The organism is Tenacibaculum todarodis, from assembly GCF_001889045.1.
Lineage (GTDB): Bacteria > Bacteroidota > Bacteroidia > Flavobacteriales > Flavobacteriaceae > Polaribacter > Polaribacter todarodis.
Genome location: NZ_CP018155.1, coordinates 403701 through 607500, shown reverse-complemented (window position 1 = coordinate 607500; position 203800 = coordinate 403701). Strand labels below are relative to the sequence as shown.

At 31.4% G+C, this 203800-nt stretch carries 183 protein-coding genes, 2 tRNA genes and 1 rRNA gene (2 of these 186 only partly in view); 89 read left to right on the top strand and 97 right to left on the bottom strand.

Translation table 11 applies throughout. The features are described from left to right. From LPB136_RS02795 to LPB136_RS02760, 8 genes are all read right to left on the bottom strand, one after another. Window positions 1-41, bottom strand: a 16S ribosomal RNA gene (locus LPB136_RS02795) (it extends 1483 nt beyond the left edge of the window). A 907-nt stretch (window positions 42-948) separates the two neighbouring features. Continuing rightward, window positions 949-1698 (bottom strand): DUF4294 domain-containing protein, encoded by a 750-nt coding sequence (locus LPB136_RS02790; RefSeq protein WP_083426170.1) that lies wholly within the window; start codon window positions 1696-1698, stop codon window positions 949-951. Between the two features lie 128 nt (window positions 1699-1826). Continuing rightward, the gene (lgt, locus tag LPB136_RS02785) at window positions 1827-2657 is read right to left on the bottom strand and encodes a prolipoprotein diacylglyceryl transferase (RefSeq protein WP_072554684.1); all 831 of its coding nucleotides are present in this window, start codon (window positions 2655-2657) and stop codon (window positions 1827-1829) included. A gap of 92 nt (window positions 2658-2749) precedes the next feature. Then, entirely contained in the window at window positions 2750-2986 is a 237-nt protein-coding gene (yidD, locus tag LPB136_RS02780) for a membrane protein insertion efficiency factor YidD (protein ID WP_204218389.1), read from the bottom strand. Window positions 2987-3092: 106 nt separating this feature from the next. Continuing rightward, window positions 3093-4571 carry a cysteine--tRNA ligase gene (cysS, locus tag LPB136_RS02775; RefSeq protein WP_072554682.1) on the bottom strand — a complete coding sequence of 493 codons (1479 nt, stop codon included), beginning with the start codon at window positions 4569-4571 and terminating at the stop codon, window positions 3093-3095. A gap of 97 nt (window positions 4572-4668) precedes the next feature. Then, entirely contained in the window at window positions 4669-6135 is a 1467-nt protein-coding gene (locus LPB136_RS02770) for a hypothetical protein (protein ID WP_158009589.1), read from the bottom strand. Next, the gene (locus LPB136_RS02765; protein WP_072554680.1) at window positions 6116-6661 is read right to left on the bottom strand and encodes a hypothetical protein; all 546 of its coding nucleotides are present in this window, start codon (window positions 6659-6661) and stop codon (window positions 6116-6118) included. Before LPB136_RS02765 ends, LPB136_RS02770 begins: the two co-directional genes overlap by 20 nt. Continuing rightward, a complete protein-coding gene (locus tag LPB136_RS02760) occupies window positions 6645-7133 on the bottom strand; it encodes an RNA polymerase sigma factor (protein WP_418361244.1) in 489 nt (162 codons plus the stop codon). Before LPB136_RS02760 ends, LPB136_RS02765 begins: the two co-directional genes overlap by 17 nt. A 156-nt stretch (window positions 7134-7289) precedes the next feature. Here LPB136_RS02760 and meaB point away from each other — a divergent pair, with 156 nt between their 5' ends. Together meaB and LPB136_RS02750 are read left to right on the top strand one after the other, a co-directional pair. Continuing rightward, a complete protein-coding gene (gene meaB / locus LPB136_RS02755; protein ID WP_072554678.1) occupies window positions 7290-8360 on the top strand; it encodes a methylmalonyl Co-A mutase-associated GTPase MeaB in 1071 nt (356 codons plus the stop codon). Further along, entirely contained in the window at window positions 8357-10045 is a 1689-nt protein-coding gene (locus LPB136_RS02750; protein ID WP_072554677.1) for an ArnT family glycosyltransferase, read from the top strand. The genes meaB and LPB136_RS02750 overlap by 4 nt, the downstream gene beginning before the upstream one ends. Here LPB136_RS02750 and LPB136_RS02745 read toward each other — a convergent pair. The 5 genes from LPB136_RS02745 to LPB136_RS02725 are packed head-to-tail and all read right to left on the bottom strand — an operon-like array spanning window position 10042 to window position 13936. Continuing rightward, window positions 10042-10617, bottom strand: coding sequence for a phosphatase PAP2 family protein (locus tag LPB136_RS02745; protein WP_072554676.1), 576 nt, complete (start codon window positions 10615-10617; stop codon window positions 10042-10044). The genes LPB136_RS02750 and LPB136_RS02745 overlap by 4 nt on opposite strands. Before the next feature lies 1 nt (window position 10618). Beyond that, window positions 10619-11656, bottom strand: coding sequence for a peptidylprolyl isomerase (locus tag LPB136_RS02740; RefSeq protein ID WP_072554675.1), 1038 nt, complete (start codon window positions 11654-11656; stop codon window positions 10619-10621). Window positions 11657-11660: 4 nt separating this feature from the next. Then, window positions 11661-12386: an FKBP-type peptidyl-prolyl cis-trans isomerase gene (locus LPB136_RS02735; protein WP_072554674.1), complete on the bottom strand. Its 726-nt coding sequence runs from the start codon at window positions 12384-12386 to the stop codon at window positions 11661-11663. 1 nt (window position 12387) lies between these two features. Further along, complete coding sequence (gene gldI / locus LPB136_RS02730) at window positions 12388-12918, bottom strand: gliding motility-associated peptidyl-prolyl isomerase GldI (RefSeq protein ID WP_072554673.1); 531 nt, start codon at window positions 12916-12918, stop codon at window positions 12388-12390. Beyond that, complete coding sequence (locus tag LPB136_RS02725) at window positions 12908-13936, bottom strand: DHH family phosphoesterase (protein WP_072554672.1); 1029 nt, start codon at window positions 13934-13936, stop codon at window positions 12908-12910. Before LPB136_RS02725 ends, gldI begins: the two co-directional genes overlap by 11 nt. 99 nt (window positions 13937-14035) lie before the next feature. On the opposite strand from LPB136_RS02725, the gene LPB136_RS02720 reads away from it, so the two are divergent. Further along, window positions 14036-14455, top strand: coding sequence for a nucleoside-diphosphate kinase (locus tag LPB136_RS02720; RefSeq protein ID WP_072554671.1), 420 nt, complete (start codon window positions 14036-14038; stop codon window positions 14453-14455). 307 nt (window positions 14456-14762) lie between these two features. Here the strand turns inward: LPB136_RS02720 and LPB136_RS02715 are convergent, their stop codons facing one another. After that, a complete protein-coding gene (locus LPB136_RS02715; protein ID WP_072554670.1) occupies window positions 14763-15689 on the bottom strand; it encodes a DMT family transporter in 927 nt (308 codons plus the stop codon). A gap of 94 nt (window positions 15690-15783) precedes the next feature. On the opposite strand from LPB136_RS02715, the gene LPB136_RS02710 reads away from it, so the two are divergent. Further along, the gene (locus LPB136_RS02710) at window positions 15784-16665 is read left to right on the top strand and encodes a LysR family transcriptional regulator (protein ID WP_072554669.1); all 882 of its coding nucleotides are present in this window, start codon (window positions 15784-15786) and stop codon (window positions 16663-16665) included. 326 nt (window positions 16666-16991) lie between these two features. Here LPB136_RS02710 and LPB136_RS02705 read toward each other — a convergent pair whose 3' ends face one another. Next, complete coding sequence (locus LPB136_RS02705; protein ID WP_072554668.1) at window positions 16992-17288, bottom strand: DciA family protein; 297 nt, start codon at window positions 17286-17288, stop codon at window positions 16992-16994. A 150-nt stretch (window positions 17289-17438) separates the two neighbouring features. Next, window positions 17439-18518 carry a DNA replication/repair protein RecF gene (gene recF / locus LPB136_RS02700; RefSeq protein ID WP_072554667.1) on the bottom strand — a complete coding sequence of 360 codons (1080 nt, stop codon included), beginning with the start codon at window positions 18516-18518 and terminating at the stop codon, window positions 17439-17441. Window positions 18519-18632: 114 nt separating this feature from the next. On the opposite strand from recF, the gene LPB136_RS02695 reads away from it, so the two are divergent. The 7 genes from LPB136_RS02695 (at window position 18633) to LPB136_RS02665 (ending at window position 24707) form a co-directional block, all read left to right on the top strand. Further along, complete coding sequence (locus LPB136_RS02695; RefSeq protein ID WP_072554666.1) at window positions 18633-19400, top strand: tetratricopeptide repeat protein; 768 nt, start codon at window positions 18633-18635, stop codon at window positions 19398-19400. Window positions 19401-19477: 77 nt separating this feature from the next. Next, window positions 19478-19984, top strand: a complete 507-nt coding sequence (ribH, locus tag LPB136_RS02690; RefSeq protein WP_072554665.1) for a 6,7-dimethyl-8-ribityllumazine synthase — start codon at window positions 19478-19480, stop codon at window positions 19982-19984. Between the two features lie 126 nt (window positions 19985-20110). Further along, window positions 20111-20392, top strand: coding sequence for a riboflavin synthase subunit beta (locus tag LPB136_RS02685; protein WP_072554664.1), 282 nt, complete (start codon window positions 20111-20113; stop codon window positions 20390-20392). Further along, window positions 20392-22215 carry a DNA mismatch repair endonuclease MutL gene (gene mutL / locus LPB136_RS02680; protein ID WP_072554663.1) on the top strand — a complete coding sequence of 608 codons (1824 nt, stop codon included), beginning with the start codon at window positions 20392-20394 and terminating at the stop codon, window positions 22213-22215. The genes LPB136_RS02685 and mutL overlap by 1 nt, the downstream gene beginning before the upstream one ends. A 3-nt stretch (window positions 22216-22218) precedes the next feature. After that, a complete protein-coding gene (locus tag LPB136_RS02675; protein WP_072554662.1) occupies window positions 22219-22830 on the top strand; it encodes a rhomboid family intramembrane serine protease in 612 nt (203 codons plus the stop codon). Beyond that, entirely contained in the window at window positions 22830-23690 is an 861-nt protein-coding gene (locus tag LPB136_RS02670) for a rhomboid family intramembrane serine protease (RefSeq protein WP_072554661.1), read from the top strand. Before LPB136_RS02675 ends, LPB136_RS02670 begins: the two co-directional genes overlap by 1 nt. Beyond that, entirely contained in the window at window positions 23691-24707 is a 1017-nt protein-coding gene (locus tag LPB136_RS02665) for an endonuclease/exonuclease/phosphatase family protein (RefSeq protein WP_072554660.1), read from the top strand. It begins immediately after the preceding gene. A gap of 6 nt (window positions 24708-24713) precedes the next feature. Here LPB136_RS02665 and LPB136_RS02660 read toward each other — a convergent pair whose 3' ends face one another. The 4 genes from LPB136_RS02660 to LPB136_RS02645 are packed head-to-tail and all read right to left on the bottom strand — an operon-like array spanning window position 24714 to window position 27631. Continuing rightward, on the bottom strand, window positions 24714-26348 hold the full coding sequence (locus LPB136_RS02660; RefSeq protein WP_237267411.1) for an ABC transporter substrate-binding protein: 1635 nt from the start codon (window positions 26346-26348) through the stop codon (window positions 24714-24716). Next, the gene (locus tag LPB136_RS02655) at window positions 26305-26817 is read right to left on the bottom strand and encodes a DUF4442 domain-containing protein (protein WP_072554659.1); all 513 of its coding nucleotides are present in this window, start codon (window positions 26815-26817) and stop codon (window positions 26305-26307) included. The genes LPB136_RS02660 and LPB136_RS02655 overlap by 44 nt, the downstream gene beginning before the upstream one ends. A 2-nt stretch (window positions 26818-26819) precedes the next feature. Then, a complete protein-coding gene (locus LPB136_RS02650) occupies window positions 26820-27137 on the bottom strand; it encodes an antibiotic biosynthesis monooxygenase family protein (RefSeq protein WP_072554658.1) in 318 nt (105 codons plus the stop codon). Continuing rightward, a complete protein-coding gene (locus LPB136_RS02645) occupies window positions 27134-27631 on the bottom strand; it encodes a GNAT family N-acetyltransferase (RefSeq protein WP_072554657.1) in 498 nt (165 codons plus the stop codon). The genes LPB136_RS02650 and LPB136_RS02645 overlap by 4 nt, the downstream gene beginning before the upstream one ends. Before the next feature lie 38 nt (window positions 27632-27669). On the opposite strand from LPB136_RS02645, the gene mtaB reads away from it, so the two are divergent. From mtaB to LPB136_RS02620, 5 genes are read left to right on the top strand one after another with little or no spacing between them, the layout of a single operon-like run. Further along, window positions 27670-29004 carry a tRNA (N(6)-L-threonylcarbamoyladenosine(37)-C(2))-methylthiotransferase MtaB gene (gene mtaB, locus LPB136_RS02640; protein WP_072554656.1) on the top strand — a complete coding sequence of 445 codons (1335 nt, stop codon included), beginning with the start codon at window positions 27670-27672 and terminating at the stop codon, window positions 29002-29004. A 42-nt stretch (window positions 29005-29046) separates the two neighbouring features. Beyond that, window positions 29047-29799, top strand: a complete 753-nt coding sequence (locus tag LPB136_RS02635; RefSeq protein ID WP_072554655.1) for a DUF6438 domain-containing protein — start codon at window positions 29047-29049, stop codon at window positions 29797-29799. Beyond that, window positions 29789-30448 carry an alpha/beta hydrolase family protein gene (locus LPB136_RS02630; RefSeq protein ID WP_072554654.1) on the top strand — a complete coding sequence of 220 codons (660 nt, stop codon included), beginning with the start codon at window positions 29789-29791 and terminating at the stop codon, window positions 30446-30448. Before LPB136_RS02635 ends, LPB136_RS02630 begins: the two co-directional genes overlap by 11 nt. Window positions 30449-30496: 48 nt before the next feature. Then, a complete protein-coding gene (locus LPB136_RS02625; RefSeq protein ID WP_072554653.1) occupies window positions 30497-31405 on the top strand; it encodes a lytic transglycosylase domain-containing protein in 909 nt (302 codons plus the stop codon). Then, window positions 31405-31614 carry a hypothetical protein gene (locus LPB136_RS02620; RefSeq protein WP_072554652.1) on the top strand — a complete coding sequence of 70 codons (210 nt, stop codon included), beginning with the start codon at window positions 31405-31407 and terminating at the stop codon, window positions 31612-31614. Before LPB136_RS02625 ends, LPB136_RS02620 begins: the two co-directional genes overlap by 1 nt. A 3-nt stretch (window positions 31615-31617) precedes the next feature. Here LPB136_RS02620 and LPB136_RS02615 read toward each other — a convergent pair whose 3' ends face one another. The 9 genes from LPB136_RS02615 to nadC form a co-directional block, all read right to left on the bottom strand. After that, window positions 31618-31821 (bottom strand): YwbE family protein, encoded by a 204-nt coding sequence (locus tag LPB136_RS02615; RefSeq protein ID WP_083426169.1) that lies wholly within the window; start codon window positions 31819-31821, stop codon window positions 31618-31620. A gap of 87 nt (window positions 31822-31908) precedes the next feature. Then, on the bottom strand, window positions 31909-32100 hold the full coding sequence (locus LPB136_RS02610) for a cold-shock protein (RefSeq protein ID WP_072554651.1): 192 nt from the start codon (window positions 32098-32100) through the stop codon (window positions 31909-31911). Between the two features lie 202 nt (window positions 32101-32302). Then, window positions 32303-32995, bottom strand: coding sequence for a GTP cyclohydrolase I FolE (gene folE / locus LPB136_RS02605; protein ID WP_072554650.1), 693 nt, complete (start codon window positions 32993-32995; stop codon window positions 32303-32305). Window positions 32996-33237: 242 nt separating this feature from the next. Beyond that, the gene (gene hisS / locus LPB136_RS02600; protein WP_072554649.1) at window positions 33238-34596 is read right to left on the bottom strand and encodes a histidine--tRNA ligase; all 1359 of its coding nucleotides are present in this window, start codon (window positions 34594-34596) and stop codon (window positions 33238-33240) included. Between the two features lie 111 nt (window positions 34597-34707). Continuing rightward, complete coding sequence (locus LPB136_RS02595; RefSeq protein ID WP_072554648.1) at window positions 34708-35655, bottom strand: YihY/virulence factor BrkB family protein; 948 nt, start codon at window positions 35653-35655, stop codon at window positions 34708-34710. Beyond that, the gene (locus LPB136_RS02590; protein ID WP_072554647.1) at window positions 35655-36227 is read right to left on the bottom strand and encodes a pentapeptide repeat-containing protein; all 573 of its coding nucleotides are present in this window, start codon (window positions 36225-36227) and stop codon (window positions 35655-35657) included. The genes LPB136_RS02595 and LPB136_RS02590 overlap by 1 nt, the downstream gene beginning before the upstream one ends. A 1-nt stretch (window position 36228) precedes the next feature. Further along, entirely contained in the window at window positions 36229-36762 is a 534-nt protein-coding gene (locus tag LPB136_RS02585) for a hypothetical protein (RefSeq protein WP_072554646.1), read from the bottom strand. A gap of 3 nt (window positions 36763-36765) precedes the next feature. Next, window positions 36766-38865, bottom strand: a complete 2100-nt coding sequence (locus LPB136_RS02580; protein ID WP_072554645.1) for a M3 family metallopeptidase — start codon at window positions 38863-38865, stop codon at window positions 36766-36768. A gap of 21 nt (window positions 38866-38886) precedes the next feature. Continuing rightward, entirely contained in the window at window positions 38887-39747 is an 861-nt protein-coding gene (nadC, locus tag LPB136_RS02575) for a carboxylating nicotinate-nucleotide diphosphorylase (RefSeq protein ID WP_072554644.1), read from the bottom strand. Window positions 39748-39811: 64 nt separating this feature from the next. On the opposite strand from nadC, the gene rlmH reads away from it, so the two are divergent. The 9 genes from rlmH to LPB136_RS02535 all read left to right on the top strand — a co-directional run bounded on the left by rlmH (window position 39812) and on the right by LPB136_RS02535 (window position 49373). Further along, complete coding sequence (gene rlmH, locus LPB136_RS02570; protein ID WP_072554643.1) at window positions 39812-40285, top strand: 23S rRNA (pseudouridine(1915)-N(3))-methyltransferase RlmH; 474 nt, start codon at window positions 39812-39814, stop codon at window positions 40283-40285. A 13-nt stretch (window positions 40286-40298) separates the two neighbouring features. Next, window positions 40299-42422: a Tex family protein gene (locus tag LPB136_RS02565; RefSeq protein ID WP_072554642.1), complete on the top strand. Its 2124-nt coding sequence runs from the start codon at window positions 40299-40301 to the stop codon at window positions 42420-42422. Window positions 42423-42447: 25 nt separating this feature from the next. Further along, a complete protein-coding gene (locus LPB136_RS13970) occupies window positions 42448-42594 on the top strand; it encodes a hypothetical protein (RefSeq protein ID WP_158009588.1) in 147 nt (48 codons plus the stop codon). 169 nt (window positions 42595-42763) lie between these two features. Continuing rightward, window positions 42764-45091 carry a type IA DNA topoisomerase gene (locus tag LPB136_RS02560; RefSeq protein WP_072554641.1) on the top strand — a complete coding sequence of 776 codons (2328 nt, stop codon included), beginning with the start codon at window positions 42764-42766 and terminating at the stop codon, window positions 45089-45091. A gap of 2 nt (window positions 45092-45093) precedes the next feature. Further along, window positions 45094-45675, top strand: a complete 582-nt coding sequence (locus LPB136_RS02555; RefSeq protein WP_072554640.1) for a non-canonical purine NTP diphosphatase — start codon at window positions 45094-45096, stop codon at window positions 45673-45675. Between the two features lie 84 nt (window positions 45676-45759). Then, on the top strand, window positions 45760-46785 hold the full coding sequence (locus LPB136_RS02550; RefSeq protein WP_418361243.1) for a FecCD family ABC transporter permease: 1026 nt from the start codon (window positions 45760-45762) through the stop codon (window positions 46783-46785). Window positions 46786-46787: 2 nt separating this feature from the next. Further along, window positions 46788-47585 (top strand): ABC transporter ATP-binding protein, encoded by a 798-nt coding sequence (locus LPB136_RS02545; protein ID WP_158009587.1) that lies wholly within the window; start codon window positions 46788-46790, stop codon window positions 47583-47585. Window positions 47586-47647: 62 nt separating this feature from the next. Next, on the top strand, window positions 47648-48688 hold the full coding sequence (locus LPB136_RS02540) for a M28 family metallopeptidase (RefSeq protein ID WP_072554637.1): 1041 nt from the start codon (window positions 47648-47650) through the stop codon (window positions 48686-48688). Between the two features lie 148 nt (window positions 48689-48836). Beyond that, window positions 48837-49373 (top strand): Hcp family type VI secretion system effector, encoded by a 537-nt coding sequence (locus tag LPB136_RS02535; RefSeq protein ID WP_072554636.1) that lies wholly within the window; start codon window positions 48837-48839, stop codon window positions 49371-49373. Between the two features lie 7 nt (window positions 49374-49380). On the opposite strand, the gene LPB136_RS02530 is transcribed toward LPB136_RS02535, so the two are convergent. From LPB136_RS02530 to LPB136_RS02520, 3 genes are read right to left on the bottom strand one after another with little or no spacing between them, the layout of a single operon-like run. Then, complete coding sequence (locus LPB136_RS02530; RefSeq protein ID WP_072554635.1) at window positions 49381-49833, bottom strand: DUF1569 domain-containing protein; 453 nt, start codon at window positions 49831-49833, stop codon at window positions 49381-49383. Window position 49834: 1 nt separating this feature from the next. After that, the gene (gene holA / locus LPB136_RS02525) at window positions 49835-50836 is read right to left on the bottom strand and encodes a DNA polymerase III subunit delta (RefSeq protein WP_072554634.1); all 1002 of its coding nucleotides are present in this window, start codon (window positions 50834-50836) and stop codon (window positions 49835-49837) included. Further along, entirely contained in the window at window positions 50836-51324 is a 489-nt protein-coding gene (locus LPB136_RS02520; RefSeq protein ID WP_072554633.1) for a P-loop nucleotide/nucleoside kinase family protein, read from the bottom strand. Before LPB136_RS02520 ends, holA begins: the two co-directional genes overlap by 1 nt. A gap of 26 nt (window positions 51325-51350) precedes the next feature. On the opposite strand from LPB136_RS02520, the gene LPB136_RS02515 reads away from it, so the two are divergent. Together LPB136_RS02515 and LPB136_RS02510 are read left to right on the top strand one after the other, a co-directional pair. Further along, window positions 51351-51794 carry a type I restriction enzyme HsdR N-terminal domain-containing protein gene (locus LPB136_RS02515; RefSeq protein WP_072554632.1) on the top strand — a complete coding sequence of 148 codons (444 nt, stop codon included), beginning with the start codon at window positions 51351-51353 and terminating at the stop codon, window positions 51792-51794. Window positions 51795-52114: 320 nt separating this feature from the next. Further along, a complete protein-coding gene (locus LPB136_RS02510) occupies window positions 52115-53113 on the top strand; it encodes a glycosyltransferase family 2 protein (RefSeq protein WP_072554631.1) in 999 nt (332 codons plus the stop codon). 34 nt (window positions 53114-53147) lie between these two features. Here the strand turns inward: LPB136_RS02510 and LPB136_RS02505 are convergent, their stop codons facing one another. From LPB136_RS02505 to LPB136_RS02465, 9 genes are all read right to left on the bottom strand, one after another. After that, on the bottom strand, window positions 53148-53768 hold the full coding sequence (locus LPB136_RS02505) for an L-threonylcarbamoyladenylate synthase (RefSeq protein WP_072554630.1): 621 nt from the start codon (window positions 53766-53768) through the stop codon (window positions 53148-53150). Window positions 53769-53937: 169 nt separating this feature from the next. Further along, on the bottom strand, window positions 53938-54639 hold the full coding sequence (locus LPB136_RS02500; protein ID WP_072554629.1) for a response regulator transcription factor: 702 nt from the start codon (window positions 54637-54639) through the stop codon (window positions 53938-53940). Window positions 54640-54648: 9 nt separating this feature from the next. Continuing rightward, window positions 54649-56220, bottom strand: a complete 1572-nt coding sequence (locus LPB136_RS02495; protein ID WP_072554628.1) for a sensor histidine kinase — start codon at window positions 56218-56220, stop codon at window positions 54649-54651. A 109-nt stretch (window positions 56221-56329) separates the two neighbouring features. Next, window positions 56330-56920, bottom strand: coding sequence for a dephospho-CoA kinase (gene coaE / locus LPB136_RS02490; RefSeq protein ID WP_072554627.1), 591 nt, complete (start codon window positions 56918-56920; stop codon window positions 56330-56332). After that, window positions 56920-57858: a CdaR family protein gene (locus LPB136_RS02485; RefSeq protein ID WP_072554626.1), complete on the bottom strand. Its 939-nt coding sequence runs from the start codon at window positions 57856-57858 to the stop codon at window positions 56920-56922. Before LPB136_RS02485 ends, coaE begins: the two co-directional genes overlap by 1 nt. A gap of 70 nt (window positions 57859-57928) precedes the next feature. Continuing rightward, window positions 57929-58243 (bottom strand): preprotein translocase subunit YajC, encoded by a 315-nt coding sequence (yajC, locus tag LPB136_RS02480; protein ID WP_072554625.1) that lies wholly within the window; start codon window positions 58241-58243, stop codon window positions 57929-57931. Next, the gene (locus LPB136_RS02475) at window positions 58243-58719 is read right to left on the bottom strand and encodes a DUF1573 domain-containing protein (protein WP_072554624.1); all 477 of its coding nucleotides are present in this window, start codon (window positions 58717-58719) and stop codon (window positions 58243-58245) included. The genes yajC and LPB136_RS02475 overlap by 1 nt, the downstream gene beginning before the upstream one ends. Before the next feature lie 49 nt (window positions 58720-58768). Beyond that, a complete protein-coding gene (gene nusB, locus LPB136_RS02470; RefSeq protein ID WP_072554623.1) occupies window positions 58769-59707 on the bottom strand; it encodes a transcription antitermination factor NusB in 939 nt (312 codons plus the stop codon). Window positions 59708-59810: 103 nt separating this feature from the next. Continuing rightward, window positions 59811-60905, bottom strand: coding sequence for a Glu/Leu/Phe/Val family dehydrogenase (locus tag LPB136_RS02465; protein ID WP_072556879.1), 1095 nt, complete (start codon window positions 60903-60905; stop codon window positions 59811-59813). A 232-nt stretch (window positions 60906-61137) separates the two neighbouring features. On the opposite strand from LPB136_RS02465, the gene LPB136_RS02460 reads away from it, so the two are divergent. From LPB136_RS02460 to LPB136_RS02450, 3 genes are all read left to right on the top strand, one after another. Then, window positions 61138-62892, top strand: a complete 1755-nt coding sequence (locus LPB136_RS02460; RefSeq protein ID WP_072554622.1) for an ABC transporter ATP-binding protein — start codon at window positions 61138-61140, stop codon at window positions 62890-62892. Between the two features lie 81 nt (window positions 62893-62973). After that, complete coding sequence (locus LPB136_RS02455; protein ID WP_072554621.1) at window positions 62974-63348, top strand: PUR family DNA/RNA-binding protein; 375 nt, start codon at window positions 62974-62976, stop codon at window positions 63346-63348. Window positions 63349-63359: 11 nt separating this feature from the next. Further along, window positions 63360-63542 carry a hypothetical protein gene (locus LPB136_RS02450; RefSeq protein ID WP_072554620.1) on the top strand — a complete coding sequence of 61 codons (183 nt, stop codon included), beginning with the start codon at window positions 63360-63362 and terminating at the stop codon, window positions 63540-63542. Between the two features lie 77 nt (window positions 63543-63619). Here the strand turns inward: LPB136_RS02450 and LPB136_RS02445 are convergent, their stop codons facing one another. From LPB136_RS02445 to LPB136_RS02435, 3 genes are read right to left on the bottom strand one after another with little or no spacing between them, the layout of a single operon-like run. Then, complete coding sequence (locus LPB136_RS02445) at window positions 63620-64648, bottom strand: isochorismate synthase (RefSeq protein WP_072554619.1); 1029 nt, start codon at window positions 64646-64648, stop codon at window positions 63620-63622. Continuing rightward, on the bottom strand, window positions 64645-65490 hold the full coding sequence (locus tag LPB136_RS02440) for an alpha/beta fold hydrolase (protein WP_072554618.1): 846 nt from the start codon (window positions 65488-65490) through the stop codon (window positions 64645-64647). Before LPB136_RS02440 ends, LPB136_RS02445 begins: the two co-directional genes overlap by 4 nt. 1 nt (window position 65491) lies before the next feature. Next, a complete protein-coding gene (locus LPB136_RS02435; protein ID WP_072556878.1) occupies window positions 65492-65908 on the bottom strand; it encodes a PaaI family thioesterase in 417 nt (138 codons plus the stop codon). Between the two features lie 70 nt (window positions 65909-65978). On the opposite strand from LPB136_RS02435, the gene LPB136_RS02430 reads away from it, so the two are divergent. The 7 genes from LPB136_RS02430 (at window position 65979) to LPB136_RS02400 (ending at window position 78488) form a co-directional block, all read left to right on the top strand. Continuing rightward, the gene (locus tag LPB136_RS02430; protein ID WP_072554617.1) at window positions 65979-66470 is read left to right on the top strand and encodes an IS1096 element passenger TnpR family protein; all 492 of its coding nucleotides are present in this window, start codon (window positions 65979-65981) and stop codon (window positions 66468-66470) included. Between the two features lie 141 nt (window positions 66471-66611). Next, window positions 66612-67505, top strand: a complete 894-nt coding sequence (locus tag LPB136_RS02425; RefSeq protein ID WP_072554616.1) for an ABC transporter ATP-binding protein — start codon at window positions 66612-66614, stop codon at window positions 67503-67505. A gap of 69 nt (window positions 67506-67574) precedes the next feature. After that, the gene (locus LPB136_RS02420; protein WP_072554615.1) at window positions 67575-68420 is read left to right on the top strand and encodes an ABC transporter permease; all 846 of its coding nucleotides are present in this window, start codon (window positions 67575-67577) and stop codon (window positions 68418-68420) included. 47 nt (window positions 68421-68467) lie between these two features. Further along, window positions 68468-72943: a T9SS type B sorting domain-containing protein gene (locus tag LPB136_RS02415; RefSeq protein WP_072554614.1), complete on the top strand. Its 4476-nt coding sequence runs from the start codon at window positions 68468-68470 to the stop codon at window positions 72941-72943. Window positions 72944-73034: 91 nt separating this feature from the next. Then, window positions 73035-75830, top strand: coding sequence for a T9SS type B sorting domain-containing protein (locus tag LPB136_RS02410; RefSeq protein ID WP_083426167.1), 2796 nt, complete (start codon window positions 73035-73037; stop codon window positions 75828-75830). 47 nt (window positions 75831-75877) lie between these two features. Next, the gene (uvrB, locus tag LPB136_RS02405) at window positions 75878-77866 is read left to right on the top strand and encodes an excinuclease ABC subunit UvrB (protein WP_072554612.1); all 1989 of its coding nucleotides are present in this window, start codon (window positions 75878-75880) and stop codon (window positions 77864-77866) included. 10 nt (window positions 77867-77876) lie between these two features. Further along, complete coding sequence (locus LPB136_RS02400; RefSeq protein WP_072554611.1) at window positions 77877-78488, top strand: hypothetical protein; 612 nt, start codon at window positions 77877-77879, stop codon at window positions 78486-78488. 1 nt (window position 78489) lies between these two features. Here LPB136_RS02400 and LPB136_RS02395 read toward each other — a convergent pair whose 3' ends face one another. Further along, window positions 78490-79053 (bottom strand): hypothetical protein, encoded by a 564-nt coding sequence (locus tag LPB136_RS02395; RefSeq protein ID WP_072554610.1) that lies wholly within the window; start codon window positions 79051-79053, stop codon window positions 78490-78492. Between the two features lie 210 nt (window positions 79054-79263). Further along, the gene (locus LPB136_RS02390; RefSeq protein WP_072554609.1) at window positions 79264-79890 is read right to left on the bottom strand and encodes a LysE family translocator; all 627 of its coding nucleotides are present in this window, start codon (window positions 79888-79890) and stop codon (window positions 79264-79266) included. A 108-nt stretch (window positions 79891-79998) separates the two neighbouring features. Between LPB136_RS02390 and LPB136_RS02385 the strand changes: the two genes are divergently transcribed. Next, window positions 79999-80865 (top strand): LysR substrate-binding domain-containing protein, encoded by an 867-nt coding sequence (locus LPB136_RS02385; protein ID WP_072554608.1) that lies wholly within the window; start codon window positions 79999-80001, stop codon window positions 80863-80865. Between the two features lie 372 nt (window positions 80866-81237). Here the strand turns inward: LPB136_RS02385 and sucC are convergent, their stop codons facing one another. After that, complete coding sequence (gene sucC / locus LPB136_RS02380; protein ID WP_072554607.1) at window positions 81238-82434, bottom strand: ADP-forming succinate--CoA ligase subunit beta; 1197 nt, start codon at window positions 82432-82434, stop codon at window positions 81238-81240. 205 nt (window positions 82435-82639) lie between these two features. Here sucC and LPB136_RS02375 point away from each other — a divergent pair, with 205 nt between their 5' ends. The 4 genes from LPB136_RS02375 (at window position 82640) to LPB136_RS02360 (ending at window position 87325) form a co-directional block, all read left to right on the top strand. Beyond that, entirely contained in the window at window positions 82640-85174 is a 2535-nt protein-coding gene (locus LPB136_RS02375) for a DUF5916 domain-containing protein (protein WP_072554606.1), read from the top strand. 133 nt (window positions 85175-85307) lie between these two features. Beyond that, complete coding sequence (locus LPB136_RS02370; protein WP_072554605.1) at window positions 85308-85967, top strand: ABC transporter ATP-binding protein; 660 nt, start codon at window positions 85308-85310, stop codon at window positions 85965-85967. A gap of 42 nt (window positions 85968-86009) precedes the next feature. After that, a complete protein-coding gene (locus LPB136_RS02365; protein WP_072554604.1) occupies window positions 86010-86561 on the top strand; it encodes a CPBP family intramembrane glutamic endopeptidase in 552 nt (183 codons plus the stop codon). After that, a complete protein-coding gene (locus LPB136_RS02360; protein WP_072554603.1) occupies window positions 86561-87325 on the top strand; it encodes a TIGR02757 family protein in 765 nt (254 codons plus the stop codon). Before LPB136_RS02365 ends, LPB136_RS02360 begins: the two co-directional genes overlap by 1 nt. Window positions 87326-87374: 49 nt before the next feature. Here LPB136_RS02360 and rimO read toward each other — a convergent pair whose 3' ends face one another. The 9 genes from rimO to LPB136_RS02315 form a co-directional block, all read right to left on the bottom strand. Continuing rightward, entirely contained in the window at window positions 87375-88730 is a 1356-nt protein-coding gene (gene rimO / locus LPB136_RS02355; protein ID WP_072554602.1) for a 30S ribosomal protein S12 methylthiotransferase RimO, read from the bottom strand. Window positions 88731-88788: 58 nt separating this feature from the next. Then, on the bottom strand, window positions 88789-90432 hold the full coding sequence (locus LPB136_RS02350; RefSeq protein WP_072554601.1) for an amidase family protein: 1644 nt from the start codon (window positions 90430-90432) through the stop codon (window positions 88789-88791). Window positions 90433-90521: 89 nt separating this feature from the next. Beyond that, complete coding sequence (ftsY, locus tag LPB136_RS02345) at window positions 90522-91475, bottom strand: signal recognition particle-docking protein FtsY (RefSeq protein ID WP_072554600.1); 954 nt, start codon at window positions 91473-91475, stop codon at window positions 90522-90524. Between the two features lie 270 nt (window positions 91476-91745). Further along, on the bottom strand, window positions 91746-91898 hold the full coding sequence (locus LPB136_RS02340) for a DUF4295 domain-containing protein (protein ID WP_072554599.1): 153 nt from the start codon (window positions 91896-91898) through the stop codon (window positions 91746-91748). Window positions 91899-91925: 27 nt separating this feature from the next. Further along, window positions 91926-92108: a 50S ribosomal protein L33 gene (gene rpmG / locus LPB136_RS02335; protein ID WP_072554598.1), complete on the bottom strand. Its 183-nt coding sequence runs from the start codon at window positions 92106-92108 to the stop codon at window positions 91926-91928. A 29-nt stretch (window positions 92109-92137) separates the two neighbouring features. Beyond that, on the bottom strand, window positions 92138-92377 hold the full coding sequence (gene rpmB, locus LPB136_RS02330) for a 50S ribosomal protein L28 (protein ID WP_072554597.1): 240 nt from the start codon (window positions 92375-92377) through the stop codon (window positions 92138-92140). 81 nt (window positions 92378-92458) lie between these two features. Then, on the bottom strand, window positions 92459-93706 hold the full coding sequence (locus LPB136_RS02325; protein WP_072554596.1) for a competence/damage-inducible protein A: 1248 nt from the start codon (window positions 93704-93706) through the stop codon (window positions 92459-92461). 91 nt (window positions 93707-93797) lie between these two features. After that, window positions 93798-94406, bottom strand: a complete 609-nt coding sequence (locus LPB136_RS02320) for a fumarylacetoacetate hydrolase family protein (RefSeq protein ID WP_072554595.1) — start codon at window positions 94404-94406, stop codon at window positions 93798-93800. Between the two features lie 9 nt (window positions 94407-94415). Beyond that, the gene (locus LPB136_RS02315; protein WP_072554594.1) at window positions 94416-95255 is read right to left on the bottom strand and encodes a 1,4-dihydroxy-2-naphthoyl-CoA synthase; all 840 of its coding nucleotides are present in this window, start codon (window positions 95253-95255) and stop codon (window positions 94416-94418) included. Between the two features lie 122 nt (window positions 95256-95377). Here LPB136_RS02315 and LPB136_RS02310 point away from each other — a divergent pair, with 122 nt between their 5' ends. Continuing rightward, on the top strand, window positions 95378-96535 hold the full coding sequence (locus LPB136_RS02310) for an alpha/beta hydrolase (protein WP_072554593.1): 1158 nt from the start codon (window positions 95378-95380) through the stop codon (window positions 96533-96535). A 96-nt stretch (window positions 96536-96631) separates the two neighbouring features. On the opposite strand, the gene LPB136_RS02305 is transcribed toward LPB136_RS02310, so the two are convergent. The 4 genes from LPB136_RS02305 to LPB136_RS02290 all read right to left on the bottom strand — a co-directional run bounded on the left by LPB136_RS02305 (window position 96632) and on the right by LPB136_RS02290 (window position 100613). Further along, window positions 96632-97048 (bottom strand): S1 RNA-binding domain-containing protein, encoded by a 417-nt coding sequence (locus tag LPB136_RS02305; protein WP_072554592.1) that lies wholly within the window; start codon window positions 97046-97048, stop codon window positions 96632-96634. Then, window positions 97048-98733, bottom strand: coding sequence for a 2-succinyl-5-enolpyruvyl-6-hydroxy-3-cyclohexene-1-carboxylic-acid synthase (gene menD, locus LPB136_RS02300; RefSeq protein WP_072554591.1), 1686 nt, complete (start codon window positions 98731-98733; stop codon window positions 97048-97050). The genes LPB136_RS02305 and menD overlap by 1 nt, the downstream gene beginning before the upstream one ends. Before the next feature lie 290 nt (window positions 98734-99023). Then, window positions 99024-99677, bottom strand: a complete 654-nt coding sequence (gene fsa, locus LPB136_RS02295; protein WP_072554590.1) for a fructose-6-phosphate aldolase — start codon at window positions 99675-99677, stop codon at window positions 99024-99026. 132 nt (window positions 99678-99809) lie between these two features. Then, window positions 99810-100613, bottom strand: coding sequence for an SDR family oxidoreductase (locus LPB136_RS02290; protein WP_072554589.1), 804 nt, complete (start codon window positions 100611-100613; stop codon window positions 99810-99812). 206 nt (window positions 100614-100819) lie between these two features. Between LPB136_RS02290 and LPB136_RS02285 the strand changes: the two genes are divergently transcribed. The 7 genes from LPB136_RS02285 (at window position 100820) to LPB136_RS02255 (ending at window position 107702) form a co-directional block, all read left to right on the top strand. Further along, the gene (locus tag LPB136_RS02285) at window positions 100820-101386 is read left to right on the top strand and encodes an RNA polymerase sigma factor (protein ID WP_072554588.1); all 567 of its coding nucleotides are present in this window, start codon (window positions 100820-100822) and stop codon (window positions 101384-101386) included. Beyond that, window positions 101376-101903, top strand: a complete 528-nt coding sequence (locus LPB136_RS02280) for a hypothetical protein (protein ID WP_072554587.1) — start codon at window positions 101376-101378, stop codon at window positions 101901-101903. The genes LPB136_RS02285 and LPB136_RS02280 overlap by 11 nt, the downstream gene beginning before the upstream one ends. Continuing rightward, window positions 101887-102975 carry a hypothetical protein gene (locus LPB136_RS02275; protein WP_072554586.1) on the top strand — a complete coding sequence of 363 codons (1089 nt, stop codon included), beginning with the start codon at window positions 101887-101889 and terminating at the stop codon, window positions 102973-102975. Before LPB136_RS02280 ends, LPB136_RS02275 begins: the two co-directional genes overlap by 17 nt. Window positions 102976-102994: 19 nt before the next feature. Then, a complete protein-coding gene (locus LPB136_RS02270; protein ID WP_072554585.1) occupies window positions 102995-103723 on the top strand; it encodes a head GIN domain-containing protein in 729 nt (242 codons plus the stop codon). 174 nt (window positions 103724-103897) lie between these two features. Then, a complete protein-coding gene (locus LPB136_RS02265; protein ID WP_072554584.1) occupies window positions 103898-105739 on the top strand; it encodes a PLP-dependent aminotransferase family protein in 1842 nt (613 codons plus the stop codon). A 26-nt stretch (window positions 105740-105765) separates the two neighbouring features. Beyond that, window positions 105766-106716 carry a nucleoside hydrolase gene (locus LPB136_RS02260; protein ID WP_072554583.1) on the top strand — a complete coding sequence of 317 codons (951 nt, stop codon included), beginning with the start codon at window positions 105766-105768 and terminating at the stop codon, window positions 106714-106716. 11 nt (window positions 106717-106727) lie between these two features. After that, window positions 106728-107702 (top strand): phosphotransferase, encoded by a 975-nt coding sequence (locus LPB136_RS02255; RefSeq protein WP_072554582.1) that lies wholly within the window; start codon window positions 106728-106730, stop codon window positions 107700-107702. Window positions 107703-107717: 15 nt separating this feature from the next. Here the strand turns inward: LPB136_RS02255 and LPB136_RS02250 are convergent, their stop codons facing one another. The 3 genes from LPB136_RS02250 to LPB136_RS02240 all read right to left on the bottom strand — a co-directional run bounded on the left by LPB136_RS02250 (window position 107718) and on the right by LPB136_RS02240 (window position 110761). Next, window positions 107718-108653 (bottom strand): NAD(P)H-dependent flavin oxidoreductase, encoded by a 936-nt coding sequence (locus LPB136_RS02250; RefSeq protein ID WP_072554581.1) that lies wholly within the window; start codon window positions 108651-108653, stop codon window positions 107718-107720. Window positions 108654-108707: 54 nt separating this feature from the next. Further along, a complete protein-coding gene (gene mnmA, locus LPB136_RS02245; protein WP_072554580.1) occupies window positions 108708-109895 on the bottom strand; it encodes a tRNA 2-thiouridine(34) synthase MnmA in 1188 nt (395 codons plus the stop codon). 146 nt (window positions 109896-110041) lie between these two features. After that, window positions 110042-110761, bottom strand: a complete 720-nt coding sequence (locus tag LPB136_RS02240) for a toxin-antitoxin system YwqK family antitoxin (protein WP_072554579.1) — start codon at window positions 110759-110761, stop codon at window positions 110042-110044. A gap of 42 nt (window positions 110762-110803) precedes the next feature. On the opposite strand from LPB136_RS02240, the gene LPB136_RS02235 reads away from it, so the two are divergent. Together LPB136_RS02235 and LPB136_RS02230 are read left to right on the top strand one after the other, a co-directional pair. Then, window positions 110804-111385 (top strand): hypothetical protein, encoded by a 582-nt coding sequence (locus LPB136_RS02235; protein WP_072554578.1) that lies wholly within the window; start codon window positions 110804-110806, stop codon window positions 111383-111385. A gap of 73 nt (window positions 111386-111458) precedes the next feature. Further along, a complete protein-coding gene (locus LPB136_RS02230; protein ID WP_072554577.1) occupies window positions 111459-111803 on the top strand; it encodes a hypothetical protein in 345 nt (114 codons plus the stop codon). Here the strand turns inward: LPB136_RS02230 and LPB136_RS02225 are convergent. Beyond that, on the bottom strand, window positions 111790-112191 hold the full coding sequence (locus LPB136_RS02225; RefSeq protein WP_072554576.1) for a group III truncated hemoglobin: 402 nt from the start codon (window positions 112189-112191) through the stop codon (window positions 111790-111792). The genes LPB136_RS02230 and LPB136_RS02225 overlap by 14 nt on opposite strands. A gap of 66 nt (window positions 112192-112257) precedes the next feature. Between LPB136_RS02225 and LPB136_RS02220 the strand changes: the two genes are divergently transcribed. From LPB136_RS02220 to LPB136_RS02190, 7 genes are all read left to right on the top strand, one after another. Next, a complete protein-coding gene (locus tag LPB136_RS02220; RefSeq protein ID WP_072554575.1) occupies window positions 112258-112854 on the top strand; it encodes a Crp/Fnr family transcriptional regulator in 597 nt (198 codons plus the stop codon). A gap of 65 nt (window positions 112855-112919) precedes the next feature. Next, complete coding sequence (gene purB / locus LPB136_RS02215) at window positions 112920-114263, top strand: adenylosuccinate lyase (RefSeq protein WP_072554574.1); 1344 nt, start codon at window positions 112920-112922, stop codon at window positions 114261-114263. A gap of 1 nt (window position 114264) precedes the next feature. Then, window positions 114265-114684 (top strand): hypothetical protein, encoded by a 420-nt coding sequence (locus tag LPB136_RS02210; RefSeq protein ID WP_072554573.1) that lies wholly within the window; start codon window positions 114265-114267, stop codon window positions 114682-114684. Between the two features lie 46 nt (window positions 114685-114730). Next, entirely contained in the window at window positions 114731-115006 is a 276-nt protein-coding gene (locus LPB136_RS02205; protein ID WP_072554572.1) for a hypothetical protein, read from the top strand. 47 nt (window positions 115007-115053) lie between these two features. Beyond that, on the top strand, window positions 115054-117324 hold the full coding sequence (locus LPB136_RS02200) for a TonB-dependent receptor (protein WP_072554571.1): 2271 nt from the start codon (window positions 115054-115056) through the stop codon (window positions 117322-117324). A 157-nt stretch (window positions 117325-117481) separates the two neighbouring features. Next, window positions 117482-117991 carry an OmpH/Skp family outer membrane protein gene (locus LPB136_RS02195; RefSeq protein ID WP_072554570.1) on the top strand — a complete coding sequence of 170 codons (510 nt, stop codon included), beginning with the start codon at window positions 117482-117484 and terminating at the stop codon, window positions 117989-117991. 93 nt (window positions 117992-118084) lie between these two features. Continuing rightward, window positions 118085-118762: a YiiX/YebB-like N1pC/P60 family cysteine hydrolase gene (locus LPB136_RS02190; protein WP_072554569.1), complete on the top strand. Its 678-nt coding sequence runs from the start codon at window positions 118085-118087 to the stop codon at window positions 118760-118762. 483 nt (window positions 118763-119245) lie between these two features. On the opposite strand, the gene lon is transcribed toward LPB136_RS02190, so the two are convergent. Both lon and LPB136_RS02180 read right to left on the bottom strand, forming a co-directional pair. Then, window positions 119246-121702, bottom strand: coding sequence for an endopeptidase La (lon, locus tag LPB136_RS02185; RefSeq protein WP_072554568.1), 2457 nt, complete (start codon window positions 121700-121702; stop codon window positions 119246-119248). Between the two features lie 305 nt (window positions 121703-122007). Next, entirely contained in the window at window positions 122008-122769 is a 762-nt protein-coding gene (locus tag LPB136_RS02180; protein WP_072554567.1) for an MBL fold metallo-hydrolase, read from the bottom strand. A gap of 75 nt (window positions 122770-122844) precedes the next feature. On the opposite strand from LPB136_RS02180, the gene LPB136_RS02175 reads away from it, so the two are divergent. The 4 genes from LPB136_RS02175 to LPB136_RS02160 are packed head-to-tail and all read left to right on the top strand — an operon-like array spanning window position 122845 to window position 125926. Then, window positions 122845-124293, top strand: a complete 1449-nt coding sequence (locus LPB136_RS02175; protein WP_072554566.1) for a nicotinate-nucleotide adenylyltransferase — start codon at window positions 122845-122847, stop codon at window positions 124291-124293. Window positions 124294-124350: 57 nt separating this feature from the next. Beyond that, window positions 124351-124899 (top strand): RNA polymerase sigma factor, encoded by a 549-nt coding sequence (locus tag LPB136_RS02170; RefSeq protein WP_072554565.1) that lies wholly within the window; start codon window positions 124351-124353, stop codon window positions 124897-124899. Window positions 124900-124931: 32 nt separating this feature from the next. Continuing rightward, window positions 124932-125468 (top strand): hypothetical protein, encoded by a 537-nt coding sequence (locus LPB136_RS02165; protein ID WP_072554564.1) that lies wholly within the window; start codon window positions 124932-124934, stop codon window positions 125466-125468. Further along, window positions 125465-125926 carry a hypothetical protein gene (locus LPB136_RS02160; protein ID WP_083426166.1) on the top strand — a complete coding sequence of 154 codons (462 nt, stop codon included), beginning with the start codon at window positions 125465-125467 and terminating at the stop codon, window positions 125924-125926. Before LPB136_RS02165 ends, LPB136_RS02160 begins: the two co-directional genes overlap by 4 nt. Window positions 125927-125954: 28 nt before the next feature. On the opposite strand, the gene LPB136_RS02155 is transcribed toward LPB136_RS02160, so the two are convergent. From LPB136_RS02155 to idi, 7 genes are all read right to left on the bottom strand, one after another. Then, entirely contained in the window at window positions 125955-126152 is a 198-nt protein-coding gene (locus tag LPB136_RS02155; RefSeq protein WP_072554563.1) for a hypothetical protein, read from the bottom strand. A gap of 123 nt (window positions 126153-126275) precedes the next feature. Further along, complete coding sequence (locus tag LPB136_RS02150; RefSeq protein ID WP_072554562.1) at window positions 126276-126536, bottom strand: hypothetical protein; 261 nt, start codon at window positions 126534-126536, stop codon at window positions 126276-126278. Between the two features lie 27 nt (window positions 126537-126563). Further along, on the bottom strand, window positions 126564-127190 hold the full coding sequence (locus LPB136_RS02145) for a chloramphenicol acetyltransferase (RefSeq protein WP_072554561.1): 627 nt from the start codon (window positions 127188-127190) through the stop codon (window positions 126564-126566). Beyond that, window positions 127187-127876 carry an HAD family hydrolase gene (locus LPB136_RS02140; protein WP_072554560.1) on the bottom strand — a complete coding sequence of 230 codons (690 nt, stop codon included), beginning with the start codon at window positions 127874-127876 and terminating at the stop codon, window positions 127187-127189. Before LPB136_RS02140 ends, LPB136_RS02145 begins: the two co-directional genes overlap by 4 nt. Continuing rightward, window positions 127869-128603 carry a 3-deoxy-manno-octulosonate cytidylyltransferase gene (gene kdsB, locus LPB136_RS02135; protein ID WP_072554559.1) on the bottom strand — a complete coding sequence of 245 codons (735 nt, stop codon included), beginning with the start codon at window positions 128601-128603 and terminating at the stop codon, window positions 127869-127871. The genes LPB136_RS02140 and kdsB overlap by 8 nt, the downstream gene beginning before the upstream one ends. A gap of 195 nt (window positions 128604-128798) precedes the next feature. After that, complete coding sequence (locus LPB136_RS02130) at window positions 128799-129212, bottom strand: 6-pyruvoyl trahydropterin synthase family protein (RefSeq protein WP_072554558.1); 414 nt, start codon at window positions 129210-129212, stop codon at window positions 128799-128801. Beyond that, window positions 129205-129729, bottom strand: a complete 525-nt coding sequence (idi, locus tag LPB136_RS02125; protein ID WP_072554557.1) for an isopentenyl-diphosphate Delta-isomerase — start codon at window positions 129727-129729, stop codon at window positions 129205-129207. Before idi ends, LPB136_RS02130 begins: the two co-directional genes overlap by 8 nt. Before the next feature lie 82 nt (window positions 129730-129811). Here idi and LPB136_RS02120 point away from each other — a divergent pair, with 82 nt between their 5' ends. From LPB136_RS02120 to LPB136_RS02105, 4 genes are all read left to right on the top strand, one after another. Continuing rightward, complete coding sequence (locus tag LPB136_RS02120) at window positions 129812-130516, top strand: peptidylprolyl isomerase (RefSeq protein ID WP_072554556.1); 705 nt, start codon at window positions 129812-129814, stop codon at window positions 130514-130516. A 44-nt stretch (window positions 130517-130560) separates the two neighbouring features. After that, complete coding sequence (locus tag LPB136_RS02115) at window positions 130561-132150, top strand: peptide chain release factor 3 (RefSeq protein WP_072554555.1); 1590 nt, start codon at window positions 130561-130563, stop codon at window positions 132148-132150. Then, entirely contained in the window at window positions 132137-133732 is a 1596-nt protein-coding gene (locus LPB136_RS02110; RefSeq protein WP_158009585.1) for a hypothetical protein, read from the top strand. The genes LPB136_RS02115 and LPB136_RS02110 overlap by 14 nt, the downstream gene beginning before the upstream one ends. Window positions 133733-133846: 114 nt before the next feature. Further along, a complete protein-coding gene (locus tag LPB136_RS02105; protein ID WP_072554554.1) occupies window positions 133847-134776 on the top strand; it encodes a peptidylprolyl isomerase in 930 nt (309 codons plus the stop codon). Between the two features lie 105 nt (window positions 134777-134881). On the opposite strand, the gene LPB136_RS02100 is transcribed toward LPB136_RS02105, so the two are convergent. Together LPB136_RS02100 and LPB136_RS02095 are read right to left on the bottom strand one after the other, a co-directional pair. After that, window positions 134882-136177: an MFS transporter gene (locus LPB136_RS02100; protein WP_072554553.1), complete on the bottom strand. Its 1296-nt coding sequence runs from the start codon at window positions 136175-136177 to the stop codon at window positions 134882-134884. A 98-nt stretch (window positions 136178-136275) separates the two neighbouring features. Further along, the gene (locus LPB136_RS02095; protein ID WP_072554552.1) at window positions 136276-137109 is read right to left on the bottom strand and encodes a M48 family metallopeptidase; all 834 of its coding nucleotides are present in this window, start codon (window positions 137107-137109) and stop codon (window positions 136276-136278) included. 121 nt (window positions 137110-137230) lie between these two features. Between LPB136_RS02095 and LPB136_RS02090 the strand changes: the two genes are divergently transcribed. The 6 genes from LPB136_RS02090 (at window position 137231) to folD (ending at window position 141935) form a co-directional block, all read left to right on the top strand. Next, window positions 137231-138109: an alpha/beta fold hydrolase gene (locus LPB136_RS02090; RefSeq protein WP_072554551.1), complete on the top strand. Its 879-nt coding sequence runs from the start codon at window positions 137231-137233 to the stop codon at window positions 138107-138109. Then, complete coding sequence (gene msrB, locus LPB136_RS02085; protein ID WP_072554550.1) at window positions 138106-138582, top strand: peptide-methionine (R)-S-oxide reductase MsrB; 477 nt, start codon at window positions 138106-138108, stop codon at window positions 138580-138582. The genes LPB136_RS02090 and msrB overlap by 4 nt, the downstream gene beginning before the upstream one ends. 53 nt (window positions 138583-138635) lie before the next feature. Next, window positions 138636-139169 carry a DinB family protein gene (locus LPB136_RS02080; protein WP_072554549.1) on the top strand — a complete coding sequence of 178 codons (534 nt, stop codon included), beginning with the start codon at window positions 138636-138638 and terminating at the stop codon, window positions 139167-139169. Beyond that, the gene (locus tag LPB136_RS02075) at window positions 139170-139595 is read left to right on the top strand and encodes a hypothetical protein (protein ID WP_072554548.1); all 426 of its coding nucleotides are present in this window, start codon (window positions 139170-139172) and stop codon (window positions 139593-139595) included. Window positions 139596-139672: 77 nt separating this feature from the next. Next, window positions 139673-141001 carry a signal recognition particle protein gene (gene ffh / locus LPB136_RS02070; RefSeq protein WP_072554547.1) on the top strand — a complete coding sequence of 443 codons (1329 nt, stop codon included), beginning with the start codon at window positions 139673-139675 and terminating at the stop codon, window positions 140999-141001. Window positions 141002-141059: 58 nt separating this feature from the next. Next, the gene (folD, locus tag LPB136_RS02065) at window positions 141060-141935 is read left to right on the top strand and encodes a bifunctional methylenetetrahydrofolate dehydrogenase/methenyltetrahydrofolate cyclohydrolase FolD (RefSeq protein ID WP_072554546.1); all 876 of its coding nucleotides are present in this window, start codon (window positions 141060-141062) and stop codon (window positions 141933-141935) included. A 138-nt stretch (window positions 141936-142073) separates the two neighbouring features. Here the strand turns inward: folD and LPB136_RS02060 are convergent, their stop codons facing one another. The 5 genes from LPB136_RS02060 to LPB136_RS02040 all read right to left on the bottom strand — a co-directional run bounded on the left by LPB136_RS02060 (window position 142074) and on the right by LPB136_RS02040 (window position 171152). Continuing rightward, window positions 142074-144101, bottom strand: a complete 2028-nt coding sequence (locus LPB136_RS02060) for an OmpA family protein (protein ID WP_162272273.1) — start codon at window positions 144099-144101, stop codon at window positions 142074-142076. 10 nt (window positions 144102-144111) lie between these two features. After that, window positions 144112-145023, bottom strand: coding sequence for a PorP/SprF family type IX secretion system membrane protein (locus tag LPB136_RS02055; protein ID WP_072554544.1), 912 nt, complete (start codon window positions 145021-145023; stop codon window positions 144112-144114). A 33-nt stretch (window positions 145024-145056) separates the two neighbouring features. Continuing rightward, the gene (locus tag LPB136_RS13965) at window positions 145057-162471 is read right to left on the bottom strand and encodes a Calx-beta domain-containing protein (RefSeq protein ID WP_162272272.1); all 17415 of its coding nucleotides are present in this window, start codon (window positions 162469-162471) and stop codon (window positions 145057-145059) included. A gap of 490 nt (window positions 162472-162961) precedes the next feature. Next, window positions 162962-167818 carry a DUF11 domain-containing protein gene (locus LPB136_RS02045; protein ID WP_072554542.1) on the bottom strand — a complete coding sequence of 1619 codons (4857 nt, stop codon included), beginning with the start codon at window positions 167816-167818 and terminating at the stop codon, window positions 162962-162964. A 67-nt stretch (window positions 167819-167885) separates the two neighbouring features. Continuing rightward, the gene (locus LPB136_RS02040) at window positions 167886-171152 is read right to left on the bottom strand and encodes a DUF11 domain-containing protein (RefSeq protein WP_072554541.1); all 3267 of its coding nucleotides are present in this window, start codon (window positions 171150-171152) and stop codon (window positions 167886-167888) included. Window positions 171153-171438: 286 nt separating this feature from the next. Between LPB136_RS02040 and LPB136_RS02035 the strand changes: the two genes are divergently transcribed. Further along, the gene (locus tag LPB136_RS02035) at window positions 171439-176184 is read left to right on the top strand and encodes a T9SS type A sorting domain-containing protein (protein WP_158009583.1); all 4746 of its coding nucleotides are present in this window, start codon (window positions 171439-171441) and stop codon (window positions 176182-176184) included. Window positions 176185-176417: 233 nt separating this feature from the next. Here LPB136_RS02035 and LPB136_RS02030 read toward each other — a convergent pair whose 3' ends face one another. The 4 genes from LPB136_RS02030 to ppk2 (LPB136_RS02015) all read right to left on the bottom strand — a co-directional run bounded on the left by LPB136_RS02030 (window position 176418) and on the right by ppk2 (LPB136_RS02015) (window position 180236). Continuing rightward, window positions 176418-177560, bottom strand: coding sequence for a cysteine desulfurase family protein (locus tag LPB136_RS02030; protein WP_072554539.1), 1143 nt, complete (start codon window positions 177558-177560; stop codon window positions 176418-176420). 488 nt (window positions 177561-178048) lie between these two features. Next, the gene (locus tag LPB136_RS02025; protein ID WP_072554538.1) at window positions 178049-178588 is read right to left on the bottom strand and encodes a Smr/MutS family protein; all 540 of its coding nucleotides are present in this window, start codon (window positions 178586-178588) and stop codon (window positions 178049-178051) included. Between the two features lie 3 nt (window positions 178589-178591). Beyond that, window positions 178592-179377, bottom strand: coding sequence for a polyphosphate kinase 2 (ppk2, locus tag LPB136_RS02020; protein WP_072554537.1), 786 nt, complete (start codon window positions 179375-179377; stop codon window positions 178592-178594). Between the two features lies 1 nt (window position 179378). Then, window positions 179379-180236, bottom strand: a complete 858-nt coding sequence (ppk2, locus tag LPB136_RS02015) for a polyphosphate kinase 2 (protein WP_072554536.1) — start codon at window positions 180234-180236, stop codon at window positions 179379-179381. An 82-nt stretch (window positions 180237-180318) separates the two neighbouring features. On the opposite strand from ppk2 (LPB136_RS02015), the gene LPB136_RS02010 reads away from it, so the two are divergent. From LPB136_RS02010 to LPB136_RS02000, 3 genes are all read left to right on the top strand, one after another. Next, window positions 180319-181269, top strand: coding sequence for a lipid A deacylase LpxR family protein (locus LPB136_RS02010; RefSeq protein WP_072554535.1), 951 nt, complete (start codon window positions 180319-180321; stop codon window positions 181267-181269). A gap of 177 nt (window positions 181270-181446) precedes the next feature. Further along, window positions 181447-181680 carry a hypothetical protein gene (locus tag LPB136_RS02005; RefSeq protein ID WP_072554534.1) on the top strand — a complete coding sequence of 78 codons (234 nt, stop codon included), beginning with the start codon at window positions 181447-181449 and terminating at the stop codon, window positions 181678-181680. Continuing rightward, window positions 181680-181997 carry a type II toxin-antitoxin system RelE/ParE family toxin gene (locus tag LPB136_RS02000; RefSeq protein ID WP_072554533.1) on the top strand — a complete coding sequence of 106 codons (318 nt, stop codon included), beginning with the start codon at window positions 181680-181682 and terminating at the stop codon, window positions 181995-181997. The genes LPB136_RS02005 and LPB136_RS02000 overlap by 1 nt, the downstream gene beginning before the upstream one ends. A 159-nt stretch (window positions 181998-182156) precedes the next feature. Here the strand turns inward: LPB136_RS02000 and LPB136_RS01995 are convergent, their stop codons facing one another. Continuing rightward, a complete protein-coding gene (locus LPB136_RS01995; protein WP_072554532.1) occupies window positions 182157-183584 on the bottom strand; it encodes an ATP-dependent DNA helicase in 1428 nt (475 codons plus the stop codon). A 94-nt stretch (window positions 183585-183678) separates the two neighbouring features. Here LPB136_RS01995 and LPB136_RS01990 point away from each other — a divergent pair, with 94 nt between their 5' ends. The 3 genes from LPB136_RS01990 to LPB136_RS01980 are packed head-to-tail and all read left to right on the top strand — an operon-like array spanning window position 183679 to window position 185748. Then, the gene (locus LPB136_RS01990) at window positions 183679-184407 is read left to right on the top strand and encodes a hypothetical protein (RefSeq protein ID WP_072554531.1); all 729 of its coding nucleotides are present in this window, start codon (window positions 183679-183681) and stop codon (window positions 184405-184407) included. Beyond that, window positions 184379-185212 (top strand): DUF3822 family protein, encoded by an 834-nt coding sequence (locus LPB136_RS01985; RefSeq protein ID WP_072554530.1) that lies wholly within the window; start codon window positions 184379-184381, stop codon window positions 185210-185212. The genes LPB136_RS01990 and LPB136_RS01985 overlap by 29 nt, the downstream gene beginning before the upstream one ends. After that, window positions 185212-185748, top strand: a complete 537-nt coding sequence (locus tag LPB136_RS01980; protein ID WP_072554529.1) for an RsmD family RNA methyltransferase — start codon at window positions 185212-185214, stop codon at window positions 185746-185748. The genes LPB136_RS01985 and LPB136_RS01980 overlap by 1 nt, the downstream gene beginning before the upstream one ends. Here LPB136_RS01980 and LPB136_RS01975 read toward each other — a convergent pair. From LPB136_RS01975 to LPB136_RS01955, 5 genes are all read right to left on the bottom strand, one after another. Then, window positions 185745-186698, bottom strand: a complete 954-nt coding sequence (locus LPB136_RS01975) for an AAA family ATPase (RefSeq protein ID WP_072554528.1) — start codon at window positions 186696-186698, stop codon at window positions 185745-185747. The genes LPB136_RS01980 and LPB136_RS01975 overlap by 4 nt on opposite strands. A gap of 179 nt (window positions 186699-186877) precedes the next feature. After that, window positions 186878-188260: a peptidylprolyl isomerase gene (locus tag LPB136_RS01970; protein WP_072554527.1), complete on the bottom strand. Its 1383-nt coding sequence runs from the start codon at window positions 188258-188260 to the stop codon at window positions 186878-186880. Then, window positions 188223-189083 (bottom strand): hypothetical protein, encoded by an 861-nt coding sequence (locus LPB136_RS01965; protein ID WP_072554526.1) that lies wholly within the window; start codon window positions 189081-189083, stop codon window positions 188223-188225. Before LPB136_RS01965 ends, LPB136_RS01970 begins: the two co-directional genes overlap by 38 nt. Then, on the bottom strand, window positions 189083-190684 hold the full coding sequence (locus LPB136_RS01960; RefSeq protein ID WP_072554525.1) for a peptidylprolyl isomerase: 1602 nt from the start codon (window positions 190682-190684) through the stop codon (window positions 189083-189085). Before LPB136_RS01960 ends, LPB136_RS01965 begins: the two co-directional genes overlap by 1 nt. Before the next feature lie 13 nt (window positions 190685-190697). Beyond that, window positions 190698-190979 (bottom strand): DUF493 family protein, encoded by a 282-nt coding sequence (locus tag LPB136_RS01955; RefSeq protein ID WP_072554524.1) that lies wholly within the window; start codon window positions 190977-190979, stop codon window positions 190698-190700. An 87-nt stretch (window positions 190980-191066) separates the two neighbouring features. Between LPB136_RS01955 and LPB136_RS01950 the strand changes: the two genes are divergently transcribed. From LPB136_RS01950 to LPB136_RS01930, 5 genes are all read left to right on the top strand, one after another. Further along, window positions 191067-191609 carry an AAA family ATPase gene (locus tag LPB136_RS01950; RefSeq protein WP_072554523.1) on the top strand — a complete coding sequence of 181 codons (543 nt, stop codon included), beginning with the start codon at window positions 191067-191069 and terminating at the stop codon, window positions 191607-191609. Beyond that, window positions 191606-193483, top strand: a complete 1878-nt coding sequence (locus LPB136_RS01945) for a RecQ family ATP-dependent DNA helicase (RefSeq protein ID WP_072554522.1) — start codon at window positions 191606-191608, stop codon at window positions 193481-193483. Before LPB136_RS01950 ends, LPB136_RS01945 begins: the two co-directional genes overlap by 4 nt. Beyond that, window positions 193480-194424: a methionyl-tRNA formyltransferase gene (gene fmt / locus LPB136_RS01940; protein WP_204218355.1), complete on the top strand. Its 945-nt coding sequence runs from the start codon at window positions 193480-193482 to the stop codon at window positions 194422-194424. Before LPB136_RS01945 ends, fmt begins: the two co-directional genes overlap by 4 nt. 186 nt (window positions 194425-194610) lie before the next feature. Next, on the top strand, window positions 194611-194883 hold the full coding sequence (locus tag LPB136_RS01935; RefSeq protein WP_072554520.1) for an HU family DNA-binding protein: 273 nt from the start codon (window positions 194611-194613) through the stop codon (window positions 194881-194883). Between the two features lie 102 nt (window positions 194884-194985). Beyond that, window positions 194986-195543 (top strand): YqgE/AlgH family protein, encoded by a 558-nt coding sequence (locus LPB136_RS01930; protein ID WP_072554519.1) that lies wholly within the window; start codon window positions 194986-194988, stop codon window positions 195541-195543. Window positions 195544-195547: 4 nt separating this feature from the next. Here LPB136_RS01930 and LPB136_RS01925 read toward each other — a convergent pair whose 3' ends face one another. After that, window positions 195548-196381 (bottom strand): aminotransferase class IV, encoded by an 834-nt coding sequence (locus tag LPB136_RS01925; RefSeq protein WP_072554518.1) that lies wholly within the window; start codon window positions 196379-196381, stop codon window positions 195548-195550. A gap of 100 nt (window positions 196382-196481) precedes the next feature. Further along, entirely contained in the window at window positions 196482-196862 is a 381-nt protein-coding gene (locus LPB136_RS01920; protein ID WP_072556875.1) for an START-like domain-containing protein, read from the bottom strand. Between the two features lie 108 nt (window positions 196863-196970). Between LPB136_RS01920 and LPB136_RS01915 the strand changes: the two genes are divergently transcribed. Continuing rightward, window positions 196971-197044 (top strand) — tRNA-Met (locus tag LPB136_RS01915). Window positions 197045-197058: 14 nt separating this feature from the next. Here LPB136_RS01915 and LPB136_RS01910 read toward each other — a convergent pair. Then, window positions 197059-197493 carry a GNAT family N-acetyltransferase gene (locus LPB136_RS01910; RefSeq protein WP_072554517.1) on the bottom strand — a complete coding sequence of 145 codons (435 nt, stop codon included), beginning with the start codon at window positions 197491-197493 and terminating at the stop codon, window positions 197059-197061. 59 nt (window positions 197494-197552) lie between these two features. On the opposite strand from LPB136_RS01910, the gene LPB136_RS01905 reads away from it, so the two are divergent. Both LPB136_RS01905 and LPB136_RS01900 read left to right on the top strand, forming a co-directional pair. Then, window positions 197553-197999 (top strand): GNAT family N-acetyltransferase, encoded by a 447-nt coding sequence (locus LPB136_RS01905; protein WP_072554516.1) that lies wholly within the window; start codon window positions 197553-197555, stop codon window positions 197997-197999. A gap of 61 nt (window positions 198000-198060) precedes the next feature. Then, window positions 198061-198133: transfer RNA gene (locus LPB136_RS01900), tRNA-Gly, on the top strand. Window positions 198134-198174: 41 nt separating this feature from the next. Here LPB136_RS01900 and LPB136_RS01895 read toward each other — a convergent pair. Together LPB136_RS01895 and LPB136_RS01890 are read right to left on the bottom strand one after the other, a co-directional pair. Further along, the gene (locus tag LPB136_RS01895; RefSeq protein ID WP_072554515.1) at window positions 198175-200595 is read right to left on the bottom strand and encodes an O-antigen ligase family protein; all 2421 of its coding nucleotides are present in this window, start codon (window positions 200593-200595) and stop codon (window positions 198175-198177) included. Between the two features lie 13 nt (window positions 200596-200608). Continuing rightward, window positions 200609-201250, bottom strand: a complete 642-nt coding sequence (locus LPB136_RS01890) for a rhomboid family intramembrane serine protease (protein WP_072554514.1) — start codon at window positions 201248-201250, stop codon at window positions 200609-200611. 99 nt (window positions 201251-201349) lie between these two features. On the opposite strand from LPB136_RS01890, the gene LPB136_RS01885 reads away from it, so the two are divergent. Beyond that, window positions 201350-202258: a lysophospholipid acyltransferase family protein gene (locus LPB136_RS01885; protein WP_072554513.1), complete on the top strand. Its 909-nt coding sequence runs from the start codon at window positions 201350-201352 to the stop codon at window positions 202256-202258. Here the strand turns inward: LPB136_RS01885 and LPB136_RS01880 are convergent. Further along, a complete protein-coding gene (locus LPB136_RS01880; RefSeq protein WP_072554512.1) occupies window positions 202251-203720 on the bottom strand; it encodes an aminotransferase class V-fold PLP-dependent enzyme in 1470 nt (489 codons plus the stop codon). The genes LPB136_RS01885 and LPB136_RS01880 overlap by 8 nt on opposite strands. A 40-nt stretch (window positions 203721-203760) precedes the next feature. Next, on the bottom strand, window positions 203761-203800 hold the final stretch of the coding sequence (glmM, locus tag LPB136_RS01875) for a phosphoglucosamine mutase (RefSeq protein WP_072554511.1). It continues 1352 nt past the right edge of the window; the window shows 40 of its 1392 coding nt (coding positions 1353-1392); its start codon lies beyond the right edge, outside the window — the gene reads right to left on this strand; the stop codon is at window positions 203761-203763.

Below are 203800 nucleotides of genomic sequence, written 5' to 3'. Positions count from 1 at the left end.
CGCTAGCGTTCATCCTGAGCCAGGATCAAACTCTTCATTGTATATTTTTAATAATATGAATGAATAAGTTTCAAAAGAATTTGTCTAAATAAATTTAAACATGGTTATTCTACTCTTTGTTTACGCTGTCAATTTCAATATTTTCAATGAACTTTATTAACCTTAATAATCAATCCTATTTCAATCGATATCCTAATTAATATTTTGTAGAAATGCTAGACTCGAACTAACTGACTTTTTAAACTGTCATTCCAAAATTTCTGTGAACTAATTTGCTGTATTTCTTAGCGGCTGCAAATATAAAACTTTATTTTAATCTCACAATAAAAAATTAATCTTTTTTACCGTTATCTAAAACCTCAAGAAAACTGAACTTATTTGCCGAAAAAATCGGACTGCAAAGATACTACCTTTTTCTCCTGATAACCAAATAAAATTTAAAGTTTTTTTTAACTTTTATTTACCTTACTCAATTAATAGCTTCTACTATTTACGCCTACTCTAACAACAATCTCAATGAACTAAACTAACTAAGTACTTACTCCGTTAGCGGCTGCAAACATACAACACATTTTCTATTCTAAACTAACTTTTTTAATCTTTTTTTAATCTTTTTTTTACATACACTGATTAAGAGTGGTTTATATTTAAAGTTTTTTCATTTTCATATTAAAACAACCTTAAGATACCACATCGTAACATAGAAAACATAGTTTCTGGTCGGTTAGATGGTTAGATGGTTAGATGGTTAGATGGTTAGAATACTATTCTTATATATTGAATAAACAAAACATCTCTTATATATTAAATAGATAAAAACATCTCCTAATATAATATGTACTACTCTTTATTAATACGACCACGTTAGGGATTGAAGTGGCATCCTTTTTACTTTTTGTAAAAAGATATAGCGGAAAGCCCGACCCAAAGGGTAACGCCCAAATGAAATTACTTGTTCTCTTTTTGAAGTTTTTGCTTCTTCTTTGGCTTTTTCTTCTTCTTCATCTTTGCAAACATCTTCTTGTATTCTTCGACATTTACTTCTCCTTTCTTCTTTGCGGCTATTTGAAAGAAATCGAAATTTAGTTTTGAAGGCTGTGATTGTAGTTTATCATCCATAAAAGCTCGTTGTAAAACGTCTTCTATTAGATAGTCTTCATTATTAATTGCTGGCTGATATTCCTTTTTTAAGGATAACTTGAAGAGATTTGCTGTTGTATTGTACCAGAATGCGCGCCAACCACTACGAAGTTCTTTGATATTACTGAATGCCGTGTTACCTGTTTGTCGGTGGATTAATTTTATAAGAATGCGACCTTCTGTCCTGGTCATCTTTTTAATTTGATCGGTAAACTCGCCTTCTACATATTTTTGAATTCGTTTTGTATACTTACGGCGTTTACTTTTTGATTCGATTCTACTTAAACGTGCATTTAAACTATCTAACCTTTCAGAAGCTAATTTTGCATATGGATAAGCTTTGAATACTTTTCGTTTAAACCAAAAGTAATAACGTGCATCTTCCCTATTCTTAAATTGGTGTTTTGGGAGTAACGTTATCTCATTAAGCTCTATCATTAAAGAATCGCCATCTTTAATTAGAAAGTATTCTTCATTAAAGTTAGGTAGACTATCTTTTATTTGTGCCGAAAGAACGGCCGTAAATAAGATTATATATATGTATAGGAATTTCTTCATCTTTTAGTTGATTGCAAAAAGAGTTCCAAAGTAAAGAAATATTTGAAATAAATATTTCTTTTTAGATTCCTGCTTTCGCAGGAATGACAATTCTTCTGAAACCTCTAAAATAGAGGTGCCTTTTTTAATTATGCTTTTTTTGTTTTTCTGAACATTAACCAAAATCCGATTAAAACTAAAGGAATACTTAATATTTGACCTGTATTAAGTGAGTTTAAAACCCAATCTTCTCTACCTTCTACTTGAGCTTCTTTTAAAAACTCTATAAAAAATCTCAATGACCAAAGTACAACCATGAATAAGCCAAATAAGAATCCGGTTTGGTTTTTCTTATCTGTTTTCCAGTATAAATACCACAATGCAAAGAATAGAATTAGGTAACTAAATGCTTCGTATAATTGTGTTGGATGACGTGGAATAGTTTGTCCGTCTCCTTTAAATATTACTCCCCAATTACTATTTGTTGGTTTTCCGTAGATTTCTGAATTGAAGAAATTACCCATTCTTATAAAAAAACCTGCCAAAGCAACCATTATTCCTAATCTATCTAAAATAAACAACCACGGTTTGTTTAAGTGCTTTTTTGCATAGAAATATAATGCTAATGGAATTGCTATTGCTGCTCCATGACTAGCAAAACCCGCATAACCAACAAACTTCCAAGACCCGTCTGCTAATTTTTTCATTGGTAAAATTATCTCTAATAAATGATTTTGATAATAGTCCCAACTATAAAAGAACACATCTCCAAAACGCATACCTACTAGCATAGAGATAAAAACATACATAAAAAGTGTATCTAGTTTTTCTACAGGTATTTTATCTTCAACGTAAATCTTCTTCATTAAGCGTAATCCTAATAAAAATGCTACCACAAACATTAAACTGTACCAACGGATTACAAAAAAACCTAAATCGATACCTATTGAAGGATCCCAAACTATTGATAAAAAATTCATATATTTTATTTTTTTCTATTATTGCGAATGTAATGAAGCAACTTCTTATAGGAAACAGATTGCTTCGTCATACTTCCTCGCAATGACGTTTTTTATTCTTTTTTCTCTGGAACAGGATCATAACCACTTCCTCCCCAAGGATGACAACTAAATATTCTTTTTATTGCTAACCAACCACCACTAAATACACCGTGTTTTTGCAATGCTTCTATTGTATAATGAGAACATGTTGGACTGTATCTACAAGTTGCAGGTGTAAATGGTGATATTGCCGTTTGATAAAAACGAACTAACAATATAAATGGATATGTTAAAAATTTTTTCAAAATATTAATTATGAGATTTCTCAATCGTTCCTCTTTCGAAATGACAAACTTAAAATAAAAATTCTCCTTTATTGATGAGATTCAGAAACAAGTACAGAATAACAAAAATCTAATTTACAGAAAACGTTGTGCCGTCTTTACCGTCTTTTAATTGAATTCCTAAATCCAATAATTTATCTCTAATTTCATCAGACAAAGCCCAATCTTTATTTTCTCTAGCGTCTTTACGCATTTTAATTAGCATCTCTACTACTCCACCTAATTTGTCAGAACTTTTCTGGTCAACTTCATTTTGTAAACCTAATACATCAAAAACAAAAGCGTTTAATGTAGTTTTTAACAATTCTAAATCTTCCGCAGTTAAACTAGCTTTTCCATCTTTAATCTGGTTGATCGCTTTTACCGCTTCAAACAAGTTAGAAATTAACATTGGTGTATTAAAATCGTCATTCATTGCTGCGTAACAATCTTTTTTCCAATTTTCTACATTAAATGTTGATGTATTTCCTGCTTCAATCTTATCTAAAAGACTTACTGCTTCCATTAGTTTTGTATGTCCTTTTTCTGAAGCTACTAAAGCATCACCAGAAAAATCTAATATACTTCTGTAATTTGCTTGCATGTTAAAGAAACGAACTACACTTGCTGAAAATGCTTTTGGTAAAATATCGTTTTCTCCTGTTAAAATTTCATCTGGAAGAATATAATTTCCAGTAGATTTTGCCATTTTTTGACTATTTAACAGCAACATATTTGTGTGCATCCAATAATTTACTGGATCGTGACCTGAACACGTTTTAGATTGCGCAATTTCACACTCGTGATGCGGGAATTTTAAATCCATTCCGCCTCCGTGAATATCAAATTGTTCTCCTAAATATTTAGAACTCATAACTGAACACTCTAAATGCCAACCAGGAAAACCATCACTCCAAGGTGAAGGCCAACGCATAATATGGCGTTCGTCTGCTTTTTTCCATAGTGCAAAATCTTGTGGATTTTTCTTGTCTGACTGACCGTCTAAAGAACGTGTATTGTGTATTAAATCTTCTACTTTTCTTCCTGAAAGGATTCCGTAATTTTCTTTTTTATTGTATTCTAACACATCAAAATACACAGAACCATTTACCTCATAAGCAAAACCTTTTTCAATGATTTCTTTAATCATTTCTATCTGCTCTACAATATGACCTGTTGCAGTTGGCTCTATACTTGGCGGTAAAAAGTTGTATTTCTTTAAAACATCATGAAAATCTACAGTGTAACGCTGCACAACTTCCATAGGTTCAATTTGCTCTAAACGTGCTCTTTTTGCAATTCTATCTTCACCTTCATCTGCATCATTTTCTAAATGTCCTGCATCTGTAATATTACGTACATAACGTACCTTATAACCTAAATGTAAAAAATAGCGAAAAGCCACATCAAAAAACATAAAGGTTCTTACGTTTCCTAAGTGTGCATTGCTATATACTGTTGGTCCGCAAACATACATGCCAACATAACCTTCTTCTACAGGTTTAAAAAGTTCTTTGCTTTTACTAAGCGAATTGTATATTTTAAGCTGATTTTCTTTGTATAATTCCATTTAAAAAGTACTATTTACAAGATGTAAATATAGCTACTTTTAAAAGAATGGCGAAATGGAATTTGTTAGAAGTTTGATAAAAAAAGAGAAAGAATAATTACTTAATTACTAAGCTACTAAAACCTCCAAAAACATTTATGACATTATCTTTTGGAGCATTCCTTGTAATTGTATTTACTCTTTTATTATCTAATTTAATTTTGTTTGTCTGATATTTAAAATTAGTTTTAGTCTTTCCTAAATTCAAAATTGCTTCAGAATTCATAAGTGTAATATTAAATTCCCCAAAATTAGATTGAAAATTATCTATTGTTAATTCTCCAAATTCATTTTTTAAAGAAACATTTTTATCTATATTTTCAATTATTAAACCAGATGAACTCGTATTTACTTTAGAATTAGTTACCGATGCAATTTTTGCATCGGTTACGTTGTTTAAAAATAAAGTACAAGCATTTAAGTCTGCTATAGTTACTGGCGAATATGAAATATTCAACTTTCCTCCGTTTAATCCTTCTGAATTAAAAGTTCCATAACTTACTTTACCCGAAGTTTTTCCTTTTGGTAATTTAACTTTACTATGACGCGTATTTAAATCGAACGTTGCGTCTTTTGGTACTTTTATAGTTATCTTTTTAGTGATTTTCACTTTTTTACCGTTAATAGTAATATCTCCAGACTCATTTAAAAACATAAAATCTAATTTAGATTTCTTCAAAGACTTTTGCGCTTTTGCTAAAGCTTCTCTTATTTCTTTTGAATGCTTTTTATGAGATAAACGAGATTTTTCAATAGCTTCTCTTGCTTTTTTATGCGCTTCTTCCCTAGACTTCTCAGCTATTTCTCTATGTTTTTCTCTAGTTTCTCTACTTTTAAGCATCGTTGCATGACTTTTTTTCATGGTCTCACGACTCTTCTTCATGCTTTCTTTAAACTTTTTATATTTTTTAGTTTTCTTAAAAGCTTCCCACTCTTTTTTAGATTTTATAGTTACATCATTTACACCATCTTTCCATTGAATAAAATAATCTCCACCTTCTTTAGCGTATTTATCAAAATCGAAATCAATTTCTTCAATACCTTTAAAAGCAAGTTCTAATTCTTCTTCGGGTAAAACTATAATCTCAAAATCTTCTGCAAATTCTGGTAGCATCATTATTTCTGGAAACTCTGGAATTTCTGGCATCTCTGGAATTACAATTGGAAAATTATGCGTATCTGTATTAAAATGCACAAAATTATTTCTCCCGAAGGAATGAAAATTATTCCCGTTTGCATTAATTACAACTTTACTTTTGTTTCCTAAAGCTTCAAATTTCCAGTTATTCAAATATTTTTCGGCCTCTTCTTTAGACAAACCTTCCACTTCTACGGTTGCTTCAACTGCAACTTTATTTTTGCTCCAAGTTTCTACATTAATTTCTGCATTTGAAGCATTAATTTCTACAACTACATCTTTATTGGTCGTAAATTGTTCCGTAATTTTTTTATCAGACTTTTGTGCAAATACTGTAGCAACAAAAAGGAATAAAACTACACTTATATTAAACTGTTTGCGTTTCATTTTGATTTGTGTTTTTAAGTTCATTTAATTGTTTTTGCAGACGTTTTAACAGCTGTAAACGTAGTTGCAGGTTTCCAATCAATGCATTGATTATGTTGTCATTAATACCGTTTGTATTGAGCTCGTCGGTTAATGATTTGTATTCTTTAGTTAACTCGCCAATTTTAGCAAAATAACCATCAAAAAGTTCTTTATTTTCTTTTGTTAAATCTAACTGACTTAACTGTGTATTTATACTATTTGTGTAATAGGTTTCTATGGTTTTTAATTCAGGTGAAACATTACCTAAACTAATATAATCTGGTACCTTTTTTACAGGAACGTCAGTTATATTTTTAGGTAAAAAGGTTATTGACAATCCTATTAAAAGTACAATTGAAGCGGCTACATACAACCATTTAAAGCTTTTTTTCTTAGGATGTAACTCTTGCGTTAACTTCTTCTGAAATTTTGCTTCGTGATTTACAGATAATTCAAAATCTTCCTCATTAAAATCTTGCAATAAATTTTTAATATCTTTCTGCATAACCTATCGTTTTTAATTGTTCTTGGAGTTGTTTTTTACCTCGCATTAAATGTGTTCTAGAAGTTACTTCTGCAATGTTTAAAATTTGAGAAATTTCGCTATGATCGTATCCTTCTAATAAGTATAAGGTTAAAACAACTCTATATTTATCCTTTAACTTCTGAATAGTTTCAATAATTGTCTCTGAAGAAATACTACTCTCTACTTCCCAATTATTATCTTCAACCAGTGAAACTACATCTTCATTTATGGTAACTAATTCTAATTTTTTCTTTTTTAACTCATCTATGCTTTGATTGATAACAATTCTTTTCAACCAAGCTCCAAAACTAACTTCTGCTTTATAAGAATGTAAATTCTTGAACGCTTTAATAAACGCATCTTGCATTACATCTTCTGCTAAAACACTATCCTTTACATAGCGTCTTGCTACTAAAAACATAGCTTTGCTATATAAATTATACAATTGCATTTGCGCCTTCGCGTTATTACACTTGCATAAATCTATCAAATTTTGATGTAGTAGTTTAGTTGATTTCATCGATGATTTCTTACCTTATAGACGATACATTTTCGGCTATGTTGCATTTTGCATGATTTTTCTTTTTAAATTTACACAAATTATTTTATGACAGCTAAAAACAAATCTGCTTTAACAGAAAAAGATGGAGTTTCTCAACCAGAAACTACCAGTAAATCTTCTGCAGAAAAAATAAAACTTCGTAGAAGTAAGCAAATTACAACAGATGAGTTTGTTACAAATATTTTAGCTGGTAATATTACCTATCTAAGTCGTGCTATAACATTGGTTGAAAGCACTAATGTAAATCACCAAAAACAAGCAACAGAAATTATTGAACGTTGTTTGCCGCATGCAAATAAATCAATCCGAATTGGAATTACAGGTGTTCCTGGTGTAGGTAAAAGTACTTTTATTGAAGCTTTTGGTAAACACGTAACTTCTTTAGGCAAAAAAGTAGCCGTTTTAGCGGTTGACCCAAGTAGTTCTGTTAATAAAGGAAGTATTTTAGGTGATAAAACGAGAATGGAAGAATTAGTGACTGATAAAAATGCTTTTATAAGACCTTCACCTTCTGGAACTTCTTTAGGTGGTGTTGCACAAAAAACTCGTGAAAGTATTATTTTATGTGAAGCTGCAGGTTTTGACACCATTATTATTGAAACTGTTGGTGTTGGGCAGTCGGAAACGGCCGTACATTCTATGGTAGATTTCTTTTTACTACTGAAATTAGCCGGAGCTGGAGACGAATTGCAAGGTATTAAACGCGGAATTATAGAAATGGCAGACGCAATTGTTATTAATAAAGCTGATGGCGATAATGAAAAAAATGCCAAAATTGCCAAAGTTGCCTTTACAAGAGCGCTACATTTATATCCGCCAAAAGAAAGTGGCTGGTTGCCAAAAGTTGAAACTGCTAGCGCATTAACAAATGATAATATTGATAAAGTGTTCTCAATGATTGCTGAATATTTTACCACAGTTACAACAAGTGGCTATTTTCAGCAAAAAAGAAACGAGCAAAACAAATATTGGTTGCTAGAAACTATAAATTTGCAATTGAAAAATAATTTCTTCGGAAGAGATGTTGTAAAAAATCAACTAGAAAAGGAAATTAAAAATTTAGAAAATGGAAAAACTACGCCATTTAACGCCGCTAAAAACCTATTAGATTTATGATTAAGTTTTTAAAGAAACCTACTAACTTACTTTTTTCTACCTTATTATTATTGACAATTATAAATATTGTTCAAAGTTATACTACAGAACTACTTTCTGATGAAGCATATTATTGGGTTTATAGTCAAAAATTAGATTTCGGTTATTTTGATCATCCGCCAATGGTGGCTTTATGGATTTATGTTTCAAACCTATTTTTTGCAAATGGCGAATTAAGTGTGCGTTTTTTTGCCGCTTTTACCCTTTCGTCAACAATTTTTATCTGCTGGAAATTAATTGAACACCCAAAGAAAATAGAATTTACTTGGCTTTTTTTATTAATCGTTTTATCAACAACACTTTTTAATGTTTACGGTTTTATTACGGTTCCAGATACACCTTTATTATTTTTTATGGCACTTTTCTTATTAGGTTATAAAAAATACGTTGATCATAAATCCTTTTTAAGCTATTTTCTAATTTCTATTGGTATGGCAGGAATGCTATACAGCAAATACCAAGCAATTTTAGTGATCCTTTTTGTACTTTTTTCAAACTTAAAAATTTTAAAAGATGGAAAATTCTGGATTGCATCTTTAGGAAGTACTATATTATTTGCTCCTCATTTATATTGGCAATTTATAAATGATTTCCCAACTTTTAGATATCATTTATACGAACGTACAGCTTCATCTGTTTATAATGTTGGAGATACTTTATTACATTTTGTAAATATAATTGCTATTATTGGTTTAACGTTTCCAATAGTATATTTAGCTTTTTACAAAAACCTTAAAACCAAAGAGTTATTCAGTAAATCATTAAATTTTATTGTAATTGGTTTTATCACTTTTTTCTTTTTAATGTCATTTAAAGGACATGTACAAGCACAATGGATTGTTCCAATTTCTATTCCTTTAATATTAATTACTTTTTATTATTTAATTGACAAAAAAGCAAAACGAAAAACATTTATCTACTTAGCTTCAGCAACATTAATTTGTGTAACATTTATTAGAATTGCTATGGCAAATGATGGAATTTTATCAAAACAACAAGATATGCATGGCAATAAAGCATGGGTTCAAAATCTTAAAACAGTAATAAAAGGAAAACAACCTATTTTTCTAGATTCTTATCAAAATGCATCAGCGTATTGGTTTTATGCACATGAACAACCTTTGGAGTTTAATTCTTGGAATAGAAGAAAAAATCAATACGATTTATTAGAAAGCAATACTTTTTCTAAAAATAAGGACGTTGCATTAATTGGTAATAAACGTATAAAAAACACTGCTGACACATCAATAATAAAAAGAAACAAAACAAAATTATATATTAAGTACCTAAGTAATTACAATAATTACAAAGGGTTAAAAATTACATTTGAAGACAATCTTTCTATAGCCGATTTAAATAGTAAGACTTTAGACATATTTGTAAAAAACTCGTATGCTGATCTTGGTGAAAATAATATAATTTATAAAGTTGTGTTATTAGATGAAAAAAGGAAAGCGATTAAAACTTTTCCTGCTGAAATTACATTTAATGAAGCCATAAATATTGGAAACAACAATGCTAAACTTTCTATAAAAACAAAAGAAACAACTATAGATACAGCTGTTTCTTTTATTCAAATTATTGGACAAACACATAAAGATATGCCTTCGTTTAGAGTAAGTTCTATGAAACAAATAAAGCTTTAAACTAACTGCTCTTTAAAAACTCTCTTGTATAAATTTTGAAGAAGTTTGTAAAACAAAAATCCCATTAAAATACCCGTTACATAACCTGTGAAAATATCTAAAGGATAATGTACTCTTAGGTAAATTCTACTATAACCAAAAAGTAATGGAAATAAAACCATAAAGTAAATAGGTTTTATTTTTTTACCGAATAACAGTATTGTAAAAACAGTAAATGTTGTTGATAAATGTGCATGACCAGACCAAAAACTGTATCCACCAGGTCTATACGTAAACTGGCGTAAATATTCTTGTATTTCTAACACATTACAAGGTCTTACTCGCTGAAATGTGTTTTTAATTAGGTTTGTAAACTGATCTGAAAAAGCAACTAAAACTGTTATAAACAACAGCATAAATATTCCTTTTTTTGTGCCGAACTTCCAAAACACTAAACCCAAAATAATAACAAACAATGGAATCCAATTTAACTGATTGGTAATTGCCAACCAAAATGAATCCCATTGTTCGCTTCCTAAGTTATTTAAATAAATAAGTAACTCGGTATCTTTCTGTAAAAGTTTTTCTAACAAACTATTTACCTACTTTTATTAATTCTAAATCGAAAACAATGTCAGATTTTGCAGGAAAAGGTCCATACAATTTCTCTCCATATCCTAAGTAATAAGGAATAAAAAGACGTTTTTTATCTCCTTCTCTCATCTCTAAGATTGCTTCATTAACTCCGGCAATCATTGGTTGCTTATCTAAAGTAAACCCAAAAGGATCTTTTCCTTCAGTAGATTGAATTAATTTACCATTAGCCAAAGTAACCGTATAATGCATAGTTGCTGGTATTGCTCTATTAAATTTCTTACCAGAACCTTTTTTCATTTCTAAAATCTTTAAACCAGAAGCAGTTTCTATAGCGTTATCAATACCTTTCTCTTTTAGGTAAGCCTCTTTAAGCTTTGCTAACTTTTCTTGATATTCTTTCGCCTTCGTTTCAACGTTTGCTAATTCAGCCGTAAAAACTTCTGAAGCTTTAAATTTCTTAGCAAATTTTCCAACACGAATAATATCAATTGTATTAATAACATCGTCTTTTTGAATAGAATCTACGATATCTAAACCTAATTCAACTTGACCAAAAACCGAATGTTTACGATCTAACCAAGGTGTATCTTTATGCGTTATAAAAAACTGACTAGAGTTTGTATTTGGTCCCGAATTAGCCATAGACAAAACTCCTTTTTTATCGTGTGCATAAATTAGGCCTCCAATAGAATCACTTGGAAATTCATCTGCAAATTTATAACCTGCATTTCCTGCTCCGGTTCCTAAAGGATCTCCAGATTGAATCATAAAGTTGTTAATTACTCTATGAAATTTAATTCCGTCATAAAACTTTTTTCCTTGCAAAGAATCTACTAAATTAGGATTATCACCTTCTGCAAGTGAAATAAAATTAGCAACCGTCATTGGCACTTCTTCTCCGTATAACTTTAAAAGAATATCTCCTTTGTTTGTTTGAATATCAGCGTACAATCCGTTTTCTAAATTCGGATATTTTGCTGCTTTACATGCCGAAAATAATACAGCAAAAACAAGAATTAATTTTAAATATTTCATCTAATTATTTTTTAACTTCTAACAATTCTACTTCAAAAATTAAAGCAGAAAATGGCTTAATATCTTTTCCTCTAGCTTGTGCTTTATACGCTAATTCTTGTGGAATAAAGAATTTATATTTTGCTCCAGTTTTCATTAATTGTAAACCTTCTGAAAAACCTGATACAAATTGATTTGCCTTTAACTCATAAGGTTTATTTCTCTTATAAGAACTGTCAAACTCTACTCCATCAATGTTTGTTCCTTTATAATGAACAGAAACTCCATCAGTTGCTTTTGGAGACTCTCCATTTCCTTCTTTAATAACAATGTATTGTAAACCACTTTCTGTAGTTTTCACACCATCTTTAGACTTATTAGCCTCTAAAAATGCTTCGTTCTGTTTTTTATACTCACCAAATTCTTTTTCAGCTTTTTCAGCAGCTTTTGCTTGCTGTTCTTTCATTTTTTCTTGCTGTTTTTTCTGGAAATAAGCATTCAATGTATTTCTTACATCTTTATCTTCTAGTAACAAATTTGTAGAATCTAATCCGTTTGTTAACCCTTGAAAGAAAACTTCTTTTTTAACTTCACTAAAGTTATTCTTAAATTGATTTGCCATGTTTAATCCCATAGCATAACTAACTGAATCTAATTCTGTTTCTAGTGAAGAAACTGTTTTAACTTGCTGACCACAAGATACAATTGATAATCCTAAAACGGCAACTGCCAAAAATTTACTTATTTTCATTTTACTTTGTTTTAATATCTATTAATGTTAGGGTACTTTTTATTGTTTGGTTTACTTCAATATTATTTCCATCACCAGCAATTCCAAAACCTCTATGAGACGGAATCACAAATGTAATAGTTTCACCTATTTTCATCAACTTTATTCCATCTTCTAGTGCCGGAATAAAATCTTCTTTATCTATTTTATAGGTTCTTTTTTGCTTCGGATATAATTCTTCTCCTTCTAAATCGGTTATAGTATACTCAATTGCTACAACATCTTCAGATTTTGGTTTTGGAGTATTTCCTTCTACTTTATTAGTATATGTATACCAAAAACCTGTAGAAGAAGCTTTGTAAGTGTTTATAGTATCTTGAGAAATATAATGCTCAATTAACTCCGTTTCTTTTTTAATTAACTGCTTATTCTCAGCAATTAACTCTTTATAAAAGTTTTTTGTAGTTTGCGTTTTTGGTCTTCTTGCTTCTGGTTCTTTACAAGAAAAAGCAATAATAAAAATTAATAAGAAATAAAGTGTTTTATGCTTCATAAGAAGTTGCTAGCTCTTGTTTGTAGTTATTTACTAACGTTGTAAATTTAACAATAGTATCTTGCATGTTATCTAAACTTTTTCCTCCAGCAGCATTATCATGTCCGCCTCCAGAAAAATATTTTCTTGCAAATTGATTCACAGAAAATTTTCCTTTAGATCTAAAAGAAATTTTTATAATTCCTTGCTCTACATCTTCAATAAAAATGGCTGCAAGATTAATTCCTTTTACAGAAAGTGCATAGTTTACAACGCCTTCAGTATCTCCTTTTTCAAAATTGAATTTATTTTTTTCTTCTTGTGTTAAAGTAATAAATGCTGTATGGCAATCTTCAACAATTTTTAAATTAGTTAAAGCTTGTCCTAATAACTGTAATCTTCCGTAAGAATTTGCATCGTATACATTATTATGAATTCTATCGTTTTTAGCGCCTTTATCTATTAAAGTAGCTATAATTTGATGCGTTTTACTTGTAGTTGATCTAAAACGAAAAGAACCTGTATCGGTCATAATTCCCGTATAAATACAGGTTGCTATGTTTTCATCAATTAAGTCAACATCATTATTCATTTCAATAAAATTGTACACCATTTCACAAGTTGATGACATTGCAGTATCTGAATACATATACTTAAAATCATCTGGTTGTTGATGATGATCTATTAAAGCAAAATCATTTTTATACTTTTCTAACGTATTTTTCATATCGTCTCCTACTCTATGCAATGCATTAAAGTCTAGCAGAAAGACAATATCTGATTTTTCTAAAGCTTTTACAGATTGATTATTCTGATGATCAAAACGTTTTACGGTATCTGAACCTGGTAACCAATGTAAAAAATCTGGATATTCATTTGGCATTACAACGTTTGCTGTATGTCCTTTTTTATCTAAATAATGCTTTAAACCAAGGGTTGAACCCACTGCATCTCCATCTGGATTTCTATGCCCGATGATGACAATATTCCTTGGTGAATTTAAATAAACCGTTAAGTCTTCAAAGTTTTTTAAAATCATAAGTGGCGAAGATACAATTTTATTAAAAAAATGTGTAATTTCGCGCCGATTTTGTGCGTAGCATTTTATCATATTTATTAACAATGAAATTATTTAGAAATGGCAACAAATAGAACTTTTACAATGATTAAACCTGATGGCGTAGAAAACGGGCATACAGGTGCAATTTTAGACAAAATTAACGCTGCAGGTTTTAGAATCGTAGCATTAAAGAAAACACAAATGACTACAGCAGATGCTGAGGCTTTTTATGCTGTGCATAACGAGCGTCCGTTTTTTGGTGAATTAGTTGAGTTTATGACTCGCGGACCAATTATTGCTGCAATCTTAGAAAAAGACAACGCTGTTGAAGATTTTAGAACTTTAATTGGTGCTACAAATCCTGCAGAAGCTGCTGAAGGAACAATTAGAAAAATGTATGCAACTTCTATTGGAGAAAACGCTGTACACGGTTCTGACTCTGATGAAAACGCTACAATTGAAGGAAACTTCCATTTTGCTGGTAGAGAGCAGTTCTAAGAATTCTTTTTCTTAAACAATATATTTGTAAAAAACTCGTAACTTATGTTGCGAGTTTTTTTGTGGTTTAAATTTAGTTTGCCTCTAAACTTCTTTTTGGATATTGGCTAACTCCTGATATACCGAATTAAAACTCGACATATCATTTAAGTTATGCATAATACAAAAAAAAACTAATTGCCAAGATTCAAAATTCAGCAATAAAAGTTTTCAGAAAGTTTAAAATAACGTGCCGTAAGAGCATAAAATTTTTCCAACTCATCATCCTTACAAAAATTTCTATGCCCTTACTAGTTCTGAACTTCAATTAAACATTCAACACTTTCGTTTTTTTATCATAAGCCAAATCGTTTTTAGAGTTTCCAAACTTGTTCAAAATCAGAACACCTATAAGTATTCCTAACATCCCTAAATAATGCCAAAAAACCAACTTTTCGCCATCTAAAACACCCCAAAGCACAGCAACAACGGGAATTAGGTATGTAAGCGAACTGGCAAAAACAGCTGAAGATTTTTGAATTAATTGATTCTGCATAAACTGAGCTAAAGCTGTTCCCAAAACACCTAATGTAATTAATGATAGCAACGGAAAAACTTGTTGCTCACTAACTTTGATATACGGCTCATATCCACTAAAAAATAAAAAAAGAAAGCCGAATATTCCTGAAAAAGAAACAGCAATTGTGGTTACGTGAAGTGAATTCACATCAGATAGATATGTTTTTACAATATTAAAATTCAATCCGTAACAAATAGTTGCGACAATGATTAATAAAGCATATTCGTTTAACGAAAATGTACTTCCAGTATTAATCAAAATTAAAAAACTAGCAGATATAAAACCTATAGCAAGACCCAACCATTGTAATTTATTAATAGATTTTCTAAAAAACAGTAATCCAAGAACACTTGTAAACATTGGCACTAAAGCATTTAATATTCCTGCAAGTGCACTACTAATTTGAGATTGTGCGATACTAAACAGATAGGATGGAAAAACCATACTCAACAAGCTTACTAGTAAAATTACTGGAACTTTTTCACTAGGTATTTTTCTAATATGCCGAATAGCAAAAAAAAACATTACTAAAAAAGCAGATACTAACCGGATAGTTGCAGCCTGCCAAACCGTATAACCTTTTAATCCATTTTTAATCAAAATGAACGAACTGCCCCAAATTAAAACCAACGATATAAAATAGAACCAAACTTTATAATTATTTTTTACTTTCATCTCTAATATAAATTGAAATACAAAGGAAGGACATTCTATTAATGAAAAAAAATACTTAATTTTGATTAATTGATAACATATTTTAATCAATAAAATGACAACTACTCAATTACAAAACTTTTTGATATTGACCGAAACACTGAATTTCAGAAAAGCATCGGAACGGATTTTTATTGCCCAACCCGCTTTAAGTAGACAGATTCAGGTGCTTGAGGAGGAAATCGGTTTTTTATTGTTCGACCGTTCACGAAAGCAAATTGCGTTGACTAAATCGGGAATATACTTTAAAACGGAGGTTTCCAAAATTTTGAAGCAACTCGACCAATCCATTAAAAAAGGAGTTTTGATTAATCAGGGAAAGGCAGGCGAAATTAAAATTGGACACGCAAGTTCGGCGATGCATACTGTCTTGCCAGAACTGCTACGATATATGGAAACCAATCTGCCCGACTTAAAATCAAGTCTCGTGGAGGGAACTAATGAAATGATATTCGACAAATTGAACGACAACGAAGTGGATTTTGGTTTTGTACCGAACGCATTTATTCCCGACGGACTTTCGAGCCTTTCGATTTACAAAGAAAACTATCTTTTAATTTTACCCGAAGAACATCGGTTGAACACCTCCAATTTTAAGGATTTGGCGGACTGTAAAAACGAAAAATGGGTCTTGAATCCACAACCCGAGGGATTTGGATATATGGAAGAAATTCTGAAAATCATTGGAAATTATGGATATTCCCCAAAAATCGTGCATCGTTCGCCGAATACATCGACCGTCCTAAGAATGGTTTCTGCAGGACTTGGAATCACGATGATGGGAAAATCGACCTTAAAAGGGTTTTCGCTTGACCTAAAAAGTATAGAACTTTCTGATTTGCCATACCAATTGGATATGAAATTGGTGTGGAAAACGGAACGGGAAAATGAATTGGAATCGTATCTAAATTTTTTGAAACACTATTTAAAAATTTAAACATTGGAACACTTAACCCGTTACACACACTTTTACACCAACGCTTCATCCGCTGCAAAAAAGAGTGCTCCAATACCTTTCAAAAGGAACATTTTAGAAGAAAATTTTTGAAAAACATTCCGTTTACAAAAACAAACATTCGGACTAAAATTAATGGATTAGAATAAAAGGAAAAATTATTTTAATCACAAAAACTTGGGTAGAAAACACTATGCACAGCCGTATATAATTTATTGCTGGCTTCTCGCCTACTTACAAAAATCCTCTCCGACTTTCTATCTGTGATTTATTTCCTAAATTAGTTACTTGAACCATCCAAAAAACAATTAAACCAACAACAATTTCTTTACAACTTCCTCTCCCATTTCTTCGTTCAACATTTTTACAATTTTATCTTTTCCGTAGCTTAATTCTTCACGTAAAACAGAAGAAGACAAACTTACAACCAAGGTTTTATTTTGTAACTGAACACGTGTTGTATAAGAAGCAACACCTTGTCCCATTAATTTTGTCCAAGCTTCATCTATCTTTAATTTTTGCATACCTTTAGTTAAGTTATTCTCCTTAATAAAGGTTTTCATTAAATCTTGTATAGAAAATGAATCGTTTTCTCTTTTTGCCATGGATTAGATTGTTAGAATTTTAAATTCTTGGGTTATTTAGACTTTTATATTTTGATTATGAGATTTCTCAATCGCTTTAAATAGCTCATTTAGAAACGACAAAGAAAAAATTTGTTACTTTATTACTTTGTTACTCTGCAAATCCGCAACTTAAAGTTTAAAAATTTGATACTCTTTATTTGTTTTACTGATTACCCGTTCCGTACGTTCAGAATGCGTGTCGGTGATAAATATTTGCCCGAATTCGTTATTATTTACCAATTCAATAATTTGCGAAACTCTTTGCTCGTCTAATTTATCAAATATATCATCCAATAATAAAATTGGTGTAACGTTTGCTTGTTGTTTTATAAACTCAAACTGAGCCAATTTTAACGCTATTAAATAGGATTTCTGTTGTCCTTGAGAACCAAATTTCTTTATCGGATATTCATCTATCTCAAAACTTAAATCGTCTTTATGAATACCAACAGTTGTGTATTGTATCACCTTATCTTTAGCTAAACTCTGTGTCAACAAATTTTCTAAAGACATTTCATGCAACTGACTTTTATAATTGAGTTTTACGCTTTCCTTTTTACCAGAAATTATAGCGTGTTTTTGGTTAAAAATAGGTTCAAAATGTGTTAAAAACTCTTTTCTTTTCTCGTATATTTTAACGCCATACTCAATTAATTGCTCATCATATACCTTTAAATTTAACGCATCAAAAGTTCTATTTATTGCAAAATATTTTAATAAAGCATTACGTTGTGTTAGTATCTTATTATACGATATTAAATTCTTTAAATAATGTTTGTCTTGCTGAGAAATTACACCGTCCATAAATTTACGCCGTGTATCGCTTCCTTCCGTAATTAAATCTCTATCTGCTGGCGAAATTATAACCAACGGCAATTGTCCAATATGTTCAGAAAACTTATCGTAAGCTTTACCATTTCTCTTTAAAACCTTTTTTTGACCACGTTTTAAAGAACATAAAATCTTTTCGTTTCTATCATTTAAAAGGTAGTCTCCTTCAATCATAAAAAACTCTTCGCCGTGTTTAATATTCTGCCCAGCAATCGGATTAAAATAACTTTTAGCAAAAGATAAATAATATATTGCGTCTAGCACGTTGGTTTTACCAACACCATTATCACCAACAAAGCAATTTATTTTCTGCTGAAAATCAAAAGTTTGTGATGTAATATTTTTAAAATTTACAAGTGATATTTTCTGAAGATACATTGGCTATTAAAATCTATGTAAAGGAACCGCAAAATATTGAAAATTTACCAATTATTACCTTTTAAAATCCAATTAAAAAAACTATTTTTGCGTCCGAATAATTTTTAAGCAGACATGGCAACATACAAGAAAAAATACAAAGCACAGAACAAAGCTGAGCAAAAACAAGTAGAAGAAATAGAAAGCACAACTGCTGAAGTTTTTAATACGTTAGATGACACTGCCAACAAATCTGAGCAATGGATAGAAAAAAACAGCAAACCTTTATTTATAGGTTTAATAGCTGTTGCAGCTTTAATATTAGGTACTTTAGCGTACACTAAATTTGTATCTGAACCAACAGAAAAAGAAGCTACTAATGAATTAGCTTTCCCTAGAAATTATTTTGATCAAGCAGTTACTTCTTCTGGAGCGGCTATCGATTCTTTATTAACTTTAGGTTTAGAAGGTGCTGATGGAAAATATGGTTTTATAGACATCGCTTCTTCTTATAGCGGAACAAAAGCAGGAAACTTAGCAAACTATTATGCGGGTGTTTCTTACTTAAAATTAAAAAAATACGACGAAGCTATCGCTTCTTTAAGTGAATTTGATTCTAATGACGAGTTGTTAGGACCTGTTGCTTTAGGTGCAATTGGAGATGCTTTTGCAGATATTAATCAATTAGACGATGCTTTAGATTATTATGAAAAAGCTGCTAGTAAAAAAGATAACGATTTTACTGCACCACTTTTCTTATACAAAGCTGCACAAACAGCAATGAGTTTAAAAGAGTATAGCAAAGCAGAAAGCTTATTTACTAAAATAAAAGAAAACTATGCTACTTCTGACCAAGGAAGAGATATAGAAAAGTACATTAACAGTGCAAAATACGCTAAATAAGTAGGCAGTAAAAACAGTTGCAGTTGGCAGTAAATAGCTGACTGAATACTGAATACTGAATACTGAATACTAAAAAAATGGCAACAACTAATTTATCTTATTACGATAAAGCAACAATCCCAAATGCGAAGTCTTTTCGATTTGGGATTGTTGTTTCAGAATGGAATCCTGAAATCACAAAAAACTTACACAAAGGGGCAATTGAAGCTTTATTAGATTGTGGAGCTACAAAAGAAAACATAATTTCTTGGGATGTTCCAGGAAGTTTCGAACTTGTTTTTGGCTGTAAAAAGATGATTGAATCTCAACAAGTAGATGCTGTAATTGCTATTGGAAATGTAATTCAAGGAGAAACGAAGCATTTCGATTTTGTTTGTGAAGGCGTTACACAAGGTATTGTTGATTTAAATATTAAATATGACGTTCCGGTAATCTTCTGTGTTTTAACCGATAACACAAAGCAACAATCTTTAGATAGATCTGGCGGGAAATTAGGCAACAAAGGAATAGAATGTGCCGTTGCAGCCGTTAAAATGGCAGCAATTAAAAGTACAGGAACTGCTACTTCAGAAATTGGTTTTTAAGTAAAATTATCCACTACTTTTTATACTTCTTTTAGCATTATTTTTTTGATGCCCTACTTTTTATTCAGTAACTTTGATTTTGGTTTACTTTTTGATTAAAACTAATCGAACCAAAAACCTAAAACTATGGCAATTTTTAAAAGAGATCCTAAAAAGTTTGATTACAAACCTCGTTACTATAAAGGTGATGGGAATCCGTTTGAAATAAAACAAAAGTTTGATGAATTCCGTACTACAACTGGAAAAAACAAGAACCTAAAAGGAAAATTTAATGCTGCCTTAAACGAATTTAAAGATTCAGAAAACGGTGGAATCAACAAAACCATACTTTATATTATAGCAATATTAGTATTGATTTTTTTATGGATCATCGATTTTGATATTTCTATATTTTTACCCCAAGATTAATGTCAGATATTATTCAACTTTTACCAGATCACGTTGCCAACCAAATTGCTGCTGGTGAGGTGGTTCAAAGACCTGCGTCTGTAGTTAAAGAGCTATTAGAAAACGCTATTGATGCTGGCGCAACTTCAATTAAATTGTTATTAAAAGATGCCGGTAAAACGTTAATTCAGGTTATTGATGATGGTAAAGGAATGTCTACAACAGACGCTCGTTTGTGTTTTGAACGTCATGCAACTTCTAAAATTAGAGATGCACAAGATTTATTCAATTTAAACACAAAAGGATTTCGTGGAGAAGCTTTGGCTTCTATTGCTGCAATTGCACATGTAGAACTAAAAACGAAACAAGAAAACGAAGAACTTGGAACATTAATAAAAATTGAAGGAAGCAAAGTTACTTCTCAAGAAGTTGTTTCTACTTCAAAAGGTACAAGTATTGCCGTTAAAAACTTGTTTTATAACATTCCTGCAAGACGAAATTTCTTGAAATCAGACACTATTGAAACACGCCATATTATTGATGAGTTTCAACGTGTTGCTTTAGCGCATCCAGCAATTTCATTTTTATTACATCATAATGATAATGAAGTGTATCATTTAAAATCGAGCAATTTACGCAAGCGAATTGTAGCTATTTTTGGCGGTAAAATGAATGAGAAATTAGTTCCGATTGATGAACAAACAGATATTTTATCAATTAAAGGTTTTGTTGCAAAACCAGCTTTTGCTAAACGTAAACGTGGCGAACAATTCTTTTTTGTAAACGATCGTTTTATAAAAAGTGCCTATTTAAATCACGCAGTAGTTAATGCTTTTGATGGTTTATTAGAATCGGGTTCTCATCCTTCTTATTTTTTATATTTAACGGTTCCGGCAAGTAGTATTGATATAAATATTCATCCTACAAAGACAGAAATAAAGTTTGATAATGAAAAAGCGTTGTATGCTATTTTAAGAGCTACCGTAAAACATAGTTTAGGGCAATATAATGTTGCTCCTGTTTTAGATTTTAATAGAGATGCGAATTTAGATACACCTTACGATTATAGTAAAAAACAAACTGGTTCTACTCCAAAAATTTCTGTTGATCCAGATTTTAATCCGTTTAAGGACAATACTATTCAAAATGATAAGCCTATGCAAAAAGACTATCAAGAATCATATAAAAAACAAACAGATAATTGGGATGCTTTGTACACAACTACACAAGTTGAATCTAAGGTAAATCAAGAACAATTATTTGAAAGTGAAAAAGAAACAACTCACAAAACGTTTCAAATTCAGAAGAAATATTTATTAAGTTCTATAAAATCTGGTGTTGTTTTAATTCATCAATCATTAGCACATCAACGTGTCTTATACGAAGATTTTTTAGCTAAAATTACGGTTGAAGAAGCAAGTAGCCAACAATTATTATTTCCAGTTAGTATTTCTTTTGCTTCCTCAGATATAGAAATTATTTACGGCATAAAATCCGAATTAGAAAGCGCAGGTTTTATGTTTGCTGAATTTACCAAAGAAAGTGTAGTAATTGGCGGAATACCAACTTCTATTACAGAAAGTAAAATTACACAGCTTTTAGAACAATTATTAGACGATATTAAACTAGAAGTTCCTGATGCAAGTTTTAGTCATTTTGATGTGTTAGCAAAATCGTTTTCTAAATCTTTAGCAATAAAAACCGGAACAAGTTTAAACTTTAAAGAACAAGAAACGTTAGTTAATGACTTGTTTATGTGCAAGGAACCTAGTGTTTCTCCTTTTGGAAAACCTATTTTTAAAACACTAACACTAAACGAAATAGATTCAATTTTTAATAGTTAAATCATGAATAAAGTAACAGGCACAGTTAAACATTTAATAATAATAAATGTCATATTTTATATAGCAACTTATGTTATTCCCAATATGCGCAATTCAATGTTGGAATTGTTTGCTTTATTTTACCCAACAAATGATTTATTTAAACCATGGCAAATCGTTTCACATATGTTTATGCATGGTGGAACTTTTCATTTAATAATGAATATGTTTGGTTTATGGATGTTTGGAACTCAACTTGAAAGGTTGTGGGGAAAAAACAAGTTTATCTTTTTTTATTTTTCAGCTGGAATTGGAGCTGCATTAATATATACTTTTGCAAATTATTTGACTGATGATATTAATGCCTGGGCAGTTGGTGCATCAGGTGCAATTATGGGGTTAGTTGCAGCTTATGGTATTTACTTTCCTAATGCTAAAATGGCTTTTATCTTTTTACCTGTACCAGTAGCAGCTAAATATTTTATTCCTGTTTTATTAATATATGAAACACTATCTGGAATCTTTGGATGGTCTTCAATTTTCGGAAACATTGCTCATTTTGCTCACGTTGGAGGAGCTGTTGTTGGCGGTTTAATTGCTTGGTATTGGAAAAAAACTCAATTTAAAACTAATTAATGAGTTTTATAGACAACATAAAATTACGTTTTAATACAGCGTCTATTGTAGAGAAATTAATCTACATAAACGTAGCAGTATTTTTGTTGGTTTTTGTATTTAACACAGGCGGATTTTTATTTCAATCATCAAATAACTTTATCATAGAATGGTTTGCACTACCTTCTAATTTCGATGAATTTCTATACAAACCTTGGACGCTATTAACTTACGGATTCTTACATGCAAGTTTTCTTCATATTCTTATGAACTTAATAGCTTTGTATTACATCGGGAATTTGTTTATGCAGTATTTTACACCTAAAAGTTTAATCAGTTTTTACATTTTAGGGACGCTGTTTGGCGGAATTGTATTTATAATTAGTTATAATTATTTTCCTGGCTTAGTTAAAGACGCAGACAACAGTATTCTTATTGGAGCCTCCGCAGGAATTTCTGCTATATTTATTGGTATTGCTACTTATATGCCAAATTATCAACTTAAATTTCCTTTAATTGGTTTTGTAAAATTATGGCACTTAGCATTAATTTGGGTTGCTTTAGATGTTTTACAAATTCCTACTGGAAACGCTGGAGGAAGATTGGCACATATTGGTGGCGCTTTATTTGGGTTTTTATATGTAAATCAAGTAAGCAATAAAGAAATAGCTATTTTTAAAGGAATTAAAAATCTTTTCACCAAGAAAGAAAAACCTTTAAAAACTGCTTATAAATCGGGCAATAAAAAGGTTAAAAAGCAAGTTATAAAACCTCAGACTCAAGAAGAAATTGATAAGATTTTAGATAAAATTGGTAAATCTGGATATGATACTTTAACCAAATCAGAAAAAGAATTCCTCTTTAAACAAGGAAAAAAATAAATGAAAAAGTCCCCCATATTTAGTAAGCTACTCTACTTTATCAATGCTGTTTTTGCTACAGTATTGCTATTATCTTACTTGTTGCCGTATATTTCTCCAAAATCTATTGCAACGTTTGCTATATTAAGTTTAGGTGTACCTTTTTTAATTGTTATCAATGTAATTTTCTTCGTTTATTGGCTCATCAAACTTAAAAAACATTTTATTTTATCGGGATTAATATTAGCTATTGGTTGGTTATTTGCATCTCCTTTTTATAAGTTTTCAGAAAGAAAAGTTTTACTGAATGATGATGTTAAAGTGATGAGTTATAATGTGCATTTGTTTAATTATTACAAATGGAATAAAGACGAGCAAACATCGCAAAAAATAGTTGATTTTATTGCTGAAAAAAGTCCTGATATTTTAGCAATTCAAGAGTTTTACAAGCAAACCGATTTAAGTTTATCATATCCATATAAATACATTAAATTAAAATCTAAAAGAAATAAGTTTGGCTCTGCAATATTTTCTAAATATCCAATTATAAACTCTGGTTCTTTAAATTTTGAGAAGAGTGCCAATAATGCCATTTTTGTTGATGTTCTTAAAAATGAAGACACATTAAGAGTTTATAATGTTCATTTACAATCTTTAAAAATAAATCCAAATAAAGAGAATTTTGGTGAAGAGAACTCAGAAAAATTGTTGCTAAGATTAAAAAACACATTTAGAGAACAAGCAAAACAAACCGAACAATTTCTAGCCCATGAACAACAATGGAAAGGGAAGAAAATTATTTGTGGAGATTTTAATAATACTGCTTATTCTTGGGTGTATAATCAAATAGTAAAAGACAAAAAAGATGCATTTGTAGAAGCTGGAAGTGGTTTTGGAAAAACCTACAACTACCCTTTTCCTGCTCGTATCGATTTTATTTTAACAGATAAATCAACTCAAATAAATCAGAGTAAAACATTTGCTGTAAATTACTCAGACCACTTCCCTATTTTAGCGCGTGTTAATTGGGAAAAATAGTGTTTCTTACTTTTTAGAAACTCTTTTTAGATTTAATAAATCAATTGGGTTTATACCTAAACCTTTTACATTCTTCTGAGAAAAACGAATAACTTCATCATAATATAAAGGAACAATTGGCGCTTCAGCAATTATAATTGAATCCATTTTTTGATAGAGTTTATAGCGTATATTATTATCCACTTCAGAAATTGATTGTTCGTATAATGTATCAAACAAATCGTTTTTAAAATGCGTGTAATTTGGTCCGTTTGGTGTAAAATTCTTACTGTAAAATAGCGACACATAATTTTCTGCATCTGGATAATCTGCAATCCAACTTGCTCTAAAAATTGGTAATTTACCGTTAGCTTTTCCTTGTCTTAAAGTTGAAGGTGGAATAACATCTACATTTGTATTCAATCCAATATTTTGTAATTCACGTTGAATAAATTCACATAAATCTAAGTAATTACTATTGGTTGTAATGGTAATTTCTGGTGAAGTATTTCCAGTTTCATTCTTAAATTGACCTATCAGCTCTTTAGCTTTATTGGGCTGATAAGAATATCCTTTTTGATTGTTAAATGACGGTAACCCTTTTGGTATAAATCCATTTAAAGCAGGCGTTCCAATGCCGTTTCTTAAGAACTTAATCATCTTTTCTCTATCAAAACCATAGTTAATTGCCTGTCTAATTAGTTTTGATTGAGTGGGATAATTTTCTTCGCCCTCTAAATAAATTCCTAAATATTCAGTATTTAAATACGATCCCGTTTCCATAAAAATTGAAGAAGCGTATTTCTCTTTTAATGTTCCGTCTGTATTTAGAATATCATCTTTATAAGAAGCATCTAAACTTTTCATAAAATCTAAATTCCCTTGAATAAACTGTAAAAACTCACTTTGTTTATCGGGTAAAAAAGTAATAGCAACCGCTTCTAAATATGGTAATTGTATTCCTTTTTCATCTTTTTCAAAATAAATCGGGTTCTTTCTTAACACCAACTTGGTGTTTTCCACCCATAATTTAAACTGAAAAGGTCCTGTTCCAATTGGGTTTGCTCTAAAAGTATTTCCGAAGTATGCAACAGCTTCTTTTGGAACAACAGAACAATACTTCATTGCTAACAAACCCAAGAATGGCGGAAAAGGTTGTTTTAAATTGATTACAAAAGTGGAATCGTTTTCTGCTTTAAAATCAGCAACATTTTGTAAAACCCAACCTCCAGGGGAAGCTACATTTTTATTTAATAATCTGTTAAATGAATATTCAAAATCTGTAGCATTTACAGTTCTTGTAGAATCTTTTCCAAATAATTTATGTTTATGAAAATTTACATCTTCACGAAGTAAAAAAGTATAGGCTTTTCCGTCTTCAGAAATCGACCAACTTTTAGCAATATCTGGTTTTACTTGTAAAGAATCATCTAACTGAACCAAACCGTTGTATAACTGGTTTACCGCCCAAATATTACGTTGATCTTTAGCAAATGCTGGATCTAACGATGTAATATTAGAGTGTTCATTATACCTAAATACTTGAGAGTCGGTAAAGTTACTTTTCTCTTTTGCACAAGAAAATAAGCCAACACAAAAAATAAGAATTATATAAAAATTACTTTTTTTTACGCTTTGTTTTATAGTATGATTTATCTGCAATGTAAATTGTTTTAGATACTTCTGCGAAAACGGTTGTTTTCTCTTTGTTTGTTATTAAAATTTCTTTTACTAAATCTATTTCTTTTTCTTCTTTAACTTGATTTTTAATTGATGTAATTTCATCCTCTGATAAATTAAAATCTATATAAGAATTCTCTTTAGCTGGTCGTTTAAACTTAATGTTGGCACTTTTATCCCAAACTACATACTTATCTCCTAAAATTTGCATTAATTGAATCATTAAAATAGGATCTGTAGCAGAAAATAAGCTTCCTCCAAAAATAGAACCTACATAATTCTTATTCTTATAACTAATTGGTATTTTTACTTTTACGTTTAATAAATCGTCTGAAGTCTCAATAATTCTTCCGGTTGACCTTCTATACATTGGAGAAAGATTAAATCCTTTTTGAAAAATTGTACTTGGCTTAAAAAACTTATTTAATAGGTTAGAAATTGTTGCGTACATTTTTACTTTTTAAATTCATAATCTCTTTCAACTTTGCAAATTCTCACTTTAAATTGCTTGTACCAAGTGCTTCTGCCCTTTTCTCTAGCTTCTGTATGATCTAATTGTAATTTCCATTCTTTTATAGCTTCTAAACTTTTCCAATAAGAAACGGTAATTCCTACTTCGCTTCTGGCTGATTCTATTCCTAAAAAACCATCTTGTTTTTCAGCTAAATCCTCCATTTGTTCCGCAGTTAAATTGTAATCATTATCGCCTTTTGTGCGTAAACTTGTAAAAATTACCGCATAATATGGCGCTTGTGGTGTGTTAGCAATCATAAATATAACTCGTATTTTGTTTCAGGTAACTTAATATCTTCAGAAATAAACTTCTTTACAATTTTAAAATTAAAACGCTCTAAAATCTTTGCTGAAGCGAGGTTTTCATCAACAACATAACCAATAATTTTCTGCATTCCTATCGATTTACAATACGGAATTAAAGCCTCACAAATTTCGGTTGCATAACCTTTTCCCCAATAATCTTCAATAAAACGATAGCCAATCTCATCATCTTCTTCATCTTTTACTAAAGCCAGCGTTCCAATAAAATTACTATCAGATTTCTGTTCAATAGCGTAAATCCAAAAATCATTTTTAGGAGTTTCATATTTTTTAATCAGATTATTAAGATCGTTTTCTGCTTCAACCAATGTTTTTACTTCACCTGTTGCATATTGCAATACTTTCGGATTACTTTCTAGCTGAAAAAAAGCATCTAAATCAGAATTTAATAATTTACGAACTCGTAATCTCTCCGTTTCAAAAATCATCTTTAAAATTGTACTTTTGTGTTTTCAAATGTACCCAAATGAACGCAGATAAAAAAGTAGCTTTTTACACTTTAGGTTGTAAACTTAATTTCTCAGAAACGTCAACTATAGCGCGTAGTTTTGTTAATGAAGGTTTTGAACGTGTGGAATTTGACACCCAAGCAGATGTGTATGTAATTAACACATGTTCTGTTACCGACAATGCAGATAAACGTTTTAAAAGCGTTGTAAAAAATGCTTTAAAGCAAAATGAAGATGCTTTTGTTATTGGGGTTGGTTGTTATGCGCAATTAAAACCAGAAGAATTGGCTGCTGTTGATGGAGTTGATTTAGTTTTAGGCGCAACAGAAAAGTTTAACGTTACAAGTTATATAAACGATTTAACGAAAAATGATATCGGACAAGTACATTCTTGTGAAATTGAGGAAGCAGATTCTTACGTTGGCGCCTATTCAATTGGAGATAGAACTCGTGCTTTCTTAAAAGTACAAGATGGTTGCGATTATAAATGTACGTATTGTACAATTCCGTTAGCGCGTGGAATTTCGCGAAGCGATACTGTTGAAAATGTATTGAAAAACGCCAAAGAGATATCTGAAAAAGGCATTAAAGAAATTGTTTTAACAGGTGTAAATATTGGTGATTACGGAAAAGGCGAATTCGGAAATAAAAAACACGAGCATACTTTTTTAGAGTTGGTTAAGGAATTAGATACAGTTGAAGGCATAAATCGTTTACGAATTTCATCCATCGAACCTAATCTTTTAAAAGATGAAACTATTGATTTTGTTTCAAATTCTAAAACATTTGTTCCGCATTTTCATATTCCGTTACAATCTGGTAGCGATGAACTATTAAAGAGAATGAAACGTAGATATTTAACAAATACCTACACAAATAGAGTTTCAAAAATAAAAGAAGTAATGCCAAACGCATGTATTGGTGTTGATGTTATTGTTGGTTTTCCTGGAGAAACAGATGAATTATTCTTAGAAACTTACAATTATTTAAACGAAATGGATATTTCTTATTTACACGTTTTTACCTATTCAGAAAGACAAAATACGGAAGCTGTTTTATTAGATGGTGTTGTTCCTAAAAAAGTTAGAGCAAAACGTAGTAAAATGTTACGCGGTTTATCAGTAAAAAAACGAAGAGCATTTTATGAAACTCAAATAGGTAATACATTAACTGTTCTTTTTGAAAGCGAAAATAAAGAAGGTTACATTCACGGTTTTACAGAGAATTACGTTAAAGTTAAAACTCCTTGGAATCCTGAATTGGTAAACACATTACACACAGTTACACTTACAAATATTGACGAAGACGGTTTAGTTCGTTTTAATTTTGTAAAAAGTGAAGTAATTGCATAACTTGGCATTAAAATTGCCAATTAAACATTAAAAATATTGATTATGAAAAGCATTCTACTTTCTGTTTTCTTACTAGCTTTAAGCTGTGGTTCTCCCAAAAAAGTTGTAAAAGAAACAAAAAAAGAAGTTGAAACTGAGGTTGAAACTAAAATTGAGGGAACTACGGAAACACCAAAAGTAATTACCGAAGAAATAATTGCTGTGTTAAAATATCCAAATAGAATGGAAGACGCTAAACAATTAGTTGTTAATAGTGGACTTACTTGGGACAAGTTAATTTTTAATCAAGATGATACAAAAATTGCTTTATTAAAAGTTCCTGCTGATAAAAGTAATTTTTGGATAGAAAGATTAATGACTTCAGGCGAATTCAAATCCGTTGAATTAAATAAAGAATTAACGCTAAATAAAATTATTTCAGATATTGAAACTACATTCGTTTCTTTAAGAAAAACACAATGTTATGGTCATTGTCCTGTTTTTGACGTAAAAATTGATAAGCAAGGAAATGTATTTTATAATGGAATTAAATATGTTCTTGTAAAAGGAAAAAAATCTTTTAAACTTACTGACAAACAGTTTTCTAAATTAAAAAATATGCTTGGTAAAACAAGTTTTTCTAAATATAGAATTGCTTACAACAATCCAAGAATTTCAGATTTACCAAGCACCTATATTTCTCATAATAATAAAGAAATACAGTTGCGTGTTTGGGGAGAAGTGCCAACAGAATTAGTACAAGTAACTGAGTATATTGAAGACATTTTATTAGCAAAAAAATTCTATGAACTCTAAAACTCATATTTATTTTGTTCCAGGTTTAGGTGCTAACACTAAAATATTTAACAATATAAAGTTACCTGAAGAACTTTTTGAAACTCATTTTTTAGAATGGGAAATTCCGTCAGAAAAAGAAGAAAGCATTAGTAATTACGCTAAAAGAATGTGTGCAAAAATTACACATGAAAACCCAGTTTTAGTTGGTGTTTCTTTTGGCGGTGTTATGGTACAAGAAATGAGTAAAATTATTAATACAAAAAAAGTATTTCTTATTTCAAGCATTAAAAATAATGGAGAACTTCCAAAACGATTACAATTAGCAAAAGCTACAAAGGCTTATAAACTATTTCCTACAACTATGGTAGAAAATTTTGAAGCCTATGAAAAATATTTTTTAGGAAGTAACCTTCAAAAAAGAAAAGAATTATACAAAACCTATATGTCTGTAAGAGATCCAAAATATATTACTTGGGCAATTTACAACGTATTACACTGGAAACAAGAAAAATCATTTGACGATATCATCCATATTCATGGTACAGAAGATGGCGTTTTTCCTATAAAACATATAAAAAACTGTATTAAAGTTGAAAAAGGAACTCATGTAATGATCTTAAATAAAGCTAAAATAATTTCAAAAATAATTGAAGAAAAATTGGCTTAATATTCACATTTGAATTCCGTAAATTTTAAAAAATAAAACCTATTTGTTATGAATAAATCATTCCGCTTTTTAAGTATAATTACAATAAGTGCTTTGGCATTTTTACTATTAAATGTTATTGGAAAAGACAACATTCCGTTTTTAAAAAATGTAAGCGAAAAATACGAAATTAAAGCGGTAAAAATCCCTGCTTATTTAGAGTTAGCTGGAGAACGTGTTCCTACAGAAAGAGCAGATGTTAGAGAAAAAATGGACAGAGAATTATTGGTAAATACTTACTGGCAATCTAACGGATTATTAGTTATAAAAAGAGCCAATAAAATTTTTCCAATCTTAGAACCTTTATTAGTAAAATACGGTTTACCAGACGATTTTAAATATTTAGCAGTTGCAGAAAGTGCATTGTTGGTAAACAATCCATCTCATGCAAGAGCTTCTGGTTTGTGGCATTTTTTACCAAGTACAGCAAGAGAAAAAAGATTTAAGTTAGAAGTTAACAAAAATGTTGATGAACGTTATAACATAGAAAAATCTACAGCAGCAGCAGCAATTTACTTAAAAAGAGCAAAAGAAAAGTTTGGTTCTTGGACACTTGCAGCAGCTTCTTATAACTGCGGAATGGGAAGAGTTTCAGAAAGATTAAGAAACCAACAAGTTACCACTTATTATGATGCCCTTTTACCTGATGAAACTGAACGTTATATTTACAGAATTTTAGCTTTAAAAGAAGTTATGAGCAATCCAGAAAAGTACGGTTTTGTGTTTGATCAAGAAGATTTATACCAACCAGAAGAAACCTATACTGTAAAAGTAGATACAGCAATTACAAACATTGCCTCTTTTGCAAAAGGATTTGGAATTACTTACAAAGAGTTAAAAAGACACAATCCTTGGTTAAGAGAGGGAAAATTGAATAATAAGAGTAGAAAACTGTATGAAATTAAAATTCCACAATAATGAGAAAAATTATTCCTTATTTGTATTTAATTTTTGGTATAATTATCCTTGTAGATGGTTTTACTTCTTTCTTTAAAGACAAAGAAACTTACAGAATACTATTTAATTGGTATACCGAAAATAAATATATATTTTTACTAATTAAAATAGTAATTGCTTTTGCTTTTTTATCTTTTGGATATAAAAGATATAAGCAATCAAAGATTTAAAATTTAATCTTCCTCAATAATATTTTTTACTCTACCAACAATACCAGATTCTAGCTGCACTTTAATTCCATGTGGATGATTTGGAGATTTTGTAAGTAACCTACTAACAACTCCTTCAGTAAGTTCCCCTGTTCTTTGGTGGTTCTTTTGTACAACCTCCACAAATAAGCCAACAGTAACATTACTTCTTTTTCTTCCGTCAATCATAATTTAAAATTTTAAATATCAAAAATAAAAAAAGCCTATCAAAAAATTGATAGGCTTTTAAAAATTTAACGGTAATAAAATATATAATTATATAACTCTTACGTTTACTGCGTTTAATCCTTTTCTTCCATCTTGTAAGTCAAATTCAACTTCATCGTTCTCACGAATTTCATCGATTAATCCTGACACGTGTACAAAATGTTCTTTGTTGTTTCCTTCTTCTGTAATAAATCCGAATCCTTTAGATTCGTTGAAGAATTTTACGGTACCTTTATTCATTGTAATATAATTTAATGTGTTGCTCGTTTAATTACTTGCAACGTTTTATTGAATTGCAAATGTAGTGCCAAAAACTCATATTAAGCAAAAAAATGTTAAATTTCTTTCATAAATATCTAAATAACTGATTTTTAGCAATAAAAAAACGTTGTACCCTTAGTGTTTACAACGTTTTCTAATATCAAAAAAGATTAATAATATATCAATCAAAGTCCGTATTCATCTTTAAATAGTCTAAAAACTCTCTTTTAGTTTCTCTTTCTTTAAATTTCCCACCAAATTCAGCCGTAACTGTAGAGCTTTCAATGTCTTTAATTCCACGAGAATTAACACATAAATGTTTTGCGTCTATAACACAAGCAACATCTTCTACTCCTAAAGCCTCTTGCATTGCTTGTACAACTTGCATTGTTAAACGCTCTTGCACTTGTGGTCTTTTAGAAAAATATTCTACAATTCGGTTCATTTTAGACAAACCAATAACTTTTCCGTCAGAAATATAAGCAACATGCGCTCTACCAATAATTGGTAATAAGTGATGCTCGCAAGTAGAATATACAACTATATTCTTCTCAACCAACATTTCTCCGTAGTTGTAATTATTATCAAACGTAGATGCTTTTGGCATATTTTTAGGATCAAGACCCATAAAAATTTCATTTACAAAAGATTTTGCAACTCTTTTTGGAGTACCTTGTAAACTATCATCTGTTAAATCCATTCCTAAAGTGGTTAAAATATCTTTAACACTTTTTTGGATTCTTTCAATTTTTTCTTCGTCAGAAATATCAAAAGCATCAGCACGTAACGGCGTTGTTGCCGATGTACCAACGTGGTTCTCTCCTATTTCCTTACTTCTCTCGTCATTCATTTTGTTGTTATTCACTTCAAACATTTCGTACTATATTTAAGTTGCAAAGTTACAACTTTATTGTTTTAATTCTAATTATTTTTAGGGCGTTCGAGCGGGCTTTCCGCACTCGCTTTTTTGTTTTTATAAAAAACATAAAGAGCTCAAACAAATGCTTCAATCCCTAACGCGGGCGTACTTGCAAAATTCCTGTCATTCCAGCGCAAGCAGGAATCTAAATTATCGTTTTTCTGAATTCCTTCCTTCAAAAGAATGACAAACTCAACTTATTTAGTCTTTTCAATCAACTCTTCAACAGAAAGTAAAAACTGCTCGCCATTATTTTTAACCACAAACTTATCGTTTTCAATTTCAGTAACTACAAATTCAATTTCTCTAGTTGTAGCATATTTAAATTGTTTCTTTTGTTGCTTATTACTTCCAGCAACATCAGGATATAATTCACTTTTTATACTGTTGTCGCGTAAAGTTTTAATAGCTTTCATTTTTAACAAAATTTCTGCTTCATTAAAATTTAAAAACAACACTTTAGGTTTTGGTAAATCTACCGATTTAAACAAACCTAGTTCTTCTAAAACAAGGTAAATTCTATCCAAACCAAACGAAATTCCAACTCCAGAAACATCTTTTAATCCAAAGATTCCTGTTAAATCGTCATATCTTCCACCGCCACCAATAGAACCCATTTTTACACCTTCTGGAGCAGCAACTTCAAAAATTGCACCTGTATAATAATTTAATCCACGAGCTAACGTAACATCAATTTCTAACCCAGCAGTTTGTAAACCTAAGACTTCAATTGTATTTATTACAAAACGTAAATCGTTTACACCTTGCAAACCTTCTTCCGAAGTTGAAAGCATATTTTCTAACGAAGCTAATTTGTCTAAATTACTTCCGCTAAAATCGAATAACGGCTGAACTTTCTCGATAGCTTCCGAAGTAATTCCTTTAGAAAGCATTTCGGTAACAACGCCATCTTTACCAATTTTGTCTAATTTATCTAAGGCAACAGTAAAATCTATCAATTTATCAGAAGCGCCAATAACCTCTGCAATTCCAGATAAAATTTTACGATTGTTCATTTTTATAGTTGTTCCTGCTAAACCAAGATTGGTAAAAACAGTATCATACAACTGAATAAACTCAACTTCTTGTACCAAAGATTTACTACCAACAACATCTGCATCACACTGAAAAAACTCTCTAAAACGCCCTTTTTGTGGTCTATCTGCTCTCCAAACAGGCTGAACTTGATATCTTTTAAAAGGAAACGTAATGTCGTTTTGGTGTTGTACAACGTAACGTGCAAATGGCACTGTTAAATCGTAACGCAATGCTTTTTCAGAGATTTGAGAAGTAACTTTTAAACTATTTTTTTCAGCCAAAAGCTTTTCATCTGCTTTTTTAAGAAAGTCTCCAGAATTCAAGATTTTAAAAATCAAACGATCACCTTCTTCACCGTATTTTCCCATAAGTGTAGACGAATTTTCAAAACTTGGAGTTTCAATAGGTTGAAATCCGAATGTTTCAAAAGCCGTTTTAATCGTATTCATTATATACGTACGATTTGCTACTTCTGTTGGAGAAAAATCTCTTGTTCCTTTTGGGATGCTTGGTTTCATTAAATAGTTTTTAGTCTTTAGTTATTAGTCTTTAGTAGTATTACTTAAAACTAATAACTTAAAATTTAACATTTGCAATTAAAAATTGCGCCTGCAAATATCGTGAAAAAGTTATAATTTTTTAGGAGTTGTAAAAGTTTTATTTCTTCGTCTTAAACTATACAAAGAAGCGTTTAATTCGAAACCTAATAACAGAATTATTGCGTTTAGCCACACAAATAGCATTAGTATTAAAAGTGTTCCAATAGAACCGTATAATTGATTGTATGTTGCAAATTTTACAACGTAAATTCCGAATACATAAAATGTAAATAATGATAAAACAGTGGTTAAGATTGCTCCGGCAGAAAAGAACTTAACTTCCTTTCCTTGTGTGGTTCCAAAACGAAATAGTAATGATACAATGGTAAAAATCATCAATAAAAAGAGTAAACCTCTTCCCCAATAAAACAAGTTTAAATCTACTGTATCTAACCAACCAATTTTATCAATTCTTGTCAGTGCAATTTGATAATATATAATTAAAACCACCGTGACAATTAAGAATAAAACCATTAATAAAGACACGCCTAAAGAAACAAAATACGCTCTAAAAACGTTTCTAAATTCTTTTACATGATACGAATATTCAAAACCTCCAAAAATGGCATTTACGCCGTTTGTCATTAAAAACATGGAAGCTAAAAAACCAAAAGATAACAATCCACCATATTGATTGTTTATAATATCTTTAATAACTACATCTACAGCTTCAAAAGTTTTTGGCGGTAACATTTCTTGAATTAAACTAAAAAGATTGTCTTGAAATCCTTCAATTGGTATGTAGGGAATTAACGATAAAACAAACAGCATAAACGGAAAAATTGCCATAAAAAAACTGAATGCAATTCCGCCTGCACGTGTTGTTAATGCACCTTTTACAATACCAATAATGTACATTTCAATTACATCATACAAAGACATGCCTTCTAATCCAGGAATTTTAATTTTCTTGCCAAATTTCACCAAAAGGTTTACAATTGGTATTTTCTCAAGTTTGTCTTCTATTTCTTTTGTCATTACTCTATAACAATATTATAATTTAGTAAAAGTCCAACAAGATTCTCTTTACTAAACTTTGCTCCTTTTAACTTATTATTCTCTGGATTGATATTAAAATTAAACGCTGTTCTAAAATCTGATTTTTCTAAATTAGTTCGACTAAAAATGGCCAGTTGTAAATCTGATTTGTCAAAAATTGTACTTATTACATCAGTTTCCGTAAAATCTACTTCTTCTAAATTACAATCTATAAACCTAGTATTTGGCATTTTTAATTGATAAAAACTTGAATAGTTTAACTGACAATCTTTAAAACTAAATTGCAGTAAAAACGGATCTACCTCATTGAATTTTACACCAATCATTTTACAATTGATAAAGTTCACGTCTTTAAAAGCAGTGTCTTTAACAATAGTATTGCTAAAATTACAATCTATAAATTCACATTCTACAAACTGAATATTTGATGCATGAATACCTTCAAAATTACAATTTGAAAACGTACAATTATCGTATTCTCCTTTTTTGATTTTAGTTGTTGTAAAATCATTTTTTGAGTATTCTTCGCTGTCGAAATAATTGTCTGTCATTTTATTTAGGGGCAAAATCACCCATTGCATTTTTTATTTTAGTTATTAAATCAAAATCCTCAGTCTTGTGTTTTAGTATTATTAACTCAGGCCCATAAGAATTAAAAACTCCAAGAAGACCATACTTTTCATTAAACAAGATTGGTCTCGATTGATGAGATTTGCCATTTTCTTGCCAGAAAAAATAAAATGGATCCTCAGATATTCTTTTATCAACAAATACAAAACTACTATCTATAATGTGAAAACGTTCTCCATTGTAGAATAACAACTCTTTTTCTTTTTCAGAAAATTCAAAATCTATATTATATTTTCCATCAATAGAATTTACGTAATTATAAATTAAAGTGGTGTCTGTTTTAATTATTTTTAAAGAATGAATTTTTAATTTATCAAGTTCATATTTATGTAATTGATATGTAACTCTTTCCTCTTTAATAATTTTATCTGCTTGAATATTAATATCATTTGTTATTACTTTTTTACAAGAACAACAAATAACCAGAACTAATAAAAAAGCTTTAAGATATTTCATAAACTATTTTAAACCTCTCGCTTTTAACATTGGTGCAGCTTCAGGATTACGACCTGCAAAGGTTTTATACATTTCTGCATAATCCATTGTGTTTCCTTTAGATAAAACTTGCTCACGGAATTTTTGTCCGTTTTCACGTGTTAACAATCCGTTGTCTTTAAACCAATCGTACGCATCGTGACTTAACATTTCCGTCCATAAATACGAATAATAACCAGCAGCATAACCTCCGCTAAAAATATGTGCGAAATATGTAGAACGATATCTTGGCGGAACTTCATCTACATTTAGCTTCATTTTTGCCAATGCTTCTAATTCAAACTTAGCAACGTCTGTAATTTTTTCATCCGCAGAAATTGTATGCCATTTCATGTCTAAACTAGAAGAACATAAGTTTTCAATCATAGAATATCCTTGATTAAAAGTTCCTGCATCTTTTATTTTTTTCAATAATGAAGCAGGAATAACTTCTCCTGTTTTATAATGAATTGCATAATTATTTAAAACTTCAGGATGTGTAGACCAATTCTCGTTAAACTGAGAAGGAAATTCTACAAAATCTCTCGCAGTACTTGTACCAGAAATTGATGCATATTTTTGATTCCCAAATAAACCGTGTAACGCGTGTCCAAATTCATGAAACATAGTTTCTACTTCACCAAAACTGATTAATGCAGGTTCTCCTGCTGCTGGTTTAGGTGAATTACATACATTATAAATTACTGGTTTTTGATTGCGCAATTTAGATTGCTTTACAAAAGCCGACATCCAAGCTCCTCCTCTTTTACTATCTCTTGCAAAGAAATCTCCAAAGTATAAACCTAATTTACTTCCGTCTTCTTCAAACAACTCGTACACCACAACATCTGGATGATACGTTGGAATATCTGTACGTTTTTTAAAAGTGATTCCGTATAATTTAGTTGCTGCGTAAAAAACACCTTTTTCAAGAACATTTGTTACTTCGAAATACGGTTTTACTTCCTCTTCATTTAAGTCGTATTTAGATTTTCTAACTTTTTCAGCATAATGATTCCAATCATAAGGCGCTAATTTAAAGTCTTTACCTTCTTTGTTTATTTCAGCTTGAATTTCTTTTACTTCAGATGCCGCTTTTTCTAAAGAACCTGGAATTAAGTTTGTAAACATGTCAAAAACTTTATCTGGTGTAGAAGCCATAGTTCCTTGTAAACTCCAACTTGCATAATTATCAAAACCTAAAATCTGTGCTTTTTTAGCTCTTAAAGAAACCATTTTCTGGACCAATTCGCTTGTATCATACTCACCAGCATCAGATCTGTGTATCGATTTTTCAAACAATTCTTTACGTACTAATCTATTTTCTAAGGTTTGTAAATCAGGTTGTTGCGTAGTATTAATTAACTGAATTTCATACTTTCCGTCTTTCTCAATCGCTTTTATCTTTTCATCTGAAAAACCTTTTAATTTTTCTTTATCAGCAACTAGAACGCCGCCTTTTTTACTTGCGTCAAGTAATTTCTTACCAAAATCGTTAGATAAACTAGCAATTTCAGAATTAATTCCTTTTAACTGCTCTTTTTTATCTTCAGATAAATTTGCACCTGCTTTCGTAAAATTCTTATAGTATTCTTTTACTAAATGTTTAGATTCAGCATCTAATTTTAAGGTTTCTAAATTAGAATAGACGGTTTTAATTTTAGAAAACAGCTTGGTATTTAAAACAATATTATCTGAGTGATTAGAAAATTTTGGAGCTAATTCTTTTTGGTTTGCTTTAATTACATCATTTGTATGTGCACCTGCTAATCCGAAAAAGACTGCGGTAACATTGTCTAACGTTCTACTACTTTCTTCTAAAGCCAAAATGGTGTTTTCAAAAGTTGGAGCTTCTTTACTGTCAACAATCTTAGTAATAGCTTCATTTTGCAAACGCATTCCTTCTAAAATTGCAGGCATAAAATGCTCATTTTCAATTTTAGTGAAATCTGGTGTTCCGTAATCTAAAGTACTTCCAACCAATAAAGGATTTTCAGCTAAATTCATATTTCCTTCTTTTTTTGACTCTTTAGAAGCACAACTTGCAAATAATACAACTGTTGCAATTAGTATATATTTTTTCATGAAATGTGATTTTTTTATTTGTTAATCAATAGCTTTTAAGCTTAAATCTAAGTTATAAACAGAATGCGTTAACGCTCCAGAAGAAATAAAATCTACACCACACTCTGCGTATTTTCTAATCGTTTCTTCGTTAATTCCACCTGAAGATTCTGTTAAACATTTATCGCCAATTAACGCTACAGCTTTACGTGTATCTTCATAATTAAAATTGTCAATAAGAATTCTGTAAACTCCATCTACAGATAGAATTTCTTTAATTTCATCTAAACTTCTTGCTTCAACAATAATTTTAATATCTAAACCTTTATCAGCTAAATATTTCTTTGTTTTTGTAATTGCAGCTGTAATTCCACCTGCAAAATCAATGTGATTATCTTTAATCATAACCATATCATACAACGCAAAACGATGATTTTCTCCACCTCCAATTTTTACAGCCCATTTTTCTAAAGCTCTAATTCCTGGAGTCGTTTTTCTTGTATCTAAAACTTTGGTTTTTGTACCTTCTAACAAGCCCATAAAGAAAGCTGTTTTGGTTGCAATTGCAGACATACGTTGCATTGCGTTTAAAACCAAACGCTCTGCCATTAATATAGATTGAGACTTTCCTGAAACATGAAAAACAATATCTCCATATTTTACTTTTTCGCCATCATTTATAAATGTTTCTACTTGTAAATCTTTATCAACGTAAGAAAAAACTTGCTTTGCAAATGCTACACCAGCAATAATTCCTTCATCTTTAACCAATAACTTTGCTTTTCCTTGCGCATCTGCAGGAATACAAGAAAGCGATGTATGATCACCATCTCCAATGTCTTCTCTTAATGCGTTTGTAATTATTAAATCGAGTTCTGTATTAAATTGTTCTTTTGAAATCATTTTTTACTTTAATTATATGTGCTAAAATAAGACAATTTTTAATGATTAATTGTAATTTTGAATTATGAAAATCAAGTTACTTGCTATTGGTAAAACCGATGATAAAAATTTAATTCAACTTATTGATAACTATCAAAATAGATTAAAGCATTATATAAAGTTTGAATTGGAGATTATTCCTGACATTAAAAATGTGAAGAATTTAAGCGAAGTTCAACAAAAAGAAAAAGAAGGCAATTTAATTTTATCAAAGCTCCAAAATACAGATCAGTTGGTTTTGCTAGACGATAAAGGGAAACATTTTACGTCTATTGAGTTTTCTAAATATCTTCAGAAAAAAATGAATTCTGGCATTAAGCAATTAGTGCTGGTTATTGGTGGTCCATACGGATTTTCTGAAGCTGTTTATAAAAAATCTGTTGGAAAAATATCCTTATCTAAAATGACTTTTTCACACCAAATGATTCGTCTTTTTATTGTGGAACAATTATACAGAGGTTTTACAATTTTAAAGAATGAACCTTATCATCACGAATAATTTTTAGACAACAATGCAAATTCTTTCTTATATAATTCAACAGACACAATTACCTGAAAAGTCTGTAAAAAATACGCTTTCATTATTAAATGAAGATGCTACAATTCCTTTTATTTCTCGATATAGAAAAGAAATGACAGGCAATTTAGATGAAGTTCAAATTGGTGAAATAGTAAAGTTTAAAGAACTTTTTGAAGCCTTAGAAAAGCGTAAAAAAGCTATTTTAAAAGCCTTGGAAGAACAAGATGTTTTAACTGCTGAATTATCTCAAAAAGTAACCAATTCTAAAGATTTAATTGCTTTAGAAGATTTGTATTTACCTTTTAAGAAAAAACGAAAAACCAAAGCCGAAACTGCTCGTTTACAAGGTTTAGAACCGTTGGCAAAAATGATAATGAGTCAGCGAGTAAATGATTTAGAATTTACCACTTCTAAATATACTTCCAACCAAGTTGAAACTATTGAAAAAGCTTTAGAAGGTGCTCGTTTTATTATTGCTGAATGGATAAATGAAAGAACTGATATTCGTAACATTATTAGACGTGAATTAGAAAGACACGCTACGATTTCATCAAAAATAATAAAGAGTAAAGTTGATGATGAAAAAGCACAGAAATTCAAAGATTATTTTGATTTGAGTGAATCTTTAAGTCGAATTCCATCGCACAGATTATTAGCCATTTTAAGAGCAGAAAGCGAAGGTTTTATCAGAGTTAAAATTGAAATTGAAACTGAAAGAATACTTGAAAGAATAGAAAACAGAATTATCCGTTCTCAAAACGAATGTACCGAACAAATTGAATTAGCTATAAAAGACGCTTTTAAACGTTTGTTGTATCCTTCTTTATCAAATGAAATATTATCGCTTGCTAAAGAAAAAGCAGATGAAGATGCCATTACCGTATTTTCTAAAAACCTAAAACAATTACTTTTAGGCGCTCCTTTAGGCGAAAAAAGAATTTTAGCAATTGATCCTGGATTTAGATCAGGCTGCAAAGTTGTTTGTTTAAATGAACAAGGTGAATTAGAACATAACGAAAATATTTATCCGCATGCGCCTCAAAATAAATCCATAGAAGCCATTAAAAAAATTAGTTCACTAGTTGATGCTTATAAAATTGAAGCCATTGCTATTGGAAACGGAACCGCTTCCAGAGAAACAGAGCAATTGGTACAAAAAATACAGTTTAAACATACTATTGATGTTTTTGTGGTAAGTGAAGCTGGCGCTTCTATTTACTCAGCTTCAAAAATTGCAAGAGATGAATTCCCAAATTACGATGTTACTGTTCGTGGTTCGGTTTCAATTGGTAGACGTTTACAAGATCCATTAGCAGAATTGGTTAAAATTGATGCAAAATCGATTGGTGTTGGGCAATATCAACATGATGTAGATCAAACAAAATTGAAGAAATCTTTAGACACCACCGTAGAAAGTTGTGTAAATACAATTGGCGTAAACATAAATACTGCAAGTGAATCTTTATTGAGTTATGTTTCTGGAATTGGTCCAAAATTGGCAGAAAACATCGTAAATTACAGAAACGAAAACGGTTCTTTTACTTCAAGAAATGAAATAAAAAAAGTTCCTCGTTTAGGCGGAAAAGCCTACGAACAAGCGGCAGGTTTTTTAAGAATTAAAAATGGAAAAAATCCGCTAGACGATTCTGGAGTTCACCCAGAAAGTTATAATTTGGTTGATAAAATTGCCAAAGACAATAATAAAAAAGTTGCTGAATTTATTGGAAACTCTGCGTTGATAAAAGAAATTCAACTTAAAAATTATATAACAGCAACTATTGGTTTACCTACGTTAGAAGATATTGTAAAGGAATTAGAAAAACCAGGTTTAGATCCACGAGAAAAAGCAAAAGTTTTTTCTTTTGACAAAAACATTAAAACAATATCAGATTTAAGGTTAGGTCAACTTTTACCCGGAATTGTAAATAACATTACCAATTTTGGTTGTTTTGTAGATGTTGGTATCAAAGAAAGCGGCTTAATTCACGTTTCTAATTTATCTGATACTTTTGTAAAAGATGTAAACGCTATTGTTACTTTACAACAACAAATTATTGTAAAAGTATTAGAAGTTGATGTAGTTAGAAAGCGAATTCAATTGGCTTTGGTGAAGTAAATTAATAATTTCTTATCTTTATAAAATGAGCACTAAAACAGATAAAAATGATTCTTGGGATGACTTAAGTGATTCTCAAAAGGAACAAATACAACAAGAAGTTAAAGAATCAAACAAAAAGAAAAAAACCACTTGGGAAGATGTTAAAGAAAATCTTTCAAAATTGAAATAATATAAACCCAGTTTATAAATAAAAAAGCTACTTAATTAACAATATACAAATACTAATTTTAGTCCTTCATGTTTTAAAACCTGAAGGACTTCTATTTTATTAACAATCGCAAAAAGAACATCTTTAAATATATAATAATTCACTAATTTCGAATTCGAAAAAATAACCAATGAAAGTCTGTATTGCCGAGAAACCAAGTGTAGCAAGAGAAATTGCTAGTATTCTAGGAGCCAACACAAAACGTGATGGTTTTTACGAAGGAAACGGTTATGCAGTTACCTATACTTTTGGGCATTTATGCACACTTTTAGAACCTAAAGATTACAAACCACATTGGAAAAGTTGGGATTTGAACAACTTACCAATGCTTCCAGAACGTTTTGACACCAAAGTTACTGGAGATGCAGGAATAAAAAAACAATTCAATATTGTAAAAAGTCTTTTTGAAAAAGCAGATGTAATCATTAATTGTGGGGATGCGGGAACAGAAGGAGAACTCATTCAGCGTTGGGTAATTAACCAATGTAATTATAAAGGAGAAGTACAACGTTTATGGATTTCTTCGCTTACAGAAGAAGCTATTAAAGAAGGTTTTAAGAACTTAAAACCTGCTGAACAATATGATAACTTATATTACGCAGGATTCTCCAGAGCTATTGGAGATTGGCTTTTAGGCTTAAACGCAACTCGTTTATACACCGTTAAATTTGGTGGTTATAAACAAGTTTTATCCGTTGGTAGAGTGCAAACTCCTACGCTGGCAATGTTGGTAAATCGTTTTAAGGAAATCCGTGATTTTAAACCACAACCGTACTGGGAACTTCAAACTACCTATAGAAATACACTTTTTAATTACGAAGATGGTCGTTTTCTAAAACAAGAAGACGGACAAGTTTTAGCCAATAAAGTTAAAGAATCAGATTTTGAAATTGTTTCTGTTACTAAAAAGAAAGGAAAAGAATACGCACCAAAACTGTTCGATTTAACTGGTTTACAAGTGTATTGTAATAATAAATTCGGATTTTCCGCGGATGAAACCTTAAAAATGGTTCAGAAGTTATATGAAATGAAAGTAGTAACCTATCCAAGAGTTGATACTACTTTCTTACCAAATGATGTATATCCGAAAGTTGCAGGTATTTTATCTAAATTAACGAACTACAGCAAACTTACCGAACCACTTTTAGGTAGTAAAATAAAAAAATCGAAACGTGTTTTTGATGATAAAAAAGTAACAGATCACCACGCAATTATTCCTACCGGAATTCAAAGTAATTTACAGTACAACCAACAACAAGTGTACGACATCATAACAAAACGTTTTATTGGTGTTTTTTATCCAGATTCAGATGTTTCTAATACTTCTGTAATTGGTAAAGCTGCAGATGTTCCTTTTAAAACAACAGGAAAAGAGATTATAAATAAAGGTTGGCGTGTTGTTTTTGAAACCGAAGAAAGTAAGATTAAAAAGGAATTAAATCAACAATTAACCTTGCCTTCTTTTGTAAAAGGTGAAAAAGGAACGCACGAACCTTCCTTTTTAGAAAAGGAAACCAAACCACCAAGAAATTTTACAGAAGCAAGTTTATTACGCGCCATGGAAACTGCAGGAAAGCAAGTTGACGACGATGAAATGCGCGAATTAATGAAGGAAAACGGAATTGGAAGACCTTCAACTCGTGCAAGTATTATTGAGACGTTATTCCGAAGAAAATATATAGAACGTAAGAAAAAATTGGTTTTACCAACACAAACCGGAATCGATTTAATTAATATTATTGATAACGAGTTATTAAAATCTGCTGAATTAACTGGTCGTTGGGAAAAACGTTTAAAGGAAATTGAAAGAGGCGATTTTAACGCAGGAACCTTCATTAATAATATGAAGAAAATGGTGGACGAATTGGTGTATGAAGTGCGTTCTAACACTTCTAAAAAGAGAATTTCTGCTGTCACTTCGAGCGCAGCCGAAAAGTCTAACAAGATTTCTCCAAAAAGTCGAAATGACAAAAAGAAAAAACAAGTTGCAGGTAAAACCTGTCCGAAATGTAAAAAAGGACACATTTTAAAAGGCTCTTCTGCTTTTGGTTGCTCAGAATATAAAAACAATTGCGATTTAAAAATTCCGTTTGAAATTTACGGTAAAAAGGTTTCTGAAAATCAGATTATACGTCTAATTGATAAAGGTTGTACAACCAATTTAAAAGGTTTTAAAACTGATGCTGGTAAAGTTGAAGGTTTAATTAGATTTGATGATAATTTTAGTTTAAAGCTGGAGCAAAAACAAGCTGTCATTTCGACGAAGAATGAGGAGAAATCTAATAAAATATCGTGTCCTAAATGTAAAAAAGGAACTATTTTAAAGGGAAAAACTGCTTATGGTTGTTCTGCTTATAAAACAGGTTGCGATTTTGTTTTTACCTTTGAAAACATTAAAAAAATGGCAAACGGGCAGCCTTTAACTAAAGAATTGGTTTTAAAAATTATATCTAGTTAAGTATGAAATTAGTTTTCGCAACAAACAACCTAAATAAATTAGCTGAAGTTCAAAAAATGCTACCAAATTCAATAGAATTATTGAGCTTAAAAGACATTAATTGCTTTGATGAAATTGAAGAAACTGCAACTACTTTAGATGGAAATGCAAAAATTAAAGCAGATTATATTACACAAAAATTTGGCTATAATTGTTTTGCGGATGATACTGGTTTAGAAGTTGAATCCTTAGACAATAAACCTGGTGTGTATTCTGCTCGTTATGCTGGAGAACCTTCAAATTCTGAAAATAACATGCAAAAATTGATTTCAGAATTAGAAAATAAAACCAATAGAAAAGCACAATTTAGAACTTCAGTTTGCTTAAATTTAAATGGCAAACAGTTTTTATTTAACGGAATTTGTAAAGGTGAAATTCTATCCAAGAAACAAGGCGAAAAAGGTTTTGGATACGATCCTATTTTTAAACCCCAAGGTTTTGACAATTCTTTTGCTGAAATGTCTTCCGAAGAAAAAAATAAAATTTCGCATCGGGGAATTGCAATTAAAGAGTTGGTAGATTTTTTATCAAATTATAAATCTTAGATTTGTCATTCCTGCGAAGGCAGTAATCCAAACAAACTTAAAATAGATTCCTGCTTTCGCAGGAATGACAGAAGATTGAAAACAATACAAAAAACATATTCTAAACACTTCATTTTATTAGCAGTTTTACTGTTAGTATTCTTCTTTGTGAATATAAGTTTTGGGTCAGTTTCTATTCCGTTTGAGGATATTTTAAAAAGTTTATCTGGCGGCAATCCAACAAAAGAAAGTTGGCAAACCATTATCTTAAATTTTAGATTACCAAAAGCAATTACAGCAATTTTAGTAGGTTCTGGCTTATCAATTTGTGGTTTATTAATGCAAACATTGTTTAGAAATCCGCTAGCAGGACCTTTTGTTCTAGGAATTTCTTCAGGTGCAAGTTTAGGTGTTGCTTTATTAATTTTAGGCTCAAGTGTTTTTGGCGGAGTCTTTTTATCTTTAGCTTTTTCTAATTGGGCAATTGCTATTGCCGCAAGTTTAGGTGCTTTTTTAGTGCTTTCCGCAGTAATTATTACCGCAAATAGAATTAGAAATACCATGTCTATTTTAATAATCGGATTAATGTTTGGGTCTTTAACTTCCGCAGTTATATCAGTACTCGCCTACTTTAGCGAAGCTGCCCAAATTCAGCAATATATGTTTTGGAGTTTTGGGAGTTTAGGCAATCTAACTTGGAATGAAATACTTGTTTTTGCAGCTATTTACTTAATCGGAATTACCGCAACCTTTTCAATCATAAAACCTTTAAACAGTTATTTATTAGGTGAAAACTACGCGAAGAGTTTAGGAATCAATATCAAGAAAAGTAGAAATATCATTTTATTAATTACTAGTTTGTTAACGGGAGTTATCACTGCTTTTTCTGGACCAATTGCATTTGTTGGCTTGGCAGTTCCGCATATTGCAAAAATGGTGTTTTCAACATCAAATCATAAAATATTATTACCAGCAACAGCATTAATTGGTGCAATTGTTTTACTAATTTGCGATTTAATTGCACAGTTGCCAACAAGTGAATTTACACTTCCAATTAACGCAATTACCTCATTATTTGGAGCGCCAGTTGTTATTTGGTTATTAGTTAGAAAAAAGAAAATATTCGTTTAATTTTGAAGGATTCAAAAAAACATATCGTTCTTAAAACTGAAAACTTAGCTATAGGTTATCAAACAAAAAAGCAACAAACTGTTATTGCTTCAGAAATTAATGTAGCTATTGAAAAAGGCAAATTTGTTGCACTCTTAGGTAAAAACGGAATTGGAAAATCTACTTTATTAAGAACACTTTCTAAAGTTCAAAATCCGTTAGTAGGAAAGGTTTTTATCAACCAAAAAAATATTTCAGAATATACAAATCAAGAATTAGCAACTACGTTAAGCTTAGTTTTAACTGAACGACTACCAGAAAGTCAATTAACTGTTTTTGAATTAATTGCACTTGGTAGACAACCCTATACAAATTGGATTGATACTTTATCGGAAATAGATATTCAAAAAGTAAACACAGCAATTGAGCAAACTGAAATTGAGCATTTAAAATCCAAACGTTTTTACGAATTAAGCGACGGACAATTACAACGTGTTTTAATTGCAAGAGCTTTGGCGCAAGACACAGAAATTATCATCTTAGACGAACCAACTGCACATCTAGACATTCATCATACCATAAAAATATTTTCGCTTTTAAAGAAGTTAGTAGAAACAACACAAAAAACAATTTTAATTTCTACACACGAAGTAAATTTGGCAATTCAATTAGCGGATGAATGTATTTTACTAACGGAAGACACAATTTACAGTGGAACTTCTGAGGAATTGATAAATAAAAATGCATTTGATACATTATTCCCTAAAAAATTAATTCATTTTAACAAAAATTTAGAACAATTCGTCATTAAGAAGAATTAAATTTGACACTTAAGTAACTAAAAGTTACATTTAACCAAGTAAATTAAACGCAACAAAACAACATGAAAAAATTATTATACTCAGCTTGCGCATTGGCTTTTATGGCATGTGGATCTGGTAAAGAAGCATCAAAATCAGACAACGATGCAAACGTAGATCAAGCACAAAAATACGCAGCTACAATTACAGCTAAAGATTTAGGAAATCACCTATTTGTATATGCTTCAGATGAATTTGAAGGAAGAAATACAGGTGAACCTGGACAGAAAAAAGCTGTTGAGTATTTAAAAAACTTCTATGTAAACCAAGGAATTAAATCTCCAATTGGTGGTGATGATTATTTTCAAGAAGTTCCTGCAGAATGGTTAAACAAAAACGCAAGAAGAGGAAAATTAAAAGCTTCCGAAAATGTAGTTGCTTTTATTAAAGGAACTGAAAAGCCTGATGAAATTGTAGTTATTTCTGCACATTTAGATCATGAAGGTATAAAAAATGGAGAAATCTATAACGGAGCCGATGATGATGGTTCTGGAACAGTTGCAATGTTAGAAATTGCTGAAGCATTTAAAAAAGCTGCTGATGCAGGAAAAGGCCCAAAACGTTCAATGTTATTTTTACACGTAACTGGTGAAGAAAAAGGATTATTAGGTTCTAAATACTATTCTGAAAACCCACTTTTTCCTTTAGCAAACACAGTTACCGATTTAAATATTGATATGATTGGTAGAGTTGATGCAGCTCACAAAGGAAATCCAAATTATGTATATTTAATTGGTTCAGATAAATTAAGTACAGACTTACACAACATCTCTGAAGCAGTAAATAAAAAATATACAAATGTAGATTTAGATTACAGATATAATGCTGAAGACGAACCAAATAGATTCTATTACCGTTCTGATCATTATAACTTTGCAAAACACGGTATTCCAATTATATTTTACTTTAATGGAACGCATGCAGATTACCACAAACCAAGTGATACACCAGATAAAATTAACTACGAAATGTTAGAAAAACGTACGCGTTTGGTTTTCCATACTGCTTGGGAAGTTGCTAATAGAGAAGCTCGTATTGTTGTTGATGGAGTTGAAAATAGATAGTATTTTTAGGAATTTAGAATATTAGATTTATAGAAATAAAAGCCTCGCTTTCGAATATCGGAAGCGAGGCTTTTTATGTAAAATAGGGTTTTTAACCTCTTGATTTTCAATATAAATAATAATATTTTTGTTGTAAATCAGAAATATCATGAAAACAATACAGTTATTATTTATAAGTTTATTTTTATTCTCAATTACAGTTAATTCTCAAAGCAAACAAGAAAACCCAATCACTTCTAGAACCGTAATAGGATATCTAAAAATTCCTAATATAGAAGGAGAATCTAAGTCTTCAGAATATAAAAATGAAATAGAAATTTTTGGTTTAGCTTCATTAATTGAAAAAGCTGGTAAAATTGTACCAGGTAGAGGGAGAAGTCAATATAGAGCTGAAATGTCTCCAATTTCTCTAGTAAAAAAAATTGATGCAGCAACACCATATATAATGTTAGCTAATCTTCAAGGAAAATCTTTTAAAGAAGCAATAATAAGTTTAATTAAAAATGAATCGAAAGAACCTTATTTAATCTTAACTCTCAAAAAAACTACAATAAATAAACATCAATTAGATGCCAGTTCTAATCGTCAAGAAATTGTTTCTTTAAGTTTTGAAAAAATCACTATTAAATACATTAATAACGGGCAAGAACATGAAGTAACTTATAATTTAGCCGGAGGAGCTTAATAAATATTTAAACCCCAAATTGCGTTAAGTGATGCTCTAAATGTTTATAAAAAGAATTATTCCATTCTGTAGCAGATAATTTACCAAAAGAATGAGATTCTTTGCCTTCAAAATATTGCTCACCTAATTCTTGTGTTTTAGTTATAAAACCTATTAAACGCTTCTTTTCTGCTTCAAATTCTCGTTCATCAGAAATTATAAACTGTGGAGCCGTTTTACTATTTTTTGAATATGGTTTTTCTGAAACTACAGCTTTTTTCACAAATAACTTTAACATCAATTTTACAAAAGCATTTGGTTTTGGGTGTTTGTCTGTATAAACCATTTCATAAATAACACAACAATGTGCTAACATTTGTGAAACAGACATCTTACCCCAATTTGCTTGAGTTTGCGGTGTTAACTTGTTAATTCTCTCAATTACTTCGTTAGTAACTTCTTTCTTAAAAATATTTTTCATTTTAATGCAAAATTTTGAATAATAACTCTTTTAAAATATCACTTTGGCTTTGGTTTGCGCCAACACCTTTACTTTTAACATCTGCATCTCGAAGCAATGCAATTACTTGTGCAACTTTTCGCATAGGAAAGCTTTTAGCAGCTGTTGTATAATCTCCCACAAAATAAGGATTTACACCTAAATTTCGTGCAATATTTGCTTTCGACTTATCCTTTAAACCATGATATAAAAGTAGTTTGGTAAAGAAACCATTCAATGTAGAAACAGTAACAATAGTTGGGTTTTTCTTTGGATTTTCACAGAAATAATTAATTATTCTGTTCACTTTTACCACATTTTTATCTCCAATTGCTTTTAGCAACTCAAAGTTGTTAAAATCTTTAGAAATTCCAATATTTTCTTCAATATGATTTGGTGTAATTATAGTTTCAACAGGTAAAACTGAGGTTAATTTATCCAATTCATTAGAAATCTTACTTAAATCGTTTCCTAAAAACTCCACCAACATGTGCGACGCTTTTGGCTCAATCTGATATTTTTTTCCGCTTAAAACTCTACGAATCCAATCAGAAACCTGATTCTCATACAACTTCTTACTTTCATAAATCAATCCATTTTTAGCAATCGCTTTGTAGGCTTTTTTACGTTTGTCTAATTTCTTGTATTTGTAGTTTAAAACTAAAACCGTTGTAGGTTGCGGATTGGCAGCATAACTCTCTAACTTATCAATTGTACGCGCTAAATCTTGTGCTTCCTTTACAATTAAAACTTGTCGTTCTGCCATCATTGGGTAGCGTTTAGCAGAAGAAACTATCTCTTCTATAGAAACATCTCTTCCGTACATAACTACCTGATTAAAGCCTTTTTCAGCTTCATCTAACACGTTTTTTTCTATATATTCAGAAATCTTATCAATATAATAAGACTCTTCTCCCATTAAAAAATAAATAGGTTTAAGGTTCCCATTATTAATGTCTGATATAATATGTTTTACGTCGTTCATTATTCTTCTATAATTACTGCATTTAACAACTCTGTTTCCGTTAGAGTTTCAAACCAATTCTCCATAAATTCAAAATTATCCTCACTTACCTCAAACTCAAAAGTTGCTCCTTTTTCTAAGTTACGTTTTACAACACGCTCTTTTCTTATCTCTTTCGGAATGTCTAAAAAATGAGTTTTAACTTCAATATTATTTTCTTTAGCAAATTGCCTATATTTTTCTCTATGTTTAAATTTAGAAAGACCAACATCTAAAATAGCATCTACACCAGTTCTTTCTAATTGTAAAATTAAATCTTGCATTAAAAGCTCTGCTCTATCTATTCTTTCTAAAAACCATTCTAAACCATCTTGGTCGGTTTTATCAGGAAAAAACAATATTTTATTCCATTTATCTAAGGTAAAAACCACGCCATTTATTTCAAGTTTTAACCTATTAGCATACGTAGATTTCCCTGCGCCAGTATTGCCAACTAATAAATGTATCATATCTGATTTTTAATTACTTTTGATTGATGCAAAAACTCAATCTTCCTACATATCCGTTTAAGCTCAAAAGTAACGAAAATAAGACGCTTATTTTTGATAAATTGAGAAAAAAAAATGTGGTTTTAACTCCAGAAGAATGGGTACGTCAACATTTTGTTATGTATTTAATTGAAGAAAAGAAATATCCAGTTTCTTTAATTGCCATTGAAAAACAGTTAACTATCAACAATCGTAAAAAAAGAACTGATATTTTAATTTTTAATGCGGAAGGAAAACCAGATATTATTGTAGAATGCAAAGCGCCAAAAATTAAGATAACACAAGATACTTTTGATCAAATTGCACGTTACAACTTAAAATTAAATGCAAATTACTTAATTGTAACCAACGGATTGGAACATTTTTACTGCAAAATGGATTTTGAAAATGAAACTTATATCTTTCTAAAGGAAGTCCCTAATTACAAGTAATTCTTTTTGGGCGTTACCACAAGGGTCGCGCTTTCCACTATATCTTTTTATGCTGATTTTATTTCAGCATCTGTTCTTATTTATAGGTGTTTTTATTTTTTATGATAAACACTGAAACGAGTTTACCATAAAAAGGATGCCGTTTCAATCGCTAACGCGCGTACTTGCTATTGCTTTTTTATAACCCTTTTAGTTAATAAATTCTCACAAAAGTCAGCATAGATTCCTGCCTACGCAGGAATGACAAACATAAAAAAGCTGTACAATTATTATGAAAAATTTAAACTTTTAAACCGACTTAAAAGCTTAATTTTGCGACCTTGAAAACAGCAATAGTCATATTAAATTGGAATGGAGAAAAACTACTAGAACAGTTTTTACCTTCAATTGTGAATTTTAATTCGCCAGATGCTACTATTTATGTTGCCGATAATGCTTCTTCAGACAATTCAATTAATTTTGTAAAAACTAACTTTCCTTCAGTAAAAATTATTGAAAACACAGAAAACGGAGGTTATGCAAAAGGATATAACGACGCTTTACAACATATTGAAGCAGATATTTATTGTTTAATAAACTCAGATGTAGAAGTTACCAAAAACTGGCTCTCTCCTATTCTACAGGTTTTTAAGGAAGAAGAAAATACGGCTATTATTCAACCAAAATTATTAGATTTTAAAGACAAATCTAAATTTGAATACGCTGGTGCTGGTGGCGGCTTTGTAGATTTATATGGTTATCCATATTGCAGAGGACGTGTTTTTAATGATTTAGAAACCGATAACGGACAATTCAATGATACTTCAGAAATTTTTTGGGCTTCTGGAGCTTGTTTTTTTATTCGCTCTAAAGTGTACCATCAATTAGGTGGTTTTGATGAAGATTATTTTGCGCATCAAGAAGAAATTGATTTATGTTGGCGTACACAAAACGAAGGTTTTAAAGTTAAATATGTTGGTACTTCAACTGTTTATCATGTTGGTGGCGCAACGTTACAAGAAAGTAATCCGCATAAAACATATTTAAATTTTAGAAATAGCCTGCTTACTGTTGTAAAAAATGTGCCAACACAATGGTTTTTATTTGTGGTTTTTTCTCGTTTAATTTTAGATGGAATTGCAGGAATAAAGTTCTTATTTGAACTAAGACCAATACACACTTGGGCAATTATAAAAGCGCATTTTAGTTTTTATAAAAACTTTTTTAAATTCTTTAACAAGCGTAGAAAACTACAACGTCGTTACGAATATAACTTACACACTTCAGTAGTTTGGCAATATTTTGGATTGGGAAGAAAAGAGTATAAAGATTTGAAGTAAGTTATCAACTTTATTACTTTGCAACTTTGTAACTCTAAAGAATATCTAAACTTCCTTTTCCTTCTCTTATAACTTCTGGTTCATCTGTAGTTAAATCTATAACTGTAGATGCGTAATTATCTCCAAAACCACCATCAACTACTAAATCTACTTGGTTTTGCCACTTCTCGAAAATTAATTCTGGATCTGTAGTGTATTCTAAAACGGTATCTTCATCATGTATAGATGTTGATACAATTGGATTTCCTAATGCTTCTACAATTGCACGTGCAATGTTATTATCTGGAATTCTAATTCCTACCGTTTTTCTTTTTTTGAATACTTTTGGTAATGAATTACTTCCCGGTAAAATAAAAGTATAAGGTCCTGGCAAGGCACGTTTTAATATTTTGTACGTTGCTGTATCTATTTGCTTTACATAGTCTGAAAGATGACTTAAATCGTTACAAATAAATGAAAAGTTTGCTTTTTCTAGCTTTACTCCTTTAATTTTAGCAATCTTTTCTAAGGCTTTTGTGCTTGTAATATCGCAACCTAAACCGTAAACCGTATCGGTTGGATAAATTACTAATCCGCCTTTTTGTAGCACTTTTACTACTTTTTCTATTTCTTTAGGATTAGGATTCTCGTTGTATATTTTTATAAATTCTGCCAAGTTCTAGGTTTTAGTTAAAAGTAAAAACTTTCAGCCTGATAAACAAGCTGAAAGTTTCTTTTTATTATTGTTGCCAGTAAAATTGCTTAGCCCCGATTGTAGTGACATCCTTTTGCTTTTTTGCAAAAGATATAACGAAAAGCGGGAAACAGCTTCTAAAAAAAATGTTTTAAACTTTTTCTACCAATCTAAATCCTTCTCCGTGAATATTTAAAATTTCAACATTTTCGTCTAGTTTTAAATACTTACGTAGTTTTGCAATATAAACATCCATACTTCTAGAAGTGAAGTAGTTATCGTCTCTCCAGATCTTTGTTAATGCTAATTCTCTTGGCATTAAATCGTTTTTGTGAATTGCTAACATGCGTAACAATTTACTTTCTTTTGGAGATAATTTTTGCGGTTCTGCAGTTTCTCCAATAGACAAGTGACGTAACTTAGAATTGAAGAAAAATTTACCGATATTAAACTCAAATTGCTCCGTATCTGTAGTTGTTTCGTTTTCTTTACGTTGTAAAATTGCTTTTATTTTGTGTAATAAAACTTCAGAATCGAACGGTTTATTTAAATAATCGTCTGCTCCTGCTTGGTAACCTTTTAGTACATCTTCTTTTAACGTTTTTGCTGTTAAGAAAATAATTGGCACTTCTTTGTTGGTTACTCTAATGTCTTTTGCTAATGAAAAACCGTCTTTACGAGGCATCATTACATCTAAAATACACAAATCATAATCTGAGTTTTTAAACATAATTAAACCTTCAATACCATCTTTAGCATGTGTTACATTATAATCATTTAATGCTAAATAATCTTTTAAAACTGTTCCAAAATTTGGATCGTCTTCTACTAATAATATTTTTTTAATGCCCATAATATTTGTTTAAATTAATGGTAATTTTACTGTAAACGTGCTTCCTTTTCCTTTCTCACTCTCTACAAAAACTGTTCCGTGATGGTTTTCTACTATTTCTTTTACGTATGCTAAACCTAAACCATGACCTTTTACGTCGTGTATATTACCTTTTTGTTCTCTATAAAATTTATTAAACACATTTTTTTGTGCTTGTTTACTCATTCCTATACCTTCATCTTTTATTTTAAAGATAAAGAATTTATTTGTGCTTTCTGTTATTACCTCAATTCTTGGTTTATCTTCGGAGTATTTTAAAGCATTCTCTAACATATTTACCACAACATTTGTTAAATGAAACTCATTACCTAACACTTCTGTTGATATTGCTTTAAATGTTGTTTTAATTGAACCTTTTTTATCTTCAACTAATAAACTTACATGTTCTATAGCTTCTTCTATTATGTCTGTTCCATCTACTGCTTCCTTACTAATATCTAGTTGATTTTTTTCTAATCTAGATATTCTTAAAACACTTTCTACTTGACCGTGCATTCTTTTGTTCTCTTCACGAATCATATTTACATACCTTTTAACCTTGTCTTCATCATTAATAATCTTTGGATTTTTAATGGCGTCTAACGCTAAATTTATGGTTGCAATTGGCGTTTTAAACTCATGCGTCATGTTATTTATAAAATCAGTTTTTATTTCTGATATTTTCTTTTGACGTATTAATTGATATAATGAACTTGAAAATGCTACTATAATAATAAATATAAAAAATATTGAAAGCAATAAAATTGACATCAATCCAGATAACAACTCTTTTTTTCCTTCTGGAAAGGTTATGTACAACTTATAATTACTATTTCCATTTTCGTCTTCAAAAAGCGGGTAATAAAAACCTTCATTAGGTTGAATTTTAAAATATCCAGATTTTAAAGATGTTGCCAAACCATCATCGTAAACACCATATTTAAACCCTTGAACTATATTACGTTTTGCTAATTCTTCTTTAATAATTAAGTTTAACTCACGATTTCTAACTCTCTGATTAATTGGTTTAATTCTTTTACTTTGATTAAATAAGCTTACAAACTGTTGTCTTTCTAAATTTGAATAGTCTTTAAAAACTGAAAACCTTTTTTCATCAAAAACTGGTTCAAACTCTTTAGGATTGGAACTTTTTATCATTCTAGAATGAAAAGTATCTTCTCTACCAGAATATTTTTTTAAAATTACTTCATCATCATTTAAAAATCCGGCTGGGATTTTAAAATTTTCTTCTAATATTGTTGCTCCAAATGTAAACTTCTCTCTTCCTGTAGTATCTATTTGCTCCCACAAAAAGCTTTTCATTTCAGCATCTGTTCTATATCTATTATTTTCAAAGAACTTACTATACTTTATTGTAAACTGGGATTCTTCTTTTTCTTTAATTGCCTCAGAAACACCTGCTAAAGCAACTGTAACATCACTCTTAAATTGTTTTTGCTTACTAGCAATTGCGTCATTAATCCAATAGACCTGAACAGCTATAATACCAATTAAAGATATGCTCATTAAAGCAACAATAAGAATGAAGATTTTCTTACTCATTATTCAAAATTAGCGCATTAAAAATTAACAAAAATGGTTTTTAACGTTGATTAACAAAAATACTGTAGTTTTAAGAGTATTTTAACAAAAACAGTACATATTTTCTAACCTAAAGCAGGTTTTGTGTTAATTTATTATGGATTTTTAAGACTTGCTCTTTTGTTTTAGTTAAAGAAACATTACAAATAATGTAGTTTGATTGTAGTGTTTTCTTACTGTCTTTCCATTGATTTTTCATCCTATTTCTCACTTCTTTTTCCGAAGTTTTATCTCTAGAAATAACACGATCTATTTTTACTTTTTCTGGTGCAGTAACTGTAATTATTTTATCGCAAAAAACATCGCTTCCGTTTTCAAAAAGAATTGCATTTTCATATAAAATATAATCTTTATCTGTATTATTTTTAATAAAACTTTCTAAGTGATTATACACAACAGGATGTACAATTGCATTTAAAGTTGCCAATTTTTCTTTGTTCTTAAAAACAATATTGGCTAAGAACGGTCTGTTTAATTTATTGTCTAGATACACTTCTTCTCCAAATTCTAAAACAAGTTTTTCTTGTATAACTTTAGAACTATTCATTAACTTTTTAGCCTCTTCATCTGCTATATAAGTTGCTATACTACCTAACCCCTTAAAGAGTTTTAAAACAGTAGACTTACCGCTTCCAATTCCGCCTGTTATGCCAACTACCATTATTTATGTATTAGATATTCAATTTTATCTGGCGTAACTTTTACTGAAGAAACTTCACTAGATTTTATATGTACCTTAGGAATTAAATAAGACAACTCATTTTCTACTGCTTGTTTATAATCACATACAACTTCAAAGGAGTCTGCGGTTACATTTCCAAAGTTTTTAAGTCCAACAATATAAGTTACTTTAACTGTTTTAGGAAAGGTATTTAGAGTAATTCCAAACGGAACATTTTCAACTTTAAAAGGAACTTCAAAATTACCTTCAGTAAATTTATCTACTTTTCCAGATACACTAACTTCCGTAGCACTAAACTTAGTATTTACAATGCTTTCAGGTAATTTTAACGACACGTTTTTAGAGAAATCTCTATTTAAACCTTCCATTTTAAATGAACTTATTGCAATATTCTGAATACTTTTTAACTGAAATTCTGGTCCAGAAATAGTAATACTATCGGGTTTAATTGTTACTTTTTCAGACAAATTATAACCTGGTTGAAATTGCAAATCTAAATTTGCTACAACTGGAACTTTCTTTGTTGCTAAACTTCCTATTTTTAAAAACAGTGTGTCTTGTAAAATACCTTCTAAAGTAAGACCAGAAGCTAATTGTTTTTGTATTGCTAACTTTTGGCTCTCTGGTAAAAGATAAAAATCTGTTGCATTTTTTTGACGCAACTTGTCGGTATTTAGTAGTATCTTTTTTGAAGAGATATTTGCTGAAAACAATTTAAATCCTGTTGCTTTAATAGCTAAACTTATATTTTCTTGTGGTTTTTCTTCCAGTAATTTATTTTGAGGCAACTCTTGATAATCCACACTATAAGAAACCGAAGAACTGTATTCTTTAGACATATTAATAAGTAGCCAAATTAATAATGAAGCTACTAAAAATCCAAAAAATGCTTTTGGTATGTTTCTTAAATTTTCCATTTATAGTGCAATCTACATAAAAACAAAAAAGTGAGCAAAAAGCTCACTTTTTATCAATTTAAAAATTGATTTATTTTTTAACAGCTCCTGAAAAGCGTTTGCTTAATTCCATAGAAATAGCTGAGCGTTCAAACTTAATTTTTCCTGCTCCAGTTTCTATAGTTACTGTACCTTCTGCGTCGTTTAAATCCACTATTTTTCCATGAATTCCACTAGAAGTTACAACTTTAGCGCCTCTTCTTATTTCTGCTTGAAATGTTTTTTCTTTTTTTGCTTTATTCATCTGTGGACGAATCATAAAGAAATATAAAACACCAATCATTGCTACAAATGGCAGCATACTCATTAAACCACCATTTGCTTGTAAAAATATACTTGCTATCATTATACGCTTGGTGTTTTAGCTTTAGGTGTAACCATTCCTACAACTTTTACAACTTCTCTACCAGTTGCGGTATTTGTAAATAATGTTACCGCTTTAGATTGTCTGTTAGGTTTTCCATTAGTATTAAAACTAACTTTAATTTCCGCAGATTCTCCTGGAGCTATTGGTGTATTTCTTGGCCAAGTTGGAACTGTACAACCGCAAGTTGCTGTTGCATTAGTTATTACCAAATCAGATTTACCTGTGTTAGTTACTACAAATGAAGTTTCTACAACATCTCCTTCATTTACAGTTCCAAAATCGTGCTCTAATCTATCAAAAGCTACAACTGGTGCACCTTTACTAATATCGTTATCTCTTTTTTGAGCGTTTACAACATTTTCTTGTTTTACTTTAGATGCTGCATTTGTTTCTTTACATGAAACAAAAACTCCTGCTGTTAATACAAATGCTATTGCTACTATTGCTTTTTTCATTTTTTAAAATATTTATTTTATGGTGATAAAATTACTAAATTATTTTGAACTACATTAATCCTCTTCCCATTTTAACCATTTTTTTGGTTGCTAAATAGTCTTTAGATAATTTGTCTAAAACGCCATTTATAAAATAACCGCTTTTTTCGGTTGAATAATCTTTGGCTAATTCTATATACTCGTTTATGGAAACTCTACTTGGTATTGATGGAAAATGCAAAAACTCTGTTATTGCCATTTTTATTAAAATCATATCGATTCCTGCAATTCGATCGCTTTCCCAGTTTGGTGTTTTATCTTTTATATCATCTTGATATTTGTGATGATTTAAAATTGCTTTTTTAAATAATTGAGAAACAAAATCTTCATCATCTTGGTCTTTATATAACTTACCTAACTGAAAAGCTCTTCCTTCTTTTTGTTTGTTTAGAGATTTAAGAACCCAAGTGTTTACAAACGGAATATCATCTACCCAAGAAATCATGGTATCTTCGTAATAATCTGCTAATTTTTCATTTGGAGCAATAATCTCTCTATAAAAATCGATTGCAAAACTTCTATCCACATTAAATGAATCTTCAACAGTATTAATGTACTTAGCATATAAATCGGAGTTTTGTAACTCTTCCCAAATAATCTTTACATACTCATCATCTAATTCCCAGTTATTAAGACCGTTAAGTTCTTTATAACCATCAAAAGATACACTTTCAGTAATTGAATTAATTACCCTGTTGTTTATAAATTTTGTGTTTGGGTTTAAATCTTCCTTAGTTGCTAAGATTTTCTTTTTTGCAAGTTCAATTTTTTTATGTGCTAGTTTTTGTACTTCAACCATAAGTTGAATTTGTAACACATATAAATCAAACATTTTTTGAATGCTAAATTTTAAGAATTTCTCTTCCTTAATTAAATCGTCGCTATTAGATTGTTGCATCGCATACATCGATTGCATAACTTTAACGCGAATATGTCTTCTATTAATCATTATAAAGAACTGAACTAGGTTTAAAAAAAGCGCATTAGAATTATTTCTAATGCGCTACAAAAATATGGGTTTTTTATGATTGAATTATAAAGAAATCGATAATTTATTTCGATTCTTTTCTAGTATCAATTCTTTTCTGTGCAATATTAAAAGCTGCACCATGTGTTGTTATATTTTCTTTTTCTGATAAGTTGAAGATTTCTAACGTTGTATTGTAAATATTTTCAGTTTTTTTATTGATTTCATCTCTTCCGTAACCCTCTAATTCTGCATAAACATTTATAATTCCTCCTGCATTAATTAAAAAGTCTGGAGCATAGGCAATTCCCTTTTCTTTTAATAATCTTCCGTGTTTTAACTCATCTGCTAATTGATTGTTTGCTGCACCAGCAATTACTTTTGCTTTAATTTGATTTATAGTTGCATCATTAATTGTTGCTCCCATAGCACAAGGCGCATAAATATCTACATCTAAACCATAAATATCGTTTCCTAAAACAACATTAGCTCCGTATTTTTTACTTAATTCTTCTAAACGAGCTTCGTTTATATCATTAATTATTACTTGAGCACCTTCATCAGTAATATGTTTTACTAACGTTTCTCCAACATGTCCAACTCCTTGAACAAGTACTTTTTTACCGTCTAGGTTTTCCGTACCAAATTTATATTTAGCAGCAGCTTTCATTCCCATATAAACACCATAAGCAGTTACTGGAGAAGGATTTCCTGCACCTCCAAGACTTTCAGAAACACCTGTTACGTGAGGAGTTACTTCTCTAATAACATCCATGTCGCTTGTTTCCATTCCCATGTCTTCCGCAGTAATATATTTACCACTTAAAGAGTGCACAAACTCGCCAAAACGACGCATTAATTTATCATTTTTCTGCGTTTTAGCATCTCCAATAATTACTGCTTTTCCTCCACCAAGGTTTAATCCAGTAATTGCAGCTTTATAAGTCATTCCTCTAGACAAACGTAACACATCATTTAATGCATCCCATTCACTATTATATTGCCACATTCTAGTTCCTCCTAAAGCAGGTCCTAAAACAGTATTATGTATACCAATTATTGCTTTTAATCCTGTATCTTCGTCATTGCAAAAAACAATTTGCTCGTGATTGTTAAATGAAAATTGACCAAAAACCGGGTCGTTTTTTAAGTCTTTTGTATCAATAATTTCTGATGTCATTTTTATAAATTTAATTTTATAGTCTAAATTCTGATATTCATAAAATATCATCAACAAAAATATGATATTAATAAAACACACGCAAAAAAAGACTTCACATTTATTGTATATTTAACAAGAACACATTTTAAAACGCAATTTTAAACACACATATTTAACATAAATAATAAGGTTTAATATACTATTTTTGTAAACTGATATACGTTATATAATAAATTAAACATTCTACTAGTTGAAAGCACTTCAATACTTAAATAAATACTTTTTAAAATACAAATGGCGCTTATTATTAGGAATAATAATAACCTTTTTATCAAAAATACTAGCCTTAGAAATACCAAGAATAATTAGCAACTCTTTAAATGCTGTTGAAGATTACCAATCTGGAAAAATAACTGATTTGGAAATTGTAAAGACTGAACTACTTAATAATGTTCTCTTAATTATTGGTATTGCTTTATTATCTGGTTTTTTCACGTTTTTAATGAGACAAACCATAATTGTTATGTCTCGTTTAATTGAATTCGATTTAAAAAACGAAATCTATCAACAATACCAAAGGTTATCTATAAACTTCTACAAGAAAAATAGAACAGGAGATTTAATGAACAGAATTAGCGAAGATGTTTCTAAAGTACGTATGTATTTTGGACCTGCAATTATGTACACGTTAAATATGATTATTTTATTTATTGTAGGTTTTCAGCAAATGTATGCAATGGCACCAACGCTTACAATGTATACGTTAATTCCGTTTCCGTTATTATCTGTTTCAGTATTTTTAATAAGTAAAGTTATCAATATAAGAAGTACGGTTGTACAACAGTATTTATCAAAATTAACAACATTTAATCAAGAGTTTTTCTCTGGAATAAATGTGGTAAAATCTTACGGAATAGAAACTGCCGTTATTAAAAATTTTGATGCTTTAGCAGACCAAAGTAAAGAGAAAAACATTTCCTTATATAAAGTACAAGCACTATTTTTCCCTTTAATGGTTTTATTAATTGGTGTTAGTAATTTAATTGTAATTTATATTGGAGGGAAACAATATATTGAAGGCGAAATACAAATTGGAGTAATTGCTGCCTTTGTTTTATATGTAAATATTTTAACGTGGCCAGTTGCTATTGTTGGTTGGGTAACTTCAATGGTACAGCAAGCTGAAGCTTCTCAACAAAGAATAAATGAGTTCTTAGAACAAGTTCCAGAAATTAAAAATAACACTACACAAAGAACCGAAGTTAAAGGAAATATTGAATTTAAAAATGTATCATTAACGTATGATGACACAAATATTACAGCATTAAAAGATGTAAGTTTTACTGTGAAATCTGGAGAAACCGTTGCCATTCTTGGTAATACAGGAAGCGGAAAATCTTCAATAGTAAATTTAGTTTCTCGTTTATATGATACAACTAATGGAAGTATTTTATTAGACAATACTCCAATACAAGATTGTAACTTAGATGATGTTCGTAATCAAATTGGATTTGTACCTCAAGATCCTTTTCTGTTTTCAGATACAATTGAGAACAATATTAAATTCGGAAAAGAAGACGCTACTGAAGAAGAGATAATTGAAGCTGCAAAAAATGCTGTAATTCATAACAATATTATTGAATTTAAAGACGGATATAAAACCATTTTAGGGGAACGTGGTGTTACACTTTCTGGCGGACAAAAGCAAAGAACTTCTATTGCCAGAGCTATTATTAAGAATCCTAAAATTTTAGTTTTTGACGATTGTTTATCTGCTGTAGATACTGAAACAGAAGAAAAAATCTTATCTAACTTAGAAAAAGTATCAAAAAACAAAACCACTTTTATTATTAGCCACAGAGTTTCTTCAGCAAAAAATGCCGATAAAATTATAGTTTTAGATGAAGGAAAAATTGTTCAACAAGGAACTCATAATCAACTAATAACAACAGAAGGTTACTATAAAGAACTATACGAACAACAACTTTTAGAAAAAGAAAATTAATCTTTAACATTGCTAAATAAAATATTTTATTAGATTTGTTTCAGAAAATTACAATAAATAACTACTATTAATAAGAGAATTATGAGCGAGAGAGTTGAACAAGAAGAAATCTTTTCACAAGTATTAAGAGCAGGACGTAGAACGTATTTTTTTGATGTTAGAGCAACAAAAGCAGACGACTATTATTTAACAGTAACAGAAAGTAAAAAGTTTACACATGATGATGGATCTTTCCATTATCAAAAACATAAAATTTATTTATATAAAGAAGATTTTTCTGATTTTACAGAAATGCTACAAAAAGCAACTGACTTTATTGTAAATGAAAAAGGTAGCGAAGTAATTAGCGAACGTCACCAAAAAGACTTTAAGAAAGAAGAAGAAACTGTAGAAACTACCGAAGAAACTACTGCTTCTACAGAGAGTTTTACTGATGTTTCTTTTGATGATATTTAAAACCAGCTAAGATGAACACAAAAAAAGAAAATTTTATTATTGATTTAGCGATTAACAAGTATCAGTTATTATCAACTAAAGAGAAATCTATTATTAATTTAGGTATAACTCTTTTTCTAGTTACTTCTGTTATTGGGAGTTTCTACAGCGGAGGAGAAATAATTGGAACATTTCTTTACAACATATCTCATTAAAATATTTAAGAAACTTTTAATTCAAGTTTATTTTACACAGAAAAGGCCACTAGCAATTTGTTAGTGGTTTTTTTAATTTACAAAACTTTTTTCATAACCCTTGTTTTAGCAACGGTTTCCTCCCACTCTTTTAAAGGATTACTATTTTTTGTGATTCCACCTCCAATATAAATGCATGCATTATTAGCTACAATTTCCATACAACGAAGGTTTACATAGAAATTAGAATTTGTATTAATTTCACCAAGAAAACCAGTGTAAAAACTACGTTTATAATTTTCGTTTTCTAAAATAAAATCTCTTGATACTTCTAAAGGTAAGCCACAAACTGCAGGAGTTGGATGTAATTTAGAAATCAGTTCTAAACTATTCGTTTTAAGTTCTCCCGAAATTTTGGTTTTTAAATGCAGTAAGTTTCCAGCCTTTATCGTTTCAACTTCAGCAACTTTCAATCTATTTACAACTGGCTTTAAGTTATCAGCAATATAATCTGTAACAAATTGCTGTTCTTCAATTTCTTTTTGTTGCCAAGTAACAGCTACATTTCCTTTATAAGTTTGTGTTCCTGCTAAAGACATTGTTTCAAACTGATTGCCTTTAACTTTTAACAACGTTTCTGGAGTAGCTCCAAACCATAAACCAACCTTGGGATGAAACCAAACATACACCATTGCATTTTCGTATAAACTTAGTAACTTTTTAAAAACAGTAATCAAATCAAAATCGGATAGTGGAACCAACTCTTTTCTTGATACAACTACTTTTTTAAAATCGTTATTTTCAATAGCATTTATAGCCTTTTCAACTAGTTTAATATGGTTTTCTTTTGAAGAAGAATCGTCTAAAAATTGAGTTCTAAAAGTTAATTCTTCATCTATACAAAACTCTTCTTTTTGAAATTTAGAAGACTTCCCTGGAATTAAAACAGCCTTTTCTTTTCCTTCAAACGGAGCAAAAACAAAGCCATTTTCAGTAAGTTTATCAGCAAAAAATAACTCTTCTGTTTCTTGTAAATATGAAGAAATAATAGTTTCGTTAGGTTTTCTATAAGCTACAAAAGGCAAGTTTTGTTGATATTGCTCAGCTATTTTATCAAAAATATTCAATCTATATGGGTTAAAAGTTGTTCTTTAATAAATTCAAAATTAGTCCAAACTAATGCATGACTTGCATCTTTTATGGTAATTAATTCAAACTGTTGAGCAGGAAACTGTTTTTCTAAAAACTCTGAATTAGAATACGGAACAATCCAGTCTCCAGTTCCATGTATACTTACAATTTTATTTGGATTTGATTTCCAATCACTTTCAAAATTTTCTAAATCTGCTTTATGAGAGAGTTTTTCTTTAGAGGCTTGTTGCCAAATGCTCGGCACCAACCAACGCGTTAACTTCCAATTGTATAAATTTAACGCCCAAGGCATTGGTTCTACTTTACTGTAAACTGCTGGCGCTAATAAAATTATTTTTTTAAACCTTTTTTTAGTGGCTAATGTTATTGGGCCACCGTAAGAATAACCAACCAAAATAGTTTTTTCTGGTTTTAAATTACTCACTAAATCTTCTAACAGATCTCGTTCAAAAGCTATATTTTCTTGGACATTATTTTTATCCTCAAAATTATAACCAACTCTATCATAAGAAATCATATTTACTTTAGTTTGCAACAAACTATCCTTCATATAGCTACTAAAGTCCAAACAAGAACCTATAGTTCCATGCACAAAAACCAAAGTTGGTAAAACAGTGTCTTTCTGTAAAGTAAGTTTTCTGTATTCAAAATTTTTAAATTTCTCTATTGAGAGAATAGGTTTAATTCTACTAGCTGTAAAATCTTGAAGAACTTTTTCATCAGAATTAGGAGAAGTAAAACTTACAAATGCCCAATATGCTCCAATAAATAAGAACAAAAACAGTACACCTGTTATTTTAAGAATCTTCTTTAACATTTTATTTTTTATCTAAAATAATATTAGTCAACTTACAAATTGAAATAAGATTTCCTTCCTCATCCTCTACTCTAATTTCCCAAAGATGTGTAGTTCTACCTTTGTGTATTGCTTTTGCCGTTGCAAAAACGGTTCCTTCACGTATGCTTTTTATGTGATTGATACTTAGTTCAATTCCATTAATAAGTTTACTAGGATCATTTAAGAAGAAAGCAGAAGCACAACTTCCAACAGTTTCTGCAATTGCAGCTGTTGCGCCACCATGCATTATTCCGTAAGGTTGATGCACTTTAGATGTAACAGGCATTTTTGCAGTTAAAAAATCTTTACCAACGGCTACAAACTCAATATCAAGTGTTTCCATTAGTGTATTTTTATTTAATGAATTTAATTTCTGAAGATTTTTTTCTGTATCCATTTTTTGAAAGTTTGAGAAGTAAAAATACGTAATAATTGCGTACTTTTGCATAGAATTTCAAACATAAATAATGTATAAAATCCGCGTAATTTTAGATACTAAAGAAGACGTAATTCGTACTTTTTTAATTGATAAAAGTGTAACCCTAGAAAAATTACACACAACAATTGCTAAAGCCTTTGGTTTTGGCGGTCAAGAAATGGCGTCTTTTTACAGAACAGATAACGAATGGAACCAAGGCGAAGAAATTCCGTTATTTAATATGGATGAAATTGGAGAAGGTATTTCTATGGCTACAGAAATTTTACACGAAACTCTTACTCAAGAAAGTGATAAGCTAATTTATGTGTACGATTTCTTAAACATGTGGACTTTTTATGTTGAAGTTATTGAGATTTCTGATGAAATAATTTCTGAAACAAAACTTATATTAACTGTTGGAGAAATTCCTTCAGAAGCACCAGAAAAAGAATTTAAAGCCGAAGACTTAAATGCCAATTCGGATGATGATTTTGAAGATCCATTTGATGATATTGACGATTATGATTTTTATCAGAATTAGTTTTTAGTTTTTAGTTTTTAGTAAAAATGAAAAACATTAGCTAATTCAACTTTGTTACTTTTAATCTTTACAACTTTCAAACTCTTTTGTAACAAATTTGTAAATTGTTCGTCGTATTAACAATCGACTAAAACAATTTCTTTGGAAACAATCTTATCTTTAAAAAACCTCGACAAAAAATTTGGACAGGTTCACGCAGTAAACAATCTTTCTTTTGATATTCAGAAAGGAAATGTTTACGGAATCTTAGGGCCTAACGGAAGTGGAAAATCTACAACTTTAGGTATTATTTTAAATGTTGTTAACAGAACTTCAGGAGATTTTTCTTGGTTCGACGGAACGTTATCTACACATGAAGCCTTAAAAAAAGTGGGTGCAATTATAGAGCGACCAAACTTTTATCCATACATGACTGCAACTCAAAACTTGCAATTAATCTGCAAAATTAAAGGTGTTTCTTATGATAAAATTGATGAAAAACTAAAAATTGTAAACCTCTTTGAACGTAAAAACAGCAAGTTTAAAACCTATTCTTTAGGTATGAAACAACGTTTAGCAATAGCATCTGCATTATTAAACGATCCAGAAATTTTAATTTTAGACGAACCAACAAACGGCTTAGACCCACAAGGAATCCATGAAATTAGACAAATAATACAAGAAATTGCAGGTAACGGAACTACCATTTTACTAGCTTCTCACCTACTTGATGAAGTTGAAAAAGTTTGTAGCCACGTTGTTGTTATTAGAAACGGAGTAAAATTATATAGCGGAAGAGTTGATGAAATGACTGCTTCAAACGGTTTATTTGAACTAAAAGTAGATGGAGATGAAACTGCTTTAAATGACATTCTTGCCAATCATCCTGCAATAGGAAGCGTTAAAAAAGACCACGATTTAATTATAGCCAATTTAAAAACAGAAATTTCTGCATCAGAACTAAACAGCTTCTTATTCCAAAAAGGAATTTCAGTTTCGCATTTAGTGAAGCGTAAGCCAAGTTTAGAACAACAGTTCCTAGACTTAACAAGCTAAATTTAAATCAAAAAAACTGAATATCAGTTCGAGCGCAGTCACGAACCAATTCAACCTAAAACTAAACACATGTTTCGATTACTTACTATAGAATTTCATAAATTAAAACACAACAGAGCAAGTAGAGTTTTGTCTATTATCTATTTCGGATTGCTAACTTCCATAGCATTAATTGCTGCAATACGCTTTAACATTTTTGGAGAAACCATTCATTTAGCTGACCAAGGAATTTTTAATTTTCCGTATATCTGGCATTTCAACACGTACGTTGCAGCAACAATGAAATTCTTTTTATTGCTAGTTATTGTGTCAATGATGGCAAATGAATACAGTAATAAAACATTGAAACAAAACCTTATTGATGGTTTAAGTAAAAAGGAATTCATCTTATCAAAATTCTATACAGTTATTGCTTTTGCTCTAATTTCTACAATTTTTGTTTTTGTAGTTTCATTGATTTTAGGTTTAATTTACTCTGATTATAACGAAATCGGAATCATTTTTTCTGATTTAGATTATATTTTAGCCTTTTTTGTAAAACTAGTTGGTTTTTTCTCTTTCGGATTATTTTTAGGAATTTTAGTAAAAAGATCTGCTTTTGCCGTTGGAGCCATGTTTATTTGGTTAATTATAGAAAACATGTTTAGAGGCTTTTTATACTACTCATTTAGAGGAATAAAAAACGCATCAGAAAGTATAGATCCAATTATGCAATTTCTTCCATTAGAATCTATGACTAATTTAATAAAAGAACCAGGTAGTAGATTAGGTGCTGTAAGAACTATGGCCGAAAAAGTTGGAAGTGGTTTTAGTAAGGATTATTCAGTACAATTTTTAGACATTGTTATAGTTTGCACGTGGACATTTATCTTTATTTACCTCTCATATGCATTGTTAAAAAAGAGAGATTTGTAATACTTTTTTCCTAAATTTGAGGTTTACACAAGAAACTACCTCATAGAATGAAGAAACTACTACCTCTTATATTTTTATTTTTAACGTTTAATTTATTTGCTCAAAAAGAAGCCAATATTTGGTATTTTGGAAGAAATGCAGGTATAGATTTCAGTACAACACCTCCAACAGCATTAACAGATGGACAACTTAACACTCTAGAAGGTTGTTCTTCTTTTTCTGATAGTAACGGAAATTTATTATTTTATGTAGGAGCTCCTAACTCAGCAGATAATAGGTTAACTGTTTGGGATAAAAACCATAATATAATGAATTATACTAATGGAAACATTGGTAACAATTTATTAGGTCATACTTCAAGTACCCAATCAGCAATGATTATTCCTAAACCAGAATCAACAACAATCTTTTACTTATTTACTGTTGATGATGGACCAGGCAGTGGTGGTGCAGAAGGAATGAATTTATACACAATAGACATGTCTTTAAACGGTGGTCTAGGGCAATTAATTGACGAAGATGGTGATGGCGATTTTTTTGAAGATTTATCGGACATCAGAAAAAATGATTGGACTGAAAAAGTAGCAGCAGTCAGGGGTGCGAATTGTAATGAATTTTGGGTTGTATCAGTAGTAAACAATACTTTTTTTTCTTACCAAGTAACATCAAGTGGGGTAAATTTAACACCAGTTACTTCACCTGTTTCAACTCCAGCTCAACGTAGAGGTTATTTAAAGTTATCTCCAGATGGCTCAAAATTAGCAATTGCAAATCAAGATAGTAATGCAATGGTATATAGTTTTGATAATAGTACAGGTAGAGTCTCTAATGATGGTATTATTTTATTAAATACAGGTGGAGATGGACAACCCTATGGAGTAGAATTCTCAATTGATTCTAAAAAACTTTATTTCTCTACAGTTTCTTCATTTAGACAAGATTTAAGTGAACCAGAAGTAACCTATAGACTTTTTCAGTTTGATTTAATAGCAACTGATATTCCTGGATCAAAAAGCGAAATTTACAGAAATAATAATGGATTTAGAGGCGCATTACAATTAGGGCCAGATGGTAGAATTTATGCTACAATTCCACAAGCATATGATGACCCAAATGGAGATGCAAGGTTTTTGAGCGTTATTGAAAACCCTACTGCTAATGCAACTGATATTATTTTCACACAAAACGCTATAGATCTAGGGGGTAGAACTGCAACTCAAGGACTTCCTCCTTTTATTTCTTCTTTATTGTTAGGAATAGAGCTTACAGACACTACAAACAACCAAATAATTAGTGATGAGATTGTGCAATATTGTTTGACAGAAAATATTTTAATACAACCAGAAGCGGTTACTCCACAAACAGGTACAACTGTAGATTATGAATGGACTTTTGACGATGGAACAACAACTTCTATAATTTCAACAACTAGAGATTTAACGCTAAATAATATTCAGTTTAATAATGCTGGAGAGTATACCTTAACAGTTACACTTACAGATGAATGTGGAAACCCAACGAAACTTGAAGGTACTTTTACGATTGAAGTTTATAATAATCTTACTCCTGTAGCTCCAACTGACATTAATTTTTGTGATGATGATGGAGATGGCTTACAAGCTTTTGACTTTCAAACAGATCTTACACCAACAATTTTAAATGGTCAAGATCCAACACTTGTTGAAGTTGTTTATTATCCTACCGAAAATGATGCTTTAAACAATACTGCTCCTATAACAAACCCATTTACACCTACTGCTTTTTATGATGGTCCTATTTGGGTTAGAGTACATAATCAAAGAGCTCCAAACGCTTGTAATGAAGTTTATTCTTTCAACTTACAAATTACCGGAGAACCTGTTGCGCAAACTCCAGATGATATTGTTGCTTGTGATGGAGATGGAACTGATAGTGTAGACAATGATGGTTTATATGATAACTTTATTTTGAACACAAGAGATGCACAAATTTTAGGAGCTTTAAGTGAAACCCAATATACAGTTTCATATCACACTTCTTTAGCTGATGCACAAACTAGCGCAACAACAAATGCTATTGATAAAAACACAAATTACCAAAGTGGAAATGATATTATCTTTGTTAGAGTTGAAAACGTAGACAACGTTAATTGTAATGACACTTCTCAATCTTTTGAGTTAATTGTAAATCCTTTACCTACGCCTGTAGATGTTACAATTTTGCAATGTGATGACGATGCAGATTTAGTAGCAGACATTAACTTAACATTAGAGCAAGAAAACATATCTACAAACCATACAAACGAAACATTTGAATATTTTACTACACAAGCAGAAGCAATTGCAGGAACGCCAGTTATTGCAAATCCTATTGCATATAACGCAAGTAATGGAGACCAAGTTTGGGTAAGAACAATATCTACTGAAAATTGTTATAGAATTACAACAATAGACATTATTATTTCTTTTGCTTCAGATGTTCCTTATAACAGAAACTTTATAGAATGTGATGATTTCTTAGATTTAGATGGAAATGATACTCCAGGAGCAAACGATGATACTGATGGCATTGCTACCTTTGATTTTTCTGCTGCCACTTCAGAAATACTTGGACATCCTTCTTTAGCAGGCGCTTTAAATTTAGATGTAAAATATTTTGAAACTATTGCAGATAGAGCTTCAGAAATAAACGAAATCTCTGACATTTCTAATCATAGAAATAATAACGATCCTGCTTATGCTAATTTACAAACCATTTATGCTAAAATTATAAATACGGTTAATAACGATTGTACTGGTCTTGCTGAACTTACTTTACAAACAACTCCGGTTCCAGTAGCAAATGCTATTAATCCTGATAATGAATATGAATTATGTGATGATTTTGTAGATGCAGATGGCTCAAACGGAATTATTCAATCTTTCGATCTAGAAAGCCAAACTGCAGCTATTTTAGGTTCTCAAGATCCTTTAGCTTATACAATAACCTATCATGAATCCGCAGCAGATGCAACTTCTGGAGCTAATCCTTTAGCATCTCCTTACACAAATATTACTAGAGATAGACAAACTATTTATGCACGTGTATCTGGTAATGGTTGTTATTTTGATAGATATAGTTTTGATATTGTTGTAAATTCTCTTCCAATTGCCAATCAATTAAATATGGCAAATACTCTTGAAGTTTGTGATGATGATGCAGATGGCTCAGCTACAAACGGTTTTGTTCAAAATATAGATTTAGAAACGCTAACAACAACAATTTTAGGAACTCAAGACCCAACTAATTTTACGGTTACTTATCATACTTCTTATGCACTTGCACAAACGGGTGCTATTCCAATTACTGGCATGTATTCTAATACAACACAAGGTGGCGATACTGTATATGTGCGTATTGTAAACAATACTACAACCTGTGTTAATGATACTTTTAATTTTCAAGTTCTAATAAATGCAGAACCGCTTGCTAATCCAGATAATTTAGTTTCTAACTTATCTGAATGTGATAACGATGCTGACGGTGATGATGCTAATGGTTTTGTACAAAGTTTTGATTTGGAAAGTCAAATACCAGATATCTTAGGTGATCCAACAGTACAAGATGAAGACGATTTTAATGTAACCTTTCACCTAACGCAGGCAGACGCAACCGATGGAAGTGCTCCACAAAGCTCTCCGTTTACCAATACTGATATAAATCAACAAACAATATTTGTTCGTATTGAAAACAAAGCTACTGGTTGTGTTAATGACGATTTAACTTTTGATGTTATTGTAAATTCTTTACCTGATTTTGTTGTAACATCTCCTCAAATTGTTTGTTTAAACAATCCTCCATTAACATTAACCGTAGAAAATCCAAACGATGTTTATACGTATCAATGGTTTGATGCTAGTGGAAATCCCTTAGGAACAGCTATTACACAAGATGTAACTGTTGGTGGAGATTATAGTGTTACTGCTACAACTACCAATGGAACAATGTGTCCTAGAACAAGAACTATTACTGTTAACGAATCTAATATAGCAACAATAACTGATGATGATATTACTATTGTTGATGATTCTGAAAACAACTCAATAACAATAAACGATAGTAATTTAGGCGAAGGTGATTATGAATTTGCTTTAATTGATGAAAACGGATTTACCATTGTTAATTATCAAGATGAAGCATTTTTTGATGGTCTAAATGGTGGAATTTACACAATTCATATTCGTGATAAAAATGGTTGTGGAGTTACCACACATACAGTTCCTGTTATAGAATTTCCTAAATTCTTTACTCCAAATAACGATGGAATTAAAGATGTTTGGACAATTAAAGGAACTAATGCTACATTTTTCCCAATCAATACAGTTGTTATTTTTAATAGACAGGGGAAAATTATAAATCAGTTTAATATTAACGCTTATGGTTGGGACGGTCATTATAAAGACAAAGCAATGCCATCCAATAATTACTGGTTTAAAGCAACACTTGTAGATGCTAAAGGAATTACCAGAACGCGTTCTGGATACTTCTCTTTGATTAGAAGATAAAAAATCAGGAAAAACACCCTTTTTTAAATATGTAAAACACTATTTAATAGATTTTTATTAATTTTGCAGAGTTAAAATCCCCTGAATTATAATGAAGAAAGTATTCCCCCTGATACTATTTTTCTTTGCTGTTATGTCACATTCCCAAAACCAAACAAATGTTTGGTATTTTGGAGAAAATGCTGGTATTAGTTTTGAGAATCAAACTCCCACAAGTTTAAACAACGGAAACATCAATACTTTAGAAGGATGTTCTACTTTCTCTGACGCAAACGGAAATTTATTTTTTTATACAGACGGAGTTACTCTTTGGAATAAAGAGCATCAGATAATGCAATATTCCAACGGTTCAAATGCAACTGATCTATTAGGAAACCCTTCTAGCACACAATCTGCATTAACAATACCACATCCAACAAATAATTCGCTTTTTTATCTTTTTACTATAGGAGATTTAACCAATAACAATGGTTTAAATGTGTATACAATTGATAGCATTAAAAATAATGGATTAGGAGAAGTTGTTTCAGGACCAATAAATTTATCAATAAATGAAAACTACAGAAACAATTGGTCAGAAAGGTTAACTGCAGTTCAAACGAGCAACTGTAATTCGTTTTGGTTAGTATCTCAGTCAGGAAATACATTTATTTCTTATAAAATTGATGAGAATGGGCTAAACACTAATCCAATTACATCTTCAACTTCCTATACACCAGAGTCTAAAAGTGGTTATTTAAAAATTTCTCCAGATGGAACCAAATTAGCGATTGCTGATGCACAACATTATGAAGACAATTATGGTGTAGTTTTATTTGATTTTAATGATGAAACAGGTAAAGTTTCTGAAAATGGAGAATTGATTTCAACTAAAATAGAAGACGGAACACCTTACGGAATAGAATTCTCCAAAACATCAAACAAATTATACGTTTCTACGTATAGTTATTTTAGAAATTCTACCACTGATCCAATTACTTCAACCTATAAATTATTTCAATTTGACGTACTTTCCAGCAATGTAAAAGAATCTAAAGAAACTATTTATACTAACAATAATGGTTTTAGAGGAGCGTTACAATTAGCATCTAACGGAAAAATTTACGCTTCTATTACCAAAGCTTATTTAAATGGTGGAGTTGAATATTTAAGTGTGATAGATAATCCAGATGAAAATGCGCAAGAAGTTCTTTTCACAAAAGATGCTGTTTACTTAAATGGTAATAAAGCAACCCAAGGCTTACCTCCATTTATTCAATCATTTTTCTCTTCAACTACTATTTTAGATGATGCAACTGAAGAAATTATTAACAATGAACCACAAACTTACTTTCTAGATGAAAACCATATTCTTAGGTCAGGAACTATTGAAACTAATACAACTTATATTTGGAAAAAAGATGGTGAAATAATAGGAAATGAAGCTACTTTAAATATTTCTGAAGGAATTTACGGAAGTGGACTTTACGAACTAGAAGTAGTACTTTCTTCATGTAAAAAAGTTACAGCAAGCGTAACTATTAGTTTTCTAGAAAAAACAATTATTATTTATGAGAACTGTGATACTGATGAAAACGTAACAGATGGTATTACTACATTTCATTTACAAACTAAAAGAGAAGCATTAGCAAGAAACATTAATGATTATACAGTAACTTTTTTTGAAAAAAACGATACTTCATTCTCCAACCCTTTACCTAATGAATATAGAAATGAAGAGAGTCCTATAGAGCATGAAATTATCGCCAAAATAACAAATAACACTACTAACCAAGAAAATTTAGAAACTTTAAAACTACAAGTTCTTCCTACTGTTATAGAAGATTTTTCAATCTTATATACTATTGAAGAAGATTTAAATGCTAATGAAGTTAACCCTCAATTTAGTTTAGGTTCTGGAGATGCAAATATTGATTTTACAATTAAAATTGAACAGATAAAAAATTTATACTCTTTATATAATCTTGACATTGAGCTTTACAAAACTTTTAGCGATGCTAAAAATGAAGTAAATGAAATTACTCAAACCTCAGAAAACAATTATTTTACAGATAATTCAGAAGTATTTGTAAAACTAAATTATAACGGTTTAAACTGTGAAAATTCAATAGGAAAATTTAAGATTACTGTATTAAAATTACCTGAACCTTTAGGTATTGAAACTCCTTTAAGTTTATGCTCAAAAGAGAACAACACCTTATTGCTAGATGCAAACACAGATATTTTAAACGACACTTATAAATGGTATCTTAATAATGAACTTATAGAAAATGCAACAGATCCTTCTTATATACCTAGTGAAGCTGGAACCTACAAAGTAATAACTTATAGAAATTACCCTCAATTAAACCAACAAGTAGCTGGCTTTAATACATTTATTGTAGAAAATTCTCAAAACATTAAAATAACCTCACTTAAATACAATAATGATGAAAATAACATTACTGTTATAGTTGAAGAGAGTGATGACTATGAATATTCTTTAGACAATATTAATTTTTACAATTCTTATGGAAATTCCTTTACATTTAATAATGTTGAAAATGGTTTACATACTGTTTATGTAAAAAGGATAAATGGTTGTATAAATACAGTTTCGCAAGAGATATCTGTATTTAAGGTTCAAAATTTTATAACACCAAATAATGACGGAATTAATGACACATGGAAAGTAGACATTTCTAAAAATCCGAACTACTCAAATGTATACATAACAATTTTTGACAGATTTGGAAAAATACTAAAAACATTAAAAAACGATGAATGGGACGGAACATTCAACGGTCAAGATTTACCGCCTAAAACTTACTGGTATACTTTAAAACTAGAAGATGTAAATGGAAATTTTACAGAAACAAAAGGCAGCATTTCTTTAATTCGAAATTAAGAAAACACATTCCTACCCATTGTAAAAGTAATCCGTATTTTTGTTAAATGGATTTTAAACTTGTATCTAACTTCTCTCCTACTGGAGATCAACCAGAAGCAATTAAACAACTTACTAACGGAATATTTTCCGAAGAAAAACACCAAACTTTATTAGGTGTTACTGGTTCTGGTAAAACGTTTACTGTAGCAAATGTTGTAGAAAAAATCAATCGTCCAACATTGGTTTTAGCACATAATAAAACATTGGCGGCGCAATTATATTCAGAATTTAAACAGTTTTTTCCAGAAAACGCTGTAGAGTATTTTGTTTCTTATTATGATTACTATCAACCAGAAGCATATATTCCAGTAACTGGAACTTATATAGAGAAAGATTTATCTATTAATGAAGATATAGAACGCTTACGTTTAAGTACAACCTCTTCCCTACTTTCTGGTCGTAGAGATGTTTTAGTTGTAGCATCTGTTTCCTGTTTATATGGTATTGGAAATCCTGTAGAATTTAAGAAAAATGTTATAAATATTGAGGTTGACCAACAAATTCCAAGAACAAAATTTTTACACCTTTTAGTAACCAGTTTATATTCCAGAACAGAAATTGAAGTAAAAAGCGGAACTTTTAAAGTAAAAGGAGATGTGGTTACCATTTATCCATCTTATGGAGATAATGGATATCGTGTTCACTTTTTTGGAGATGAAATTGAAGAAATTGAAAGTATAGATATAGAAAGTAACACAATTGTAGAACGTTTTGAAAACCTAACAATTTATCCTGCAAATTTATTCGTTACTTCACCTGATGTATTACAAAACGCCATTCATTTAATTCAAGATGATATGGTAAAACAAGTAGATTATTTTAAAGAAATTGGGAAACATTTAGAAGCTAAACGCTTAAAAGAACGTACCGAATTCGATTTAGAAATGATACGCGAATTGGGTTATTGTTCTGGAATTGAAAACTATTCTCGTTATTTAGATGGTAGAGAACCAGGAACAAGACCTTTCTGTTTATTAGATTATTTTCCTGACGATTATTTAATGGTTATTGATGAAAGCCACGTAACCATTCCGCAAACGCACGCAATGTATGGTGGCGATAGAAGTAGAAAAGAAAATTTAGTTGAATTTGGTTTTAGATTACCAGCTGCAATGGATAATAGACCATTAAAGTTTGAAGAGTTTGAAGAAATTCAGAATCAAACAATTTATGTTTCTGCAACTCCTGCCGATTATGAGCTGCAAAAAACCGAAGGTGTTTTTGTAGAACAAGTAATTAGACCAACTGGTTTATTAGATCCAGTTATAGAAATTAGACCAAGTTTAAATCAGATTGATGATTTAATTGAAGAAATACAAATCCGTGTAGAAAAAGACGAACGTACCTTAGTTACAACACTAACTAAACGAATGGCAGAAGAATTAGCAAAATATTTAAGCCGAATTCAAGTGCGTTGCCGTTATATACATTCTGATGTAGATACTTTAGAACGTGTAGAAATAATGCAAGATTTACGTAAAGGTTTGTTCGATGTCTTGATTGGTGTAAACTTATTACGTGAAGGTTTAGATTTACCTGAAGTTTCTTTAGTTGCCATTTTAGATGCTGATAAAGAAGGTTTTTTACGTTCGCATCGTTCACTGACTCAAACTATTGGTAGAGCTGCCAGAAACGTAAACGGAATCGCAATTTTATATGCTGATAAAATGACCAAAAGCATGCAAAAAACTATTGACGAAACCGATAGAAGGCGCGAAAAGCAGATTGCATACAATACAAAACATAATATTACACCAACTCAAATTAATAAAAAGATAGATGATGCTTTAACCAAAGGAACTGTTACTTCTTATCACTATGACAATGCCGCGCAAAAAGCTGCAGAACAAGAATTGGAATACTTACCAAAAGAAACTATTGAAAAACGTATTAGAGAAAAACGCAAACAAATGGAAGCTGCTGCAAAAGAATTAGATTTTATTGTTGCTGCACAATTACGTGATGAAATTAAAGTTTTAAAAGAAAATTTGTAGATTTACTTTTATGAAAAAGATATTTTTAATTTTAATACTACTCACTCATTTCAATACTTATTCTCAAAGTAAAAAAATAATGTATGTTGATGAAGATTTAAAAATTCTTACAATAGAGCAATACAAGAGCAACCCTTTAAATAAAAGACATTACGAATTTAGAGTAGAAAAAGATAGTGTAATTTTCTACATAAAAGCTGTAAAAGAAAAGTTTGGTCGCATTTCTAAAGAAATTCATGAAAAAATTAAAAACAACTTGATTACTGTTTCTAACTCTAAGATAAATTCTAATCAAACAATTATTATTAACTATTTTCCTAAAAAAGACAAATGCTTAGGTAATACCGGATGGAATAATTCATTTTTAAAGTTAACTAAAACATATACAACTGTTTTAAAAGAAAAGAAAAACATAAAACAATTTTTTATTTTTAAAGATGATAAAATTGTTAAGAATTTTTCCAAAGAATTTCAGTGGTATAAAGATAACAGCCAATTAATAGAAAAAACTTTTTTTAAATTTCATTACCCATGTTTTAGTTACGTCATTATAAAACCAAATGGAAACTACTATACCAAAAGAGGTGAATATAGGATTACAGAAATTTTAGAGAAGATATAAATCAATCCTCACTTCCCCAAGGAGCACTTGGCGTTTCTACTTCTTTTGTTAAATCAAATTTTACAGAAAAGAATCTATCAGATCCTATCCTACGTAAATTGTAAGTGAAACTAGTTTTATCAACTGTAACCCACCAAAGATTGGTTGAAGCAGCAGGAATTAATTTACTTGTATGTTTATCTGCTGGAAAAAACTGAATATTCTTCAACCCCACATTAGGATTAGAACCTCCATATTGTGTTATTTTATCTTCAGAACCATCTTTGTGTCTATGATCGTGTTTTAAAGTAATTAAATTATCTGAACTTTTTGTAAAAACCCAAGTTCTAGATTTATCTTCACCAACAAAAAACGGAACTCTAAGTGTATTCTCTTCACAGGAGCGAATATGCATCACTAACTTATTTCCAGTAAAACCATCTCCTTCTTTTCCTCCAGCAACTATTTCTCCTTCATAAGCTTTACCGCAGTGTTGTTTTAATGTATTCCAAAACACTGAAGAACTTGGTAATTCTTGTGCAATTAATTGTAGTGGAAGTAAAAATAAAATAAGTGCTTTTTTCATAATATCTCTCTTAAATAAAGTACAGCACAATATAACATGATTTTAAAATTTACACGAAAGGAATTGAAAATAATTTAGGTTGTTTCTAAAACAAAAATTAGGTAACTTCGCTAACGTTGAATATAAATCATTAAAACGACGCATATTCAGAAACCCATTAGCACCAATTTTAAAAAAAACGCCCGATGAATAATGAAATCGGGCGAAAACTTAAATTTTAGCTAATGCTATTTTTATTCCCATAACTATAAAGACCAAACCACTCAATTTATTTAACCAACATCCTGATTTAAGATTACTTTTTAACTTTTGACTGAAAACACTAGCGAATAATGTCAAAATCAAAAACCATACAATCCCGATTAAGGCATAAGTTATTCCCAATAATAGAAACGGAATAGGATTGTCCATTTGATTTACATTAATAAATTGAGGGAAAAATGCTAAAAAGAATAATGCAACTTTCGGATTTAAAGTATTAGTTAAAAATCCAGTCCAGAAATCATTTTTTGAATTCTTGCTAAACTTTTTATTATCAGCTGGAAAAAATCCTTCTTTGTTCTTCAACTTTAAAAAACCTAAATAAATCAGATATCCTGCACCAAGAAATTTGATTAAACTAAATGCAATAGTAGATTTCGCAATAAGAACAGACAATCCTAATGCAGCAAAAAATGTATGCACCAAAACACCTGTATTTATACCAAATGTAGCATAAATGCCTGACTTTCTTCCTTGACCTATAGATTTATTTAAAACAAAAACTGTGTCAATTCCTGGCGTCATAATAAAAAACAAAGCCGTCACTATAAATGTCATTAAATTTTCAATTCCCATTGTGTTCTATCTTTTAAAATTAATAAAATATTTTCAACAAAGAAACAGTTTTGATATACTTCAAAAAATACATATTTTTGACCAACTAATGCAAAAACAGCATTAATTATGACAATTCAACAAATAAAATATTTTTTAGTTCTTGCCAAGGAACTTCATTTCTGGAATACGGCAGAGAAAGTTTTTATATCACAATCTTCATTAAGCAGACAAATCCAAGCTTTGGAAGATGAACTACAAATACAACTTTTTGAACGGGACAAGAGAAATGTCAAGCTTACAAATGCGGGTAAATTTCTTCAAGAACAATGGAGAGAGGAAATTAAAGAGTTTGACCAAATAATAAGACAGGCAAAAAAAATTGACGAAGGAAAAGCGGGAACTATTTCTATAACGTATCCGGGTTCTATCGCTTATGAATTTTTACCAAAATTCTTGGAGGTTTTAAGCAATAATCTACCTGATTTAAAAATAGAATTAACTGAACCTATAGACGAAAATCACGAAAAGCTTTTATTAAACTTTCAAACTGATATAGCATTTAGTAGAGATAAAATTAAAAATGTAAATATCGACTCTCAAAAACTTTATTCTGAACCAATTTGTTTGGTTGTCCCTAAAAACCATAGGTTAAACAAAAAGAATTTGACTGGATTAGAGAACGAAAAGTTTATTATTTCGGGTTTACACCAAACCACTTTTTTTGCTTCGTTATTAAGGTCGTGGTTTTCAAAAAATGGAATTGAACCCAAAACCATAATTGAATCGGATTTTGGAGGAATGATAATAAATCTCGTTTCCAAAGGACTTGGAATCTCTATTTTGCCATTGTCGTTTAAATCGGCTCAAGCAGAAAATGTTGAGTTTATAGAATTAGAAGAAAAAATAGATTTATACATAAACTGGCGAAAAAAGGAACTGAACAACACAATTAAAAAAGTAGTTGAATATTCCAAATTTATAGGAAAAAAATAAAAAAAACTGATGCTAACACCGTGTATAAAAAATTGCTTATTTTTATCCTAACCAAAAGTAGTTGCTTTTTTGTGAACATCAATTTTCCTGCGGAAAATAGCCGTTCACTTTAAACGCAACTTTCCATAACACAACAACGTTAGCGAATCATCTAATAAAGATTAAATAATACTTATAGTTTTGCTTAAAAACAGCAAACAAGTTTAGCCCTGATTGAAGTGACATCTTTTTGCTTTTTATGCAAAAGATATAACCTTTCGTCTTCGCTCAAGATAAACTCCGAGCAGGAAATAGCTACTTAAAAAGAACATTTCTTAACTAAAAAAGCCTCACAAAATGTGAGGCTTTTATATATATAAATTAAGAAACTTTTTAAGCTCCTAATACTTCAGCAACTTTATCTGCAGCTTCTTGGAATTCTGTAGCAGAAATAATTTCCATTCCAGAATTGTCAATTAACTCTTTTGCCTCAACAGCATTTGTTCCTTGTAATCTACAAATAATAGGTACATTAATTCTGTCTCCCATACTTTTGTAAGCATCTACAACACCTTGTGCTACTCTATCACAACGTACAATACCACCAAAGATATTTACTAAAATTGCTTTTACGTTTGTGTCTTTTAAAATAATACCAAAAGCAGTTTCTACTCTTGCAGCATCAGCAGTTCCACCAACATCTAAAAAGTTAGCTGGTTCTCCACCAGACTCTTTAATTAAGTCCATAGTTCCCATTGCTAAACCAGCTCCGTTTACCATACATCCAACGTTTCCATCTAAATCTACATAGTTTAAACCTGCAGCTTTAGCTTCAACTTCAATTGGGTTTTCTTCACGTAAATCACGCATTTCTGCATAATCTTTATGTCTATATAATGCATTTTCATCTAAAGAAACTTTAGCATCTACTGCCATAATTTTAGAATCCGATGTTTTTAATACTGGGTTAATTTCAAACATTGAAGAATCAGAACCAATGTATGCTTTATATAAATTAGTAACAAACTTTGTCATTTCCTTAAAAGCAACACCAGATAAACCTAAGTTAAAAGCAACTTTACGTGCTTGAAAAGGCATAATCCCTAATAAAGGATCTATTTCTTCTGTAAAAATTAAATGTGGAGTTTCCTCTGCAACAGTTTCAATATCCATTCCACCTTCAGTAGAATACATAATCATATTTTTACCAGTAGCTCTATTTAATAAAACAGAAATATAATATTCATCCGGCTCAGAATCTCCAGGATAATATACGTCCTCACAAATTAAAACTTGATTTACTAACTTTCCTTCTGCAGAAGTTTGAGGTGTAATTAACATCATTCCTAAAATATCATTAGAAATGCTTTTTACCTCGTCTAAGTTTTTAGCCAACTTAACACCACCACCTTTACCACGACCACCTGCGTGAACCTGTGCTTTAATAACGTGCCAACCTGTTCCGGTTTCTTCAGTTAACTTTTTTGCTGCGTTAACAGCTTCTTCTGGAGTACTAGCTACAATTCCGCGTTGTATTCTAACGCCAAAACTGTTTAATATTTCTTTACCTTGGTATTCGTGTAAGTTCATTCTATTAAAATGTTTTATAGTAAAGCAAAAGTACAAATTCAAATTACAAATTAGGCTAACTCTTAAGATTAATTACTATAAAATTGTAAAAATTATGTAACGTTTATAATTTTAAGTAGTCTTTACAATAATTAACACTAATTTAAGACTTGTTAGTACAAAGGATAAATACTTTCGTACTATCAATTTACAATGCTAATCAACTATGTATAGAATTGCCTTATTTTTATTGGTAATCTTCTTCTTTTCTGAAGAAAATTACGCTCAAGAAATTAATACAAATCGAAAAAAAATTGAAGCTACAAGAATTAGTAAATCTCCTAAAATTGATGGGGATTTAAATGATTCTGCTTGGAAAAATGCTCCTTTAGCTAATGATTTTATAATGATGCGTCCTACAAATGGAGATGCTGAACCTGCTTCGCATAAAACGGAAGTAAAGTTGATTTATGATGACAATGCAATTTATGTAAGTGCAAAAATGTTGGCTCCAAATCCTTCTAAAATTCCTGCAGAATTTAACAATAGAGACAATATTGGAAATGCAGATTTTTTTATGTTAATGGTAAATCCAAATGATGATGGTCAAAACCCAACTATGTTTATTGTTACTGCTTCTGGTGTTCAGGTAGATTCTAAAGTATCTAACGGTAACGAAGATTATAATTGGAATGCTGTTTGGGAAAGTGCTCATAAAATTACAGATACTGGCTGGGTTATAGAAATGAAAATACCTTACAGAGCTTTACGTTTTGCTAATGAAGATGTACAGTCTTGGGGAATTAACTTTCATAGAGAAGTAAGAAATTTAAACGCTCGTTTTACGTGGAATCATATTGATAACACGCAAGGAAGATGGACACAATACGATGGTTTGTACCAAAATTTTAAAAATATAAAACCACCAACTCGTCTAGCATTTTATCCTTATGCATCGGTTATTTCTGAAACGTATGACGGACATACAATTGCTGATTGGAATGTTGGTATGGACGTAAAATATGGTTTAACAGAAAACTTTACACTAGATGCAACCTTAATTCCAGATTTTAGCCAAGCTGGTTTTGATAATGTGGAATTAAATCTAGGACCATTTGAACAACAATTTTCTGAACAACGTCAATTTTTTACAGAAGGAACAGAATTATTTTCGAAAGGAAGGTTATTTTATTCAAGAAGAATTGGAGCACACCCAATAGATCAATTTTCTGGTGATAGAAATTTAATAGAAGAAGATGTTTTTACAAACGGAAAAAGAACCAATGAAGAAATTACTGATGAACCTGGAAAAGTTCAAATGTTAAACGCAATTAAAATTTCTGGTAGAACAAAAGGCGGCTTAGGAATTGGTTTTTTCAACGCAATTACAGACAAAACAGAGATAACCATAGAAAAAACTGAAGAAGAAGATCTTGGTGGTGGACAAATACAAACTACTACTACAACTAGAAAAGAAACTACAAATCCGTTTTCTAACTATAATATTTTAGTTTTAGATCAACAGTTTAATCAAAACTCGGCAGTAACTTTAATTAATACAAATGTTACGCGTAATGGTAAATTTAGAGATGCAAATGCAACAGGTTTATTATGGCACTTAGAAGACAATGGAAGTAATTATAATATTGATGGAGGTTTTAAAATGACTAGTATTTCTGATGACATAGACAACCCAAACACAGGTTATGCATTTGACACAAGTATTGGAAAACATTCTGGTAAATGGCGTGGAGAAATTGGGTATAATTTTGAAAACAAAGACTACAACCCAAATGATATGGGAATTTTGTTCAGCAATAATGAGCAAACCTTATATGGTTATTTAGGATATAGATACCTTAAACCAAAAGGAAAAATTAATGAATTATACCATAACTTTTCTTACAATGTAAATTTCTTGCATGAATCTGGAGTTTATACAGGAACTTATTTAGGATACAATTTTCAAGTACAAACCAAAAAACGTTTTGGTTATGGAGGTAACATAAACTTTAATTCTGAAAGAAAAGATTTCTTTGAACCAAGACAAGGATCTACAAGTGGTGTTTTCTTTTTAAGGCCACAAAGTTTAAATGTTAATCATTGGGGTTCTTCAGATTATAGAAAGAAATTTGCGTATGATTATGATTTGTATTTCACACATAATAAAAACAACGCAAAAGAATCTTACGGCTTTGGAATCTCACCTAGATATCGATTTACAAATCAATTTTCTTTAGTGTATCGTTTAAACTATAACAAAACCAATAACGATCAAGGCTTTGTAAATGAAATAACGGCAGATGATGTGGCAGATGACGCTTCACTAGCTCCATACCAAGACAAAATTATCTTTGGGCAAAGAGACAGAACTTCATATAACAATTCACTTACAGGAAAATATAGCTTTAGCACAAAATCTTCACTATCGTTATCATTTAGACATAACTGGAGTAAAGTACCTTATAAAGAACAATTTTTCACCTTAGAAAACGATGGAACTTTAGCTAAAACTATTTACCAAGACAATTATGATGTTAACTTTAATAGCTGGAATTTAGACCTAAATTACCTTTGGCAATTTGCACCAGGAAGTCAATTAATAGCATTCTACAGGAACTCTATTTTTAATGACAGTGATAACGCAAACCACACTTTTACAGAAAACTTAGATGAGTTATTTCAAGAACCAAACCAACATATATTTTCTTTACGTTTTGTCTATTTTATAGATTACAACAACATTAAAAACATCTTTTAGGGCGTGCCCACGCTTAGGCGTGGTCGGGCTTTCCGTTACAATCTTTTGTTCATTCTTCACAAAAGGATTTCTACTTCAATCCCTCACGCAAAACCGATAATTCTTAGTACATTCGTTTTATTGAAATTAAAGCATGATTGTAGCAAAAAATATTCATAAATATTACGGAGAAGTCGAAGTTTTAAAAGGCGTAAACCTTCATATTAAAAAAGGCGAAATAGTTGCCATTGTTGGTCCATCTGGAGCAGGTAAAACAACACTCTTACAAATTTTAGGAACTTTAGATAAACCGCTGAAAGAAGAAGAATTTCAACTCTTTGTAGACGGAATATCAATTAAAGATTTATCCGATAAAGAGATATCTAAATTCAGAAATAAACACATTGGTTTTATATTTCAATTTCATCAGTTATTACCAGAATTTACGGCCTTAGAAAACGTTTGTATTCCTGCATTTATTGGCAATAAACCAAAAGCAGCAACAGAAAAAAGAGCTAAAGAGTTATTAGAATTCTTAGGTTTATCGCATCGAGAAAATCACAAACCTAATCAACTTTCTGGAGGAGAACAACAACGCGTTGCAGTTGCAAGAGCATTAATTAATGAGCCTTCAGTAATTTTTGCCGATGAACCTTCTGGAAATCTAGATTCTACTTCCGCAGAAAACCTACACAAACTATTTTTTGAATTGCGTGATAAATTAGGACAAACCTTTGTTCTTGTTACGCATAACAAAGAACTTGCTGCAATGGCAGACAGAACTTTGACAATGAAAGATGGCGTTATAGTGTAACAAAACTAAATTTTTGGCTACTAATTAATAAATCAAAACAACATGAAAGAAACATTTAACGAGTTAGTAGCCTATTTAAAGAATCCAGTTTTAGAAGAAGACACAAATACAAATATTAATTATAGAATTACAAAATTTGGTCATCTTTTAATAATTAGTCTTTTAACAGGTTTAGCAACTTCAGTTTTAATAGGTGCTTTAGATGAGTTTGGTTTGGTAAACATGGACGATCATCAGATGGAAGAAATGATGAAAAGCTTATCTAAAACAATGATTTTTGTTATGGCTGTTGTAATTGCTCCACTTTTAGAAGAAGTTATTTTTAGAGCTCCATTAACCGCTTTTAAAAAAGGAAAACAATTTAGAATAGCTTTTTACACTTTGGCAATTTTATTTGGTTTAGTTCATATTACAAACTATAATTTAACCACAAATGTGCTATTATTTGCACCAATATTAGTGTTGCCACAATTACTTTTAGGTGGTTATTTAGGTTTTATCCGTGTACGTTTTGGTTTACTTTGGTCTATTTTATTACACGCAGCTTATAACGGTATTTTAATGGGCGGAGCGTTAATATTTGGTTTTGAATAATGATAAATAAAGAGCTTCAAGAGTTTTTAGATGAAAAGGTTATTCAATACAACAATCCAAAGTTTATTGAAAGCGACCCAATACAAATTCCACATTTATTTTCTAAAAAAGAAGACATTGAAATTGCTGGTTTTTTAACAGCAACAATTGCTTGGGGAAAAAGACAAATGATTATCAATAATTCTAATAAGATGATGGAATTATTAGATAATTCTCCACACGATTTTGTTATTAATCACACAGAAAAAGAGCTTAGTAAGCTAACAAATTTTGTGCATAGAACTTTTAATGAAATTGATTTTCAGTTCTTTATAAAATCGTTAAAAAACATTTATAAAAACCACAACGGATTAGAAAATACACTTTTAATTACTGACAAATCAGATAATTACAAAACTGCAATTCATAATTTTAAAAAAGTGTTTTTTGAAATCCCACATCAAAGCAGAACCACAAAACACGTTTCTGATCCTTTAAAAAACTCAGCATCAAAACGTATAAACATGTATTTACGTTGGATGGTTAGAGATAATAAAACGGGTGTAGATTTTGGCATTTGGAAAAATCATAGTGCTGCTAATTTACATTGTCCGTTAGATGTACATTCTGGAAATGTTGCCAGAAAACTAAACGTTTTAACTCGTAAACAAAACGATTGGAAAGCGGTTAGAGAAATGGATGCAGCGCTAAGAAAGTTAGATAAAAAAGATCCTTCAAAATACGATTTTGCTTTATTTGGATTGGGTGTTTTTGAACAATTTTAAACAAAAAAAATCCTGCTTAAAAGCAGGATTTTCTATTTATAAGTTTTATTTATTTTTTCTTCTGTTGATTTAAAGGAATTGGTCTCTCTTGTTTAACAACTGGAGTTCCGTGTAAATCAAAATCTCCTGCTTCATGAATTTTAATATCTATGAATTCACCTATTTTAATATAGTGTTCTTTAGCATCAACAATAACATCATTATCTACATCTGGCGAATCAAATTCTGTTCTTCCATAGAAAAATTCTCCATCTTTTCTATCAAATAAACATCTAAACGTTTTTCCGATTTTCTGTTGATTCAACTCCCAAGAAATCTGACCTTGAATTTCCATAATCTCGTTTACACGTCTAAACTTTACATCTTCCGGAACATTATCTTCTAAAACATACGCTCCAGTATTTTCTTCATGAGAATATTGAAAAGCACCTAAACGCTCAAAACGCATCTCCTCTACCCAATCTTTTAATTCTTGAAATTGCTCTTCCGTTTCTCCAGGATAACCAACAATTAAGGTGGTTCTAATTCCCATGTTAGGAACCGCCTCTCTAAACTTATGAATTAATGAAGTCGTTTTTTCGTGCGTTGTACCACGTTTCATCGACTTTAAAATTTCTGTATTAATATGCTGTAAAGGAATATCTAAATAATTACACACTTTTGGTTCACGTTTCATCACTTCTAAAACATCCATTGGAAAACCAGTTGGAAAAGCATAATGCAAACGAATCCATTCAATTCCATCTACTTTTACTAAAGCTTCTAACAATTCTGCTAACGCACGCTTTTTGTAGATATCTAATCCGTAATAAGTTAAATCTTGCGCTATAAGCATTATTTCCTTAATACCTTTTTCAGCTAGCTTTGTAGCTTCAATAACAATATCTTCAATTGGAGTAGATTTGTGTTTTCCTCTCATTAAAGGAATTGCACAAAACGAACAAGGTCTATCACATCCTTCAGCAATTTTTAAATATGCATAGTGTTTTGGTGTAGTTGTTAAACGCTCACCAATCAATTCATGTTTATAATCTGCTTCTAAAACCTTTAAAAGATTCGGCAAATCGTGTGTTCCAAAATATTGGTCTACATTTTTAATTTCTCTTTCTAAATCTGGCTTGTAACGTTCACTTAAACAACCAGAAACAAAAACTTTATCAATTTCACCTGCTTCTTTTCTTTGTGCATAATGTAAAATTGTATCAATACTTTCTTCTTTGGCTTTACCAATAAATCCGCAAGTATTAATTACAACAATGTTTCCATCATCTTCTGGATCTTCATGCACAACATTTTTGCCGTTTGCTTTTAATTGTCCCATTAAAACTTCACTGTCGTAAACGTTTTTAGAGCAACCTAAAGTAACAACATTAATCTTATTTTTCTTGATAGTTTTTGTACGCATCTTTATTAAGTTTAAGCGAATGCAAAAATAGTGCTTTTAAAACTATTAAAATTCTTTCTTATTGATAGTTTTTTGGTAATTTTCTAACTTTAGTTAATTGTTCAAAAGCATAACCAATCTCTAACAATCTACTTTCAGAGAATGGAACACCGATAAATGTTAAACTAATTGGTTCTCCAGAATCTTTATATCCCATTGGAACTGTTAATGTTGGGTGTTTAGCAACAGCTGCAATTCCTGAATGATAATTATTTATTGATAAAATTACATCTAAGTTTTCATCCTTTAATGCTTGTAAAAACTTTTTACCTTCCGAATTTAAATTATTCTTTACAATTTCTAATTGCTTTAAAGTTGTTGAATCTTTTACTATTCCATCAAATAACTGTTGTCCATAAGGTGCTCTTAAAATTGAATCTTTCAAATTAAAAATCGTAACATCTTTTACTGACTTTATCTCTACATTTTTATCTGAATTATTTTTTAAATATAATGGTAAATCATGTTTCATATCAATATTAAGAAGCGTTAAAAAACCATCGAATTTAGGGTTCTCTGGGTTTAACTCTACAATTTCAGCTCCAGCTTTTTTTATTTTTTCTATTGTTAAAGCATAGATAGAATCAGTTAATAAGGGTTTTAAAACTCCAATTTTAGTTTTAGAAAAATTAAATTTATCCTTATCAATTAGATTAAATTTATAATCATTTTTTATTGATTCAGAATCATCTTTATCAAGACCTAACATAGCTTCTAAAAAAATTGCATTATCAACAATATTTTTAGTCATAGGTCCTGGCGTATCTAAAGTACTTGAAATTGGTACAATACCTGTTCTACTCAAAACTCCAATTGTTGGTTTTAATCCAACCACAGAATTTTGACTTGACGGTGAAGTAATAGAACCTGAAGTTTCTGTACCAACCGCTGCAACTCCATAATTTGCGGCAACTGCTACTCCACTTCCTGCAGAACTTCCACCAGTTTCAAATATTTTTCTTCCATACGGATTTAAGGTTTGTCCACCAATTGCAGAATATCCTAACGGACAACCCGAACAGAAAAAATAAGCCCATTCACTTAAATTTACTTTCCCTAAAATTAACGCGCCATTTTCTTTTAGTTTATCAACTATAAAAGCATCAGTAGTATTTTTGTTCTCAGCTAAAGCAATTGCTCCAGCTGTAGTTGGCATATTATAAGTATTTATATTGTCTTTTAACAAGATTGGCATTCCAAAAATTGAATTCTCTGAAACATTATTTTTATTTTTATCTCTTGCTCTTGCTTCTTTAACTACATTAGGATTTAAAGCAATTATTGCATTTAAAGACTTTGTACTATCACTTTCAAATTTTCTGATTCTATATAAATAAAATAAGGTCAGTTTTTCATAAGATAGATTTCCTTCTTTTATACTGTTTTGAATTGTTGGAATATTTTGTTCTAAAACTAATGGTTTTAATTCTTGATAATTTTCTTCTGAAAAATGAGCTAAATCTTCTTGAAAAGGTTTAAAAACTTGATTCATATCTAAATATTTAGACTGAATTAACTTAAACTGCATTCTTTTACTTTCATGACTTTCTTGTTCCTGTAACTGATCAGTTTCATCATATTTTTTAAAAAAGATATTGTTATCCTTTTGCTTACAAGCAGTAAATAATATAATTGATAAAGTAATTAGAAGTAGTTTTCTCATTATTTAAGAATTTGATTTTCAAATATATAAAAAACAAAACTCCTTTCTATTACTTAGAAAGGAGTTTTAATTTTTATTGTAAAATTAGTTTACTTAAAAAACGAATCTACAAACTCATGTTTGTTAAATACTTGCAAATCGTCTATTCCTTCTCCTACTCCAATATATTTTACGGGTATTTGAAATTGGTCTGAAATACCAATTACAACTCCTCCTTTTGCAGTTCCGTCTAATTTTGTTACCGCTAAAGAAGTAACTTCTGTTGCTAATGTAAATTGTTTTGCTTGTTCAAATGCATTTTGTCCTGTTGAGCCGTCTAAAACTAATAATACATCGTGCGGAGCATCTGCTACCACTTTTTGCATTACACGTTTTATCTTTGTAAGCTCATTCATTAAGTTTACTTTATTGTGTAAACGACCTGCTGTGTCTATAATTACAACATCGGCATTTTGTGTAACAGCAGATTGTAGGGTATCAAAAGCCACAGATGCTGGATCTGACCCCATTTCTTGACGTACAATTGGCACATCCGTTCTATCTGCCCAAACTTGTAACTGATCTATTGCTGCTGCTCTAAATGTATCTGCTGCTCCTAAAACAACTTTTAAGCCTTTCTTTTTAAATTGAGCTGCCAACTTACCTATTGTTGTAGTTTTACCAACTCCGTTTACTCCAACAACCATTAATACATAAGGTTTTTTGTTTTCTGGAATTGTAAAATCGGTATCGTTTCCTGAATTGGTTTCAGATAATAAACCTGCTATTTCTTCTCGTAGAATGTTATTTAACTCGTCGGTTCCTAAATATTTGTCTTTAGCAACTCTTGCTTCTATTCTATCAATAATTTTTAAAGTAGTATTTACACCAACGTCTGATGCTACTAAAACCTCTTCTAAATTATCTAAAACATCATCATCTACTTTAGATTTACCTGCTACGGCTTTAGACATTTTATTTAGGAAATTAGTTTTAGATTTCTCTAAACCTTTATCTAAGGTTTCCTTTTTTTCTTTTGAAAATATATTTTTAAAAAAACTCATCTGTTTGGTTTGTATACTTTTTTATACCTTAAAAATTATGCCAAGAGTTAAACTTGACATCTTGTCATTATAAAGAGGCCTGCGTTAGGGATTGTAGCGGCATCCTTTTTTCTTTTTCTGAAAAAAGATATAGCGAAAAGCCCGACCACGCTTTTTTTGCGTGGTAACGCCCAACCCTTCGACTACGCTCAGGATAACAAAATGCAATATATAAAAAAAAGCTACTCTCTATTTAAGAAAGTAGCTTTATATTTTATGTAAGTAAAATGTTTACTTTTTTGCTAAAAAGGCATCTACAGCAGAAGGATCCATAATAGCTTCAACAAATGTGTAAGCTCCTGTTTTTGGAGATTTTACCATTTTAATTGCTTTACTTAATCTTTTTGCTCCTGTTTGTAACGATGCTACTGATTTCTTTGCCATCTTGTATAAATTTAAAGCCGTAGCTAATTATTTAATTTCTTTATGAACTGTCATTTTCTTTAAAATTGGGTTAAATTTCTTTAACTCAACTCTATCTGGGGTATTCTTCTTGTTTTTTGTTGTAATATAACGAGAAGTTCCTGGTTGCCCTGTTGCTTTGTGCTCAGTACATTCTAAAATAACTTGTACTCTGTTTCCTTTTTTTGCCATTGTGCTAAAATTTTAATCCTAAAAAGGAATTATTTTGTTAAGAATCCTTTTGCTCTTGCTTCTTTAATAACAGCAGCAATTCCTTTTTTATTTATGTTTTTTAATGCAGAAGCAGATACTTTTAAGGTTACCCATTTATCTTCTTCTGGAATAAAGAAACGCTTAGTCATAAGATTAGCGTTAAATCTTCTTTTTGTTCTATTCATTGCATGGGAAACATTGTTTCCTACCATTGCTTTTTTACCTGTAAGTTCACAAACTCTAGACATCTTCTTGACAGTTTTATTTTGTTATCTCTAAACGAGGTGCAAAAATACGTCAATTTTTAAATAACAACAAAACTATTTTAACTATTTTTTTGAAATTTTTTGCTGTAATAATTCAAATGCCTTAGTTACAGTTCTATTAATTACTTTTTCTCTTGGCTGTCCAAAATTAAATTGATGTGCTTCTACCCCATTTTTATCTGCAATTGCAATAAAAACTACTCCTACACTTTTATCTGTTATATCTGCTGTTGGCCCTGCATTTCCTGTTACTGCAATTGCATAATCTGTTTCTGTAATTTTTCTAGCATTTTTTGCCATAACCTCAGCTACTTGTGCACTAACTACAGAATGTGTTTCTATTAATTTAGATGACACACTTAATAATTGTTGTTTTAAAGCTGCTGAATAGGTTACAAAACTTCCTTTATAATAAGCTGAAGAACCTGCTACTGAAACAATAGTTGATGCTATTTTACCTCCTGTTAAACTTTCTGCTGTTGAAAGTGTTTTACCTTGTTGTTTTAAAAGTGTTCCTATTCTCTTTTCAATAGTTTCTCCTTCATCAAAACCAGTTATAATATCAGGGATTAACTCTTGCAGTTCTTGCAGTTGCTTTTCTAAGGCAGCTTCTAAAACTTCTTTATTTTCGCCTTTGGCGGATAAACGCAATCTAACTTTACCAAATGATGGTAAATATGCTAACTTTATAAAGCTTGGCAAATTGTTTTCGAAATCTTCAATTATTTCTGCAATTGTACTTTCTCCCGCTCCATAAGTCATAATTGTTTTATGAATGATAAAGGGTAGTTTAAATTGTTTTTGAATTCTTGGTAAAACTTGATTGGTTATTAATCCTTTCATTTCATAAGGAACGCCTGGAAGTGAAACAAAAACTGTATTGTTTTCATAAAACCACATTCCTGGTGCTGTTCCAAAATTATTCATTAATAAGGTTGCTTTTGAAGGCAACTGCGCTTGATAACGTTGAATTTCCTTAAACGGATGGTTTATCTTACTAAATAACTCTTTTATGTGTGCTATAACTTCTGGATATTCAATAAACTCAGCATCGTTAAAATACTTAGCAATTGTTTTTTTGGTGATATCGTCTTTTGTTGGCCCTAATCCTCCAGTTAAAATAACAATATCTGCACGTTCTTGCGCTTCTTTTAACGCATTTAAAATGTGCTGTTCATCATCTTGTATTGAAGTTATCTGATACACAGAAACTCCTATTTTATTTAATTCTTTTCCAATAAATTGCGAATTTGTATCAACAATTTGCCCAATAAGAATCTCGTCTCCAATTGTTATTATTTCTGCATTCATATTTTATAAGTTACAAAGTTGTAACGTTTATAAAGTTTAAAAGTTGAGTATGAAACTTTCTACTTTTTAACTTTAAATACTTTTTACTGATTTATTTCACTCTAATATTAAAAGCTTCTTTCCCTTCAATAACTCCTTTTAAAGTATCATTTTCTACAACTCTACCAACACCAGCTGGAGTTCCTGTAAAAATAATATCTCCTTTTTTTAAGGTGAAATATTGAGAAACATATGAAATTAATTCGTCCGTTTTCCACAACATTGCATTTGTGTTTCCATCTTGAACAATTTCATCATTCTTATATAGTTGAAACTTTAAATTATCTAAATCGAATTCTTCCTTCGGATAAAATTCACCTACAACGGCACTTCCATCAAAAGCTTTTGCTTTTTCCCAAGGCAAACCTTTTTCTTTACATTTTGCCTGAACGTCTCTTGCTGTTAAATCGATTCCTAAACCAACTTCATCATAATATTTATGCGCAAATTTAGGTTGAATGTGTTTACCAACTTTATTTATCTTCACTAAAACCTCAACTTCATAATGCACATCATTAGAAAATGGCGGAATAAAAAACGGGTTCTTTCTTGGTAAAATTGCCGAATCTGGCTTTAGAAAAACAACAGGATTGTCTGGTCTTTCATTTGCTAACTCTTCTATATGTTTTGCGTAATTGCGCCCAATACAAATTATTTTCATTGTTGGTTTTTATGGTATCCACGTTTTAGGAAAGTTAGGTTTTCTTTTTTCAAGAAAGGCATCTCTTCCTTCTTTTGCTTCATCTGTCATATATGCTAAACGAGTAACTTCACCAGCAAATACTTGTTGCCCAACCATTCCATCATCTGTTAAATTCATTGCAAATTTCAGCATTTTTATAGACGTTGGGGATTTTTCTAATATTTCTTGTGCCCAATCAAAAGCCGTTTGTTCTAATTCATCATGCGGAATTACGGCATTTACCATTCCCATTTCATACGCTTCTTGGGCAGAGTAATTTCTTCCTAAAAAGAAAATTTCTCTTGCTCTCTTCTGCCCTACCATTTTTGCTAAATAAGCAGAACCATAACCAGCGTCAAACGACGTTACATCAGCATCAGTTTGTTTAAAAATAGCGTGTTCTTTAGAAGCCAAAGTTAAATCGCAGGTTACATGTAAGCTATGTCCGCCACCAACAGCCCAACCTGGAACAACACATATAACTGCCTTTGGCATAAACCTTATTAAACGTTGTACTTCTAAAATATTTAAACGATGATAACCATCTTTACCAACATAACCTTGATGTCCACGTGCATTTTGATCTCCACCAGAACAGAAACTCCAAATACCATCTTTTGTACTTGGCCCTTCTGCAGACAATAAAACTACTCCAATATTTGTATCTTCATGTGCATCATTAAACGCATCTAACAATTCTGATGTTGTATGTGGGCGAAATGCATTACGTACATTTGGTCTATTAAATGCTATTCTTGCAACATTGTGAGATTTTTTATAAGTAATATCTTCGTAAACTTTAGCAGTTTTCCAATCTGGTTTTATCATAATTTGTAAGTTTTTTCGTTAATTTGTCATTGCACAAAAATAGCGCATTCGATTTTTGTAAGCTAATTTCCCCCGAAATAAAAATTAAAATGCAACGTTTTTAAAGTAAACTATAATACATTATGAAAAACAATTGGGGAATTTTAATACTTTTATTGGTGAGTTTATCATCATTTTCACAAGAATTTATCAATAAAAAATTTGAATCTAAGGAGTTAAGGTCTACTAGAGATTTAAAAATCTATTTACCTGAAGGTTATCAAAAAGACTCAATAAATAATTATCCATTAGCAATTATAATAGATGGCGAACATCTTTTTGACACCTATGTTGCTAGTTCTAAGCTTTTTTCTATGACTGATAAAGCCCCAAAACAAATTGTTGTTGGTATACAGATAAATAAAACGAGAGAAGAAGACACTTATTTTGATGAAAACACCTATCAATTAACTGGTGGTAATGTTAAATTTTTACGTTTTATTAAAAATGAAATCTTACCGTTTATGGAAGGCAGCTACAGAACTTCTCCTTTTATATCAATTATTGGTCAAGGTTCATCTGTAAATCTAGTTACTCAGTTTTTAAATGAAAAGCCACCAATATTTAATGCTTACATAGCAATAAACCCTTTATTTGCTCCAAATATTACCGCAAAAACAATGTCTTTTCAAGTAGATAAATTTGAAAAAGAGGACAATACGTTTTACCTATATATAAATGATGCACCATTTTTCAGTAAAGAAAAAAAGAAACCACTACCAGAGTTAAAAACATATCTAAGTTCTATAAGTGCTAAAAACTTTCATTTTAAATATGATGAAATGAACTCTGAAAGCTATATTTCTTCTTTAGGGGAAGCTATTCCTAGAGCCATGGACAAAATATTTGAAACTTACGGAAGCATTACTACAAAAGAGTTTGAAGAAAAAATTAAAGCCTTAGAGCCATCAGATGCTATTGCTTATCTAGAAAATAAATATTTAGACATCGATTTTCTATTTGGCTCTAACTTAGGAATTAGAGAAAAAGACATTTTCATTATTGAAGATGTAATTATTGATAAAGAAGATGGCGATTACTTACGTAATTTTGGCGAGATGATTTTAAACGTTTATCCTAGATCTCATATAGGAGATTACTATGTTGGTTTATATTTTGAAAAAAAAGGTAAAATGTCTTTAGCTTTAGAAAGCTACAGAAGTGGTTACGACAAAATGAGCAACTCTGACCCTAATAAAAGTCTTTTTTATACCAATATAGAAAGAGTTAGTGGAAGATAGCAGTTTGCAAAAATAAAAATTTGCTTTTAAAAAAATATAACTGTATATTTATTTTCAAGAATTAGTTAGTGCTGCCGACTGAAAACTGGATACTGTTTACTGCTCAACTAACTCAATTCTGTCATCAGAAATTACAATTAATTTCTGTCTGTATAAGTTACCAACAGCTTTCTTAAAAGCTTTCTTACTCATTTGCAAATGGAACTTTATAGATTCAGGAGAACTTTTATCTGTTAAAAGTATAAAACCTTTTTCTTCTAGTTTTGTTAAAACCTTATCTACATCAGAATCAATAACTGCTCTAAAACCTTGTGGTCTTAAAGAAACATCAATTTTATTATCTTCTCTAATTTTCTTAATGTAGCCTTCAGTTTCCATTCCTTCTTCTACATCAGAAAAAATTTCATTGCTATATAGTAAACCTTCAAATTCATCGTTAATTAAAACGATGTAACCCATTGGCGTTTGTTGTTCAATTATTAAATCTACTTTATCTCCTTCTTCGAAATCCATTATATACTTTTAAAATAGTCACGCAAAATTACGTCGTTTAGTTCACTTGGCGTACAAATTTCTAGTATTTTTGGTTGGTTAGACGCTAAATAGAAATCAGACAAACCTTTTTCTAAACTTTTTAAGTCTGTTACTTGTTCATATTCAAAATCATACATTTTAGCCAAATGCTCAGCAGTTAAGCCATGCGGAGTTTCAAAATAGTTTAATGCATTAGTTGATTTTGGACCAGGAATAATCTTAAAAATTCCGCCACCAGAATTGTTGATTAATATAATTCTAAAGTTCTTCGGAATATTGTTATTCCAAAGTGCGTTGCTGTCATAGAAAAAACTTACATCGCCCGTAATAAAAACAGTTTGTTTGTTGCTTGCAAAAGCAGCTCCAATTGCTGTAGAGGTACTTCCGTCAATTCCACTTGTTCCACGATTACAAAAAACTTGCAACGTTTTATTCAAGTTGAATAATTGCGCGTATCTTATAATAGAACTATTACTAATTTGAAGTTGACAATTATCAGGAATACTTTCTAAAACTTGCTCAAATGCTTTAAAGTCTGAATAACCACAATCTGCTAAAAACACGTTGTGATTTTCTTCTTTCTCATCCCTTTTAGAAAGCCATTTTTGTTGATACGTTTCGACTGCGCTCAACGTAAAATTATTTTTTTTAGTTTCTTCAATTAATACTTGCAGAAACACAGCTGGTTTTTCTTGTACAAATTCCGATAAACAAAAATAAGTGTCCATCGCTTTTTGTTCATCAATGTGCCAATGATGTTTTGGTTGATACTTTCTTAAAAATTGTTTTATTTTCTTAGAAACCACCATTCCTCCAAAAGTTAGTAAAACTTCTGGATGTAAATTTTCAGATTCATTTTCATCTAATGAAAAAATAAGTTTATCAATTGAATTGATATGATTTTTGTGATATAAATTAGAGGTTGTTTCTGTTAAAATTAGAACAGAATTATCTTCTGAAAAATGATTTATTAAATTCTGAACTACTTCATCCGGATAATTTACTCCTACCAAAATCATTTTTTTAGTTGATGAATTCCAGATTTTAGTTAGTTTTTCATAATCTACAGATTGCTTAGTTTTACTCGCAACGACGTCATCAACTTTTAAACTTTCAACTTTAAAACTTTTTAACTCAGATACTGTTTCATACAAAGGTTCGTCAAACGGAACATTAATATGAACTGGTCCTTTTTTAGTTATTGAAGTTTGTAAAGCTTCTGAAATAAGTTTTGAGTTTTGAGTTTTGAATTTTGAGTTCTCTTCTAAATTTGCAGAAAATAAAATATGATTTTGAAACACATTTTCTTGGCGAATTGTTTGTCCGTCGCCAATATCAATTAAATGTTTTGGTCTGTCTGCCGAAATTACTACTAACGGAATATTGCTATAAAAAGCCTCTGCAATTGCTGGATAATAATTTAACAACGCAGAACCCGATGTACAAACAACTGCAACAGGTTTTTGAGTTTGTTGCGCAATTCCTAAAGCAAAAAAAGCAGCACAACGCTCATCTACCACGCTTAATGCTTCAATTTTTGGATGATTAGAAAAACCAACCGTTAATGGCGCATTACGCGAACCTGGAGAAATAACAACGGTATCAATATTAAATTGATTACATGCTGAAATTACAAGTTGAGCAAGTTCTTTTTTTGGATACATTCTTTAAATCTTTTTTAAGATTTAAAAGTTATTAGTGTTTAGTAGTTAGTTATTAGTGAGCACCAAAAACTAAAAGAAACTAAATACTAAAAACTATTCTTAATTCTACTATTTGTAAGTAAATATGCTTAGCCCTGATTGAGCGGTCTGTTTGAGCTCTTTTTTGCATTTTCGTAAAAAAAGCGAGTAGCGAAAGCAGGAAATAGCTTCTAATTTAAATATTATAAATTGTTGGTTTTTAATTTAAAGTTAGTACTAAAAACTAAAAACCAACAACTAAAAACTATTTTCTAGTTTCCTTTTTTATAATCTGCTAAAAACTTAGCCAAACCACTATCTGTTAAAGGATGTCTTAGTAAACCTTCAATGGCACTTAAAGGCCCAGTCATAACGTCTGACCCTAATTTTGCACAATCAATAATGTGCATTGTATGACGCACAGATGCTGCTAAAATTTCAGTTTCGAAACCATAATTATCATAAATATGACGAATTTCTGCAATTAAGTTTAAACCATCTGTAGAAATATCATCTAAACGACCAATAAATGGCGACACATACGTTGCTCCTGCTTTTGCTGCCAATAATGCTTGACCCGCAGAAAACACTAACGTTACGTTTGTTTTAATTCCTTTAGAAGAAAAATATTTACACGCTTTTACACCGTCTTTTATCATTGGTAATTTTACCACAATCTGAGGGTTTAAAGCAGCCAAAGCTTCACCTTCTTTAACCATTCCGTCGAAATCTGTAGAGATTACCTCAGCAGAAACATCTCCATCTACCAACTCACAAATTGCTTTGTAATGGTTAATAATGTTGGCTTCTCCGGTAATTCCTTCTTTTGCCATTAAAGACGGATTTGTAGTTACGCCATCTAAAATACCCATTGCTTGCGCTTCTTCAATTTGGGCTAAATTTGCTGTGTCAATAAAAAATTTCATCTAAATATATTTAAAAGTTGTGTTTATTTTTCTGAGCGTTACCTAAAAAGGTCGGGCTTTTCGCACTCGCTTTTTGTTCATTCTTCACAAAAGAGCTCAAACAAATGCTGCAATCCCTAACGCGGGGCTAATTTACAATTTATAATGATTCATTAATAATTTTTGGTACCATTTATCTGGTAAAATCCTTTTAAGAACTATAGAGAACTTTTCCATAAATCCGCCTACTTTGTAATGTACTTTCGGATTCTTAGTATTTATAATCTGTAATACTTTTTTCGCCATTACTATTGGATCCATTCCGCCAGAAACATGAGAATCCATTAAAGCTAAGTTTTCTGCATATTTTTCTTTGTACGCAGAGTTTTCAAAAACAGGCGTATGATAACGTCCTGAAGCAATATTGGTTGCAAAATCTCCTGGAGCAACGTTTACAACGTTAATTCCAAACTGATTTACTTCCATATTTGTAGCTTCCGTAATTAATTCCAAAGCACCTTTACTTGCCGAATAAATTCCGCGAAATGGCAAACCCATATAACCCGCAATTGATGTTACGTTTAAAATTAAGCCCGATTTCTGCTTTCGCATTTGTGGTAAAACAGCTTTCATAACTTCAATTGGACCAAAGAAATTAGTATCAAAATTAGTTTTCATTTCTTCTGTTGGTGTGTCTTCAATTGCACCTGTAATTCCTTTTCCCGCATTATTTATAAGAACATCTAATCTTCCTTCTTTAGCAATCACTTTTTCAACAGCACTTGTAATAGTTGCAGGCTTTGTAACATCTAAGGCAACCAAGTTAAAAGGAAATTTAGCTGCATTGGCTTCACTTCTACTTGTTCCGTAAACAGTAAATCCTTTACTTAATAAATAAATTGCTATTGCTTTTCCTATTCCGGAGGAAGCTCCTGTTATTAAAACTACTTTAGACATTGTAAAAATTCTTTAAAACACGAAGAAACAAAATTTGAACGAACAATAAAGAATTAACGCTAATTCTTTATTAAGATTCCTGCCTACGCAGGAATGACAATTAGTAAGAAACCTCAATACAACTATTAAGGAATCATATTTTACTTATTTTTACAAAAAGTGTCACAAATTAAATATTGATTTGTCTCTACTATAGAACTGATTAATTGAAAGCTCAAAATCAACATATAACCAAACTAATAGAGCGGTGTAAAAATTCAGATCAAACTGCACAAATGGAAGTGTATAATGGCTATTACAAAGCTATGTACAATACTTCATTTCGTATTTTGAAAGATGAATTTGAAGCCGAAGATCTAATGCAAGAAGCGTTTTTAACTGCTTTCACAAAATTACACACATTTAAAGGTGAAGTAACTTTTGGAGCTTGGTTAAAGAGAATTGTTATCAATAAAAGTTTAACACAACTTAAAAAGAATAACAGATACGAAGATGTTAAAATGGAAATTGTTAGCGATAACAATGTCGAAGAAGAGCCAGTAAATTATTCCGGAATTGACCCAAAAGAGGTTTTAAAATATTTAAACGCTTTAAAAGAAAATTACAGATTGGTTTTAACCCTAAATTTAATTGAAGGTTACGATTATGAAGAAATAGCAGAAATATTAAATTACAGCAACGAGAATGTACGAACCACCGTTTCTCGTGCCAAGAAAAAATTAAAGCAAGTTACACTTGCAAACACTAATAAAATTCAAGAATATGGAAGATAATTTAGATACTTTCTTCTCAGAAAATAAATTCGATTTTCATGAACCTCATTCTGGTCATGCAGAACGTTTTAAAAGAAAATTAAACAATCCAGGAAAAGTAAATAAAACTTCTTGGAAATGGCTAAGCGTTGCCGCTTCAGTTGTTCTACTTGTAGGCTTTTGGTTAGGCGCAAACCAACAACCAACACAATTAGATTTGGCAGATTTATCTCCCAAAATGGAAGAAACACAAAACTACTTTGTTGCTACAATTCATCACGAGTTAAAAGAATTAGAAAAACACAGAAGCTTAGATACTGAAGTAATTATTGAAGATGCTTTAGAAGAATTAGAAAAATTAGAAGATAGATACAAGTATTTTATAGACGAATTAAACGAAAACGGTTACGAAAAACGAATTGTCTACGAAATGATTAACAATTACCAACAGCGTTTAGAAATTCTAAACAACGTTATACAGCAAATAGAAGAAATTAAGAATACAAATACAATTCAAAAAGATGAAGCCTATATATAAAATTACATTTTTCTTTTTATTAATACCCGCAATTTTATTTGCAAATACTAATCCGAAGAAAAAGCACGAAAAAAGTAGAACCATTAAAAAAGAGTTTAATGTTAACAGCGATGCTACAGTAGACATTAGTAACAAATATGGAAATATAACGGTTACCACTTGGAATGAAAACCGTGTGGAAATTGATGTGAAAATTACTGTAAAAGGAAATAACTTAGACAGTGTTGAAGATAAACTAAACAGTATAAAAATTGAATTTGATGCTACTAAAAGTTTGGTAGAAGCTAGAACAATTTTAGGAAGCCAAAAATCTAGTTGGTCTTCTTGGTGGGGAAAAAGCAACAACATGAGTTATCAAATTAATTATGTTATTAAAATGCCAAGAACCAACAATGTAGATTTTAACAATAAGTATGGAAATATCATTCTTGGAGAACTAGAAGGAGAAGCTAATATTAGTTGCGATTATGGTAAAATATTAATTGAAGAATTACACAACAAAAATAACATGATCGATTTAGACTACTGTTCTCAATCTACTATAAACTATATGAATTCTGGAGATGTTTCAATTGATTATTCTAAACTTTTAATAGAAAAAACTAACAAAATTAAAACAAATGCAGATTACTCTAACATACACATTGGAGAAGCAGATATTGTAGATTTTAATAGCGATTATGGAAGTGTAACTATTGATGAAGCTAATGATATTAATGGAAATTCAGATTATGCAAGCATGAAGTTAGGAACCGTAAATAAGAACCTAACAATAGATACAGATTATGGTGGTTTACGCGTAAAAAATCTTGCAAAAGGTTTTGAAAATGTTACAATTGACGGAAGCTACGCAGGTATAAAAATTGGAACAAGTAGCGCTAATAATTTCGATTTCACAATTGACTTAGGATATGCAAGTTTTAGCTATCCAGATGAAAAAATAAACATGCGAAAAAGCATTAAAAAAACATCTAAAAAATTTTACGAAGGTTCTTTTGGAAAAGGAAGCAATTCTTCTAAAATACATATAAAATCTGGTTACGGTGGCGTATCCTTAAAACTAAACGACTAAAAATTTAAATCCTATTATCATGAAAAAAGCATATATAACATTACTAGTTTTAACAATAAGTTTAACTGCAAATGCCCAATGGTGGGGAAATTCAGAAAAAATTAAAGGAAACGGAAAAGTAACAACTGAAGTTAGAAAAGTTGGTGGTTTTGATAAAGTTACCGTTGGTGGTTCTTTTGACGTAATTCTTATTGCTGGTAAAGAAGGAAAAGTAACTTTAGAAGGAGAAGAAAACGTTTTAGAATACATTATTACAGAAGTAAATAATGGTAAATTAGAAATTAAATTTAAAAATAACACCAACGTTCGTACCACTAAAAAATTAACAGCTACAGTTCCTTTTGAAACTATTGAAGCAGTATCTTTAGGTGGTTCTGGTAATGTTTTTGTTAAAAAACCGATTAAATCTAACAGTGTTTCAGTAGCAATTGGTGGTTCTGGAAATATTGTAACTGAAGTAGAAGCAACAACTCTTAGCGCATCTATTGGTGGTTCTGGAGATATTAAATTATCTGGTAAATCAACTACTTTAAAATGTTCTATTGCAGGTTCTGGAAGTATTAAAGCTTACGAGTTAGAAACTGAAGATTTAAAAGCAAGTATTGCAGGTTCTGGTAGTGTAAAAACAAATGTTAGCAATAAAATTAAAGCGAGTATTGTTGGTTCTGGAAGTGTTTATTACAAAGGAAAACCTTCTAAAATTAACACAAGCTCTGTTGGTTCTGGAGATGTTATTGATAGAAACTAAAAAAAATAGCCTTTATAAATTACTAAAGCTCAGTATTAACTGAGCTTTTTTTTTTATGCCTTATTTTTGCTTGTTTGTAAACTCCTTTTTGGGTAATTTTGCTAAACTTACTCCATTGAAATTTGGACATTTTTTTTACGACTACTAAAGTCTAATTACCCAGCATTAAGTAACATGAAAAACAACAAAAAAGTACAATATATTAAGAGCGTTTTAAATAATATGCCAACTAGTTGGTTGAGTTTAACTACACACAGATTAGATATTTATAATGAAACGCTAGCAAAAACAGAGTTCTTAGAACAATTTGAACTTCTATACAACAACGATAATTCAGAATTACTATCTTTAAATGAATTACCAACCGCTTATGATTACATAAGATTAGGACATCCTTTATCTTGTATATTAGAATGGACAATTGGAAATTTAAATAACTTAAAATCAGAAAATGTAATCAGTTTTGATTCTAAAACGATACCTGTTTTGGCTATTTTAAGAAAGAATTTGTTAGAAAATAAAAACACACAAATAGTTTATTCAGGTGAACTTCCTCAAAACTTTAATGCCGAAATTCTAAGAACTGTTTACGGTTATCAATTTGAATTAAAGTCTATTGAAAATATTAAAGAGGTTTCTGAATTTAACGGAAGTACAATCTTCATCTCTCAAAACGATAAAATTGAAGTTTCAAATTTAAATTCTAATATTGATTTTTTTATCAGCTTACACGCTCATTTAGGGAGTATTTTATTGGTAAATGGTAAGCAAAATGAAAATTATATTTCAGACATTCAACATGTAAGAAGAAGAGAAACTATTGCAATGACACCTGCAAATTGCCTTGTTGCACTAGAGTCTTTAATTTCTGAAACTACAGTTGAGCATAAAAACATAGACGAAGCTAAAAAAGAAAGTGTCTTAAATTCTATCAAAGAGATTACAGACACAAATACAAAACCTTTAGTTTCTTCAAGCGGATTATCTATTCAATATGCTATTTTAATGGGCTTAATTGATGATGCTCAAGAAAAAAACCCTGGTAAAGCCATAAAAATTATTGTTCCTCCAAATTGTTACGGAGGCACAAACGACCAAGCAAGAAGAGTTGCAGCATGCATAAAAAATGTAGCAGTAGTTGATTTACCTGTTGATGGCGATAATGATATGGTAAAAAGTATCGACATGGTTTTAACTAAAATTGCAGCGCAAGATGCAATTCCATATATAATTGCAGAAATACCTACAAATCCCCGAGTTGAAGTTCCAAATCTTATCGATTTAAGAACCGTTCTTAGTAAAGAACGTACTACTTCAAAAGGAAATATTGCTATTGATCCTGTATTTATTTTAGATCAAACTTTCTGCCCTAACGTTCGTTTTTTAGGTGAAAACGATATACTTTCAACTGTTAGAACTATTTCTTTTGCAAGTGGCTCTAAATTTCCAAGTGGCGGAAAATGTACTGCTGGTTATTGTGTGGGAAACATAAAAACTTCAGCTTTAATGGAAAAAATAGCTTTACACTTAACTCTTTGTGATAATGAAGCTACAGATCTTCAATATGAAATATTAGCGGAACAATTACCTTCTATGAATAAACGAATTGTAGATGCTTATAAAAACACTCGCGAGTTCGTAAATTTTATCCACGAAACTTTACCTGAAGCTAAAATTAATTTTGTTTCTGAAGAGTTAGCGCAACAAGGTTTTACGCCTTCTGTTTTTTCATTAGATCTTCCTACAAAAGGAAATACAACTGAAGAAAAGGAAACGTATAAAAGAGCCTTGAATCATAAATTAATCAATTTAATGATTACTGAAATCCCTACTGAAAGCAAGTATTGCGTAAGTTATGGACAATTAAAAGGATGTTACTGGACAATTCCTGCCACTTCTACGCAAGGAACAACTAAAGAAGGAGACAAAGATTATATTGCTCGTGTGGCGCTCTCTGCAAACATGGATTTAGAGCTTCATAAAAAAATATTTTCAACGTTTGTTGAAAGTATTTAACAGCAATTAATGGACAAATAATTTTTATGAAATTTCACACAACTAAAGCCTCCAAAATAATAGGTTTACACGTTTTTTTCGGCTTATTTATTTTCTGCTCTTTATCAGCAAAATCACAAGAAACGCTTAAACCTTTACCTTTAATTATTGATGCTGATACAGCTAATGAAGTTGATGATTTATATGCGATTGTTAGAGCTATTTTAGAACCAAATTTTAATTTAATCGGTATAAGTTCAGCTCAGTTTCATACATCTCCATTGGCTTCAGAAAACACCGTTGAAGAAAGCCAGCAAATTAATGAAGAAATTCTAAAATTAATGAACGTTAAAGGTATTTCCTTGCCATTGGGCAGTAATTCTCCTTTAACAGAATACGGAAAACCTGTTACATCTGAAGCATCAAAGTTTATTATTGAAACTGCTCATCGAATGAAAAAGGATGAAAAACTAAATATAATAATCTTAGGTTCTTGTACAAATGTGGCTTCAGCAATTTTAGAGGATCCTTCTATTATATCTAAAATAAAAGTACATTATCTTGGATTTTGGCACACAGTAGCAACAAATACTTATAATAAAAAAGAATTTAATTCAGGAAACGACCCTATAGCGGTAGAGGTTTTGTTGAACACAAAAACTCTAGATCTTAATGTAATGACAGCTACAACTAGTCAAAAATTAGTGTTTACAAAACAAGAAGTAGATCGTCAACTAAAAAACAAAAAAGGTGTTGCTAATTATTTGATAAAACGTTGGGAAACTTATGAGCGTTGGTGGACTAAAGACGATCCTAAAAAAGAAAAATGGACAATGTGGGATGTTGCAATTATTGAAGCATTGGCACAACCAGAATGGTCTACCGTAAAAGGTTTTTTAACTCCACCAGAAAACACACAACGTACAATTGGTATTCATACAAATATAAATACTGATAAAATGAAGCATAACTTTTGGAGTGCTTTAGAAAAATTATAACACCTAATTTTATGTTTATTGATCAACAGACTTCTTTAGAAGAAATTAAAAAATTATTACAAAAAATTGATTTTTTAACAGACAACAATGAAAACATAATTAAAGTAACAAAACCTGGAGAAGGTAACATGAATGTGGTTTTACGTATTAAAACTAACCTACGTTCATTTATTTTAAAGCAATCTCGTCCTTTTGTTCAAAAATATAAAAACATTGACGCTCCAATTGAACGCATTGATGTTGAATATCAATTTTACAAAACAATAGCTAATAATACATTACTAGACAAACACCTTCCTAAAATATTACAATACAATTCTGAAAATCATTTATTAATTTTAGAAGATTTAGGAGAATGTGAAGACATGACTAATTTGTATAATTCAGATGAAATTGAAATACAACAACTGGAATTACTTATTAATGTTATTGCTAATATTCACAACTCAAAAACACCTGAAAGTTACCCAGAAAACAAAGGATTACGTTTATTAAATCATCAACATATTTTTGAACTTCCTTTTATAGAAAACAATGGTTTTTCTTTAAATGATATTCAACCAGGACTAGAAGAACTTTCCATTCCATATAAAAAAGACATCTTATTAAAAGAAAGAATTAAAGAAGTAGGAAATAAATATTTATCTGAAGGAAAAACCTTATTGCATGGAGATTATTACCCAGGAAGTTGGATGCGCAAAGGCAATGATATTTATATTATTGATCCAGAATTTAGTTTTTTAGGTTTTGCTGAATTTGATTTAGGAGTTCTTGCAGCGCATGCTATTTTAATTTCACAAAATAGAACTGTCTTATCAACTATAGAGAAAAATTACCCTCAAAAAATAGATAGTAAACTTTTAAATCAAGTGGCAGGTATTGAAATAATGCGTAGACTAATTGGGTTAGCACAATTATCAATTTCCTTAACTATAAAAGAAAAAGGAGAGCTATTAAAAACAGCTTATTCTTTAGTGATGGATTAGTTGAATGAACTAAACCTATAAATTTTCTTTCACCAAATTATATTCAGCAATAATTTCTTCTAAAACATCTTTTGCAGGTTTTATCTCATGAATTAATCCAGCAATTTGCCCAATTTCTAATTCGCCATCTTCCAAATCACCTTCAAACATTCCACGTTTTGCACGTGCGCGCCCCAAGAGTTCTTTAATTTGTCCAACAGTTGGATTTTGTTTGTATAATTCTTGAACTTCTTGAAAAAATTTATTTTTAACCAAACGAACAGGCGCTAATTCTTTCAATGTAAGTTGTGTGCCTCCATCTTTAACATTCACAATAGTTTGCTTAAAATTATCGTGTGCAGAAGATTCTAAGGTAGCTGCAAAACGGCTACCAATTTGTACACCATCTGCTCCTAAAACCATTGCTGCCAACATTCCACGCCCCGTTCCAATTCCACCTGCTGAAATAACAGGAATTTTAACCTGCTCTTTTACCATAGGAATTAATGTAAACGTAGTAGTTTCCTCACGACCGTTATGTCCACCAGCTTCAAATCCTTCACAAACAACCGCATCTACTCCAGCTGCTTCTGCTTTTAATGCAAACTTAACAGAGCTTACAACATGCACAACTGTAATTCCTTTTTCCTTAAGAAAAGCTGTCCATGTTTTAGGATTTCCTGCGGAAGTAAAAACGATTTTCACGCCTTCTTCCACAATAATATTCATTATTTTATCAATCTGTGGATATAACATTGGTACGTTTACACCAAAAGGCTTATCGGTTGCTTTCTTACATTTCTGAATATGCTCACGTAGCACATCTGGATACATAGAACCTGCTCCTATTAAACCTAAACCTCCAGCATTTGAAACTGCTGATGCTAATTTGTAACCCGAAACCCAAATCATTCCTCCTTGAATTATTGGGTATTTTATATTGAAAAGTTGTGTGATTTTGTTGTTTTTCATAAAAAATAGATTCCTGCCTACGCAGGAAAGACAGTATTATTAATTAATGTAAATCTACGAAATAACTCCCGAACCTAAAAGCTCTTCATTTTTATACCAAGCAACAAATTGTCCTTCTTGAATTGCAGATTGCGGATTTTCAAATTCTACAAACAATCCACTCTCAACTTTATAAAGTGTCGCTTTTTCTAATACTTGACGATAACGAATTCTTCCTTCAACTTGCATAGACTCATCCGTTTTTAATGCTAAATCTTCACGAACCCAATGCAATTCTTCATTTGAAACAAATAATACGTTTCTATATAAACCTTGATGCTTTTTCCCTTCTCCTGTATAAATTACATTTTCATTTACATCCGTTTCTATAACATACAACGCTTCTTTTGTTCCTCCTACATTTAATCCTTTTCGTTGTCCTTTTGTAAAATAATGAGCGCCGTTGTGTTTACCAACTACTTTACCAGCTTCTTTTTTGTAAGAAAACTTCGTTGAAAAATAAGCTAATTCAGCTTCTTTGTTTTCAAACTTCGGAACTGGTTTTGTATATTGTTCAAAATCTGAAGGAATTTGTACAATTACACCATTTTTAGGTTGTAGTTTTTGCTGTAAAAAATCGGGTAATCTAACTTTTCCGATAAAACATAAACCTTGAGAATCTTTCTTTTCGGCAGTAATTAAATCGGCTTTTTTAGCAATTTCTCTAACTTCTGGCTTTGTAAGTTCGCCAATAGGAAACATGGCTTTTGCTAATTGTTGTTGAGATAATTGACATAAAAAATAAGACTGATCTTTATTACCATCTTTTCCAGCCAATAACTTATAAACTGGTTTTCCGTCAATTTCTTCTTCACCTTTTCTACAATAATGACCAGTTGCCACATAATCTGCACCTAAATCTAAGGCGATGTCCATAAAAACATCGAATTTTATTTCTCTATTACAAAGTATATCTGGATTTGGTGTGCGTCCTTTTTCGTATTCATTAAACATATAGTCTACAATACGTTCTTTGTATTGTTCGCTTAAATCTACTGTTTGAAAAGGGATTCCTAATTTTTCTGCAACTAACATTGCATCGTTGCTATCTTCTAACCACGGACATTCATCTGAAATAGTTACAGAATCATCGTGCCAATTTTTCATAAACAACCCAATAACCTCGTAACCTTGTTCTTTTAATAAATATGCAGTAACACTACTATCTACGCCTCCTGAAAGACCTACAATAACTCTTTTCATTTTAAAAATTTTTAAACAAGAACACAAAAAAATGTATTGATTAAATAAAAAATTGTTTCTATTTTTCTAATCTTGCTCAGCCGGCAAATTTACAACTTTGTAATGTATTATTTTATGGAAAGAATTGATATATCAATCAACAAAAACTATTGTTTTGGAATTGAATGTGTTTTTCTATTGTGTTTGTCTTTTTTAGAAACAGCTTCTCCATCAACAAAAAACTCCCATCTTCCTTCTCTTTTACCTGCTTTATAGTTTCCGGTTTCTTTTAAGTTCCCTTTTAAATCGTAGAATTTAGCAATTCCGTTTGGTTTATTAGCTGTGTAATTTACTTCTTCAAGTAAATTTCCTTCATCTGTATATTTTTTTGAAATGCCATTTTTTAATCCATTTTTGTAATAGGTTTCTTCTGTAACTTTCCCATTTGGGTAATAATTTACCAACAAACCTTCTAACTTTCCGTTTACATAGTTTTCTTCAGATAAAACTTTTCCACTTGGGAAAAAATATTTCCACTTCCCTACTCTATTTCTTCCGTCCATATTTCCCATACTTTTTAAAACACCTTTAGATGTTTGGTGCTCTACTTTAGCAATTGTAGAATTTTCTGAAAAAATTTTAATTATGGTTGGCTGATCGGAATTTGTCATATCAAAATACATGAAAATACCTACTTCTTTACCATTTTTAAAGTTTCCTGTATAACGGAGTCTACCGTTTTTATAGTACTTTTTCCAATTTCCATGACGTTTTCCATTTTCATCAACCGCATTTACTTTATCGCCAACTTTTTGTGAAAACCCTTCAGCTGTAAAAAAAATCAAGAAAAACAAACTTAAAATAGAAAGACTTTTTATCTTTATCATATTGTAAAATTTACTTGTAAATATACACAAACCATACCAAAAATGAGCATTATTTTTTTAACAACGCAACTTAATAACATGGAGAATCCTAAGAGAGAAAACCGCCAAAGGGTTGCAGATATTGTGTTAGAAAATAAAGATTTATTTAAAGATTTGGTTGCTATTACTTTTGATGTTGAAAACAAAGTTTCTATAAAAGCTGCTTGGATTTTAGAATGGATTTGTACACATCATCATCTAAATTGGATTTTACCACATTTAGATGAATTTACTACAAATATTGCTAACCTAAAATTTGATAGCGCAATTAGACCTTGTGCAAAAATTTGCGAACATTTAGCAACAGCATACTACTCCAAAAAAGAAAATGAAGTTCAAAGTCACTTAACTACTGAACATAAAGATGCAATTATTGAAACGGGTTTCGATTGGTTAATTACGCCTCAAAAAATTGCCGTAAGAGCCTACACAATGAATTCTTTGTACTTCTTTGGATTAGAGAAAGATTGGATTCATCCAGAATTAGCGAATTTAATTAGCACAAAAATAATTCACGAAAGTAAAGGTTGTAAAGCTCGTGGAAAATTTATTTTAAATTTGATTGAAAAACGTCAAAGAAACTAATTTTCAGTTTATGATTTAAGTCATAAAAGAACTTTTAAATAGGGTGTAAATTTGTAGTATAAATATACATATTATGAACACTCAGGCAATACACACAAGTAGTTTACAACGTAAAAAATCAATAACAATTTTACCAATTAAATGGGTAAATGATTTTATTGAAAAAGAAAAAACTAATGGCTTAGGAATAACGTTAGCCTACATTATGATTGGTACAGGTGTTGGCTCAATAACCGCGGCTTTATCTGTACACAACACGGTAAATCTTTTTATTTTAATGACGTCCGTTAGTTTAGCAATGGCTACAAATGCGGCAGTAATTAGTCAACAATCCTTTAAATTTACAACATGGATGTTTGTTATTAGCATGAAGATTAATGCTATATTATTAATTTATCAAATTGCTAATTTGTTTTAGGTTTATGCTGAAACATTTTTAAAAATAACATAAAAGCGATATTGCGAGCATTATTTTTTGCCTTTATCGCTTTTTCTCCATAAAAAAGTTCATCTAAAGTAACAATCCATAACTCTAACCATTTTCCAAAATGTTTTTGAGTTATACCATAATTATTCTCTGCATCTAACTTTTGATGAACTTTCATTGGATTTCCTTTATATTTCTTAGCAAAAAACAAATTAGTTTCCCAAAAATCGGTCAGTTTTTCTAAATGAGGATTCCATTCAGGTTCTGGTATTGCTTTTAAAAAAATTGGACCAATAAAATCATCTTTTTTAATTTTAGCATAAAAAGTTGATACTAATAAAAACACGTCTTCTCTATTTTCAATATCTTTTAATTCCATTTTTTATTGTTTTAAAAATTCAAAACTATATATTTATGCTATCATAAACTTATGACTTAAATCATAATGATAAACGAAGAACTTTTACAGGAATTTGGAGCAATAATTAAAGAATATTCTAAAAATGAAATTATCTTTAATCAAGACGAAAGTGCTCGAAATTACTATCAAATAATTAGCGGAGCTGTTAAAATGAATAATTTTAATGACGACGGAAAAGAATTTATTCAAGGTATTTTCTATAAAGGGCAAAGTTTTGGCGAACCTCCGTTATTTATTGATGTAAAATATCCGGCAAATGCTGAAACACTTTCAGAAAGCAGCATTATAGTATTGCCAAAAACCAACCTTTTAAAGTTGTTATATCAACACCCTGAAATTCATTTAAACATCACAAAAAGTTTAGCTAATAGGCTGTATTACAAAGCTATAATTGCTTCAGAAATTTCAAGTCAAGAACCCGAACATCGCGTACTTCGTTTTATTGATTATTTAAAAGATGATGTACATAAAATAACAGGAAATTTCACCTTTAAAGTAGACCACACAAGACAACAAATTGCCGATATTTTAGGGCTTAGAGTAGAAACAGTAATTAGAGCCGTTAAAAACTTAGAAGCTAAAAATGAAATTAAGATTATAAAACGAAAAGTTTTTAGATAATTTATTATTTTATTAAGGAAATAGGCTACTAAATTTGCTATTTTTGCGGCTAGCAACACAACAACATGAATCTTACACAATTAAACGCAATCTCACCTATTGATGGTAGATACAGAAGTAAAGTAGCAGAACTTACTAATTATTTTTCTGAAGAAGCACTTATAAAATACCGTGTTAAAGTAGAAATTGAATATTTTATTGCGCTTTGCGAAATCCCTTTACCACAATTAGCAGATTTTAATACAGATCTTTACGAAGATTTGCGAAACATATACATCTCTTTTTCTTCGGAAGATGCGCAGAGCATAAAAGACATTGAAAAAGTAACAAACCACGATGTAAAAGCGGTTGAATATTTTATCAAAGAAAAATTTGATGGCTTAAACTTACAGAAATACAAAGAGTTTATCCACTTCGGGTTAACTTCTCAAGACATTAATAATACTGCAATTCCGTTATCTATAAAAGACGCAATGGAAGAAGTTTATTACGGTTCTTTAGATCAATTAACGTCTAAATTAACAGCACTTTCTGAAGAATGGGAAGATATTCCAATGTTGGCAAGAACGCATGGACAACCTGCGTCTCCAACTCGTTTAGGAAAAGAGTTTTTTGTTTTTGTAGAACGTACATTACAACAAGTTTGGTTTTTACAAAACGTACCACATGCAGCTAAATTTGGTGGTGCAACAGGAAACTACAATGCACACAAAGTTGCATATCCAGATATTGACTGGAAGGCTTTTGGAACTAATTTTGTTGAAGAAATTTTAGGTTTACACCATTCTTTTCCAACAACTCAAATAGAACATTACGATCACATGGCAAGTTTATTTGATGCCATGAAACGTGTTAATACCATTTTAATAGATTTAAACAGAGATGTTTGGACCTATGTTTCTATGGATTATTTTAAACAAAAAATTAAAGAAGGCGAAGTTGGTTCTTCAGCAATGCCTCACAAAGTAAATCCTATTGATTTTGAAAATTCTGAAGGAAACTTAGGAATTGCAAACGCAATTTTTGAGCATCTTTCAGCAAAATTACCAGTTTCTCGTTTACAACGTGATTTAACTGACAGTACTGTTTTACGTAATGTTGGTGTTCCTTTTGGGCATACATTAATCGGTTTTTCTTCAACTTTAAAAGGTTTAAATAAATTATTGTTGAATAAAGAAAAGTTTGAACAAGATTTAGAAAACAATTGGGCGGTTGTTGCAGAAGCAATACAAACAATTTTACGTAGAGAAGCGTATCCAAATCCGTATGAAGCCTTAAAAGGTTTAACAAGAACTAACGAAAAAATTAATCAAAAATCAATTGCTAATTTTATTGACACTTTAGAAGTATCTTCAACCATAAAAGAAGAACTAAAAGCAATAACACCAAGTAATTATACAGGAATATAATATGTTTAGACTATCTTTTTTAATAATTGTTTTATTGTTAATTTCATCATGTGCTCCAGAAAAAAATGTTGACGCGTCAAGATTTAAATATGGTGTTTTTGAAATTCCTGCTGGAGATGGTTATGGAAAAACTACAATTATTAGAAAAGATAGTTTACAAATTGAACAATACATTAAGAAAGTTAGTGTTTCTAACGATAGTACTTCTTTTGAAAAAGAAACAAAACACATTGACACCTTATATATTAAATGGAAAAATAGTTTCTTCTATACCTTAAAAATGAAATCGCCAAAGAGCGATTTAGATAAAGATCCTATATTTGTTCAAATAACTAAAGTTACCGACACAACGTATAACTTTACTGCCAAAATTGGTTTCAGTAATTTTAAACAAGACGGTACCGTTTTTAAAGTAAAGTAAAATTAAGACAGTTAAAAAACATATTGCAGTATTATTTATTTTTGCATTGCTAATACCTTTAGCAATACAGGCTGCGCATGCTATAGAAAATCATGAACACACTGTTTGTAAATCTATTACTGACCATCACGTACACGAAAAAGATTTAGATTGTTCTGATCTTCATCAAATTTTAGAAACTTATTCAAGCGGAAATACTACAGATTATACAGTAATTCCAACTCATTTTTATTCTCAAGATTATAACGAACAACCTCAACAAATTACCGTTGTTTTTATATCTAAAAAAACCTCTCGAGGCCCACCAAATTTCACTGTTTAAACGCTACGAAAAAGAACTCTTTTTTATAAACAGTAAAATAATTTACAATGAAATTTTATATCAAATTCCTATTTTTAATAGGATTTACAAGTGCGTACGCACAAAATACAATATCAGGAAAAATAACAGATAAAAACAACAATGCTTTATTAGGTGTAGAAGTTTATGCAACAGAACTACATAAAGGGACTACTACTTTAGAAGACGGAACATACAAGTTTAAAAATATTCCTAATGGAAAAATAACCATCAATTTTAGTTATTTAGGTTTTAAAACAGTTTCAAAGAACTTTATTTTTTCATCTGAAAATCAAACTTTTGATTTGCAATTAGATGAAGCCGTTTTTATGATGGATGAAATTATAGTTTCAACACCATTTAACAAATTGCAATCGGAAAACGTGATGAAAGTTGAACGTTTATCAGCTAAAGCAATACATAAAACGGGTGCAACAACTTTATCTGAAGGAATTACAAATATTGCAGGAGTTTCTCAAATATCTACAGGAACATCTATTGGAAAACCTGTAATTAGAGGTTTAAGTGGTAATAGAGTTTTGGTGTACACACAAGGAATTCGTTTAGAAAACCAACAATTTGGAGACGAGCACGGATTAGGAATTAGCGATAATGGTGTAGAAAGTGTTGAAGTTATAAAAGGCCCTGCATCTCTACTCTATGGTTCGGACGCTTTAGGTGGTGTTTTATATATTAACCCCGAAAAATTTGCCAAAGATAATGACACACAAGTATTAGCAAGTCAGCGTTATTTTAGCAATACATTAGGTAGTAATAGTTCTTTAGCTTTAAAAACTTCAACTGATGATTGGAAATTTTTAGCGCGTGGAACTTATGCTTTTCACTCAGATTATAAAATTCCAACAGACCAAAGAGTTACCAATACTCGTTTTAAAGAAAAAGATTTAAAGTTAGGTGTTGGTTATAATAAAACTTCTTTTTCTTCGGAATTACGTTATAATTTTAACAATTCTAAATTAGGTATTCCAGAGGAAGGAATTATGGAACAATCTACAAGCACAAATCCGCTTGAACCGTTTCAAGAAATTGATAATCACATTATAAGTTTACACAATCACTTTTTCTTCGGAAATTCTAAGTTAGATATCGATTTAGGGTACACTTTTAATGATAGAAAAGAATTTGAGGAACACCATGATGAACATGGTGATGATGATCATGACGACGATCATGATGAGCATGAAGAACATGAAGAAGCTGCTTTACACATGAAATTGAAAACGTTTAGCTATAATGCTAAATATTATTTACCAAAATTAGGTAAAGTTGAACTATTAGTTGGTGTACAGGGTTTAAATCAAACAAATACAAATTTTGGTGAAGAGTTATTAATTCCGAATGCAACAATTAATGATTTTGGCGTATTTACCACAGCTAATTATAGTTGGAATAGAAACACTATTCAAGCCGGAATTCGTTTTGATAACAGAGCAATTACTACAGAATATCACGAAGTTGCCCACGAAGATGAAGTTCACATTTTTAACGCAATTGATAAATCTTACGATAGTTTTACAGGTTCTTTAGGATTTAAAACATCGCTTTCTGATAATTTTACAGCAAGAATTAACCTTGCTTCTGGGTTTAGAGCACCCAATTTAGCAGAATTAACATCAAATGGAGTACATCATGGAACAAACCGATTTGAAATTGGAAACAATGATTTAATCAACGAGAAAAATACACAAGTTGATATTGCTTTAGAATATGCAACAGAACATTTTGAATTGTTTACAAACGGATTTTACAATCAATTAAACGATTATATTTATTTAAATCCTACGGGAGAAATTGAAGATGGCGCGCCAGTTTATACTTATATCCAAGAAGACGCAAAATTATATGGAGCAGAAATTGGTTTTCATTTACATCCACATCCGTTAGATTGGTTGCATTTAGAAAGTACTTTTGAAACCGTAATTGGTAAACAAGATAATGGAGATTATTTACCATTAATTCCTGCAAATACTTGGAAAAATACGTTTAGAACTGAGTTCAATTTAAATAACTGGTTACAACAAGGTTATGCTTCTTTAAGTTTACATAGCACGTTTGCGCAAGAAAATGTAAGTCAGTTTGAAACTTCAACAGATGCATACAGTTTGCTAAACTTAGCTTTTGGTGGCGATGTTTCAATTGGTAAAACAAAGTTTAACACTTATATTTCAGTAAACAATTTATTTGACAAGGAATACATAAACCATTTATCTCGTTTAAAACAAGACGGAATTTTAAACGCTGGAAGAAATATTGTTGTTGGCGTACAGTTTGAGATATAAGTAAACTTTATATTTTATTATTAAAAAAGCTAACCAAATTATATAATTTGGTTAGCTTTTTTAAATTAAGATTTCTAGAACAAAACAACCTAAAAAAGGTTCAATTCCTTGTAGGTATTTTTATTATATTACAACCCTAATTAAATTAATAAAAATCATGAAAGAATTAAAAAAAGCATTACTAATAATTACACTCCTTTTTGGAGCTGTAATTTATACAAATGCACAAACTAAAGTAGCACATATTAATACACAAGAGCTAATTTCATCTATGCCAGAAATGAAAGTTGCTAAAAGTAAATTTGATAAACTTCAAGAATCTTTAGGAAATGACATACAAGCATCAGTAACAAAATACAGAAATAAATTAACACAATACAAAAACGATGCAATTAATAAAACTACTGCTGAAAATGAAGCTAGAAAAAAAGAACTAGCCGAGTTAGAAAGAAGAATACAAGAAGCGCAAGCAGCAGCTCAAAAGACAGCAGAGGCAAAATATATAGATTTAACAAAACCAATTCAAGAAAAAGCATTGGCTGCGATACAAAAGGTGGCTAGAGCTCAAGGTTTTTTATATGTTTTAGATGAAACAGAAGGTTCTGGATTGTTATTAGCAGATGGAACAAACTTAATGAGTGCAGTTAAAAGAGAATTAGGTATTTAATATATCAATAGCTTTTTACTTACTATTTAATGAATATCCACAATTAACCTTGTGGATATTTTTATATATTACAATAATAACAACAAAACAATCATGTCTAAAAATCTAAAGCAAACTTATATTCTTCTTATATTTTCTGTTGTATTAATCAGTTGCAATAGCAATCAAAAAAAGGACACTTTTCAATTAAAACAAGGAGATTTACTGTTTCAAAACACGGGAACTGGCGAAGTTGATACTGCTATTAAAGATGTAACAGCAACTTCTGTTTCTAAAAACTATTCGCATGTTGGAGTGGCAATGCAAAAAGATGGAGAATGGTTTGTTGTAGAAGCAATACCAAAAGAAGGAATTTGCCAAACTCCTTTAAAAAAGTTTTTAAATAGGAATAAAAGTAAATTAGATAAATCTCAAACTACGGTTGCAAGGTTAGATGATTATTACCAACCTTATATTGCTAATGCAATTACTTATGGATTAGAAAGAATTAACACGCCTTACGACGAGATTTTTTTATGGGATGATACTTCATATTATTGCTCGGAATTAGTGTATAAGATGTTTTCTTCTCAAGGTTTATCAAAAGAAGAAAATCCTTTTCTTACGAATCCAATGACATTTAACGACAGCACAGGAAAACCAATGCCAAGTTGGGTAAGCTATTACAAAACACGCAACCAACCAATACCAGAAGGAATTGAAGGCACAAACCCAAACTTAATGGCAAGCAGTCCAAAGATTACGTTTGTCCATGATTATGAGAAGGAATAACTTATTTTATAGTATTCAAAGATCAGGTGCTTATAAAATTTAGTTTGATTCTAAACTTATTTTTGGGTAAATTCGCTAACGTTGAATATTAACAATTAAAACTGTGAATATTCTTTTACAATGGGATGCAATACCTTCGGTCTTTTGCATCCCATCGCCGCGCGGCTTCGCCGATGACATGCGCAGCCCTTCGGGACTGCACACATCATCGGCTAAATTTAGTTTTTGAAATTGAAAAATACTGCGTATCTTCCAATTTCAAAAACTAAATTTAGCCTCGCGGCGTTAGCGAACTCGCTAAAAATAAAGATTAAATACGCTTATATTTTTGCTGAAAATTAGCAAACAAGTTTAGCCCTGATTGCAGCGGCATCCTTTTTGTTTTTCACAAAAAGATATAGCGAAAAGCAGGAAATAGCTTCTTAAAAAAGAATCAAATTTTAAGCATAAAAAAAGCCTCTCAGATTTGAGAGGCTTTTTTAGTTAGGCTAATTTCTTAGCGTTTTTAACTTTTTGCTTTGTAAGCGCAACGTCTATTACTTGGTGCATTTCGGTTACATAATGAAACTTCATGCCTTTTAAATAACTTGCTTTAATTTCTTCTATGTCTTTTTTGTTTTCTTCGCACAGAATAATTTCTTTAATATTTGCACGCTTTGCAGCCAATATTTTTTCTTTAATTCCGCCAACTGGCAACACTTTTCCACGTAAAGTAATTTCACCTGTCATAGCCAATTTATTCTTCACCTTACGTTGCGTAAACACAGAAACCAAAGAGGTTAACATGGTAATACCAGCACTTGGTCCATCTTTTGGCGTTGCGCCTTCTGGCACGTGAATATGAACATCGTACTTTTCTAAAATCTCAGGTTTTATACCGAAAACCTCGGCATTTGCCTTGATATATTTCATGGCAATGGTAGAAGATTCTTTCATTACTTTACCTAAATTACCTGTTATAGAAAGGTTTCCTTTTCCTTTAGATAAAATAGATTCTATAAATAAAATATCGCCTCCAACGCTTGTCCACGCTAAACCGGTTACCACTCCTGCAACATCATTGTTTTCGTATTTATCGCGCTCTAAACGTGCTGCTCCTAAAATTTTCTCAATGTCTTCATTGGTTAAAGAAATATCATATTCTTCTTCTAAAGCGATAGATTTTGCGGCAAAACGCACCACTTTTGCTATTTGCTTTTCTAAACCTCTTACGCCAGATTCTCTTGTATAACCTTCTACTACTTTTTCTATCTGTGCTTTTCCTAACTTTAAATGTTCAGCTGTTAAACCGTGTTCTTTTAATTGTTTTGGTAACAAATATTTTTTAGCAATTTCTATTTTTTCTTCAATCGTATAACCGGTAACATTTATAAGTTCCATTCTGTCGCGTAATGCCCACGGAATCTGACCTAAATTGTTTGCCGTTGCTATAAATAACACTTTAGAAAGATCGTAACCAACTTCTAAATAATTGTCGTAAAAAGATTCGTTTTGCTCAGGATCTAACACTTCTAACATTGCTGAAGAAGGATCTCCTTGATGGCTATTACTTAACTTGTCTATTTCATCTAACACAAAAACTGGATTTGAAGTTCCTGCTTTCTTCAAATTCTGAATTAAACGTCCTGGCATTGCACCAATGTAAGTTTTTCTGTGTCCACGAATTTCTGCTTCGTCTCTTAAACCACCTAAAGACATACGCACATATTTACGTCCTAATGCTTCTGCAACAGATTTCCCTAACGAAGTTTTACCAACTCCTGGAGGTCCATATAAACAGATAATTGGCGACTTCATATCTCCACGAAGCTTTAAAACTGCTAAATGTTCTATAATTCTGTCTTTTACTTTTTCTAAACCAAAGTGATCTCTATCAAGAATTTTTTGTCCTTTTTTAAGGTCGAATTTATCTTCGGAATATATTCCCCAAGGTAAATCTAACATCAATTCTAAATAGTTTCTTTGTACGCCGTATTCCGCCATTTGCGGATTCATACGTTTTAATCTATTTATTTCTTTCTCAAAAGTTTCAGCAACTTCTTTTTTCCATTTCTTAGTTTTTCCTTTAGCGCGCATTTCTTCAATCTCTTGATCGTTAGAAACACCACCTAATTCGTCTTGAATGGTTTTTAACTGCTGATTTAAATAATACTCACGTTGTTGTTGGTCTAAATCTGAACGTGTTTTAGACTGAATATCATTCTTTAATTGCAATTTTTGCAACTCTTTATTTAAGTTCTTAAGTGTTAATAATGCACGTTCTTTTAAATTATCTTTTTCTAAAATAACTTGTTTTTGCGCAACACTTAAATCCATATTTGAAGATATAAAATTCACTAAAAACGAATCGCTTTTAATGTTTTTTATAGCAAATGAAGCTTCTGAAGGCAACATTGGGTTTTCTTCAATAACTTTTAAAGCCTGCTCTTTAATTGCATCTAAAATTGCTCTAAATTCTTTTTTGTCGTCAACCTCACGTTCTTCAACAGCTTCTTTTACAACTGCTTTTAAATACGGTTCTTCTTGAATGATATTTTCAATTTCGAAACGTTTTTTACCTTGAATAATAACGGTTGTGTTACCATCTGGCATTTTTAAAACTCTCAAAATTTGCGCTACAACTCCAGTTGTATGAATGTCTTTTCCTGTTGGAGTTTCTACCTCTTCGTTCTTTTGCGCTACAACACCAATAATTTTATTGCCTTTGTTTGCTTCCTTTATAAGTTGAATAGATTTATCTCTACCTGCTGTAATTGGAATTACAACTCCTGGAAATAAAACGGTATTTCTTAACGGAAGAATTGGTAAAATCTCCGGCACTTCTTCTTTGTTGATTAACGCTTCGTCTTCTGGTGTCATTAACGGAATTAATTCCGAATCTTCATTCATCATATCTTGAAGCGACAAACTGTCTAAATGTATTATTTTCGATTTACTCATCTGTATATTTTGCTGTCAATCTGACATTGAATTTCAAGAAAAATTTCTTAAAATTTTGTTGTTATTTTTATAAAATTCTGAATACTAGTAGCTTAAGTGATAATTAAAATACTAATTCACTTATAGAAGTCAATTGTTGTGCCAATTCTTTCGTTTAGAAATATTTATATTTAAGTAACATTCAAAAATTATTCATTGAAAAAATTAGGCTAAAATTTCAAAAAAATGACCAAATAGAAACATAGTTCATATTGGCTTTACGGAATATTAATTACTATGTTTTCTATGTAACTATGTGGTGAAAATTATTCTAAAACTAAACCGTCATAAGCTAAAAAAACATTTTCTGGCAATTCTTTTTCTGCATCTGCATGAAAACCTAGAGGTTCACTAATGTGTGTTAAATATGCTTTTTCAGGTTGTAATTCTTCAATAAAAGCTAAAGCTTCATCTATATTAAAGTGGGAGAAATGAGGTGCTTTTCGCAAACCAGTAACCACAAGAAAATCAAGGTTTTTAAGTTTACTTTTCTCCTCTTCACTTATGGTTTTTATATCCGTTATGTAAGCAATATTTCCAAATCGATATCCCAAAATTGGTAAATTTCCGTGCATCACTTCAATAGGTATCACTTCTACTCCATCCAACACAAAATTCTCTTTATGAGAAATAATAATAGGCTTTACATTTGCGGCACTTGGATACCTATTTTCTGTAGCAAAAATATAATCGTATCGCTTTTTTAACGAACCTAAAACTCTTTCAGTCAAATAAATAGGAACTTCACCCATTTGAAAACCATAAGGTCTAATTTCTTCAAAACCAGCAACATGATCTGCATGCTCGTGTGTAAACAAAACTCCGTTAATAGACGTAACATTTTCACGTAACATTTGCTGCCTAAAGTCTGGTCCAGTATCAATTACATAATTAACATTCTTCCAAGAAATTAAAACCGAAGACCGTAAACGTTTATCTCTTGGGTCTTTAGATTTTGCTACAGGATGTTTACTTGCTATCATTGGAACTCCTGTAGAAGTTCCTGTGCCTAAAAATGTTAATTTCATTCCTACAAAAATAAGATAAAAATTGACTGATACCTTCTAATTTTAGTACATTTGTTATCATAACAAACAAACATAATGGCAATAATATTAAAAGGAGATCAAGAAATTAATAGTGTACCAAGTACAAAGAGCAAAGCGCTTCGTATTAATTTAAATGCAAATATCTACGGAACCTTTGCAGAAATTGGTGCAGGACAAGAAACTGTCCGTAATTTCTTTAGAGCTGGTGGTGCTTCTGGTACTATTGCAAAAGCAATGAGCGCCTACGATAAAGATTTCTCTGATGCTATTTATGGAGTTGGAAAAAACGGTAGATATGTTACCGAAACTCGTTTAAAAAAGATGTTAGTTCATGAAATTGAATTAATTGAAGATAGATTAAGCCGTAACAAACATCCTGATAAATTATTTTTTAGTTATGCCAATACTGTTGCCACAATTAATTTCTCTAAGAAATTTAAAGGGCATGGTTGGGTTGGATTTCGTTTTCAACTAGATCCTTTAGAAGATTATAATGAAATTGTTTTACACATTCGTTTTAAAGAAACAGATGCTCGTTTACAACAAGAAACACTAGGTATTTTAGGTGTAAACTTAATTTATGGTGCTTTTTATATGAATGATAATCCGAAGGAATTAGTAAAATCTTTCTATGACAATTTAGATAAAGATCAGCTAGAAATTGATATGATTAATTTCTCTGGACCACGTTTTATGTATGTAGACAATCGTTTAATGAGTTTACAATTAGTAAAAAACGGAATGACAAATGCAGTAATGTTTGGACCTGACGGAAACAACTTATTACCAGCTCAAGTTCTTTATAAAAAGAATATTTTGGCAATGCGTGGAAGCTTTAGACCTGTTACTAAAGTGAATATGGATATGTTTGAAAAATCTAAAGCACTCTTTTTTGCTGAGAAAAAAGTAGATCCAGAAAACACTAAAGTTATATTTGAAATTACATTAAGTAACCTACGTGCAGAAGGTAAAATTAATGAGAGAGATTTCTTAGACAGGGCAGAACTACTTTGTTCTTTAGGGCAAAATGTAATGATTACTGACTACCAAGAATACTTTAAATTGGTAGAATATTTTAGTGAGTTTACTAAAGAAAGAATGGCACTTGGAATGGGAGTTTACAACCTAATCCAAATTTTTGATGAAAAATATTACCGTCATTTAAGTGGTGGTATTTTAGAAGCCTTCGGAAAACTTTTTTACAGAGATTTAAAAGTTTATATGTATCCTTATCACGATCAAGAATCTGGAGAATATATTACTAGTGAAAACTTAAAAGTACATCCACGTATGAAAGAGCTTTATAAGTTCTTTAAAAACAATGGTAAACTTGTTAATATAGATGATTTTGATCCTAAAATTTTAGATATTTTTTCTCGCGAAGTTTTAAGAATGATAAAATGCGATGAAGATGGTTGGGAAGCAATGTTACCAGAAGGAGTTTCTGAAATGATTAAAACAAATCGTTTATTTGGTTTTACTCGTAAAAGAATTAAAAAATAAGTTATACCCAACTTAAACCTTTTATCTTTTTTGTCGTCTAATTTAAAACACCTCTGATTGACAGAAGAAATTACACTTGTTAAAGAACTACAAGATGTTCTAACTAAAGAACGTGCTTTTCGTGTACTTATATCTCAATATAAAGAACGCTTATATTGGCATATAAGAAAGATTGTAATTTCTCATGATGATGCAGATGATGTTTTACAAAACACATTTATAAAAATTTTTAGAAATATAGATAAGTTTAAGGCAGATAGTAAATTATACTCTTGGATGTATAGAATTGCCACAAATGAAGCTATAACTTTTATAAATAAAAGAGCCAAAGAAAACAATGTTGATATTGAAGAGTGGCAACAAGAAAATGCATCTAGCATTGTAAATGACACTAATTTTAGTGGTGAAGAAATTCAACTAATTCTACAAAAAGCTATTGCAACTTTACCACAAAAACAACAACTTGTTTTTAATATGAAATATTTTGATGATTTAAAGTATACAGAGATATCTGAAATTTTAGAAACTTCTGTTGGAGGCCTTAAAGCATCTTATCATCATGCAGTAAAAAAAATTGAAGAATATATAAAATCAAGCGTAGATTAAACCTTTTTATAAAACTGAAGTCTAAGTAACAGATGAACAACAATTTAGAACATAGCGAAGAATTTATCCGAAGTAAAGTAGGATTGGAAAATGGTTTTTCTACACCTGAGAATTATTTTGAAGGCATTGAAGATGCTGTTTTTACTACGCTTTCATCTGAAATAATTCCTAACGAACACAAACTAGAAGTTCCTAGCAATTACTTTGAAACATTAGAAGATAGGATTTTAGCCAAAGTTTCAATAGAAAAGAAAGAAACTAAAGTAATTTCTTTAAGAGAAAGAATGTTACAAATTATACCAACTGCTGCAGCTGCATCTGTTTTATTATTTATTGGTCTTACTTACTTTTCTAACTCAACGGTAACGTTTGATGACATAACAATTACTGATATTGATTTTTGGTACGATAATAACAACGAAAATATTAGTTCTTCTGATTTAGCAATGGTTTTTGAAGCTTCTGATTTTGAAGAAAATATATTATCAGAAAATAGTATCGAAGAAGATAGTTTAGAAGAATATTTAAACGCAGTTGATCCTTCAACTTTATTAAACGAGATAAAATGATAAAAAAAATAATAGTAACAATTACCTTTTTAGTTTTAGCATTTTCTGCTAATGCGCAATTAAAAAAAGGAAGTAAAGAAAAAATTAAAGCACTAAAAATAGCTTTTATTACTGAGCAATTAGAACTCACTGAGGCAGAAGCTCAAAAATTTTGGCCGTTATACAATAAGTTCGACAATAATATGATGGATTTACGCTATAAAGAAAGAATAGCGTTAAAGAAAAAGCTTAAAGAATTAGGTGGCATTGAAATAATTAAAGAAAAAGATGCAAAAGAAATAACGGAAAAAATTATAGCACTAGACAAAGCTGCTTATCAAAACAAACAAGATTTTTTTGACGAGGTAACTCAAGTACTATCTTATAAAAAAATGCTACGATTGGAAATTGCTGAAAAGGAATTTCATCGAAAATTACTTAGAAAGTATAGAGAAAAAAAAGATAAAACTAAGAAATAAAAAAAAGACCGCAATTGCGGTCTTTTTTTTATTTCTTTATTAATGCCATACAAATATATAACTCTGGTTTATTTGAAGTAAACTGCTGTAACCAAATGGTTAATTCTTTTACTTCGTAGGGTAATAATCTTTGTAAAGCTTTTTCTAATTCTTTGCAAAATAAGTCTGAATTGAAACTTACTTTTTTAAGTACCGTTTTGGTATACTCGAACATTGCTCTTGCCATTATTATAATGTATTAATTACAAACTATTTATAAAACGAAATAGCTTTATTATTATTGTATAAAGATAAAAAAATCCGACCTTTATATAAAGATCGGATTGTTAAAAAATTTATAAATAATTATTTATAAACCGTTTACTTTAGCTATTAAAGCGTTAGCTTTTGTTTCTAACTCTGCTCCTACAGCTTTATAATGTGCTTTTTTATTTTCTACATCTTTAGCATGAACCTTTGCAATTAAACTATCAAAAGTTTCAATAGCCTCGTCTATAATTGCATTTCCTTTTTCAGTTTCATTTTTTAAAATTGAAACATCTAAAGTATAATCAATAATATCTCCTAATGTATAATTAATATCTTTTTTTAAATTTTTTATGCTTGCCATAATATGTTTTATTTATAAGTTGCAAATTTAGTTGAAATTATCTAACTCTTCTTGAAATTTATTAAAAAATAAACCAATATGATATCCGTCTACCAAAGCATGATTTACATTTACTGCAATTGGCATTAAAATTTTGTTTTCTTCTTCTTTAATTTTACCAAAAGCTAATTGCGGAACACTATTATCTTTATCTCCAGAAAAAGGTTCTTTATGTGCTGTAAAATTTACCCAAGGTAATGCTGAACAATGTATACAACCTAAAGAATATTCATTTGGGAATAAAGCTGTTGAATTTTCAATTCTTTCTTTTTCTTGTAAAAAATTAGCATAAAACTCAATAATATCTTCAGAAAATTTAATGTAAGAAAACCCAAAAGTATTGTCTTTTCTAGCTATTGTTGCAGATGCATTAATGGTATTATATATAGCTATTTTATCGCCTTCTATTCTATATTTAAAGTTTTCGACAGCATTAATTGCCTTCATACAAGCATGTAAATAGAGAATAAAAAAAGAATAATCGGAATTTTTAGAATACCTAAAAGCATTAGTAACGTCCACATTTACAACTAAAGAAAATGTTGGGTCGGCTAAGGTTCTAAAATGTTCAAAATGTTGTTTTCTATTCCAACTTTCAATATCTAAATATTTCATATAAATTTTAAAATATCAGTAATTTTTACCACTGTTTTATATTCTTCAGACTTTTCTTCTTCTAAAACCTCTTCATGCGCCCAAGTTGTATGAAAAGGAACGTGAATTGCAGTTGCCCCTACTTTCAACAAAGGTAAAACATCGGATTTTAAAGAATTTCCTATCATTAATAATTCAGACGGATTAATATCTAAATGCTTGATTAACTTAATATAGTCTGCTTCTTTCTTATCACTCATTACTTCAATATGATGAAAATATTTTAGCAAATTAGATTTTTCTAACTTTCGTTCTTGATCTAATAAATCTCCTTTAGTTGCAACAATTAATTTATATTTTCCTTGTAATTCTTGAAGTACTTCTTCTACTCCATCTAACAATTCGATAGGTTTCTCAAGCATGTCTTTACCAATCTTTAAGATTTTATCTATTGTCGTTTGATTAATTTTATAATTAGATAATTCTAAAGCGCATTCAACCATAGAAAGTACAAAACCTTTAACTCCGTAACCATATAATGGAAGGTTTTCTATTTCTTTTTTAAAAAGCTCTTGGTCTATTTTATTCTCAGTTTCATACTTAGAAAGTAATTTTGCAAACTCGTGTTCTGCCTCTCTAAAATAAGTTTCATTAACCCAAAGCGTATCATCTGCATCAAAAGCAATAACCTTAATGTCTTTATACATTTAAAAAAAGTTTTTTAGCTTTTTCTAAATCTTCTGGAGTATCAATTCCAATAGACTCTACAGAAGTTTCAATCATTTTTATTTTTTTACCTACTTCTAAATATCTAATTGCCTCTATTTTTTCAGCTGCTTCTAAAGGTGTCATTGGAGTTGTATAAAAATCTAACAATGCCTTTTTTCTAAAAGCATACACACCTTTATGTTTAAAATATTTTACTTGTATTTCTTTATCTCTGTGAAAAGGAATTACGCTTCTAGAAAAGTAAATAGCAAAATTATTTACATCTGTAATTACCTTAACATTATTAGGGTTTTCAATTTCTGACTTATCTGTAAGTGCTACTTTTAACGATGCTAAATCAATTTCTTTCTTTACATCCTTTTTAAAAGCATTAATTAATTTTTGAAGAGAAATTTCATCAATAAAAGGCTCATCTCCTTGTACATTTACAACAATGTCTACATCCATATTTTGAACAGCTTCCGCTATTCTATCTGAACCACATTCGTGTTCTTTTATACTCATTATTACTTTTCCTCCTGCATTTGTAATTTCAGAAAAGATAATATCTGAATCTGTTACTACAAATACTTCGTCAAATAAATTTGTTTTTATAGCACTTTCATACGTTCTAACAATTACAGATTTTCCTCCTAAATCTTTCATTAGTTTTCCTGGAAATCTAGACGCTTGATAGCGCGCAGGAATCATGGCAATAATTTTCATAAAGAATGATAAAAAATTAGACTCAAAGATACATATTTATAAATTCTGATTTTATACAGAATAAAGTCTATTATGAGTAAGTTTTAATTATTATATTGGTGGAAGAACTCGAAGCAAAGAAATAGAAATAATTACTTTATAAAAACCTCTAACAATTCAGATATTTTGTTGAGTATAGAAATTAACTTTTGCCATTTATTCTCCTTTATAGCTTACAAAGTTTCTTGCAGTTTCGTACAATGTAATTTCTATGGTTAAATTTGTAGGTAAATGTTTTTTCAATTTATTATAAATAACAACCGAAATATTTTCTGCTGTTGGGTTTAGGTCTTTAAATTCAGGAACTTCTACATTTAAGTTTTTATGATCTAATGCCTCTTCAACTTCACTTTTAATCAATTCTCTAAGTTTACCTAAATCATACACAAAACCTGTTTCTTCTTCTATTTCTCCGGTTAAAGAAACAATTAGTTCGTAGTTGTGTCCATGAAAATTTGGATTGCTACACTTGCCAAAAACGGCAGTGTTTTTAGCATCAGACCAATCTTTTCTATACAACCTGTGTGCTGCATTAAAATGCGCTTTTCTATGTACAGTAACTTTAGGCATATTGTGTTAGTTTATCGTAAGATTTTTCAAAAATAATTTTAAACCAAGCTGTGTATTCTTGTGGATTTTGATACATATCTTTTTTAACAGCTTCTAAAGTCATCCATTTATAAGCTTCAACTTCTTCTTTGTTTATAATTGGTTTGTCGTTATAACTACCAATCATTACATGGTCTAATTCATGTTCCGTTAAACCATTATCAAACGGTGCTTTATATATAAAAGAAAAAATCTCTTTTAATTCACAAACAAACCCCATTTCTTCTTGTAAACGACGTTTACCCGCTTCCAAGTTTGTTTCTCCATCTCGTTGATGAGAACAACACGTGTTTGTCCATAATAAAGGCGAATGGTATTTTTCTGCAGCTCTTTGTTGCAAAAGTAATTCTCCTTTATTATTAAATGTAAAAACTGAAAATGCTCTGTGTAATAAAGCTTTTTCGTGCGCTTCCATCTTTGGCATTAATCCAATTTGATTATCGTCTTTATCTACTAAAATTACCTGTTCTTCTTGCATACTAAAATATGAAACACAAACTTACAAAAATCAGTCCATAGTTATTTATATTTGCCTATCGAAATTGTAGCTTATCTTTTATATGAAATTCTTAAAACATATTACACTTCTATTAATCATTGCGCTATCAATAAGTTGCAGTAGTGACAAAAAAACGGAAACGAAGAGCGAAACCAAAACGATAGTATTACCTAAAAAAGAAACAAAAAGAGTTCTTAAGGTTGAAGAAAAATCCTGGGATTCTCTAAACAGAAAAAATACTAATCAATTTTTAACTGCCTACGGAAACAAAAATAAAGAGACTAAGGTTTTAATAAAAACCAGTTTTGGGAACATTAAATTACAGCTTTACAACGATACTCCAATACACAGAGCCAGTTTTATTTTCTTAACAAAAATTGGTTATTTTGATAATACGGTGTTTTATAGAGTTGCTAAAAACTTTGTGATTCAGGGAGGTGATTCTGAGGATTTTAAAAAATCGAAAACTCGTTATAAATACGAAAACTACTTACTAAAACCTGAATTCAGAAAAAATAGAAGGCATAGATATGGCGCTTTAGCTTCTGCCAGAGAATGGGATGACAATCCAAATAAACTCTCTACTCCATTTGAATTTTATATAGTTCAGAATAGAAATGGAGCACATCATTTAAATAATGAACACACCGTTTTTGGTCATGTAATTTCTGGGTTTTCTACTATTAATAAAATTGCAAATGTAAAAGTTGGTCCTGGAGAATGGCCAGATGATGACATTCCTATGAAAGTTGAGATTTTAGATTGATAATTGCACTTGTAAATCGTATCTTTGCACACTAATTTTTATACATGTCTTTTTTACAAGAAATACAAAAACGAAGAACTTTCGGAATTATCTCTCACCCAGATGCAGGTAAAACTACCTTAACAGAAAAATTATTACTTTTTGGTGGTGCCATACAGGAAGCAGGAGCCGTAAAAAACAATAAGATTAAAAAAGGAGCTACTTCCGATTTTATGGAAATTGAGCGTCAGCGTGGAATTTCTGTAGCTACTTCGGTATTAGCTTTTATTTACAAAGACAAAAAAATAAATATTCTAGATACTCCAGGTCACAAGGATTTTGCTGAAGACACATTTAGAACTTTAACCGCTGTAGATAGTGTTATTGTTGTTATTGATGTTGCAAAAGGTGTTGAACCACAAACCGAAAAATTGGTGGAAGTTTGTAGAATGCGTAAAATACCAATGCTCGTTTTTATCAATAAATTAGATAGAGAAGGAAAAGATGCCTTTGATTTATTAGATGAAGTTGAACAAAAATTAGGTTTAACAGTTACACCAATGAGTTTCCCTATTGGAATGGGTTACGACTTTAAAGGAATTTATAATATTTGGGAAAAGAAACTAAATCTTTTTTCTGCTGAAAACAAACAAACTATATCTGAAGGAATTGAATTTAACGATCTTTCTAACCCAGAATTAGATAAAATTGTAGGTGAAACAGCTGCAAATACTTTACGAGAAGAAATAGAATTAATTGAAGAAGTTTATCCTGATTTTAATCAAGAGGAATATTTAGCTGGAGATTTACAACCTGTATTTTTTGGTTCTGCTTTAAATAATTTTGGTGTAAAGGAGTTATTGGATGCATTTATTGAAATTGCACCAACACCACAACCTAAAAAAGCAGAAGAGCGTTTAGTAGATTCTAAAGAAGAAAAACTAACAGGATTTGTTTTTAAGATTCATGCAAATATGGATCCTAAACATAGAGACAGATTAGCATTTGTAAAAATTGTATCTGGAACTTTTAAAAGAAACGCTCCATATTTACATGTTAGAAATGGTAAAAAAGTGAAATTTTCTAGTCCAAATGCCTTTTTTGCTGAAAAGAAAGAAATTGTAGACGAATCATTTCCTGGTGATATTGTTGGTTTACACGATACTGGAAACTTTAAAATTGGTGATACGTTAACAGAAGGAGAACAATTAAACTTTAAAGGAATTCCAAGTTTTTCTCCAGAGCATTTCCGTTATGTAAACAACGCAGATCCAATGAAAGCTAAACAATTGTATAAAGGTTTAGACCAATTAATGGATGAAGGTGTTGCACAATTATTTACCATGGATATGAATGGTAGAAAAATTGTTGGTACTGTTGGAGCACTTCAATACGAAGTTATACAATATAGATTAGAACATGAATATGGTGCAAAATGTACCTATGAAAACATTTCTGTTCACAAAGCTTGTTGGGTACAACCAGAAGACCCTAAAAACGAAGAATTTAAAGAATTTAAGCGTGTTAAACAGCGTTATTTAGCAAAAGACAAAGAAGGTAAGTTGGTCTTTTTAGCTGATTCTGCTTTTACTATTCAAATGACACAAAGTAAATATCCAACGGTAAAACTACATTTTACAAGTGAATTTGAGTAGGCAAATAGAAGAGATAAGAAAGAAGAAGCTAAAAACAAGAAAGAAGTATTTTATTACCTCTCTTCTCTTTGTTCTCTTTTCTTTTTTCTCTTTTGGGCAAGATTTGTCAACTTTAAAAGGAACAGAACTTAACAATAAAGTACGTATAAACTTTATTCCGGTTGAAATGCCTACCGATAAATTTCCAGATTTAGATGGAACTATGGGTTTAATGGGTTTGCATTATCAAATTCCTTTTAATGATTGGTTATATGGTGGCGTTGCATTTCATGCCGCAGTTACTGGAGATCAAGGTGGTTTATTTACATTGGGAGCAGAATTAGGTGTACATAAACAATTGTATAAAAACTTATATTTTGATGCAAACTTCCATTTTGGTGGTGGCGGAGGCTATAGATATTTAATAAATGACGGCGCTTTTATAAATCCGAATATTGGTTTACAGTATAAGAAAAACAATTACTCCTTCGGGATACAATACAGTCATCTAAATTTTTATTCTGGAGAAATAAAAAGTAATTCGGTTTCCTTTTTTGTTGAAATACCAAGTGTTTTACGCTTTACCGATTATGACAAAGCACAACAAACTTTTATAGCAAAAAACCTTTCTTCGGATAACTTCTGGAGTAAACCTGCTGTTAAAAACGCACAACAAGTACGTTTCGATTTCTTTTTTCCAAGAGGAAATTCTAAAAAAGATAACGGAGATCCTTTAACAGAAACATTGTATGTCTTAGGCTTTGAATATCAAAAATATGTAAGTGATAACACTTTTATTTTTGCACATACAGATGCCATTTACAAAGGTTTACGTGCTGGTTTCATGGATTTATTTTTAGGTGCTGGTTATCATCCGTATCAATCTGAAAGACTAAATGTTTTTGGAAAATTAGCAATTGGTGCTGCTGGTGGACGTGTTGCTCCAGAAGGTGGATTAATGATTTATCCATCAGCTGGATTTGATTTAAAACTAAGTAAAAACTTAGCATTTAGCGCTCACGGTGGTTATTATAGAGCCATTGCTGGAGATTTAGAAGCATATACTTTAGGTGGCGGAATAAAATATTATGGTTTAAATGGAGGTACAAACTCTAAAGAAGAAACTACTTTTTCTACACGAGGAATACGTTTAGAAATTCAAAATCAGAGTTATTTTGGTGTTGCCAAAACAGATGATGTTTTTAACGCTACTGCAATAGATTTACAATTGATAGCTTTAAAAGGAAGTTTCGATTTTAATAAATGGCTGTATGTAACTGGTGAAGCTAGTTTTGCTTACAGTGGTCGTTCTGGTGGTTATGCACACGGAATGGTTGGTTTAGGAGTTTACAGTCCTAGATTTTTAGATGCTAAAATGCGTGCTTTTGCTGAATTTATGGCTGGAGCTGGTGGCGGCGCAGGTGTAGATACAGATGAAGGTATAATTGTTAAACCTGCAATTGGTTTAAGTTATGATGTAAATAATAGGATTTCAATTTTAGCTTCTGGTGGTAAGTATTATTCGCCATTTGGTAATGTGAATTCTAATATGTTAAGTGTTGGTTTAAGTTTTAACCTATCAACTTTAAAAGTAAAGAACTAAATTTGCGCTAGGGATTGAAGTGGCATCCTTTTACGAAGAATGAGTAAAAGATATAACGGAAAGCCCGCTCGAGCGCCCAAATAAATACAATTTTAAATAGTAAATAAAAGAACAATGAATAACGGAATCTACGCAAAATTCATCACATCTAAAGGTGATATTTTAGTAAAATTAGAAGAAGAAAAAACTCCTGGAACGGTTGGTAACTTTGTGGCTTTGGCTGAAGGGAACTTAGAAAACTCAGTAAAAGACCAAGGAACTCCATATTATAACGGATTAAAATTTCATAGAGTAATTCCAGATTTTATGATTCAAGGTGGTTGCCCACAAGGAACAGGAACTGGAAATCCTGGTTATAAATTTGATGATGAATTTCACCCAGATTTAAAACACGATGCTCCTGGAAAATTAGCAATGGCTAATTCTGGACCAGCAACAAACGGAAGTCAGTTTTACATTACCCACGTTCCTACTCCATGGTTAGACAATAAGCATACGGTTTTTGGTTCTGTAGTTGAAGGGCAAGATGTTGTTGATGCTATTGGACAAGGAGATGATATGTCTGTAGAAATTATTAAAGTTGGTGCAGAAGCTGAAGCGTTTAATGCTGTTGAAGCGTTTAGAACTTTTGAAGGATCTCGTGAAAAACGTGAAGCTGAAGAAAAAGCTAAACAAAAAGAGTTGTTAGATTCTGTTGCTGCCGGTTATAATGAAACTAAAAGTGGTTTACGTTACCAAATTTTACAAAAAGGTGAAGGAAAACAAGCTACAAAAGGCGCTGGTGTTTCTGTACATTATAAAGGGCAATTATTAGACGGAACTGTTTTTGATTCTTCTTACAAACGTAAGCAACCACTAGATTTTAATGTTGGTGTTGGTCAAGTAATTTCTGGTTGGGATGAAGGAATTCAGTTATTACAAGTTGGCGATAAGGCTCGTTTTGTAATCCCTTCTAATTTAGCTTATGGAGCAACTGGAGCTGGTGGTGTTATACCTCCAAATGCAACACTTATTTTTGATGTTGAATTAATGGATGTTAAATAATTTAGATTATTAGATTTCTGGATTTTTAAATTTTCAGAAACTTGATTTATAAAAAAACTCGCAACGATGGTTGCGAGTTTTTTTATGCTTTATCTTTTTATAATCTTACTCTACATACTTAGTTTTCTTCATTGTACTTAAAATTATAAACGATGCTAAAAAGAAAATTGCCATACACAATACAGACCATTGCATAGAATTAGTTAGTGAGTATAAAAATCCATAAACAAAAGTACCTAATACAATTGCTATCTTTTCAGTTACATCATAAAAACTAAAATAAGTTGCATGATCTTCCGTTTCTGGCAGTAATTTAGAATAGGTAGAACGTGTTAAAGATTGTATTGCTCCTTGTACTAAACCTAATAATACACCTAAACCATAAAAATACATTTCTACATTTTCTTGGTTTTTATCTAACATAAAAGCTGCAAAGCAAACCAACATCCAAGTTGCAATGGTAACTTTTAAAGCTGTTATATTTCCCCATTTTTCTGAAAATCTTGAGAAAATAAATGCTCCAGCAATAGCAACAATTTGCACTAATAGAATTGTAATAATTAAATTCATAGCTGGCAAACCTAATTCTGATGAGCCAAAGATTGCTGCCATTAAAATTATAGTTTGTACTCCAATACTTAATAAGAAAAATGAAATTAAGAACTTTTTTAAAGTAGGATAATTCATTGCTTCTTTTGCAACCACTTTTAATTCATGAAAACCTTTCCAAATATAATCATTGTCTGGTTGTTTGTTGTAAATATCGTCAGGTAAACGTTTAAAAGTAATTTGGGCAAAACCAATCCACCAAAGACCTACCATAACAAAGGAAATTCTTGAAGCCATACCAGCTGTTATTCCAAAAGTATCTGGCATCTGTATTAATATTAAATTGATAATCAATAAAATTATAGAACCAGTATATCCATATATAAAACCTTTTGCACTTGCTCTATCTTGTTGCTCTGGAAGTGCTACTTCGGGTAAATAAGCATTGTAAAAAACTAAACTTGCCCAAAAACCTATACTTGCTAATATGGTAAAAATTATACCAACCCAAACAGTATCTATTCCATCGAAAAAATATAAACTCATTACCGATAAACCGCCCATCCAACAGAAAAATTTCATAAATTTTTTCTTGCTACCTGTATAATCTGCAATACCAGATAAAATAGGAGAAATAAGAGCAACAATTAAAAATGAAAATGACAGTGCATAACTATATAAACTGTCTGGATGCTCCCACTCTATTCCAAAAAACCAAACTTTTTCTCCTTCAGTAATAGCTGTATAATACAACGGAAAAACAGCTGTACTAATAACTAAAGAATACACAGAGTTAGCCCAATCGTAAAAAGCCCAACCATTAATTAATTTTTTATCACCTATTTTAAACATACACTTATGTTAATTTACTACTTTACAACAATTTACACATAAAAAAACCATTCTTAACTAAGTTAAGAATGGTTTGCAATATAGTAATTCTATTTTTCTTACTTCTTTGTTGAAGTTGAATTAGCAGCTGTACCTTGTTTGTTAAACTTTGCTGCATATGATCTTGCTGTTGGTAAATAAGCTCTTAAGTCTTTAATTCTTGATTCATTAGAAGGGTGTGTACTCATAAATTCTGGTGGTGCTTGACCAGAACTAGCTCTTTGACTCATACGAACCCAAACTTCAGCAGCTTCTGGTCCATCATAACCTGCCATTATCATAAAAACCAAACCTAATCTATCTGCTTCAGTTTCATGTGTTCTACTAAAAGCTAACATTCCAAGTTGAGAACCTACTCCGTAAATCATATTCCACATTTCAGATTTTTTATTTCCATTAGTTCCAATAGCTACAGCCATACCACCTAATTGTTGAATCTGAGATGACGACATACGCTCTTGACCATGTTTGGCAAAAGCATGTGCTACTTCATGGCCCATAACAGCAGCAACACCATTTGTATTATCACAAATTGGTAATATTCCTGTATAAAAAACTACTTTTCCTCCTGGCATACACCAAGCATTTACGGTTTTATCTTCAATTAAGTTAAATTCCCAACGATAAGAATCTGCTTCTGATTGCATACCATTTGCTCTCATAAACCTGTCTACGGCTGCAGAAATATTTCTTCCAACAGTTTTTATTTCATTAGTCATTGCTGCATCAGTAGACAATTTATTTTCTTCTAAAAATCCTGCATATTGAGCAAAACTAGAAGGTAATATTTCAGCATCACTTACAAAGTTTATACGTTTTCTTCCAGTAATTGGTACCGTACTACATTCAATAAATAAGATTGAGATAAATGCTAAGGCTATTAATTTTTTCATTTATTTTGATTTAAAATTGTTAGAATATCTATATTATTATGACCTCTTTTTAAAAAAAAGTCACTCATAAAATTCGATTTATAAAGTTACAAATTCTATTTTTACCTAAAAAATTTTATTAATGAGTATTTTAGAAAATACAAATACCTTAAAACCTAGTCTAGAAATTCCGAAGTTTGTTAAAGTGACAGGTAAATCTATTCAGTTTATATCTTTAAAGTTAACAACTTGGCTTGCTATAAAATTATTAATTACTCCTATTAAACACGCAACGCCTAAGCGAGAAATTGCGATGGCAAAAAGTGCACAAAAGAAAAAACTTTTTGTGGATGCTATTGATAGAAAAATTCATGTTTTATCTTACGGGTATTCTAAAAAGAAAGTTTTATTAGCACATGGTTGGGCTGGTAGAAGTACACAACTTTTTATGGTTGCTGATAAATTATTAGAAAAAGGTTATATGGTTATTTCTTTTGACGCTCCTGCTCATGGAAAATCTACAGGAAAAACAACCAATATGATTGAATACGTAGAAACAATTAAAAAAATTAATGATGAGTTTGGTCCTTTTGAAGCAGCTGTTGGTCATTCCTTTGGAGGAATGGCAATACTTAACACACAAGCAGAAAAAGCAATTTTTAAATCTTTAGTAACTATTGGCGCGGCAGATATAATTTCTAATATTACAAAACGTTTTATAGCTAATCTAGGATTGAAACCTGTTATTGCTAAAAAAATGACTAATTATTTTAATAAAAAGTTACAAATAAATTTAGATAATTATTCAGCTAACTACGCTGCTAAAAAAGTAGAAATTCCAACTTTGGTTATTCACGATAGTAAAGATGGAGACGTTCCTGTAAGTTGTGCGCATAATATTCGTCAGAATTTAAAGAAGGGTTCTTTACTTATTACAAATGGCCTTGGGCACACCAAAATTTTACGTAATAAAGAAACAATGAATCGAGCCGTAAATTTTATTATTAAAAACAACTTATGAGAAATAGTATCCTATTAATTACACTTAGTTTATTTTTAAACTGTACCCTAAAAGGACAAAATAAATCTGATGAAAAATCTAAGTATCAAATTACAAAAACTGATGCTGAATGGAAAGAATCACTTACCAAGATGCAATATTATGTATTGAGGGAAGCTGGTACAGAAAGAGCTTTTTCTAGTTCTTTGGATAAGAATTACACAAACGGAACTTATAATTGTGCTGCATGTAATACTCCTTTATATTCATCTAAAAATAAATTTGATTCGGGTTCTGGATGGCCTTCTTTTGATAGAGCAATTAAAGGAAACGTTGCATTAGATGTAGATTATAAATTGGGCTATGCAAGAACCGAATTAAAATGTAATACTTGTGGTGGTCATTTAGGTCATTCTTTTGATGATGGCCCGCAAAAAACTACAGGAAAACGTCATTGTATAAATGGTGCTGCACTTAATTTTATTCCGAAGTAGTAAAAAAACCTTAATTAAATTTAGCTATCTTTAGATTTCCAAGACTCATTTATATGAATAAAGAATCTATTGTAAATTTATTAGAAGATAAACACCAACAACTTTTTGATTGGTTAAAAGAACAACCCGAAGATACTTTTGAAAAAGGTCCTGAAGGAAAATGGACAACTGGGCAACATATTGAACACCTAGTTAACTCAATTCAAAAACTAAACAATGCATTAAGTTTTCCTTCATTTATATTGAAATCAAAATTTGGAACTTCAAACAGAGAAGTTAGAACTTATAATGAAGTTGTAAAAAAATATCAAGATAAGTTAATTGTAAATCAAGAAAAAGCAAGAGCATTTAATATTAATGTTAAAACTCCATCAGAAAAAAAATACAAGCAATTACTTTCTACATTAGAAATTCAGAATAAAAAACTACAATACAAAACTCTAAAACTAAAAGATAAAAACTTAGATACATTAATACTTCCGCATCCATTAATGGGTAAAATGCCATTGCGAGAAATTATAATGTGGACGGCTTACCATACTGAACATCATACTACCATTTTAGAAGAAAAACATTCATCTAAATAGATGAAAAAAATAGCAGAAAAACCTCATTTTTTTTTCTTCGGATTAATTCCAGTCAGTATTATTTTAGGGTTCATTTTTAAAAACAATTCTTTAAAAATTGCCTATTATGGTGGAGATTTTTCTATAAATTATTGGAATACATTTCTTATTATGGCTGTTTTTTTCAGTTTAATGGGTTTAAATTACTTCGCTTTAAATTGGGCTAAGAAAAGATCTAAAAAATGGTTAACTATTATTCATATACTGTTTCAGACTTTATCTTTAATTTTATTTGTTATTTACATACTTAAAATAGATAATGTAAAAACTGAAAATGAAGCCGATATCATTAATATAATTTTATTCTGTAGTCTACTTTTATTCGTAATTTCAGTATTTATCCATCTTATTAACTTTATTATAAGCCTAATTTCTAAAGAAGATTAACAAAAAACTACACCTTACATTCTTAAAACTTAGTACTAAGTAGTATATTTGTGTTTCCAAAAAAGAACACAAATTTTATGTTTAATAATTTAAGCGAAAAGTTAGATAAAGCCTTACACACCCTTAAAGGGCATGGTAAAATTACAGAAGTAAACGTTGCAGAAACTTTAAAAGAAGTTCGTAGAGCACTTTTAGATGCCGATGTTAACTTTAAAATTGCTAAAGAATTTACTAAAAAAGTACAAACACAAGCCTTAGGTCAAGATGTATTAACAACATTAAACCCAGGTCAATTAATGGTAAAGTTGGTAAAAGACGAACTTACGCTGTTAATGGGTGGAGACACTGTTGGTATTAATTTAGGTGGTTCGCCAACTGTCATATTAATGTCTGGTTTACAAGGTTCTGGTAAAACAACTTTTTCAGGAAAATTAGCAAACTATTTAAAAACTAAAAAAGCAAAACAAGTTTTATTAGTTGGTTGTGATGTATACAGACCAGCCGCAATAAACCAATTACAAGTTGTTGGAGAACAAATTGGTGTAGATGTTTATGCTGAAGTTGGTAACAATGATCCAGTAGAAATTTCTAAAAATGCAATTGCACATGCAAAAGCGAATAGTAAAAATGTAGTAATTATAGATACCGCAGGTCGTTTAGCTGTAGATGAAGCTTTAATGACTGAGATTTCTAATATTCATAAAGCTGTAAATCCGCAAGAAACTTTATTTGTTGTAGATTCTATGACGGGTCAAGATGCTGTTAATACTGCAAAAGCATTTAACGATTTATTAAATTTTGACGGAGTTGTACTTACAAAGTTAGATGGTGATACTCGTGGTGGAGCAGCATTAACTATTAAATCTGTAGTAGATAAGCCAATAAAATTTATTGGTACTGGAGAAAAAATGGAAGCAATTGATGTTTTTCATCCAGATCGTATGGCAGAAAGAATTTTGGGAATGGGAGATGTAATTTCTCTTGTAGAACGTGCCCAAGATCAATTTGATGAAGAAGAAGCTAGAAAACTTCAAAAGAAAATTGCTAAAAATCAGTTTGGTTTTGATGATTTCTTAAAACAAATTCAGCAAATTAAAAAAATGGGATCTATGAAAGATCTTGTTGGTATGATTCCTGGAGCAGGAAAAGCTATGAAAGATGTAGATATAGATGATGATGCATTTAAAGGTATTGAAGCAATCATTCATTCAATGACTCCAAAAGAAAGAAGCGAACCAACAACAATAAATGCAAGTAGAAAAAAGAGAATTGCAAAAGGTTCTGGTACTAGTGTACAAGAAGTTAATCAATTAATGAAACAGTTTACTCAAATGAGTAAAATGATGAAAATGATGCAAGGCGGCGGCGGAAAGAAAATGATGCAAATGATGCAAGGAATGAAATAAAAAAAGAGAAGCTACGGCTTCTTTTTTGTTTTATAAACACAACATAACAATATTAAAAATGACATTATTAGACGGTAAAAAAACTTCAGCAGATATTAAAGAAGAGATTGCTTTAGAAGTTTCTGAATTAAAAAGAAGAGAGCAAAAAACACCACATCTTGCAGCTGTTATAGTTGGTAATGATGGAGCAAGCTTAACCTATGTAAATGCAAAAGTAAAAGCTTGTGAAAGAGTTGGATTTGAATCTACTTTAATAAGATTGCCTGAAAATACTACTGAAGATGATTTGTTAAATGAAATAAACATTTTAAATATTGATAAAGATGTTGATGGGTTTATAGTTCAGTTACCATTGCCTAAACATATAGATGAACAGAAAATTTTAATGGCAGTTGATCCAGATAAAGATGTTGATGGATTTCATCCAACCAATGTTGGAAAAATGGCACTAAACTTACCTACTTTCATCTCAGCTACTCCTTCTGGTATTTTAGAATTATTAGATCGTTATAATGTAGAAACATCGGGTAAAAATGTAGTTGTATTAGGGAGAAGTCATATTGTTGGAAGTCCAATGAGTATTTTGTTATCTCAAAAGCGTAAAGTTGGTAATGCAACAGTTACACTTTGTCATAGTAGAACTAAAAATTTAGCTGAAATCACAAAAACAGCTGATATTATTGTCGCTGCTCTAGGTATTCCAGAGTTTTTAAAAGCAGATATGGTAAAAGATAATGTAACTGTAATTGATGTAGGAATAACACGTGTAGCAGACTCTAATAAAAAAAGTGGTTTTAGATTAGTTGGAGATGTAGACTTTGAAGGTGTTTCTAAAAAAGCTGCCTTTATTACACCAGTTCCGGGAGGTGTTGGACCAATGACCATTGCAATGTTACTTAAAAACACTTTATTAGCGTGCAGTAGAAAATTTTAATATAGTCAAATTAAAAAAGCCTGATAAAAATAAATGTTATTTTTATCAGGCTTTTCTCTTTAATAAATTAATAAAAAAACTCCAACATTTCTGTTGGAGTTATAAAAGTGAAGAATAGAGGAGGGAATTATTCTCACTCTAATATCTTCCAGGTTTTGGATCAACTTTCTTTAAAGGAACGGCATTAGGATCATTTACTTTTACATTATTTATATTTCCACTAACAATGATAAACTTAGACCTACGGTTTCTTTGATGCTCTGCTTCTGAACATTTATCCATATTAGCATCATTACAGTCATTTAATAATTGACTTTCACCATAACCAATAGCACTTTCTATTCTAGCTGAACTTATACCTCTTGAAACAATATAATCTCTAGTAGATTTTGCTCTATTTGTTGATAATCTTCTATTATAAGCTTTAGTAGCTCTACTATCTGTATGAGATTCAATCTTAATAACCATATTAGGATTATTCTCTAATACTGAAACAATTTTCTCTAATTCATAAGCAGCTTCGTCTCTAATATTAAATTTATCAAAATCAAAGAAAATAGGGTTAATTACAATTTCATTTCCAATAATTAATGCTTCTAAACTTAAATCAGCTTTTAAGACCTTACCATCTTCTTTTGTTCCTGTAACAGAGTTTCTATCAGACTTGTAATTTTTCTTTTCTCCTAGTACAGTATAAGAAGATTCACAAGGAATTTCTGTAAAACTATAAGCACCTTGAGCATCAGACTGTTTAGTTGCAATAACTTTACCTACTGTATCTATAAGTTTTACGGTTGCAAATGGTAATATATTACCTGTAATAGTTTCAGTAACTATACCGTTAAGGCTTTGCATACAAGGTTTTATTGGTTTAGGTGAAATCATGAAACTATAAATATCATCATCTCCTTTACCTCCTTCTCTATTAGAAGAGAAAAAACCTTTATTTTTTTCTTTGTTTACAATAAAAGCAAAATCATCCATTTTACTATTAAATGGTGCTTCAATGTTTTTTACTTTTGAAAAAGAATTATTAGTAATTTTTGATTCAAAAATATCTAACGCACCTAAACCTAAATGTCCATCTGATGAAAAATAGAAAACATTATCTTCACTAATAAAAGGAAACATTTCGCGACCCTCTGTATTAATTTCTTTTCCTAAGTTTGTAGGTACTCCGTAGTTTTCTCCATCAACAGAAACACTATAAATATCAGTTGCTCCTATTCCACCTGGCATATCAGAAACAAAATATAATGTTTTTTCATCTACACTTAATGCTGGATGACCAATAGAATAATCCTTACTATTAAAAGGTAGTTCTTCTACATTTGACCATTTTCCATTTTTTAACGTTGATTTATATAATTTTAAATGAGTTTCACGGTTTTTATCTTTTCCACGACGTCTTCCATCATAATTATCTCTGGTGAAATACATTGTTTGAGAATCTTTAGTAAAGATTGCATTAGCTTCATGGTAACGCGTATTAATGTTACTATTCAATAAATCTTTATCAGATAATTCTAAAATACTTTCATCAGTTGCATCTTCAAATTTTTGAACTTGAATATCCGCTTTATATAGATCTAAAAAAGGCTGACTATTCCATTTATATAACCTATTTCTTGAAGACGCTTTTGGTGATGAAGAAGCAAAGTAAAATTCTTCATTATCTATAAAACCACCAAAATCTGAATACTGCGTATTAATAGATACATTATGTATATTAATTAACTCTTTATCATTATCACTATATGCAGACACATAATCTGGAGTTGATGCTAAATCTTCACTTCTTGTATCATCAGATTTAAGGCTGCGAAATTTTTTCATAATTTCATCAGACTTTTCATAATTTCCATTACTTTTTAATGCCTGCGCATAACGGAAATAATATTCTGGTAAAACTTCAGATCCATAATTGTTAATTAACTTACTATACCATAACTCAGATTCTAAAGCTTGAGTATTATAATAATAAGAGTCTCCTAAACGCTCTAAAACAAGTTTAGAACTATCTCCTTTCATAAAGATTTCTTTATATAAATCTGCAGACTTAGTATAAGCGTATTCTTTAAAATATTGATCAGCAGCATATTTACGTTGTCCAAAACATTGAACAGCAAAAGCTAACATTAATATATATAATAGTTTTGTTTTCATAAAATAAGGGTTAAAAGAATCTTGGTGATTTAACTGGTCCTTCTCTAAATATCTCATAACGTAACATTACTTCATGAGTTCCTGAGTTATAATTACTGTAGTTTGATGTTGTTAAGTCATAAGCATAACCAATGTTTAATCCATCGCTTACTTGAAAACCTAATAATGCACTTATAGAATCGTCCCATCTCCAAGCTAATCCTGCTCTAAACTTTTCATTAAACAAGAAGTTAGCTGAAATGTCTAATGATAATGGTGCTCCTTGTACTCCTTTTAATAATGCAGCTGGTTTAAACTTAATATCATCACTTAAATCAAAAACATAACCTGTTATTAAAAAGAAGTGTAAACGCTCTACAGCTATACTTTCTATATTATCATCGTAATGATCTGTTCTTATAAAGTTTGGTACTGCTAAACCTACATACCATTTTGGTTTATGAAAATAAACTCCTGCTCCTAATGTTGGTAAAAACTTGTTGTTTATATTGGTATTAAACCTTGGTTCTGGACTCTGAAAGGTTCCTCTACTCCAATCTACATTTAATAAACGTCCTCCTAGTTTTAATCCTAAAGCTAAGTTTCCATCCTCACCAGTTCTAATTGTATAAGAAACATTAGCATCTAAATAAGTCTCATGTGAAGGACCTAATTTATCATTCACTAAGTTGATTCCTAATCCAACTCCAGAAAATCCTAAAGGTGTATCATAACTTAATGTTTGAGTATCTGGTGCTCCATCAAAACCAACCCATTGAGTTCTTCCCAAAGCGGTTATTGTGGTATGACCGCGAGATCCTGCATAGGCAGGATTCACGCTCATTGTATTATACATATACTGTGTATACTGTGGATCTTGTTGTGAAAACCCTTCTACTGATATGAATAGTAGTAACAGTGATAGTTTTAAAAAATTACGCATCTTATATAAAGTTTTGTATTGGTTTTATATTTATTAATGTACTATTTGTAACCAGCTCTTAATTACTGGGCTACCATTTTTAAGGTCAATTACATAGTAATATGTTCCTGTAGGTAACTTCTCTCCTGCACTAATTGTAGCTCTTCCATTTGAAGTTCCATCCCAATCATTCTTATAATCAGTTGCAGTATAAACTGTATTACCCCATCTGTTAAAGATACTTATTGTAGCTCCTGGATAGTTTTCAATACAATCGATTCTGAAATAATCATTAGTACCATCTCCATTTGGACTGAATACATTATAAACAGTTAAACAAATTGGTGTTAATGTTACAGTAAACTCATTGTCAGAAACATCAGTATCTAATTGATCTGAACTTTGAATTTCTACAGTATTAGAGTAATCTAAATTTCCACTAGCATTATCATTAACAATAACAGTTATTAATAACGTTACAGTTGAATTAGCTGGTACTGTTCCTACAGTCCATAAACCTGTTGTATGGTCATAATCGCCTAATTCTGCAACATCTGATACATATGTAAATCCTGATTGTAATTCTTCATTAATAACAACATTAGTAGCATCAAAGTTACTATGGTTTGTAAGTGTAATTGTAAACATTACTTCAGTAGTACCATTTGGCATTGGTGAAAGATTATCTACAGTTTTTACAACTTCTAAATTTACTTCAACAGGATTGTTTAATATAGTTACTGTTCCTTTAGGATCTACATTAGCTGTGTTTCCTGAAGTTACTTCTCCATTTACAACAAATGTTTCAGTTTCTTCATTCAATGTATCATCTAAAATTGGTACTGATACTACAACCATAGTTTCTCCTGCTGGTATTGTTACAGTTACTGTTGTTTCTACAAAATCGTCTGTTCCTGCTGTTCCTGTTGATGTAGTAATTGTTATTACAACATCTTCATCACTTGGGTTACTTAACGTTACTGGTACATCTGCTGTTGCATCTGTTCCTTCAGTTACAGTTACATCTCCAATTGTTACAGTTGGTACATCTGCTGGATCGTCTAAGATTGTTACAATTCCTGTTTCACTTGGATTTGCATTATCTGATGTTCCATTGATGGTAAACGTCTCTGTTGCTTCATCAATATTATCATCTATAATTGTTATAACAACTTCTCCTTGAGTCTCTCCTGCTGGTATTGTTACAGACACTACTGTTTCAACATAATCATCTGTTCCTGCAGTTCCTGATGTTACAGCTACTTCTACAACAACATCTTCATCACTTGGATTACTTAATGTTACCGGAATTACTGCTACTGGATCTTCTCCTTCTGTCACAGTTACATCGCCTAATTCAAGTGTTGGTACATCTGTTGGATCGTCAAGAATTGTTACAGAACCATTGTTTACTTCTGTTGCTGTTCCTGATGTTACTACTCCATTTAAGATGAAACTTTCTGTTGCTTCATCAATATTATCAGATAATACTTCTAAAGTTACATCTACACTTGTTTCTCCTGCTGGGATTGTTACAACTATTGTTGTTTCAATATAATCATCTGTTCCTGCTGTTCCTGATGTCTGTGTAATCTCGATAACTGTATCTACACTACTTGGTACATCAATTGTTACTGGAACTACAGCATCAACACTCATGTCTGATCCTTCTGTTACTATTACATCTCCAATTGTTACAACTGGTGTTGTTTCATTGTCTTCTATTGTAACTACTGAAGTATCTGTCTCATTATTTGTATTTCCACTTGTTACTTCTCCATTTACTGTGAAAGTCTCTGCAGGTTCAATTGTTCCATCATCAATTGTTCCGATTACAACATCTACACTTGTATCTCCTGCTGGAATTACTACTGTAATTGTTGTTTCATTGTAATCATCTGTTCCCGCGGTTCCTGTTGATGTAGTAATTTCTACTATTACATCTTCATCACTTGGATTGCTTAATGTTACTGGAATTACTGCGTCATCACCTTCTGTTACCGTTACATCGCCTAATTCAATCGTTGGTGTATCTGTTGGATCGTCTAAAATTGTTACTGTTGCTGGACTTGATGTCGTTGCATTGTCTGCCGTTCCTACTGCGGTTAAGCTCTCAGTTGCTTCATCTATATTATCATCTACAATTCCTAAGTTTACTACGCCTTGCGTATCACCTGCTGAAATTGTTACTGTTAATACTGTCTCTACATAATCTTCTTCGCCTGCTGTTCCTGCTGTCAACGTTACCGTTACATCTACATCTTCATCACTTGGGTTGCTTAACGTTACTGGAATTTCTGCCGTTGGGTCAGTTCCTTCTGTTACCGTTACATCGCCTAATTCAATCGTTGGTGTATCTGTTGGATCGTCTAAAATTGTTACTGTTGCTGGACTTGATGTCGTTGCATTGTCTGCCGTTCCTACTGCGGTTAAGCTTTCAGTTGCTTCATCTATATTATCATCTACAATTCCTAAGTTTACTACGCCTTGCGTATCACCTGCTGAAATTGTTACTGTTAATACTGTCTCTACATAATCTTCTTCGCCTGCTGTTCCTGCTGTCAACGTTACCGTTACATCTACATCTTCATCACTTGGGTTGCTTAACGTTACTGGAATTTCTGCCGTTGGGTCAGTTCCTTCTGTTACCGTTACATCGCCTAATTCAATCGTTGGTGTATCTGTTGGATCGTCTAAAATTGTTACTGTTGCTGGACTTGAAGTAGTTGCATTGTCTGCTGTTCCTACTGCGGTTAAGCTCTCTGTTGCTTCGTCAATATTATCATCTACAATTCCTAAGTTTACTACGCCTTGCGTATCACCTGCTGAAATTGTTACTGTTAATACTGTCTCTACATAATCTTCTTCGCCTGCTGTTCCTGCTGTCAACGTTACCGTTACATCTACTGGCTCACTACTTGGATTGCTTAACGTTACTGGAATTTCTGCCGTTGGGTCAGTTCCTTCTGTTACCGTTACATCGCCTAATTCAATCATTGGTGTATCTGTTGGATCGTCTAAGATCGTTACTGTTGCTGGACTTGATGTTGTTGCATTGTCTGCCGTTCCTACTGCGGTTAAGCTTTCAGTTGCTTCATCTATATTATCATCTACAATTCCTAAGTTTACTACGCCTTGCGTATCACCTGCTGAAATTGTTACTGTTAATACTGTCTCTACATAATCTTCTTCGCCTGCTGTTCCTGCTGTCAACGTTACCGTTACATCTACATCTTCATCACTTGGGTTGCTTAACGTTACTGGAATTTCTGCCGTTGGGTCAGTTCCTTCTGTTACCGTTACATCGCCTAATTCAATCGTTGGTGTATCTGTTGGATCGTCTAAAATTGTTACTGTTGCTGGACTTGAAGTAGTTGCATTGTCTGCTGTTCCTACTGCGGTTAAGCTCTCTGTTGCTTCGTCAATATTATCATCTACAATTCCTAAGTTTACTACGCCTTGCGTATCACCTGCTGAAATTGTTACTGTTAATACGGTCTCTACATAATCTTCTTCGCCTGCTGTTCCTGCTGTCAACGTTACCGTTACATCTACATCTTCATCACTTGGGTTGCTTAACGTTACTGGAATTTCTGCCGTTGGGTCAGTTCCTTCTGTTACCGTTACATCGCCTAATTCAATCGTTGGTGTATCTGTTGGATCGTCTAAGATCGTTACTGTTGCTGGACTTGATGTCGTTGCATTGTCTGCCGTTCCTACTGCGGTTAAGCTCTCAGTTGCTTCATCTATATTATCATCTACAATTCCTAAGTTTACTACGCCTTGCGTATCACCTGCTGAAATTGTTACTGTTAATACTGTCTCTACATAATCTTCTTCGCCTGCTGTTCCTGCTGTCAACGTTACCGTTACATCTACATCTTCATCACTTGGGTTGCTTAACGTTACTGGAATTTCTGCCGTTGGGTCAGTTCCTTCTGTTACCGTTACATCGCCTAATTCAATCGTTGGTGTATCCGTTGGATCGTCTAAGATCGTTACTGTTGCTGGACTTGATGTCGTTGCATTGTCTGCCGTTCCTACTGCGGTTAAGCTCTCAGTTGCTTCATCTATATTATCATCTACAATTCCTAAGTTTACTACGCCTTGCGTATCACCTGCTGAAATTGTTACTGTTAATACTGTCTCTACATAATCTTCTTCGCCTGCTGTTCCTGCTGTCAACGTTACCGTTACATCTACATCTTCATCACTTGGGTTGCTTAACGTTACTGGAATTTCTGCCGTTGGGTCAGTTCCTTCTGTTACCGTTACATCGCCTAATTCGATAACTGGTGTATCCGTTGGATCGTCTAAAATTGTTACTGTTGCTGGACTTGATGTTGTTGCATTGTCTGCCGTTCCTACTGCGGTTAAGCTCTCAGTTGCTTCATCTATATTATCATCTACAATTCCTAAGTTTACTACGCCTTGCGTATCACCTGCTGAAATTGTTACTGTTAATACTGTCTCTACATAATCTTCTTCGCCTGCTGTTCCTGCTGTCAACGTTACCGTTACTTCTACATCTTCATCACTTGGGTTGCTTAACGTTACTGGAATTTCTGCCGTTGGGTCAGTTCCTTCTGTTACCGTTACATCGCCTAATTCGATAACTGGTGTATCTGTTGGATCGTCTAAAATTGTTACTGTTGCTGGACTTGATGTCGTTGCATTGTCTGCCGTTCCTACTGCGGTTAAGCTTTCAGTTGCTTCATCTATATTATCATCTACAATTCCTAAGTTTACTACGCCTTGCGTATCACCTGCTGAAATTGTTACTGTTAATACTGTCTCTACATAATCTTCTTCGCCTGCTGTTCCTGCTGTCAACGTTACCGTTACATCTACATCTTCATCACTTGGGTTGCTTAACGTTACTGGAATTTCTGCCGTTGGGTCAGTTCCTTCTGTTACCGTTACATCGCCTAATTCAATCGTTGGTGTATCCGTTGGATCGTCTAAGATCGTTACTGTTGCTGGACTTGATGTTGTTGCATTGTCTGCCGTTCCTACTGCGGTTAAGCTCTCAGTTGCTTCATCTATATTATCATCTACAATTCCTAAGTTTACTACGCCTTGCGTATCACCTGCTGAAATTGTTACTGTTAATACTGTCTCTACATAATCTTCTTCGCCTGCTGTTCCTGCTGTCAACGTTACCGTTACATCTACATCTTCATCACTTGGGTTGCTTAACGTTACTGGAATTTCTGCCGTTGGGTCAGTTCCTTCTGTTACCGTTACATCGCCTAATTCAATCGTTGGTGTATCTGTTGGATCGTCTAAGATCGTTACTGTTGCTGGACTTGATGTCGTTGCATTGTCTGCCGTTCCTACTGCGGTTAAGCTCTCAGTTGCTTCATCTATATTATCATCTACAATTCCTAAGTTTACTACGCCTTGCGTATCACCTGCTGAAATTGTTACTGTTAATACTGTCTCTACATAATCTTCTTCGCCTGCTGTTCCTGCTGTCAACGTTACCGTTACATCTACATCTTCATCACTTGGGTTGCTTAACGTTACTGGAATTTCTGCCGTTGGGTCAGTTCCTTCTGTTACCGTTACATCGCCTAATTCAATCGTTGGTGTATCCGTTGGATCGTCTAAGATCGTTACTGTTGCTGGACTTGATGTCGTTGCATTGTCTGCCGTTCCTACTGCGGTTAAGCTCTCAGTTGCTTCATCTATATTATCATCTACAATTCCTAAGTTTACTACGCCTTGCGTATCACCTGCTGAAATTGTTACTGTTAATACTGTCTCTACATAATCTTCTTCGCCTGCTGTTCCTGCTGTCAACGTTACCGTTACATCTACATCTTCATCACTTGGGTTGCTTAACGTTACTGGAATTTCTGCCGTTGGGTCAGTTCCTTCTGTTACCGTTACATCGCCTAATTCAATCGTTGGTGTATCCGTTGGATCGTCTAAGATCGTTACTGTTGCTGGACTTGATGTTGTTGCATTGTCTGCCGTTCCTACTGCGGTTAAGCTTTCAGTTGCTTCATCTATATTATCATCTACAATTCCTAAGTTTACTACGCCTTGCGTATCACCTGCTGAAATTGTTACTGTTAATACTGTCTCTACATAATCTTCTTCGCCTGCTGTTCCTGCTGTCAACGTTACCGTTACATCTACATCTTCATCACTTGGGTTGCTTAACGTTACTGGAATTTCTGCCGTTGGGTCAGTTCCTTCTGTTACCGTTACATCGCCTAATTCAATCGTTGGTGTATCCGTTGGATCGTCTAAGATCGTTACTGTTGCTGGACTTGATGTCGTTGCATTGTCTGCCGTTCCTACTGCGGTTAAGCTCTCAGTTGCTTCATCTATATTATCATCTACAATTCCTAAGTTTACTACGCCTTGCGTATCACCTGCTGAAATTGTTACTGTTAATACTGTCTCTACATAATCTTCTTCGCCTGCTGTTCCTGCTGTCAACGTTACCGTTACATCTACATCTTCATCACTTGGGTTGCTTAACGTTACTGGAATTTCTGCCGTTGGGTCAGTTCCTTCTGTTACCGTTACATCGCCTAATTCAATCGTTGGTGTATCCGTTGGATCGTCTAAGATCGTTACTGTTGCTGGACTTGATGTCGTTGCATTGTCTGCCGTTCCTACTGCGGTTAAGCTCTCAGTTGCTTCATCTATATTATCATCTACAATTCCTAAGTTTACTACGCCTTGCGTATCACCTGCTGAAATTGTTACTGTTAATACTGTCTCTACATAATCTTCTTCGCCTGCTGTTCCTGCTGTCAACGTTACCGTTACATCTACATCTTCATCACTTGGGTTGCTTAACGTTACTGGAATTTCTGCCGTTGGGTCAGTTCCTTCTGTTACCGTTACATCGCCTAATTCAATCGTTGGTGTATCCGTTGGATCGTCTAAGATCGTTACTGTTGCTGGACTTGATGTTGTTGCATTGTCTGCCGTTCCTACTGCGGTTAAGCTTTCAGTTGCTTCATCTATATTATCATCTACAATTCCTAAGTTTACTACGCCTTGCGTATCACCTGCTGAAATTGTTACTGTTAATACTGTCTCTACATAATCTTCTTCGCCTGCTGTTCCTGCTGTCAACGTTACCGTTACATCTACATCTTCATCACTTGGGTTGCTTAACGTTACTGGAATTTCTGCCGTTGGGTCAGTTCCTTCTGTTACCGTTACATCGCCTAATTCAATCGTTGGTGTATCCGTTGGATCGTCTAAGATCGTTACTGTTGCTGGACTTGATGTCGTTGCATTGTCTGCCGTTCCTACTGCGGTTAAGCTCTCAGTTGCTTCATCTATATTATCATCTACAATTCCTAAGTTTACTACGCCTTGCGTATCACCTGCTGAAATTGTTACTGTTAATACTGTCTCTACATAATCTTCTTCGCCTGCTGTTCCTGCTGTCAACGTTACCGTTACATCTACATCTTCATCACTTGGGTTGCTTAACGTTACTGGAATTTCTGCCGTTGGGTCAGTTCCTTCTGTTACCGTTACATCGCCTAATTCAATCGTTGGTGTATCCGTTGGATCGTCTAAGATCGTTACTGTTGCTGGACTTGATGTCGTTGCATTGTCTGCCGTTCCTACTGCGGTTAAGCTCTCAGTTGCTTCATCTATATTATCATCTACAATTCCTAAGTTTACTACGCCTTGCGTATCACCTGCTGAAATTGTTACTGTTAATACTGTCTCTACATAATCTTCTTCGCCTGCTGTTCCTGCTGTCAACGTTACCGTTACTTCTACATCTTCATCACTTGGGTTGCTTAACGTTACTGGAATTTCTGCCGTTGGGTCAGTTCCTTCTGTTACCGTTACATCGCCTAATTCAATCGTTGGTGTATCCGTTGGATCGTCTAAAATTGTTACTGTTGCTGGACTTGATGTCGTTGCATTGTCTGCCGTTCCTACTGCGGTTAAGCTTTCAGTTGCTTCATCTATATTATCATCTACAATTCCTAAGTTTACTACGCCTTGCGTATCACCTGCTGAAATTGTTACTGTTAATACTGTCTCTACATAATCTTCTTCGCCTGCTGTTCCTGCTGTCAACGTTACCGTTACTTCTACATCTTCATCACTTGGGTTGCTTAACGTTACTGGAATTTCTGCCGTTGGGTCAGTTCCTTCTGTTACCGTTACATCGCCTAATTCGATAACTGGTGTATCTGTTGGATCGTCTAAAATTGTTACTGTTGCTGGACTTGATGTCGTTGCATTGTCTGCCGTTCCTACTGCGGTTAAGCTTTCAGTTGCTTCATCTATATTATCATCTACAATTCCTAAGTTTACTACGCCTTGCGTATCACCTGCTGAAATTGTTACTGTTAATACTGTCTCTACATAATCTTCTTCGCCTGCTGTTCCTGCTGTCAACGTTACCGTTACTTCTACATCTTCATCACTTGGGTTGCTTAACGTTACTGGAATTTCTGCCGTTGGGTCAGTTCCTTCTGTTACCGTTACATCGCCTAATTCAATCGTTGGTGTATCTGTTGGATCGTCTAAAATTGTTACTGTTGCTGGACTTGATGTCGTTGCATTGTCTGCCGTTCCTACTGCGGTTAAGCTTTCAGTTGCTTCATCTATATTATCATCTACAATTCCTAAGTTTACTACGCCTTGCGTATCACCTGCTGAAATTGTTACTGTTAATACTGTCTCTACATAATCTTCTTCGCCTGCTGTTCCTGCTGTCAACGTTACCGTTACATCTACATCTTCATCACTTGGGTTGCTTAACGTTACTGGAATTTCTGCCGTTGGGTCAGTTCCTTCTGTTACCGTTACATCGCCTAATTCAATCGTTGGTGTATCCGTTGGATCGTCTAAAATTGTTACTGTTGCTGGACTTGATGTCGTTGCATTGTCTGCCGTTCCTACTGCGGTTAAGCTTTCAGTTGCTTCATCTATATTATCATCTACAATTCCTAAGTTTACTACGCCTTGCGTATCACCTGCTGAAATTGTTACTGTTAATACTGTCTCTACATAATCTTCTTCGCCTGCTGTTCCTGCTGTCAACGTTACCGTTACTTCTACATCTTCATCACTTGGGTTGCTTAACGTTACTGGAATTTCTGCCGTTGGGTCAGTTCCTTCTGTTACCGTTACATCGCCTAATTCGATAACTGGTGTATCCGTTGGATCGTCTAAGATCGTTACTGTTGCTGGACTTGATGTCGTTGCATTGTCTGCCGTTCCTACTGCGGTTAAGCTCTCAGTTGCTTCATCTATATTATCATCTACAATTCCTAAGTTTACTACGCCTTGCGTATCACCTGCTGAAATTGTTACTGTTAATACTGTCTCTACATAATCTTCTTCGCCTGCTGTTCCTGCTGTCAACGTTACCGTTACATCTACATCTTCATCACTTGGGTTGCTTAACGTTACTGGAATTTCTGCCGTTGGGTCAGTTCCTTCTGTTACCGTTACATCGCCTAATTCGATAACTGGTGTATCTGTTGGATCGTCTAAGATCGTTACTGTTGCTGGACTTGATGTTGTTGCATTGTCTGCCGTTCCTACTGCGGTTAAGCTCTCAGTTGCTTCATCTATATTATCATCTACAATTCCTAAGTTTACTACGCCTTGCGTATCTCCTGCTGAAATTGTTACTGTTAATACTGTCTCTACATAATCTTCTTCGCCTGCTGTTCCTGCTGTCAACGTTACCGTTACATCTACATCTTCATCACTTGGGTTGCTTAACGTTACTGGAATTTCTGCCGTTGGGTCAGTTCCTTCTGTTACCGTTACATCGCCTAATTCAATCGTTGGTGTATCTGTTGGATCGTCTAAAATTGTTACTGTTGCTGGACTTGATGTCGTTGCATTGTCTGCCGTTCCTACTGCGGTTAAGCTTTCAGTTGCTTCATCTATATTATCATCTACAATTCCTAAGTTTACTACGCCTTGCGTATCACCTGCTGAAATTGTTACTGTTAATACTGTCTCTACATAATCTTCTTCGCCTGCTGTTCCTGCTGTCAACGTTACCGTTACATCTACATCTTCATCACTTGGGTTGCTTAACGTTACTGGAATTTCTGCCGTTGGGTCAGTTCCTTCTGTTACCGTTACATCGCCTAATTCAATCGTTGGTGTATCCGTTGGATCGTCTAAGATCGTTACTGTTGCTGGACTTGATGTCGTTGCATTGTCTGCCGTTCCTACTGCGGTTAAGCTCTCAGTTGCTTCATCTATATTATCATCTACAATTCCTAAGTTTACTACGCCTTGCGTATCACCTGCTGAAATTGTTACTGTTAATACTGTCTCTACATAATCTTCTTCGCCTGCTGTTCCTGCTGTCAACGTTACCGTTACATCTACATCTTCATCACTTGGGTTGCTTAACGTTACTGGAATTTCTGCCGTTGGGTCAGTTCCTTCTGTTACCGTTACATCGCCTAATTCAATCGTTGGTGTATCCGTTGGATCGTCTAAAATTGTTACTGTTGCTGGACTTGATGTTGTTGCATTGTCTGCCGTTCCTACTGCGGTTAAGCTTTCAGTTGCTTCATCTATATTATCATCTACAATTCCTAAGTTTACTACGCCTTGCGTATCACCTGCTGAAATTGTTACTGTTAATACTGTCTCTACATAATCTTCTTCGCCTGCTGTTCCTGCTGTCAACGTTACCGTTACATCTACATCTTCATCACTTGGGTTGCTTAACGTTACTGGAATTTCTGCCGTTGGGTCAGTTCCTTCTGTTACCGTTACATCGCCTAATTCAATCGTTGGTGTATCTGTTGGATCGTCTAAAATTGTTACTGTTGCTGGACTTGATGTCGTTGCATTGTCTGCCGTTCCTACTGCGGTTAAGCTTTCAGTTGCTTCATCTATATTATCATCTACAATTCCTAAGTTTACTACGCCTTGCGTATCACCTGCTGAAATTGTTACTGTTAATACTGTCTCTACATAATCTTCTTCGCCTGCTGTTCCTGCTGTCAACGTTACCGTTACTTCTACATCTTCATCACTTGGGTTGCTTAACGTTACTGGAATTTCTGCCGTTGGGTCAGTTCCTTCTGTTACCGTTACATCGCCTAATTCAATCGTTGGTGTATCCGTTGGATCGTCTAAGATCGTTACTGTTGCTGGACTTGATGTCGTTGCATTGTCTGCCGTTCCTACTGCGGTTAAGCTTTCAGTTGCTTCATCTATATTATCATCTACAATTCCTAAGTTTACTACGCCTTGCGTATCACCTGCTGAAATTGTTACTGTTAATACTGTCTCTACATAATCTTCTTCGCCTGCTGTTCCTGCTGTCAACGTTACCGTTACATCTACATCTTCATCACTTGGGTTGCTTAACGTTACTGGAATTTCTGCCGTTGGGTCAGTTCCTTCTGTTACCGTTACATCGCCTAATTCAATCGTTGGTGTATCCGTTGGATCGTCTAAGATCGTTACTGTTGCTGGACTTGATGTTGTTGCATTGTCTGCCGTTCCTACTGCGGTTAAGCTTTCAGTTGCTTCATCTATATTATCATCTACAATTCCTAAGTTTACTACGCCTTGCGTATCACCTGCTGAAATTGTTACTGTTAATACTGTCTCTACATAATCTTCTTCGCCTGCTGTTCCTGCTGTCAACGTTACCGTTACATCTACATCTTCATCACTTGGGTTGCTTAACGTTACTGGAATTTCTGCCGTTGGGTCAGTTCCTTCTGTTACCGTTACATCGCCTAATTCAATCGTTGGTGTATCCGTTGGATCGTCTAAGATCGTTACTGTTGCTGGACTTGATGTCGTTGCATTGTCTGCCGTTCCTACTGCGGTTAAGCTCTCAGTTGCTTCATCTATATTATCATCTACAATTCCTAAGTTTACTACGCCTTGCGTATCACCTGCTGAAATTGTTACTGTTAATACTGTCTCTACATAATCTTCTTCGCCTGCTGTTCCTGCTGTCAACGTTACCGTTACATCTACATCTTCATCACTTGGGTTGCTTAACGTTACTGGAATTTCTGCCGTTGGGTCAGTTCCTTCTGTTACCGTTACATCGCCTAATTCAATCGTTGGTGTATCCGTTGGATCGTCTAAGATCGTTACTGTTGCTGGACTTGATGTCGTTGCATTGTCTGCCGTTCCTACTGCGGTTAAGCTCTCAGTTGCTTCATCTATATTATCATCTACAATTCCTAAGTTTACTACGCCTTGCGTATCTCCTGCTGAAATTGTTACTGTTAATACTGTCTCTACATAATCTTCTTCGCCTGCTGTTCCTGCTGTCAACGTTACCGTTACATCTACATCTTCATCACTTGGGTTGCTTAACGTTACTGGAATTTCTGCCGTTGGGTCAGTTCCTTCTGTTACCGTTACATCGCCTAATTCAATCGTTGGTGTATCCGTTGGATCGTCTAAGATCGTTACTGTTGCTGGACTTGATGTCGTTGCATTGTCTGCCGTTCCTACTGCGGTTAAGCTTTCAGTTGCTTCATCTATATTATCATCTACAATTCCTAAGTTTACTACGCCTTGCGTATCTCCTGCTGAAATTGTTACTGTTAATACTGTCTCTACATAATCTTCTTCGCCTGCTGTTCCTGCTGTCAACGTTACCGTTACTTCTACATCTTCATCACTTGGGTTGCTTAACGTTACTGGAATTTCTGCCGTTGGGTCAGTTCCTTCTGTTACCGTTACATCGCCTAATTCAATCGTTGGTGTATCTGTTGGATCGTCTAAAATTGTTACTGTTGCTGGACTTGATGTCGTTGCATTGTCTGCCGTTCCTACTGCGGTTAAGCTCTCAGTTGCTTCATCTATATTATCATCTACAATTCCTAAGTTTACTACGCCTTGCGTATCACCTGCTGAAATTGTTACTGTTAATACTGTCTCTACATAATCTTCTTCGCCTGCTGTTCCTGCTGTCAACGTTACCGTTACATCTACATCTTCATCACTTGGGTTGCTTAACGTTACTGGAATTTCTGCCGTTGGGTCAGTTCCTTCTGTTACCGTTACATCGCCTAATTCAATCGTTGGTGTATCCGTTGGATCGTCTAAAATTGTTACTGTTGCTGGACTTGATGTCGTTGCATTGTCTGCCGTTCCTACTGCGGTTAAGCTTTCAGTTGCTTCATCTATATTATCATCTACAATTCCTAAGTTTACTACGCCTTGCGTATCACCTGCTGAAATTGTTACTGTTAATACTGTCTCTACATAATCTTCTTCGCCTGCTGTTCCTGCTGTCAACGTTACCGTTACTTCTACATCTTCATCACTTGGGTTGCTTAACGTTACTGGAATTTCTGCCGTTGGGTCAGTTCCTTCTGTTACCGTTACATCGCCTAATTCGATAACTGGTGTATCCGTTGGATCGTCTAAGATCGTTACTGTTGCTGGACTTGATGTCGTTGCATTGTCTGCCGTTCCTACTGCGGTTAAGCTCTCAGTTGCTTCATCTATATTATCATCTACAATTCCTAAGTTTACTACGCCTTGCGTATCACCTGCTGAAATTGTTACTGTTAATACTGTCTCTACATAATCTTCTTCGCCTGCTGTTCCTGCTGTCAACGTTACCGTTACATCTACATCTTCATCACTTGGGTTGCTTAACGTTACTGGAATTTCTGCCGTTGGGTCAGTTCCTTCTGTTACCGTTACATCGCCTAATTCGATAACTGGTGTATCTGTTGGATCGTCTAAGATCGTTACTGTTGCTGGACTTGATGTTGTTGCATTGTCTGCCGTTCCTACTGCGGTTAAGCTCTCAGTTGCTTCATCTATATTATCATCTACAATTCCTAAGTTTACTACGCCTTGCGTATCTCCTGCTGAAATTGTTACTGTTAATACTGTCTCTACATAATCTTCTTCGCCTGCTGTTCCTGCTGTCAACGTTACCGTTACATCTACATCTTCATCACTTGGGTTGCTTAACGTTACTGGAATTTCTGCCGTTGGGTCAGTTCCTTCTGTTACCGTTACATCGCCTAATTCAATCGTTGGTGTATCTGTTGGATCGTCTAAAATTGTTACTGTTGCTGGACTTGATGTCGTTGCATTGTCTGCCGTTCCTACTGCGGTTAAGCTTTCAGTTGCTTCATCTATATTATCATCTACAATTCCTAAGTTTACTACGCCTTGCGTATCACCTGCTGAAATTGTTACTGTTAATACTGTCTCTACATAATCTTCTTCGCCTGCTGTTCCTGCTGTCAACGTTACCGTTACATCTACATCTTCATCACTTGGGTTGCTTAACGTTACTGGAATTTCTGCCGTTGGGTCAGTTCCTTCTGTTACCGTTACATCGCCTAATTCAATCGTTGGTGTATCCGTTGGATCGTCTAAGATCGTTACTGTTGCTGGACTTGATGTCGTTGCATTGTCTGCCGTTCCTACTGCGGTTAAGCTCTCAGTTGCTTCATCTATATTATCATCTACAATTCCTAAGTTTACTACGCCTTGCGTATCACCTGCTGAAATTGTTACTGTTAATACTGTCTCTACATAATCTTCTTCGCCTGCTGTTCCTGCTGTCAACGTTACCGTTACATCTACATCTTCATCACTTGGGTTGCTTAACGTTACTGGAATTTCTGCCGTTGGGTCAGTTCCTTCTGTTACCGTTACATCGCCTAATTCAATCGTTGGTGTATCCGTTGGATCGTCTAAAATTGTTACTGTTGCTGGACTTGATGTTGTTGCATTGTCTGCCGTTCCTACTGCGGTTAAGCTTTCAGTTGCTTCATCTATATTATCATCTACAATTCCTAAGTTTACTACGCCTTGCGTATCACCTGCTGAAATTGTTACTGTTAATACTGTCTCTACATAATCTTCTTCGCCTGCTGTTCCTGCTGTCAACGTTACCGTTACATCTACATCTTCATCACTTGGGTTGCTTAACGTTACTGGAATTTCTGCCGTTGGGTCAGTTCCTTCTGTTACCGTTACATCGCCTAATTCAATCGTTGGTGTATCTGTTGGATCGTCTAAAATTGTTACTGTTGCTGGACTTGATGTCGTTGCATTGTCTGCCGTTCCTACTGCGGTTAAGCTTTCAGTTGCTTCATCTATATTATCATCTACAATTCCTAAGTTTACTACGCCTTGCGTATCACCTGCTGAAATTGTTACTGTTAATACTGTCTCTACATAATCTTCTTCGCCTGCTGTTCCTGCTGTCAACGTTACCGTTACTTCTACATCTTCATCACTTGGGTTGCTTAACGTTACTGGAATTTCTGCCGTTGGGTCAGTTCCTTCTGTTACCGTTACATCGCCTAATTCAATCGTTGGTGTATCCGTTGGATCGTCTAAGATCGTTACTGTTGCTGGACTTGATGTCGTTGCATTGTCTGCCGTTCCTACTGCGGTTAAGCTTTCAGTTGCTTCATCTATATTATCATCTACAATTCCTAAGTTTACTACGCCTTGCGTATCACCTGCTGAAATTGTTACTGTTAATACTGTCTCTACATAATCTTCTTCGCCTGCTGTTCCTGCTGTCAACGTTACCGTTACATCTACTGGCTCACTACTTGGATTGCTTAACGTTACTGGAATTTCTGCCGTTGGGTCAGTTCCTTCTGTTACCGTTACATCGCCTAATTCAATCGTTGGTACTGCATCATCATCATTGATCGTTCCTATTCCTGAAGCTGTAGTGTTTGATGTGTTTCCACTTGTTACAGATCCGTTAATTGTAAAACTCTCTGTTGGCTCATTCGTTGTATCTTCTTGTGTACTGATTGGAATCAATACTTGAGTATCTCCAGCATTGATTGTTACACTTACTGTAGTAGCTACATAATCTGATGCTCCTTGAGTCGTTCCGTTGTCATAAGTAATTGTTACAACTGTATTTTCACTACTTGGATTACTTAAGGTTACTGGGATAGATATTGCATCGCCTTCTGTTACTGTATCGTTTCCGATTGTTAACGTTGGCACTGCATCATCATCATTGATTGTTACCGATCCTGGAGCTCCACTTGTTGCGGTTGGACTTGTTCCACTCAAGGTAAAAGTTTCCGTTGGTTCATGTGTAGAATCATCTACAATTTGAATATTAACATTAGTTGTAGTTTGACCAGCTGGTATAGTAACGGTTACTGTTGTTGCAACATAATCTGCTGCTCCTTCCGTACTTCCATTATCATAAGTAAGAGAAATTATTGTTGGAAAAACACTAGGGTTAGTAATACTTACCGGCACAGTTGCTACTGCATCAGTTCCTTCAGTAACAATTACACTACCTATAACAATAGCATTAATGTCATTATCTAATATTGTTACAATAGAAGGTGTTGCGTTAGTTGCGTTTCCACTTGTAACTGTTCCATTTACATTAAATGTTTCCGTGTTTTCTAATAAAAGATCATCTTCAATTTCAATATCAACCGTAGTTGAAGTTTCACCAGGATTGAAAGTTACCTCTATTGTTGTTACAGTATAATCAGCTGTTCCAGCCGTACCTGTTGTTTGTGTAATCTCCACAACAACAATCTCATCGCTTGGATTACTAATACTTACTGGAATAGTTGCAAACGTATCTGTTCCTTCTGTTACCGTTACATCATCTAATATTACAACTGGAGTATCTTCATCTAATATAGTTACAGTTGCAGGTGTTGCCGGACAAGTACTTGAAGAAGTACCATTAACTGTAAAAGATTCTGTTGACTCTCCAACATTATCATTTAATATTGGTATAGTAACAATAGTACTTGTTGCATTTGCTGCAATAGTAACCTGTATAATTGTCTCAGAATAATCTGCCGTACCTCCGGCAGCAGGTGCAGATCCATATTGTGCTGTATCTGATGGGATTCCTATTATCACATCTACAATAACCGGTTCATTACTTGGGTGAGAAATACTAACAGGTAAAACTGCGTTTGCATCTGTACCCTCTGTAACTAACAAACTACCTATAGTTAACATAGGTAGTACTTTTATTGTTGCTGTAGCAAAATCATCTTCATGAATTTTATTGCTATCTGTTATAGGCATGGTAGCAGAAGCGTCATAAGTTTCAAAAGTAGCTACAGAAACAGTTTCATCAGCTTTAGATGTAAATACATTATCAAAATAAGTATTGGTTATATCTGCAGCCGTTATTGTATAAGTAGTTGTATATACCCATGTTTCACCGACATTTAAAATAGCATCGCCATCTCCATATGAAGTTGGTGTTGAAGTAATATCAGTACCATTTAACTTAGTAACTACAGAATTTAAATCAATAGTTCCTGTATTCATAATAGTAACTTCGTAAGTAATTACATTACCTTCTACATTCGTTCCATTATTTGTTTCTGATGCAGGCGAGGCCGCAGAAGAAACTTCATTAGCAACAATAGCAATGTTTTGGCTATATGCTTGTTGAGTTGTAAATGAAAACGCAAAAATAATTAGCAATAAACTAACCATTTTTGACCACTTTTTTGTCACGATGTTCTGATTGTAAATTTTTCCCATGCCTTACTAAAATAGGGTTACTTAAAATTATTATTAAAAAATAGACCTTGATAATCTAACTTAATCTCACTAAAAACACCATTCTTAAAATAAACAGAATGACGATTATAATATTTAGACACTTATTATTTAATAAGGTCACACTAATATCTATGTTGTTTAACATTTTAATTAATGATACTTTTATAATCAAATTATTATCAAAAAAAAGGAAGGTACTACACACTAAACGCATGTAATTAAAGAATTACTAAAAACAACAGCTGTTATTTGTAATAATATGTTATAAGTTTCCCTCATTTTAATTTAACAACTTAAATTAATATATCATTAAAACTTCTTTTATTAAATAAATAATTTCTTAATAAAAACAGTATTTAAATGTTTATGGGGGACATTTAATTTCTGCGAAAATACGTTGTTTTTTATTAATATTAAAAAAATATTCATTTTTACAACAAATTTAATTACCACTTGCTGGTGTGGAATCTGAATCTGTTTGATTTGATTGTGTTATTTCTGCTGTATTTGTTATTGTTCCAGCACTATTAACTGTTACCGTAATTTGTAATGTTATGCTTTGGTTTGCATTTAAATTTCCAATTGTCCATAAGTCTCTTAAACTATCTGCATCCCCACTATCTGTAAATGATTGACCTGAGGTATGTGAAACATAGGTTAAACCTGCTGGTAAAACATCTGTTACTTGTACACCTGTTGCATCTGCTGCACCACTATTAGTTACCGTAAGTGTATATATAATTGTGTCATTTATTTTCACAATGGCTTTGTTTACAGTTTTTGTTAAACTTAAATCTGCATTACAAGCTGTTGAAATATTTTCATCTAAAGCATCAGAATATGTAGATGTATATGTAGTTGTTGCAGTTTCATCATCTATATTTTCTATAGAATTATCTAACCCATTAGCACCTACATTGCTACCATCAAATTTTGCATTTGCAACACCTGTTGTTGTACCTGCTACATTTACTAAATCTCCTGCTACTAAATTGGTTGTTGGCACACCTGCTTCTACTGAGTCTGGACAGCCATCTCCATCACTGTCTAAATCCATACAATCTGCAATTCCATCACCATCTGTATCTGGCATAAAAAATACTTGAAATGAAATCCATTCATTAAAAGATTCTCCTGAATTACCTGAGAAACCTAACTGTGGATACCTATAATCAATACCTTCAGATGAAGAAATTCCTGAGTTTAAAACTGTTTTATCTATTGTAACTGAAGTTTCTCCTGCTGGGAATTGCACATACCATTCTGAAGCACTATTAAATATTTGATAAATTCTTATTTTACTACCAGAGGTAATAACACCTTCAGTTCCTAAACCTTCAATTTGTCTGTTATTTAAATCAAATCCAGAAGGAGCTCCAAGGGCATACATTGAAGCTGAAGGTGTAGCTTCATCTACATAACCTCCTAAGCCACTACCTGGCCAAGAAAGTGTAATATCTGATGCCTCTCCATTACCGGCGTTAGAACCTTTTCTTTGGGTAAACCTAATTACGGGGATAACTCCGGCACTTACATTAGATAAATTTAATGTATAATTAAGAGAATCATTTCCTGCATCAACCGTATTTCCTTGTACTTCAATACCATTTGCAGATGCAGTATATACTGCCGCTCCATTATATCCAACAAAAGAGTTTTGCACTAAGGCATAATTTGCTGTATTTGTACCGTCTGAAATAGTACCTGTTTGCCCTCCTGTAAATGTCCCTTCTGTTAATGGACATTCAACAGTATCTAAAATACCATCATTATCATCATCTAAATCACATTGATCACCAATTCCATCTAAGTCGTTATCTGCAAATAATTCACTTGTATTATTACAAGGATCACATTCATCTGCTTGTTGTGATGCATCTGCAGAAGTTCCGGCATCTGTTGCTGGTGTTCCAGGAACTCCAATATTTGCTCCAGTAGTATTTACTGAAGTATCTATTGAACCATCTGCATTTAAGTCTGAATAATTTAACGTTGCATTTGCTTCTAAAGCATCTGGACATCCATCGTTGTCACTGTCTGTGTCTTGATAATTAGGCGTTCCATCTCCATCTGTATCACAAGCTTGTGTTACTAAAATATCATCAATTGCTAAATCATTACCGTTAGTATTACTTACATTATTTCTAATAATAAATGTAATATTACTATTATCTAAAGCTACTATTGGTGTAGTTGTCTCAAATTTCTTCCAAGCGTTTGTATCTCCTTTAGTTTCTCTTTGTACATCTCCAGTATTTATTGCCGTACCTAAAATAGCTCCATTTTGCCATAGTTCTATTTGTACATTTGGCAAACCTCTACCAGCATTACTCGGTTTATCAACATCTAAATTTAAAATCCAAAAAGACACATCTATTAATGCACCGGTACCAACTCCTGTAAGATTTTGTTGATAAATAGCATCTAAAGTATTCCCAGCATTTACCATTAACATTCTACCAGTTGTTGCTAAACTACCTCCATCTGTATGGTCACCTATATCTTGCCAAACAGCTGAACCTGTAGCCGCCCAAATAGCCGACTCTGGAATATTATTAAACACTGAATAAAAGTCATCATCTAAATCGTTTCCAGCATAAGGATTTGATAAAGCATCATAACCATAAGCAGTTGTAATTCCAGGGTTTAATGAAGCTAAAGTAACACTTGAACTTGGTGTAGCATTTGCTGCATTTCCAAAATCTTGAGATAATAAGATTGAGTTAGTTATACCACAAGAAGCATTTTCATCTGTATCTAAAATACCATCATTATCATCATCCAAATCACATGTATCATCAACACCATCACCATCTGTATCTATACCTGATGGAAATGGGCAATCACAAGATGTTACTGCTGCATTTTGGAAATCTCCTGAATTATTTGCTGCTGCGGCTCCGTTTGGAACGCCTGTAGTTGCGTTTACATCGTTTGATGGGAATTGGTAATTTGGAGTTTGGCTTGTTGTTGTACCTGCTTCTACAGCATCTGAACAACCATCGTTATCACTGTCTAAATCTAAATAATCTGGTGTACCATCGTTATCGGTATCAATTGCTGGACACGCTTCAAATATCATTTCAACTCCATCAAAACCAACACCTTCAACTCCAATACCTGTTACAGAAAATGTTAACGAAGTTACAGACCCAATAACTTGTACACTACCTGCTGCTGTACGAGTATAATCACTACCAGATTCACTTCCTGGATCGGTAGTTCCTAAATTAATATTAGGTGCTCTAAAAAATTTATTTCCATTTACAATAAATTGATTATTACCAGATAACTTTTTAAAAGCAATTCCTGGTGTTGTTAATGTAAACTCAGAAGAATTACTAATATAATTTGGGCCAGCAGAATCTTCTTGCCCACTACCTCCTAACCTATCTATGTGAATAATAGGGTTATATACTTTTTGAGAAAATGTAATGGTAAAAGTAGCCGTTCCAGCATCGTCTGAAGCAGGGCTTGTATTAGCATCAGTAGTGGTATCCCAAGTGTAGATATATTCTAAAGAATTATCTCCAGCTAAAGAAGAGTTTGACCAAAAATTTGTAGTATTAAAAGCTCCGTTTGGACTGTAAGTAATACTTGTATTACTATCATTTGTAACGGCAAAAGCAACATTTGTTCCTCCAGCACTACCTGTTGCAGTTGTTCCAGAACTATTCCAATTTGTTGTTTGAGACAATGAACATGGGTTTTCTACAGAGTTTAGAATTCCATCGTTATCATGGTCATCATCACAAGTATCATCAACTCCATCATTATCTGAATCTAAACCTGAAGCAAAAGGACAGCTACAAGTTGTAACTGCTGCATTTTGAAAGTTTCCTGTGTTATTTGAAGTTGATGCAGTGTTAGGAACACCCGTTGTGTTATTTACATCATTTGAAGGAAACTGATAATTTGTACTTTGATCTGTTGTTGTACCTGCTTCTACGGCATCACTACAACCATCTCCATCACTATCTAAATCTAAATTATCTGTTATTCCATCTCCATCTGTATCTGGACATATTGTACCAGAAATTGTCATTGAAATTGCCGTTATTTCGGTTACAATATTTCTAACTGATACCGAAGCCTCTGCATCATCAACAATTAATAAAAATGAACTCGTTGGATTAGTTGGACTAAATCTTGCATTATAACCAAATTGAATACTATTGTCATCATTATTAAAAATTGCTTGAGAAATTGCACCTTGCGATATAAAGTTATTTAATTCAAAAGAATTTAAAGTCGTTTGTGTTACACCAGATACTGGTGTAGCTCCAGTAGGCGTCATCTGCGCTACCGCTAAAACATTTCCAGCGCTACCTAAATTATCCCAAGTACCTAAAACATTTGCTGCAATTATATCTCGCGCACCTGAATTATCCATATTTCCAATATTACCAAAACTAATTGAGGTTATATCAAAAGGAGTACCTGAAGCACTAATTGCTTGAATATGTAATTTAGGTTGGTCATCAACATCACCTCCACCAACTTCAAAAAACATTTGACCTGTTGTTGTGTTATTTACAATGGTTCCTTCGTTAGGACCAACTCCTAATGTATTATTATTTCCATCGCCTCCAGCGGCAGTTAAAATAACTTGGTTTCCATTAGTGTCTTCATAAACTAATCTTCCAGGAGTATCTACATCTCCTAAAACACTTAAACTTGAATTTAATGTAAATGGACTTGCTGGAAGTTGTGTACAACCTTCATCAGTATCTAAAATACCGTCATTATCATCATCTAAGTCATCTACATTTGCAACACCGTCATTATCAGTATCATCTAAACAAGTAGTAAAAGTTGTTGAAGCATCTATAAAACTAATATCTTCTGTACCTGTACCATCCCCTCTTTCGATCCTTATATATTCCCAATCTATTGGAGAGTTAAATGTAAAATCTAATTGTGCATTTGAACCTACTTGAGTCCAGATAGTAGCCCCAATAGAGCCTCCCCAACTAGAAGACACCCACACATCTACATCATCTCCATTTTGCCCATTAACAGTAACAGAGTCTCCGCTGTTTATAGCTTGACCCATTTGTAAGACTAGCTGATCTGCATTACTATTTAAACTTGCGGAAGTACCGTTATTATTACCTACTGCATTATTTGCGCCACCAACACCATTATTAAAAATAACAGCAGTTGCATATATATTTATATTAGAACTTGCACCCGCTACTTGCCCTGTTGGACATTGCGCAGAAGAAACACTAACAAAACTTAATGCCAAAAATAATGTAATAATAATTTTGTGAATTTTCAAGTAACTTTTATCCATAGTAATGACTTTTTCTATTTAATAATGCTTCAAAGATAATAATAATAATAATAATAATAATATATTTTTAATTACCACTAGCGGGTGTAGAATCTAAATCTGTTTGATTTGATTGCGTTATTTCTGCTGTGTTTATTATAGTTCCTGCACCATTTACAGTTGCTGTTATTTGTAAACTTACAGTTTGATTAACATTTAAATTACCAATATCCCAAACATTACCTGTATATGTTGTGCTTGTTGTTGATGAATTATCGGAAACAAAAGTTAACCCCGCAGGTAAAACGTCTGTTACTTGCACTCCAGTTGCATTTGACACTCCATTATTTGCTACCGTTAATGTGTACACAATATTACCTCCTATTTTTGGTAGCGCAGTATCTACACTTTTTGTTAAACTTAAATCTGCTTGACAAGCATTAATTGAAGCATCAATTACTGCTGGTGCTGTTGCATGCTCATAACCTGCTGTACCACTTGATGGATATATTGGATTTCCTTCTGCATCTGAAACTGTCCCTAAATTTTGTATGCTTCCACCATTACTTCCATCAGTTAAATTAGTTAAAGCTGCATCATTACTTAAAATAGTTCCTGCGCCTTCTACTGCATCTGGACAACCATCATTATCACTGTCTGTATCTAATTCATTTGGTTGACCGTCATTATCGCAATCATAATATGTAAAAGTATATGGTCTTACAGTGTTACCTGAACCACATATATCTTGGTCAATAATATCTGGAATAGACATTACAACTCCATTAGTAAGTTCTATAAATATTGATGTAAAAGATATTTTATGTCCTCTACAGTAATAATCGTCATCAGATAAATCATCTCCATTTTTAACTGTATAAGGTACCGTTATTTCATATAAATCTCCTGAGTTCTGTATAACTCTTGTAGTCGGAATGTTAGAAGGACCACTTGTAGAGTAATTAAAAATAAACCTTGAAATATCACCCTCTACAAAACCTACTAAATCATCTACTTCAATACTAATTGTTGCATCTAAAACAGTTCCTACAGAAACTGGCTCAAAAGCCCCAATATCAAAATCGGCTCCATTGTAATTTAAATTTAATGACAAATCTTTTTCACAGGCTGCATTTTGCTGCTCATTTACATCTAATATCCCATCATTATCTGCATCATCATCACATCCGTCTGGCACTGTATCATTATCAAAATCTAAATTATCATTAAAACCATCACACTTATCGGTTACATTTGGAACTCCATCTCCATCATCATCACATTGATCTCCTGTAACATTTGCATTTGTTGAACTTACATCGTCTTGACCTGTAATTCCGTTACCTGCTGTTCCTGGACCTACCGGAATACCGTTATCATTTACCGGGTTAGTTGCTGTGTTTATAGAACCATCTGCATTTAATTGTGACAATAAAACGCCACCATTACCTTCTAAAGCATCTGGACATCCATCGTTATCACTGTCTAAATCTAAATAATTAGGTGTTCCATCTCCATCTGTATCACAAGCTTGGGTTACTAAAATATCATCTATAGCTAAATCATTACCGTTTGTATTACTAACATTATTTCTAAGTATAAGTGTGATATCACTATTATCTAATGCTTTAATTGGTGAGGTTGTTTCAAATTTCTTCCAAGCATTTACATCTCCTCTAGCTTCCCTTGGTATATCCCCAGTATTTATTGGCGTACCTAAAATTGCTCCATTCTGCCAAAGCTCAATCTGAATGTTAGGCAAAGCCCTACCGTTACTACTTGGTTTGTCATAATCTAAATTTAACACCCAAAATGACACATCAATTAACGCGCCGGTTCCAACTCCAGTTAAAGTTTGTTGATAAATAGCATCTAATGTATTACCTGCATTTACCATTAACATTCTACCTGCAGTTGCGGTTGCTCCTCCATCTGTGTGGTCTCCTATAGTTTGCCACACATCACTTCCAGAAGTTGCCCAAGCTGCAGATTCAGGTATATTATTAAATACTGAATAAAAATCATCATTTAAATCGTTACCTGCATAAGGGTTTGACAAAGCATCATAACCATAGGCAGTTGTAATTCCTGGGTTTAATGAAGCTAAAGTAACACTAGAACTTGGTGTTGCGTTTGGAGCATTTCCAAAATCTTGAAATAATAATGTAGTATTAGTTATACCACAAGAAGCGTTTTCATCTGTATCTAAAATACCATCATTATCATTATCTAAATCACAACCATCTGGTATGGTGTCATTGTCGCTATCAATAGCATCATCAAAACCTTCACATTTGTCTACATCATCACAAACACCATCACCATCACTATCGCATGAAACAGTTATCAACACCGTTGCGGTATCACATAATGTTGTACCTCCAGTTTGACATATTTGATAGGTTACTGTATAATTATTTGCTGGTGTATTTGCTGGCACGATAATATTTCCATCATTATCAATTGTAACTCCAGTTAAACCACCTGTATTTGTTACTGTTATATCTACATCTGCATCTACAGGTGTTGCTCCATTATAATCATCATTTGCTAATACATTTCCTGGAGAACCTCCTGTTGGTGTAATTACATTAGCAGTAAAATTATCATTAACGGCCTCAATTGTAGCTGGAACCACATTACTAAATGCAATTTCAAACCTGTCATTTACATTTGCAGGTTGGTCTTGATTCATTGACACTTCAAAAGTTACAGAATTAAATGTTCCGTTTAAACGAACACTACCCGCAGCAGGATCATCTTCAGGCGCTCCACATTCTCCAGCATTGACATTATTATAAGGCAAAGTTCCTGATTCTCTTGTAATTGTTTGATTTACTTCATCAGTAATAAAATGAGTGTCATTTTGTGATAATTCTGTCAATGTAATTCCAGGAGTAATTACTCTTAACATAGAAGATGTGGTTTGTCCTCCTGGACCTCCACCTCCCCCTAATCTATCTATATGAATTACAGGATTTACAACTGGTGAACTAAAATTTATGGTTATAAATGCAGAATTTTGAAAGGTATGACGTAAACTCAATGAAGGATTTGAAACCATAGAAGGGTCACTAAAACCTGTTGAACAAGCTAAAAACTCTCCAGTTGTAAAATCATTTAAAGTAAAACCTGTACCAGAACCATAGTTTGTTGCAGATAATGATATATTAACAAGGTTTGCACCTGTTTGTCCGTTATTTGCTGACCAAGTTGTTGTTGCTCCAGAACCAGAAGCTGTCCAAGCCCCAGAATTTTGTGCTTCTACTGAAGCAGTAAAAAGAAATAAAGTAGCAATACAAAAAGTTACTATAGCTTTACCTAGCAACTTAACTAAAAAGTAAGAGTTATCCATCTAATAATTTATAATGATTATACAAATTTATACATGGGGGAAAGCGTATATTTTGCAAAAGTACATTTTTTTATCTAAAAAAAATAGTATCCTATAATTTACTTAGACACACCTTACACAAGGTAAGTCACATGAAATATTTCTTTTAAACTAAAAAACACATTACCTCATCTCTCTTAAAAACTAATAAAACAGTTAATTAACTTTAAATTTATTATTGCATATTAAGTTTTTAATGAATATGTTTGTGTATTACATTTTTTAGTAGCCCTAAATACTATCAATTATGAAACATAAATACTTAAAAGTATTTCTTCTTTTCACAATGTTACTATGTACACAAGTATCAATTGGACAAAATCCAACTTATGTTGGAGCTGAATCTGCATCAAGACAAAGCGCTGGAACATCATTAACTGTTAATGTACCTCCAGGGAACTTTAACGATCTTTTAATTGCTACAATAGTCAAAGATGATGACGATGCAATAACGACACCTTCTGGATGGACGAGAATTGAGTACGGAACTGTTGGAAATAACTTACCTAGGCTAGGTGTTTATTATAGATTCGCACCTCTTTTAGAGCCAGCCAGCTATACATTTTCTTGGACTTCTAACGAAAGTGCAGTTGCCAGTATTATTAGATTCGATGATGTAAATCTTACCAGCCCAATACCAGTTTCTGATATTAATATAAATACAGCTACAAACCCAGATGCAACAGCCCCAAGCATCACTACAACTGTTAATAATTCAACAATTATTAGAATAGCTGGAGTTGATCGAAATTGGTCTCCAATGACACATCCTAGTGGTACAACTGAAATTATTGATATTGAAAGTAGCACATCAACAAGAAATAGGGGAAGATATGTAACTTTAGGCATAGCTTATGAAGACCAAGCTACTGCAGGTCCAACCGGTACTGCTAGATGGAGTCATGGCAATGACCAATCAATAGGTGTTTCTTTAGCTCTTTCACCTTCAATAACCGCTAGCATAACAGACACAGACGGCGACCTAATACCAGACTCATCAGACATTGACGACGATAATGATGGAATTTTAGATGTAGATGAAAACTGTATTATTCCTGGGGGAACACCCCCTGAACCAGATGCTCATACTTGGTTAGACCCTACTTTTGACGTCTTTGTTGTTGCTAATAATACTAACGGATTAGGTTATCAAGAATCTGGTTTTGAACAAGAAGCTTTTTTACAAGGAATGCCTTTAACCGTTTTAAATAATAATGGTGATTATACTCCAAACTCAGCGGGTACTCCTGAGGTTGACCCTGCTCCATCTATTAATGAAACCGTTAGTTTTGCTAACGGAATAGTTAGTATGACTCACAATTATTACGACCAGCATAATTCTGAAATTAGAACAACGACTTCAGGTGAATTTACCTCAGGAAGTGGCCCTTCACACGGTATATACATAGCACCTGAACGTGAGGCATCTGGAGCAGGAGATGGAGCACATCCAACCGCACACACGCATGGTACCGGAACTAACGATTCTTATTCAATTCTTGTAGACTTTACAACTCCTGTCTATGCTTTTAGTTTCGATTTAATTGATATTTTTGATACCAACCCAAACAACACACCTCTTTCTTATCTTTTAGAAATTTTTGCTGATGGAAAACGCCTTGTTTACTTAACTACAGATAATTTTGGTGATAATGGAAGTGGGAACGCAACGCTATATGAAGACGACGGAACTATAGTTAGCACAGTTATTGGCATTGGAGACCAAAAAGAACTAACTATAGGTTTTGTAAACGTTACCTCTGTAGATATTGTAGAAATAAGAACAACAATTACAGCAGGTTCTACTAATAACGGAGCAAGAGATGCTCACGGTATGGATAATTTAGTGTATAGTACAGAAGCGCGTAGTTGTTTTGCTCCTGACCCTGATTTTGATAATGACGGCATACACAACGACCTAGATTTAGACTCAGATAATGACGGTATACCTGATATTATTGAAGCACAGACAACAATAGATTATATTGCTCCTAGCGGTATTGATATTGATTTAGACGGCTTAGACGATGCTTATGATGCGGATACAACCACCAATGACAGAGTTTTATCTAAAGGGTTGACTGCTGAAAATACAGATGGTAATTCAGATGGAGCAGATTATGTAGATGTAGATTCTGATGATGATGCTTTATTTGATATAGATGAAGCTCACATTGTAGATTTAAATGATTCTGACAATGATGGAATGACCAATAATGCTGTTGGAAACAATGGTTTTATTAATAGCTTAGAAATTACAGATTTTTATTTAGATGAAAATGGTAATTTTGATGATACTCAATATGATAATTTCCCCGACATAGATACAGATGCATTAACTGTTGGTGATGTAGATTACAGAGATGCTCATATATCTGGAATACCAATAATTACACAAGTGTATCAAGATGGTAACCAAAGATACATAGAAGTAACAAATGTACATGCTTCTAACCCAATTTTATCAGGAAGCTTAAAACTTGCCTTTTATAGAAATACAGCAACTGGAGATTTAACAGAAAATATTGATATTATTAATATTCCTGATGAAGTTATTTTTGTACACAATGATATAGCTCCTGGACAATCCGTATTGATTAAAAGAAACGCATCAAACTTAGCTGTTAATGGTAGTGCTATTTTAATATCTAATAATCAATTTACTGACTTTGCTGGAGGAAATGACATAATTTTACTAACACATTACAAAGGTTTTATAGACGGAACTTCCACTTGGAAAAACAGGTATGAAAGTGGACATTCTTTTTCTAACACAACTTCATATGTTAGACATGATGACGTAATAAATGTAACTACAGATTTTGATGCAACACAATGGACAGCTTTTGTAGACGAAACAATAGATGCTAATGTAACTAACGAGCTATCACCAATACAACTACGTTCTGAGTACGATCCAATAATTACTGAAGTTACACTTGCATCCAATACAAATGCAAATGTTTATTTAGGAGTTCACTATACAGGAAACACACTAAGCAGCAACACTTTTGCAAACGGAACACCGGATAAGTCAAGAAACGTTGAGATAAATTCCAACTACACAAGATCTACTGTTTTAAATGCTAGAAACATAACAGTAAATACAAATAGAACACTAACTTTAAATGGAACCTACTCAGTTATTACTAACAACTTAAATAATAATGGAGATATTATTTTAGCAAATAATTTTACTGATAATGGTTTAGCAGATACTAATCCAGCTTTTGTGAAATTCAAAAAAACTGGACAAATAATTCAAACTAAAAGAGGTGCAAACACTAATTCTGGAGATGGTAATATCTTTGTAAACCAAACTTCAGCAATTAAAAGTGAAAACAGTATTTATAGATATACTTACTGGTCTTCACCTGTTGCTGCAGACAATAATGACTCCGTATATAAAGTTGGAGAAGTTATGAATGATTCCCTAACTACAGCTACGAGCAATATTGTACCACTAACTTTTACAGGTTCTTATGATGGAGCTCCAGGTACAGATGTTCTTGCTGCAACAATATCTAATTATTGGATATTTACCTACATGAATGGAGTTAATAACAATGGATTTGTAGGAAGAGGAAGCAATGGAAATATACCTGTTGGTTCTGGATATTTAATGAAAGGTTCTGGAAACCCAAACGGACAAACATTTACGTTTGTTGGAAAACCTAACAGTGGAGATATTGTATCTTCTGTTTCACCTGGTAACAATCCAACAGCATTAGAAGAAATTATAGAAAATGGAAATCATATTGTTGGAAACCCTTATCCTTCTAGCATGGATGCATCTCAATTTATTTATGACAATCAAGATATAATAAGAGATGGTACCCTTTATTTTTGGCAACATGTAGGAGAAGCTGGCACATCATCAGTTACTGAAGGTCATACGCAAGCAGGTTATCGAGGCGGATATGCTTCAAGAAATTACGACATGGGTGTTTATGGAGCCAATACAGCTGGAGAAAACTCAGCAACAGGAACTGGATATTCTTACCACATTCCAGGAAGATACATTCCTGTAGGGCAAGGATTTTTATTCACTTCTAGTAACTTTATGAACGGAGCTGACGAAGATGCAGATGGTAATGGTGATCCAGATGATGATATTGGAATTTTAACATTCTCTAACTGGCAAAGAGTTTATCAAAATGAAACAATTACTGGTTTAGAGTCTGGTGATTATTTAGATGATGATGATGCTAGCAACAACAGTGATGATTCTCACTTTTTAGGAAGAGGAACAAAACAGCAAGAAATTAAAAAAGAGCGACAAAATAGAAGTTTACAAAACAGCTTTCCAATACTTCGCATAGGTTTTGAACACAACAACATTAATAATGTTGATATGCACAGACAATTAGGTATATCTTTTCAAAATGGACTAACTTTTGCAAATGAATACGGCCACGATAGCCCAATGAGCGATTCTCAATACACTGAAGTTTATTGGAAGTTTCCTGGCGACAACAATCGCTATTTAATTGCCGGAGTACAAGAACTTACAGAAGAATTACAAGTACCAATTGATGTTGTAATTTATGAAGACAAACCTGTAAAGTTTATGGTTGATGGTAAAAGAAATATTGATTACACCGTTTATCTTTATGATGCTGTAGAAGGAATTTCTTATACATTAACAAACCCAACAGAATTAACATTACCTATTGGAACCTATACAGATCGTTTTTTCATAACATTTATGGAACGAGGAGCAGTACTTGATGACACAGATGAAGTAATAAATGACACAACAATATTCTACGCAAAAAACACTAAAGAAATTGTGATTAAAACACTAGAGTCTTTAGAAATTGAAAAAATAGAACTATACAATTTACTAGGTCAAAAAGTTATGAATTGGAATAATGTACCTCATGATACTAACGAAACAAGATTAAAAACAAATAACCTTTCTACAGCTGTTTACATTTTAAATATAAAAACTGATAAAGGAAAAATATCAAAGAAATTAATTATTCGATAATTAATAAATACCCTTAGAATTGAAAAATCCTGCACCCTTGCAGGATTTTTTTTACATAAAAAAAAACAATTAAAAAAAATATAGTTATAATTAAAATTGATTCTACAAACTTCAAATAAGACGCCTTAAATGTATTTCAATTTATTTTACTTGTGTTTTTACGTAAAACAAAATAAAACCCCTTAAAACATGTTTATAATTGAAAGCTGAGAAAAATAATAGATTTTAAAAAATTAATCTCTTTTTAAGATCGATTTAAGTTTAATAATGCAAAAATCAATTTCTTGCTTTGTAGTAAATTTTGAAAACGAAAAACGTACAGATGTTTTTTTAGCATCTTCATCAGATAAAAAAGCTTGAAGCACATGAGAACCTTTATTGCTTCCACTTTGGCAAGCCGAACCTCCAGAAACAGCAATACCTGCCAAATCTAAATTAAATAAGAACATTTTATTTTCTACCGGAAAACGAACATTTAAAATAGTATAGCTACTTTTAGATACGTCTGAAGACAATCCGTTAAATGTTATTTTATCTGAAAGATTTTTTAATTCAGAAATAAAATATTTTTTTAAATCCGTAATATAAGTTGAATCTGCTTCTAAATTAGAAACTCCAATTTCTAATGCTTTATCCATTCCTAAAATAGCATGTACATTTTCCGTACTAGACCTCGCTCCTTTTTCTTGTTCGCCTCCATGCAACATTGGCTTAACTCCTAATCCTTTTTTAAAATACATAAAACCAACTCCTTTTGGTCCATGAAATTTATGTGCACTTGCGGTTATAAAATCAATTGGTGTTTTTTGTAAATCAATTTTGTAATGCCCAATTGCTTGTACAGTATCGGAATGAAATAAAGCATTGTGTTTTTTACAGATTTCACAAACTTCTTCAACAGGTAAAATATTTCCAATTTCATTATTCACCATCATTAAACTCACCAAGGTTTTTTCTGGAGAGCTGACTAATAACTCTTCTAAATGTTTTAAATCTACAGCACCAAACTCATCAACATTAACATATAAAACTTCAACATTATTTTCCTTTTGAAGATACACTGCTGTATGTAAAACTGCATGATGTTCAATTTTAGTTGTAATAATTCTTGTAACTGCTAAATTTGTAACTGCGTTAATTAAAATTAAATTGTCCGCTTCTGTTCCGCCTGCGGTAAAAACAAGTTGACTTGATGGAATATTAAAATGCTTCGCTATATTTTTACGTGCATTTTCTATAGATGATTTTGCTTTGCGTCCAAACTGATGTATAGAAGACGGATTTCCAAAATTATCTTGCATAGATTGTTGCATTACAGAAATAACTTCTGAATACATTGGTGTAGTTGATGCGTTGTCTAGAAAAATAGTTTTCATTGGGCAAAAGTACGGAGTTTTTTCTTTTTAGACTTTAGACTTTAGACTTTAGACTTTAGACTTTAGACGAAACTAAAAAATAACCACATAGAAACATAGAACACATAGTTTTTTGCTCCAATTTTATGTTAACTGAAAACTGCTACTGATGACTGATTGCTGATGACTGCTACTGAAATTTACCACATAGAAACATAGAACACATAGTTTTTTGCTCCAATTTTATGTTTACGGAAAACTGCTACTGATGACTGATTGCTGATGACTGCTACTTAAATTTACCACATAGAAACATAGAACACATAGTTTTTTGCTCCAATTTTATGTTTACGGAAAACTGCTACTGAAGACTGGTTGCTGATGACTGTTACTGAAATTTACCACATAGAAACATAGAGCACATAGTTTTATGCTCCAATTTTATGTTTACGGAAAACTGCTACTGAAGACTGGTTACTGATGACTGCTACTGAAGACTGAAAAACTGCTTACTGAGAACTGCCAATTATAACCTCTGTTGCTCCTAAACCATATTCTCTATAAGATGCATCTTGATACCGAACAGGATATTTATTAAGTAAGTATTGTAACTCTGTTTTTAAAACACCTTCTCCTACTCCATGGATAAAAACCAACCTCGGAATTCTCTTTTGAATACAGTATTCTAATTTATGCGTTGCTGTTTTTATTTGATAATTAAGAATATCGAAATTATCCATTCCTCTAGCATTTTTTAGTAGTTTCTCTATATGAAGATCTACTTCCATAACGGTATTATTCTTCGTTTTTTTGAAGGCAGAAACTTTCTTTTTCTTCGGAATATTCTTTTCTTTTAATAATTGATTATTAATGTCTGAATACTTAGACAATTCGTATTGTTCTTCTTCAATTTTAACGAGTTCAGATGCTTTAAAAATAAATATCATTCCTTCTGCTTCTATAGAAATATCATCATTTGAAATACCAATAACAATGCCTCTTATAACATCATCTAAAACCGCTACTTTATTACCAACTTGTAAATGCATTATTTAAACAACTGTATTTTTATCGTACGGAATGCTTTTTAAAATGTGATTTATAACATTAACTCTGGCTTCCGTTTTACGATTTGCTCTAATTACTTTCCAAGGAGAAACTACTGTATTTGTTTTAGAAAACATTGCTTTTTTATAAGCCGTATAATCGTCCCAAAGCTCTTGCGCTTTATCATCTACCGGAGTCATTTTCCATTGCTTTAAAGGATTGTTTTTAATATCTAAAAACCTCTTTGCTTGTTCTTTTTTAGAGATAGACATGTAAATTTTAACCAAGCGAATGCCAGATTCTAAAATCATTCTTTCAAAATCATTAACCTGATTCATAAAAATATCATATTCTTCTTGCGTACAAAATCCCATAACAGGTTCTACAACTGCTCTATTATACCAACTTCTATCAAAGAAAACCATTTCTCCAGCTTTTGGCAATTGCTCTACATAACGCTGAAAATACCATTGACTTTTTTGATCTTCATTTGGTTTTGGCAAGGCAACAATACGCATATGTCTCGGATTAATTCTTTCTGTAACCCTTCTAATAGCTCCACCTTTTCCAGCAGCATCTCTTCCTTCAAAAACAACAATAATACGTTCATTATTGTTAATTGCCCAAGTCTGTAATTTTATAATCTCTAATTGTAATTTCTTTAGTTTCTGCTCATAATTTACATACCTAATGGCACGTTCATAGTTTAATGGTTCTTTAGAAAGAACTGATTTTAAACCTTTTGTAGAGTTTAACTTTTCTATTTCTTTAGCTGTAAATTCTCTTTCCATATTAATCTAATTGATGTATTGAACGATAATAACGCATTACTACATTAGGATCTGGATTTAAAATAGTCTCAGCATCTTTTTTCCCTTCATAATTAAATTGAGAAAGCACATGGCGCATTGCTTCTAAACGAGCTTCTTTTTTATCATTGGTTTTTATTATTAACCAAGGACAATACGTTGTATGAGTTTTACTAAACATTTCTTCTTTGTAGTGCGTATATCTTTCCCATAATTCCTGCCCTTTTTTATCTACAGGACTAAATTTCCACCTTTTTAACGGATTCTCATTTCTTGCATCAAATCTTTTTACTTGTTCTTCTTTAGATATCGACAACCAGAACTTTATAACAACCACGCCATCTTCATACAGCATGTGTTCAAACTCTGGCACTTGCACTAAAAACTCTTTATATTCTTGCTCTGTACAAAAACCCATTACAGGTTCTACCACAGCTCTATTATACCAACTTCTATCAAAAAAAACTATTTCTCCTGGGTTCGGTAATTCTTTTATGTAACGCTGAAAATACCACTGTCCTTTTTCTACTTCCGTAGGCTTATTCAATGCAACTAAACGCATAGAACGTGGATTTAAATGCTCCATAAAACGACGAATATTACCACCTTTACCAGCTGCATCTCTTCCTTCAAAAATTACGGCAACTCGCTTATTTGTTTTAGAAATCCATTGTTGCAATTTTACAAGTTCAATTTGCAGTTTCTTTAATTCACTTTCATATATAAGTGTTTTTTCTACTTTTTGAAAAGGAATCTTTTTTTGTTTGATTAAAGCAATTAGCTCTTCATTAGTTGAAACGGTTTTAAAATCTTGCTGGGTAAGTTTTTGTGTGTTTTTCATTTTAAAAAATAAGAACGACTAAAGTAGCAATATTTAAGACAAAAATGATTAAATTTTCTTGATAAAATATATATTTGTAAACATGAAAAAAAATATTTTATTCTTACTTATCACTATTTCTACTAGTCTTCTTTCACAAAATAAATATGCCAAAGAGTTTAGTTTTGTTAATGATAACGACCTATATTCTTCTGCATCTAGAGATAGGTATTATACAAATGGCATGTTTTTTATGTATAAATATTTAGGTGAAAATAATTCTTCAACTATAGAAAAAAAAATATTTGAGTTTCAGTTAGGGCATCATATGTACACACCTTATAAAGCATTAGTTTATAATATTAATGAACACGACAGACCTTTTGCAGGGTATTTATTTGGGAGTTTTGGTATAAATAGAGCTTATAAAAACAATACAATTTTTAACACATCTATTCAATTGGGTGTTATTGGACCTTCTGCTTTTGGTAAAGAGTTGCAAAAAGTAATCCATGACATGTACGGCTTTGAAGAAGCTATTGGTTGGGAACATCAAATTAAAGATGCAATTGGTATAAATTTTCAAGCAGATTATAATAAACATTTAGTTGCAGACAGTAGTAATCATTTTGATATAACCTGGATAAACAATGCTAAATTTGGTTCTATTTACACAGATATTACTACAGGTTTTTATACGCGTTTAAGTTTTGAACCTTTGCAGAAAATTATCAATTCAATAGCATTTAATACGGCTATAAATAATGAAAGTACCAGTTTTGTAAGAGCAGTAGAATCTTTCTTTTTTATAAAACCGTTTATTACCTATGCTTTTTATGATGCAACGCTGCAAGGAAGTATTTTTACAGACAACAACCCAGTTACTGGTGAAATAGTTAATTTAAGATACGGTTTTGAAATTGGCTATAAGTTTACTGTAAATCGTTTTAATTTTGGCTATATTGTAAATTATCAAACTAAAAAAAGTGAAGGTTTAAAATACCCAAGTGGTAATACTTACGGTACTATTCAGCTTAATTATCAATTTAATTAAGCTTTTTGCTTACTTGACTTTCTCATAAAAAAACACTAGATTCGTTTAACGTTGAATATTTACAATTAAAACTATGAATATTCTTATACATTGGCAACAAGCTGTAAAATTCGTTAATTCAAGAAAATTAGAGGATTAAATTGATAATTTTGTATCTTTGATAAAAAGCTGAATAATATGAATATAGAAGCTCGAAAAATAGAATTTGTAAAAGAATTTTTAAAACTTCAAAGTGAAGATGCTATTTCACGTCTTGAAAATATCTTGAGAAAAGAAAAAAATACTTCAGACGATCGAATATTCGAACCTATGACTCAAGATGAACTGAACAAAAGAATTAATAAATCGGAATCTGACTTTCGAAACAATCGATTTAAAAGCAGTTCTGAACTCTTAGCAAAGTACGAATAATGACATTGAAAATTATTTGGTCTGAATTTACTGAAACTCAACTTGACGAAATTTATGAATATTACGAGAAGAAAGCAAGCCCTCAAACTGCTAAAAAACTTCTAAAAAGAATTATCAACGAACCTATAAAGTTGATAAAAACACCATTAATTGGACAGGAAGAAGAATTACTAAAACAAAGAGAAATTCATTATAGATATTTAATATTCAAAAACTATAAACTGATTTATTCTGTGGATATGGAAAGTGGATTTATAAAAATTGCTGATGTTTTTGATACTCGACAAAATCCACCAAAGATAAAACGAACGAAATAAAAGCCAGTTGCCAACACCATATATAATTCATTGCTAGTTTTTGTGCACTTGGGAAATTCCTTCGAAATTTTGTCGTTCCAGATTAATCTAGTAAATTAGTTATTTAAACCACGTAACAAAGCTTATACCAACACATTAAACGAACATAAAACACGTTTATCAACCTTCAAAACAATCATCTTTAAAACCTATTAAATACAGTTTTTCTTGCGCTCTGGTAATTGCCGTATACAACCAGCGCAAATAATCTGTATTAATTCCTTCAGGCAAATAAGGTTGTTCAATAAAAATGGTATTCCATTGTCCTCCTTGAGATTTATGACAAGTCATTGCATAAGAGAATTTTACTTGCAACGCATTAAAAAATTTATTCTTTTTAATAGCCATAAACTGTTTGTATTTCGATTTTTCATGCGCATAATCTTCCTTTACAGCTTGGTATAATTTATTACCTTCCTCGTAGGTTAAAGACGGACTTTCACTTGTTAAGGTATCTAATAATAAAACGGTTTCAAACGGTTTCATATCTGGATAATCAATCATTCTTACTTCAACTTCAGCAAATTTAAATCCGTATAATTCTTTAATTGAATTGATACGCATCACCTCACAAATATCTCCGTTTGCAATAAAACCTGCGGAAGAAGAATCTTTTAGCCAATAATAATTATTTTTAACAACCATTACATAATCTCCTGTAGAAATTTCATTTTCTTGACCACGTATTTGTAATCGTATTTGTTGGTTGTACTGATTTGCTCTTTTGTTAGACCTTACAATTATTGCGGTGTCTTCTACTCCAATAACGCCGTCGTAACAAGATGTAATTGCGTCTTCAATATCGTAACCATCTTCTAAACGAATTATATCCGGGAAATTAATATCGAACTGAAAATGAGTAGCATTGTTCTGCAATAAAAAACGAATTGTTGTTGCGTTGGCTAATATTCCTGAGTTTTCATGTTGACGCATTACTTCGTCTAACTCAATCTCGGTAACCTCCTTATCGTATTGATATTCTAATTTAGACGCTTCTAAAGCCGGACTAACATCTAACTTTACTGGCGGTAATTGTGCAGTATCTCCAATAAAAACAAGTTTACAGTTTTTTCCAGAGTACACGTAAGAAATTAAATCTGCCAATAAAGAGTCGTTTTCAAATAAATTTGCATTTTGAGATTTATCTGGAATCATTGAAGCTTCATCAACAATAAACAAGGTATTTGTATGCTTATTTGTTTGTAATGTAAATGCTACAGAACCGTTACTTTGTTTTTTAGGAAAGTATATTTTCTTATGAATTGTGAAGGCTTGTTTTTTAGAATATACAGAAATTACTTTGGCAGCTCTACCTGTTGGCGCTAACAAAACAGCTTTCTTTTCTGCGCGCCATAAGTTGTTTACAATAGTACTTATTGTGGTGGTTTTTCCCGTTCCGGCGTATCCTTTTAATAAAAATAACGCATTATTATTATTTTCAAAAGTAAAAGTAGCTAGTAACTTTAATAGGTCATTCTGTTTAATAGTGGGCGAATGCGGGAAATTTTTAAGAAATTCTTGGTATAAATCCAGAGATGATTTTATCATACTTCAAATATAGATATTGATTTATAAATAAAAGTTTTCATCCTAAAAAAAAAATTGTAGATTTGCGAGAACACTATTAAAAACAAAATATAAAATGGGATTATTTCTAATGATTTTGGCAGCCGTTGTAGTTGCGTTTCTTTTAGCATATGTAATTGTTAAATTTGTACCTCTTAAAATGAGATGGTTAGTATCTTTATTATTACTAGCAGTAACAATCTTTTTAGGTTTTAAAATTTATGAAGGTATTATGAAACCTATTAAATTTGCTCAAGAAAAACAAGTACGTTACGCTAAAGTAATTACAAACTTAAAGATGATTCGTGATGCGGAAGTTAAGTACAACGAAGTTTACGGAACTTTTACTAAAGATAAAAACGCATTAATTACTTTTATCGAAAATGGTAAATTAGCAATTACACAAACTAACAACGTTGAAAAAGATGTTAGAGTTGGTAGTGGTATCTCTGTAAAAAAATCTTTTAGAGTTGTAGATACAATTGGTTTTGAACCTGTATTAAAATCTTTTGAAGGTAAAGATTACAAAAACATGTTTAAAGTACCAGGAACTGATAAAGAATTTTCTTTAGAAATTGGTAAAGTTGAAAAAATTGCTGGTTTAGAAGTACCTGCATTTTTAGCTAAAATAGACAAAGCTTCAATATTAAAAGGAATGGATAATTCTTTAGTAAAACAAGAATTAGAAGCTAATACTACAGATCAAATTAAAGGAGCGTTTGTAACAGTTGGTTCTTTAGAAGAAGTTACAACTGGTGGTAACTGGCCTCCTTCTTATGATAAAGGAAGTGCAGAAAAAAAGTAAGCATACAAGCATAAATACTAACAAAAGAAATCTATCCATCCAATTTAGTTTGGATGGATTTTCTTTTTGTATCACTAATTTAGAAACAAATGAAATTATTCATTTTTCTGAATACGTATTTAAAAACACACTTGCCACACCTGAACTTTTGTTAGAAAAAATTGAATCTATTTTTTCTACGGACATACAATTACAGCAAGATTTTATGGCTATTGAAGTAATTCATCAAAATAATTTAGCAACTTTAGTTCCTACTAAATACTTTAATGAAGAGGAACTTGCTACCTATTTAAACTTCAATATAAAAACATTGGCAACCGATTTTATTACTTTTGATGAAGTAACCGAATTAGACGCTAAAAATGTTTACGTACCTTATGTAAACATTAATAATTATGTGTTTCAAAATTTTGGAGAGTTTGAATACAAACATCATTCTACAGTATTAATTGATAAACTTTTAGAAAATACAAAGAATACAGTTGAAAAACACTTTTTTGTTCATGTAACTAAAAATCAATTAGATATTATTGTTGTTCAAGAAAACAAACTGCTTTTTTACAATAGTTTTCCTTTTAACACAAAAGAAGATTTTATCTATTATATTTTGTTTACAGCAGAACAATTAGGCTTAAATCCAGATGATTTTCAATTAACTTTTTTAGGTGATATTGAAGCAGCATCTGAAATTTATAAAATTACCTACAACTACATCCGTAACATTGATTTTATAAAAACAACAAATTCTTTTTTTAATGCTGAAGACGATTTTTCGCCACATTCAAACTATATTTTAGTACACTAATGAGAATAATATCAGGAAAACATAAAGGCAGAAGACTTACCGCACCAAAGAACTTGCCTGTAAGACCAACAACAGACATGGCAAAGGAAAGTTTGTTTAATATAATAAACAACACCTATTATTTTGATGCTATTTCTATTATAGATTTATTTGCGGGTACCGGAAACATTAGTTTTGAATTTGCTTCTCGTGGGGCAAAAGAAATTTACGCCATTGACAAACACTTTGCATGTATTAAATACATTAATGAAACCTCAAAAGGGCTCGATTTAGACATTAACACACACAAAAGCGATGTCTATAAGTTTTTAGACAAAACACCGCTTACAGCCGATATTATATTCGCTGATCCACCGTACGATTTTGAAGCAGAACAATTCTTAAAAATTGTTGATACCGTTTTTGAAAGAAATATTTTAAACGAAGACGGTTTGTTAATTGTAGAGCACTCTAAACACACCAAACTTTCTGATCACTCAAAATTCAGTTACGAGAAACGTTATGGCGGTAATGTGTTTAGCTTTTTTGAAGGTTAAAACAAGCTTTCAATAATCTGTTTTACGGTAATTCCCTCTGCTTCTGCTTTGTAGTTTTTTACTATTCTGTGCGATAAAATTGGTACAGCAACCGCTTGCACATCTTCAATATCTGGAGAATATTTTTTATTAATTACAGCGTGTGCTTTTGCAGCTAAAATTAAGTTCTGAGAAGCTCTTGGTCCTGCTCCCCAATCAATATATTTTTGAATTAATTCCGGAGCTTGGTCAGATTTTGGTCTTGTTTTACCAACTAATCTAACCGCATATTCTACCACATTGTCTGCTACAGGAACTTTTCTAATCAGTTTTTGAATTGCCACTATTTCTTCCGCAGAAAATAAAGAATTTACCGTTGCTTGTGCATTAGATGTTGTGCTTTTTACAACCTGCACTTCTTCTTCAAACGTTGGATATTCTAAATTAATAGAAAACATAAAACGGTCTAATTGTGCTTCTGGTAAAGGATACGTTCCTTCTTGCTCAATTGGGTTTTGTGTTGCCAATACAAAGAATGGTAAATCTAACTTATAATGATGTCCTGTAACGGTTACAGAACGCTCTTGCATAGCTTCTAAAAGCGCTGCTTGTGTTTTTGGAGGTGTTCTATTGATTTCATCTGCTAAAATGATGTTAGAGAAGATTGGCCCTTTTATAAATTTAAACTGACGGTTTTCATCTAAAATTTCACTTCCTAAAATATCTGAAGGCATTAAATCTGGTGTAAATTGTATACGCTTAAAACCCAGTCCTAAAGCATCAGAAACTGTATTTACTAATAAGGTTTTGGCTAAACCAGGAACTCCAATTAATAAGGAATGTCCTCCACAAAAAATTGACAATAACGTAAAGCTTACTGCTTCATCTTGACCAATTATTACTTTGCTAATTTCTTGTTTTAGTTGTGTGTATTTTTCAACTAAATTATTTACAGCAGTTACATCTGACATGGGTAAATCTTATTTTCTAATTCGATATTTAGATTCCCGTTTTCACGGGAAAGACAATTTTAACAGAAACCTTGAGTCAAAGCCTCAAGGAAATCTTTTTTTTAACTGAAATTCCCGCTTGGTGTATCTTTTTTGATAGACTAAAAGCGGGAATGACAATATAGTAAATTTATTTATTTTTACTTATTTTCTTTCTTCCAATCTTTTTTAAATGTACATTTTTTAAAGTCGGAATTAAGTTTAATATACGTATCACTAATTTTTTCTTTAGACCACTTATCAATGGTTTCTTCTTTCTTTTTAGCCAAAGCTAATTGCTGTACTTTAACATAATCATTTACCAATTCTGCTGTATGCGTATCGGTTCTATCTCTCATTAAAATTACTTTGTACATTTTTTCTCCTCCACGAGTTTCATCATAAAAAGGTTCTGTAATTTCTCCTTTTTTAAGATCATTAACTCTACCATACAATTCTGGATCCATACGAGTTAATTCCCAAGTAGTTTCTCCTGAATAAGGATTCATTAAAATACCTCCATTATTCTTAGTCTCATCATCTTCAGAGTATTTTTTAACTGCCTCTTCAAAGGTAATTTTATTTTCTAAAATTTCTTTTCTTAATTTCTCTACTTCTGCCTTAGTTTCTGAAAGCTTATCATCAGAAATTTCTGGTTGCATTAAAATATGAGAAACCTCTCTACCTTGACCTTTAATTTTATGTAATAAGATTATATGATAACCAAAAATTGACTTAAATGGTTCAGAAATTTGCCCTTCATCTAAAGAAAAAGCAACTTCTTTAAACTCTTTTATAAATTGAGTTTCTTTGGTAATAACACCTAAATTACCACCATTTTTAGCTACAGATGGATCTGTAGAGTTTATAATGGCTTTTAACCTAAAAGATGCTCCATCTTTTTCTACTTGGTTTTTAATTTGATTTAGCTTAGCTATTACTCTTTCTGTTTCTTCCTTTGTTGGCTCTGCTCTTAATACTAATTGTGCTAATTCTATTTCTGCAGGAAACTCTGGAAGTTCGTTCTTTTCTTTTAAACCGTTAAAATATACACGTACTTCTTCTGGTGTAATATCTATACTTTCTGTTAGTTTATCTTGCTCTCCTTGAATTAATAAGTTTTCTTTTTGAACACGACCTAATTCCTCTTTCATATCTGTTAGACTATTAAAGCCGTAAGCTTTAATCATCTTTTCTTCACTACCATATTCTTGTGTAAAGTAGCCAATACTTCTATTAACACGGTCGTCAATTTGAGATTTTGTTACCATAACACTATCAATTACTGCATGGTGAGCTAATAATTTTTGTTGCATTAATTCCTCTAACATTTCACAGTCAGAAATCTCAATTTTACCTTCACTTCTTAATTTAACTTCTTCTTTAAATTTATCTATATCAGAATCTAAAACAATATTTTTCCCAACAACTACAGCAACACCGTCAATTTTCACTTTTTGAGCGTTTGCAGCTATAATTCCGAAGAAAAATAATAAGGTTAATAATTTAATATTCTTTAAAGTTTTCGTTTTGAATTGCATCATTTATCAGCGTTTTTTCAATCTCTCTAATTAATTCTAATTTACGTTTGTGTAAAATTAATTGTTTTATCTGTGGAGTAATGTAGCTTAAAGGTGCTAAATCATTTCTTTTTAAAACGTTTTTTACAGCGACCAAATATACATCTAAACTGTCTTCTTTTTGGATGAATTTGGATATTTTTAACAGTTTTTCTTTAGGTTCTTTTGCAAATGGAGGTATTTTTAACAAAACATTATCTAAAGACAACCAAGTACTATCTCTTAATCTAGATGATTTAAAGTTAATTCGTTGACTTTCTAAACTTTCCAAATCTTCTTCTTTACTAGATTTAAACTTTTTTACTATGCCTTTTTTATCTAACAACTCGCTGCCAAAATGAAGGTATTTAAGCTGAATAAGTTCTTCATTTAACTTGAAATTTTCTTTATTCTCTTTATAAAATTCTTCAATTTCATCTTCTAAAACCAAAGTATCTAACTCTTGTTTTATCAAACGTTCTTTGTACTCATTTATAAAAAGACTTTCTCTATAATTACTTACTAAAGAATTTATGTTTTCATTATTAGCTTCGGTTGCGTTTAATTCTGCTTTTTTCAGAAATAATTGTTGTTTTGCCCAAGAATTTATGAAGCTTTTTACCAAAACTACACTATCTTCTTTTGTAATGTTTTTAGGTAAAAAATTTTCAATATCTTTTTTATACAAGCTTGCATTATATACAGTTGCAATTGGCGTTTCTATTTCCTCTGCTTTTTTAGATTGAATTCCTAAATAATCACAAGACAAAAACACAAAACAAACTACTATGCAAACTATTTTTTTCATTATTGATTGTATTGTTTTTTAAACCTACGAAGGGCTTTTTTATTAATTTTAACTTTTGAGTTTTTATGCAGTTCTTCAATCCAATTATCTTTTAAAAAATCTTGATAAGCACTCATTGCCTTTCCTTTATTCTTAGAAAAATCCTGTCCTTTAAACTTAGTAGAAGTATTAAAAAATTCTTTTAAACCAAGGGTATCTTTAGCTGCTTTATCCCAAATTTTCTGCTTCATTAAATCAAACAGTAACAAATCATCTTTGTACCCTTTTAACGTTTTTTTATAAGCAGGTTCTGTATCAATTAAATGGTCTTTATAATATTTAATTACTTCTGAATCTTTAAAGCTCTTTAACAATGTATCAATAGTTAAATGTCGACGATGCTTTATATAAGAAGCAAACGTTTCTTGTGTTATTTCTTTATCATTAATAGTTAATAAAACACTTTGTAATTCTTCTGTTGGAAAATTTCTTCTGTCAGATTTTTTAAATATATCTAAAGCATTATCGTAAATTTTTATGTTATAATCTTTAGCTATTTTAGCAGCAATAGCATTGTTGTCTGAACGTGCTCTTCCACTACTCTTAATTTTTTTTGTTAAACTTTTTTTAGCATTTTCAAAAGATTGAACTGGGTGTTTTTTTAACAACTTAACAATATGCCAACCGTATTTAGTTTTAAATGGCTTGCTATAAGAATTAATTTCAACAAGATTAAACACTACATTTTCAAACTCCTCAACCATTTTCCCCGCTCCAAATCTTGGTAATTTACCACCGTTTCTAGCAGAACCTTTGTCTGTAGAATATTGCTTAGCTAGCTTTTCAAAACTTTCTCCTTTATTTAACTTTGCGTAAGCACTATCAATTTGTGCTTTACCTATAATTGATCTTTCGTCTATTAAAATATGAGCAACTTCAAACTCTCCTTTAGAAGATCTTAGGCCATCAACTTTTACAATATGATATCCAAAACGTGTTTTAAATGGTTTAGAAACTTCTCCTATTTTAGTTTTATATGCAGCATCTTCAAACGGATACACCATTTTAAAAGCAGAAAAATAACCCAAATTGCCATTATTTCTTTTTGCTGATGGATCTTCTGATACTTCAGCGGCTACTTTCTCAAAACTTTCTCCAGCTATAATTCTATTTCTATAGACAGTTATTTTATTAAAGTAACTTAAAGTATCGTTTGGTTTTGTGCCTTTAGGAAAACGAACTAAAATATGTTTAGCTTTAATTTCGTTTTTAGTTCTAAAATAAGCTTCTTCAACTAACTTTTCTAACATTGCATTGTCTTGTAAGTAAGGAGCTGCTAATTGGTTTTTATGGGTCGCTAATTCTCTTTTATAACTTCTTGAAGTATCTAATTTTAACGAATAGGCTTCTCTAACTTTTAATTTATAGTTTATATATAAATCTAAATATTTATCAATATTTTTAGAATCTTCATCTACAACTAAATCTAAATTTCTCTCGTATACATCTTTAAATTCTTCAACCGTTACCTTTTCATTATCAATACTAAAAAGTACTTCTCCTTTTTGAGAGAACATAGAAAAACTTACACATACACAAATAAAAAATAATATTTTTTTCATTTTTTTTAATTTACTATAATGAGATAATTCCTTTAATGCTTTCGGCCTTTTTATAATAAGATATAACTTTATCCGAACTTACTACCTTTAAAACTATAGAAACACTACAATATTTTCCTGTTTTAGATTTTTTTGTTTTTATAACTGCTCCTGCGTCATCAAATAAATCTTCGACTTCTTTTACTTGGTCTCCATCTGTTGGTACAATAAATTTGTACATGTAATCCGCAGGAAATTCTGTGGTATCATCTAACTGGGCTTTTAGCTTTATATAAAATGCTTTTTTGTCTTCCATAAATCTTTTCTGAAATTGTTTGCAAATAATAAGCCACAAAATTACACTATTTATTATTTTTAACCATTTAAATTTTACATTTGCTACATGCAACAAAAAATTGTTCTTATTGGAGGTCCAGGAACTGGAAAAACAACAGTGTTAAACGAATTGAAAAGTTTAGGCTTTTCTTGTATGGAAGAAGTTTCTAGAGAAGTAACCTTAAAAGCTCAAAAAGAAGGTATAGATCAACTATTCTTAACACAGCCATTATTATTTAGCGAAAAATTGTTAGAAGGAAGAATTCAACAATTTGTAGACGCTCATAAAAGTGAGCAGAAACACGTATTTTTTGATAGAGGAATACCTGACGTTTATGCTTATATGGATTTCTTTAAAACGGATTATCCAGAAAACTTCAAAGAAAAAGGTAAAAAATATAATTACACCAAGCTTTTTATTTTTCCTCCTTGGAAAAACATATACATTTCTGATAATGAGCGATATGAAACTTTTGAACAGTCTCAAGAAATTGACACTTTTCTAAGAAATGCATACGAAGAAATTGGTTATTCTTTAATTGAAGTTCCTTTTGGAAGTATTAAAGATAGAACAAACTTTATTTTAAATCATTTGGATTTAAAAGTATGATTTCTCCTTTAGAAATACTACAACAATATTGGAAGCACACTAGTTTTAGAGAACCGCAAGCGGAAATAATAAACGCTGTATTAGCAAAACAAAACACCATTGCTTTATTGCCAACTGGTGGCGGGAAATCTGTTTGTTTTCAGGTTCCTGGAGTTATTTTAGATGGAATTTGCATTGTTATTTCTCCACTTATTGCACTAATGCAAGATCAAGTTGAAGGTTTACAAAAACGCGGAATTAAAGCAACTACTATTCCTTCAAAAAGTACACCCGACGAAATTGTTACCATTTTTGATAACTTAAAATTTGGTAGTTATAAATTCTTATACATTTCTCCTGAACGCCTACAGTCTCGTTTAATTCAACAAAAAATAAAAGAATTAAACGTTTCTATAATTGCAATTGATGAAGCGCATTGTATTTCTGAATGGGGTCACGATTTTAGACCTTCCTACAGAAACATTAGTAAACTAAGAGAATTAAAACCAGAAGCTACAACTATTGCCTTAACAGCTTCTGCAACCAAAAAGGTTTTAGAAGATATTTCTAAAAGTTTGGCTTTAGAAAAGCCAAAAATCTTTAAAAAATCGTTTTTTAGAGACAATTTAGCATATCAAATTTATACAATTGAAGATAAACTGTATCGATTAAAACAAATTTTCACCAAGACAACATCTCCAGCGATTGTTTATGTTAATTCAAGAAAAAAGACAGCACAAATTTCTAATTTTTTAAATGCTAACGGATTTAAAAGTAGTTTTTACAACGGAGGTTTATCTAACATAGAAAAACAAGTTGCTTTTGAAAATTGGATGACTGAAAAAACACCAATTATGGTGGCAACAAATGCTTTTGGAATGGGAATTGACAAAGCTAATGTTAAAGTTGTTGTGCATTACGATTTTCCGAATAGTATAGAAAACTACCTCCAAGAAGCAGGAAGAGCCGGTAGAAATGGAAAAAAATCTTTTGCAGTATTACTAAAAAACGCAAATGATATTAGATCTTTTAAGGAACAAACTGAAATGTCGCTTCCATCTCTTAGCGAGGTTAAAGAAATTCACAAAAAATTATACCAAAATTTTCAAATTGCAAAAGGAGAATTATTAGAAACAATTTACGATTTCAATTTTTTAGAATTCTGCAAAAAATATAACTTTACGCCCTCAAAAGCAGCAACAGTACTTACTCTTTTAGTTAACAATGGTATTATTGAAGTTACAAATAACTTTGCAAAAAAATCTTCTTTGCTGTTTAATGCAAATAGCTCTAAAATATTAAATCATAAATCCGACAAGCATTTTATTAAGACCTTATTAAGAAGCTATGGTGGCTTGTTTGAGCAAGAAACTAAAATTAACGAATTTATATTAGCAAAAAAAGCAGGTATAACTTCCAATCAAGTAATTACTAATTTAGAGCGCCTGGATACTGAAGGTTTACTTACTTACAAACAAGCAACAAACAATTCTGAAGTTAAATTCTTACAAGCAAGAGAAGATGACAGAACAATAAATAGAAATTCAAGAGAAATAACACAATTTCTAAGTCAGAAAAAGCAAAAAGCAGCAAATATTGTAGCATTTATTGAAAACGACTCAATCTGCAGAAATATTCAACTACTCTCCTATTTTGGCGAAAAAAAAGCTGCTAAATGTAAAATGTGTGATGTTTGTTTAGCAGAACAAAAAACAAAATCAACTATTTCAGAAAAAGAAATTTTAACTTTAATTACTGAAAAAGAACTTCTTTCTTCTAAGGAAATATGTACATTTTTAGACGCAGATGAACAAGACATTTTGGTACATTTGCGACAACTTTTATCCGAAGAAAAACTTGGGTTAAATAATCAGAATAAATTCTACAAAAAATGAGAGATTTACGCATCGTATTTATGGGAACACCCGATTTTGCTGTAACTATTTTACAACATTTGGTTGAAAACAAATACAACGTTGTTGGTGTTATAACCGCGGTTGATAAACCTGCAGGACGTGGAAGAAAATTAAATGAATCTGCAGTAAAAAAATATGCACGCTCTCAAAACCTACCAATTCTTCAACCTAAAAATTTAAAAAACACAGCATTTCAAGAGGAATTAAAGGCTTTAAATGCTAATTTACAAATTGTAGTTGCTTTTAGAATGTTACCAAAAACAGTTTGGAACATGCCAAAATACGGCACCTTTAATTTACACGCCTCTTTATTGCCAGATTACCGAGGTGCTGCACCAATACATTGGGCAATTATAAACGGAGAAACAAAAACTGGCGTTACTACTTTCTTTATTGATGATAAAATTGATACAGGAGAAATTATATTACAATCAGAAATTGATATTAAAAACAATGAAACGGTTGGAGAGCTACACGACAAATTAATGCATCTTGGTGCTCATTTGGTTTCAGAAACTGTAGATTTAATTGCAAAAGAAGAAGTAAAAACAACCAAACAACCCGAATTAGAAGAAAAATCTGCCCCAAAATTGTATCCACATAATTGTAGAATAGATTGGTCTTTACCTTTAAACGTAATTTATAACAAGATACGAGGCTTAAATCCTTTTCCGGCAGCTTGGACATTAATACATACTAATAATGAAGAAATAAGCGCTAAAATTTACGCTGTTAGTAAAGAAGAGGAAAATCATTCTTTAGAAGTTGGAACTTTAATTACAACAAAAAAAGAACTAAAAGTTGCAGTTAGTAATGGCTACCTTATTATAGATGAGATTAAACTTTCTGGGAAGAAAAAAATGGACTCTAGAAGTCTTTTAAATGGCTTTCAATTTTCAGAAAACTCAAAAATGCTTTAAGCCCAACAACAGCAAGGTATTGACGTATTTTGTCTTTTTTAGCGTCCGTTATTAACAATTTAGTGTCATTTATTAACAAAACACCCTTTTTTTTGAGCTAAAACTTGCGCAAACCCTTATTCCGTCTATATTTGTTGAGCTATACAAAGCGAAAAATAATATTAATTTAAAAAAATCACTCAGATTATGAACAAATCAGATTTAATCGACGCAATGGCTGCTGATGCAGGAATTTCAAAAGCTTCAGCAAAAGCTGCTTTAGACTCTTTAACAGATAACGTAACTTCTACTTTAAAAAAAGGAGGAAAAGTATCTTTAGTTGGATGGGGAACTTGGTCAGTATCTAAAAGAGCTGCAAGAACTGGTAGAAATCCACAAACTGGAAAAGCTATTGAAATCGCTGCTAAAAATGTAGCTAAATTTAAAGCTGGAGCAGGTTTATCTAAAGCTGTAAACTAAAAAAAACTAAAGTTTTTTTATATAAAAAGCTCTCTTATTTTTAAGAGAGTTTTTTTATTTGCTAAAAATCACTACTTTTAATATATCATAACCTAAAAGTGAATGACTACCCTAAAACCAACAAAAGGAAGATTATTAATTGCTGAACCTTCTATTTTAAACGATAATTCGTTTAAAAGATCTATTGTGCTTCTTACTGAACATACAGATAAAAATACTGTTGGTTTTATTTTAAACAGACCTTTACCTTATACTGTTAACGATTTAATACCTGAAATAGATTGTAATTTTACAGTGTTTCAAGGAGGTCCTGTAGAGCAGGATAATTTATATTTTGTACATAATGTTCCAGATTTAATTCCCAATAGTATAGAAGTTGCTAATGGCATTTATTGGGGTGGCAATTTTGAGTCTTTAAAAGCTTTATTAATTAATAAATTAATAAAAAGTAATGAGATTCGTTTTTTCTTAGGCTATTCTGGATGGGGATCAAATCAATTAAATAGTGAATTAACAACCAATTCTTGGTTTATTTCTGAAAATGATTTTCCTAATATTTTTGCTACAGACAATGAGACCATTTGGAAAAATAAATTACTTCAAAAAGGTGGTAAATACAAACTTTGGGCAAATGCACCGAGTGATATTAACCTAAATTAAGCAATTACTTCCCGGTAATTTCAAGTAATTTTAAGCTACCTTGAAGCTTAGAACTAACTTCTTTAGAAAATTCTTTCTTTCTATATCTAGTTATAGGTTGAATTCCAATAATTGCATTGGTTATAAAAACCTCATCTGCTTTTTGAATTTCGAAAGGAGAAATAACAGTTTCTTCAATATTAAAATCAGGATGTTTTTCAATAATATCAATCACCTTTTTTCTAACAATTCCTTTAATACAACCTTCAGTTATTGCTGGTGTTTTAATTGTTTTTCCTTTAATTATAAAAATATTTCCGTTTGTAACTTCTACCACACCTTTGCGTTCATTTAATAAAACACAATTATCAAAATCATTTTCAGAAGCATAAATACTTGCAAGTGTATTTACCATTCTATTATTTGTTTTTATGGTTGATAAAAGTCCAGAAAAATTATAAAAATCTTTATATAAATCAATTGAATAAGATTCTTTAGTCTGAAAAGTATTAGTTGAAACCTCAATTAAAAAATCGACTTTATTTGTTTTTGGCGTGTATAAACCTCCGTCTTTTCTATAAACAGTTAAACGCGCTCTAAAAGAGCTAGATTTCTCTTGTGCAGCAATAGTTTTTAAAATTTCTTGCTCAAGAAATTCTAATGTAAAATGCATTGGTATTTTCATTCGTAACATTCTCATTGAAGCCATTAAACGAAAATAATGATCTTCAAAAAAAACTACTTTTCCGTTACTTATTTTAATGGTTTCAAAAATAGCATCTCCATACTTAAACCCTCTATTTTCTATAGAAATATTTACATTTTCAGTTTGAGATAAATCTCCGTTATAATTAATCATTCAATAAAATTTTACAGCGCGAAGTTAGTATATTTCAATTAGAAATAGATACAAAAAAACTCGACAAATTGCCGAGTTTAACTTTTTATTTTGAGGGCTTTTAAGCGCCAATTGTATGTCTTAATTCTTCAATTTGGTTTTCCCATAGTTGTTTAGACTCTTCTACTTCATCTTCATCAGCAAAATCTGTAACTATTAACGACACGTCTTTAGTAAGAGCATCTACCTGAATTTTAATTTCAAAATAGCTTTCATCATCTTCACTTTCTAGCCATTTAAATCTAATTCTCTCTCCAGATTTTTTTGTAACAATCTCTGCCTGTTCCTCTGTTCCATCCCATTCAAAAGTAACTACCTTACCTCTCGCGTTTACTTTATCTGCAAACCATTCCTCTAAATTTGATGGTGAAGAAATGTATTGATACAACATACTAGGAGAAGCATGTATAGGAATTTCTAAATCGTACTTAATTTTACTCATATTAGCTGTTTGTTTGGCCGTCAAGATAAGTATTAATTCTTTTTAAAAAAAATTAAGCACATACTCTTGTTAAAGAGTAAAATTAAATTATATTTGCACCCGCAATCAGGCGAGGTAGCTCAGTTGGTTAGAGCGCAGGATTCATAACCCTGAGGTCACGGGTTCAAATCCCGTCTTCGCTACAAAATCCCGAATTTTAATTCGGGATTTTTTTATACATAACAAAATGCTTTCCTATCTGATTAACTGTAAAAGGATTGCCAATAATTTCAAATCCTTTTTTTATATAAAAATCGAGTGCAATTTCTCTAGCATTACACCAAACACACTCAATATTCATAGTTTTTAATTGTAAAATTACTTCATCAATAATTTTTGAACCAAACCCCAAACCTCTTACTTCATTTATTGTTGCCATGCCTCTTAACTGATATTGATTCTTAAATGACAACAAGTTACTTTCAGTTTTCATCAACGAAGCAATTCCTACTAACTTCTCATTTTTAAAAGCTCCTAAATGAATAGTTTCTTCATTAAAATCACCATCAAACTTAAAAGGTAAATCGACACCTTCTCTTAAAACGAATTGTCTAATAATGTATGTTTCTTCCGCAGAAATAGTTTTTATCATTTTATTTTTTTCTATTGGAAAGGAAATGTACAAATAATATATTTACAAAAAATATTTACATGAGTATTCTAATTGAACCAATAGCATCAAAAGATATATTACAAATAATGCCTCTTTTACAAAAACTGAACATTAAAACTCCTAAAGATATTTTAGAAAAACGTGTTAAAGAAATGGCATCACTTGCTAATTATGAATGCATTGGATTATTTCTAAACAATCAATTAGTTGGTATTTCAGGGCTATGGTACTCAACAAGACACTACATAGGGAAAAGCGCAGAACCAGACCATGTTATTATTGATGAAGTGCATAGAGGTAAAAAATTAGGTAAGCAGTTTTTTAGTTGGATAAATAATTATGTTAAATCCAAAGGTTGTGAAGCAATTGAATTAAACACGTATGTAGGTAATAATCAATCTCATAAGTTTTATTATAATGAAGGTTATAATATATATGGGTTTCATTTTTTAAAAGTATTGAGGGAAGACAATAAATTTTATTAATTTTTTTCTAAAAAAAGGTTGCATAACTAAAAATAGGTCTTATATTTGCAGCTCTTTACCCGCGAAAGTAGCTCAGTTGGTAGAGCGTCAGCCTTCCAAGCTGAATGTCGCCAGTTCGAACCTGGTCTTTCGCTCAAAAAAAATCCGAAACTAAATAGTTTTGGATTTTTTGTTTTTATTTATATTTTGATTCGGGCAAACTCATTGCTTGTGGAAACTCCTTTGCTCTTGAAGCTCTATAATCTGCTTTTGCTTTTTCTTTTTGACCTAATTTCTCATAACTTAAAGCCCTACAATACTCAGCCTTACCGTCTTTAAATATATTTTTATCTATTGACTCTGTTAGGTACTTTATTGATGACTCATAATTTTTTAAACTTAACTCCATAACACCTAAATAAAATACTGCAAAATGATCATTAGAGTTATTTTTAAGTAATTTTAAAAGTAGAGCTTTAGCCTCATTAAAGTTACCTTTATTGTAATAAGTAATTACTTCATCATATAGTTTTTTTGTGGCCTCTTTATTAATATAACTATTTACGTTTTTATGCTTTTGAAATTTTTGTTTAGCCTCTAATAGATTTAGTGTTTTCATATAGAAAATCCCTGTATCTAAAGTTTTAATTGCAGCATTAATATCTCTATTCTTCTTATAAAAATAATCTGTTTTATTTATCCATTCTTGACCATCCTTATAATTAAAAGATGTATATCTATTCATTAAATTCTCTAGCTTTGAACTATCCTTTGTTGCTTTATATATGTTCTTAAGCATGGTATAATTAAACTTATAAGATGGGTAAACTTTAAATACTTCTTTAAAATAATATTCTGCACTATCTAGCTGTTTAAGCCCTTTTATATAGATTTCAGCCTTTTGTTTCTTAATTAAAAAATTATGGCTTTTAGGATTTGTTGCCTTAGTTAATATATCTAAAGCAGTATCATATTTCTTATCTTTAGCAGCGTATGTTGCTAAATAATATTTCATTTTTATCCCATCTTGATCTAAAACTGGATAATCTTTTATCAAACTATTCATTTCTGAATAAGTAAAACTATAATCTCCACGTTTTTTTAAAACTTTTTCGTTTTTAATAGCGGTATTTATACTGTAAGCTTTAAAAACCAAATAATTAGAAAATACCGATATTATTGATAATAAAATAACTGGAATAAAAAGAAAACTTACTATTTTAGATTCTTCGTCCTCTTCTTTAGCTGAATGATTTAAAGCTAGAATAAAACCAGCAACAAGTACAAAAAACAATTGAACAGGAACCCTTTCTAAAGGAAAGTTAAAAAACGCATCTATTGAATAAGCTAAGCCAGAAAGCAATAAAAACAATACAACTTCTTTATTCTCTTTTTTAAATTGAATAAAACCTAACCTTATTATAAATAAAAACACCAACATATAAAGTAAACCTCCTATAATTCCTGTTTCAACAAATTTCTCAAAGTAATCGTTATGAACTCTAATTGGCTTCGAAAACTTTCCTTTAGAACTTGTTTTCCTTACAAAATAATCTTTATGAGGATATATTTTAAAGTTTCCATAACCTATGCCTAACAAAGGATTTTCTTTAAAAATTTCAGCTGCTGAATTCCAAATATTAGATCTTCCTGATGCTTTTAATAATGCAGTAGCAAAACTTTCTTTTTCTTTCTTGATGTTAACAGAAACACTATCCACTTTTGGAAATTTAGCGATAAATCTTTCTTTCTTTTTATAATCATTGGAAACAAAACCAAATGAAGACTTTAAAGAATTCATTTTGCTTTTATCAATTCTATTAACATTCAACATTAACAACATTGAAAAAATTGGCAGCAATATTAAACACGTTAAATTGACAATATTTTCTTTCTTACTCTTATTCTTTAATAAAAATAAACGTGTTCCAACAGTTATAATAAATATCACTACAATTGATAATATAGCTGTTCTTGATCCAGAAAAATATAAAGATAAAAGGGTAGTAAAAGCTATTAGTAAACTAAAGTATTTCCAAATTTTATTTTTACAATTTAAAAATAAATATAATGCAAAAGGCAATTTAACTACTAAACTCGCAGTAAAAATATTAATATTCCCATAGTAATGTAAAAAATTTTTATATAGCTCTTGAGTTCTTGGTTTTCTGTAATTACCTATAAAATATTCCAAAGTCACAAATGAGTTGTATGCTAATAATACCACACATACTTTACTCACAAATCCAAAAAAATCTTTTGGATTACTTTTAACTAATGTAAAAACTACAAAGGTTGCTACAATAACATTTATTAATCTTGATATATGAACCAAACTTTCACTAACAATTGTAGCTTGAAAAATTGATACAAGTGAAGCAATAAAAAATAAAAAGAATATTAAAAAGAACTGTTTGGTACTTTTACCAATATTAAATGGCTTTAAAATATCTTTTTGAGAATAAATAAAGCCTAATGAAATAATATTTAATACAGAAAAGTATAACCATTGAAAACCTTCGTATTCAATTTCTACAACTTTTGGAGACAATCCTACAACTAAATAAAGTAGTAAAATAATCTTTGATATTAAGGAAGTGTTTTGAGTTTTGTTCATCTTTTTTCTTTATCTATTTTTTTAATTTACTACCAAAAAGCAATAAGCCAATAATTGGAACTGCTAATAAAAGTATCATTGTTTTGTTTATTGAAACTATTTGAGGAAATAATACAATTGTTAGAATAAAACCTCCCATTGCTCCTCCTAAGTGCGCTGAATGACCAATATTACCTAACTGTTTTTTCATTCCGTAGATTGAATATAATAAATATCCTACTCCAAAAATATATCCTGGAATTGGAATTGGCAAAGGAAACATAATTAGTTCCATATCTGGATACAGCATAATTGCAGAATACACAATTCCAGAAACTGCTCCTGATGCACCAATTGCACTATAATAAGGTTCTTTTTTGTGATAATGTAAAGAATACATACTTGCTATAAGTAAACTGCCAAAATAAATAATTAAAAAGCTAGTATTCCCTAAATTATTTACAACAATACCTCCAAACAAATACAAGGCATACATATTAAAACCTAAATGCAGCCAATCTGCATGTAAAAAACCAGAAGTTAACATTCTTAATTTTTCACCTCCAAGTATTTTACCTACTTGAAATTTATAAGTATCAAAAAAAGAAAAATCCTTAAATCCTTTTAAAGAAACTAAAATTGTTGCTATAATTATTAATAAAACTACTTGATTCATTCGTTAAAAATTCGGGTAAATTTACGCAAAATTATTAATTTGTATTAGAATATGTTAATTTATAGAAATGTTAGATATTTGTACTAAGCAAACAACTCTATGAAATTTTTAATTTTCGCAATTGTATATCCTATTATATGGATTACCTCAAGATTACCAATGTCAATTTTGTATCTAAAATCAGATGTATCGTTCTTTATTTTATACTATTTAATCGGTTATAGAAAAAAGGTAGTTACTAGTAACTTAAAAGCTGCTTTTCCTGATAAAACTGAAAAAGAAATTAAAAGTATTTCTAAAAAATTCTTTCAACATTTTACAGATTTAATATTTGAAAGCATAAAATCATTTTCAATTTCGGAAAAAGAAATAAAAAAAAGATACCAATATACCAATACTGAAATTATTGATAAACTTACCAAAGAAGGAAAAAACATAGCTTTAGTTGGTTCTCACCAAGCAAATTGGGAATGGGCTTTTGGATTGCCTTTATTTGTTGATATAAGTTGTTTAGGCGCTTACACAAAAATTCAAAATAAATATTTTGAGAAAGTAATTTATAATTCTAGAATTAGGTTTGGATATAACGGTTGTCCAACAGGATTATTTAACAACCAATTACAGGAACGTTTTAAAACAAAACAACAAAGTTTATACATGCTGCTTAGCGACCAATCTCCAATGCCAATTAAAACAAGACATTGGGCTACCTTTTTAAATAATTTTGTTCCTGTACATACTGGAGCAGAAACTATTGCTAAAAAGTTTAATCTTGCTGTTGTAAATATTAATACAACTAAAATTAAAAGAGGATATTACACTTCTGATTTACAATTAATAACAACATCTCCTAACGATTTTGAAAATTATGATTTAACTGAAAAATACCTTAAAATAACAGAAGCTCATATTGCAAAGCAACCTGAGTTTTATCTTTGGTCTCATAAGAGATTCAAACATAAAGGCAAATATGATGATTGGTTAAAACTGAAGAAGAAAACTAAATAGAAAACCAGTTTTCTACTAATTTCTTTTCTATTGGCTCTGCAGAAACATGAACATAATCGTTCTTTTGCATGTCGTATTTATACTCTTTAGACCAGTTTTCTATATTTTTATTCAGTAATTTTAAAGACTCGCTAATAAAATCTAGCTCTTCACTTGTTATTGTTGGATGAATTGATAAACGAACCCAACCTGGTTTTTCAGTATTACAACCTTCTAAAATTTCTCCCTTTATTCTGTTTGAAGTTTCTTGGTTTACATTCAATAAAAAGTGCCCATAAGTTCCTGCACAAGAACAACCTCCACGAGTTTGTATACCAAATCTATCATTTAATAACTTAACAACTAAGTTGAAATGATATTTTTCAAAATAGAAAGAAAAAATACTTAGTCTTTCTTTATTATTTGGTGCTAAAATATGTACACCATCTAAATTTTCTAAAACAGCGAACATTTTTTCATTAATCTCGTCTTCACGTTTCTTAATATTTTCAGTTCCCATTTTATCTTTTAACTGAATACTTAACGCAATTTTTATAGTTTGTAAAAAAGCTGGTGTTCCACCATCTTCACGAGTTTCTACATCATCAAAATAATCATGTTGTCCCCAAGGATTTGTGTAACTTACTGTTCCGCCTCCTGGATTATCAGGAACCATATTTTTATATAATTTCTTATTAAAAATTAAAACACCCGAACTTCCTGGACCTCCTAAAAATTTATGGGGAGAAAATAGAATTGCATCTAAATATTCATCTTCGTTTTCTGGATGCATATCTATATCGATGTATGGTGCAGAACAAGCAAAATCTACAAAACACAATCCACCATATTTATGAATTAACGCTGCAACTTTATGATGTTCAGTTTTAATTCCTGTTACATTAGAACCTCCACTTATTGAAGCAATTTTTATAGGTCTATCTTTATATTTAATTATAGTTTCTTCAAACATCTGTAAACAAACCAAACCGGCTTTATTACATGGAACAACTACAACCTCTGCAATAGTTTCTAACCAAGAAGTTTGATTAGAGTGATGCTCCATATGACTTACAAATACTATTGGTTTTTTTTCTTCAGGAACAATCGTGTTTTCTTTTAAGTTTTCGTTAACCTTTAATCCTAAAATTCGTTGAAACTTATTGACAACACCTGTCATTCCACTTCCTTCTGTAATAAGAACATCATTTTTAGAAGCATTTACATGACGCTTTATAATATTTCTAGCTTCATGATATGCCAAAGTCATTGCTGCTCCTGTTGTAGAAGTTTCCGTGTGTGTATTTGCAACAAAAGGACCTAAATCATTTATTAACTTCTCTTCTATTGGTCTATACAATCTTCCGCTTGCAGTCCAATCACAATATATAATTTTTTGCTCACCATAAGGAGACACAAATGTTTGGTCTTTACCAATAATATGCTTTCTAAATTGCTGAAAATACTGTTCTAAATTACTCATAACACACAACGAATTATAATACTTTACTAAAAGGTACTTTTTACTTAATAATTTCTTCTATTTCTTTGATAAAACGAACT

Coding starts and splice junctions, on each gene's coding strand:
- fsa (WP_072554590.1), bottom strand. CDS start 99,677: ATGAAATTTTTTATTGACACAGCAAATTTAGCCCAAATTGAAGAAGCG.
- LPB136_RS02195 (WP_072554570.1), top strand. CDS start 117,482: ATGAAAGAATTAAAAAAAGCATTACTAATAATTACACTCCTTTTTGGA.
- LPB136_RS01960 (WP_072554525.1), bottom strand. CDS start 190,684: ATGAAAAAAATATTATTTTTTATTTGTGTATGTGTAAGTTTTTCTATG.
- LPB136_RS01990 (WP_072554531.1), top strand. CDS start 183,679: ATGGGATTATTTCTAATGATTTTGGCAGCCGTTGTAGTTGCGTTTCTT.
- LPB136_RS02190 (WP_072554569.1), top strand. CDS start 118,085: ATGTCTAAAAATCTAAAGCAAACTTATATTCTTCTTATATTTTCTGTT.
- LPB136_RS01910 (WP_072554517.1), bottom strand. CDS start 197,493: ATGATAAAAACTATTTCTGCGGAAGAAACATACATTATTAGACAATTC.
- LPB136_RS02630 (WP_072554654.1), top strand. CDS start 29,789: ATGAACTCTAAAACTCATATTTATTTTGTTCCAGGTTTAGGTGCTAAC.
- LPB136_RS02310 (WP_072554593.1), top strand. CDS start 95,378: ATGAAAAACAATTGGGGAATTTTAATACTTTTATTGGTGAGTTTATCA.
- LPB136_RS02750 (WP_072554677.1), top strand. CDS start 8,357: ATGATTAAGTTTTTAAAGAAACCTACTAACTTACTTTTTTCTACCTTA.
- lgt (WP_072554684.1), bottom strand. CDS start 2,657: ATGAATTTTTTATCAATAGTTTGGGATCCTTCAATAGGTATCGATTTA.
- LPB136_RS02790 (WP_083426170.1), bottom strand. CDS start 1,698: ATGAAGAAATTCCTATACATATATATAATCTTATTTACGGCCGTTCTT.
- LPB136_RS02495 (WP_072554628.1), bottom strand. CDS start 56,220: ATGAGTAAGAAAATCTTCATTCTTATTGTTGCTTTAATGAGCATATCT.
- LPB136_RS02225 (WP_072554576.1), bottom strand. CDS start 112,191: ATGGAATTAAAAGATATTGAAAATAGAGAAGACGTGTTTTTATTAGTA.
- LPB136_RS02255 (WP_072554582.1), top strand. CDS start 106,728: ATGTTTATTGATCAACAGACTTCTTTAGAAGAAATTAAAAAATTATTA.
- LPB136_RS01885 (WP_072554513.1), top strand. CDS start 201,350: ATGAAATTTTTAATTTTCGCAATTGTATATCCTATTATATGGATTACC.
- LPB136_RS02535 (WP_072554636.1), top strand. CDS start 48,837: ATGAAAACAATACAGTTATTATTTATAAGTTTATTTTTATTCTCAATT.
- purB (WP_072554574.1), top strand. CDS start 112,920: ATGAATCTTACACAATTAAACGCAATCTCACCTATTGATGGTAGATAC.
- LPB136_RS02280 (WP_072554587.1), top strand. CDS start 101,376: ATGGAAGATAATTTAGATACTTTCTTCTCAGAAAATAAATTCGATTTT.
- LPB136_RS02265 (WP_072554584.1), top strand. CDS start 103,898: ATGAAAAACAACAAAAAAGTACAATATATTAAGAGCGTTTTAAATAAT.
- LPB136_RS02080 (WP_072554549.1), top strand. CDS start 138,636: ATGAATAAAGAATCTATTGTAAATTTATTAGAAGATAAACACCAACAA.
- LPB136_RS02645 (WP_072554657.1), bottom strand. CDS start 27,631: ATGATTTTTGAAACGGAGAGATTACGAGTTCGTAAATTATTAAATTCT.
- LPB136_RS01890 (WP_072554514.1), bottom strand. CDS start 201,250: ATGAATCAAGTAGTTTTATTAATAATTATAGCAACAATTTTAGTTTCT.
- LPB136_RS01965 (WP_072554526.1), bottom strand. CDS start 189,083: ATGAAAAAAATAGTTTGCATAGTAGTTTGTTTTGTGTTTTTGTCTTGT.
- LPB136_RS02095 (WP_072554552.1), bottom strand. CDS start 137,109: ATGAAAAAATTAATAGCCTTAGCATTTATCTCAATCTTATTTATTGAA.
- LPB136_RS01920 (WP_072556875.1), bottom strand. CDS start 196,862: ATGAGTAAAATTAAGTACGATTTAGAAATTCCTATACATGCTTCTCCT.
- LPB136_RS02435 (WP_072556878.1), bottom strand. CDS start 65,908: ATGGATACAGAAAAAAATCTTCAGAAATTAAATTCATTAAATAAAAAT.
- LPB136_RS02540 (WP_072554637.1), top strand. CDS start 47,648: ATGAAAAAATTATTATACTCAGCTTGCGCATTGGCTTTTATGGCATGT.
- LPB136_RS02695 (WP_072554666.1), top strand. CDS start 18,633: ATGGCAACATACAAGAAAAAATACAAAGCACAGAACAAAGCTGAGCAA.
- LPB136_RS02560 (WP_072554641.1), top strand. CDS start 42,764: ATGAAAGTCTGTATTGCCGAGAAACCAAGTGTAGCAAGAGAAATTGCT.
- LPB136_RS01980 (WP_072554529.1), top strand. CDS start 185,212: ATGAGAATAATATCAGGAAAACATAAAGGCAGAAGACTTACCGCACCA.
- LPB136_RS02315 (WP_072554594.1), bottom strand. CDS start 95,255: ATGATAAAACCAGATTGGAAAACTGCTAAAGTTTACGAAGATATTACT.
- LPB136_RS13970 (WP_158009588.1), top strand. CDS start 42,448: ATGAGCACTAAAACAGATAAAAATGATTCTTGGGATGACTTAAGTGAT.
- LPB136_RS02275 (WP_072554586.1), top strand. CDS start 101,887: ATGAAGCCTATATATAAAATTACATTTTTCTTTTTATTAATACCCGCA.
- coaE (WP_072554627.1), bottom strand. CDS start 56,920: ATGGTAGTTGGCATAACAGGCGGAATTGGAAGCGGTAAGTCTACTGTT.
- meaB (WP_072554678.1), top strand. CDS start 7,290: ATGACAGCTAAAAACAAATCTGCTTTAACAGAAAAAGATGGAGTTTCT.
- LPB136_RS02155 (WP_072554563.1), bottom strand. CDS start 126,152: ATGGCAAGAGCAATGTTCGAGTATACCAAAACGGTACTTAAAAAAGTA.
- LPB136_RS02485 (WP_072554626.1), bottom strand. CDS start 57,858: ATGGAAAATTTAAGAAACATACCAAAAGCATTTTTTGGATTTTTAGTA.
- LPB136_RS02140 (WP_072554560.1), bottom strand. CDS start 127,876: ATGTATAAAGACATTAAGGTTATTGCTTTTGATGCAGATGATACGCTT.
- LPB136_RS02210 (WP_072554573.1), top strand. CDS start 114,265: ATGTTTAGACTATCTTTTTTAATAATTGTTTTATTGTTAATTTCATCA.
- LPB136_RS01975 (WP_072554528.1), bottom strand. CDS start 186,698: ATGTCAGATGTAACTGCTGTAAATAATTTAGTTGAAAAATACACACAA.
- LPB136_RS02240 (WP_072554579.1), bottom strand. CDS start 110,761: ATGATAAAGATAAAAAGTCTTTCTATTTTAAGTTTGTTTTTCTTGATT.
- LPB136_RS02520 (WP_072554633.1), bottom strand. CDS start 51,324: ATGATACATTTATTAGTTGGCAATACTGGCGCAGGGAAATCTACGTAT.
- ffh (WP_072554547.1), top strand. CDS start 139,673: ATGTTTAATAATTTAAGCGAAAAGTTAGATAAAGCCTTACACACCCTT.
- nusB (WP_072554623.1), bottom strand. CDS start 59,707: ATGATTAATAGAAGACATATTCGCGTTAAAGTTATGCAATCGATGTAT.
- rlmH (WP_072554643.1), top strand. CDS start 39,812: ATGAAAATCAAGTTACTTGCTATTGGTAAAACCGATGATAAAAATTTA.
- kdsB (WP_072554559.1), bottom strand. CDS start 128,603: ATGAAAATTATTGCCATGATTCCTGCGCGCTATCAAGCGTCTAGATTT.
- nadC (WP_072554644.1), bottom strand. CDS start 39,747: ATGATTTCAAAAGAACAATTTAATACAGAACTCGATTTAATAATTACA.
- LPB136_RS02175 (WP_072554566.1), top strand. CDS start 122,845: ATGGCAATAATATTAAAAGGAGATCAAGAAATTAATAGTGTACCAAGT.
- LPB136_RS02045 (WP_072554542.1), bottom strand. CDS start 167,818: ATGGATAAAAGTTACTTGAAAATTCACAAAATTATTATTACATTATTT.
- LPB136_RS02770 (WP_158009589.1), bottom strand. CDS start 6,135: ATGAAACGCAAACAGTTTAATATAAGTGTAGTTTTATTCCTTTTTGTT.
- LPB136_RS02715 (WP_072554670.1), bottom strand. CDS start 15,689: ATGAAAGTAAAAAATAATTATAAAGTTTGGTTCTATTTTATATCGTTG.
- LPB136_RS02610 (WP_072554651.1), bottom strand. CDS start 32,100: ATGAATAAAGGTACCGTAAAATTCTTCAACGAATCTAAAGGATTCGGA.
- LPB136_RS02350 (WP_072554601.1), bottom strand. CDS start 90,432: ATGAGAAAACTACTTCTAATTACTTTATCAATTATATTATTTACTGCT.
- LPB136_RS02105 (WP_072554554.1), top strand. CDS start 133,847: ATGAATAACGGAATCTACGCAAAATTCATCACATCTAAAGGTGATATT.
- cysS (WP_072554682.1), bottom strand. CDS start 4,571: ATGGAATTATACAAAGAAAATCAGCTTAAAATATACAATTCGCTTAGT.
- LPB136_RS02365 (WP_072554604.1), top strand. CDS start 86,010: ATGAAAGAAACATTTAACGAGTTAGTAGCCTATTTAAAGAATCCAGTT.
- LPB136_RS01880 (WP_072554512.1), bottom strand. CDS start 203,720: ATGAGTAATTTAGAACAGTATTTTCAGCAATTTAGAAAGCATATTATT.
- LPB136_RS02705 (WP_072554668.1), bottom strand. CDS start 17,288: ATGGCAAAAAGAGAAAACGATTCATTTTCTATACAAGATTTAATGAAA.
- LPB136_RS02580 (WP_072554645.1), bottom strand. CDS start 38,865: ATGAAAAAATATATACTAATTGCAACAGTTGTATTATTTGCAAGTTGT.
- gldI (WP_072554673.1), bottom strand. CDS start 12,918: ATGAAGCATAAAACACTTTATTTCTTATTAATTTTTATTATTGCTTTT.
- LPB136_RS02400 (WP_072554611.1), top strand. CDS start 77,877: ATGAAAAAGATATTTTTAATTTTAATACTACTCACTCATTTCAATACT.
- LPB136_RS01895 (WP_072554515.1), bottom strand. CDS start 200,595: ATGAACAAAACTCAAAACACTTCCTTAATATCAAAGATTATTTTACTA.
- LPB136_RS02385 (WP_072554608.1), top strand. CDS start 79,999: ATGACAATTCAACAAATAAAATATTTTTTAGTTCTTGCCAAGGAACTT.
- LPB136_RS02055 (WP_072554544.1), bottom strand. CDS start 145,023: ATGCGTAATTTTTTAAAACTATCACTGTTACTACTATTCATATCAGTA.
- LPB136_RS02005 (WP_072554534.1), top strand. CDS start 181,447: ATGAATATAGAAGCTCGAAAAATAGAATTTGTAAAAGAATTTTTAAAA.
- LPB136_RS01945 (WP_072554522.1), top strand. CDS start 191,606: ATGATTTCTCCTTTAGAAATACTACAACAATATTGGAAGCACACTAGT.
- LPB136_RS02670 (WP_072554661.1), top strand. CDS start 22,830: ATGAGTTTTATAGACAACATAAAATTACGTTTTAATACAGCGTCTATT.
- LPB136_RS02620 (WP_072554652.1), top strand. CDS start 31,405: ATGAGAAAAATTATTCCTTATTTGTATTTAATTTTTGGTATAATTATC.
- folE (WP_072554650.1), bottom strand. CDS start 32,995: ATGTTTGAAGTGAATAACAACAAAATGAATGACGAGAGAAGTAAGGAA.
- LPB136_RS02465 (WP_072556879.1), bottom strand. CDS start 60,905: ATGACATCAGAAATTATTGATACAAAAGACTTAAAAAACGACCCGGTT.
- LPB136_RS02725 (WP_072554672.1), bottom strand. CDS start 13,936: ATGATTTTAAAAAACTTTGAAGACTTAACGGTTTATTTAAATTCACCA.
- rpmG (WP_072554598.1), bottom strand. CDS start 92,108: ATGGCAAAAAAAGGAAACAGAGTACAAGTTATTTTAGAATGTACTGAG.
- LPB136_RS01925 (WP_072554518.1), bottom strand. CDS start 196,381: ATGATTAATTATAACGGAGATTTATCTCAAACTGAAAATGTAAATATT.
- LPB136_RS02145 (WP_072554561.1), bottom strand. CDS start 127,190: ATGAAATATTTAGATATTGAAAGTTGGAATAGAAAACAACATTTTGAA.
- LPB136_RS02150 (WP_072554562.1), bottom strand. CDS start 126,536: ATGGCAAGCATAAAAAATTTAAAAAAAGATATTAATTATACATTAGGA.
- LPB136_RS02000 (WP_072554533.1), top strand. CDS start 181,680: ATGACATTGAAAATTATTTGGTCTGAATTTACTGAAACTCAACTTGAC.
- LPB136_RS02100 (WP_072554553.1), bottom strand. CDS start 136,177: ATGTTTAAAATAGGTGATAAAAAATTAATTAATGGTTGGGCTTTTTAC.
- recF (WP_072554667.1), bottom strand. CDS start 18,518: ATGTATCTTCAGAAAATATCACTTGTAAATTTTAAAAATATTACATCA.
- LPB136_RS02390 (WP_072554609.1), bottom strand. CDS start 79,890: ATGGGAATTGAAAATTTAATGACATTTATAGTGACGGCTTTGTTTTTT.
- LPB136_RS02475 (WP_072554624.1), bottom strand. CDS start 58,719: ATGAAAAAAGCAATAGTAGCAATAGCATTTGTATTAACAGCAGGAGTT.
- LPB136_RS02290 (WP_072554589.1), bottom strand. CDS start 100,613: ATGTCTAAAGTAGTTTTAATAACAGGAGCTTCCTCCGGAATAGGAAAA.
- LPB136_RS02115 (WP_072554555.1), top strand. CDS start 130,561: ATGTCTTTTTTACAAGAAATACAAAAACGAAGAACTTTCGGAATTATC.
- LPB136_RS02180 (WP_072554567.1), bottom strand. CDS start 122,769: ATGAAATTAACATTTTTAGGCACAGGAACTTCTACAGGAGTTCCAATG.
- LPB136_RS02740 (WP_072554675.1), bottom strand. CDS start 11,656: ATGAAATATTTAAAATTAATTCTTGTTTTTGCTGTATTATTTTCGGCA.
- LPB136_RS02235 (WP_072554578.1), top strand. CDS start 110,804: ATGAGCATTATTTTTTTAACAACGCAACTTAATAACATGGAGAATCCT.
- menD (WP_072554591.1), bottom strand. CDS start 98,733: ATGTATCCAAAAAAAGAACTTGCTCAACTTGTAATTTCAGCATGTAAT.
- holA (WP_072554634.1), bottom strand. CDS start 50,836: ATGAACGACGTAAAACATATTATATCAGACATTAATAATGGGAACCTT.
- LPB136_RS02370 (WP_072554605.1), top strand. CDS start 85,308: ATGATTGTAGCAAAAAATATTCATAAATATTACGGAGAAGTCGAAGTT.
- LPB136_RS01905 (WP_072554516.1), top strand. CDS start 197,553: ATGAGTATTCTAATTGAACCAATAGCATCAAAAGATATATTACAAATA.
- LPB136_RS02040 (WP_072554541.1), bottom strand. CDS start 171,152: ATGGATAACTCTTACTTTTTAGTTAAGTTGCTAGGTAAAGCTATAGTA.
- folD (WP_072554546.1), top strand. CDS start 141,060: ATGACATTATTAGACGGTAAAAAAACTTCAGCAGATATTAAAGAAGAG.
- LPB136_RS02430 (WP_072554617.1), top strand. CDS start 65,979: ATGTATAAAATCCGCGTAATTTTAGATACTAAAGAAGACGTAATTCGT.
- ribH (WP_072554665.1), top strand. CDS start 19,478: ATGGCAACAACTAATTTATCTTATTACGATAAAGCAACAATCCCAAAT.
- yajC (WP_072554625.1), bottom strand. CDS start 58,243: ATGATAGCAAGTATATTTTTACAAGCAAATGGTGGTTTAATGAGTATG.
- LPB136_RS02500 (WP_072554629.1), bottom strand. CDS start 54,639: ATGGGCATTAAAAAAATATTATTAGTAGAAGACGATCCAAATTTTGGA.
- LPB136_RS02650 (WP_072554658.1), bottom strand. CDS start 27,137: ATGATTGCTAACACACCACAAGCGCCATATTATGCGGTAATTTTTACA.
- LPB136_RS02565 (WP_072554642.1), top strand. CDS start 40,299: ATGCAAATTCTTTCTTATATAATTCAACAGACACAATTACCTGAAAAG.
- LPB136_RS02165 (WP_072554564.1), top strand. CDS start 124,932: ATGAACAACAATTTAGAACATAGCGAAGAATTTATCCGAAGTAAAGTA.
- LPB136_RS02260 (WP_072554583.1), top strand. CDS start 105,766: ATGAAATTTCACACAACTAAAGCCTCCAAAATAATAGGTTTACACGTT.
- LPB136_RS02685 (WP_072554664.1), top strand. CDS start 20,111: ATGGCAATTTTTAAAAGAGATCCTAAAAAGTTTGATTACAAACCTCGT.
- LPB136_RS02060 (WP_162272273.1), bottom strand. CDS start 144,101: ATGAAAACAAAACTATTATATATATTAATGTTAGCTTTTGCTGTTCAA.
- LPB136_RS02765 (WP_072554680.1), bottom strand. CDS start 6,661: ATGCAGAAAGATATTAAAAATTTATTGCAAGATTTTAATGAGGAAGAT.
- LPB136_RS02090 (WP_072554551.1), top strand. CDS start 137,231: ATGAGTATTTTAGAAAATACAAATACCTTAAAACCTAGTCTAGAAATT.
- LPB136_RS02635 (WP_072554655.1), top strand. CDS start 29,047: ATGAAAAGCATTCTACTTTCTGTTTTCTTACTAGCTTTAAGCTGTGGT.
- LPB136_RS02420 (WP_072554615.1), top strand. CDS start 67,575: ATGTTTCGATTACTTACTATAGAATTTCATAAATTAAAACACAACAGA.
- rpmB (WP_072554597.1), bottom strand. CDS start 92,377: ATGTCTAGAGTTTGTGAACTTACAGGTAAAAAAGCAATGGTAGGAAAC.
- mnmA (WP_072554580.1), bottom strand. CDS start 109,895: ATGAAAAGAGTTATTGTAGGTCTTTCAGGAGGCGTAGATAGTAGTGTT.
- LPB136_RS02130 (WP_072554558.1), bottom strand. CDS start 129,212: ATGCCTAAAGTTACTGTACATAGAAAAGCGCATTTTAATGCAGCACAC.
- LPB136_RS02010 (WP_072554535.1), top strand. CDS start 180,319: ATGAAAAAAAATATTTTATTCTTACTTATCACTATTTCTACTAGTCTT.
- LPB136_RS02440 (WP_072554618.1), bottom strand. CDS start 65,490: ATGTTAAAGAAGATTCTTAAAATAACAGGTGTACTGTTTTTGTTCTTA.
- LPB136_RS02415 (WP_072554614.1), top strand. CDS start 68,468: ATGAAGAAACTACTACCTCTTATATTTTTATTTTTAACGTTTAATTTA.
- rimO (WP_072554602.1), bottom strand. CDS start 88,730: ATGCGTACAAAAACTATCAAGAAAAATAAGATTAATGTTGTTACTTTA.
- LPB136_RS02625 (WP_072554653.1), top strand. CDS start 30,497: ATGAATAAATCATTCCGCTTTTTAAGTATAATTACAATAAGTGCTTTG.
- lon (WP_072554568.1), bottom strand. CDS start 121,702: ATGAGTAAATCGAAAATAATACATTTAGACAGTTTGTCGCTTCAAGAT.
- LPB136_RS02325 (WP_072554596.1), bottom strand. CDS start 93,706: ATGAATGCAGAAATAATAACAATTGGAGACGAGATTCTTATTGGGCAA.
- hisS (WP_072554649.1), bottom strand. CDS start 34,596: ATGAAACCAAGCATCCCAAAAGGAACAAGAGATTTTTCTCCAACAGAA.
- LPB136_RS02450 (WP_072554620.1), top strand. CDS start 63,360: ATGAACACAAAAAAAGAAAATTTTATTATTGATTTAGCGATTAACAAG.
- LPB136_RS02340 (WP_072554599.1), bottom strand. CDS start 91,898: ATGGCAAAGAAATCAGTAGCATCGTTACAAACAGGAGCAAAAAGATTA.
- LPB136_RS02200 (WP_072554571.1), top strand. CDS start 115,054: ATGAAATTTTATATCAAATTCCTATTTTTAATAGGATTTACAAGTGCG.
- LPB136_RS02720 (WP_072554671.1), top strand. CDS start 14,036: ATGGCAACAAATAGAACTTTTACAATGATTAAACCTGATGGCGTAGAA.
- LPB136_RS02595 (WP_072554648.1), bottom strand. CDS start 35,655: ATGACAAAAGAAATAGAAGACAAACTTGAGAAAATACCAATTGTAAAC.
- LPB136_RS02585 (WP_072554646.1), bottom strand. CDS start 36,762: ATGAAATATCTTAAAGCTTTTTTATTAGTTCTGGTTATTTGTTGTTCT.
- LPB136_RS02675 (WP_072554662.1), top strand. CDS start 22,219: ATGAATAAAGTAACAGGCACAGTTAAACATTTAATAATAATAAATGTC.
- LPB136_RS02120 (WP_072554556.1), top strand. CDS start 129,812: ATGAAATTCTTAAAACATATTACACTTCTATTAATCATTGCGCTATCA.
- LPB136_RS02035 (WP_158009583.1), top strand. CDS start 171,439: ATGAAACATAAATACTTAAAAGTATTTCTTCTTTTCACAATGTTACTA.
- LPB136_RS01930 (WP_072554519.1), top strand. CDS start 194,986: ATGACTACCCTAAAACCAACAAAAGGAAGATTATTAATTGCTGAACCT.
- uvrB (WP_072554612.1), top strand. CDS start 75,878: ATGGATTTTAAACTTGTATCTAACTTCTCTCCTACTGGAGATCAACCA.
- LPB136_RS02375 (WP_072554606.1), top strand. CDS start 82,640: ATGTATAGAATTGCCTTATTTTTATTGGTAATCTTCTTCTTTTCTGAA.
- ftsY (WP_072554600.1), bottom strand. CDS start 91,475: ATGAGTTTTTTTAAAAATATATTTTCAAAAGAAAAAAAGGAAACCTTA.
- mutL (WP_072554663.1), top strand. CDS start 20,392: ATGTCAGATATTATTCAACTTTTACCAGATCACGTTGCCAACCAAATT.
- LPB136_RS02455 (WP_072554621.1), top strand. CDS start 62,974: ATGAGCGAGAGAGTTGAACAAGAAGAAATCTTTTCACAAGTATTAAGA.
- LPB136_RS02360 (WP_072554603.1), top strand. CDS start 86,561: ATGATAAATAAAGAGCTTCAAGAGTTTTTAGATGAAAAGGTTATTCAA.
- LPB136_RS02220 (WP_072554575.1), top strand. CDS start 112,258: ATGATAAACGAAGAACTTTTACAGGAATTTGGAGCAATAATTAAAGAA.
- LPB136_RS02250 (WP_072554581.1), bottom strand. CDS start 108,653: ATGAAAAACAACAAAATCACACAACTTTTCAATATAAAATACCCAATA.
- LPB136_RS02530 (WP_072554635.1), bottom strand. CDS start 49,833: ATGAAAAATATTTTTAAGAAAGAAGTTACTAACGAAGTAATTGAGAGA.
- LPB136_RS02590 (WP_072554647.1), bottom strand. CDS start 36,227: ATGACAGACAATTATTTCGACAGCGAAGAATACTCAAAAAATGATTTT.
- LPB136_RS01955 (WP_072554524.1), bottom strand. CDS start 190,979: ATGGAAGACAAAAAAGCATTTTATATAAAGCTAAAAGCCCAGTTAGAT.
- LPB136_RS02410 (WP_083426167.1), top strand. CDS start 73,035: ATGAAGAAAGTATTCCCCCTGATACTATTTTTCTTTGCTGTTATGTCA.
- ppk2 (WP_072554537.1), bottom strand. CDS start 179,377: ATGGAAAGAGAATTTACAGCTAAAGAAATAGAAAAGTTAAACTCTACA.
- LPB136_RS02395 (WP_072554610.1), bottom strand. CDS start 79,053: ATGAAAAAAGCACTTATTTTATTTTTACTTCCACTACAATTAATTGCA.
- LPB136_RS01970 (WP_072554527.1), bottom strand. CDS start 188,260: ATGATGCAATTCAAAACGAAAACTTTAAAGAATATTAAATTATTAACC.
- sucC (WP_072554607.1), bottom strand. CDS start 82,434: ATGAACTTACACGAATACCAAGGTAAAGAAATATTAAACAGTTTTGGC.
- LPB136_RS02665 (WP_072554660.1), top strand. CDS start 23,691: ATGAAAAAGTCCCCCATATTTAGTAAGCTACTCTACTTTATCAATGCT.
- LPB136_RS02270 (WP_072554585.1), top strand. CDS start 102,995: ATGAAAAAAGCATATATAACATTACTAGTTTTAACAATAAGTTTAACT.
- idi (WP_072554557.1), bottom strand. CDS start 129,729: ATGCAAGAAGAACAGGTAATTTTAGTAGATAAAGACGATAATCAAATT.
- ppk2 (WP_072554536.1), bottom strand. CDS start 180,236: ATGAAAAACACACAAAAACTTACCCAGCAAGATTTTAAAACCGTTTCA.
- LPB136_RS02320 (WP_072554595.1), bottom strand. CDS start 94,406: ATGAAAATAATTTGTATTGGGCGCAATTACGCAAAACATATAGAAGAG.
- msrB (WP_072554550.1), top strand. CDS start 138,106: ATGAGAAATAGTATCCTATTAATTACACTTAGTTTATTTTTAAACTGT.
- LPB136_RS02305 (WP_072554592.1), bottom strand. CDS start 97,048: ATGGATTTCGAAGAAGGAGATAAAGTAGATTTAATAATTGAACAACAA.
- mtaB (WP_072554656.1), top strand. CDS start 27,670: ATGAACGCAGATAAAAAAGTAGCTTTTTACACTTTAGGTTGTAAACTT.
- LPB136_RS01995 (WP_072554532.1), bottom strand. CDS start 183,584: ATGATAAAATCATCTCTGGATTTATACCAAGAATTTCTTAAAAATTTC.
- LPB136_RS02655 (WP_072554659.1), bottom strand. CDS start 26,817: ATGTACGCAACAATTTCTAACCTATTAAATAAGTTTTTTAAGCCAAGT.
- LPB136_RS01950 (WP_072554523.1), top strand. CDS start 191,067: ATGCAACAAAAAATTGTTCTTATTGGAGGTCCAGGAACTGGAAAAACA.
- LPB136_RS02030 (WP_072554539.1), bottom strand. CDS start 177,560: ATGAAAACTATTTTTCTAGACAACGCATCAACTACACCAATGTATTCA.
- LPB136_RS02515 (WP_072554632.1), top strand. CDS start 51,351: ATGCAAAAACTCAATCTTCCTACATATCCGTTTAAGCTCAAAAGTAAC.
- LPB136_RS02615 (WP_083426169.1), bottom strand. CDS start 31,821: ATGATTGACGGAAGAAAAAGAAGTAATGTTACTGTTGGCTTATTTGTG.
- LPB136_RS02075 (WP_072554548.1), top strand. CDS start 139,170: ATGAAAAAAATAGCAGAAAAACCTCATTTTTTTTTCTTCGGATTAATT.
- LPB136_RS02160 (WP_083426166.1), top strand. CDS start 125,465: ATGATAAAAAAAATAATAGTAACAATTACCTTTTTAGTTTTAGCATTT.
- LPB136_RS02230 (WP_072554577.1), top strand. CDS start 111,459: ATGAACACTCAGGCAATACACACAAGTAGTTTACAACGTAAAAAATCA.
- LPB136_RS02710 (WP_072554669.1), top strand. CDS start 15,784: ATGACAACTACTCAATTACAAAACTTTTTGATATTGACCGAAACACTG.
- LPB136_RS01935 (WP_072554520.1), top strand. CDS start 194,611: ATGAACAAATCAGATTTAATCGACGCAATGGCTGCTGATGCAGGAATT.
- LPB136_RS01985 (WP_072554530.1), top strand. CDS start 184,379: ATGATAAAGGAAGTGCAGAAAAAAAGTAAGCATACAAGCATAAATACT.
- LPB136_RS02735 (WP_072554674.1), bottom strand. CDS start 12,386: ATGAAAATAAGTAAATTTTTGGCAGTTGCCGTTTTAGGATTATCAATT.
- fmt (WP_204218355.1), top strand. CDS start 193,480: ATGAGAGATTTACGCATCGTATTTATGGGAACACCCGATTTTGCTGTA.
- LPB136_RS02025 (WP_072554538.1), bottom strand. CDS start 178,588: ATGCATTTACAAGTTGGTAATAAAGTAGCGGTTTTAGATGATGTTATA.
- LPB136_RS02760 (WP_418361244.1), bottom strand. CDS start 7,133: ATGCAATTGTATAATTTATATAGCAAAGCTATGTTTTTAGTAGCAAGA.
- LPB136_RS02555 (WP_072554640.1), top strand. CDS start 45,094: ATGAAATTAGTTTTCGCAACAAACAACCTAAATAAATTAGCTGAAGTT.